General features: G+C 59.4%; 216 protein-coding genes and 3 pseudogenes (2 of these 219 cut by a window edge). 95 read left to right on the top strand and 124 right to left on the bottom strand.

Annotated elements, in window-relative coordinates:
- From lpxD to rpsB, 11 genes are all read right to left on the bottom strand, one after another.
- Positions 1-889, bottom strand: the 5' portion of a protein-coding gene (lpxD, locus tag G3M63_RS08865) for a UDP-3-O-(3-hydroxymyristoyl)glucosamine N-acyltransferase (RefSeq protein WP_371923561.1). The gene continues 164 nt to the left of window position 1, outside the view; 889 of the gene's 1053 nt are visible here — the first part of the coding sequence; it begins with the start codon at positions 887-889; the stop codon falls past the left edge of the window.
- A 7-nt stretch (positions 890-896) separates the two neighbouring features.
- Entirely contained in the window at positions 897-1397 is a 501-nt protein-coding gene (locus tag G3M63_RS08860; RefSeq protein ID WP_256669988.1) for an OmpH family outer membrane protein, read from the bottom strand.
- A 36-nt stretch (positions 1398-1433) separates the two neighbouring features.
- Positions 1434-3791, bottom strand: coding sequence for an outer membrane protein assembly factor BamA (gene bamA, locus G3M63_RS08855; protein WP_150300692.1), 2358 nt, complete (start codon positions 3789-3791; stop codon positions 1434-1436).
- Positions 3792-3885: 94 nt separating this feature from the next.
- Complete coding sequence (rseP, locus tag G3M63_RS08850; RefSeq protein WP_163982693.1) at positions 3886-5247, bottom strand: sigma E protease regulator RseP; 1362 nt, start codon at positions 5245-5247, stop codon at positions 3886-3888.
- A gap of 43 nt (positions 5248-5290) precedes the next feature.
- Positions 5291-6475 (bottom strand): 1-deoxy-D-xylulose-5-phosphate reductoisomerase, encoded by a 1185-nt coding sequence (ispC, locus tag G3M63_RS08845; protein ID WP_163982691.1) that lies wholly within the window; start codon positions 6473-6475, stop codon positions 5291-5293.
- Positions 6472-7287, bottom strand: coding sequence for a phosphatidate cytidylyltransferase (locus tag G3M63_RS08840; RefSeq protein WP_150300689.1), 816 nt, complete (start codon positions 7285-7287; stop codon positions 6472-6474). Before G3M63_RS08840 ends, ispC begins: the two co-directional genes overlap by 4 nt.
- On the bottom strand, positions 7287-8042 hold the full coding sequence (uppS, locus tag G3M63_RS08835; RefSeq protein WP_163982689.1) for a polyprenyl diphosphate synthase: 756 nt from the start codon (positions 8040-8042) through the stop codon (positions 7287-7289). Before uppS ends, G3M63_RS08840 begins: the two co-directional genes overlap by 1 nt.
- 22 nt (positions 8043-8064) lie before the next feature.
- Complete coding sequence (gene frr, locus G3M63_RS08830; RefSeq protein WP_150300687.1) at positions 8065-8622, bottom strand: ribosome recycling factor; 558 nt, start codon at positions 8620-8622, stop codon at positions 8065-8067.
- A gap of 2 nt (positions 8623-8624) precedes the next feature.
- Entirely contained in the window at positions 8625-9359 is a 735-nt protein-coding gene (gene pyrH / locus G3M63_RS08825) for a UMP kinase (RefSeq protein WP_150300686.1), read from the bottom strand.
- Between the two features lie 210 nt (positions 9360-9569).
- Positions 9570-10439, bottom strand: a complete 870-nt coding sequence (gene tsf, locus G3M63_RS08820; RefSeq protein WP_150300685.1) for a translation elongation factor Ts — start codon at positions 10437-10439, stop codon at positions 9570-9572.
- 137 nt (positions 10440-10576) lie between these two features.
- The gene (gene rpsB / locus G3M63_RS08815) at positions 10577-11320 is read right to left on the bottom strand and encodes a 30S ribosomal protein S2 (protein ID WP_150300684.1); all 744 of its coding nucleotides are present in this window, start codon (positions 11318-11320) and stop codon (positions 10577-10579) included.
- A gap of 302 nt (positions 11321-11622) precedes the next feature.
- On the opposite strand from rpsB, the gene map reads away from it, so the two are divergent.
- The 5 genes from map to dapD all read left to right on the top strand — a co-directional run bounded on the left by map (position 11623) and on the right by dapD (position 17877).
- Positions 11623-12411, top strand: a complete 789-nt coding sequence (map, locus tag G3M63_RS08810) for a type I methionyl aminopeptidase (protein WP_150300683.1) — start codon at positions 11623-11625, stop codon at positions 12409-12411.
- Between the two features lie 29 nt (positions 12412-12440).
- Positions 12441-15143: a [protein-PII] uridylyltransferase gene (locus tag G3M63_RS08805; RefSeq protein WP_256669987.1), complete on the top strand. Its 2703-nt coding sequence runs from the start codon at positions 12441-12443 to the stop codon at positions 15141-15143.
- Positions 15144-15153: 10 nt separating this feature from the next.
- On the top strand, positions 15154-16350 hold the full coding sequence (gene dapC, locus G3M63_RS08800) for a succinyldiaminopimelate transaminase (protein WP_163982687.1): 1197 nt from the start codon (positions 15154-15156) through the stop codon (positions 16348-16350).
- Between the two features lie 83 nt (positions 16351-16433).
- On the top strand, positions 16434-16811 hold the full coding sequence (locus G3M63_RS08795; RefSeq protein WP_371923560.1) for an ArsC family reductase: 378 nt from the start codon (positions 16434-16436) through the stop codon (positions 16809-16811).
- A 31-nt stretch (positions 16812-16842) separates the two neighbouring features.
- Entirely contained in the window at positions 16843-17877 is a 1035-nt protein-coding gene (gene dapD, locus G3M63_RS08790) for a 2,3,4,5-tetrahydropyridine-2,6-dicarboxylate N-succinyltransferase (RefSeq protein WP_163982685.1), read from the top strand.
- Between the two features lie 89 nt (positions 17878-17966).
- On the opposite strand, the gene tcdA is transcribed toward dapD, so the two are convergent.
- Entirely contained in the window at positions 17967-18743 is a 777-nt protein-coding gene (tcdA, locus tag G3M63_RS08785) for a tRNA cyclic N6-threonylcarbamoyladenosine(37) synthase TcdA (protein WP_163982684.1), read from the bottom strand.
- A 186-nt stretch (positions 18744-18929) separates the two neighbouring features.
- On the opposite strand from tcdA, the gene rlmF reads away from it, so the two are divergent.
- From rlmF to trxC, 5 genes are all read left to right on the top strand, one after another.
- Positions 18930-19898 carry a 23S rRNA (adenine(1618)-N(6))-methyltransferase RlmF gene (gene rlmF / locus G3M63_RS08780; RefSeq protein WP_163982682.1) on the top strand — a complete coding sequence of 323 codons (969 nt, stop codon included), beginning with the start codon at positions 18930-18932 and terminating at the stop codon, positions 19896-19898.
- A 45-nt stretch (positions 19899-19943) separates the two neighbouring features.
- Positions 19944-21080 carry a succinyl-diaminopimelate desuccinylase gene (gene dapE / locus G3M63_RS08775; RefSeq protein WP_163984222.1) on the top strand — a complete coding sequence of 379 codons (1137 nt, stop codon included), beginning with the start codon at positions 19944-19946 and terminating at the stop codon, positions 21078-21080.
- On the top strand, positions 21080-21883 hold the full coding sequence (locus G3M63_RS08770) for a putative RNA methyltransferase (protein ID WP_163982680.1): 804 nt from the start codon (positions 21080-21082) through the stop codon (positions 21881-21883). Before dapE ends, G3M63_RS08770 begins: the two co-directional genes overlap by 1 nt.
- An 11-nt stretch (positions 21884-21894) precedes the next feature.
- The gene (locus G3M63_RS08765; protein ID WP_150300675.1) at positions 21895-22281 is read left to right on the top strand and encodes a hypothetical protein; all 387 of its coding nucleotides are present in this window, start codon (positions 21895-21897) and stop codon (positions 22279-22281) included.
- Positions 22282-22350: 69 nt separating this feature from the next.
- Entirely contained in the window at positions 22351-22785 is a 435-nt protein-coding gene (gene trxC / locus G3M63_RS08760; protein ID WP_178100959.1) for a thioredoxin TrxC, read from the top strand.
- Between the two features lie 58 nt (positions 22786-22843).
- Here trxC and G3M63_RS08755 read toward each other — a convergent pair whose 3' ends face one another.
- The 4 genes from G3M63_RS08755 to G3M63_RS08740 are packed head-to-tail and all read right to left on the bottom strand — an operon-like array spanning position 22844 to position 27368.
- Complete coding sequence (locus tag G3M63_RS08755) at positions 22844-23833, bottom strand: DUF4340 domain-containing protein (RefSeq protein WP_163982679.1); 990 nt, start codon at positions 23831-23833, stop codon at positions 22844-22846.
- A gap of 12 nt (positions 23834-23845) precedes the next feature.
- Positions 23846-25690, bottom strand: coding sequence for a Gldg family protein (locus G3M63_RS08750; RefSeq protein WP_163982677.1), 1845 nt, complete (start codon positions 25688-25690; stop codon positions 23846-23848).
- Positions 25691-25707: 17 nt separating this feature from the next.
- Positions 25708-26442, bottom strand: coding sequence for an ABC transporter permease (locus G3M63_RS08745; RefSeq protein ID WP_150300672.1), 735 nt, complete (start codon positions 26440-26442; stop codon positions 25708-25710).
- Positions 26439-27368, bottom strand: coding sequence for an ABC transporter ATP-binding protein (locus G3M63_RS08740; RefSeq protein WP_150300671.1), 930 nt, complete (start codon positions 27366-27368; stop codon positions 26439-26441). Before G3M63_RS08740 ends, G3M63_RS08745 begins: the two co-directional genes overlap by 4 nt.
- A gap of 356 nt (positions 27369-27724) precedes the next feature.
- Between G3M63_RS08740 and plsB the strand changes: the two genes are divergently transcribed.
- Positions 27725-30208 (top strand): glycerol-3-phosphate 1-O-acyltransferase PlsB, encoded by a 2484-nt coding sequence (gene plsB / locus G3M63_RS08735; protein WP_163982674.1) that lies wholly within the window; start codon positions 27725-27727, stop codon positions 30206-30208.
- Positions 30209-30225: 17 nt separating this feature from the next.
- Here plsB and G3M63_RS08730 read toward each other — a convergent pair whose 3' ends face one another.
- From G3M63_RS08730 to ppc, 5 genes are all read right to left on the bottom strand, one after another.
- Positions 30226-31026 (bottom strand): class I SAM-dependent methyltransferase, encoded by an 801-nt coding sequence (locus tag G3M63_RS08730; protein ID WP_150300850.1) that lies wholly within the window; start codon positions 31024-31026, stop codon positions 30226-30228.
- 23 nt (positions 31027-31049) lie between these two features.
- A complete protein-coding gene (locus tag G3M63_RS08725) occupies positions 31050-31364 on the bottom strand; it encodes a hypothetical protein (RefSeq protein WP_150300669.1) in 315 nt (104 codons plus the stop codon).
- 146 nt (positions 31365-31510) lie between these two features.
- Positions 31511-32188, bottom strand: a complete 678-nt coding sequence (gene tsaB / locus G3M63_RS08720; RefSeq protein WP_150300668.1) for a tRNA (adenosine(37)-N6)-threonylcarbamoyltransferase complex dimerization subunit type 1 TsaB — start codon at positions 32186-32188, stop codon at positions 31511-31513.
- A gap of 96 nt (positions 32189-32284) precedes the next feature.
- Complete coding sequence (gene adk, locus G3M63_RS08715) at positions 32285-32932, bottom strand: adenylate kinase (protein ID WP_150300667.1); 648 nt, start codon at positions 32930-32932, stop codon at positions 32285-32287.
- Between the two features lie 206 nt (positions 32933-33138).
- Complete coding sequence (gene ppc, locus G3M63_RS08710) at positions 33139-35778, bottom strand: phosphoenolpyruvate carboxylase (RefSeq protein WP_150300666.1); 2640 nt, start codon at positions 35776-35778, stop codon at positions 33139-33141.
- A gap of 132 nt (positions 35779-35910) precedes the next feature.
- Here ppc and G3M63_RS08705 point away from each other — a divergent pair, with 132 nt between their 5' ends.
- Positions 35911-36255, top strand: a complete 345-nt coding sequence (locus tag G3M63_RS08705; protein ID WP_150300665.1) for a pilin assembly protein — start codon at positions 35911-35913, stop codon at positions 36253-36255.
- Positions 36256-36296: 41 nt separating this feature from the next.
- Here G3M63_RS08705 and mazG read toward each other — a convergent pair whose 3' ends face one another.
- The 4 genes from mazG to cysM are packed head-to-tail and all read right to left on the bottom strand — an operon-like array spanning position 36297 to position 41626.
- Complete coding sequence (mazG, locus tag G3M63_RS08700; RefSeq protein ID WP_223825020.1) at positions 36297-37124, bottom strand: nucleoside triphosphate pyrophosphohydrolase; 828 nt, start codon at positions 37122-37124, stop codon at positions 36297-36299.
- The gene (gene relA, locus G3M63_RS08695) at positions 37121-39367 is read right to left on the bottom strand and encodes a GTP diphosphokinase (protein WP_163982672.1); all 2247 of its coding nucleotides are present in this window, start codon (positions 39365-39367) and stop codon (positions 37121-37123) included. Before relA ends, mazG begins: the two co-directional genes overlap by 4 nt.
- Positions 39348-40727 (bottom strand): 23S rRNA (uracil(1939)-C(5))-methyltransferase RlmD, encoded by a 1380-nt coding sequence (gene rlmD, locus G3M63_RS08690; RefSeq protein ID WP_163982671.1) that lies wholly within the window; start codon positions 40725-40727, stop codon positions 39348-39350. The genes relA and rlmD overlap by 20 nt, the downstream gene beginning before the upstream one ends.
- Positions 40724-41626: a cysteine synthase CysM gene (cysM, locus tag G3M63_RS08685; RefSeq protein WP_163982669.1), complete on the bottom strand. Its 903-nt coding sequence runs from the start codon at positions 41624-41626 to the stop codon at positions 40724-40726. The genes rlmD and cysM overlap by 4 nt, the downstream gene beginning before the upstream one ends.
- A gap of 96 nt (positions 41627-41722) precedes the next feature.
- On the opposite strand from cysM, the gene G3M63_RS08680 reads away from it, so the two are divergent.
- Complete coding sequence (locus G3M63_RS08680) at positions 41723-44524, top strand: response regulator (RefSeq protein ID WP_163984221.1); 2802 nt, start codon at positions 41723-41725, stop codon at positions 44522-44524.
- A 22-nt stretch (positions 44525-44546) separates the two neighbouring features.
- Here the strand turns inward: G3M63_RS08680 and acpS are convergent, their stop codons facing one another.
- The 13 genes from acpS to rpoE all read right to left on the bottom strand — a co-directional run bounded on the left by acpS (position 44547) and on the right by rpoE (position 55566).
- Positions 44547-44927 (bottom strand): holo-ACP synthase, encoded by a 381-nt coding sequence (gene acpS, locus G3M63_RS08675; protein WP_163982667.1) that lies wholly within the window; start codon positions 44925-44927, stop codon positions 44547-44549.
- Complete coding sequence (pdxJ, locus tag G3M63_RS08670) at positions 44924-45667, bottom strand: pyridoxine 5'-phosphate synthase (protein WP_163982665.1); 744 nt, start codon at positions 45665-45667, stop codon at positions 44924-44926. The genes acpS and pdxJ overlap by 4 nt, the downstream gene beginning before the upstream one ends.
- Entirely contained in the window at positions 45664-46377 is a 714-nt protein-coding gene (recO, locus tag G3M63_RS08665) for a DNA repair protein RecO (RefSeq protein WP_163982663.1), read from the bottom strand. The genes pdxJ and recO overlap by 4 nt, the downstream gene beginning before the upstream one ends.
- A gap of 72 nt (positions 46378-46449) precedes the next feature.
- The gene (gene era / locus G3M63_RS08660) at positions 46450-47349 is read right to left on the bottom strand and encodes a GTPase Era (protein WP_150300657.1); all 900 of its coding nucleotides are present in this window, start codon (positions 47347-47349) and stop codon (positions 46450-46452) included.
- Positions 47342-48031, bottom strand: coding sequence for a ribonuclease III (gene rnc / locus G3M63_RS08655; RefSeq protein ID WP_163982661.1), 690 nt, complete (start codon positions 48029-48031; stop codon positions 47342-47344). The genes era and rnc overlap by 8 nt, the downstream gene beginning before the upstream one ends.
- Positions 48028-48384, bottom strand: a complete 357-nt coding sequence (locus G3M63_RS08650) for a DUF4845 domain-containing protein (protein WP_163982660.1) — start codon at positions 48382-48384, stop codon at positions 48028-48030. The genes rnc and G3M63_RS08650 overlap by 4 nt, the downstream gene beginning before the upstream one ends.
- Positions 48385-48579: 195 nt before the next feature.
- Entirely contained in the window at positions 48580-49461 is an 882-nt protein-coding gene (gene lepB / locus G3M63_RS08645) for a signal peptidase I (protein WP_163982658.1), read from the bottom strand.
- A gap of 17 nt (positions 49462-49478) precedes the next feature.
- Positions 49479-51278 carry a translation elongation factor 4 gene (lepA, locus tag G3M63_RS08640; protein WP_163982656.1) on the bottom strand — a complete coding sequence of 600 codons (1800 nt, stop codon included), beginning with the start codon at positions 51276-51278 and terminating at the stop codon, positions 49479-49481.
- A gap of 168 nt (positions 51279-51446) precedes the next feature.
- On the bottom strand, positions 51447-52874 hold the full coding sequence (locus G3M63_RS08635; RefSeq protein WP_150300652.1) for a DegQ family serine endoprotease: 1428 nt from the start codon (positions 52872-52874) through the stop codon (positions 51447-51449).
- A 58-nt stretch (positions 52875-52932) separates the two neighbouring features.
- Entirely contained in the window at positions 52933-53385 is a 453-nt protein-coding gene (locus tag G3M63_RS08630; RefSeq protein ID WP_163982654.1) for a SoxR reducing system RseC family protein, read from the bottom strand.
- Positions 53382-54269, bottom strand: coding sequence for a MucB/RseB C-terminal domain-containing protein (locus G3M63_RS08625; protein WP_190324539.1), 888 nt, complete (start codon positions 54267-54269; stop codon positions 53382-53384). The genes G3M63_RS08630 and G3M63_RS08625 overlap by 4 nt, the downstream gene beginning before the upstream one ends.
- Before the next feature lie 71 nt (positions 54270-54340).
- Positions 54341-54934 (bottom strand): sigma-E factor negative regulatory protein, encoded by a 594-nt coding sequence (locus G3M63_RS08620; RefSeq protein WP_150300649.1) that lies wholly within the window; start codon positions 54932-54934, stop codon positions 54341-54343.
- Positions 54935-54990: 56 nt separating this feature from the next.
- Complete coding sequence (rpoE, locus tag G3M63_RS08615) at positions 54991-55566, bottom strand: RNA polymerase sigma factor RpoE (protein WP_163982650.1); 576 nt, start codon at positions 55564-55566, stop codon at positions 54991-54993.
- Between the two features lie 258 nt (positions 55567-55824).
- Here rpoE and nadB point away from each other — a divergent pair, with 258 nt between their 5' ends.
- The gene (nadB, locus tag G3M63_RS08610; protein ID WP_163982649.1) at positions 55825-57438 is read left to right on the top strand and encodes an L-aspartate oxidase; all 1614 of its coding nucleotides are present in this window, start codon (positions 55825-55827) and stop codon (positions 57436-57438) included.
- Here the strand turns inward: nadB and G3M63_RS08605 are convergent.
- Together G3M63_RS08605 and G3M63_RS08600 are read right to left on the bottom strand one after the other, a co-directional pair.
- Positions 57407-57835, bottom strand: coding sequence for a hypothetical protein (locus G3M63_RS08605; RefSeq protein ID WP_150300646.1), 429 nt, complete (start codon positions 57833-57835; stop codon positions 57407-57409). The genes nadB and G3M63_RS08605 overlap by 32 nt on opposite strands.
- Before the next feature lie 7 nt (positions 57836-57842).
- Positions 57843-58097, bottom strand: coding sequence for a succinate dehydrogenase assembly factor 2 (locus tag G3M63_RS08600; RefSeq protein WP_150300645.1), 255 nt, complete (start codon positions 58095-58097; stop codon positions 57843-57845).
- A gap of 147 nt (positions 58098-58244) precedes the next feature.
- Here G3M63_RS08600 and G3M63_RS08595 point away from each other — a divergent pair, with 147 nt between their 5' ends.
- Together G3M63_RS08595 and G3M63_RS08590 are read left to right on the top strand one after the other, a co-directional pair.
- On the top strand, positions 58245-59267 hold the full coding sequence (locus G3M63_RS08595) for a folate-binding protein YgfZ (RefSeq protein WP_163982645.1): 1023 nt from the start codon (positions 58245-58247) through the stop codon (positions 59265-59267).
- 14 nt (positions 59268-59281) lie between these two features.
- Positions 59282-60112, top strand: a complete 831-nt coding sequence (locus G3M63_RS08590) for an HDOD domain-containing protein (RefSeq protein ID WP_163982643.1) — start codon at positions 59282-59284, stop codon at positions 60110-60112.
- 63 nt (positions 60113-60175) lie between these two features.
- Here the strand turns inward: G3M63_RS08590 and G3M63_RS08585 are convergent, their stop codons facing one another.
- From G3M63_RS08585 to prfB, 6 genes are all read right to left on the bottom strand, one after another.
- A complete protein-coding gene (locus G3M63_RS08585; RefSeq protein ID WP_163982642.1) occupies positions 60176-60991 on the bottom strand; it encodes an enoyl-CoA hydratase in 816 nt (271 codons plus the stop codon).
- Between the two features lie 58 nt (positions 60992-61049).
- Complete coding sequence (gene ung / locus G3M63_RS08580) at positions 61050-61754, bottom strand: uracil-DNA glycosylase (RefSeq protein WP_163982640.1); 705 nt, start codon at positions 61752-61754, stop codon at positions 61050-61052.
- Between the two features lie 5 nt (positions 61755-61759).
- Positions 61760-62086, bottom strand: coding sequence for a hypothetical protein (locus tag G3M63_RS08575; RefSeq protein ID WP_163982639.1), 327 nt, complete (start codon positions 62084-62086; stop codon positions 61760-61762).
- An 11-nt stretch (positions 62087-62097) separates the two neighbouring features.
- Positions 62098-63381, bottom strand: coding sequence for a flavohemoglobin expression-modulating QEGLA motif protein (locus G3M63_RS08570; protein ID WP_150301813.1), 1284 nt, complete (start codon positions 63379-63381; stop codon positions 62098-62100).
- A 370-nt stretch (positions 63382-63751) separates the two neighbouring features.
- Entirely contained in the window at positions 63752-65254 is a 1503-nt protein-coding gene (gene lysS, locus G3M63_RS08565) for a lysine--tRNA ligase (RefSeq protein WP_163982637.1), read from the bottom strand.
- 132 nt (positions 65255-65386) lie between these two features.
- A protein-coding gene (prfB, locus tag G3M63_RS08560) for a peptide chain release factor 2 (RefSeq protein WP_163982635.1) occupies positions 65387-66482 on the bottom strand; the annotation gives its coding sequence in 2 pieces (ribosomal slippage) (positions 65387-66409 and positions 66411-66482; 1095 coding nt in all).
- Between the two features lie 256 nt (positions 66483-66738).
- On the opposite strand from prfB, the gene G3M63_RS08555 reads away from it, so the two are divergent.
- Positions 66739-69147, top strand: a complete 2409-nt coding sequence (locus G3M63_RS08555; RefSeq protein WP_163982633.1) for a xylulose 5-phosphate 3-epimerase — start codon at positions 66739-66741, stop codon at positions 69145-69147.
- A gap of 39 nt (positions 69148-69186) precedes the next feature.
- Here G3M63_RS08555 and G3M63_RS08550 read toward each other — a convergent pair whose 3' ends face one another.
- The 5 genes from G3M63_RS08550 to G3M63_RS08530 form a co-directional block, all read right to left on the bottom strand.
- Entirely contained in the window at positions 69187-71457 is a 2271-nt protein-coding gene (locus tag G3M63_RS08550; protein ID WP_163982631.1) for a bifunctional diguanylate cyclase/phosphodiesterase, read from the bottom strand.
- A gap of 103 nt (positions 71458-71560) precedes the next feature.
- Positions 71561-74260: an HAD-IC family P-type ATPase gene (locus G3M63_RS08545; RefSeq protein ID WP_163982629.1), complete on the bottom strand. Its 2700-nt coding sequence runs from the start codon at positions 74258-74260 to the stop codon at positions 71561-71563.
- A gap of 114 nt (positions 74261-74374) precedes the next feature.
- Positions 74375-76093 (bottom strand): single-stranded-DNA-specific exonuclease RecJ, encoded by a 1719-nt coding sequence (recJ, locus tag G3M63_RS08540; RefSeq protein WP_163982627.1) that lies wholly within the window; start codon positions 76091-76093, stop codon positions 74375-74377.
- Positions 76093-76632: a YaeQ family protein gene (locus G3M63_RS08535; protein ID WP_163982624.1), complete on the bottom strand. Its 540-nt coding sequence runs from the start codon at positions 76630-76632 to the stop codon at positions 76093-76095. Before G3M63_RS08535 ends, recJ begins: the two co-directional genes overlap by 1 nt.
- A 162-nt stretch (positions 76633-76794) precedes the next feature.
- Positions 76795-77280, bottom strand: a complete 486-nt coding sequence (locus G3M63_RS08530; protein WP_163982623.1) for a CinA family protein — start codon at positions 77278-77280, stop codon at positions 76795-76797.
- A 300-nt stretch (positions 77281-77580) separates the two neighbouring features.
- On the opposite strand from G3M63_RS08530, the gene glgA reads away from it, so the two are divergent.
- The 12 genes from glgA to G3M63_RS08475 all read left to right on the top strand — a co-directional run bounded on the left by glgA (position 77581) and on the right by G3M63_RS08475 (position 94229).
- The gene (gene glgA / locus G3M63_RS08525) at positions 77581-79131 is read left to right on the top strand and encodes a glycogen synthase GlgA (RefSeq protein WP_163982621.1); all 1551 of its coding nucleotides are present in this window, start codon (positions 77581-77583) and stop codon (positions 79129-79131) included.
- Positions 79131-80882, top strand: coding sequence for a malto-oligosyltrehalose trehalohydrolase (gene treZ, locus G3M63_RS08520; protein WP_163982619.1), 1752 nt, complete (start codon positions 79131-79133; stop codon positions 80880-80882). The genes glgA and treZ overlap by 1 nt, the downstream gene beginning before the upstream one ends.
- Positions 80879-82960 (top strand): 4-alpha-glucanotransferase, encoded by a 2082-nt coding sequence (gene malQ / locus G3M63_RS08515; RefSeq protein ID WP_163982617.1) that lies wholly within the window; start codon positions 80879-80881, stop codon positions 82958-82960. The genes treZ and malQ overlap by 4 nt, the downstream gene beginning before the upstream one ends.
- Before the next feature lie 35 nt (positions 82961-82995).
- The gene (locus G3M63_RS08510; protein WP_163982615.1) at positions 82996-85806 is read left to right on the top strand and encodes a malto-oligosyltrehalose synthase; all 2811 of its coding nucleotides are present in this window, start codon (positions 82996-82998) and stop codon (positions 85804-85806) included.
- On the top strand, positions 85803-86165 hold the full coding sequence (locus G3M63_RS08505) for a DUF2934 domain-containing protein (protein WP_150301826.1): 363 nt from the start codon (positions 85803-85805) through the stop codon (positions 86163-86165). Before G3M63_RS08510 ends, G3M63_RS08505 begins: the two co-directional genes overlap by 4 nt.
- A 33-nt stretch (positions 86166-86198) precedes the next feature.
- Positions 86199-88367, top strand: coding sequence for a glycogen debranching protein GlgX (glgX, locus tag G3M63_RS08500; protein ID WP_163982613.1), 2169 nt, complete (start codon positions 86199-86201; stop codon positions 88365-88367).
- A 59-nt stretch (positions 88368-88426) separates the two neighbouring features.
- Positions 88427-89182: a PIG-L deacetylase family protein gene (locus G3M63_RS08495; RefSeq protein ID WP_150301828.1), complete on the top strand. Its 756-nt coding sequence runs from the start codon at positions 88427-88429 to the stop codon at positions 89180-89182.
- Between the two features lie 854 nt (positions 89183-90036).
- Positions 90037-90207 carry a hypothetical protein gene (locus G3M63_RS19400; protein WP_178100957.1) on the top strand — a complete coding sequence of 57 codons (171 nt, stop codon included), beginning with the start codon at positions 90037-90039 and terminating at the stop codon, positions 90205-90207.
- A gap of 29 nt (positions 90208-90236) precedes the next feature.
- Positions 90237-91166, top strand: coding sequence for a DUF72 domain-containing protein (locus G3M63_RS08490; RefSeq protein ID WP_163982611.1), 930 nt, complete (start codon positions 90237-90239; stop codon positions 91164-91166).
- Between the two features lie 65 nt (positions 91167-91231).
- The gene (locus tag G3M63_RS08485; protein WP_150301917.1) at positions 91232-91951 is read left to right on the top strand and encodes an endonuclease/exonuclease/phosphatase family protein; all 720 of its coding nucleotides are present in this window, start codon (positions 91232-91234) and stop codon (positions 91949-91951) included.
- Positions 91948-93183 (top strand): cardiolipin synthase ClsB, encoded by a 1236-nt coding sequence (clsB, locus tag G3M63_RS08480; protein WP_163982609.1) that lies wholly within the window; start codon positions 91948-91950, stop codon positions 93181-93183. Before G3M63_RS08485 ends, clsB begins: the two co-directional genes overlap by 4 nt.
- A complete protein-coding gene (locus tag G3M63_RS08475) occupies positions 93180-94229 on the top strand; it encodes a lysylphosphatidylglycerol synthase domain-containing protein (protein ID WP_256669984.1) in 1050 nt (349 codons plus the stop codon). The genes clsB and G3M63_RS08475 overlap by 4 nt, the downstream gene beginning before the upstream one ends.
- Here the strand turns inward: G3M63_RS08475 and glgB are convergent.
- From glgB to G3M63_RS08445, 6 genes are all read right to left on the bottom strand, one after another.
- On the bottom strand, positions 94185-96401 hold the full coding sequence (gene glgB, locus G3M63_RS08470; protein WP_163982607.1) for a 1,4-alpha-glucan branching protein GlgB: 2217 nt from the start codon (positions 96399-96401) through the stop codon (positions 94185-94187). The two genes, G3M63_RS08475 and glgB, sit on opposite strands and share 45 nt — an antisense overlap.
- Positions 96398-99718 (bottom strand): maltose alpha-D-glucosyltransferase, encoded by a 3321-nt coding sequence (gene treS, locus G3M63_RS08465; protein ID WP_163982605.1) that lies wholly within the window; start codon positions 99716-99718, stop codon positions 96398-96400. Before treS ends, glgB begins: the two co-directional genes overlap by 4 nt.
- Positions 99718-101733 carry an alpha-1,4-glucan--maltose-1-phosphate maltosyltransferase gene (locus G3M63_RS08460; RefSeq protein ID WP_163982603.1) on the bottom strand — a complete coding sequence of 672 codons (2016 nt, stop codon included), beginning with the start codon at positions 101731-101733 and terminating at the stop codon, positions 99718-99720. Before G3M63_RS08460 ends, treS begins: the two co-directional genes overlap by 1 nt.
- 66 nt (positions 101734-101799) lie before the next feature.
- Complete coding sequence (locus G3M63_RS08455; RefSeq protein WP_163982601.1) at positions 101800-102654, bottom strand: SDR family oxidoreductase; 855 nt, start codon at positions 102652-102654, stop codon at positions 101800-101802.
- 208 nt (positions 102655-102862) lie between these two features.
- Positions 102863-103756, bottom strand: a complete 894-nt coding sequence (locus tag G3M63_RS08450) for a Ku protein (protein ID WP_163982599.1) — start codon at positions 103754-103756, stop codon at positions 102863-102865.
- 94 nt (positions 103757-103850) lie between these two features.
- Complete coding sequence (locus tag G3M63_RS08445; RefSeq protein WP_256669983.1) at positions 103851-104333, bottom strand: MgtC/SapB family protein; 483 nt, start codon at positions 104331-104333, stop codon at positions 103851-103853.
- A gap of 176 nt (positions 104334-104509) precedes the next feature.
- On the opposite strand from G3M63_RS08445, the gene G3M63_RS08440 reads away from it, so the two are divergent.
- The 3 genes from G3M63_RS08440 to G3M63_RS08430 all read left to right on the top strand — a co-directional run bounded on the left by G3M63_RS08440 (position 104510) and on the right by G3M63_RS08430 (position 106142).
- On the top strand, positions 104510-104734 hold the full coding sequence (locus G3M63_RS08440) for a hypothetical protein (protein WP_163982597.1): 225 nt from the start codon (positions 104510-104512) through the stop codon (positions 104732-104734).
- A gap of 237 nt (positions 104735-104971) precedes the next feature.
- On the top strand, positions 104972-105250 hold the full coding sequence (locus G3M63_RS08435) for a hypothetical protein (protein ID WP_163981502.1): 279 nt from the start codon (positions 104972-104974) through the stop codon (positions 105248-105250).
- 604 nt (positions 105251-105854) lie between these two features.
- Positions 105855-106142 (top strand): hypothetical protein, encoded by a 288-nt coding sequence (locus G3M63_RS08430; RefSeq protein WP_150301839.1) that lies wholly within the window; start codon positions 105855-105857, stop codon positions 106140-106142.
- Positions 106143-106163: 21 nt separating this feature from the next.
- Here G3M63_RS08430 and G3M63_RS08425 read toward each other — a convergent pair whose 3' ends face one another.
- Positions 106164-106382, bottom strand: coding sequence for a PLDc N-terminal domain-containing protein (locus tag G3M63_RS08425; RefSeq protein WP_150301840.1), 219 nt, complete (start codon positions 106380-106382; stop codon positions 106164-106166).
- Positions 106383-106555: 173 nt separating this feature from the next.
- Here G3M63_RS08425 and G3M63_RS08420 point away from each other — a divergent pair, with 173 nt between their 5' ends.
- The 3 genes from G3M63_RS08420 (at position 106556) to G3M63_RS08410 (ending at position 109198) form a co-directional block, all read left to right on the top strand.
- The gene (locus G3M63_RS08420; RefSeq protein WP_150301841.1) at positions 106556-106933 is read left to right on the top strand and encodes a Rho termination factor N-terminal domain-containing protein; all 378 of its coding nucleotides are present in this window, start codon (positions 106556-106558) and stop codon (positions 106931-106933) included.
- Between the two features lie 130 nt (positions 106934-107063).
- The gene (locus G3M63_RS08415; protein WP_150301842.1) at positions 107064-107753 is read left to right on the top strand and encodes a DUF4142 domain-containing protein; all 690 of its coding nucleotides are present in this window, start codon (positions 107064-107066) and stop codon (positions 107751-107753) included.
- 248 nt (positions 107754-108001) lie between these two features.
- The gene (locus G3M63_RS08410; RefSeq protein WP_163982595.1) at positions 108002-109198 is read left to right on the top strand and encodes a CaiB/BaiF CoA-transferase family protein; all 1197 of its coding nucleotides are present in this window, start codon (positions 108002-108004) and stop codon (positions 109196-109198) included.
- A 428-nt stretch (positions 109199-109626) separates the two neighbouring features.
- Here G3M63_RS08410 and mdoH read toward each other — a convergent pair whose 3' ends face one another.
- Genes mdoH through G3M63_RS08395 form a run of 3 tightly spaced genes read right to left on the bottom strand, consistent with a single transcriptional unit; the run spans position 109627 to position 113592 of the window.
- Positions 109627-111780 carry a glucans biosynthesis glucosyltransferase MdoH gene (mdoH, locus tag G3M63_RS08405; protein WP_163982593.1) on the bottom strand — a complete coding sequence of 718 codons (2154 nt, stop codon included), beginning with the start codon at positions 111778-111780 and terminating at the stop codon, positions 109627-109629.
- Entirely contained in the window at positions 111780-112031 is a 252-nt protein-coding gene (locus tag G3M63_RS08400) for a hypothetical protein (protein ID WP_163982591.1), read from the bottom strand. The genes mdoH and G3M63_RS08400 overlap by 1 nt, the downstream gene beginning before the upstream one ends.
- Before the next feature lie 10 nt (positions 112032-112041).
- Positions 112042-113592 (bottom strand): glucan biosynthesis protein G, encoded by a 1551-nt coding sequence (locus G3M63_RS08395; RefSeq protein ID WP_218573671.1) that lies wholly within the window; start codon positions 113590-113592, stop codon positions 112042-112044.
- A 275-nt stretch (positions 113593-113867) separates the two neighbouring features.
- Here G3M63_RS08395 and G3M63_RS08390 point away from each other — a divergent pair, with 275 nt between their 5' ends.
- On the top strand, positions 113868-114050 hold the full coding sequence (locus G3M63_RS08390; RefSeq protein ID WP_163981501.1) for a DUF2806 domain-containing protein: 183 nt from the start codon (positions 113868-113870) through the stop codon (positions 114048-114050).
- A 99-nt stretch (positions 114051-114149) separates the two neighbouring features.
- On the top strand, positions 114150-115211 hold the full coding sequence (locus G3M63_RS08385) for an endonuclease/exonuclease/phosphatase family protein (RefSeq protein WP_150301847.1): 1062 nt from the start codon (positions 114150-114152) through the stop codon (positions 115209-115211).
- A gap of 27 nt (positions 115212-115238) precedes the next feature.
- On the opposite strand, the gene G3M63_RS08380 is transcribed toward G3M63_RS08385, so the two are convergent.
- From G3M63_RS08380 to coxB, 3 genes are read right to left on the bottom strand one after another with little or no spacing between them, the layout of a single operon-like run.
- Positions 115239-115589, bottom strand: a complete 351-nt coding sequence (locus tag G3M63_RS08380; RefSeq protein WP_163982589.1) for a hypothetical protein — start codon at positions 115587-115589, stop codon at positions 115239-115241.
- Complete coding sequence (gene ctaD / locus G3M63_RS08375) at positions 115589-118105, bottom strand: cytochrome c oxidase subunit I (protein WP_163982587.1); 2517 nt, start codon at positions 118103-118105, stop codon at positions 115589-115591. The genes G3M63_RS08380 and ctaD overlap by 1 nt, the downstream gene beginning before the upstream one ends.
- Entirely contained in the window at positions 118098-118766 is a 669-nt protein-coding gene (gene coxB / locus G3M63_RS08370) for a cytochrome c oxidase subunit II (RefSeq protein ID WP_163982585.1), read from the bottom strand. Before coxB ends, ctaD begins: the two co-directional genes overlap by 8 nt.
- Before the next feature lie 81 nt (positions 118767-118847).
- Between coxB and G3M63_RS08365 the strand changes: the two genes are divergently transcribed.
- Positions 118848-119345 carry a DUF2231 domain-containing protein gene (locus tag G3M63_RS08365; protein WP_371923578.1) on the top strand — a complete coding sequence of 166 codons (498 nt, stop codon included), beginning with the start codon at positions 118848-118850 and terminating at the stop codon, positions 119343-119345.
- Between the two features lie 11 nt (positions 119346-119356).
- Here the strand turns inward: G3M63_RS08365 and G3M63_RS08360 are convergent, their stop codons facing one another.
- From G3M63_RS08360 to ffh, 11 genes are all read right to left on the bottom strand, one after another.
- Entirely contained in the window at positions 119357-119791 is a 435-nt protein-coding gene (locus tag G3M63_RS08360; RefSeq protein WP_163982583.1) for a CopD family protein, read from the bottom strand.
- A gap of 38 nt (positions 119792-119829) precedes the next feature.
- Entirely contained in the window at positions 119830-120459 is a 630-nt protein-coding gene (locus G3M63_RS08355; RefSeq protein ID WP_218573670.1) for an exopolysaccharide biosynthesis protein, read from the bottom strand.
- Between the two features lie 89 nt (positions 120460-120548).
- Entirely contained in the window at positions 120549-121958 is a 1410-nt protein-coding gene (gene thrC / locus G3M63_RS08350; RefSeq protein ID WP_150301854.1) for a threonine synthase, read from the bottom strand.
- A 90-nt stretch (positions 121959-122048) separates the two neighbouring features.
- The gene (locus G3M63_RS08345) at positions 122049-123353 is read right to left on the bottom strand and encodes a homoserine dehydrogenase (RefSeq protein ID WP_163982581.1); all 1305 of its coding nucleotides are present in this window, start codon (positions 123351-123353) and stop codon (positions 122049-122051) included.
- A 79-nt stretch (positions 123354-123432) separates the two neighbouring features.
- A complete protein-coding gene (dsbC, locus tag G3M63_RS08340; RefSeq protein ID WP_163982579.1) occupies positions 123433-124152 on the bottom strand; it encodes a bifunctional protein-disulfide isomerase/oxidoreductase DsbC in 720 nt (239 codons plus the stop codon).
- A gap of 48 nt (positions 124153-124200) precedes the next feature.
- Positions 124201-125097: a site-specific tyrosine recombinase XerD gene (gene xerD, locus G3M63_RS08335; protein WP_223825097.1), complete on the bottom strand. Its 897-nt coding sequence runs from the start codon at positions 125095-125097 to the stop codon at positions 124201-124203.
- 168 nt (positions 125098-125265) lie between these two features.
- Complete coding sequence (rplS, locus tag G3M63_RS08330; protein WP_371923559.1) at positions 125266-125613, bottom strand: 50S ribosomal protein L19; 348 nt, start codon at positions 125611-125613, stop codon at positions 125266-125268.
- A gap of 30 nt (positions 125614-125643) precedes the next feature.
- Positions 125644-126393 (bottom strand): tRNA (guanosine(37)-N1)-methyltransferase TrmD, encoded by a 750-nt coding sequence (trmD, locus tag G3M63_RS08325; protein ID WP_163982575.1) that lies wholly within the window; start codon positions 126391-126393, stop codon positions 125644-125646.
- A gap of 3 nt (positions 126394-126396) precedes the next feature.
- Complete coding sequence (gene rimM, locus G3M63_RS08320) at positions 126397-126939, bottom strand: ribosome maturation factor RimM (protein WP_150301860.1); 543 nt, start codon at positions 126937-126939, stop codon at positions 126397-126399.
- Positions 126940-126941: 2 nt separating this feature from the next.
- Complete coding sequence (gene rpsP / locus G3M63_RS08315; protein WP_150301861.1) at positions 126942-127190, bottom strand: 30S ribosomal protein S16; 249 nt, start codon at positions 127188-127190, stop codon at positions 126942-126944.
- 137 nt (positions 127191-127327) lie between these two features.
- A complete protein-coding gene (gene ffh / locus G3M63_RS08310) occupies positions 127328-128731 on the bottom strand; it encodes a signal recognition particle protein (RefSeq protein ID WP_150301862.1) in 1404 nt (467 codons plus the stop codon).
- 156 nt (positions 128732-128887) lie between these two features.
- On the opposite strand from ffh, the gene G3M63_RS08305 reads away from it, so the two are divergent.
- Entirely contained in the window at positions 128888-129688 is an 801-nt protein-coding gene (locus G3M63_RS08305; RefSeq protein WP_163982573.1) for an inner membrane protein YpjD, read from the top strand.
- Positions 129689-129716: 28 nt separating this feature from the next.
- Positions 129717-131000 (top strand): HlyC/CorC family transporter, encoded by a 1284-nt coding sequence (locus tag G3M63_RS08300; RefSeq protein WP_371923558.1) that lies wholly within the window; start codon positions 129717-129719, stop codon positions 130998-131000.
- A gap of 27 nt (positions 131001-131027) precedes the next feature.
- On the opposite strand, the gene purT is transcribed toward G3M63_RS08300, so the two are convergent.
- From purT to G3M63_RS08280, 4 genes are read right to left on the bottom strand one after another with little or no spacing between them, the layout of a single operon-like run.
- On the bottom strand, positions 131028-132209 hold the full coding sequence (gene purT, locus G3M63_RS08295) for a formate-dependent phosphoribosylglycinamide formyltransferase (protein ID WP_163982571.1): 1182 nt from the start codon (positions 132207-132209) through the stop codon (positions 131028-131030).
- Entirely contained in the window at positions 132206-132421 is a 216-nt protein-coding gene (locus tag G3M63_RS08290) for a DUF1289 domain-containing protein (RefSeq protein WP_150301865.1), read from the bottom strand. Before G3M63_RS08290 ends, purT begins: the two co-directional genes overlap by 4 nt.
- Positions 132422-132427: 6 nt before the next feature.
- Positions 132428-132952 carry a gamma carbonic anhydrase family protein gene (locus tag G3M63_RS08285; protein WP_150301866.1) on the bottom strand — a complete coding sequence of 175 codons (525 nt, stop codon included), beginning with the start codon at positions 132950-132952 and terminating at the stop codon, positions 132428-132430.
- On the bottom strand, positions 132949-133557 hold the full coding sequence (locus tag G3M63_RS08280) for a CoA pyrophosphatase (RefSeq protein WP_150301867.1): 609 nt from the start codon (positions 133555-133557) through the stop codon (positions 132949-132951). Before G3M63_RS08280 ends, G3M63_RS08285 begins: the two co-directional genes overlap by 4 nt.
- A 311-nt stretch (positions 133558-133868) precedes the next feature.
- Between G3M63_RS08280 and G3M63_RS08275 the strand changes: the two genes are divergently transcribed.
- The 3 genes from G3M63_RS08275 (at position 133869) to G3M63_RS08265 (ending at position 136041) form a co-directional block, all read left to right on the top strand.
- Entirely contained in the window at positions 133869-134429 is a 561-nt protein-coding gene (locus tag G3M63_RS08275; RefSeq protein ID WP_163982569.1) for an NUDIX hydrolase, read from the top strand.
- Complete coding sequence (locus G3M63_RS08270) at positions 134426-134914, top strand: murein L,D-transpeptidase family protein (RefSeq protein ID WP_150301869.1); 489 nt, start codon at positions 134426-134428, stop codon at positions 134912-134914. The genes G3M63_RS08275 and G3M63_RS08270 overlap by 4 nt, the downstream gene beginning before the upstream one ends.
- A gap of 152 nt (positions 134915-135066) precedes the next feature.
- Positions 135067-136041, top strand: a complete 975-nt coding sequence (locus tag G3M63_RS08265; RefSeq protein ID WP_256670012.1) for a cytochrome-c peroxidase — start codon at positions 135067-135069, stop codon at positions 136039-136041.
- A gap of 90 nt (positions 136042-136131) precedes the next feature.
- On the opposite strand, the gene G3M63_RS08260 is transcribed toward G3M63_RS08265, so the two are convergent.
- Together G3M63_RS08260 and purL are read right to left on the bottom strand one after the other, a co-directional pair.
- Complete coding sequence (locus G3M63_RS08260; protein ID WP_163982565.1) at positions 136132-136443, bottom strand: YqfO family protein; 312 nt, start codon at positions 136441-136443, stop codon at positions 136132-136134.
- 158 nt (positions 136444-136601) lie between these two features.
- Positions 136602-140498, bottom strand: coding sequence for a phosphoribosylformylglycinamidine synthase (gene purL / locus G3M63_RS08255; protein ID WP_163982563.1), 3897 nt, complete (start codon positions 140496-140498; stop codon positions 136602-136604).
- Positions 140499-140859: 361 nt separating this feature from the next.
- Here purL and mltF point away from each other — a divergent pair, with 361 nt between their 5' ends.
- Positions 140860-142257: a membrane-bound lytic murein transglycosylase MltF gene (mltF, locus tag G3M63_RS08250; protein ID WP_163982561.1), complete on the top strand. Its 1398-nt coding sequence runs from the start codon at positions 140860-140862 to the stop codon at positions 142255-142257.
- 78 nt (positions 142258-142335) lie between these two features.
- Here the strand turns inward: mltF and tadA are convergent, their stop codons facing one another.
- The 5 genes from tadA to G3M63_RS08225 form a co-directional block, all read right to left on the bottom strand.
- The gene (gene tadA / locus G3M63_RS08245) at positions 142336-142794 is read right to left on the bottom strand and encodes a tRNA adenosine(34) deaminase TadA (RefSeq protein ID WP_163982559.1); all 459 of its coding nucleotides are present in this window, start codon (positions 142792-142794) and stop codon (positions 142336-142338) included.
- A 3-nt stretch (positions 142795-142797) separates the two neighbouring features.
- The gene (cysN, locus tag G3M63_RS08240; RefSeq protein WP_163982557.1) at positions 142798-144705 is read right to left on the bottom strand and encodes a sulfate adenylyltransferase subunit CysN; all 1908 of its coding nucleotides are present in this window, start codon (positions 144703-144705) and stop codon (positions 142798-142800) included.
- 64 nt (positions 144706-144769) lie between these two features.
- Positions 144770-145135 carry a four helix bundle protein gene (locus G3M63_RS08235; protein ID WP_150301876.1) on the bottom strand — a complete coding sequence of 122 codons (366 nt, stop codon included), beginning with the start codon at positions 145133-145135 and terminating at the stop codon, positions 144770-144772.
- 67 nt (positions 145136-145202) lie between these two features.
- Positions 145203-146108 carry a sulfate adenylyltransferase subunit CysD gene (cysD, locus tag G3M63_RS08230; RefSeq protein WP_150301877.1) on the bottom strand — a complete coding sequence of 302 codons (906 nt, stop codon included), beginning with the start codon at positions 146106-146108 and terminating at the stop codon, positions 145203-145205.
- A 139-nt stretch (positions 146109-146247) separates the two neighbouring features.
- Positions 146248-147021 (bottom strand): Nif3-like dinuclear metal center hexameric protein, encoded by a 774-nt coding sequence (locus G3M63_RS08225; protein WP_163982555.1) that lies wholly within the window; start codon positions 147019-147021, stop codon positions 146248-146250.
- Positions 147022-147161: 140 nt separating this feature from the next.
- On the opposite strand from G3M63_RS08225, the gene G3M63_RS08220 reads away from it, so the two are divergent.
- The gene (locus tag G3M63_RS08220) at positions 147162-148304 is read left to right on the top strand and encodes a S1C family serine protease (RefSeq protein WP_150301879.1); all 1143 of its coding nucleotides are present in this window, start codon (positions 147162-147164) and stop codon (positions 148302-148304) included.
- 46 nt (positions 148305-148350) lie between these two features.
- Here the strand turns inward: G3M63_RS08220 and hisC are convergent, their stop codons facing one another.
- The 10 genes from hisC to G3M63_RS08170 all read right to left on the bottom strand — a co-directional run bounded on the left by hisC (position 148351) and on the right by G3M63_RS08170 (position 156110).
- A complete protein-coding gene (hisC, locus tag G3M63_RS08215; RefSeq protein ID WP_163982553.1) occupies positions 148351-149406 on the bottom strand; it encodes a histidinol-phosphate transaminase in 1056 nt (351 codons plus the stop codon).
- A gap of 77 nt (positions 149407-149483) precedes the next feature.
- Positions 149484-150794, bottom strand: coding sequence for a histidinol dehydrogenase (gene hisD, locus G3M63_RS08210; protein WP_163982552.1), 1311 nt, complete (start codon positions 150792-150794; stop codon positions 149484-149486).
- A gap of 32 nt (positions 150795-150826) precedes the next feature.
- Entirely contained in the window at positions 150827-151474 is a 648-nt protein-coding gene (gene hisG, locus G3M63_RS08205) for an ATP phosphoribosyltransferase (protein WP_150301882.1), read from the bottom strand.
- Positions 151475-151484: 10 nt separating this feature from the next.
- Entirely contained in the window at positions 151485-152750 is a 1266-nt protein-coding gene (murA, locus tag G3M63_RS08200) for a UDP-N-acetylglucosamine 1-carboxyvinyltransferase (RefSeq protein ID WP_150301883.1), read from the bottom strand.
- A 27-nt stretch (positions 152751-152777) separates the two neighbouring features.
- A complete protein-coding gene (locus tag G3M63_RS08195) occupies positions 152778-153017 on the bottom strand; it encodes a BolA family protein (protein ID WP_150301884.1) in 240 nt (79 codons plus the stop codon).
- 31 nt (positions 153018-153048) lie between these two features.
- Positions 153049-153369, bottom strand: a complete 321-nt coding sequence (locus G3M63_RS08190; RefSeq protein WP_163982550.1) for a lipid asymmetry maintenance protein MlaB — start codon at positions 153367-153369, stop codon at positions 153049-153051.
- The gene (locus tag G3M63_RS08185) at positions 153366-154013 is read right to left on the bottom strand and encodes a phospholipid-binding protein MlaC (protein WP_163982548.1); all 648 of its coding nucleotides are present in this window, start codon (positions 154011-154013) and stop codon (positions 153366-153368) included. The genes G3M63_RS08190 and G3M63_RS08185 overlap by 4 nt, the downstream gene beginning before the upstream one ends.
- Positions 154014-154025: 12 nt before the next feature.
- Positions 154026-154493, bottom strand: a complete 468-nt coding sequence (mlaD, locus tag G3M63_RS08180) for an outer membrane lipid asymmetry maintenance protein MlaD (protein ID WP_150301887.1) — start codon at positions 154491-154493, stop codon at positions 154026-154028.
- Positions 154494-154512: 19 nt separating this feature from the next.
- The gene (gene mlaE, locus G3M63_RS08175; protein WP_150301888.1) at positions 154513-155298 is read right to left on the bottom strand and encodes a lipid asymmetry maintenance ABC transporter permease subunit MlaE; all 786 of its coding nucleotides are present in this window, start codon (positions 155296-155298) and stop codon (positions 154513-154515) included.
- Complete coding sequence (locus G3M63_RS08170; RefSeq protein WP_163982546.1) at positions 155295-156110, bottom strand: ATP-binding cassette domain-containing protein; 816 nt, start codon at positions 156108-156110, stop codon at positions 155295-155297. The genes mlaE and G3M63_RS08170 overlap by 4 nt, the downstream gene beginning before the upstream one ends.
- 252 nt (positions 156111-156362) lie before the next feature.
- On the opposite strand from G3M63_RS08170, the gene G3M63_RS08165 reads away from it, so the two are divergent.
- The 10 genes from G3M63_RS08165 (at position 156363) to G3M63_RS08120 (ending at position 163284) form a co-directional block, all read left to right on the top strand.
- Entirely contained in the window at positions 156363-157334 is a 972-nt protein-coding gene (locus tag G3M63_RS08165) for a KpsF/GutQ family sugar-phosphate isomerase (protein WP_163982544.1), read from the top strand.
- The gene (locus tag G3M63_RS08160) at positions 157331-157867 is read left to right on the top strand and encodes an HAD family hydrolase (RefSeq protein WP_223825096.1); all 537 of its coding nucleotides are present in this window, start codon (positions 157331-157333) and stop codon (positions 157865-157867) included. The genes G3M63_RS08165 and G3M63_RS08160 overlap by 4 nt, the downstream gene beginning before the upstream one ends.
- Complete coding sequence (gene lptC / locus G3M63_RS08155) at positions 157864-158445, top strand: LPS export ABC transporter periplasmic protein LptC (RefSeq protein ID WP_150301891.1); 582 nt, start codon at positions 157864-157866, stop codon at positions 158443-158445. Before G3M63_RS08160 ends, lptC begins: the two co-directional genes overlap by 4 nt.
- Positions 158432-158971, top strand: coding sequence for a lipopolysaccharide transport periplasmic protein LptA (lptA, locus tag G3M63_RS08150; protein ID WP_150301892.1), 540 nt, complete (start codon positions 158432-158434; stop codon positions 158969-158971). The genes lptC and lptA overlap by 14 nt, the downstream gene beginning before the upstream one ends.
- On the top strand, positions 158964-159689 hold the full coding sequence (lptB, locus tag G3M63_RS08145) for an LPS export ABC transporter ATP-binding protein (RefSeq protein ID WP_150301893.1): 726 nt from the start codon (positions 158964-158966) through the stop codon (positions 159687-159689). The genes lptA and lptB overlap by 8 nt, the downstream gene beginning before the upstream one ends.
- A gap of 92 nt (positions 159690-159781) precedes the next feature.
- Complete coding sequence (locus tag G3M63_RS08140) at positions 159782-161284, top strand: RNA polymerase factor sigma-54 (RefSeq protein ID WP_150301894.1); 1503 nt, start codon at positions 159782-159784, stop codon at positions 161282-161284.
- A gap of 76 nt (positions 161285-161360) precedes the next feature.
- Complete coding sequence (gene hpf, locus G3M63_RS08135) at positions 161361-161669, top strand: ribosome hibernation-promoting factor, HPF/YfiA family (RefSeq protein WP_150301895.1); 309 nt, start codon at positions 161361-161363, stop codon at positions 161667-161669.
- Between the two features lie 21 nt (positions 161670-161690).
- Positions 161691-162149 carry a PTS IIA-like nitrogen regulatory protein PtsN gene (ptsN, locus tag G3M63_RS08130; RefSeq protein ID WP_150301896.1) on the top strand — a complete coding sequence of 153 codons (459 nt, stop codon included), beginning with the start codon at positions 161691-161693 and terminating at the stop codon, positions 162147-162149.
- A 6-nt stretch (positions 162150-162155) separates the two neighbouring features.
- Positions 162156-163010: an RNase adapter RapZ gene (rapZ, locus tag G3M63_RS08125; RefSeq protein WP_150301897.1), complete on the top strand. Its 855-nt coding sequence runs from the start codon at positions 162156-162158 to the stop codon at positions 163008-163010.
- Between the two features lies 1 nt (position 163011).
- Positions 163012-163284, top strand: coding sequence for an HPr family phosphocarrier protein (locus G3M63_RS08120; RefSeq protein WP_150301898.1), 273 nt, complete (start codon positions 163012-163014; stop codon positions 163282-163284).
- Positions 163285-163296: 12 nt separating this feature from the next.
- Here the strand turns inward: G3M63_RS08120 and pmbA are convergent, their stop codons facing one another.
- Positions 163297-164655 (bottom strand): metalloprotease PmbA, encoded by a 1359-nt coding sequence (gene pmbA / locus G3M63_RS08115; protein ID WP_150301899.1) that lies wholly within the window; start codon positions 164653-164655, stop codon positions 163297-163299.
- A 102-nt stretch (positions 164656-164757) separates the two neighbouring features.
- On the opposite strand from pmbA, the gene yjgA reads away from it, so the two are divergent.
- The 3 genes from yjgA to egtB all read left to right on the top strand — a co-directional run bounded on the left by yjgA (position 164758) and on the right by egtB (position 167567).
- A complete protein-coding gene (gene yjgA, locus G3M63_RS08110) occupies positions 164758-165279 on the top strand; it encodes a ribosome biogenesis factor YjgA (RefSeq protein WP_150301900.1) in 522 nt (173 codons plus the stop codon).
- 108 nt (positions 165280-165387) lie between these two features.
- Complete coding sequence (gene egtD / locus G3M63_RS08105; protein ID WP_163982542.1) at positions 165388-166371, top strand: L-histidine N(alpha)-methyltransferase; 984 nt, start codon at positions 165388-165390, stop codon at positions 166369-166371.
- On the top strand, positions 166368-167567 hold the full coding sequence (gene egtB / locus G3M63_RS08100; protein ID WP_163982540.1) for an ergothioneine biosynthesis protein EgtB: 1200 nt from the start codon (positions 166368-166370) through the stop codon (positions 167565-167567). Before egtD ends, egtB begins: the two co-directional genes overlap by 4 nt.
- Before the next feature lie 177 nt (positions 167568-167744).
- On the opposite strand, the gene G3M63_RS08095 is transcribed toward egtB, so the two are convergent.
- The 7 genes from G3M63_RS08095 to bioB form a co-directional block, all read right to left on the bottom strand.
- Positions 167745-169550: a phenylacyl-CoA dehydrogenase gene (locus G3M63_RS08095; protein ID WP_150301903.1), complete on the bottom strand. Its 1806-nt coding sequence runs from the start codon at positions 169548-169550 to the stop codon at positions 167745-167747.
- Between the two features lie 254 nt (positions 169551-169804).
- On the bottom strand, positions 169805-170113 hold the full coding sequence (locus G3M63_RS08090) for a hypothetical protein (RefSeq protein WP_150301904.1): 309 nt from the start codon (positions 170111-170113) through the stop codon (positions 169805-169807).
- A 69-nt stretch (positions 170114-170182) separates the two neighbouring features.
- Complete coding sequence (gene bioD / locus G3M63_RS08085; protein ID WP_163982538.1) at positions 170183-170863, bottom strand: dethiobiotin synthase; 681 nt, start codon at positions 170861-170863, stop codon at positions 170183-170185.
- A 15-nt stretch (positions 170864-170878) separates the two neighbouring features.
- Positions 170879-171670 (bottom strand): malonyl-ACP O-methyltransferase BioC, encoded by a 792-nt coding sequence (gene bioC / locus G3M63_RS08080; RefSeq protein ID WP_163982536.1) that lies wholly within the window; start codon positions 171668-171670, stop codon positions 170879-170881.
- Complete coding sequence (locus G3M63_RS08075; RefSeq protein ID WP_163982534.1) at positions 171663-172379, bottom strand: alpha/beta fold hydrolase; 717 nt, start codon at positions 172377-172379, stop codon at positions 171663-171665. The genes bioC and G3M63_RS08075 overlap by 8 nt, the downstream gene beginning before the upstream one ends.
- A complete protein-coding gene (gene bioF, locus G3M63_RS08070) occupies positions 172379-173548 on the bottom strand; it encodes an 8-amino-7-oxononanoate synthase (protein WP_163982532.1) in 1170 nt (389 codons plus the stop codon). The genes G3M63_RS08075 and bioF overlap by 1 nt, the downstream gene beginning before the upstream one ends.
- Before the next feature lie 24 nt (positions 173549-173572).
- Entirely contained in the window at positions 173573-174622 is a 1050-nt protein-coding gene (gene bioB, locus G3M63_RS08065; RefSeq protein WP_163982530.1) for a biotin synthase BioB, read from the bottom strand.
- A gap of 97 nt (positions 174623-174719) precedes the next feature.
- Here bioB and G3M63_RS19635 point away from each other — a divergent pair.
- The 10 genes and pseudogenes from G3M63_RS19635 to yaaA all read left to right on the top strand — a co-directional run.
- Positions 174720-174890: pseudogene (locus G3M63_RS19635) on the top strand (double zinc ribbon domain-containing protein); the annotation flags it as partial.
- Between the two features lie 9 nt (positions 174891-174899).
- Complete coding sequence (locus G3M63_RS08060; protein ID WP_256670010.1) at positions 174900-175430, top strand: ComF family protein; 531 nt, start codon at positions 174900-174902, stop codon at positions 175428-175430.
- 771 nt (positions 175431-176201) lie between these two features.
- Entirely contained in the window at positions 176202-177182 is a 981-nt protein-coding gene (locus G3M63_RS08055) for a serine/threonine protein kinase (RefSeq protein ID WP_163982528.1), read from the top strand.
- 87 nt (positions 177183-177269) lie between these two features.
- Positions 177270-179072: an acyl-CoA dehydrogenase gene (locus G3M63_RS08050; RefSeq protein WP_163982526.1), complete on the top strand. Its 1803-nt coding sequence runs from the start codon at positions 177270-177272 to the stop codon at positions 179070-179072.
- A 514-nt stretch (positions 179073-179586) separates the two neighbouring features.
- Positions 179587-183006 carry a mechanosensitive channel MscK gene (gene mscK, locus G3M63_RS08045; RefSeq protein WP_163982524.1) on the top strand — a complete coding sequence of 1140 codons (3420 nt, stop codon included), beginning with the start codon at positions 179587-179589 and terminating at the stop codon, positions 183004-183006.
- 89 nt (positions 183007-183095) lie between these two features.
- Positions 183096-183662 (top strand): elongation factor P-like protein YeiP, encoded by a 567-nt coding sequence (gene yeiP / locus G3M63_RS08040; RefSeq protein WP_163982522.1) that lies wholly within the window; start codon positions 183096-183098, stop codon positions 183660-183662.
- A gap of 31 nt (positions 183663-183693) precedes the next feature.
- A complete protein-coding gene (locus G3M63_RS08035; RefSeq protein ID WP_163982520.1) occupies positions 183694-184356 on the top strand; it encodes an alpha/beta hydrolase in 663 nt (220 codons plus the stop codon).
- Positions 184357-184492: 136 nt separating this feature from the next.
- Positions 184493-186025, top strand: coding sequence for an ATP-dependent RNA helicase RhlB (gene rhlB, locus G3M63_RS08030; protein WP_163982518.1), 1533 nt, complete (start codon positions 184493-184495; stop codon positions 186023-186025).
- A 464-nt stretch (positions 186026-186489) separates the two neighbouring features.
- Positions 186490-187872, top strand: a complete 1383-nt coding sequence (locus G3M63_RS08025) for a PhoH family protein (protein WP_150301241.1) — start codon at positions 186490-186492, stop codon at positions 187870-187872.
- A gap of 142 nt (positions 187873-188014) precedes the next feature.
- Entirely contained in the window at positions 188015-188791 is a 777-nt protein-coding gene (yaaA, locus tag G3M63_RS08020) for a peroxide stress protein YaaA (protein ID WP_163982516.1), read from the top strand.
- Between the two features lie 55 nt (positions 188792-188846).
- On the opposite strand, the pseudogene G3M63_RS08015 reads toward yaaA, so the two are convergent.
- Positions 188847-189143 (bottom strand): annotated as a pseudogene (locus G3M63_RS08015) (alpha/beta fold hydrolase); the annotation flags it as partial.
- Between the two features lie 19 nt (positions 189144-189162).
- Positions 189163-189936 (bottom strand): class II aldolase/adducin family protein, encoded by a 774-nt coding sequence (locus G3M63_RS08010; RefSeq protein WP_163982514.1) that lies wholly within the window; start codon positions 189934-189936, stop codon positions 189163-189165.
- Positions 189937-190024: 88 nt separating this feature from the next.
- On the opposite strand from G3M63_RS08010, the gene G3M63_RS08005 reads away from it, so the two are divergent.
- The gene (locus G3M63_RS08005) at positions 190025-190783 is read left to right on the top strand and encodes a Crp/Fnr family transcriptional regulator (RefSeq protein WP_150301244.1); all 759 of its coding nucleotides are present in this window, start codon (positions 190025-190027) and stop codon (positions 190781-190783) included.
- 6 nt (positions 190784-190789) lie between these two features.
- Here the strand turns inward: G3M63_RS08005 and G3M63_RS08000 are convergent, their stop codons facing one another.
- The gene (locus G3M63_RS08000; protein WP_150301245.1) at positions 190790-191245 is read right to left on the bottom strand and encodes a flavodoxin domain-containing protein; all 456 of its coding nucleotides are present in this window, start codon (positions 191243-191245) and stop codon (positions 190790-190792) included.
- A 155-nt stretch (positions 191246-191400) separates the two neighbouring features.
- Here G3M63_RS08000 and folM point away from each other — a divergent pair, with 155 nt between their 5' ends.
- From folM to G3M63_RS07970, 6 genes are all read left to right on the top strand, one after another.
- Complete coding sequence (folM, locus tag G3M63_RS07995; RefSeq protein WP_163982512.1) at positions 191401-192099, top strand: dihydromonapterin reductase; 699 nt, start codon at positions 191401-191403, stop codon at positions 192097-192099.
- Between the two features lie 18 nt (positions 192100-192117).
- Positions 192118-192675: a GTP cyclohydrolase I FolE gene (gene folE / locus G3M63_RS07990; protein ID WP_163982510.1), complete on the top strand. Its 558-nt coding sequence runs from the start codon at positions 192118-192120 to the stop codon at positions 192673-192675.
- A gap of 7 nt (positions 192676-192682) precedes the next feature.
- A complete protein-coding gene (gene folX, locus G3M63_RS07985; RefSeq protein ID WP_150301248.1) occupies positions 192683-193057 on the top strand; it encodes a dihydroneopterin triphosphate 2'-epimerase in 375 nt (124 codons plus the stop codon).
- A 135-nt stretch (positions 193058-193192) separates the two neighbouring features.
- Positions 193193-193492, top strand: coding sequence for a DUF1244 domain-containing protein (locus G3M63_RS07980; protein WP_163982508.1), 300 nt, complete (start codon positions 193193-193195; stop codon positions 193490-193492).
- Entirely contained in the window at positions 193489-193824 is a 336-nt protein-coding gene (locus tag G3M63_RS07975; RefSeq protein ID WP_150301250.1) for a HopJ type III effector protein, read from the top strand. The genes G3M63_RS07980 and G3M63_RS07975 overlap by 4 nt, the downstream gene beginning before the upstream one ends.
- A 17-nt stretch (positions 193825-193841) precedes the next feature.
- Positions 193842-194339 carry an RDD family protein gene (locus G3M63_RS07970; RefSeq protein ID WP_163982506.1) on the top strand — a complete coding sequence of 166 codons (498 nt, stop codon included), beginning with the start codon at positions 193842-193844 and terminating at the stop codon, positions 194337-194339.
- 42 nt (positions 194340-194381) lie between these two features.
- On the opposite strand, the gene G3M63_RS07965 is transcribed toward G3M63_RS07970, so the two are convergent.
- On the bottom strand, positions 194382-195125 hold the full coding sequence (locus tag G3M63_RS07965; protein WP_163982504.1) for a Mut7-C RNAse domain-containing protein: 744 nt from the start codon (positions 195123-195125) through the stop codon (positions 194382-194384).
- Positions 195126-195307: 182 nt separating this feature from the next.
- Between G3M63_RS07965 and G3M63_RS07960 the strand changes: the two genes are divergently transcribed.
- From G3M63_RS07960 to G3M63_RS07950, 3 genes are all read left to right on the top strand, one after another.
- Positions 195308-196270, top strand: a complete 963-nt coding sequence (locus G3M63_RS07960; protein WP_150301253.1) for a ribonuclease Z — start codon at positions 195308-195310, stop codon at positions 196268-196270.
- 213 nt (positions 196271-196483) lie between these two features.
- The gene (locus tag G3M63_RS07955; protein WP_163982502.1) at positions 196484-197845 is read left to right on the top strand and encodes an MFS transporter; all 1362 of its coding nucleotides are present in this window, start codon (positions 196484-196486) and stop codon (positions 197843-197845) included.
- A gap of 217 nt (positions 197846-198062) precedes the next feature.
- A complete protein-coding gene (locus G3M63_RS07950) occupies positions 198063-198614 on the top strand; it encodes a peroxiredoxin (protein ID WP_163982500.1) in 552 nt (183 codons plus the stop codon).
- Positions 198615-198632: 18 nt separating this feature from the next.
- On the opposite strand, the gene cynS is transcribed toward G3M63_RS07950, so the two are convergent.
- The 5 genes from cynS to lptF all read right to left on the bottom strand — a co-directional run bounded on the left by cynS (position 198633) and on the right by lptF (position 203217).
- Positions 198633-199082: a cyanase gene (gene cynS / locus G3M63_RS07945; RefSeq protein WP_150301256.1), complete on the bottom strand. Its 450-nt coding sequence runs from the start codon at positions 199080-199082 to the stop codon at positions 198633-198635.
- A gap of 128 nt (positions 199083-199210) precedes the next feature.
- Positions 199211-199567, bottom strand: a complete 357-nt coding sequence (locus tag G3M63_RS07940) for a hypothetical protein (RefSeq protein ID WP_163982498.1) — start codon at positions 199565-199567, stop codon at positions 199211-199213.
- A 247-nt stretch (positions 199568-199814) separates the two neighbouring features.
- The gene (locus G3M63_RS07935) at positions 199815-200696 is read right to left on the bottom strand and encodes an alpha/beta hydrolase (RefSeq protein WP_163982496.1); all 882 of its coding nucleotides are present in this window, start codon (positions 200694-200696) and stop codon (positions 199815-199817) included.
- 366 nt (positions 200697-201062) lie between these two features.
- Positions 201063-202124 carry an LPS export ABC transporter permease LptG gene (lptG, locus tag G3M63_RS07930; RefSeq protein WP_163982494.1) on the bottom strand — a complete coding sequence of 354 codons (1062 nt, stop codon included), beginning with the start codon at positions 202122-202124 and terminating at the stop codon, positions 201063-201065.
- Complete coding sequence (gene lptF, locus G3M63_RS07925; RefSeq protein WP_163982492.1) at positions 202111-203217, bottom strand: LPS export ABC transporter permease LptF; 1107 nt, start codon at positions 203215-203217, stop codon at positions 202111-202113. The genes lptG and lptF overlap by 14 nt, the downstream gene beginning before the upstream one ends.
- A 154-nt stretch (positions 203218-203371) precedes the next feature.
- On the opposite strand from lptF, the gene G3M63_RS07920 reads away from it, so the two are divergent.
- The 5 genes from G3M63_RS07920 to G3M63_RS07900 all read left to right on the top strand — a co-directional run bounded on the left by G3M63_RS07920 (position 203372) and on the right by G3M63_RS07900 (position 207769).
- The gene (locus G3M63_RS07920) at positions 203372-204865 is read left to right on the top strand and encodes a leucyl aminopeptidase (protein WP_163982490.1); all 1494 of its coding nucleotides are present in this window, start codon (positions 203372-203374) and stop codon (positions 204863-204865) included.
- Positions 204866-204957: 92 nt separating this feature from the next.
- Positions 204958-205389 carry a DNA polymerase III subunit chi gene (locus G3M63_RS07915; RefSeq protein ID WP_150301262.1) on the top strand — a complete coding sequence of 144 codons (432 nt, stop codon included), beginning with the start codon at positions 204958-204960 and terminating at the stop codon, positions 205387-205389.
- Positions 205390-205391: 2 nt separating this feature from the next.
- Positions 205392-205907, top strand: a complete 516-nt coding sequence (locus G3M63_RS07910) for a hypothetical protein (protein WP_163982487.1) — start codon at positions 205392-205394, stop codon at positions 205905-205907.
- Between the two features lie 232 nt (positions 205908-206139).
- Positions 206140-207078, top strand: coding sequence for a siderophore ABC transporter substrate-binding protein (locus G3M63_RS07905; protein WP_218573668.1), 939 nt, complete (start codon positions 206140-206142; stop codon positions 207076-207078).
- Positions 207079-207400: 322 nt separating this feature from the next.
- Positions 207401-207769 carry a hypothetical protein gene (locus G3M63_RS07900; RefSeq protein ID WP_150301264.1) on the top strand — a complete coding sequence of 123 codons (369 nt, stop codon included), beginning with the start codon at positions 207401-207403 and terminating at the stop codon, positions 207767-207769.
- 92 nt (positions 207770-207861) lie between these two features.
- Here the strand turns inward: G3M63_RS07900 and G3M63_RS07895 are convergent, their stop codons facing one another.
- The 4 genes and pseudogenes from G3M63_RS07895 to G3M63_RS07880 all read right to left on the bottom strand — a co-directional run bounded on the left by G3M63_RS07895 (position 207862) and on the right by G3M63_RS07880 (position 210513).
- Complete coding sequence (locus G3M63_RS07895) at positions 207862-208155, bottom strand: HigA family addiction module antitoxin (RefSeq protein ID WP_150301265.1); 294 nt, start codon at positions 208153-208155, stop codon at positions 207862-207864.
- Positions 208155-208432: pseudogene (locus G3M63_RS07890) on the bottom strand (type II toxin-antitoxin system RelE/ParE family toxin). Before G3M63_RS07890 ends, G3M63_RS07895 begins: the two are co-directional and overlap by 1 nt.
- 89 nt (positions 208433-208521) lie before the next feature.
- Entirely contained in the window at positions 208522-209148 is a 627-nt protein-coding gene (locus G3M63_RS07885; RefSeq protein ID WP_163982485.1) for a glutathione S-transferase family protein, read from the bottom strand.
- Positions 209149-209268: 120 nt separating this feature from the next.
- Positions 209269-210513 (bottom strand): FAD-binding oxidoreductase, encoded by a 1245-nt coding sequence (locus G3M63_RS07880; RefSeq protein ID WP_163982483.1) that lies wholly within the window; start codon positions 210511-210513, stop codon positions 209269-209271.
- A gap of 192 nt (positions 210514-210705) precedes the next feature.
- On the opposite strand from G3M63_RS07880, the gene G3M63_RS07875 reads away from it, so the two are divergent.
- Genes G3M63_RS07875 through G3M63_RS07840 form a run of 8 tightly spaced genes read left to right on the top strand, consistent with a single transcriptional unit; the run spans position 210706 to position 217544 of the window.
- Positions 210706-211197: a Na+/H+ antiporter subunit E gene (locus tag G3M63_RS07875; RefSeq protein WP_256669981.1), complete on the top strand. Its 492-nt coding sequence runs from the start codon at positions 210706-210708 to the stop codon at positions 211195-211197.
- Positions 211194-211448: a monovalent cation/H+ antiporter complex subunit F gene (locus tag G3M63_RS07870; protein WP_163982480.1), complete on the top strand. Its 255-nt coding sequence runs from the start codon at positions 211194-211196 to the stop codon at positions 211446-211448. The genes G3M63_RS07875 and G3M63_RS07870 overlap by 4 nt, the downstream gene beginning before the upstream one ends.
- Complete coding sequence (locus G3M63_RS07865) at positions 211435-211761, top strand: cation:proton antiporter (protein ID WP_371923557.1); 327 nt, start codon at positions 211435-211437, stop codon at positions 211759-211761. The genes G3M63_RS07870 and G3M63_RS07865 overlap by 14 nt, the downstream gene beginning before the upstream one ends.
- Positions 211742-212665 (top strand): hydrogenase subunit MbhD domain-containing protein, encoded by a 924-nt coding sequence (locus G3M63_RS07860; protein ID WP_256669980.1) that lies wholly within the window; start codon positions 211742-211744, stop codon positions 212663-212665. The genes G3M63_RS07865 and G3M63_RS07860 overlap by 20 nt, the downstream gene beginning before the upstream one ends.
- On the top strand, positions 212655-212957 hold the full coding sequence (locus tag G3M63_RS07855; RefSeq protein ID WP_150301271.1) for an NADH-quinone oxidoreductase subunit K: 303 nt from the start codon (positions 212655-212657) through the stop codon (positions 212955-212957). Before G3M63_RS07860 ends, G3M63_RS07855 begins: the two co-directional genes overlap by 11 nt.
- Positions 212954-214378 carry a complex I subunit 5 family protein gene (locus tag G3M63_RS07850; RefSeq protein WP_163982478.1) on the top strand — a complete coding sequence of 475 codons (1425 nt, stop codon included), beginning with the start codon at positions 212954-212956 and terminating at the stop codon, positions 214376-214378. Before G3M63_RS07855 ends, G3M63_RS07850 begins: the two co-directional genes overlap by 4 nt.
- A 2-nt stretch (positions 214379-214380) precedes the next feature.
- Positions 214381-215892, top strand: a complete 1512-nt coding sequence (locus tag G3M63_RS07845; RefSeq protein WP_163984215.1) for a complex I subunit 5 family protein — start codon at positions 214381-214383, stop codon at positions 215890-215892.
- Positions 215889-217544 carry a complex I subunit 5 family protein gene (locus G3M63_RS07840; RefSeq protein WP_163982476.1) on the top strand — a complete coding sequence of 552 codons (1656 nt, stop codon included), beginning with the start codon at positions 215889-215891 and terminating at the stop codon, positions 217542-217544. The genes G3M63_RS07845 and G3M63_RS07840 overlap by 4 nt, the downstream gene beginning before the upstream one ends.
- A gap of 91 nt (positions 217545-217635) precedes the next feature.
- Here the strand turns inward: G3M63_RS07840 and G3M63_RS07835 are convergent, their stop codons facing one another.
- Positions 217636-217863 (bottom strand): hypothetical protein, encoded by a 228-nt coding sequence (locus G3M63_RS07835; RefSeq protein ID WP_163982474.1) that lies wholly within the window; start codon positions 217861-217863, stop codon positions 217636-217638.
- A 266-nt stretch (positions 217864-218129) separates the two neighbouring features.
- Between G3M63_RS07835 and G3M63_RS07830 the strand changes: the two genes are divergently transcribed.
- Complete coding sequence (locus G3M63_RS07830; protein WP_163982472.1) at positions 218130-220007, top strand: carboxylesterase/lipase family protein; 1878 nt, start codon at positions 218130-218132, stop codon at positions 220005-220007.
- A 98-nt stretch (positions 220008-220105) separates the two neighbouring features.
- On the opposite strand, the gene G3M63_RS07825 is transcribed toward G3M63_RS07830, so the two are convergent.
- From G3M63_RS07825 to G3M63_RS07805, 5 genes are all read right to left on the bottom strand, one after another.
- A complete protein-coding gene (locus G3M63_RS07825; RefSeq protein WP_150301276.1) occupies positions 220106-221152 on the bottom strand; it encodes an AbrB family transcriptional regulator in 1047 nt (348 codons plus the stop codon).
- Positions 221142-222653 (bottom strand): tripartite tricarboxylate transporter permease, encoded by a 1512-nt coding sequence (locus G3M63_RS07820; protein ID WP_150301277.1) that lies wholly within the window; start codon positions 222651-222653, stop codon positions 221142-221144. Before G3M63_RS07820 ends, G3M63_RS07825 begins: the two co-directional genes overlap by 11 nt.
- Positions 222654-222655: 2 nt before the next feature.
- Positions 222656-223114: a tripartite tricarboxylate transporter TctB family protein gene (locus tag G3M63_RS07815; protein ID WP_163982470.1), complete on the bottom strand. Its 459-nt coding sequence runs from the start codon at positions 223112-223114 to the stop codon at positions 222656-222658.
- 94 nt (positions 223115-223208) lie between these two features.
- A complete protein-coding gene (locus G3M63_RS07810; RefSeq protein ID WP_150301279.1) occupies positions 223209-224189 on the bottom strand; it encodes a tripartite tricarboxylate transporter substrate binding protein in 981 nt (326 codons plus the stop codon).
- A gap of 62 nt (positions 224190-224251) precedes the next feature.
- Positions 224252-225526 (bottom strand): OprD family porin, encoded by a 1275-nt coding sequence (locus tag G3M63_RS07805; RefSeq protein ID WP_150301280.1) that lies wholly within the window; start codon positions 225524-225526, stop codon positions 224252-224254.
- A 176-nt stretch (positions 225527-225702) separates the two neighbouring features.
- Between G3M63_RS07805 and G3M63_RS07800 the strand changes: the two genes are divergently transcribed.
- The 3 genes from G3M63_RS07800 (at position 225703) to G3M63_RS07790 (ending at position 229223) form a co-directional block, all read left to right on the top strand.
- A complete protein-coding gene (locus tag G3M63_RS07800; RefSeq protein WP_150301281.1) occupies positions 225703-226371 on the top strand; it encodes a response regulator in 669 nt (222 codons plus the stop codon).
- Positions 226368-227744: a sensor histidine kinase gene (locus G3M63_RS07795; protein WP_163982469.1), complete on the top strand. Its 1377-nt coding sequence runs from the start codon at positions 226368-226370 to the stop codon at positions 227742-227744. The genes G3M63_RS07800 and G3M63_RS07795 overlap by 4 nt, the downstream gene beginning before the upstream one ends.
- Before the next feature lie 165 nt (positions 227745-227909).
- Positions 227910-229223 (top strand): CitMHS family transporter, encoded by a 1314-nt coding sequence (locus G3M63_RS07790; RefSeq protein ID WP_163982467.1) that lies wholly within the window; start codon positions 227910-227912, stop codon positions 229221-229223.
- Positions 229224-229305: 82 nt separating this feature from the next.
- Here G3M63_RS07790 and G3M63_RS07785 read toward each other — a convergent pair whose 3' ends face one another.
- Positions 229306-229892: the 3' portion of an AraC family transcriptional regulator gene (locus tag G3M63_RS07785; protein WP_163982465.1), read on the bottom strand. The gene runs 406 nt beyond the window's last position; only the last 587 of its 993 coding nucleotides appear in the window; the start codon falls outside the window, past its right edge; its stop codon occupies positions 229306-229308.

Below are 229892 nucleotides of genomic sequence, written 5' to 3'. Positions count from 1 at the left end.
CGGTAACCGAACGGGTCACCATTGTCATGCCACTGATGAAAACGTTGTCACATATCTCGATGTGGCCAACCATTCCGACACCACCAGCGATGGTGCAATACTTGCCGATCCGTGTGCTGCCGGAGATCCCTACACAGGCAGCAATAGCCGTGTGGTCGCCGATCTGCACGTTGTGCGCTATCTGAATCTGATTATCGAGCTTCACCCCATTGCCAATGGTGGTGCTGGACAATGCGCCACGATCGATGGTCGTGTTGGCACCGACTTCAACATCGTCACCGATGACCACACCGCCTATCTGGGCTATTTTCTGCCACTGACCTTTCTCATTGGCGAAGCCGAACCCCTCAGAGCCAATTACCGCGCCGCCCTGAATCGATACCCGTTCACCAACAATGACGTCGTGATACAGCGTAACCCGTGGCCCCAGCCATCCGCCCTGCCCTATTCTGCTGCGAGCACCCACGTAACAGAGCGCTTCGACAGTGACCCCTGCGCCAATAACGGCACCGGAATCGATCACCGCCCCGGGGCCGATCGAAGCGCCAGGATCGACCTGCGCATCCTCCGCAACAAAGGCCGACGGATGAATTCCGGGCGCCCTTCGTGGTTTGGGATCGAAGTGATGGGATATACGGGCGTAAGCCAGGTAGGGGTCGTCTACAACCAATGCATTGCCGGCATAGTCCGCCGCGTCAACTTCTTTCAGTAATACGGCCTCGGCCCCGGTGGTACCCAGCATTTTGCGGTAACGGCTATTGGCGAGAAAACTCAGCTGTCCCGGGCCGGCATCCTGCAGCGTTGCCAGCCCGCGGATAACCTTTTCGCCGTTTCCTATCAGACGCGCGCCAAGCTTTTCAGCCAGGCGCGCGAGAGTGACATCAGTCATTATTGCCTCAGCGGTTCAGGCGTTCAATCACCTGGCGGGTGATGTCAAATTCAGGTTTGACGTCGACTACAGCGCTGCGGTCGATGACCAGATCGTAGTTACCGGAATTGAGGACATCCTCGACAGCCTTGTCCAGCTTCGGCTTGAGCGAATCGAGCATTTCACGGTCAGCCGAGGCCTTGGATTCATTCAGCTCCTTGGACTGGGTCTGAAATTCACGGGCCTTCTGACGAAATTCCAGCTCAAGCTTCTCCAGCTCGGTCTGATTCAGCTTCTCGCCATCGCGCTGCATCCGCTCCTGCAAACGCTTGGCTTCCGCCTCGAGATTACGCAGACGCTGGAGCTGCGTGCCGAATTTCTTCTCGGCATCGGCTGAATACTTCTTGGCATCATCCGATTCGAGCAGCGCCATCTGATAATCCAGCACCGCGATCTTCATTTCTGCCATAGCCGGAAAACAGGCTAACGCCATGACCGACAGTACTGCAACTTTGATGAACTTATGCACTTGACCTACTCCTGATTATGCTTGGCTCGAGCCGACTTAGAATGTCTGGCCCAAAGTGAATTGGAAGAACTGGGTGTCATCGCCAGACTCATCGTTGAGAGCCGTACCGAGACTGAATCCTAGCGGACCGAGCGCAGTCAGCCAGGAAAGCCCGACACCAGCGCTGTAACGAATTTCGCCTGCATCAATATCGCCACAACCCGGGTTCTCGGTCCCGCCTTCGTACTGCAGGCTCGTGGTGGAACAGTTCGTATCGAATACGTTACCCGCATCGAGGAATAGCACGGTGCGCAGCGAGCGCTGATCTTCAACAAAGGGCACCGGGAAGATGAGTTCGGCACCCCCGGTAATTTTCACGTTACCACCAAATGGCAAATGGTCCTTGTCTGGATCGGCGCTATTTGGCGTGCTTCGTGGGCCAAGCGAGTTATCGCGGAAGCCCCGTACAGAACCGATACCCCCCGCATAGTAATGTTCATAGAAAGGCACGAACGTGGTGGAGCCATAGCTCTCCGCGTAGCCCAGATTGGTATGTAACCGCAGGGTCAGGCTGTCCGACATGGGAAAGAATTTCTGGCCGCGGTAATCAAGCTTGTAGAACGACAGGTCGCTGCCAGGGATCGTGGTTTCAAGACCCAGCGACTGGGATGAACCGCGATCCGGAAAAACGCCACGATTCAGCGTCGATTGTGACCAGGACGCATTGAACTTGAAGTTGGTGAAAGAGTTGCCTTCGGTATCGAGGAACCGACTGATCTCCTCCACTGTGTAAATACCTTCCTTGATGTCATCCTTCTGTGCACTGAGGCCGAAAGACAGGCGCGAGGTATCGCTGATCGGATAACCGATATTGAAGCCGCCACCGTATGAGTCCACCGCATAGCTGGTGAAATCATAGTTCAGCTCGTCATAGTCGGTGGTCCGGTAGAACGCGTTGTAGCCAAGGCTCACACCGTCAGCGGTGAAGTACGGGTTCATGAAACCAAACGACAGCGCAGACTGATATTCCGAGCGGTTGGCGCTGAAGCTGACGCGGTTACCCGAGCCGAAGAAATTGTTCTGGCTGATCGAGCCGCCAAGGATGAGACCCGTGCCCTGGGCGAAACCGACACTGGCGGTGATTGAGCCGGAGGGTTGTTCCTCTACCGAGTAGTTCACGTCGATCAGATCTTCTGCACCGGGCACCGGAACGGTTTCAACGTCGACTTCCTTGAAGAACCCCAGGCGTTCCAGACGCACCTTGGATTGATCAATCAAATGAGTGGAAGCCCATCCACCTTCCATCTGGCGCATTTCACGCCGCAGTACTTCATCGTCGGTCTTGGTGTTGCCACGGAAGTTGATGCGGTTTACATAAGCGCGATTGCCCGGATCCACGACAAAGGTAACCGATACGGTCTGGTCGTCTTCGTTGATCTCGGGAATGCCATTGACGTTGGCGAAGGTGTAACCCTCATTGCCCAGCCTGCGGCTGATCAGGTCGGAGCTGGCGGTCATTACCTGACGGGAAAACACCTGACCAGGCTCGACCAGCAACAGCTTGCGCACTTCCTCTTCATCGACAACCAGGTCGCCTGACAACTTGACGTCGTCGACGGTGTAACGGTCGCCTTCATCAATATTGACGGTGATATAGACGTTCTGCTTGTCCGGTGTGATAGAGACCTGGGTCGAGGCGACATTCATGTTGATATAGCCGCGGTCCAGATAGTAGGAACGCAGCCGCTCCAGATCACCAGAGAGCTTTTCCCGGGAATACTTGTCGTCGTTACGGAAGAACGACAACCAGCCGGTGGCGCTCAGCTCGAACAGATTTACCAGCTCGTCGGTGGGAAACACACTATTACCGACGATATTGACGTGCTTGATGGATGCCACCGAACCTTCATCGACGATGATTTTCAGTGAGACACGGTTACGCGGCTCGGCTATCACTTCGGTTTCGATATCGGCTGAATAGCGACCCTGGGCTACGTACTGACGCAGCAGCTCATTACGTACCCCCTCGAGCGTTGCCTGCTGGAAAATCTCGCCTTCAGCGAGACCGGCCATGGTCAGACCGTTCAGCAGATCTTCGCTTTTGATCGCCTTGTTCCCTTCGAGCTCGATGGACGAGATGGAAGGACGCTCGACCAGGGTGATAACCAGCACATCGCCATCGCGGCCGAGCCGGATGTCTTCGAAGAAACCAGTACGGAAAAGCGAGCGTGAGGCATCAACCAGCTCTGGATCATCGACCTCATCGCCGATATTGAGGGGCAGTGCAGCGAAAACGCTGCCGGCAGACACACGCTGCAACCCATTGACGCGAATATCGGAGATCCGGAAAGCATCGGCAAAAACTTCCGGCGCCAGGAGTGTCATCAGTAGCGCAGGCAATAGGTAACGTTTCATGAAATCCGTTCTGACTAGCTGTTTATATAATATCTGCCGCGTACGACAGCTCGGGTAGCTGTACTAAAACTACGGTGCCAGGCCATCTTGCATGTCATCCGCCCAGTCGGCTGATGTCGTTATAAATGGCAAAGACCATCACACCCACGATCAGCGTGAGGCCGATTTGCAACCCCCAGGCCTGAATTCGCTCGGACAGCGGCTTGCCCCTGATCCATTCGGCTGAGTAATAAACCAGATGCCCACCATCCAGCACGGGGATAGGCAGCAAGTTCAACACCCCCAGACTGATGCTCAGATAAGCGATGAAACTCAGAAAGCTTTCCGGACCGGACTTGGCTGAAGCGCCCGCCACTTTAGCAATGGTTATCGGGCCACTCAAGTTTTTTGCCGAGACCAGCCCGGTAACCATTTTCTTCAATGAATCGAGGGTCAGTACCGTCATATCCCAGGTTTTGTTGACCGCGACAGGGATAGCCATCAAAGGGTTGTAATCAATGGTGCGGACCATATGGTCGGGCCATTCGAAGGCGTCGACACCTGCGCCAACGAAACCGACCTGCCGATCTTCGGCAGAACGAACTGCCGGGACTACCTCGATCGACAGCCTTTCAGCATCTCGCTGCACCTCAAAAACCAACGGCTCACCGGCACTGGCCTGAATCGCTGGAACGACCTCGCGCACCCAGTCAGTCACGGGCTGACCATTGATCGCCAGGATCAGATCGCCTTTACGCAGACCACCGGCGTAGGCAGCGCCATCTTCGCTCACCTCCCCCAGGCGCGGCGTAATCTGTGGCTGCCAGCTGGTCAACCCCAGCGCGCTGATCGGATCGGGTTGATCTGCACCGCGCAGCCAGTCCTGCAGCTCCAGCGTATAACGCTGCGGAACACTGCTGCCCTCTTCTTTGCCGAGCAGTTGCAGTTGTCCACTTTCACCCAGACGACGGATAAGCTGCAGATTCACGTCATGCCAGCTCTGGGTTTTAACCCCGTCAATCTCGATGACCTCCAGGCCCTCGTTCAAGCCTGCGCGTTCGGCAACGCTGCCCGGCGTAACCGGACCCAGAACCGGCGCAACAGTTGTCACGCCGAATACAGCAATCAACCAGAAGGCAACGATGGCCAGAAGGAAGTTGGCAATTGGCCCGGCTGCAACCACCGCAATGCGCTGTTTCACATCCTTGCGGTTGAAGGCTTGATCCAGTTCGGCAGGATCAACAGGGCCTTCGCGCTCATCAAGCATCTTCACGTAGCCGCCAAGCGGTATCGCGGCGATGACATACTCGGTACCGCGCTTGTCATGCCAACGGAACAGTGCGCTGCCGAAGCCCACGGAGAACCGCAACACTTTGACGCCACAGCGCCGGGCTACCCAGAAATGACCATATTCATGGATGGTTACCAGGAGACCGAGGGCTACGACGGTAGCAAGCAGAGTGAAAAGCAGATCCATTTAACGCCTCTTTCGGAGGTCCGCTCGCACAGACAACTCCGGTTCAATCTTTGAGGGCCAACCAGTCAGCTGCGTGTTGCCGCGCCAGACGATCAGCCTGAAGAACGTGCTCGAGATCCCGTACCGGCTCGCAAGCCTGACGACTCAGGGTGTGCTCGATAATAACAGGGATCGAGGTAAAGCCAATGCGCCGCGCCAGAAAGGCTTCTACCGCCACCTCATTGGCCGCGTTGAGAACGGCGCAGGCTGTACCGCCGGCTTCGGCAGCCTGCCTGGCCAGGCGAAGGCAAGGGAAGCGCTCTGGATCGGGCGCTTCGAAGTCAAGCCGGGCGACACTGAGCAGATCAAGCGGGCTGACACCCGAGTCGATCCGCTCAGGCCAGGCCAGCGCATGAGCAATGGGCGTACGCATATCAGGATTGCCCATCTGCGCCAGCACCGAGCCATCAACGTAATCCACCAGCGAGTGCACCACACTTTGCGGATGCACAACGATCTCGATCTGGGCCGGACGCGCATCGAATAACCAGCAGGCCTCGATCAGCTCCAGGCCCTTGTTCATCATGCTCGCCGAGTCCACCGAAATCTTCTGGCCCATCGACCAGTTTGGATGAGCACAGGCCTGTTCCGGGCTAACGCTTTCGAGTTGCTCGCGGCTGAAATCACGAAACGGACCGCCGGAAGCAGTGAGCAGAATACGCCGCACACCTACCCGCTGAAGCCCATCCGGGTAGCGTTCGGGCATGCATTGGAATATGGCGTTGTGCTCACTATCAATGGGCAACAACCGCGCGCCGGACGTCTTTACAGCATCCATCAATAGGGCGCCGGCCATGACCAGCGCTTCCTTGTTTGCCAGCAGAACCTTTTTACCAGCATGCGCCGCTGCCATCGTCGGTTGCAGGCCAGCAGCCCCGACGATCGCAGCCATGACGACATCGGTCTGTTCATGCGCAGCGACCCAGGCCAGCGACTCAGCCCCGTGCAGTACTTCGGTCAGCGACCCCGCGGCCGATAACGTGGCCTGCAAGGCTTGCGCCCGGGTCTGATCAGCGACAACGGCGTAACGCGGCTGGTGCGTCACGCATTGCTCGGCCAATTCACGCATGCGGCTATGCCCGGTCAGGGCAAACACCTTGTAGCGGTCAGAATGCCTAGCAATGACGTCGAGGGTGCTGACACCGATCGAGCCGGTAGCACCTAATACGCTGATCCAGGTAGACCTCACCCCAGCGTGCTCCCGATAAACAGCCAGTACAGAGCGAAAACCGGGATGGCTGCGGTAAGACTGTCGACCCTGTCCATTACACCGCCATGGCCGGGGAGCAGATTGCTGCTGTCCTTGAGTCCCTGCTCACGCTTGAACAGGCTTTCAGTCAGATCACCGACGACAGAGAACAACACCACAAGCAAGGCACCGAGAAGTCCCAGCATCACCGCCGCCACATCCCAGCCCAGATAGATCAAAGCAATCAGCGTCAGCAGCTGAGTAAAGAGCACACCGCCCAACAACCCCTCAAGGGTTTTACCGGGACTTACTGCCGGACGTAGCTTGCGGCGACCCCAAGTCTTACCCGCGAAATAGGCGCCAATATCCGCGCCCCAGACCAGAATCATGGTCGCCAGAATCAGCCATAATCCATTGTCCTGCGCCTTGAGCCACACCAGGCCATACCAGGCGGGAAGCAGCACCAGCAACCCGAACAGTTGGCACATCATCGACCCGCTCCACAGACCGCGTCCCTTGGGATAACGCATGACCAGCACCGTAGCGACTATCCACCAGGCAAGCGCGGGCAGCAGGACATATTGCGCAGGCCAGGCGTCCCGGTACAGCCCAGCCAGCAACAGCGCCACTGCGACAGCGTAGATAACGCGGCCTTTCTGAGTCGTTTCACCACCGAGCCGCGCCCATTCCCAGGCTGCAAGCGTCACAATCACACCAACAAATAATGCAAACCAGGCGCCATCCAGCAATACAAAACCGGCAATGGCCAGCGGTGCAAGGATCACTGCGGTTATTACACGCTGCATCAGCATCAGGATTCCGCCACTATTTGTTCGCTGGTTTTACCAAAACGGCGCTGACGGCCGGCGAAATCAGCCAACGCGCCGCGCATGGCATCATGCTTGAAGTCTGGCCAATAGAGATCGGAGAAGTACAGTTCGGCATAAGCGAGCTGCCACAACAGGAAATTGCTGATGCGTCGCTCACCGCCGGTACGAATACACAGATCAGGGAGGGGCCACTCCCCCGTGCTCAAGCGCGCCTGAAAATCGTCTTCAGTGATCGCCGAGGCGTCAAGCCGACCGGCAGCCGCATCACTGGCAAGCGCTTTCGCAGCCTGGGTCATATCCCATTTGCCGCCGTAGTTTGCTGCGACGACCAGCGTCATCCGACGGCCCTCAGCTGTGAGCGCCTCAGCATCTGCCATGGCCTTCTGAAGGTCAGCCGAGAATCTGGAACGATCACCAATGAGGCGCAAGCGAATCCCGTTGTCACTCAGCTTGCGCACTTCGCGCCGTAACGCGCGCAGGAACAGCTCCATCAGCGCGCCGACTTCTTCTTCAGGGCGGCTCCAGTTCTCACTGGAAAAGGCAAACAGGGTAAGCACCTCGACACCCTCTTCGGCACATACTTCGATCACCGCGCGGACGGCATCGACGCCCGCCTTGTGACCGGCCACCCCTGGCATAAAACGTTTGCGCGCCCAACGATTGTTGCCATCCATGATGATGGCAACATGCCGCGGATTGTCAGGTGATGAAGGGCTGATAGCTGTCTGTTGTTTCATGTCATGACGTGGGAAGAGGACCTTAGATGGCCATCAAATCCGCTTCCTTGGCTTCCAGTGCCTTGTCGACCTCGGCGATGAATTTGTCTGTCAGCTTCTGCACCTCATCAGCGGCACGACGCTCTTCGTCCTCGCTGATTTCTTTTTCTTTCTGCAGATCCTTCAGCTGCCCCAGCGCATCGCGACGGATATTTCGCACGGCTACCCGGGCATTCTCGGCCTCGGAGCGGGCCTGCTTGGTGTAGCCCTTACGGGTTTCTTCCGTCAAGGCAGGCATCGGCACACGAATAGTAGTGCCTGCAGTTGCCGGGTTAAGGCCCAGGTCAGAGGTCATGATGGCCTTTTCAACGGCCTGAATCATGCTCCGGTCAAACACGGTAAGCGCCAGGGTCCGGGAATCTTCAACGTTCACGTTGGCAACCTGGCGCAACGGCGTGTCGGCTCCGTAGTAGGAGACCACTACCGTGTCGAGAATGCTCGGATGAGCGCGACCGGTGCGAATCTTGGCAAACGCATGCTCCAGCGATTCGACCGACTTCTTCATGCGCTCCTGCGCGTCTTTCTTGATTTCATTGATCATTACTAGTCCTCGATCAGAGTTCCCTCGGCGCTTCCCACTACTGCATTCAGCAGCGCGCCGGGCTTGTTCATATTAAATACCCGTAACGGCATCTTGTGATCGCGGATCAGGCAAATGGCGGTGAGATCCATCACACCCAGCTTGAGATCCAGGACCTGGTCATAGGTCAGCTTGTCGAAACGTTCGGCGTTCGGGTCTTTCATCGGATCAGCGTTGTATACCCCGTCAACCTTGGTGGCCTTGAGCACCACATCGGCATCCACTTCGATGCCCCGCAAACAGGCGGCAGTGTCCGTAGTGAAGAAGGGGTTGCCGGTACCGGCGGAAAATATTACCACGTCGCCACCCGCAAGATAGCGCATGGCCTTGCGGCGATCGTAATGCTCGGTGACCCCTTCCATGGTAATGGCGGACATTACCCTGGTCTGGATATTAGAGCGCTCCAGCGCGTCACGCATGGCCAGGCCGTTCATGACAGTAGCCAGCATCCCCATGTGGTCACCTGTAACGCGGTCCATGCCAACGGCATGTAGCGCAGCGCCACGGAACAGGTTACCGCCACCGATCACCAGGCCAACCTGGACGCCAATACCTACCAGCTGCCCCACTTCAAGGGCCATGCGATCCAGAACCTTTGGATCAATACCGAACTCCTCAGTGCCCATCAGCGCTTCACCGCTGAGTTTGAGAAGGATCCTTTTATACTTGGGCTGGCGACTGCTAGGTACCTGGGCCATGCTTGACTCTCCTGCTGTGGGGATGGAGAAAAACTCAACAAGTCTCACCATGGGAGCGCTGCTCAGCAGCCTCCCTAGACACTCGGGATGATTACTTGTTCAGTGTTTCCTAAAAAAGAGGCCTCCCGCCTACGCGGGAAGCCTCTGATCAACCATATTACAGACGCCCTGTCAGAGCGACTGCTGCGCGCCGGTTAAACGACACGGATCTTACTTCTTGGACGCTTCGAGCTGGGCCGCAACCTCTGCAGCGAAGTCAACTTCGGCGCGTTCGATACCTTCACCTACTTCGAAACGAACGAAGGAAACAATCTCAGCACCGGCTTTCTTAGCCAGCTCACCCACCTTGACTTCAGGATCCTTGACGAACTGCTGGTCGATCAGGCTGGCTTCGGACAGGAACTTGTTGATCCGGCCTTTGACCATGTTCTCAACGATATTTTCCGGCTTACCGGCGATCTTCTCTGCGTTCAGTGCCAGGAAGATTTCCTTTTCCTTGGCGACCGCTTCCTCGGAAACCTGGGAAGGATCGAGGAACTGTGGGTTGCTGGCCGCTACGTGCATGGCGATGTCGCGCGCCAGCTCAACAGTGCCACCGTTCAGGGTGACGACAACACCGATACGATGACCGTGCAGGTAAGCGCCAATTACGTCGCCCTCAATGCGGGTCAGACGACGGATATTGACGTTTTCGCCCGTCTTGGCCACCAGCGCTTCACGCGCGCTTTCCTGATCAGCGATCAGCGGAGTGGCATCGGTGTAACCAGCAGCAAAGGCCTTCTCCAGAGTCTCGTTAACAAAACCTTTGAAGTCATCCTGCAACGCCAGAAAGTCGGTCTGTGAGTTTACTTCGATGATCACAGCAGTCTTGTTGTCGTCAGCGACCTTGACAGCGATAGCGCCTTCAGCAGCGATATTGCCTGCTTTTTTCGCAGCTTTGATCGAACCGGCAGCACGCATGTCATCAATGGCTTTTTCGATATCGCCGCCGGCAGCGTTGAGTGCCTTTTTGCAATCCATCATGCCCTGGCCAGTGCGCTCGCGCAGTTCTTTAACCATGGCTGCAGTAATCTGTGTCATAGAGATATTCCTCTGAATTGCTTGATTTTTAGCTACCCCGGAGATTCGCAGGCAGCCATATCAGTGTTGCAAAAAGATGTGGCAAAAAAGGGGGCATAGCCCCCTTTTTAGTACGGCATGAACCTAGCCGTGAGCCCTTAGCCCTGAGGTGCCTCAGCAGCAGGAGCGGACTCTTCAACGAACTCATCGGCGCCGCCGGTGTTGTTCTTGCCGCTCAGCACTGCATCAGCCATGGCTGCTGCGTACAGACGGATCGCACGGATAGCGTCGTCGTTGCCGGGAATGACGTAATCGATGCCGTCCGGGCTGCTGTTGGTATCGACGATGCCGATAACCGGGATACCCAGCTTGTTGGCTTCGGTGATAGCAATGCGCTCGTGCTCAACGTCGATAACGAACATGGCGTCCGGCAGGCCGCCCATATCCTTGATACCGCCCAGACCACGATCCAGCTTTTCCAGATCGCGAGTGCGCATCAGCGCTTCTTTCTTGGTCAGTTTGGTAAAAGTACCGTCCTGAGACTGCACTTCAAGATCACGCAGACGCTTGATGGAAGCACGGATGGTCTTGTAGTTGGTGAGCATGCCGCCCAACCAGCGGTGATCGACATAGGGCATGCCGGCACGGGTGGCTTCTTCAGCAATGATCTTGCTGGCAGCGCGCTTGGTACCAACGAACAGCAGCTTGTTCTTACCGGAAGCCAGCTTTTCTACGAAGCTCAGAGCGTCGTGAAACAGCGGCATAGTTTTTTCAAGGTTGATGATGTGAATCTTGTTGCGAGCGCCGAAGATATACTTGCCCATCTTCGGGTTCCAGTAACGGGTCTGGTGGCCGAAGTGCGCACCGGCCTTCAGCATATCGCGCATTGATACTTGAGTCATGACAGCTCCAATATATATCGGGTTGAGCCTCCACGTATCCCATAGTCCAACCCCGGAGGGCACCCAGGACAATGTGTCGATACGTGTGCGGTTTCAGTTTTCGCCTGGTGCAAAATAGCTGCGTTCTCTCAGGCGCGGCGCTTTATACCATATCGAGAGGGCTGCGGAAATAAGAAGTTGCCGGACGGTCACCTCCGCGGCTCCAGGCATGGCTGATGAACACACCCTGGCATGTCTGGTAAACTGTGTGGCTTGTTCAGCCCCTACGCCAGTTCAGGCGTCGTAAACGAGAGAGCCCAATCATGACAGTTACCATCAAGACTCCGGAAGATATCGCCGGCATGCGCATCGCTGGTCGGCTGGCCGCTGAAGTACTGGAGATGATCGGTGAGCATGTCAAACCGGGCGTCACTACGGAGGAGCTGGACCGTATCTGTCACGACCACATCGTCAACGTGCAGAAGGCCATCCCTGCGCCTTTGAACTACGGCGGCGCTCCCGACCGGATCCCTTTCCCCAAGTCCATATGCACCTCGATCAACCACGTGGTCTGTCATGGCATCCCGAACGAAAAACCGTTAAAGAGTGGCGACGCGCTCAATATCGATGTCACTGTTATCAAGGACGGTTACCACGGCGACACCAGCAAGATGTTTCTGGTCGGTGACGTACCCGAATGGATGGAGCGGCTCGCCAGGGTGACACAGGAGTGTATGTATAAAGGTATTTCGGTGGTCCGCCCCGGTGCCCGCCTGGGAGATATCGGTCATGTGATCCAGACCCATGCGCACGCCAACCACTACAGTGTCGTGCGTGAATATTGTGGTCATGGCATTGGCAAGGTATTCCACGAGGAGCCCCAGGTGCTGCATTATGGCCGCGCCGGCACCGGCATCGAATTGAAAGAAGGTATGATTTTCACCATCGAGCCGATGATCAATCAGGGCCGCGCCGAAACCCGCCTGCTCGGCGATGGCTGGACCGCCATCACCAAGGACCGCAAGATGTCCATGCAGTGGGAACACACTGTACTGGTTACCGCCGACGGCTATGAAGTGCTCACCCTGCGCGGGGAAGAAAGCTTCAGGTAACCGGCACACGCCATACCGAGGATATTACCGTGGATCACGAACTTTTCGACCGGGGCCAGTTTCAGGCTGAGCTGGCCTTGAAGAGCAGCCCTGTGGCTGCCTTCAAGAAAGCCATCAAGCATGCTGACCACATCCTCAAGGTGCGCTTCAATGGCGGCCGCGACATCCGCAAGCTGGTGCATGACCGGGCCTGGTTTACCGACCAGATACTCACCCAGGCCTGGAGTCGACTCGCCTGCGCGCAGGACCCGAATATCGCGCTGCTGGCCGTAGGCGGCTATGGTCGCGGTGAGCTGCACCCCCATTCCGATATCGACCTGCTGATTCTGCTGCGTGACGACAATGCAGACCCCTACCGTGACTCCATTGAACAGTTTCTGATGCTGCTTTGGGATATCGGTCTGGAAGTGGGTCAGAGTGTGCGTTCGGTTACCCAGTGTCAGGAAGAGGCACGTGCCGATATTACCGTCATTACCAACCTGATGGAGTCGCGCACCCTTGCCGGCGGCGAGGACCTGCGTCAGGCGATGATCGCCAACATTGGTACCGATAAAATGTGGAGCGACGCTGAATTCTTCCGTGCCAAGCGGGCGGAACAGCAGGCGCGCCACGCCAAGTTCAACGACACTGAATATAACCTCGAGCCCAACGTCAAGGGCTCCCCTGGCGGGCTGCGGGACATCCAGACCATCGGCTGGGTGGCGTTGCGGCACTTCGGCACCAGCGATCTGCGCCAACTGGTTGATCGCGGTTTCGTCAATGAATCGGAGTATCAGATTCTGGCATCCGGCCAGGCCTTCCTGTGGAAGGTACGCTTCGCCCTGCACCATCTGGCTGGCCGTGCAGAAGACCGCCTGCTGTTCGACCATCAGCGCGCCCTCGCGAGGTTGCTGGGTTATGAGGATAACGACACCAAACTCGGCGTTGAAAGCTTCATGCAGCGCTACTTTAGGGTGGTGATGTCCCTGTCGCAGCTGAATGACCTGCTGATGCAACACTTCGAGGAAATCCTTCTGCGTGATGCCGAAGCCGCGGACATCACCCCGCTCAATGCTCGCTTCCGGATCCGCGATCATTACATTGAAGTGACTGACGAGCAGGTATTCAAACGCACACCCTCCGCGCTGCTGGAAATTTTCCTGCTGATGGCCCAGCACGTCGAAATCCGGGGAGTACGCGCCGGGACCATCCGCCTGTTGCGCGACCACCGGCATCTTATTGATGATGACTTTCGCAACGATATTCAGAACACCAGTCTGTTCATCGAGCTGCTGCGTTGCCGGCAAGGGATCCACCGCAACCTGCGGCGAATGAATCGCTACGGCATCCTGGGCCGCTACCTGCCGGAATTTGGCAAGATTGTCGGGCAGATGCAGCACGATCTTTTCCATATCTATACGGTCGATGCCCATACGCTCAACCTGATCAAGCATTTGCGCAAGCTCGGTTATGCCGACTATCAGGAGAAGTACCCGCTGGCATGGCGCATATTCAACCGCCTGCCCAAACCGGACCTGCTGTATATGGCCGGCCTGTATCACGATATCGCCAAAGGCCGGGGTGGCGACCACTCCGAGTTGGGCGCGGTGGATGCGGAGATCTTCTGCAAGCGTCACAAGCTGCCGGCCTGGGACACCCATCTGGTCAGCTGGCTGGTGGGCAATCACCTGCTGATGTCCACCACGGCGCAGCGCAAGGACATTTCCGACCCGCAGATCATTCACGATTTCGCGCTGCGCGTGGGCAATCAGGTACGCCTGGACTATCTGTACGTATTGACCATCGCCGACATCAATGCCACCAACCCGACCTTGTGGAATTCGTGGCGCGCCTCCCTGCTGCGCCAGCTGTATACCGAAACCAAGCGCGCACTGCGCCGCGGGCTGGAAAACCCACCCAACCGCGACGAGCATATCCATCAGACTCAGCAGGCCGCACTGGACATTCTGGTGCGCAGCGGCATAGACGAAGAAGACGTCGAGGCGCTCTGGGAATATCTGGGAGAGGATTACTTCCTTCGCCATACTGCCAACGATATCGCCTGGCACACGGAGGCCATCGCCCAGCATGCTGACAAGCATGTACCGCTGGTCCTGATCAAGGAAACCGCTCAGCGCGAATTTGAAGGGGCTACCCAGATCTTCATCTATACGCCCGAACAGAACGACCTGTTTGCAGCGACGGTTGCCGCGATGGACCAGCTTAATCTGAGCATTCAGGATGCCCGGGTCATTACCTCGACGGGGCGTTTCAGCCTGGACAACTACATTGTCCTGGACGCCGATGGCGAATCCATCGGCGATAATCCTGAGCGCGTCCGACAGATCAAACGCGGCCTGGTCGAGGCTCTGTCTGATCCTGATTCCTATCCGTCCATCATCCAGCGCCGCGTCGCGCGTCAGCTCAAGCTTTTTGCCTTCCCCCCCGAGGTCACCATCTTCAATGATCACGGTGGCCAACACACGATTCTCGAGCTCAGCGCACCTGACCGTCCGGGTTTGCTGGCGCGCATGGGCAAGATCTTCCTGGACTTCGATATCAGCGTCCAGAACGCCAAGATTGTCACGCTGGGTGAACGCGTGGACGACGTATTCGTACTCACCGACGCGAACAACGAGCCACTATCGGACCCTGATCTGTGCGCGCGCTTGCAATCCACTATTGTCGAAACCCTGGGCAATACCCAACAACCAGATACCAGCCGCTCGCGTGATATCGCGACCGGGCATTGAGGACCGCCGGATGAATACCGATCTGCAACGCCTGCAACCCTACCCGTTTGAAAAGTTGCGTGCGTTGATCGCCGACGTCGTACCCAATCCGGAGCTGCGCCCGATTGCATTGTCGATTGGCGAGCCCAAGCATGCCTCGCCCCGGTTTGTGCTGGACGCGCTGAGTCAGAATCTCGACAAGGCGGCGATATACCCGACCACTGCCGGGACGCCGGAGCTGCGTACATCAATCACCGACTGGCTTACCCGCCGCTTCGACCTGCCGGCTGGCAGCCTGAACCCCGACGCCAATGTGATTCCGGTGAATGGCACCCGCGAAGCGTTGTTTTCCTTTACCCAGGCCGCCGTCAAGCGTGACCCGCAGGGCCTGGTAGTCAGCCCGAATCCCTTTTATCAGATCTATGAAGGTGCAGCGTTTCTGGCCGGGGTAGAGCCGCACTATCTGGCGTGTGATGCCTCCAATCACTTTGTGCCCGATTTCGCCGCCGTTCCCGCAGACGTGTGGCAGCGCTGCCAGCTGCTGTTCATCTGTACGCCGGGCAATCCCACCGGAGCGGTAATAGCGCTGGAAACACTGCAGCAACTGATCCGCCTGGCTGATCAATACGACTTCATCATCGCGTCGGATGAGTGCTACAGCGAAATCTACGCACCCGGTCAACCGGCTCCAGTCGGCCTGCTGCAGGCCTGCGCTGACATGGGCCGGGATGACTTCGCCCGCTGCGTGGTATTCCACAGTCTGTCCAAACGTTCCAACCTGCCCGGCCTGCGTTCGGGCTTCGTCGCTGGGGATGCCAACCTGCTCAAGCCCTACCTGACCTACCGGACCTATCACGGCTGCGCCATGCCGGTGCAAACGCAGCTGGCGAGCATTGCCGCCTGGCAGGACGAGCAGCACGTGGAGGACAACCGCGAGCAGTACCAGGCCAAGTTCGACGCGGTGCTGGATATTTTCGGCGACGTGCTCGAGGTACAACGCCCGGACGCGGGTTTCTATCTCTGGCCGAAGACACCGATGGATGATGAAAGCTTCACCCGCCGCTTGCTCGCCGAGCAAAACGTATCGGTGGTACCGGGTCGCTACCTTTCACGTGACGTGGACGGGTATAACCCTGGTGCCGGACGCGTACGCATGGCCCTGGTCGCACCGCTGGCCGACTGCATCGAGGCTGCGCAACGCATCCGACGCTTCGTTGAGAATCTCTGAGTTGCGCGCCGCCTGACAGCCGCAGCACCGACGTGGCATAATCCGGCCCTCGTTTTTTGGCCCTGGCCTTTATGGAGACGCCCGTGTCTGACGAACTATCCAGCAGTGACGCCAGCCCGGTTTGCCTGTATGGCATCAAGGCTTGCGACACCATGAAGAAAGCCCGTACCTGGCTCGACGAGCAGGGCATTGCTTACCGCTTCCATGACTACAAGAAGGAAGGCATCGACGCCGGGCGACTTGAGGCCTGGTGCAGCGAGCATGGCTGGGAAAAGATCCTCAATCGTCAAGGCACCACCTTCCGCAAGCTTGCCGACGCAGACAAGCAGGACATAGATACCCATAAGGCTGTTGCTCTGATGCAGGCCAACCCTTCAATGATCAAGAGACCGGTACTCGATATCGGCTCGGAACGCCTGGTGGGCTTCAAGCCCGAGCTCTACGCACGCGCTTTCGATTGATCTCCACGAACCATGCAAAGGAATACCCCCCATGAGCGAATGTTTCAGCCTGGCCTTCGGCATTGGAACCCAGAACAGCGCAGGTGACTGGCTGGAAGTGTTCTACCCCCAGCCCCTGCTCAATCCCGACAGCGCGCTGCTGAAGGTATTGGCTGAGCAGCTCGGCTACGAAGGCGGCAATCAGGCGATAGCCGTTTCTCCGAGCCAGTGCGAAACGCTGGGCAAAGCCATTGAAGCCGCCGGCTTCGCCGAAACGGGCGCCCTTGTCGCTCAGTTGACCAGCAGCAACAAGCCGCTGGTAGCAACCATCCTGGCAACTGACGAAGCGCCCTCTTCAACGCCTGAGGCGTACCTGAAGCTGCATCTGCTCTCGCACCGTCTGGTCAAGCCGCACGGTGTAGTGTTGGCGGGCATCTTCCCGCTGCTGCCCAACGTGGCCTGGACCAACCAGGGCGCCATTGATGTCAATGAACTGCCCCAGCGGCAGCTCGCAGCCCGTTTGAAAGGTGAAACCCTGAATGTACACAGCATCGACAAGTTCCCGTCGATGACCGAGTACGTCGTGCCCAGCGGGGTGCGCATTGCCGATACCGCACGGGTGCGCCTGGGCGCCTATGTTGGTGAAGGCACCACGGTCATGCATGAAGGCTTCATCAACTTCAATGGTGGCACCGCAGGCACCAGCATGGTCGAAGGACGAATTTCCGCTGGCGTGTTCGTTGGCAAGGGCTCCGATCTGGGCGGTGGTTGCTCCACCATGGGCACCCTGTCCGGTGGCGGCAACATCGTCATCTCTGTTGGCGAAGGCTGCCTGATCGGCGCCAATGCCGGTATCGGTATTCCGCTGGGCGATCGCTGCACCGTCGAGGCAGGCCTGTACATCACTGCGGGCATCAAGGTCGCTTTGCTGGACGATGCCGACAATCTGGTGGAAACCGTCAAGGCTCGTGACCTGGCGAACCAGACGGATCTGCTGTTCCGTCGCAACTCGCAGACCGGTGCCATTGAATGCAAAACCAACAAGAGCGCCATCCAGCTCAACGATATGCTGCACGCGCATAACTGATCCAAAGCTGGAAGCTGGAAGCTGGAAGCTGCGCGGCTGGGAGCTGGTGCTTCTAGCTTCTAGCTTCTAGCTTCTAGCTTCTAGCTCCCTTACTTTAGCAACCGCTCGACGATCTTCGCAGCGATATTCAATCCGAAGGCCCCGGTGACCATCGAGACAGCACCTATCCCCCCCTCGCAATCGAGCTTGACCGTCTCCCCGTTGAAGGTTTTCTGCCTGCATACCCCGCCGTCGGACGAGGGATAGCGCAACTGTTCGGTTGAATAGACACAGGGCACGCCAAAGCTGCGTTTGCTGTCAGCCCTGGGGAAATTATGGTTGCGCCGCAACTGCGAGCGCGCCTTGGCGGCGAGCGGGTCATTGGTGGTTTTTGACAGATCCGCCACCTTGATCTGGGTCGGGTCGATCTGCCCGGCGGCCCCGCCAGCCGTAACGATAGGAATACGCCTGCGCCGACACCAGGCAATCAGCGCCACCTTGGAATTGACGCTATCGATGCAATCGGCCACTGCATCCAGCTCTTCAGTAATGTACTGGGGCAAGGTGCTTTCCGTCACGAAATCCATGATCGCGCTAACCTGGCAATCGGGGTTGATTGCCCGCAAGCGTTCCGCCATTACATCAACCTTGGGACGGCCGACCTGTCCTTCCAGGGCCGGCAATTGCCGGTTGGTATTGGTCTGACACACCTCATCAAGATCAATCAGCGTGATCCGTCCGATACCTGTGCGGCCTAACGCTTCGGCTGCCCAGGAGCCCACGCCACCGATGCCCACGATAGCCACATGGCTGTCACGCAGACGCGCCAGGCCCTCGTTACCATAAAGCCGGGCAATACCACCGAAACGGGGATCATCTGTACTCATGCACACCTCATCATCAACTTCGCGAAGTATAACGCAGCGACCTGGCTGCCAGGACATGGCATCAGCCTGCATGCAGATACAGGTGCTATAGCCGCTTGTTCGACAAAGCTCGCTACACTGCCATAACGCCGATTCTGCTTTGCACTCGACGTCCTGTATCCTGTCGTTCTTTACCGAGAGTTTTCCATGTCCAGCAAGTCCGCACCCCGTAAACCCGCAGCCACCCTGCATCCGCGCAACCGTCACCAGGGCCGCTACGACTTCAAGACGCTGGGCAAGTTGCAACCCGAGCTACTCGAATACCTGATACCCGGCAAGGACCACAATCTCACTCTGGATTTCACCAACCCCGCAGCCGTCAAAGCACTTAACCGGGCGCTGCTGCAACACCACTACGGCGTCCAGGACTGGGACATTCCCGCCGGTTATTTGTGCCCGCCTGTACCCGGTCGGGCCGATTACGTGCATGCACTGGCCGATCTGATCGGAGAGAGCCATGACGGGCAGATTCCACGTGGCCCGAAGCTGGTCGGACTGGACATTGGTACCGGCGCCAACCTGATCTATCCGTTGATCGGTAACCGTGATTACGGTTGGCGCTTTGTTGGCACCGATATCGACGCACCGGCCCTGAGCAACGCCCGGCGCATTGTAGCCGCCAATCCGTCACTGGCGGAGCAGATAGAGCTGCGCCTGCAGCGAGATAACGAAAAGCTTTTGCACAACATTGTCGGCACCGGGGAGCGCTTCGATTTCACCCTGTGCAATCCTCCTTTTTATACCGACGCCGAGGCAGCCCGTCAGGCCAACAAACGCAAATGGCGCAATCTGGAAGAACAGCATGGCAAGCAGCTGTCGCCGCATCAAAGCTTTGGGGGCCAAGCCAACGAACTGTATTGCAGCGGGGGCGAGATAGGCTTCCTCGGCCGTCTGGTGAAAGAGAGCAGCGCATTCGCCACCTCGGTCTTCTGGTTCAGCAGCCTGGTGTCCAAGGGCGCCAACCTGGACGAACTGCAGCAGCAATTACGCGAACTGGGCGCGCGTGACATACGCGTGGTGCCTATGACGCAAGGCCTCAAGCACAGCCGGATGCTGGCCTGGACCTTTCTCGACAAGAAACAACGCCGCGCCTGGCGCAAGGCGCGCTGGAGCTAGTCTGGTATCATGGCGCGGAATTTCAACGACCTGCGAACCGAGCCCATGACCGACCTCTCCCCTACCCTTTCTCTGGCCTGCGACCTGATCTCCCGCGATTCGACCACGCCGGAGGATGCCGGCTGCCAATCCCTCATGGGCGAACGTCTGGCAGCGGCCGGCTTCGGGCTGGAGTCCATGCGCTTCGGCGACGTGGACAACCTGTGGGCGCGGCGGGGCACTGAAGGACCCGTGCTGTGTTTTGCCGGGCACACCGATGTCGTGCCGACGGGGCCTGTGGAGCGCTGGACCCAGCCTCCCTTCGAGCCGGCGATACGTGACGGCATGCTCTGGGGACGCGGCGCTGCGGATATGAAGGGTAGCCTTGCGGCGATGGTTGTCGCGGTTGAGCGTTTTGTAGCAGCACACCCTGATCACAAGGGCTCAATCGCCTTCCTGATCACCAGTGACGAAGAAGGCCCGGCTACCGAGGGCACGATCAAGGTGGTTGAAACACTGGTCAAGCGCGGCGAGAAAGTCGATTGGTGCATTGTTGGCGAGCCCTCCAGCACCGAGGCGGTCGGCGATATCGTCAAGAATGGCCGGCGTGGTTCGCTGAATGCCCGGCTGGTGATCAAGGGCAAGCAGGGCCATGTGGCCTATCCACACCTGGCACGCAATCCGATTCACCTTGCCGCGCCGGCACTCGCGGCTCTCGCGCACGAGACTTGGGACGCGGGTAACGCTTTCTTTCCGCCTACCAGCTTCCAGATTTCCAATATCAATGCAGGCACGGGCGCGACCAACGTGGTGCCCGGCGAGCTCGAAGCGCTGATCAACTTCCGCTTTTCCACCGAATCCACGGTCGAAGGCTTGCAGCTCCGGGTAACCGATATCCTCGACCAACACGGCCTGGACTATGACCTGGAATGGACGGTCTCCGGCCTGCCTTTTCTCACTGAACCCGGTGCCCTGCTCAATGGCGTTTCCGCGGCAATTCGTCAGGTGACCGGTCGCGATACCCAGCCGTCGACATCCGGCGGCACCTCCGATGGCCGCTTCATTGCCACCATGGGCACCCAGGTGGTCGAGCTCGGTCCGGTCAACGCAACCATTCACCAGCTCGACGAGCACGTATCCGCTGCTGACCTGGACACGCTGACCGATATCTATCAGGCCACCCTTGAACAGTTGCTGCGCTGATGCTTGAACTGATCTGTCCACACTGCCGCGAGCCTTTGACCGCCACTGAGCGCAACTGGCGTTGTATCAACGGCCACAGCTATGACCAGGCCCGGCAGGGCTACCTGAACCTCCTGCTTGTTCAACACAAGAACAGCCGCCGACCGGGTGACACGCCCACCATGCTGGCTTGCCGCCAAACATTCCTGGACGCAGGGCATTACCAACCGGTGAGTGACGCGATCAATCGGCTGTTTGCCGGGTTGGTGCCAGGCACGCTGCTGGATATGGGCTGCGGCGAAGGCTATTACACACAACGTCTGGCCGCGGCCCTGCCCGATACTGCAATGGGCGGCCTGGACATCAGCAAGGACGCTGTAATCAAGGCCTGCCGCCGCAGCCGCTCGATCCAGTGGATGGTAGCCTCCAGCGCGCGCCTGCCGGTCTCCGATGCCAGCCTTGACGCCGCGCTCTGTGTATTCAGCCCGTGGTCCTGGGAAGAATGTCTGCGCTGCGTCCGGCCCGGCGGACATATCCTGCTGGTAGGACCGCATGCCGATCACCTGTTGAGCTTGCGCGAGAAACTCTACGACAGCGTTCACCCCACGCCCGAACTGATAAAACAACTGCCCGAAGGCCTGCGCATCGTCAATGATGAGGTCCTGCGCTATGCTCTTGATCTGGAGTCAGCTGATCTGGCCAGCCTGATCGGTATGACACCACATGGCTTCCGCAGCCGCCCCGAGCGCCAGCAGGCCCTGCTGGATTCGGGACTGCCGGGGCTCGAGGTGGCCATGCGTATGGTTCTGCTGCAACGTTGCTGAGAGGAATATCCGTGCGACAACCCGATGTAGAGATTTACCTGCGTGAAGATCATCTCGACGCACTGACCAGCTGGCTGGAACAGACCTTCGAAGGTCTGGAGCTCAAGGCATGGAACGGCCTTACCCGGCATGGCACCCTGAGGCTGGACGGTCAGGCGATTCCATTGATGATCGTGCGCAAAGCGGCGGGTAAATGGGCCAGCGTCTGGTTCGACAGCGACGCCACCCCCTGGGACACCGATCTCGACTGTGCGCGCGCCATTCAGGCAGCCACTGGCCACGAGGTTCGCTGCTCGGTGGGTGGCTGGTCCGAGGAACAGGGGGATGCGGATGCTGACCGCTGGATGAAAGTGAACGAGGAAGGCGAAACAGAATTCATCTGGGCGCAGAAGCCCTGAACAGGGTCTGTTGTCGTTTCATCGCGGCCTCGATGAAATGACAACAGACCCTAGCCGTGGGAGCACATAATGAACCAACCCATGATCGTTGCCTGTGGCCATTGCCACCGTAAAAATCGCCTCGATATCAGCCGCCTGGATTCTGATCCCCGTTGCGGCGTGTGCAAGCAGGCGCTGTTCACCGGCCAGCCGGTGCCGCTGAACGCAGCGCAGTTTCGCACCCATGCCTCCGCCGACCTGCCGCTGATTGTGGATTTCTGGGCGCCCTGGTGCGGACCCTGCCTGCAGTTCGCTCCCGTATTCGAGCAGGCTGCGGCCTCCATCGAACCACGTGCCAGGCTGGTCAAGATCAATACCGAAGACGAGCAGGCGCTGGCTGGCCAGTACGGTATTCGCAGCATTCCGACCCTGATGCTGATTCGTGGAGGGAAAGAAGTTACCCGCATGGCCGGAGCACTGCCTGCGGCCCAGTTCAAGCAATGGGTCAACCAGCAACTCGGCTGACCGCAGCCCGGCTGACCCGCGTGATCTGCCGGGTGGCGCCGGTAAACTTTCCTGATGCTTACTCCTGCCCTGCCTGCTCCGGCTGGTTACGCACGATATCCGCGTGACGCTTGACCAGCTGCTCGACCTGACCAATCGCCAACTGATAGGCCCAGCGTTCATCCGCATTCACCTCCAGCTCGACATCCTCCGGGCTGACGAAGCGATCAATGACCAGCCAGTAGCGCCCATCGATACCGTGCAGATCGGCATGCAGCTCCGCGCCCTGCCAGGTTTGCATCTGCATGCGCAGCAGCGGCTCCTGCAGCTGCAGATCTTCACGTAGCGCGACACTTTGGGCACGCAGGTTGGCCAGCGCCAGTACCATGCTGTTGACCCAGCGCTCATTGCCTGCCTGAAGCGCCGGTTCCAGCCCGGCGAGACGGAAGTTGTAATCCCCTTCCTTGGCCTTGTCGAGCTGCAGGACCTCGCCATCGGCATGCTCCCAACGCGCCGATGACAGCTGCTCCATGGGGATATCGATGACGTCCAGAGCCAACCACTCGTTGCTGTTCACCGTCATGCTCAGCGGACGATTGACCAGCCATACCTGGTCATCATCGGCAAAGCGCACCAACTGGCCGCTGCCGACGGTATTGCCGTACAGCAGGGTGATTTCGGCGTCGCCCTTCAGGTTCACAGCGAGTGTCTCCGCTCCCTCGGCATCCGGATCCAGCCCAAGCCGGGCGTGATGGTCGGGATTGGCTGTCTGGTCCTCGATAATGCGCGCGCCTCGCAGGGCGTGCAGCAAGGCCGCCAAGCGCTCACGCTGCGCAGGGAACAGGTGGTGTTCAGCAACGCCCCAGTCCTTGTCCGTACGCACCAGTTCAACAGACGCATCACCACGCGATAGCGTGATGCGTTCCACCTCGGCAAGCTGGGCGAGTTGCGCCTCGTTCAGCAACGGGCGGCTTTCCAGATCAGCAACCCGGTCACTGCCCTGCATACGCAGGGCAATCACAACCAGAGCCACAGTGAGCAGCGCCAGCGCTGCGATCAGCTTTTTCATTGCAGAATCTCCTCAGGCAGACCGCCGGCGCAGGCGGCCAACCAACAACCACAACAGCACGCCCAGGGTGATTAACGCCGGTACCAGCGCAATATTGATCACCTTCAGCTGAGTGCCGAGTTGCTCGATATCCTTGTTCAGCTGGAAGCGCACATCGCGCAATTGCTTGCGGATCTGCAGTTTCTGGTCCAGATACCGCTGAATTTCCTGCTCCTGTTCGGCCGAGAGTTCACTCAGCTGCGACGGGTCCTGGCTCTGTTGCATCTGCGCCAGGCGCTGCTCGGTTTCAGCCAGCTGCTGCTGCAATCGCTGTTCGCTGGCACGGAAGCGCTGCTCCGCGTTACGCTGAAGCTCTTCCACCACGGTGAAGGGCCGGCTGAAATCGCCACGTGACCGCACGCTGATCAGCGCCTCGGAACCGGACAGGTTATCCAGCGCGTTGAACAGCAACCCGCCGTTGTCCGCCCAGGGCTGCGGTACCCGCTCGCCAAAGAAATCCTGCACCTGCACCCACATGCGATCAGTCAGCATGTCGGTATCAGCAACCACCATGACATTGATATTGTCCGCTTCGGTCAAACCAGGCTCGCGCTCGGCAAGGCCATCCGGATACGCCGTTTTCGCCGGCCCCTGCAGTCGCGCAGCGAAATGATAGGTCTGCTCGTCCGCCTTGAAGCCGTCAAGCAACACCTCGGGGTCGCGCATCGCGGTGAAGCGTTCGCTGGATACCAGAGCGCTATTGGTGGTGCTGGAGAACAGAGGTGTAAAGACGGTCTCGCTGCCCTCTTGCGGAATCAGAGCGCCGCCCGTGCCAACTGTCAGCAGGCTCAATGGAGCGGTGACGGTGTCGTCCTCGTTCAGCTGTGCCGGTTCCAGCTCGAGCCAGCCAATATGCCGGGCAGGCAACTGACCCTGTCCACGGCCGACCGACATGCCCAGGCGTGCATCGACTACTACCTGGCTGGGATCGTAGCGCACACCCCAGCTTTTCAGTAGCGGCCCGAGATCCGACGCCTTGCCGTCGGCCATCATATCCAGCATCGCCTCCTGGCTCTGGTCGGCCTCGGCTAGCGGGTCGATGAATGCCAGCAAGCGACCGCCCCGCAGGACGAACTGATCGATCGCATACAGCGCGGACTCGCTCAGCGCTTTGGGATGCACCAACCACAGCACTTCAAGCTCCTCGGGTATTGCATCGACATCATGATCGAGTTCGCGGATATTAAACATCTGTTGTACTTGCTCAAAGGCAATCCATGGCGGACTGGCCTGGCCGGTCATGGGGTTCATGCCACCGGACATTGGCAGACCGGAGATAACCCCGATTTCGGATTTTTCGGGCTGAGCCAGACTATTGATCAGACGGCTCAGTTCGTACTCCAGCAAACCCTCCTGCTCCATGGCAAAGAACGGGATCACTTCGCGCTGGGCCAGCGAGTTGGTGCCGGCGAGACCGAAATACAGCTGCTCACCCGACTGCGACAGCGGAACAGCCTGCAGGCCGAACTCGGCGGCGCGGTCCTCTGCTTCCGAGAACGGTTGCGGATCGATGATCCGCAGGTCCAGCTTGCCGTCGGCTACACGCTCATATTCCTTGAGCATTTCCTCAACGCGGCGCGCGTAGTTGCGCAGCATCACCATGTCCTGGCTGGCGCGGTCGGAGAAAAAGAAATTGAGCGTGATCGGCTCTTCCAGATCTTCAAGAATCTGCCGGGTGCCATCGGAGATGGTGAACAGTTTCTGATCGGTGAGATCAAGCCGTGCGCCTGACAGCAGCACGCTGGAAGCCATATTGAATGCGATGAAGGCCAGCAGCAGTACCAGCAGGCCGGCACCTGAATACATTAAACGTTTCATTGTTCGGTCTCCTCGCCTCAATCGGCCTTTTTAAGGTCGATGACAATCGCTGTGGCACATAACCAGGCGGCCATGAGCGATATGAAATACAACAGATCTCGCAGATCCAGGACGCCCTTGCTGATGGCGTCGAAGCGAATCAGGAAACTGAGCGAGGCGATGGCATCGACCAGCCATTGGGGAGCCCAACCGCTGAACAGATCCAGTACCAGCGGCAGACCGCTGACGATAAATATGAAACAGGCGACCACGCTGACGATAAACGCGATGACCTGGTTCTTGGTCAGCGCCGACATGCATGAACCAATCGCCAGATATCCGCCAGCCAGCAGCCAGCTTCCGATATATCCGGTGATGATTGCGCCGTTATCCGGATTGCCCAGGTAATTCACGGTGATCACTATGGGAAAGGTCAGCAGCAAGGCGATGCCGACAAACACCCAGGCCGCCAGAAACTTGCCCAGCACCATGTCGGTACGCGATACCGGCAGCGTCATCAGCAGCTCAATGGTTCCGGACTTGCGCTCCTCAGCCCACAACCGCATTGCCACCGCCGGTACCAGGAACAGGTACAACCAGGGGTGGAAGTTGAAAAAGGCGTTCAGGTCGGCCTGGCCGCTTTCATAGAAGCTGCCAAGGTAGAAGGTGAAAACCGCCGCCAGGACGAGAAAGATAACGATGAAAATGAACGCCAGGGGCGTAGCGAAGTAGCTGCCCAGTTCGCGCTTGAATATCACACCCAGATTTTTCATGCTGCCTCCCCTGCGGTCAGGCGACGGAAGACTTCATCCAGGCGTCCCCGCTCGACGGACAATTCCTTGACCGGCCAATTTTGCTCGCGGGCGTACTGGCCCACCGCCGGAAAAACCACTTCGCCGGGTTTGGCGACGACGGTGAGCAATTGACCATCGCGCTGACGTTCAACATCGAGCACACCGGGCAGCGCCAATAATGGAGCGCTATCGACGGCATGTTCGAGATCGACAGTCACCGCCTGGTGATAGCGGGAGCGGGCTTCGAGCTCGTCCGGCGTACCGTCCGCCAACAGGCGGCCACGACCGATGACCACAGCGCGGGTACACACAGCGCTGACTTCTTCGAGAATATGCGTGGAAATCACCACGATCTTGTTGCTGCCGCTGGCCAGTTGCTGGATCAGGTTGCGCACCTGGTGCTTCTGGTTCGGGTCAAGCCCGTCGGTAGGCTCGTCGAGAATAAGCACCTGCGGATCGTGCAGGATGGCCTGGGCCAGGCCTACGCGGCGCTTGAAGCCCTTGGACAGCGTCTCGATGCTCTGACCGAGCACGCCATTGAGTTCCAGCTGCTCGGCCGCGAGGGCAACGCGCTTGTGCTTCTCGGCGCCCGAGAAACCGCGCACTTCGGCGATAAACTCGAGGAATCGCTTTACCCGCATGTCGCCATAACAAGGCGCACCCTCCGGCAGATAACCCATCTGTTGCTGCGCCTGCAGGATCTGCGTCTGGATATCGTATCCGCAGACCGAGGCTGAACCACCATCAGGCGTGAGGAACCCGGTGAGCATTTTCATGGTGGTGGACTTGCCAGCGCCATTAGGCCCGAGAAATCCCAGTACTTCCCCCGGTTGTACGTCGAAGGACAAATTGTCCACGGCGACATGGTCGCCAAATCGTTTGGTCAGGCTGTTTATCTTTATCATGGCCTCTTTTCCATCTCCCCCGAGATTGGCATGCCGCAGGCACGCGGCTATCGCAAAGCGCAAGGATACATGGATTGCCGAACCGCAGGGTGATAGACGAAAACGGGGACGCGAACGTGATAAAACAGGGAATACACGCTGAGCCGCATCCTGCAGACTCTGCGGCCCGGCATGAACGTAGCCGAGCACGACGTGAAATATGCGGGCATCAGGCATCGATTTCAAGGTTTGCGTAACGGCCCTGCAATGCACGCTGTCACACTGGAGCAAACCGGCTAGAATTCGGTTTCGCCTGTTTCCAGCCGGGCCGCCGCATGCGGGTGATGGAAACTGTCCCAGACTTTGCAGGAAGCATTATGTCAGCTGTTTATTCCTATTTCTTCGGCCGCCTGCGTTTTGGTTTGCTGCGCCGGCTGCTGTATCTATGGTCTCGCTCGACAAGCACCGGTGATGCAGCATTCAACGACCAACTCGACCCGCAGCTGCCCATCGTCTATGTGCTGCCCTACCGCTCTCTCTCTGACTTGCTGGTGCTGGATCATGAGTGCGACCGCGCCGGCCTGCCGCGTCCGGTTCGCAGCATCGAGACGCTGGATGAGGAAGAGGCGCACGTGTTCCTCAGCCATGAACATGCCTGGACAGCCCGCCCCGATCCGCGCCGCCAGTCACCCCGCTTGCAACGGGTACTGGCCACGGTGGATAACAACCCCCAACTGGACGTCCAGCTGGTGCCGGTCAGCGTCTTCTGGGGCCAATCCCCTGAGGTCGAGTCCTCGCCGATCAAGCTGCTGTTTGCCTATAACTGGACAGTTAGCGGACGTTTGCGCAAATTGCTCGCCATTGTGCTGCACGGTCGCAAGATCAGGGTCCGCTTCGGTGCGGCAATTTCGTTACGTGAGCTGAGTGATCAGCAGATTGGCAATGAGCGCAGTTTGCGGCGTATCAACCGTTTGCTGCGCGTACATTTCCGCCAGCAGCGCGGCGCCGTGGTCGGTCCCGACCTCTCCCACCGCCGTTCGTTATTGAAGGGCCTGTTGCATGCGCCGACGGTGCGCCAGGCCATTGAGCGCGAAGCGCTTGAAAGCGGAGAAGACCAGGCCAAGGCAAAGCGTGAAGCGACCCGTTACGCCGATGAAATTGCCTCGGATTTTACCTACACCATCATCCGCTTCATGGAAGTGGTGCTGTCCTGGTTCTGGAACAAGCTATACGAAGGCGTCCGGGTAAACCATATCGAGCGGGTTCAGGAGATCGCGCGGGGCAACGAGATCGTCTATGTCCCCTGCCACCGTAGTCATATCGATTACCTTTTGCTGTCTTACACCTTGCTGCAACACAGCCTGACCCCGCCGCATATTGCTGCCGGCATCAACCTCAACATGCCAGTCATCGGCGGCATCCTCCGTCGTGGTGGTGCGTTTTTCATGCGCCGCACCTTTCGTGGCAACGCGTTGTACACCGCCGTGTTCAATGAATACCTGCACATGCTGTTCAGCCGCGGCTTCCCGGTGGAATATTTCATCGAGGGCGGTCGGTCCCGTACCGGTCGCACCCTGAATCCCAAGACCGGGATGCTCGCCATTACCCTGCGTAGTTTCCTGCGTTCATCACGCCGACCGATTGTATTCGTGCCGGTGTATATCGGTTATGAACGGGTGCTCGAAGGTCGCACCTATCTGGGCGAGCTGCGTGGACAGGAGAAGAAGAAGGAATCCTTTTTCGATATCTTCCGTGTGCTTTCCGCACTGAAGCAGCGCTTCGGTCAGGTCGCGGTGAACTTTGGCGAGCCGGTATCGCTCTCTGCTTTCCTCGATGAGCAACAACCGGATTGGCGCAAGATGGACCATGGCAGCGACTTCAAGCCCGCCTGGCTGCCAGACACCACCAACCGGCTCGCGCACACTCTGGCGGCTTCGATTAACGCCGCCGCTGACGTTAACCCGGTCAACCTGGTATCCCTGATCATGCTGTCCACACCCCGGCTGGCACTGGATGAACGGGGGTTGGTGCGCCTGCTGGACGCCTACCTCACGCTGCTGCGTCGGGTGCCCTATAGCCGCAGCATTACCCTCCCTGAAATGGGCGGGCAGGAGATCATCCGCTACGTCGAGGCGATGGAGCTGATCGGCCGCCAATCCGATGCGCTGGGCGAGATCCTCTACCTGGATGAACCCCAGGCAGTCTTGATGACCTATTACCGCAACAATGTGCTGCACCTGGTGGCGCTGCCAGCGCTGATTGCCTGCCTGTTCCTCAACAACTCACGCATGACCCGTGAACAGATCCGGCGCCTGGTCATGGCGCTATATCCCTACCTGCAGGGCGAACTGTTCATGCACTGGCGCGAAGAACAATTACCGGACGTCATCAACGACTGGATTGACGGCCTGATCGACCAGAACCTGCTGCATGAGGAGAACCAGCAAATTCACCGGCCGGACCCGAGTTCTGCCGAGTTCGTCCTGCTCAGCCTGCTGGCACGCAGCATTCTGCAGATGCTTGAACGGTTCTACATGGCCGCCGCCCTGCTGCTGAACAACCCAAACGGCACCCTGAGTGCAGAATCACTCGAAGCGCTCTGTACGGTCATGGCCCAGCGGCTCTCGATACTGCACGGGTTGAATGCACCTGAGTCCTTCGACAAGACGCTGTTCCGCCAGTTTATTCAGCGGCTGATCGAGATGGAGGTGCTGCAAGCAGATTCGCAGGGGCAACTGCACTATCAACCGGAGCTGGAAGATATCGCCGAGAATGCGGCTAAACGTGTATTGAGCGCGGAGATCAGATTATCGATCAAGCAGGTAGCGCGGACGCAGGCGGAGGTAGGGGAGCAGGCGTAACGCCACCGCGCCAGCTCTCAGCCTTCCAGCTTCCGCTTGCCGTAAATATCGTAGCGGCTGGATTGCCCGGTAAGCTGCGCACTCGGTGCCTGGCCTTCAATGGCTGGCGCCTTGCGCGCGCGCTTCACCGCCACACGGTGGCTGGCCAGCTGCAGCGCCGCTTCGAGTAGCGCCGGCGCGTCCGTATCATCGCCCGCCAGCGGCCGGAACAGACGCATCTCCTTCTTTACCAGCGCCGACTTGTCGCGATGTGGAAACATCGGATCCAGGTGAATAACCTGGGGGACAGGCCCTTCCCAATCCCGCATGGTCTGGATGGCATCGGCCTGAATCAGGCGCATGCGCCCAGCAATGTCGGCGACCTTGCCGCCGCTCTGCCGGGCGCGTTCCAGACCATCGGCCAGCAGCGCCGCGATGACCGGCTGACGTTCCAGCATGATGACGTCACAACCGAGCGCGGCCAGCACGAAGGCATCGCGTCCGAGGCCCGCTGTTGCGTCAAGTAAATTGGGACGAATCGAGCCCCTGACACCGACCGCACGTGCCACCATTTGCCCGGCGCCGCCACCGAATAGCCGACGGTGCGCCAGCGCACCTTCCACAAAATCGACGCGCACCGGGCCCGGTGCGTCCGGACCACTCAATCGCAGGCTCAGTCCATCGGCGCCCACCTGCAGCATCATTTCGGGAAGCGGATCGTCGCTTCCAATACAGGCATAACCGAGACGTATCGCAAGCTCAGCGGCGCGCGCCTCGTATTCAGGCGCCAGCCAGGTGACGCCCAGAGAGGCGGTGGCAACGGCGGGCGCAGCAGACATGGGCGGGTAAACGTAGGAGTCCATCAAGCGTACAGATCAATGCCGAACACGCCTTCGACCTCGTCGTGCGTCGTCATGCTGGCCGTCGTGTGGTAGCTGGCCAATGCCTGACTGGCACGACTGTGGACAGGCTCTGCACTGTCCCGGCGAGCCGGAATATATTCGGCAACTGCGGTAGAAGCACTGACATGGCGGGCATCCGCATTGCGCGAAATCTCAATCCTGGCTGACGAGCCGGATTGATCCACGCGCGCCACTTCGCTCCCCGGAGCCGGTGAGACCGGCCGTATCCCGCGGCTTGGTAACGTATTGAACGGGTTGTAACCATCCAGACGCATAAGGACTCCGGGTGAATGAAAATGCGGGCGACCTCTGTATGAGCCTGGACTCAGAGAGGGTTGCCAACCTGTGACAGCGGATCAACAGCAAATATCCTCGTGGCGTGCATTCTGCCACAGATACGGACCCCCCTTGCTGGACTGTTTTACCTGGGCGGCTGCTTCGGCGTCGCGACCTGGTCACGCAGATAAACGGGCTGTGCATCTGCCGCATCCAGCAAATCACGCGATTGCCAACGCGGCAGCGCCAGACTGAGCAGGTCACGCGCATCAGGCAATAATTCAGGCCATGCCTGATCAACTTTAACCGCCAGTCGGTCAGCGTACTGCCAGCCCGTACCGGCACCAACCTGGCTGCTCATGCCGTCCGGCAGGCTCACCGCTTCCGGCGCGCTGACCAACTCCGTGCCGACCAACTGCATGACGTCATCCTTCACCTGGTAGCACCCCCAGTACACCTCATCCATGCGTGCATCGATTGCCGCACAGACCTGCTCGGCGCCGTGTTCGCGCCAGGCACGCTGAGCCAGCGCCGCCAGATTGGATATATCAATGACCGGTTTGTCTGCCGCAAAGGCGAGTCCCTGAACCATGCCGGTCGCAATACGCACGCCGGTAAAGGCCCCGGGCCCCCGGCCAAACACCAGCGCATCGAGCTGCATCAAGCTCACGCCGCTTTCCTGCAGCAGCTCGTCGATCATTGGCAACAATCGCTTGGCATGCTGCCGCGGTATGACCTCATGGCGGGCATAGACCTTACCGTCGTGCAGCAGCGCGGCGGAACAGGCTTCGGTGGCGGTATCCAGTGCTAGCAAAGTGGCCATGCGTGATGTGTCGTCCGGTCGGAGGGGCCGAAATTGTACCCAAACGAAAAGGCCCGTGCGACTGCTGTCACACGGGCCTTTTGTACACAGCACTACTCAGGTCAGAGCATCGAGAACTTTGGATGTTATCTCATCCACAGTACCGACACCTTCGACCCGCGAACACTTGGGCGTGCCCTGCGTTTCGCTCAACTGACGATAGAACTCGACCAGCGGCTGGGTCTGGGTGTGATAGATTTCCAGACGCTTGCGGATGGTTTCTTCCTTGTCATCATCGCGCTGAATCAGTACTTCACCGGTCAGATCGTCGACCCCGACAGCCTTCGGCGGATTGTGATCGATGTGATAGATACGACCAGAGCCGGCATGAACCCGGCGGCCAGAGAGACGCTGAACGATTTCTTCGTCTTCAACAGCGATTTCGAGCACGTGGTCGATGGTGATGCCCGCGTCGACCAGCGCTTCGGCTTGAGGAATAGTGCGAGGGAAGCCGTCAAACAGAAAACCGTTGGTGCAGTCGTCCTGCGTGATGCGCTCCTTGATAAGTCCAATAATCAGGTCATCCGAGACCAGCCCGCCGCTATCCATAACTTCCTTGACCAACAGGCCCATCTCACTGCCAGCCTTGACCGCTGCGCGCAACATGTCGCCTGTGGAGATCTGGGGAATGCCGAAACGCTTGCATATGAACTGGGCCTGAGTGCCCTTGCCCGCGCCTGGAGCGCCCAATAGGATTACACGCATTGCTGAACTCCTCGTTCTAACTGATAACCGGGGGCCGCCTGGGGTGCATGACCGAAGGCTGGCGGACACCAGCCGGGGGCTGGCGCGCAAGATTCGCGCACGGCAGGTGCAGTGCGAAAAGGGCGTTCAACATACACTTACAAATCAGCACACACAAGCCAGACGATAGTCCCGGTTATCAGACCGAAGCGACACCCGCAGCGGCCTCATCCCGTATTGCGCAAGCCCGCAGCGATCCCTGCAACAGTCACCAGCAAAGCCCGTTCGAGGTCCTCGTCACGTTCGCCCGCCTGATTGCGGGTACGCGCCAGCAGTTCTGCCTGTAACAGATGCAGCGGATCGATGTAGGGGTTACGCACCGCCACCGACTCAGCCAGGACGGGATCATGCGCCAGAAGCTGGTCAGCGTCGCGCAATCGCAACACGGTATCGGTGGCCCGCTGCAATGCAGTACGCAGGGTTTCACCCAGGCGCCATAAATCAGGTTCCGCCAGGCGTTGCTCATAAAAGCGGGCGATATTGCCGTCCGCTTTGGACAGAACCATCTCCAGCATCTCGATCCTCGCCCGAAAGAATGGCCACTGTGACATCATGTCGCGCAGAAGCGGTTCCCCGCCCTGCTCGATCGATTCGGCCAGCGCCTGGCCTGCACCGAGCCACGCCGGCAGCATCAGGCGAGTCTGCGACCAGGCGAATATCCACGGAATAGCCCTTAGCGTTTCGATGCCACCCTGACTACGTCGTTTGGCAGGCCGACTACCCAGTGGCAAGCGCCCCAGCTCCTGCTCCGGGGTGGCCTGGCGGAAATACTCGACGAATTGCGGCTCGTCGCGCACCACGCCCCGGTAGATATCGACTGACCGGTCGGCCAAGCCCTGCATTTTCTCGCGCCACTGCGGTTGCGGCGCCGGAGGTGGCAGCAGTGTCGCTTCCAGCACCGCGCTGGAATACAGGTTCAGGCTTTGCAGCGCAATGCCCGGCAGACCGAACTTGAAGCGAATCATCTCGCCCTGCTCGGTCACCCGCAGCTGACCGTTCACTGACCCGGGCGGCTGCGAGAGGATCGCCATGTGAGCCGGCGCGCCGCCCCGTCCGACCGTGCCACCGCGACCGTGGAACAAACGCAAACGTACGTTCAGCTCGCGACAAACCTCAACCAGTGCTTCCTGGGCTCGATACTGCGCCCAACCCGCGGCGAGCGCGCCGGCATCCTTGGCCGAATCGGAATAGCCGATCATCACCTCCTGCTCATCGCCGATCAGGCTGCGGTAGCCGTCGAGCTCCAGCAACTGCCTGATCGCCGGCGCAGCATTGTCCAGATCATCCAGTGTCTCGAATAACGGCACGACACGCATGGGCCAGGCGACGCCGGCGCTTTTCAGCAACAACTTGACGGCCAATACATCCGAGGCGCACGACGCCATCGAAATCACATAGGATGCGAACAGGTCGGCGGATTGCGTTGCTACCACCCGACAGGTCGCCAGCACCTCGGCCGCCTCATCCGACGGCTTCCATTGCGGTGGCAGCAACGGCCGCCTGTTATGCAACTCGGTCAGCAGAAATTCGCAGCGCTGCTCTTCGTCCCATTCCTGGTAACTGCCGAGCCCGAGATATTCGGTCAATTCGGTCAGCGCATCGCTATGTCGACCCGCTTCCTGACGAATGTCGAGCCGCACCAGCGCCAGACCAAAGGCGTTGACCCTACGCAGCGTATCGAGCAAGGGGCCATCGGCAATCAGCTCCATCCCCTGGTCCAACAAGGACTGATAGCATAGCTCGAGCGGCTCGCGAAGCTCGTCGACGTGGTGCATCACCTCGGCCGAATCAAGCTGTTCGCCGGCTAATGCTGCCTGCGCCCAACGACGCGTCGCCAGCAGACGCTCTCGCAGCTTTTTCATCACCGCGCGATAGGGTTCGTCCGCGCCACCAGCGCGTTGCATGAGCTGCTCACTGGCCGCCTGCATCGACAGTTCAGTGCTGAGGGCACTGATGTCGCGCAGATACAGATCCGCAGCCATCCAGCGCCCTAACAACAACACTTCAGTGGTGACCTCAGCGGTGACATTCGGGTTACCGTCCCGGTCGCCACCCATCCATGAGGCGATGCGCACCGGCGCCGCACGTCTGTCCAGACGGTGCCCGGTGGCACTGTGCAGCTCTTGATCCAGCTGGCGAAGGAATTGCGGTAGCGCCTGCCATAAAGAATTCTCGATAACCGCAAAGCCCCACTTGGCCTCGTCCACCGGTGTTGGCCGGTTGCGGCGGATCTCGTCGGTATGCCAGGCCTCGCTGATCAACCGCGCCAGATCGCTGCGAACCTGCGCGGTTTCGCTGGCCGACAGGTCGTCGTGATCACCGCGTTCCAGCGCAGCGGCGATGGCATCGTACTTTTGAATCAGTGTCCGGCGCGCCACTTCGGTGGGGTGTGCGGTCAGGACCAGCTCGATATCCAGCGCCGCGACATGCTCGCGCAGTTTATCGCCATCCATGCCTGAGTCGCGCAATCGTTGAAGCAGATCAGTGAGACAGCGGTCCTCAAACAGGGGGTTTTCATCATCGCGGCGACGACGAATGCGATGGTACTGTTCGGCAATATTGGCCAGGTTCAGGAACTGGTTGAAAGCACGGCACACCGGCAGCAGCTGGTCGTCCGGGAGGTCGTGCATGGCGCTCAACAGGGCGTCGTACTCAGCCTGATTGGTCTGACGACCCTGCTTGGCGCCGAGTCGAATACGCTCGATACGCTCGAGAAAATCCACGCCCAGCTGCGTCTGGATGGTCTGTCCCAGCAACTCGCCCAGTTCATGTACTTCCTCGCGCAGACGGGCATCAATCTCGGTCATGCTCAGCTCCTGTCAGTTCATCTAGCACAGCATGGGTGGCTGAACCCACGGTGGCAAGTGTCAGTCAAACGCACAAATCTAGGCTACGCTGAAAATATCGCCACAAGCGATACTTATTCGAAAGGGGGAAGCATGAAAATCCGTGAACTTACCGAGGAATGGGAACGCACCGCCAAAGGCCGCGTTACGCAGAACACCTACCAGGTGAAATTGCCGTTGGAAGACGCAGCCCGTCTGGCTGCGCTGCAGGAAATGTATCCTAAACGCTGCGTCGAGGAGCTGATCACTGATCTGCTGTCGGCGGCACTGGAGGAATTCGAGGCTTCGTTACCCTATGAGCCGGGAGACGAAGTGGTCGCTGAAGACGAGATGGGCGATCCATTGTATGGCGATACCGGCCCTACACCGAGATTTCTGACGCTCAGCCGCAAACACCTGGCGGAACTGTCAGCCCAACAGCAGGAAACCGAACATTAGACAGAGCGGCGTTTCGCCGGTATGACGAAACGCCGATTCCGCTACAGGCCGTTACCTTTGGCCTCGTCCCACAAGCCATCCAGTTGTCCAAGCGTCGCTTGCTCAACCGTTGCGCCCGTTGCAGCCAGCTGCGCTTCGATATAGCGGAATCGCCGCTCAAACTTGGCATTCCCGGCACGCAACGCGGATTCGGCATCGACCTGAAGATGGCGCGCCAGATTGACCATACAGAACAACAGGTCGCCCACTTCCTCTGCCACAGCCTGCTGGTCTCCCACCGCAACAGCCTGGCGTATTTCGTCGAGCTCTTCCTGCACCTTGTCGATGACGGGCGCTGTCTCGGACCAGTCGAAACCGGCCCGGCTGGCGCGCTTTTGCAGCTTCTGTGCGCGGCTCAGGGCAGGTAACGCATGCGGAACATCATCGAGCAGTGAGAGCTGCTGCGGCGTGCTCGCCTTCGCGGCGCGCTCTTCAGCCTTGATTTCCTCCCAACGGTGTTTGATCTGATCGGCATTCAGGCTGCGCGTACCGGGTGGTGTGCGCAGGTTGCCGTCAGGAAACACATGGGGATGTCGACGTATCAGCTTGCGGGTAATGCCATCGACGATGGCATTCCAGTCGAAGTGTCCGGCTTCTCGTCCCAGCTGGGCGTAATACACCACCTGAAACAACAGATCGCCCAGCTCTCCAGCCAGCTGATCAAAGTCGCCCTGAGCAATCGCATCGGCCACCTCGTAAGCCTCTTCAAGGGTGTGCGGCACGATGGTCTCGAATGACTGTTCGAGATCCCACGGACAGCCGTGCGCGGGATCTCGCAGCCGCTGCATCAGGTACAGCAGGTCGTCGAGGGTCTGTTGCGTGCGGCTCACGCCCGGTTCTGCTGACGGTTGCGCCAGGCCTCGATCACGTTCGGCAGTTGACTGATGCGTCCCAGCAACCGACCCAGCAGGCTGAGGTTGGGGATCTCAACGGTCAGCAGCATGGCCGCGCAGTTGTCTTCCTTGTTGGTCCGCGTACTGACCTCCAGCACATTGATCTTCTCATTGGCCAACAGTTGCGATACATCCCGCAGCAGACCGGCCCGATCATAGGCCTTGATATAGATCTCGACCGGATAGGTCTGCACCGGCTTGCCACCCCAGCTGACCTCGATCAGACGTTCGGATACGCGGTCCTGCAGCTGCATGGCCGTCGCACAGTCAGCGCGATGCACAGTCACCCCACGGCCCAGCGTGATGTAGCCGACAATCGGGTCACCCGGCACGGGCTGACAGCAGCCCGCCAATTGAGTGAGCAGGTTACCTACGCCCTGGATATAGACATCACCACGCCGGCCATTCTTGTTCGCCCGGCGTGGAACCAGGGTCAGCTGGTCAGTGTTGCGATCCGGCTCGACCAGTTGCTGCGCGACATTGACCACGTGCGCAAGACGCTCATCACCAGAGCCCACTGCGGCAAACAGATCCTCCTGGCTGTTGATCCCCAGGCGATCGATCAACTGCGCATAGTCCGCACCGTTGAGCGCAAGTCGGGTCAACTCGCGTTCGAGCATCAGCTTGCCGGCAACCACGTTCTGCTCGCGCGCCTGCTGCTTGAACCAGTGCTGGATTTTCGCCCGGGCGCGGGAAGTGTTCACGTAGCCCAGATTGGAGTTCAGCCAGTCCCGACTCGGACTGCTCTGTTTACCGGTGATGATTTCCACCTGCTCGCCGGTCTGCAGCACATAGTTCAGCGGCACGATACGACCGTTGACCTTGGCGCCGCGGCAGCTATGGCCGATCTCGGTGTGCACCCGGTAGGCAAAGTCCAGCGGCGTAGCACCCTTGGGCACGTCCAGGACGTGGCCATCCGGAGTGAACAGGTAGATCCGGTCCGGCTCGAAATCGACGCGCAGCTGCTCAGCGAGCCCACCGATATCGCCCATCTCTTCATGCCATTCAAGCACCTGACGCAGCCAGGCGATCTTGTCTTCATAGGCGTCGGATGTCTGTTTGAGATCGGTGCCCTTGTAACGCCAATGCGCGCAGACGCCGAGCTCGGCCTCCTCATGCATCGCATGGGTCCGTATCTGCACCTCGAGCACTTTCCCCTCGGGACCGACCACTGCCGTGTGCAGGGAGCGGTAACCGTTTTCCTTGGGATTGGCGATGTAGTCATCGAATTCGTTGGGAATATGTCTCCACAGGCTGTGCACGATTCCCAGCGCGGTGTAGCAGTCACGCACCTGCGGCACCAGAATACGTACGGCACGCACATCATATACCTGGCTGAAGTCGATGCCCTTGCGGGTCATCTTCCGCCAGATCGAATAGATATGCTTGGCCCGACCGGTAATGTCGCCGTGGATCTTCGCCTCATCCATCTCGGCACGCAGCCGCGCCATCACGCCATCGATGTATTCCTGGCGATCGAGACGACGCTCGTCGAGCAATTTGGCGATCTGTTTGTATTGCACCGGCTCGAGGTAGCGGAAAGACAGATCCTCGAGCTCCCACTTGATATGGCCGATGCCCAGACGATGGGCCAGCGGGGCGTAGATATCGAAAATTTCGCGTGCGACGCGATAACGTTTCTCTTCGGAGCTGTCCTTGGCTGCGCGGATGGCGCAGGTGCGCTCGGCGAGCTTGATCAGCGCTACCCGGACATCATCGACCATGGTGATCAACATCTTGCGCAGATTCTCTACCTGCGCCTGTGTGCCAAATGCGCTGGCCTTGCCCGGATTCTGCGAGACGCTGATCGCAGCCATGCGCTGCACGCCGTCCACCAGACCCGCAACGCTGGGGCCCAAACGACGCTCGACTTCGGCCAGATCGGTCTTGTTCTCGCGCACAGCGCGATAGATCACCGCCGCCACCAGTGAATCCTGGTCCAGCCTGAGGTCGGCCAGGATGTCCGCCATGTCCAGACCAGTCTGGTAGCTGCTGTTGCCGTTACCCCAGATGTGTTCAGCGGCAATGGCCGCCTGTTCCAACTCCTTCGCCCAGACACATGATTCGCGCAGGCGCTCAGGTTGCGCCAGAGGGACGCGCTTTTCTATCCGAGCCATCCAGGCATCAAGGTCAACAGTTCCATCGCGGTTGACCGGATAATCAGCTCTGACTTGTACCATTTCGGTTTTTTTCCTTGCCAGACACGAACAGTGCCATGGCTTCCACATGGGCAGTTTGCGGGAACATGTCCATGACGCCCGCCTGAACCAGCCGATAACCCTTGCTTGCCAGAATACCCGCGTCGCGGGCCAGCGTGGCGGGGTTACAGGATACGTACAGAATCCTGCCAATGCCTCGCTCGGCCAACGCGGCCACCAGTGCTTCGGCCCCGTCGCGCGGCGGATCCAGAAGGGCCGCCTGGTATTGCTGATCCAGCGTTTCGTTTGTGAACGGCTTCGACAAGTCCGCCTGGCAAAAGTGCACCCCATCGAGGCGATTATTCTGCGCGTTCAAAATGGCCCGTTCGACCATCCTGGCGTCGCCCTCCACACCTGTCACTTCCGCCCCCCGCTGTGCCAGCGGGAGGGCAAAGTTACCCACTCCACAGAAAAGATCCAGTACCTTCTGTCCGGCTTCTGCGTCCAGCCAGTCCATCGCCTGATTGACCATTTTCTGGTTCATCACTGCATTGACCTGTGTGAAATCGCCCGGTGCAAAGGTGAACCGCAGGTTCTGGTCATCGAGCTGATAAGCCAACTCTGATGCGGCCGCCCCCTCTTCAGCGCAGCGTATCGCATCCGTCTCGCCCTGTAGCCACAGGTCAACGTCATGGCGGCTCGCCAGTTGTTCCAGAAGCGCCACGTCGGTTTCAGCCAACGGCCGGATATGCCGCACCACCATAGCCGGTGCGTCCCCGCCAATCAGCTCCACGTGCCCCAATCCAGTGCATGCCTTGAGTTGCTGCAAGACTTCCGGCAGTTCCTTCACTAGCGCCTCGAGTACTGGAATGAGGATAGGACATTCCCTGATTTCCACCAGCTCATTGCTGGCGCTTTGCCGGTAGCCTGTCTGCAACCGCCCTGTCCGCTGATCCCAACGCACCGACAAACGGGTGCGTTGGCGATAACCATAGGCCGGCCCACGTAACGGCGACATCCAGCGTTCCGGTGTTATACCTGCGAAATGTTGCAATTGCTGGGCCAGAGCTTGTTGTTTCAGCTCTATCTGAGTGTGGTGAGCTATATGTTGCAGTGTGCAGCCACCACAGATGTCGGCGTGCTGGCACCGCGGCGCCTGGCGCTCGGGGCTGGATTCCAGCAGTTGATCGATTCGCGCCTCGATAAGCTTGCTGCGTGCACGGATAACCCGGCCAGTGACTCGCTCGCCTGGCAAGCCGCCCTCAACGAAGGTGGTCCTGCCCTGCCAGCGACCGATACCGCGCCCGTCATGGCTGAGACGATCGAGCACCACCTCTATGCGCTGCCCGATCGCAGCCGGCGCATCAGTCGTGCGCCGCGCTCGTCCATAGGAACGCTTCATGATTGTGCGTCAAACACACCGGTGGACAGGTAGCGGTCACCCCGATCACAGATGATGGCTACGATAACGGCGTTTTCGACTTCAGCCGACAGGCGCAGCGCCGCAGCAACCGCACCACCCGAAGAAACGCCACAGAATATGCCTTCCTCGCGGGCCAGTCGGCGCATGGCGGTTTCCGCTTCATTCTGGGCCATATCAATCACCCTATCGACCTGCGAGGCATCAAAAATGCTCGGCAGGTAGGCTTCCGGCCAGCGGCGGATACCGGGAATGGCGGCACCCTCCATAGGCTGCAGGCCAACAATCTGCACCGCCGGATTCTGCTCCTTGAAGTACCGCGACAGACCCATGATGGTGCCGGTCGTACCCATCGAGCTGACCAGGTGCGTGATAGTGCCCTGGGTGTCACGCCAGATTTCCGGCCCGGTGGTACTGTAATGCGCCTGCGGGTTGTCCTGATTGCCGAACTGGTCGAGCACCTTGCCGCGGCCTTCGCTTTGCATCCGCACGGCCAGATCGCGCGCGCCTTCCATACCCTCTTGCTGCGAGACAAGCACCAACTCGGCACCGTAAGCCGCCATGGACGCCTTGCGCTCGCTGCTCATGTTGTCGGGCATGATAAGGATCATCCGATAACCCTTGATCGCGGCAGCCATTGCCAGCGCAATCCCGGTGTTACCGGATGTGGCTTCGATCAGGGTATCGCCTGGCTGGATTTCGCCGCGCTGCTCGGCGCGCAGGATCATCGACAGCGCCGGCCGGTCCTTGACCGAACCGGCAGGATTGTTGCCTTCCAGCTTGACCAGAATGGTATTGCTGGTCTCACCTGGCATACGCTGCAGTCTTACCAGGGGAGTGTTACCGATGAAATCGGCAATGGTCGGAAATTCGATGCTCATCATCCACCCTTGCGGCCTCGCCCGGTCAAGCCGTGCGCAAGGCTGTGCTTTTGTGTCAGTCGGCATATGATACCGGCATCGGAGAGACGGATACACATAATGAACGAGATTGGCATCAAGGCCCGGATACTGGCGATGACGCTGGTTCCTGCTGGCATTCTAGCTCTCTCACTGGGGGTGTATTTCAGCTGGCAGCACGTGCAGGACCTGGACCGGCAACTGCTGGAACGCGGACTGCTGACCACCGAATATCTGCAAAGCCCGGCCGCAGCCGCGCTGCTTGACAACCAACCGGAACGTCTCAGACCGATGATGTCGGTGGCGCTGAACCATCGCGATGTACGTGCCGTCACTCTCTACGATGCCGATATGCAACGCCTTGAACACAGCGGTCCCCAGATGCACAGCCCGGATCGTATTCACCAGAGCGAATTCGGTGCCGGATCAGGCCTGCAAGTCCAGGCAAGCAGCTCCAGCAGCCGATTCAAGTTGCCGTTGCTGGCCAGCCCCGACCTCACCGGATTGCGCACTTCGCCTGTGGTGGAACCGGACGCCCTGCTGGGTTGGGTAGAAGTAGAACTCAGCCATGGCAACACCATTATCCGCCGCTATCAGACCGTGCTCAGCGCCCTGGTGCTGATTGTGCTGGGGCTGGTCGTTACAGGTGCAGTCGTGGGTCTGATGGGACGGCGTATCACCCGTCCGATTGGTCAGATTAACCAGGCCATCAGCCGCATCAGCGAGGGGCGTCTGGATATTCGCCTGCCACCGCAGGGCAGCCGGGAACTGAACGAGCTGGCCGAAGGCATCAACACCATGGCGCAGACACTGCAGAGCGCGCAGGGCGAACTGCAGCAGAACATCGACCAGGCCACCGAAGATTTACGGCAGACGCTCGAAACCATCGAGATCCAGAACATCGAGCTGGACCTGGCGCGCAAGACCGCGCAGGAGGCCAGCCGTATCAAGTCCGAATTCCTGGCCAACATGAGCCACGAGCTGCGCACGCCGCTCAACGGTATCCTGGGCTTCAGCAATCTGTTGCAGCGCACCGAACTCAGCGGTCGCCAACAGGAATATCTGACCACCATCGAAAAATCCGCCGACAACCTGCTGGCAATCATCAACGAGATTCTGGATTTCTCGAAGATCGAGGCCGGCAAACTGGTGCTCGACAATCTGCCCTTCAACCTGCGTGACCTGATTCAGGACACCCTGACCATGCTCGCGCCGGCAGCGCACCAGAAAGGACTGGAACTGGTCAGCATCATTTATCGCGATACGCCACTGGGCCTTAGTGGAGACCCGTTACGCCTCAAGCAGATACTCGCCAACCTGGTGAGCAACGCCATCAAGTTCACCCACCGCGGATCGGTCAGTGTGCGCGTGATGCTCGAGCAGGAAGACGACACCTACGCACTGCTGCGAATCAGCGTCACCGATACCGGGATCGGCTTGTCGCCGTCCCAGCAGAAATCCCTGTTTCAGGCGTTCAGCCAGGCAGATAACTCGCTGTCACGCCAAAGCGGCGGCACCGGGCTTGGGCTGGTCATCTCCAAGCGGCTGGTTGAGCAGATGCAGGGGGAGATCGGACTGCACAGTCAGCAGGGCGAAGGCTCTGAATTCTGGTTGACCTTGCGCCTCGGCAAATCCAGCCAGGCACTCGACGATCTGCCATCCAAGCCCCTGCGGGGCATGCAAGCGGCACTGGTCGAGCCACAATTACTCAGCCGTCAGGCCATCATGCACAACCTTGAAGATATGGGCTTGCAGGTAAGGCTGTTCGATAGTCCGGAGGAGCTGCATATTGCGCTCGAAGCCGGCAATACACGCGTCGAGCTGGCTCTGCTGAGTACTGCCAGCAGCAACTCCTCAGCCAAGGCCATTTTCGACATGGTCGGCTACTGGGCCGAGCAGGGGTGGTGCAAGACGCTGCTGTTCACCGATACCACCGAGCATTACCCCGAACTCGATTCGCTGCCCCGGGCACAGTGCCAGATACTCTCCAAGCCGCTGTGTACCCGCAAACTGTTCCGTGCGGCCTCTCAGCTTCTGCTCAAGCCAGCCCCCAGCATACCCGCGGTGAAGCCACCGGCTCGCTCGGCTTCGCCTGCCCTGCGTGTGCTTTGTGTGGATGACAACCCTGCCAACCTGAAGCTGGTCGAAGCACTGTTGACTGATATGGGTGCGCAGGTGCTGCTGGCGACAAGTGGCGAGGAAGCACTAGAGGCGCTGGAACAGCAGGATGCCGAGTTGATTTTCATGGATGTTCAGATGCCCGGTATGGACGGCCGGCAGACCACGATCGAGTTGCGCAAACGCGAAGCGCGCGCCCACAGCGCGGCCATCCCGATCATCGCGCTGACTGCGCATGCGTTACCCGGCGAACGCCAGCAGCTGCTGAAATGCGGGATGAACGATTACATCAGCAAGCCCATCGATCCTGAGCAGCTTCGTCATTGCATCCGCAAATGGACCGGTGTGGAGCTGCTCGCGCTGGATGGCCCCCCGCCCCCTGAGCCTGAACCGGAACCTGACGAAGCAAAAGACGGCGACGCTCGAGTACTCGACCATGCCGAGGGGCTTCGGTTAGCTGCCGGCAAAGCCGACCTCGCTGAAGACATGCTCAGCATGCTACTGGCCGGCCTGCCAGAGGAATGCCGACAGATTGAGGACGCAAGCCTGACCAACGACCAGCAGGCATTGCTGGAAGCCGTACACCGACTCCATGGCGCTACCCGCTATTGCGGGGTACCGGAACTACGTGAATGTTGTAACCGGGCAGAAACCCTGATCAAGCGAGGAGAACCCAGTCAACAGGCGATCGACGCATTGCTTGAGGCAGCCGGACGACTGCAGGTCCGATATGCCGCCCTCGGCTCAGTCGACGTTTCGTAGCTGCTACGGTAATCCGTGCGCTTTACTGCGCCGACCAGATGGCGAAAGCCAGGGCCTGTTCACGCTCATCACTGAGTGAAAGCAGCATGCGGCCGCCGCCACGCTGCTCGAGCCACTGCGCGGCGACACCGCTCAGGAGCACCTGAGGCGCGCCGTTAGCGTCGTTGTCGATCTGCATGTCCTGCCATGACATACCCTTGGCCAGTCCGGTGCCAAGGGCCTTGAGAATCGCTTCCTTGGCGGCGTAGCGCTTGGCCAGATAGCGCGCTGGCTGCGAGTGAGCTCTGAATCGTTCGAGCTCCACGCCGGTCAGGATGCGCCGCGCAAACCGCTCACCCTGTCGGCCCAGCGCCGCTTCGATGCGGCTGACCAGTACGATGTCCGTTCCAATGCCGGTAATCATCGCGCGACAGAGGCAGCCATGATCAATGCGCGCATGTCTTTGACCGCCGTTGCCAGTCCGCAAAACAGGGCGCGGGCAATAATCGCATGGCCAATGTTGAGTTCGTTGATGCCGGGAATGGCCGCAATCGGCTCGACATTGTGATAGTGCAACCCATGCCCGGCATTCACCACCAGGCCGAGCTTGCGCGCGTAGGCGACGCCTTCGCGGATTCGCTTCAGCGCAGCAGCCTGCTCCTCACCCTCGGTGTCGGCATAATGCCCGGTATGCAGCTCAATAACCGGTGCCCCCACCCGCCGTGCGGCTTCGATTTGTCGCGGATCCGCATCGATGAACAACGAGACCTCCGCCCCTTGCGCTGCCAGCTGTTCTACCGCTCGCTGGATCCTTGCCTGATCCGCGGCAATCTCCAATCCGCCTTCGGTGGTCAGCTCCTCACGGCGCTCCGGCACCAGACATACATGCGCAGGCCGGATTTCACTGGCGAAAGCGAGCATCTCGTCGGTCACTGCCATTTCCAGATTCATCCGGGTCTGCAGAACCTCGGCCAACAGACGAACGTCGCGTTCCTGAATGTGGCGGCGATCTTCACGCAGATGCACAGTGATGCCGTCAGCACCTGCCTGCTCGGCGTCGATAGCTGCCTGAACCGGATCCGGATACCGCGTACCGCGGGCCTGACGCAGCGTGGCGATATGGTCAATATTCACACCAAGCAATACGCGCTGTAGTTGGGTCACTGTGGGTCTCCTTTGGCAATAAATGGATGGCGAGTAAAAAGAGAACGGCTCGTCAACGGGCGGTCACCCAGGTGCGGCGCCAGCGCCTGACGCATCAGTTGCTTCGCCGCCCGCAGTGTCTGCGGCTCGCCCCAGTCGTTGGCGGCCATGGCCAGCAAGGCGCTACCCGGCACGCCTCCATCGTTATCCGCTTCCAGAACGACCAGCCCCTGCTCTGCTTGCCATACGTAGCGGGCATCTGCAACTACCGGCTGGCCTCTGGCATCCAGGGTCAAGCTGAAGCCATAACCGAGGCTATCGAGTAATTGCCATTCGAATTGACGCAGCACCGGCTCAACCGGCGCGTTACCGGCAAGCTGTTCCAAAGCGTATTGGTAGGCCGCAAAAAGGATAGGCTGGGGATCACCCGGATAGACCAGGCGAACCAGTAACTCGTTGAGATACATGCCGCTGAACAGCGCATCGCCCTGAAGTAGAACGTAGGATCCGGCGGCTTCGGCCTGGGTCAGCGTCTTGAGCTCACTCCGTCCGGTGGTGGCGACCATCAGCGGCATGAAAGCTTGGGGCACCAGCGCCTTGCGCTGTCCCCGAGCGCCTCGCCAGACCGCCCGCTGCAGGCCCTGGTGAAGCGTAAACAGATCCACCAGCGCGCTTGTGTCGCGATAAGGTCGACTATGCAGGACGTAGGCAGGGCTGAGAGGACGGCTCATAGGATCTACCTGGATTGGAATAGTCGATTTACCCAGAGCGCGCCCTCACGCCGGCCAGGCGGGGCAGCAGCCTTAAGGCTCGAAGCGATAGCCCAGCGAGCTGAGCGCGCGTTCATCATCGGACCAGCCACGACGCACCTTGACCCACAGATTCAGCATGATCTTGCTACCAAACAGTTTCTGCATGTCCATACGTGCTTCCTGACCGATTTTCTTCATGCGGTCTCCGCCGTCACCAATGATGATCTTCTTCTGGCCCTCGCGCTCAACCAGGATCAATGCATGGATATGCAGAACCTTGCCTTCCTGCTTGAACTGTTCGATCTCCACCGCAACCTGGTAAGGGATTTCTGCTCCGAGCTGGCGCATCACCTTCTCACGCACCAGCTCGGCAGCGAGGAATCTTGAGCTGCGGTCGGTGAGCTGATCGTCCGGGTAGAAATGCTCGCTCTCCGGAAGACGACTGGCGATCAGCTCTTCGAGATGCTCGATGTTGCGGCCATGCAAGGCTGATACCGGCACGACCTCCGCCTCTGGCAGCTGGGTCGTCAGCCATTCCAGGTGCGGCAAGATCTCACTTTTTTCTTCCATGCGATCAACCTTGTTGACCACCAGCAGAACCGGGCATTTCACGTAGCGAACCTTGTCCAGAACCATCTGGTCCTCGTCGGTCCAGCGCGTACGATCGACTACAAACAGCACCACATCAACGTCACGCAGAGCCTGACTGGCACTCTTGTTCATGAACCGGTTGAGCGCCTTGTCATTTTCTTTATGCACACCGGGGGTGTCTACGTAGATGGCCTGGACAGCATTCTCGGTCTTGATGCCGAGCATGCTGTGTCGGGTGGTTTGCGGCTTGCGCGAGGTAATCGCCAGCTTCTGACCGAGAATGTGGTTGAGCAACGTCGACTTGCCAACATTCGGACGACCGACAATGGCTACGTAACCGCAACGGGACACTTCACTCATCCAACTTCTCCACGCCAAGGGCAATTAGGGCTTTTTCCGCCGCTTCCTGCTCGGCGCAACGACGACTACTGCCGGCGCCAAAGGTCGGTTTATCCAACGGAGCAACCTGACACTCGACCTTGAAAGTGCGGCAATGCGCTTCGCCACTGCTTTCGATCACCTCGTAACGAGGGAGTTCGCACTGACGTGACTGCAGATACTCCTGCAGCCGCGTTTTCGGGTCCTTGTTATTGTCCACCAGGGTCAGCGAGGCGATATGTTCGGTCAGCCAGAACAGGGTGCGTTCGCGCGCCTTCTCCATTCCACTATCAAGGTAGATCGCGCCGATTATCGCCTCTGTGGTATCGGCGAGAATTGATTCTCGCCGGAAGCCACCGCTTTTCAGCTCACCAGACCCGAGACGGAGAAACTCGCCCAACTCAAACCCCTTGGCCAGCTCAGCGAGGGTTACCCCTTTCACCAGTCTGGCACGCAGACGCGAAAGTTGTCCTTCCCTGGCCTGCGGGAACCGCTCGAACAGCGCTTCCGCAGCAACGAAGTTGAGAATCGAGTCACCGAGAAATTCAAGGCGCTCGTTATTGCGCCCCCCTAGACTACGATGGGTCAGCGCCAGAACCAGAAGATCGGGGTCCTTGAAGCTGTAGCCAATTTTGCGTTCCAGCCGGTCTAACTTATTGCTCACTTGATTGGTCTGACAATGTGGGATTCATCGAAATGGACCAGCAGGTCCACGTTCTGCAGCATGGGCGCGCGCACGTCATACTTGATCAGCACCGTGTAGGTGTCGGTGCCGCTGGCGTTTATCTTGATCGCCTCGGCTGCGTTGACTTCTCTGATACTGTTGATTTGCATGCCCTTGTTGATATGAGAGCTGAGCTCGCGCAATGAGCCGATCTTGATCGTCGGGTCTTCGTTAATCGAAGTGACGATCTTGCGCAACGCGAAATGATCCATGTAGATCGGAACCAGCTTGATGGTCACCATCATGCCGAATACAACCAGCGCGATGACGGCAAGCCAACTGAAAAAAGACATACCCTTCTGGCAATGGCGCATGATTTCCTCGCAACGTCCGTTGTTTGATCTTGTCTATCGTTCCCAGCCATGCAGGACCCAGCCCGCGAGCGGACCGTGTCAGGCCATGCTGCGCTACATTCCTGATCTAGTGGGCGCAGCCTTTGTGACGTACTGCCCAACTATCTGAACCGGTTGACCAGCTCTTGAGTGCACCTATTTGATCAGCGATACGCTGGAGAAACTCGGCAGGTTCTTGAGCTTGGGTTCGGGCCAGTGCATCCAGACAGCAAAGGCCTTACCGACAATATAGTTGTCAGGCACCATGCCCCACAACTCCTGGGGCATGTTCGGCGCATTCCAGTAACGGCTATCGTTGGAATTGTCACGGTTGTCGCCAACCATGAAATAGTGACCGTCAGGCACAGTCCATTGCTTGGGTGCCGGCGGCTGCGACAGTCGCTTGTGACGTATCTCATGCGTCACATCGCCCAGCTGCTCCTCGTATATCTCGACCTTGGCAACCGCCTGAAGCGGATGTCCTGGCGGGATTTCATCATCTGGACGGGTTTCCACCAGCTCGGTTTCAACCGCCTCGCCATTGATGAACAGCTGCTTGTCGGCGTAACGAATATGGTCGCCGGGCAAGCCTACGACACGCTTGATGTAATTGATGCGCGGATCATTGGGGTAACGAAAAACCATTACATCCCCACGCTGCGGATCCCCTACATCGATGACCTTGGTATCGATTACCGGCAAACGAACGCCATAGGCAAATTTGTTGACCAGAATGAAGTCGCCGACTTCCAGCGTCGGTTTCATCGAGCCCGATGGAATCTGAAAGGGTTCCACCAGGAAAGAACGCAGAATCAACACCACCGCTAGCACAGGAAAAAACGATTTGCCGTATTCAACCAGCAGCGGTTCCTTGTCCAGCTCCTGCACAATCTGCGGATCGACGTTATCCGTCTGCTGGCGATAGGCGGCTACGGCTCGGCGCCGTCGCGGCGCGAACCAGACAAAGTCCAGCAGAGCGAGAAAACCGGCGACCGCAACGGCGATCACCAGCAAGAGCGGAAAGTTGATATGCGTCATGTAGCGGACCGAGGTTCCTAATTATCGACTTTCAGGACGGCAAGGAAGGCTTCCTGTGGGATTTCCACATTTCCAACCTGCTTCATCCGCTTTTTACCGGCCTTTTGCTTCTCCAGGAGTTTCTTCTTGCGGCTGGCATCCCCGCCGTAGCACTTGGCGATGACGTTCTTACGCAGAGCCTTGACTGTCGAACGGGCGACCACTTGCCCGCCGATCGCTGCCTGGATAGCCACATCGAACATCTGGCGCGGAATCAGTTCCTTCATCTTTTCGACCAGCTGACGGCCTTTGAAAGCCGCGTTGTCGCGATGGACGATCAGGGCGAGCGCGTCGACCTTCTCGGCATTGATCAATACATCCAGCCGTACCAGCTTGGCGGCCTGGAACCGATCGAATGCATAATCCAGCGAGGCATAGCCGCGGCTCACCGACTTCAAGCGGTCAAAGAAATCCAGCACCACTTCATTCATCGGCAGGTCATAGACCACCTGCACCTGAGTGCCGAGGAACAGCATGTCGTGTTGCACCCCGCGCTTCTCGACGCAGAGCGTGATGACGCCGCCGAGATGATCCTGCGGAACCAGGATATTCGCGCGCACAATGGGCTCGCGCATCTCCTCGATCATTGACGGATCAGGCAAATGTGACGGGTTATCAACGTAGCTGACGCTACCGTCCTTTTTCACCACCTCGAACACCACGGTCGGGGCGGTGGTGATCAGATCCAGGTTGTATTCGCGCTCCAGGCGCTCCTGGATGATCTCCATGTGCAACATGCCGAGGAAACCACAGCGGAACCCGAACCCGAGCGCATCAGAGCTTTCCGGCTCAAAATGCAGGGAGGCGTCATTCAGCGTCAGCTTCGACAGCGCCTCGCGAAAATCTTCGAAATCATCAGAGCTGACCGGGAACAGGCCTGCGTAGACCTGTGGCTTGACTTTCTTGAATCCGGGTAGCATATCCACATCAGGCGTACTGGAAAGCGTCAGCGTATCGCCCACCGGCGCGCCATGGATATCCTTGATACCGGCGATAATGAACCCCACCTCGCCTGCTTTCAGATCAGCCGTGGCGGAGTGTTTGGGATTGAATACGCCTACGCTGTCGACCTGATGGATCTTGCCGGTGGATTTGACCAGAACCTTGTCGCCCTTCTTAATTCGACCGTGCTTGACGCGTACCAGCGATACCACGCCCAGATAGTTATCGAACCAGGAATCGATGATCAATGCCTGCAGCGGAGATTCAAGCTCACCCACCGGCGGCGGAATAACTTCGATAAGGCGTTCGAGTACGTCTTCTACACCCACACCACTCTTGGCGCTGCAAACCACCGCATCAGCAGCATCGATACCGATCACGCTTTCAATTTCAGCTTTCACCCGGTCGGGTTCGGCCTGCGGGAGATCGATCTTGTTCAGCACCGGCATCACTTCCAGCCCTTGCTCGATGGCGGTATAGCAGTTGGCGACCGACTGGGCTTCGACTCCCTGCGCAGCGTCAACCACCAGCAAGGCGCCTTCGCAAGCTGCCAACGATCTGCTGACCTCATAATGGAAATCGACGTGACCGGGAGTATCAATGAAGTTCAGCTGGTAGGTCTTGCCATCGCGGGCGGTGTAATACAGCGTGACGCTGTGTGCCTTGATGGTGATGCCGCGCTCGCGCTCAAGATCCATCGAATCGAGTACCTGCTCGGCCATTTCCCGTTCGGTCAGCCCTCCACAGATCTGGATGAAACGGTCGGCCAGGGTCGACTTGCCATGATCAATGTGGGCAATGATCGAAAAATTTCGGATTAGGCTCAGGTCACTCAAAGCAAGGATCTTCCAGGCAAGATTGCCAGACATGGCGATGGGCGGGGAGGTTCCCCGAAAACAGCCCGCGAGTGTACCTGATAAGCGGCACCTGCGCCATGCTGCTGCAGGGTTAGCGGGCAGCGCCAGTCAGGCGCTGCCACACTGGACCAGGCGGTCTCTGCCGCCTTATTCAGAGAGACGGAACGTGATATAGCTGGCCCGGCCCTGACGAATGACACGCATCGAAACAGAGCGATTGGTGGGCAGCTTGTCAGCCAGATCCTCGAACTTTTCAGCCGAATCAACTGGCTGATTATCGAGACTGGTGATGATATCGCCGGGGCGTAGCCCGACCATCGCACCCGGCCCCTGGCGTACCTCGCGCACCACCACACCCGACTCGACACCAGTGTTCTGCTTCTGCTGTTCAGTCAGGTCAGTTACCATCAAACCGAGTCGGTTAGCTGCGGTTGCAGCCCCGCCCGGCGTACCGGATGAAGATGCAGCTGCCATCTCTTCGTCGTCAGGCAATGCCCCGATAGTCATCTCCAACGTCTGGCGCTTCTTGTCACGCATGATAACCAATTCGGCCTGCTCGCCAGGACGAACCCTGCCCACAGCATGCGGCAGATCAGAAGACAGGATGATTTCCTGGCCATTGAATTCAAGTATCACGTCGCCAGCCTGTAACCCGCCCTCTTCTGCAGGGCCTTCCGGCATCACCTGGGCGACCAGTGCGCCAGCAGGCTTGCGCAAGCCAAAGGATTCGGCGAGGTCCTTGTTGACCTCCTGTATGATTACACCCAGCCAGCCACGGCGCACGGTTCCATCGTTCTTCAGCTGCTCGGCGACATCCATCGCTACGTCGATCGGAATGGCAAAGGACAACCCCATGAAACCGCCCGAACGAGTGAAGATCTGAGAGTTGATCCCCACGACTTCACCGTCGAGATTGAACAGCGGCCCACCCGAATTGCCGGGGTTGATAGCAACATCTGTCTGCAGGAACGGAACGTAACTCTCGTTCGGCAGGCTTCGCCCTTTCGCACTGACAATGCCAGCGGTAACCGAATAATCGAAACCAAAGGGAGAACCGATAGCGAGTACCCAGTCACCTGGGCGGATATCCGCTGACTTGCCAATCCGCACCACAGGGAGATCCTCACCCGCGTCGATTTTGAGCAGTGCCAGATCGGAACGGGGGTCGGCACCAATCAGCTCCGCTTCGACCTCACGACGATCCGATAGCCGCACAAAAATTTCATCGGCTCCGTCAACCACATGGTTGTTGGTGAGCACGTAGCCATCTTTTGAAGTGATAAAGCCGGAGCCAAGCGATTGGGGCGCCTGGCGTTGTTGCGGTGCTTGCTGAGGGATACCCCGTTCGAAAAACTCGCGAAACAGTGGTGGGAGCCCTTCAAGATCCGGCATGCCGGGCGGCATGCCAGCCGCTCTGGCAGGGGCCGTCTGGCGGGTACTGATATTTACTACCGCAGGTGAGGCTTCTTCAACCAGGTCTGCGAAATCTGGCAAGTTCTGCGCCATCAGGGTGGACTGCCAGGACATCAGTAGCGTTCCGGCCGCGGCTAGTAGCCAGCGTTGCGCGATCGACATATGAACCAACTCCCATTAATAAGAACTCGGTAGATTGTTCAAGAAAAATCTGAAGGGATCAACTCTGCGCAACAGTCGACCGCTGAGGTCTTAAAACGCGGGGCTGCAGTGATTGATCAGTGACGCTGCGACGAGCATGCCAGCGCACTGCGCCGAAACCCGCAACCAGGCCCATGAACGCAGCGGCAATAGTCGAGAGCTCGCTGACATTAAGCGCGCTTGCCAGCGAACCGGACGTGAACAAACCAGCCAGGGGTACTACGTAAACCCATAGGGAGCCGCGCACCACAGCATCTTCCGGAATGCCAATGATGATTTCGTCGCCTACCTGATAGTCGCGATCAGAAATAACCCGGATGAAACCTTGCCGAGCGCCCGAACCAAGCCGCTGCAATAGCGCCTGCCCGCAACCGGCCCGCGCCTGACAGGAGCCACAAGTGCTGCGGCGGACGGTCTCGACCCATACGGCGCCGTCTTCCACACTCAGAACCCGCCCCTGTTCTTCTATCATGGTGCCTGCACACCCTGCTCGGGCACTAGCGAGCCTACAATCCGTTCAGCGGTCGAGGGTGGAATCTCTCCAACTACAGTCGCCAGAAAAGGACCTTCAGCGAGATTCAGCTTCCGGCTTACCGCAACCGTGGGTCCGAGTTGGGCACGCAGGTCTTCGGCTTGATGTTCGTCGCTCAAGGATTCGATGAACAACGTGAAACGTGCCAAGCCATCGGTGTAGACCTGACTGACAATCTGACCGTCGCCCTCATTCAGCAGCTGCGCTTGCTGGCCTTCGGTGAACCCGGGCGGTAACCATGTCGGCTGCCACTGATTATCCGGAACCATACTTTCGGCTTCGGTGGCAGCAAGTTCCAGACACGCATCGCCAGCTGCAAACTCGCCAGATGCAGCTGGATCAAGCTCGAAGGTAGCGAACTGGAAGCGCTCCAGCAGCGCTTGCCGCTCGTTCACCATCAGTGACTTGAGCAGCAACCCTGTATCCGAATCCAGATAGAATTCATAAGCATAGCGGTGCGAATCGCGCGGTCTGACAGCGACTACCGTCACTGGTCTGGATGCTACGCGGGTCGAGCCAAGCACCTGCAGCTCGTACCATTCTTCCAGCAGTTCTGGCTGCCTGATGGTTTGCGAGGCTTCCTGACTGGCGATAACCGGGCCGCCACTGGTCGAACAGATCAGCTTACCGTTCCGACGCAGCCACTCCTGGTATTCGCCATCAGTCTGAACCAGGCGCTCGGTCGTGGTTTCATCATCGACCTGACGCCAGATTTCATGAGTGGTGAAACTACCGGTTCGCTCATAAACGAAGGCGCCGTGAAAACTTTCGTTTCCGGCTGCCTCCGTCATGCGTGTCAACCAGTTCTGGGCTTCCCCTGCCATCGCCACAGGTGCTCCGAGGAGCATGACGAACAACCAACAGGACCGCCTATGGACGCTCCCCCTGGACAACACTATTTGTCATCCAGGCTCGCCGCGCGGGCATAAGGGACCGGACTCGGCGTAGCAGCCTGGGTGCCTTGTTCCGCATGTTTGCGAAGATAGTTGCTGATCCGTTGCTCATGCCAATCGGATGGCGCAGCAGCGTCGGACGAAGCCGGGAAACCAGCCAGAACCGCACTGCCGGACTGTCTGGCCGCCGGGACAGCAGCAGGAGCCGGTGCAGCTTCCTGAGCCGGACGCTCAGCCACGATAGTCGGCTCGCCAGGCACATTATCCTGGTTGACCATCTTCACGCCAACCAGCACTGCCAGCGTGACCGATGCGGCAACAGCCAGCTTACCCATGTTCTGCCAGATGGCGGAGGGCTGGGAAGACGCAGTCGGAGCCGGCTCATTAGCCAGGGCGGCAGCAATACCGGCGGACAGATCCACCTTGCCCTGCCATGGCTCTTTATGCATTGCAGCCCGGGCGATCTGATAGCGCTCCCATGTATCGCGCACAGCAGGCTCCTGCTCTGTCGCCTGGAGTACACGACGTAATTCAAGCTCTCCGGCTTCGCCATCCATGATTGCGGAGAGAGACTCCTGCAAGGATTCGCTTCTCATTGGTGTACCTCTACTAAAGGCCCAGAGGGCTCGCTGCGTTAACCCTATTACCTGCTTCATGCTTCAAGCAGGGGCTTGAGGGCTTTGTCGATTGCCTCACGTGCCCGGAAAATACGCGATCTAACAGTACCAACCGGGCATTCCATCACAGCGGCAATATCTTCGTAACTCAAACCCTCAAACTCGCGCAGGGTCAGAGCTGTTCTCAAATCATCCGGCAACTGCTGCAGCGTTCGATTGACAACCTGTTCAATCTCATTGCGAAGCAGGTCCCGCTCCGGTGAGTGAATATCCTTGAGGGCACTGTCTCCCTCGTAGTATTCAGCATCCTCGGCTGCGATGTCCGAATCAGGCGGACGTCGGCCTCGAGCCACCAGGTAATTCTTCGCAGTGTTAATTGCGATCCTATATAACCATGTATAGAACGCGCTATCGCCGCGAAAGTTCGCCAAGGCTCGATAAGCCTTGATAAAGGCCTCTTGCGCCACGTCCTGCGCTTCATGCGTATCGTGAACAAAACGAGTAACCAACGCCAAGATCTTGTGCTGATATTTCAGTACCAGCAAATCAAATGCCCGTTTATCACCCCTTTGAACCCGTTCGACCAACTGCTGGTCTGTCTGTTCAGCCATTCCCAGGCTCTCCGTTGCGAACAGGTACCTGTCGCGCCCTGTTGTGATAGACCCGCAATGTAGCCAAAAGTTCTCCCCTTATCAGGTTCAGCAATAGGAACAATAGGAGGGAAAAAAGTTCCGTTCAGTGCTCTGGTTGGCAGTTTCTCTCCAGCAGCGCAACCATACAGGAAAGTATTGCATGGCAGGCAGCTTCTATATACTGGCCCGGTTATGTGCTTCGCACCCTCTGACACACTGATCTGACACGAGTTCGAGATGACGCCTGAACTAAAATACGATGTACTGGTTATCGGCAGCGGCGCCGCCGGCTTGACCCTCGCCTTGCATCTGGCCGCGCACCTGCGCGTCGCAGTATTGAGCAAAGGCCAACTCTCGGAAGGCTCGACCTACTGGGCCCAGGGCGGCGTGGCGGGTGTACTGGATGACACAGACACCGTAGACGCCCATGTCCAGGACACCCTCGATGCAGGAGGCGGGCTGTGCCACGAAGCAGCCGTCAGACACATCGTCGGCCATAGCCGCGAAGCAATCGGCTGGCTGATCGACCAGGGCGTACCCTTTACCCGCGAGAGAGGTGAAGACGGCAATGAGACCGACGACTTCCACCTGACCCGCGAGGGTGGCCATAGTCATCGACGGATCATCCATGCTGCGGACGCTACCGGCGCCGCGATATTCACCACCCTGCTCCGCCGGGCTCAGGCGCACGGCAACATCGAACTGTTGGAAAATCGCGTCGCCGTTGATCTCATCACCTCCGAAAAAATCAACCGGCCCGGCAACCGTTGCCTGGGGGCCTATATCCTCAATAGCCAGACCGGCCGGGTCGAGACCTTCAGTGCGCGCTTCACCGTGCTTGCCACTGGCGGCGCCAGCAAGGTGTATCTCTACTCCAGCAATCCCGACGCGGCGTCAGGGGATGGTATCGCCATGGCATGGCGCGCAGGTTGCCGCGTTGCCAACATGGAGTTCAATCAATTCCATCCGACCTGTTTGTACCATCCACAGGCGAAAAGCTTTCTGGTAACCGAAGCGTTACGTGGCGAAGGAGCCTTTCTCAAGCTTCCCGACGGCAGTCGTTTCATGCCGCGCTTTGACAAGCGTGCGGAACTGGCACCGCGTGATATCGTCGCCCGCGCCATTGATCATGAAATGAAACGTCTGGGCGTTGATTGCGTATATCTGGATATCAGCCACAAGCCTGCCGAATTCATTCGCAGCCACTTCCCTACCGTGCATGATCGTTGCCTGGAGTTCGGCATAGATATTACCCGCGAGCCCATTCCGGTGGTTCCCGCCGCGCATTATACCTGCGGCGGGGTGATGGTCGACCACGCCGGACGGACCGACCGGGACAACCTTTATGCTATCGGCGAGGCCAGCTTTACCGGTCTCCATGGCGCAAACCGGATGGCGAGCAATTCATTGCTTGAATGCATCGTGTATGGCCGGTCCGCCGCGCAGGACATACTGGACAACCTGGCCAGCACGCGCATGCCAGAAAGCCTGCCGCCCTGGGACGAAAGCCAGGTCACCGACTCTGATGAAGACGTCATCATCTCGCACAACTGGGACGAGTTGCGGCGCTTCATGTGGGATTACGTGGGCATTGTCCGTACGACGAAACGCCTGCAGCGGGCCAAGCACCGCGTGGACATGCTGCTGGCCGAGATACATGAGTTCTATAGCAACTACCGGGTCAGCCGGGATCTGCTGGAGTTGCGCAACCTGGCTGTGGTGGCCGACCTGATCATCCGCTCTGCCATTGAGCGCAGGGAAAGTCGTGGCCTGCACTACACGCTGGACTACCCCAGCCTGCTTCCGGAAGCTCTGGACACTATTCTGCAGCCGCCCAGCGTTGACGACTGAAACGCAGCCTTAGTCTGAGCCGGCGCAGCGCGTCTTCGGGGGCTGAGTCAGTCGGCAGGATGACTGAGACTGGCAACCATCGACCCGGCTCGCGCAACCGCACCACCACCAGAAAAGCGCTGACAAAGGTATCGGGTTGCAGGCTTGCGCCAGCCTCCGAACCGTCGCGACGCAGTACGTGCCAGCCATGACTGTCAAAGCGCAGCCCGGTCACCGAATGAGCGTGCTGCAAACTGATCTGGCGCGGCCACACCCACCAGCAGTAAGCCAGTACTGCTGCCGCAGACAGCCCGGCGTACACCCCAGGGAGACTGCTGCGATAAAGCGCCATCACTGCCAACAGCGACATGACCAGGAGCACCCCACCGAGAAGACGGGAGGGCTGGCGTTTAAGCATGAGAAAATCACTTGGGCTGGACACGATCCAATATCATCCTCACGATGCGTTTGAGATCCGCGTCTTCCGGCTCGCTGCGCTGCATGAACCAGCCAAACATATCCTGGTCCTCGCATTCGAGCAGCATCCGATAACGCTCTTTATCCGCGGCTTCCAGATCACGGTAGGCTTCTTCAAGAAAAGGCAGAAGCAGTACATCCAGTTCGAGCATGCCGCGGCGGCTGTGCCAGTACAAACGCTTAAATTCCACTTCGGCCGACATCGACATCTCCATAACAGGTTTGAAAGCTTCTTTAGGTTCGGGTTCATTATAGCCGCAAGTCGCATCTGCAGTCGCACCGACAGACTGACAAATAGCCCCGCCTGATCCTATGATGTAACAGGCCAATTCACCGACATTTGGAATCCCATGACCCAGGCAAATGACCTTCACTCCTTCCTGTCTGACCGGTTTCCTCGGCAGGCAGACGCCGAATCGGACGGGACCACCGTTACGTGGCTTGCGCACCAGGGCGTCATGAGCGTCCGCGGCGCTGATCCGAGAAAATTCCTGCAAGGGCAGGTGACCTGCGACCTCGACAAGGTTACCGCTGACGTGAGTACGCTTGGCGCGCGTTGCAACCCCAAAGGCCGCATGCAATCAAGCTTTCGTCTGCTCAACTCAGGCGAGGACGAGTTTCTGCTGTGTATGAACCGCGAGCTGGTGTCCAGCCAGGTCAGCGAGCTAAGCAAGTACGCGGTGTTTTTCAAGACAGCGCTGACCGACGCCACCGCCGACTGGGTTGGCCTTGGCCTATGGGGGCCCGACGCGCAAGAGGCGCTGCGCACCGCCAATCTTGCAGTGCCCGGCCGCAGCAATGAGGTAGCACACACCGGCCGCACCCTGGTGGTCCGGCTGGCCGAAGACGCCTTCGAGATCTGGCTGTCCGCCGCTGAAGCTCAGCCGACCCTGGACAGCCTGTGCCAGAGCGCTACACCGGCAGCCACTGAAGCATGGCAAGTGCGCCAGATCCGCGCGGGCATCGGCGAGGTAACCCAATCCACCTACGAAAGCTTCATTCCGCAGATGCTCAATTTGCAACAGCTGGGCGGTGTCAGCTTCCGCAAGGGCTGTTATACCGGACAGGAAATCGTCGCGCGCATGCAGTATCTGGGCAAACTCAAACGCCGCATGTATCGCCTGCTCCTGGCTGGCGACGCACCGCCTCCTCCAGGCACACCTATTGTCGACCGGGATAACGGCAAACTGCTTGGCGAGGTAGTCGTCGCCGCGCGCAGCAACCATATTGTAGAAATGCTGGCCGTCTTGCAGAAGGATGCGGCACAATTGACCACGATGAGCGTGGCAGACGGTGGCGGCCCCTTGCTTACCATGGCGGATCTCCCCTATGAGTCCGAACTGATAGCCAGCGAAGCCGACAGGGAAAATTGACAAGGGATTTTGTGATGACAGATCTGGCTGAACGGGTGCAAACCCAACTGATGGACGCTATCGACAGGGACCAGCTGGTTCTGCCAACCCTACCCGAGGTTGCCTTGCGCGTCCGGGAAGCTGCAGAAGATCCAGACGTATCCATTCCAGCGCTGGTGCAGGAAATCAGCAATGACGCAGCCTTGAGTGCGCGTCTGATCAAGGTGGTCAATAGCCCACTACTGCGCACTCGACAGGAAATAACCGACCTGTCCATGGCCGTCAATCGAATGGGCATCAGCTATACCGCCAACCTGGCCACCGGTCTGGCTATGGCGCAAATGTTCCAGGCCACCTCGGATGTCATCGACCAGAAGATGCGGCTGATCTGGACCCGCAGCCTGGAAGTTGCAGGCATCAGTCACGTGCTGTGTCGTCATTACACGCGGCTTAAACCCGACCAGGCAACACTCGGCGGACTGGTGCACCAGATCGGCGTGCTGCCCATACTCAGCTATGCCGAGGAGCATGATGAACTGCTGCGTGACCCAGCGAGCCTGGATCTGGTCATCGAGCGCCTGCATCCTCTGCTCGGCGATCGTATCCTCGACGCCTGGGACTTTCCCCTGCCGCTGCGCCGCATCCCTTCGCAGCATCTGGATTTTCAGCGTGATTCCGAAGCAACCGACTACGCCGACATCATCCAGGTAGCAATGCTGCAAAGCCTGAGCGGGACAGACCATCCGTTCACCAAGATGGATTGGAACAGCCTGCCCTCCTTTACCAAGCTGGGACTGACGCAGAGCGAAGGCGAGGACGAGGATCTGTCTGCGGAGATGGAAGCCGCGATGCAGCTTCTGGCCTGATATGGTTGGCATTGGCAGTCCGAGGACTGCCAATGTTCAGCGGGGCTGGCCCAGTCCCGATACCTAGCGGTTAGTCCATTGCGGCGGGCGCTTGTCGAGAAAGGCGTTGATGCCCTCCAGCGTATCCTCAGCGTCGAACAGATCAACAAAGCGTTCACGCTCCTCTGTGAGCATACTGTTCATTGGCCGATGGCGTGCGCCCTGGATCAGCTGCTTGCAATGTCGCACCGCCAACGGACTTTGCCGCGCAACCTGAGCCGCCAGCCGCAGCGCAGTGGTCACCGCCTGCCCTTCCTCAACCACTTCCTCAGCCAGCCCTATCCGTTCGGCTTTCACGCCATCGACTCGCTCACCGCAGAGGATCATGCGCTTGGCCCAGCCCTCGCCTACCAGCCAGGACAATGCCTGAGTACCGCCGGCACAGGGCAACAAACCGACCCCGGCTTCCGGCAGGCCGAGTTGGGCCTGGCGTTCGGCGATACGAATATCGCAGGCCAGCGCGCACTCCAAACCGCCACCCAGCGCATAACCATTGATGGCTGCGATGGTCACACCTGAAAAATCCCGTAGCGCTTCGAATGCCTGACCAAACAGCCGGGCCAGCATCCTCGCCCTGGCCTTGTCACCCTCGGCAAACAATTTGAGATCGGCGCCCGCCGAGAAGAACTGATTGCCCCGCCCGGTAAGCACCACGGCATAAATTTCAGGATCGTGATTGAGATGGTCAACAAGCTCATAGAGGCCGTGCAGCGTATCTGAATCCCAGGTGTGGGCAGGCGGGTTATCGATGGTCACCAGCGCTGTGTGCCCGACTTTCTGCACGACCAGCTTGTCTGTGCGAGGAACCAAGGCGGTGTAGGGTTGAGGTACGTGCTCCATAACAATCTCCTCTCTGGCGGGCCGGCACATGGGCCACCTGTCTACTGAAAACGACCTGTCAGGGAGTCGACCCGCAGTCGGGCAGAGTCCAATCAACGGGATGACGGCCATGTTCCTGCAGATACCCGTTGGCAGCGGAAAAATGACCGTTACCTATGAAACCACGGTGCGCAGACAGGGGTGAAGGATGAGCCGAGGTCAATACCAGATGTCTGGATGCATCGATCTGCGCGCCCTTCTTCTGCGCATACGCTCCCCACAACATGAATACCAGATTCTCGCACTGTTCATTAAGCACTTCGATTATGCGGGTCGTCAAACGTTCCCAGCCGCGCTTGGCGTGCGAGCCGGCCAGGCTGTGTTCAACAGTCAGTACTGCATTAAGCAGAAGCACGCCCTGTCCGGCCCAGCTTTCCAGACAACCATGCCGGGGTGGAATCAACCCAAGGTCGCGTTCAATCTCCTTGAAGATATTCTTCAAGGATGGCGGTGGGGGTATACCCGGCGGCACTGAAAAGGACAGGCCATGCGCCTGGCCCGGGCCGTGATAGGGATCCTGACCGAGAATCACCACCTTGACGTGCTCAAGCGGCGTACTGTTCAAGGCGTTGAATATCAGCGGACCGGGGGGATAAATCGTCTTGCCTGACGCTTTCTGCTCAAGCAGAAATGCCTTCAGCTCACGCATGTAGGGCTTTTCGAACTCCCCGGCCAGCGCCCGCCGCCAACCCGGCTCCAGCTGGATGTTTGATTGATTGACCATCGCGATCAGAGCACCGGCACACTCTGCGCGTCGCAGCGCACCACGCGCTGACGATTATCCACAAGCAAGCCGGACAGGCCGTTATGGCGGCTGTCGTGAAGCACCAGAACCCCATCAACGCATTCCGCGACCTGACTTGCCGGTTTGCTGCGCACTTGTCCGGCCTCTTCGCTGCCCACCGTGATCAGGCTGAACTCGGCGACCAGCAAGCCCTCCTCCTCCCGTACGAAATTGAGATACCCGTAAAAGTGCAGGATCGCGACAGTGGCCAGCACTGTCCCTATGGCGGTGAGAATCAAGGGTAACTTGTTGATTTCGTGATCGTCAGACATCAAAGGCTCCATCAAAGAATATTGGCATAGTCGGCCTCGATACGATCCAGGCTCAGGTTGGTCAGAAAGCCCGAAAAACACATCCAGGCGCTGAGTGCATTCAAGTCAGCAAAAGGTTCTGGCAGGTAGCGCGGCGGTACCACCAGCCCCTCCTCCACCAGCTGCCCCAGCGTGCGCATATCCTCGAGCGTAGTCTTGCCGCAGAACAACAACGGAATCTGCTGCAACTTGCCCTTGCGTACGGCCAGCTGGATATAGTTGTAAGTCAGGATGAAACCCTTCAGGTACGCCAGGTCCTTGGTAAAAGGCAGACCAGAACTGCTTGACCCGCGGAACACCCGGCTGGCATTGGTGTAGCTGTCCTGTTTCGAATAGCCTTCCTCTTGGTAGAACCTGAACACGTCCATGAAATCCGCACCGGTTTCAGCCAGCTGGATCGCCCGGGTACGGTTGGTCAGTTTGCGCAGTCGGGCAGGATAGGAAGCAAAGGTAATCACTTCCATAAGGATCGCCAGGCCCTCCTGGGTCACCGTGGATGACGGTGGCCCCTTGGCCAGGAAGGTGCAGATAGGCTGATGCTGACCGTTCAGACTGGTCGCCACATGCACCATACCTTCGTGCACGGCAAGAATTTTCAGGTCACGCTGATTGAACATGGCGTCACTGCGGATCTTGATGTAGTCGGCACCTGCCGCAGCATCGGCGACGATACCGTCGGATTCGAACACCCGCACCGCCTGATCGTCCGGAAACGCCTGATTCATCTTCTCCTGCAGGATTGCCACCGCCTCGGGTGCTGCGATGTGCTTGGGTTCCCGACCAAGGTCCGAGCCAATATTGGCCAGTGATTCGCTGAGCGTGATACTCAAATCGGTCAGCGTCGGATCGCCCGCATGAAAGGCATCCGAAGCGGACCCATAGAGTTCCTGAGAAATACGTCCAAGCTCCGGTGTGCCCCGCCCTTCCAGCATGCGGATAACCATGCGGTATTCGCGACACATGCGGCGCATGATCTGCCCGACCGGGTTGAAGGTGCCGAGCTGGCGGGTGATATCGCGCTCGATATCCTGAAACACCTGCAAGCGCTCGGCAGGATCGAAGTTCAGCGGGCGCCCGGCGTAGTAGTCCGGACCCACGTCAGGAATGGTATTGCAGCCCTTGCGGAAGAATTCGTCACGCAGGCTGTCGTCCCACTTGATGGCATCGAGTATGCGAATCGGCGCCTGCGCCTCGACCAGCCTGTCTGAGAGGCTGCGTATGACCAGCTGGTATTGCTCGCTTTGCTTGATTGCCATGCTGTTTATTCCTGCTCTTAGTGCCAAGACATTACGAGGCATCAGGGATAGGTGCAACGCTCTGCCGGATCGTTGAACTGCTGGACACGCCGCAAGTACGTCCCTGTAGGCTCGGCGATAGCCATCCATGGCTATCGACGGTCCATCAGTTCAACGAACCGGCACCGCAGAAAGGCTCCGAGCTCGCCAAGAATCTCAGCCTACAGCGGCATTCATAGCGTACGCGGAGGTGGACCATGGCGGACCGTCGATGGCCATGGATGGCCATCGTCGAGCCCCAGGGATGGCTCGCAGCGTGTCCGCCATGGTCCACCTCCGCGCACGCCACCCCAAACCAGTTCGGATCGGGGTTTATGTGCCAAACCGAAACTCAGTGCTCAGGCCGCATATGCGGAAACAGAATCACGTCGCGGATCGAAGGCGCATCGGTCAGCAGCATCACTAGACGATCAATACCGATACCCTCGCCTGCAGTCGGCGGCATGCCGTATTCCAGCGCACGGACGAAGTCGGCGTCATAGTGCATGGCCTCATCATCACCCGCATCCTTGTCGGCCACCTGGGCGTGGAAGCGCTCGGCCTGATCTTCGGCATCGTTAAGCTCCGAGTAGGCATTGGCGATTTCGCGGCCACCGATGAACAACTCGAAACGGTCCGTCACGCTCGGATCATCGTCGCTGCGCCGCGCCAGCGGTGACACTTCGAACGGATAACGGGTAATGAAGGTTGGCTGTTCCAGCCGGTGCTCGACCAGCTCTTCGAAGATCATCACCTGCAGCTTGCCCAGGCCTTCAAAGCCGAGAACCTTGGCACCGGCTTTGGTGGCGATGGCGCGGGCGGTGTCGACATCTTGCAGATCGGCGGCGGTGATTTCCGGATTGAACTTGAGAATCGCGTCGAATACCGACAGCCGCGCAAAGGGCTCACCAAAATGGAAGACCTTGCCCTGATAGGGCACGTCCGTTGTGCCCAGAACCGCCATGGCCAGCTCGCGGAACAGCTCTTCAGTCAGATCCATGTTGTCTTCGTAGTCGGCATAGGCCTGGTAGAACTCGAGCATGGTGAACTCGGGGTTATGCCGGGTGGAAACGCCTTCGTTGCGGAAGTTGCGGTTGATCTCGAATACCCGCTCGAAGCCGCCCACCACCAGACGCTTCAGATACAGCTCCGGCGCTATGCGCAGGAACATCGGGAGATCCAGCGCATTGTGATGGGTTTCGAAGGGCTTGGCCGCGGCACCGCCGGGGATCGTCTGCAGCATGGGCGTTTCAACTTCGAGGAAGTTACGCTCGGCCAGGAACTGGCGGATATGCGAAATCACCTTCGAGCGCACCTGGAAGGTGTGGCGCGTTTCCTCATTGACGATCAGGTCGACATAACGCTGACGATAGCGTTGCTCGGTATCGGTCAGGCCATGGAACTTGTCAGGCAACGGCCGCAGCGACTTGGTCAGCAACTGCACATTGCGCATATGGACATACAGATCGCCTTTGCCAGACCGCGCCAGCGTGCCCTCGGCAGCAATGATGTCGCCCATGTCCCAGCTCTTGATCGCCTCAAGCGTCTCGGCGGGTAGGCCCTTGCGATCGACATACACCTGAATGCGGCCGCTCATGTCCTGGATCACCATGAAAGCGCCACGGTTGAGCATGATGCGTCCGGCAACCCTGACCGCAATCGCCTCTTCCTCGAGCTCCTGCTTGCTCTTCTCGGCGTACTGTTTCTGCAGCGCGCCGGCATAGCTGTCACGACGGAAGCGATTGGGAAAGGCGTTACCCTTGGCCCGCTCAGCTGCCAGCTTCTCCTTGCGCAGGGCAATCAAAGTGTTCTCTTCTTCGTGCTGAGCTTGCTGGTCTTGCGGCTGATCGGTCATTTTTCGCTAATCCTGAAAAAACTGTATTGATAGTACCGAGTCCCGCTGCCCGCTCACCGGCTTATACCGGGCCTGGCAACGGGTGGCGAACCCAGATGGGACCATGGCGCTACGCATTGCGCCCGCGAGGGGTCAAAGCCCCTGTTTGAGGCTTGCCTCGATAAACTCGTCCAGGTCGCCATCGAGCACCGCATTGCAGTTGCTGTTTTCGATACTGGTACGCAGATCCTTGATTCGTGACTGGTCGAGTACATAGGAGCGTATCTGATGCCCCCAACCGATGTCCGACTTGGTATCTTCCAGTGCCTGGGCGGCCGCGTTGCGCTTCTGCATCTCCAGCTCATAGAGCTTGGCGCGTAGCATCTTCATCGCGGTATCACGGTTGGCGTGCTGCGAGCGCTGGTTCTGGCAGCTGACCACAGTGTTCGTCGGGACGTGGGTAATCCGGATCGCAGAATCGGTGGTGTTAACGTGCTGGCCACCCGCCCCGGATGAGCGATAGGTGTCCACGCGCAGATCAGAGGGGTTGATGTCGATCTCGATGTCATCATCAATTTCGGGTGACACGAATACTGCCGAAAATGACGTATGCCGACGGTTGCCCGAATCATAAGGGCTTTTACGGACCAGGCGGTGCACGCCGATTTCGGTACGCAGCCAGCCGAAGGCGTATTCACCCTTGATATGCACGGTCGCGCTCTTGATGCCGGCCACCTCGCCAGCGGACAGCTCGACAATCTCGGTCTCGAAGCCGCGCTGATCGGCCCAGCGCAAATACATCCGCAGCAACATGTTCGCCCAGTCCTGGGCCTCGGTACCGCCGGAGCCAGCCTGGATGTCCAGGTAACAGTTGTTCGGGTCCATCTCGCCACTGAACATGCGACGGAACTCGAGTTTTTCCAGACTCACCTGCAGGCGCTCCAGCTCGGTGACGACATCCGCCACGGCTGACTCGTCGTCTTCTTCGGCGGCCATTTCGAGCAACTCGGAGGCGTCAGCCAGACCGGCATGCATCCCGTCCAGCGTCTCGACAATTTGCGCCAGCTGCGCACGTTCCTTGCCCAGACCCTGAGCACGTTCCGGATCATTCCAGACGCTGGGGTCTTCCAGTTCGCGCTCTACTTCAGTCAGGCGATCACGCTTGTGATCGTAGTCAAAGATACCCCCTGATAGTCTCGGAGCGACTACGCAGATCTTTGATGGTATTGAGAATCGGGTTGATTTCCATGGTGACAGATCCCGTCAGGAAAAAGGGCGTCATTGTAGCGGAATTTCGCAGCGCCGTGCAGCGTTCTCAGCGGCACCGCACCGACATGAGGGTCCGGTTCGTACCCGCAAACCCGTGCACTCTCCTACCTCACGGAGACGCTGTTCCGCCATGACAGCGAACCTGCCAGGGCTTGATACAGGTCAGGAAGGCAATCTCCGAAATCACGCTAGACTGGATGTATCCGCTAGCCACCATTACCCGTCAGGAGTCTTTTGTGAGCCAGTTATTACCCGACCAGAGCATTCTCGATCAACACGCTGAAGAGCATGCCACATTCGCCGAATGGCGCGCAGGCTATGGCGTCATAGACCACAGCCCGGCCACGCAGGCGGCAGTATACAGGCTGGCCCACCAGCTTCAGCAAAGCGGCATGCAGCCCGATGTGGACACTGTCTATCGAATGCTCACCGCACTTGATCGACTGACCAGTGCCGGGCTGTGGCTGGTGGTGCATATGACCTACGCCAAACGCTGCCGCCCGGACGGCACGCCGTTGAATGCAGAGGACTTCAAACGCAATCCAGAGGGCCACACGGGCGGCGCGCTGAACATGGTGCCCGGCTATGCTGCCTATCTGGCTTTGAACAACCTCACCGGCAGCACCCGTAGCTGGCTGATGGGCCAGGGGCACTGCGTCGCGGCAATCGACGCGCTGAATATCCTCACCGGCAATCTTCACCCCGAACAAGCCGAACGCTACGGCGAAGACGGCGGCCTCGACCGGCTGCTGAAAGATTTCTACGGATACGCCCAGCAACCCGACGGGCGACCTGCCGCCCCCCTGGGTAGTCACGTCAACCCCTACACTGCCGGCGGCATAATCGAAGGCGGCTACCTCGGCTTCGCCGAGTTGCTCTATGCCCATATGCCCTTGCCGGGCGAGAAGCTGGTTGCGTTCCTGTCCGATGGCGCGGCCGAAGAGCAGCGTGGTAGCGACTGGATACCGCGTTGGTGGCGCGCCGAGGATTGCGGCGCCGCGCTACCCGTCATGATTGCCAACGGTCGCCGCATCGAACAGCGCACTGAGCTGGGAACCGTGAAGGGCCTGGATGGCTTCGTCGAGCACCTGACCGCGTGCGGCTTCGACCCGATTCGCTTTGACGGCCGAGACCCGGCTGCCTTCGTCTGCACACTGTACGAAATGGAGCAACGACTTGATCGCCGGGTGGAGGAGCATCAGCGCGGCCTGCTCAGCTATCCTCTGCCCATCCCCTATGCCATCGCCGAAACCACCAAAGGGTTCGGCTTCTACGGTGCCGGGGAAAACGCCGCCCATAACCTGCCATTGCCAGGCAATCCACGGCATGACGAATCCGCACGGAATCTGTTCAACCAGCACGCCGGCAAACTCTGGGTCAGCCCTGAGCAACTGGAGCAGTCCAGAGATCTTCTGACCCGACATTCCGAGCAGGGTCGGCCGCTGGAGCGTGACCATGATCTGGCCAAGCGTCATCCGGAGACGCCGGTGCTGCCCGAGCCTGAATGGATAAGCGAACCGGCCTCGCCGATGCTGGCCGTGGACAGATTTTTCGTGAAAATGACCGAGGCCAACCCGGGTCTGCGCGCCCGCGTCGGCAATCCGGACGAGTTGGCCAGCAACAAGCTCGGCGGTGTGCTGCGCACCCTCAAGCACCGCGTAAGTGAGCCGGAAAGCGACCTGGAAGCAATCGACGGCCGGATCATTACCGCCTTGAACGAAGAAGCCGTGGTATCGGCCTGCCTTGGCAACAAGGCAGGCCTGAACCTGGTCGCCAGTTATGAGGCCTTCTGCGTGAAGATGCTCGGCGCTGTGCGCCAGGATATTATCTTCGCACGGCATCGCAAGGAGGTTGGCCGCCCGGCCGCCTGGCTGGGCTTTCCGGTTATTGCTACCTCCCACACCTGGGAGAACGGCAAGAACGAACAATCCCACCAGGACACAACTTTCTGCGAGGCGCTGCTGGGCGAGATGCACGACGTCATGCGCGTCGTGCTGACGGCAGACTACAACAGCACCATGGCCGTATTGCCGAGCATCTACACCGAGCGCGGCCGGCTGAGCTGCATGGTTATCGCCAAGCGCGACCAGCCCTCACGCTTCACGCCTGAACAGGCAGTGCAACTGGCGGAACAAGGCGCGCTGGTGTGCGAGGAGCACAAGGGCAATGGCGATCCCGTGCTACTGGTGGCCTGCGGTGCGTATCAGATGGGCGCCATGCAGCGCGCAGCGGAGCGCTTGTCTGCACATAACGTCAGCTGGCGTCTGGTGTATCTGCAGGAACCCGGCCGCTTCACTATCCCCCGCGACGAGCTCGAAGCAGAATACGCCGCGAGCGAGGAGCTGATTCAAGAAATATTCCCCGGTGAGATAACCCGTCGGATCATGCTCACCCACATGCGCCCTGAGATCTTCCGCGGCCACCTGCACAAGCTGCTGCCCGACCCGCAACACAGCCGCGTGCTTGGCTATATCAACCGCGGCGGTACACTGGATGAAGCCGGCATGCTGTTCACCAACCGCTCCAGCTGGGCCCATGTAGTCGCCGCAGCGGCCGAAGTCAGCGGCGTTGAGCCGGCTCAGTGGCTGGAAGAGGAAGAACTGAAAGCGGTACAGGGCCAGGGAAGCCCGAGCGTGTTGCGGTAAGGTCGCAAAGGTTTCGTTGCCCTCGTGCGACGAAACCTTTCAGGTTCGGGGAAGACCTCGCTCGCCAACGATGCCTTCCGCAAGCACATCAACATCCAACCCCGCCAAGGTATTCAGCACCGGCTTGATCATGCTGGCCGATAACGGGCGGCTGAACCAGTAGCCTTGTATGTAGTGACAACCTTCAGTGCTGAGAAAGTCCATCTGCTCGATGGTCTCGATGCCTTCGGCGATCACGTCCATGCTCAGGCCGCGACCCAGCCCGATAATGGCGCGGCTGATGGCCCGCAGCCGTTCGTCATCCGGCGCGCGGGAGATGAAGCTTTTGTCGACCTTGATGATATGCAGCGGATAGCGATGCAGATAGCCGAGCGAGGAAAAGCCCGTACCGAAATCATCGAGGGCAATCCGAATGCCCAGACTTTCCAGTTCACGCAGCGTAGCGAGGGTATCGGGGCCGTCCTGCATGAGTAGGCTTTCGGTTATTTCCAGCACCAGGCTGCTGGCGGGAAAGCCGGTTTCTTTCAGCACCGCCGCGACAGTCCCAGCGAAATTCTCCTCGCGCAGCTGGCGGCTGGACAGATTGACTGAACAGCGCAACGCCGGGTGACCATTTTCGTGCCACTCGCGCACCTGCGCACAGGCCTGGCGCAGCACCCATGCGCCTACTTCGACAATCTGGCCGGAATCTTCGAGAGCAGGAATGAATTCATCCGGCGGAATCATCTTCCCGTCACGCCACCAACGCAGCAGCGCCTCGACACCAATCACGCTGGAGTTTTCACCCTCGACTTTTACGATGGGCTGATAATACAGCTCGAATTGCTTGCGATTGAGTGCCTCGCTGAGCGCACTCTCCAGCGCCAGGCGGTGGTGAACCTCGTGCTGCAGGTTTTCGCTGTAGAGCGCCAGCTGCGATTTGCCGAAGGTTTTGGCCCGGTATAGCGCAAGGTCAGCTTCGCGCAACGCATCCTGTTCCTGATCGTGCCCCTTGAGCGGGGCCAGGCCGATGCTGGCGGTCACGGTGAGGCGTTGCTCGCCGATCAGCAGTGGCGACAACAATCCCTGCATGATGCGCTTGGCGACGTTTTCTGCATCAGCCGGCTCGGCCATATCGTTAAGCAGCACAACAAACTCGTCCCCGCCGAAACGGCACAGATGGTCGCCGGGCCGCAGGCAACGCTCGATCCGTGCGGCGACCTGGATCAACACCTGATCACCAACCTGATGCCCGAGACTGTCATTGATCAGTTTGAAGCGATCCAGGTCGATGAACAGTACCGCCGCATGCCGCGCGCCAGGCTTGGCCTGTCGCTGCAGGGCCTGCAGGAGCAGCTGGTTCATGCGTTCGCGATTGGGTAGTTTTGTCAGCGGATCGTGCAGGGTGGCGTGCGCCAGCTCCTGCTCGGCTGTCTTGCGAATGTGAATATCTGTGAGGGAGCCCGACAACAGACGGTCGCCATGCACGTCTTCGGTCACCTCGCCACGCACCAGTACCCAGCGATACTCCCCCCTGGCGTGACGCAACTGGCACTCGATCTTCAATTCGGATCGATAGCCCTCCAGATGCGCCATCACCGACGCCTTGAATCCGCTGCGCTGGCTTTGCGGCAGCATATCCAGCCACTCGTCCAACCTTACCGGCGCGTTAGTGGCATCAAGTCCAAGCACGGCCAGCCAGCGCTCGGATACTTCAAGCCGATCATCCGCGACGCGCCATTCCCAGATACCGTCGTTGGTCCCGTGCATGGCACGGGCGTAGCGGGTCTGACTTTCCTGCAGCGCAAGCTGGCTGGCGGCAGAATAGGTATCAACCGCCAGGGTCATGTCGAAAAACACCACCTTGAGCAGACAGCTGAACAGCCGGTGCACCAGCTCCGGCTGCCCGGGCCAGCGCTCGCGAAGCTGTGCATGCATGAAATCCAGGTAGAAATGATAGCTGGCCAGCGACACATTTTGTCCCAGCCCGACGCTCTCATGAGTGATACCGACCAGCAGGCGCAGCCGCACGTATTGCATGTCGTAGGGGCCACGCAGCATTTGCTGGTAGTAGTGTCGCTGCTGCTCCTTGAGGCGCACCAGCATACCTGGACGATTGAGCAATCCAGCGGCATGCGGGAACTGCAGCAGATGCTCATGCAACGCATCTATGCATTGGACATGCAGAGCTTCCAGTTCGGGAAGATAGTCAGCCAGCTCTCTGATGCTCTGATCATCCACTAGCAGCAGACGTAGCCGCGTGCGGATGTTGTTCACATTCAGGCCAAGATGGTTCTGCATTCCCTTCAGACGTTTCTTCAAGTCAGGCAAGACCTGGCTCTCCCTGGTATCGAACACCATCATGCAACTGCTTACGGGTTACCGTTTCGCTCGGATTTGTGAAGCATTACACACATTTGTCTCATCATGAAATCTATTTGAAAACCGTCCGATCATCATTCCGCATGCGTTTCTCTAGCTCGAGCACCGCCAACACTGCCACACCCGCGGCAACCGGGATCAGCAATAGCGGGAGACTCAAAACCGCTGACTCGAACAGCGTGTGCATGAATCCCGCATAGGTAAAGAGCATCTGCAGGGCCGTCACCAGTAGCACCACAATCCACACCGCCGGCGTGCCCAGCATCCCGCGCAGGGTAATCGACGGGCTATCCAGATAGCGCACCGCAAACAGATAGAACACTTCCATCGCTACCAGCGTATTAACTGCCAAGGTGCGGGCAATTTCTGTGCTGTAGCCGGTCTGAACCGCCCACTGGAAGCTGGCGAAAATACCCGCCAGGAACAACAGCGACACCAGCACAATGCGCCATACCAGAAAGCTGTTCAGTAGCGATTCGCCGGTACGCCTCGGCGGCTTCTCCATCACGCTGGGTTCGGCCGGCTCGAAGGCCAGTCCCATCGCCAGCACCACGGAGCTGACCAGATTGACCCACAGGATCTGTAAGGCGGTTATCGGCAGGGTGAGCCCGATCAATAGGGCAACGATCAGACTGGCTGCTTCGCCGCCGTTGATCGGCAGCAGAAAGCTGATGGCTTTCTTGAGATTGGTATACACCGTGCGGCCTTCACGGACCGCAGCGGCAAGGCTGGCGAAATTATCATCCAGCAGCACGATATCCGAGGCTTCACGGGCTGCTTCCGATCCCTTGACGCCCATCGAGATGCCAACATCCGCGCGCTTGAGCGCTGGCGCATCGTTTACGCCATCACCAGTCATGGCTACCACGCCATGCACGGATTGCAGTGCCTGCACCAATCGCAGCTTGTGCTCCGGACTGGTCCTGGCAAACACGTCGACATCCTGCGCCAGCTGCATCAGCTGAGTGTCATCCAGGCTGTCCAGCTCATGCCCGGTGGCGACCCGCTCGGTGTGACGCAGACCGAGACGGGCAGCAATTGCCCGCGCCGTCATGGCGTGATCACCGGTGATCATCTTGACCCGGATGCCCGCCCGGTGACATTCGGCTATCGCCTCCATGGCTTCCTGCCGCGGCGGGTCGAGCAGCCCGACGACCCCGATCAACTGGAAATCGTCGCCCAGCGCATCGCCATCGAGTTCGTGTTGCCCCGCCACTGTCGGCTTGCGCGCCAAAGCCAATACCCGCAATCCCTGCCCCGCCAGCTCGTCGATGTGTTTTTGCCAATCGGCAGGGTCCAGCGGCACGGGCGCCCCCTGTGCATCCAGCGCGCTGTTACACAACGCCATGACGCGCTCCGGGGCGCCCTTGAGTAATGCCACAGCCTGACCGTGGTGATCATGGTTCAGGGTCGCCATGTAGCGCTTGTCGGCGTCGAAGGGGATTTCATCGCGGCGCGGCCATTCCGCCGTGTAGGAGGTTGCATCCAGCCCGGCCTTTGCGGCCAGCACCGACAGGGCACCCTCCATCGGATCACCGATGACTTTCACGGTCTCGCCCTGGCGCTGCAGCTCGGCGTCATTGCAAAGCAAGGCTGCCTGAGCCATATGACCGAGCAACAACGGCGCCGGCTCGCCGGTCTGCTCATCGCCGATCCGGCCTTCAACCGCATAGCCTTCGCCACTGACCGGATAAATGTTCCTGTCCAGCAGCAGCGCGGCGACCATCATTTCATTGCGGGTCAGGGTACCGGTCTTGTCAGAACAGATCACTGATACCGCACCAAGGGTTTCGATGACCGGCATGCGCCGCACCACGGCCTGGCGAGACGCCATGCGCCGCACCCCTATGGCCATAGTGATTGTCAGGATGGCTGGCAAGCCTTCGGGTATCGCCGATACAGTCAGTGCAACGACCGCCATGAACAACTCATTGAGCGGGCGTTCGCTGAACATCCAGCCCGCCAGAAATACCAATGCGCCAATCACCACAATGATCAGTGAAAGGTATTTGGCGAAGCGATTCATCTGTTCCAGCAACGGGGTTTGCAGTGTAACCACACCGCTGAGCAAACCCGATATCCGACCAATCTCGGTCTGTTCGCCCGTTGCGACGACAACGCCACGCGCCGTGCCGACATTCACCAGCGTGCCCGAATACGCCATATTGAAACGCTCTGCCAATGGCGCGTCGCCGGGCTGTGCGTCGGTCAGCTTGTCCACGGGCACCGACTCGCCGGTCAACAACGCTTCGTCGATCTTGAGGCCGTGCAATTGTTCCAGGCGCACGTCCGCCGGGACGCGGTCGCCCGCCTCCAGCAACAGCACATCCCCTGGCACCAGCTCGCTGGCCTCGATCCGTTGGCGCTCGCCGTTGCGCATCACCGTGGCCTTGGGCGCGAGCATATGGCGGATAGCGGCCAGCGCCTGCTCGGCCTTGCCCTCCTGCACGATACCGACCACAGCCTGCAGCAATACGACTGCCAGGATGACCGATGTATCCAGCCAATGGCCAAGCAGCGCAGTAACCAGCGCCGCCACCAGGAGCACATAGATCAGAACGTTCTGGAACTGGGCAAGCAACCGCCGCCACCAAGGCCGGGCATTCGCGGCGCCAAGCTCGTTGGGCCCGTATTGAGCAAGCCGCTCAGCCGCCTCGGCAGCAGTCAGCCCCCTATCGTGGCTGTCGAGCTGCTGTCGGACCTCTGCTACAGATTGCGTGTGCCAACTGGAGGGTGACTGCTTCTGATCCATAATGATTTCCCGGCAACGAATGACGACGGCAACAGATGGCAGTGTAGCCGCCGACATCGGGCCGGGCATTGGCGCAGGTCAAGATCTGGACGCCCGCTGCGGGAAAGCGACCAATCAGGCCGGCTGAACGTGTTTGACCAGCAGCTGCAGGTTCTGCTGCCCGCGAAACTCGTTGATATCCAGCGTATAGGCCAGCACAACTCGCTGGATGGCCGGATTTGGCCAGATGGCAGGATCGATATTGAAGGCAATCGCGTCGAGCAAGTTGGTGCAGCCGGGTAGCTGTACCACCATTTTCAGGTGACGCTCGCCTACGAGACGCTGCTGAATGATCTGAAACTCGCCATGGAAGCCCGGCTCGGGAAAATGTTGGCCCCAGGGGCCCGCCTCGCGCAGCTGTGCTGCCAGCGGAAGCGTGAATTCCTCGGCGCAGAGCTCACCGTCGGACAGCACGCGCCCGGTCAAGTCATCGGCCACCAGTTGACGGCGCACTTCGGCGTCGAAGGCAATGCGAAACTGCTCGAACAGCGCTTCAGGCAGGGACAATCCGGCTGCCATGGCATGCCCACCGAACTTGCTGATCAGACCAGGATTCGCCGCCGCCACCGCATCCAGCGCATCACGAATATGCAGGCCCGCAACCGAGCGGGCCGAGCCCTTGAGCATGCCGTCTCCGGCATCGGCGAAGGCAATGACCGGGCGGTGGTAGCGATCCTTCAATCGCGAAGCAAGAATGCCGATGACGCCCTGGTGCCAGCCCGGGTCAAACAAACACAATCCAAACGGGAGCTCCTGTTCAGTGACGCTCACGGCTTCCAGGCTAGCCAGGGCCTGCTGCTGCATGTCCCGCTCGATGGCCTTGCGATCCTTGTTCAGCCCGTCCAGCTCGCGGGCGATATCCCTCGCCAGATCTTCGTTGTCAGTGATCAGGCATTCGATACCCATGCTCATGTCGTCCAGGCGCCCCGCCGCATTCAGGCGTGGCCCGACGATAAAGCCCAGATCGGTGGACACCAGCTGCTGCGCGGGCCGCCCGGCCACTTCCAGCAGCGCGCGAATGCCGGGGCGGCATCGTCCGCTGCGAATGCGCGCCAACCCCTGATGCACCAGAATCCGGTTGTTTGCGTCCAGCGGCACCACATCGGCAACCGTACCCAGGGCCACCAGATCCAGCAGCTCCGCAAGATTCGGCTCGGGGCGTGTGGCATTGAACCAGCCGCTTTCACGCAGCTCGGCACGCAGCGCCAGCATTACATAGAAGATCACCCCGACCCCGGCAACCGCCTTGCTGGGAAAATCGCAACCGGGCTGACTGGGGTTGACGATGGCATCGGCGGCGGGCAGCTGTTCGGCCGGCAGGTGGTGATCGGTCACCACTACCGACAGCCCCGCGGCCTTGGCGGCAGCTACGCCTTCAATACTGGATATGCCGTTATCCACGGTTACCAGCACTTCGGGTTTGCGCGCCAGCGCCACTTCGACAATTTCCGGCGTCAGGCCATAGCCGTATTCAAACCGGTTCGGCACCAGATAATTCACATGACCAGCCCCGAGTGCGCGTAGCGCGAGCACTGCAACGCTGCTGGCGGTGGCGCCGTCACAATCAAAATCACCGACAATCAGGATCGGCTGCTGCCGCTCAAGCGCGCAGCGCAGCACAGCCACCGCCTCGGGCATACCCTTGAACAGATCGAACGGCAGCAGCGATTTCAGGCTACGGTCCAACTCGGCAATGGACGCAACGCCGCGCGCGGCATACAAGCGCTGCAACAGCGGCGGCAGATCACCCAGTTCGGGCAGGTGGACAGGAACGGGGCGCGATTCGATGCGCATCAGCGCTCGCCCTGTAGCCATTCGACCGGCAATTCATGCTGCATGCGGGCATCGCTGACGTAGAGCACGCCGTCGCTGATCATCAGCCCCCAGTCGATGCTGCGTGGCAAATCGGTCGCCAGCGCATCAAGCGCCTCCTGGGGCAACACGGCGATATTCAGGTTCTTTAACCCGGCGACGGCGGGCAAGGTCTTGTTCGCCCAGACCCGGGTATTGCCGTAGGCCAGCAAGGAAAGTCTTTCCGACCGTCGCGAGCACCAGGTAAGCCGATCGGCATCCGGCTGGCCGACTTCGATCCAGTGTTCGACGCGGTCATCCAGGCTTTTGTGCCACAACGCCGGTTCATCGACATCCGACAGTCCGCGGCCAAAGGCGAGCCGCTCCTGATACCACAGGCCATAGGCCAGGATCCGCGCGGTCATGCGCTGTTCGGTTTCCGACGGGTGACGGGCGATGGTTATGCGTACCGACTCGTAGATGCCACGGTCAACATCGGACAGACCGAGGTGAACTTTGTAGGGTGTCGCTTGCTGGGCCATGGGGGTTCATCGACGGAAAAAAGGGCAGGCAGTGTACCCTAAACGGCTGCGTCACTGCAGCGAACGGAGGAGCCATGCGGCCTCCGGGTTACGGTTTTCGAACGCGCCGACAGCTGTCAAGCCGCAGCCATGCTGATCAGCCCGAGCGCATTCAACGGCGCTTCATTCTTCAAGCATCTGCCGGTAATACTCGGGAATTCTCAACAGCCCGTACTGCGCGGCACGCTCGCGTACCTGATTACGGCTGCCGTCAAACTGCCTCGTCTCGCTGACGACATGCTCCCGGCCGTCCAGTATCAGCGCGCAGGCAAAACACACTGTGCCGTCCAGCTCCTCATCCTCCGCTTCCGCCGCACCGGTATCGGCTATTGCCATGTTGGACTGGCTGTTGCGCAGCGCGCCGAGGGCCATTTCCCTGGCCACCGGTTCGCTGGTCAGACCGTGCTCATCGATGGTATCGAAACTGACGCCCAGACAATCATTCTTGGCCTCCGGTGCGTACACCACGTATCCGCGTTCAAATACCGCACCGCATCCGGGAATATCGGCCAGTTTGGTTGCCATCAGGCCCGCCGTACAGGATTCGGCAGTAGCCAGTTTCAGTTGATGCGATTTAAGGAAATCAATCACCACTTTGACACTTTGCATGTTTGCCCGGCCCCTTCGTTAATACCTGCGCGCTGTCTGAATAAGAGGCAATCGCAAGTGCCAAAGTTCCGGCCCTGTCCTTCTGTCGACTGCCTCTCAAAACCGGAACTAAGCCCCTTATTACAGGTCATCAAAGTAAGCGGATTTTTTATTCGCAGCAGCAGCCCCCCTTGCTTATAGCGCGCGGATCAGAGGCCTTCTGCCATGGATGGTGTGGTCAGCACTGCGCACCGAACAAGTGCACAGCACTCAGACAGGAGCTGCCTCGCCAGACGCACGTCTATCCGGAGGATATGAAGTATGGGAAATGTTGTTTCAACAGTGCGATCCGCCGATCCGGCTCAGCTAAAAGTCCGGCCACAACTTCATGTGGAAAGTCAGCAGAACCAGAAAAAGAAAGTCCTTTTTGTGACATCGGAGTTTTCCGATTTGATCAAAGTGGGCGGGCTGGGTGATGTATCGTCCTCGCTGCCACGCGCGCTTGCCGAATTTCACGATATACGCGTGGTGATACCCGGTTATAGCCAGGTCATGGACAGCGGCCATCCGATCAGAATTGTTGGCAAGGTAGAGGGTCGGGCGGCTATCCCGCCATGCCGGATCGGACGCATGGATCTGGCCGACGGGCTGATCATCTACGTACTCATCTGTCCTGAACTCTACGAGCGTGAAGGCAACCCCTACGGTGACGCCCAGGGACGTGACTGGCCGGACAACCATATCCGTTTTGCGCGCCTCGGCCTGGCGGCTGCCGACCTTGCTTCGGGGCATGCCGGAATCAGCTGGTGCCCCCAACTGGTGCACGCGAATGACTGGCCCGCCGCGCTGGCGCCTGCTTATATGGCGCTGCGAGGCGAGCGAACGCCTAGCGTATTCACCATCCACAACCTCACCTATCAAGGGTTGTGTGATGCCGAATGTTTGCCCGAGTTGGGGATTCCTGCCCAGGCCTTTGTGTCCGAAGGGCTCGAATTTTACGGCAAATTGTCCTTTCTCAAGGCCGGTATCGCCTATTCCAGCCATATCACCACCGTCAGCAAGACCTATGCCCAGGAAATCACCACGCAAGAAGCCGGCTGTGGCCTTGATGGCCTGCTCAGACGCCGCGCGATCGAGGGCCGCCTGACCGGCATCACCAATGGCATCGATCGCAGCTGGGAGCCGGGCAGCGATCCCCACCTGATCGAAGGCTTTACCGACCTCGAAGCGGAAGGCAAGGCCGAGCATGCCCGCTACGTCGAACAGACCTTCGGGCTGGATCACAGCGACGGCCCCCTGTTCGTTGTGGTGTCGCGCCTGGTGCATCAGAAAGGCATCGACCTGACCCGGGACATTGCCGGCGATATCGTCGCGGCGGGCGGACGGATCGCGATCATCGGTTGCGGTGAACCTGCGCTGGAAGCGGAGATGGTCAAGCTGGCGGCTCAGTATCCGGGCCGGATCGGAGTCAACATCGGCTTCAACGAGCTGGATGCCCGGCGCATGTTCGCCGGCAGTGATTTCCTGCTCATGCCTTCGCGCTTTGAGCCCTGCGGCCTCAGCCAGATGTACGCGCAACGCTTTGGCTCGCTGCCAATAGCCCACCGTACCGGTGGCCTGGTGGACACCATCGAAGACGGCGTTACCGGCTTCCTGTTCAGTGACGCCACCGCGGACAGCTACCGTGATGCGGTCATGCGCGCCATCAATATCCACCAGCATCCAGAGTTGATGAATGCCATGCGTCGCCGCGCCATGATGTCGCCGATGTACTGGGCCGAGTCGGTCAAGCCCTACGACGAGTTATACCGCAGCCTGGTCCGCGAACGCGTATCCCGCGCGCTAGCGGCTGAAGTTGGGAGGCGGAGTTGATGGCAGCCGCGCCCACCCATGGCGCACTGGTGCTGGCCAACGGCGAGACCCGTTTCAGTCTCTGGGCTCCTGATGCACGCGAAGTATCGGTTGAGCTCGTCAGCGGTGCGATCCATAACCTTGAATCCACTCCAGACGGCTGGTTCCGCGGGCAGGTACCCTGCCCGGCCGGGACCGGATACCGCTTCATCATCAACGGCGACCTGCGTGTGCCCGATCCCGCATCCCGCGCTCAACTTGGCGATGTGCACGCCTTCAGCTCGGTAGTCGACCACGACGCCTTCAACTGGCAGACTGCTGCCTGGCAGGGACGGCCCTGGCACGAGACCATCATCTACGAGTTGCACGTCGGTTTGCTCGGCGGGTTCAAAGGCGTCCAGGCTTATCTGCCCTACCTGCAAAAGCTGGGCATTACTGCGGTAGAACTGATGCCGCTGGGGGAATTTCCAGGCGCGCGTAACTGGGGCTACGATGGGGTACTGCCGTTCGCCCCGGATTCGTCCTATGGCACGCCCGAAAAGCTGAAAAGCCTGATCGATGCTGCCCATGCTTTAGGGCTGATGGTCTATGTCGATGTGGTCTACAACCACTTCGGCCCCGACGGGAATTACCTTGGTCACTACGCCGGTGATTTTTTCCGCCAGGACATCGAGACGCCCTGGGGGCCTGCAATTGACTTCCGGCGCCCCGAAGTCCGGAATTTCTTCTGCGAAAACGCGCTGATGTGGGTCACCGACTACCGTGTGGACGGCCTGCGCCTCGACGCGGTGCATGCCATCAGCGAAAAGGATTTTCTGGTCGAACTGGCGCAGCGGGTACGCGACGCGGCAGGTCCGGATCGCCATGTGCATCTCGTGCTGGAGAACGAGGATAACTCGGCCAATCTGCTGCAACGCGGCTTCGACGCCCAATGGAACGATGATGCGCACAACATACTGCACACCCTGCTGACCGGTGAGCAGGAAGGCTATTACGCCGACTTCGTCGAAGAGCCAACCCTGAAGCTGTCCCGATGCCTGGGTGAAGGGTTTATCTTTCAGGGCGAGAACTCGCGGCACGGTTCCAGCCGCGGCGAGCCCAGCGGCCATCTGCCGCCTTCGTCCTTCGTGCTGTTCCTTCAGAATCATGACCAGATTGGTAACCGCGCCTTTGGCGAGCGCCTGACGAGACTGGCCGATGAGAGCACCCTCAAGGCTTCCATTGTGCTTATGCTGCTCTCCCCCATGGTGCCGCTGTTATTCATGGGTGAGGAATGGGGCTCGAAGAAACCCTTCCTGTACTTCACCGACCATAACGAAGAGCTGGCGCAGGCGGTGCGTGAAGGGCGGCAGAAGGAGTTCAGTGAGTTCTCGCTGTTTGCCGAACATCCCGAGCGCAAGATTCCCGATCCCAACGCCGTTGAAACCTTCTCGGCATCGCGTCCCGACTATGTCGCCATAAGCCGGCCCGAGTATCAGCACTGGCGCGACTTTTATACCAGCCTGCTGGAGCTGCGCCATCAACACATCATCCCGCGTCTCGCCGGTGCGCGCTTTGCCGGTACCAGCGTGCTGGCCGACAATGCCGTGTCAGCGTCCTGGCAGATGGGGGATGGCAGCCTGCTGCGGATCGATATCAATCTCAGCGACGCCTACGTCACTTGCGATCCGCTAGCGGAAACCGCCCAGATACTGTTTGCCTACAATGGTGAACCGCAGACCGGCGTGCTTGGGCCTCGCAGCACCCTGGCCTCTCTGGAGCCTGCAGCATGAGCGACACCTTGCTAACTCAGCTGGCCAGAGCGGCCGGTATCAATATCGAGTGGACTGATGCCTTCGAGCAAGAACAACAGGTGTCAGTGGAGGTCCAGCGCAATCTGCTGGAAGCACTCGGCCACGCCACTGGCGACGACGCGCAGATCAGGCAGAGCCTGGCGCATCTGGAGGACCAGCAGAGCGGCAAGGAGCTGGCTCCTCTGATGACCCTCGAAGCAGGTCAGAAACTCTCGCTGACGCCCCACTTCGGCCCCGGCACCGCATTCCGGCTCACCCTGGAGAATGGCGAATCCCGCGAGGGTAAACTGGACGCCTCGGGAGCGCTGCCGGCTATCGCGGACTGGGGTTACCATCAGCTGGAAATCAGCGACGAACGGATTATCCTGGCCACTGCACCGCCTGCCTGCCCCAGTATTGACGAACTGACCGGCGAGACCAATGCGCATCTCTGGGGCCTGACTGCGCAGCTCTATTCGCTGCGGCGCGACGGTGATGGCGGGCTGGGTGATACCGCGGCCCTGTCCGACCTGGCAAAAAGCGCTGCCGCTGCCGGCGCAGATACCCTGGCGATGAGTCCGGTCCATGCGATGTTCAGTGCCGATACCGGTAACTACAGCCCCTACTCCCCCTCGAGTCGCATGTTCTTCAACATACTGCACTCGGCGCCGGCCAGCGTTCTGGGCGAGCAGGCGGTAGCGCAGGCTATTGCCGAGTGCGATCTGGCTGCGGAAATGCAGCGGCTCGAAGCATTGGATCTGATCGACTGGCCAGCGGCATCACAGGTGCGGCTGACCTTGCTGCGCCAGCTATACCGCAATTTCACCGGGACCCAGAGTGAACTCCACAAGGATCTGACCCGCTTCGAAGATCAGGGCGGCGAAGCGCTGGCCCAGCACTGCCGTTTCGAGGCCCTGCACGGGTATATGCTTGCTAACGGTCAGCCAGGCGACTGGCGGCAATGGTCGCCAGCCTTTCGCAACCCCCACAGTGCAGAAGTCGAACGCTTCGCCAGTGAACACGCTAGCGAGGTCGGATTTCATGTATTTGCCCAGTGGCTCATCGACCGTAGCTTGCGCAGCGCCCAAAAGTCCGCCTGCGATGCGGGCATGCGCCTGGGGCTGATCGCCGATCTGGCCGTCGGTGCCCACGGCTCCGGCAGCCAGACCTGGACACGTCAGGCAGAATTTCTGCCCTCTGTCAGCGTTGGCGCTCCGCCGGACATACTCAACCGCTCGGGTCAGAACTGGGGGATATCGGCGTTCTCTCCCTCCGGCCTGCGCGCTAACGGTTTCCGCGCTTTCATCGAAATGTTACAGACCAACCTGGCGCACGCTGGCGGCATCCGCATCGATCATGTGATGGGCCTGAAACGTCTATGGATCGTCCCCCATGGCGCCTCGCCTGACCAGGGCGCCTACCTTGATTATCCGTTCCAGGATCAGTTACGGCTGATCGCCCTGGAGGCCTGGCGCCACCGCGCGCTGGTTATCGGCGAAGACCTCGGCACCGTCCCGCCGGGACTGCGTGAAGAACTTGCCAGCCGCAACATTCTGGGAATGCGCGTACTGCTGTTCGAGCAGGACGAAGGGCGCTTCATACCGCCCGGCAAATGGCCCAGAGACGCACTCGCCACAACCACAACGCATGATTTACCCAGCCTGTGCGGGTGGTCAAAGGGTCGCGATATCGATTGGCGACTCGAGGCCGGCCACAGTTCTGCCGAGCAGACCGAGGCTGACCGCCCGGAACGGGAAAAGGAAAAACGCGCGCTGACCGCAGCACTCACCAAAGCCGGCTGCCTCGATGTGACCGAGGCGGGACTGAGCAAGAAACTCGAGGCAAGCATCGAGTTCATCGGCAGCACGCCGGCCTCGCTGGCGCTGTTGCCCATTGAAGATGCCATGGCCAGCGAAGAGCAACCCAACCTGCCGGGGCCAGGCAACGAACATCCCAACTGGCGCCGCCGCTGGCCAATGGCAGCGCGGCTCATGCTGGAGGACAAACAGGTCAAGGGCCGCTTGCAACGCCTGGCGACTGCTCGCGCCTCGGCGCAATCGCGCAGCAGCAAGCCTTGATCAAAAGCAATACATTTCAAGCGGAACAGCACACCATGAATGATCTGCGGGCGACGCTAAGACTGCAATTTCACAAGGGCTTCACCCTCGACGACGCGGTACCTCTGGTCCGGTATTTCTCCCGGCTGGGCATCAGCCACCTCTACGCCTCACCCCTGCTCACCGCCCGACCCGGCTCGATGCATGGCTACGACGTCGTCGATCCGACCCGGATCAATCCTGAACTGGGAGGCGAGGCTGCGCTGGAGCGGCTGGCCAACGAATTGCGGGACCACCGCATGGGGCTGATCCTCGACATCGTGTCGAATCATATGGCGGTGGGCGGCGATGCCAACCCCTGGTGGCTCGACGTGCTGGAATGGGGCCCGATGAGCCATTACGCACAGTTCTTCGACATCCAGTGGCAGTCACAGGACCCGTTGATGCATGGTCAGTTGCTGGTGCCCTTTCTGCGCACGGATTACGGCGAAGTGCTCGCCACCGGCGAAATCGAGGTGCATTTCGATCAGAAGGAAGGCGCTCTGTATGCCAGCCACTATGACCACCGCTTTCCGTTGTATCCGCCGACCTACGCCGACGTATTACAGGCAAGTGAGGATGCGACCCTGGTCGCGCTGTCGAGCAAATTCGCCGAGCTGGAAAATACCGCTGGCGCATGGAAAGCGGCCCGGGTGCTGCGCCGCGACCTGTCAATTCAGGCGGCCAATACCGACACGCTGAAGGCCATCGAAGCGGCGCTCGCGCGTTTTGATCCACAAACGCCGCAGGGCAAGGAGAAGCTGCACCAACTACTCGAACGGCAGCATTATCGTCTCGCCAGCTGGCGGACCGCGTCAGACGACATCAACTGGCGGCGCTTCTTCGACATCAACGAGCTGGGCGGGTTGCGGGTCGAGAATACGGCCGTCTTCGAGGCGACCCATGCCAAGATATTCGAGATGATCGAAAAGGGCTGGATCAATGGGCTGCGCATCGATCACGTAGACGGGCTGGCTAATCCCCGCGCCTACTGTCGCAAGCTACGCCGGCGCGTCAACAGCCTGCTCGAAAAGCGTCCGGCTGACCTGCTCGGCGAGCAGTTTCCGATCTATGTAGAGAAGATCATTGCTGAAGGCGAAACCCTGGCCGATGACTGGGGTGTCAATGGCACCACCGGCTATGAATTCATGAACCAGGTGTCGCTTTTGCAACACGATCCCCGCGGTGAGGCCGTCCTCACGGAGCTGTGGGCCGAACTGAGCGGCCGACCGGCGGATTTCATGGTCGAAGTGTATGAGGCGCGCAAGCTGGTGCTGGCCAGCTCCCTCGCCGGCGACCTGGAAACCGTGGCACAGGGGCTCTTGCAGATAGCCCGACAGGATATCGACACCCGCGATCTGACCCTGGGTTCGATACGCCGGGCACTGACCGAACTGGTGGCGCATTTCCCGGTGTACCGGACCTATGCCGGCGCGTGCGGACGCTCCCACACCGACCAGGCGTTTTTTCAGCAGGCCTACGAAGGCGCGCGCGAAGCACTGTCGGAAGCGGACTGGCCCATTCTCGACAAGCTCGATCGGTGGCTTGGCGGGCAACCCCTGCGCGAACTTCCACCGGGCAATGAACGCCACCTGCGAGAGAAGATTCTCGCCCGGTTTCAGCAGCTGACTTCGCCGGCCGCGGCCAAGGCAGTCGAGGACACAGCCTGTTATCGCGCGGGTGTGCTGCTGTCACGCTACGACGTCGGCTATGACCCGCAGCACTTCAGCGCGCCACTGGAAAGCTTCCACCAGATCTGCCTCGATCGGCTGATTCACTTCCCGGAAAACCTGCTGACCACTGCTACTCACGACAACAAGCGTGGCGAAGATACCCGTGCGCGGCTGGCTGTTCTCAGTGAGCGCGCCGAATGGTTTGCCCACCGGGTGCAGGACTGGCAGGCACTCGCAGCTCCGCTGCGTCAGGAACTGGCGGATGGCGTCGCCCCCAGCGCAGCGGATGAGTACATCCTGTATCAGACGCTGATCGGCAGCTGGCCGCTGGATCTGCAACCAGGCGAACCGGCGAAAATGGATGACTATTTGCAACGGCTCATCGGCTGGCAGGAAAAAGCCCTGCGCGAAGCCAAGTTACGCAGCAGCTGGAGCGCGCCCAACGAGCCCTATGAGACCGCCTGTCGAGAATTTCTGACCCGGCTGCTCACCGATCCAGGCGCGCGGGAACTGTGTGAGGACATCGCCGCAGCTGCCGCCTCGATTGCCCCCGCCGGCGCCCTGAACAGCCTGACCCAGAGCCTGTTACGCATGACCGTTCCGGGCGTACCGGACCTGTACCAGGGTGCGGAATTCTGGGATTTCAGCCTGGTCGATCCTGATAACCGTCGCCCGGTTGATTTCAGTGCCAGAGTCAACGCACTGAAACACCTGCCAGACAAGCAGGAGCTGGTGGAACATTGGCGCGATGGCCGCGTCAAACAATGGCTGCTGCGCTGCATTCTGGCTGTACGTGGCGCCCAGCCGCAGATGTTCAGCCGGGGGGCCTATGTTCCGCTGGAGATCGAGGGCGAGCACGCCGACCGTGTTATCGCATTCGCGCGACGCTATGAAGGAGATTACATGATCATCGTCGCGCCCTTGCATTCATCCGATCGGCTCGCCGAGCACGACACTCCGCACATTCCGCCCGAGCAGTGGGGGAATACTCGGGTCCGCCTGCCCAGCCCGCTTAGTGAGGCCGCGTTGACCGGTGTGTTTTCCACGCGCGCCATCGAGCCTGACGCGGGCAGCATTGCACTGTCTGAAGTGCTGGCTGACTTTCCAGTAAATCTTCTTTGTTCCACTCCACATTGTCAGGAGTTCCTGTTATGACCGCAGATGAAGAACGCATCCGCGAATTCGCTTACCAGATCTGGGAGTCCGAAGGGCGACCCACCGGCAAACATGACCGGCACTGGGAAATGGCCCGCAAACTGGTCGAGGCCGAAAATCAGGAAGCGGCCAGACCAGCCGTACGCAATCGCAAGGTGACCAGACCCACCGAAGCCAACCTGTCGCCGGAGGCCGAAGCACCGGTGGCGGTGCCGGGCGCACCCACTGGCCCGGGCACACCGAAAAAACCCCGTGCTCCTCGCTCATCCGCTGCCAAGACCACCAAGGAAGCGAAAGAGCCCAAAGTGCCAAAGACCCCCAAGGCACCCAAAACGCCAAAAGCGCCCAAGAGTAAATAACCTGCCCGCGGGCAGGTTTTGAGGAGTTAGAGCATGAGCAGGCAACACAACGAAGCCACTCCACTGGTACCCGAATTCAAGCAGACGTCCCGCGTCACCGAAGGCTCGCCCTTCCCTCTGGGCGCGACATGGGACGGTCTGGGCGTCAACTTCGCATTGTTTTCGGCCCATGCCACCAGGGTCGAGCTTTGCCTGTTCGACAGCAGCGGTCAGGTTGAACTGGAACGCATCGAGCTGCCCGAATATACCGACGAGATATGGCACGGTTATCTCCCTGATGCCCATCCCGGGGTTATCTATGGTTACCGTGTCTACGGCCCCTACGAGCCGGAAGCCGGACACCGTTTCAATCACAACAAACTGTTGATCGATCCCTACGCCAAGCAACTGGTAGGCAAGCTGGAATGGACCGATGAGCTATTCGGCTACACCATCGGCTCGCCGGACGGTGATCTGAGCTTCGATGAACGAGACAGCGCGCCCTTTGTCCCCAAAGCCAAGGTCATAGACCCGGCTTTTACCTGGGGAAATCAGCATCATCCGCGCATTCCCTGGAACCGTACCATCGTCTACGAAACAAACGTGCGCGGTTTCACCATGCAGCATCCCGCCGTGGCTGAGTCCTCACGTGGCACCTTTTCGGGGCTGATGCACAACGAAGTCATCAAGCATATCCGCTCGCTTGGGGTCACCAGCGTCGAGCTGTTACCGATTCATGCCTTTGTCAACGAACCGCACCTGCAAGAAAAGGGACTCTCCAATTTCTGGGGTTACAACACAATCGCCTTCTTCGCGCCGCATGCACCCTATCTCGCCAGCGGCAAGATAAGCGAATTCAAGGAAATGGTCGCGCGCATGCATAATGCCGGCCTCGAAGTGATTCTCGATGTGGTGTACAACCACACCGCCGAAGGCAATGAGATGGGCCCCACCCTCTCCATGCGCGGCATCGACAACTCCAGTTACTACCGCTTGATGCCGGACAACAAGCGCTATTACATCAACGACTCCGGCACTGGCAACACGCTGGACCTCGGCCACCCCTGCGTGCTGCAGATGGTCACCGACTCGCTCCGTTACTGGGCCACCGAGATGCGGGTGGATGGCTTCCGCTTCGATCTGGCCACCATTCTAGCGCGGCATCACGACGGCTATGACGAGCGCCACGGTTTTCTGGTCGCCTGTCGCCAGGATCCCGTGTTGAGCAAGGTCAAACTGATTGCCGAGCCCTGGGATGTTGGCCCCGGAGGCTATCAAGTGGGCGGCTTCCCGCCGGGCTGGTCGGAGTGGAATGACCTGTTCCGCGACAACGTGCGCGCCTATTGGCGTGGCGACGAGGGCAAGCTGCCGGACATGGCCAGCCGCCTCACCGCCTCGGGAGACCATTTCAACCAGCGCGGTCGCCGGCCGAACGCCTCGATCAACTTCATCACCGCCCACGACGGCTTCACTCTACGCGATATCGTCACCTACAACGACAAACACAACGAAGCCAACGGCGAAGACAACGAAGATGGCAGTGACAACAACCTGTCGTGGAACCACGGTGTCGAGGGCTACACGGACGACGAGGAAATCAACGAGCTGCGCCTGCGACAAATGCGCAATATGCTCGCTACCCTGTTGTTTTCCCAGGGCACACCAATGCTGTTGGCTGGCGACGAATTCGGTCGGACTCAACATGGCAACAACAACGTGTATTGCCAGGACAACGAGATCGGCTGGATCGATTGGGAGCTGGACGAAGAAGGCTCCGCACTGCTCAGCTTCACCCGCCGGCTGATCGCTCTGCGCCAGGCGCACCCGGTATTGCGCCGCGGTCGTTTTCTTGTCGGCCATTACAACGAGGACCTCGGCGTCAAGGATGTCACCTGGCTGACCCCCGAAGGCGAAGAGATGTCAGAAGACCAGTGGCATGACACCAACGGCCGCTGCCTCGGCATGTTGATGGACGGCCGCGCCCAACCAACGGGTATCCGTCGGGGCGGCGAGGATGCCACGCTGTTGCTGATCATGAATGCGCATCACGAGACGGTGAACTTTTTACTACCAGAGGTTGCCCAAGGATCTGGCTGGGTGTGCCTGATCGATACCAACAGGCCTGAACTCAGACGAATCGAGCATCATGAATTTGATAGCGACTTTGCGGTGACCAGCCGTTCATTGCTGCTGTTCGAGTTGCAACACAAGGACCAGCGGTAAGGCTTCGGGCCAACCTCGGGTATTAATAGCGCTGACTCTCCTACGGAGCTGGGAACACGATGAACTTTGATATCACCAAGGATGGCTCCCCGCTGCATGCCTGGAAGAGCTCGGAGCGTATGGCGTCGGTCCCGGTAATCGCTTGCGAACAGCTGGTTCCGGCACATGCGCGCGCAGTGATCATTTCACCCCACCCGGATGATGAAGTGCTTGGCTGCGGCGGGCTCCTGCAATTGCTCGCCCGGCAGCAACGCAACCTGATGCTGGTATCCATCACCAACGGCAGTGCCAGCCACCCTGGCTCCAGGCTCTGGACGGCGGAGCGGCTCGGCATTATCCGCCCGCAGGAAAGCGCCGAAGCCTTGCGGCGTCTGGGGCTGTCGATGAATCATCTGCAATGGATTCATGGCGGCTTCCCTGACGCGGAGCTAGCTGGTCGACAACCTGCCCTGATTGAATTTCTCCGCACTTATCTTCGCCCCACCGATGTGGTATTCACGCCCTGGCGAGATGACGGCCATAGCGACCACCAGGCCGTAGCCCTGGCGGCCCTCGCGGTCGGCGCGGAGATCGGTTGCGCGGTGCATGAAGTTCCGGTTTTTGCCTGGCAATGGGCAAGCCCGGAGGATCCGCGGATTCCCTGGAAACGCGCGTGCAAGATTCATCTTGACCGCTGGACCCAGGCGCGTAAACGCCATGCTATCCAGGCCTTTGCCAGTCAACTCAGCGGCGACCCCGAGGCCGGCCTCGCACCGCCGCTGACACCCGCCATGCTGGAACGCATGCAGCAGCCGTTCGAGGTTGTGTTTGTTTAGGGTGTGGTGATTACCTGATAGCCGCAGCAGTGAGCTCGGTATTGCTCCACCTCACGCCGATGCTCATCCAAGCCTGCCGGCTGTCAGGGTGGAGCAAGTGTTGAAAACAGGGATGTTTTCACCAAGCCCCCAGGGACGGGTTCACGGCGTCTTGCGCCATCCTGACAGCCGGCGGGCGCCCTGCTCCGGCCGTGTCGGCGGCAATACCCACCGATTCAAACAAATTCCAAGCAGTTCGCTGGGTGGTTCACCAGAGTCAGCTGCCGCAAGCCGACAGCCCTGCGCCGACACGCTGCAAGTACCTCCCTGTAAGCTCGTCGATGACATCCATGTCATCGCACGGTCGGCTCAGCCCCGTCGCCTCGCTTCGCAATGAACACTGGAGTTGCCTGAGAGGAAAACCAAAGCGGTTTTAATTTCCACCTCACGCCAATGCTCATTCAAGCCTGCCGGCTGTCAGGGTGGAGCAAGTGTTGAAAACAGGGATGTTTTCACCAAGCCCCCAGGGACGGGTTCACGGCGTCTGCGCAGCCCTGATAGGCGGCGGGCGACCAGCTCCAAATCAGCCAGGTAACTCGCCGAAGTTAATCCCCCTAGCCCCCTTTTGCCAAGGGAACTGTCCGAGCGGCGGCTGGTTACCATTCCAAAAAGAAGCAATTCTGGGCTTCAGCCACTCAGATAGCCGACCAAGGCAGCCACAGCAGAACCTTAAATTCACCCCCGCCGTGCTACTTTTTCGGCGGCGGTCCAGATTCGCCGGCCACAAAAAAACTGAACCGTCACCGCGCCCTCAAGTCCGAAGGAAGAGGTCTGTATTGATCTGTGATTCGTTCAGCTTATTGCGAGGTTCCAGTATGAAAGCAGTTACGCCGCCGAAAAAAGACGAGGATATCCGGCCCGAAGATCTACCCGATCCGGACCGTGGGTCACGAGAGAATCTGGAGCACCCCGAAGACGAAGAAGACCGCGTTGACGAGACAATCGATGAGTCTTTTCCGGCCAGCGACCCGCCAGCCAAGTATTGAACACGTCATCGGCAGTAAAGAGACGCTGAATGAGCGATATTCGCATCGGGATTTCCGGTTGGCGCTACCGCCCCTGGCGAGGGGATTTCTATCCTGAGGGGCTGGTGCAACGCCGAGAGCTGGAATACGCCTCGCGAGCGGTCAACAGCATCGAAATCAATGGCTCCTTCTATGCGCTGCAAACGCCCGAGCGATATGCCAGCTGGGCCGGGGAAACACCTGAGGGTTTCGTCTTCAGTGTGAAGGGTCCGCGCTTTATCACTCACACCAAACGGCTCCGCGATATCGAGGAGCCGTTGGCCAATTTCCTGGCATCAGGCCCATTGCACCTCGGTGACAAACTCGGACCGATGCTGTGGCAGTTCCCCGCGAATTTCAAACTCGATCGGGAGCAATTCAAGGATTTTCTCGAGCTTTTGCCGCGCAATACCGACGACGCAGCCAGCCTCGCCAAGGGCTGCGCCGAACGCTTGAAAAAACCGGGTTATCTGGACATCGGCGCGAAACGCCGCATGCGCCATGCCGTCGAGATTCGTAATCCGAAGGGGCTCGATGAGGATTTCGTCGAGCTGCTGCGCAGCCGGAAAATCGCACTGGTGGTCGCTGACACCGCGGGCAAATGGCCCTATCACGAGGACCTCACCAGCGACTTCGTCTACATCCGCCTGCACGGTGACAAGGAGCTGTACAGCAGTGGCTACTCCGACGAAGCGCTCGAACGTTGGAAGAAACGCATCAAGCTATGGGTCAAAGGCCGCCAGCCGAAGGATGCCACGCTCATTGCGCCGCATCCCGACACGGCCGAGCAGGCCTGTGATCTGTACTGTTATTTCGACAACGATATCAAAGTCCGTGCCCCCTACGATGCCCGCCAGTTGCTGGAAAAGCTGGGCCAGGCGAAGAAACTGGAAGTCGTACCGGGGCAGTTGCCGGACGAAGGCAAGGGAGCCAAGCAGTGACCGAAGCGTCTTATTCCGCCCACGCCAAAACTCAACTCGCCCCACCGGTACATTCCCTACGCATCATGACCGCGAACGTACACAAGGGCTTTACCTTCTTCAACCGGCGCTTCATTTTGCCGGAGTTGCGCGACGCGGTTAACACCACATCGGCTGATGTTGTGTTCATGCAGGAGGTGATAGGCGCGCACCGGGTACATGCCGAACGCTGGCAGAACTGGCCCGATACGCCACAATACGAATTTCTCGCCGATACCATGTGGCCGGATTTTGCCTACGGGCGCAACGCGGTCTACCCGGACGGCGACCATGGCAATGCGCTGTTGTCCAAGTTTCCGATTCTGCGCTACGACAATCTTGATGTCAGCATCAGCGGCACCGAGGAACGCGGCATGCTGCATTCGGTACTCGACGTACCGGGACAGCGCGATGTGCATGCCATCTGCGTGCATCTGGGCCTGCGCGAAACGCACCGGGATGAGCAGCTGCGCCTGTTGAGCAAATTTCTTGAAGGCTTGCCGGCTAACGAAACGGTTATCGTTGCTGGCGATTTCAACGACTGGCGCCTGCGCGCCGACCGCATCATGAACGAATGCGGCATGACCGAAGCCTTCGTCAACGCCTTCGGTAAACCGGCGAAAAGTTTCCCGGCGCGCTTGCCGCTGCTGCGTCTGGATCGCATCTACGTGCGCAACGCGACGACCCATGCGCCTGCAGTACTTTCACAACGGCCGTGGTCTCATTTATCAGATCACGCTCCCCTGGTTGTCGAGGTACGACTATGAGATTCAACTGGCAGGAAGGCAATGACGTCGAGCTGCTTATCAATGGTGAAGAATTCTTCCCCCGCGTGTTTGAGTGCATTCGCGCCGCTCGCAAGGAAATCCTGCTCGAAACCTTCATCGTTTTTGACGACAAGGTAGGTCAGGATCTGAAGGAAGCGCTGATTGAGGCGGCCTCGCGTGGCGTCCACGTGGAAATGATCGTGGACGGTTACGGCACTGCAGAACTGAGCAGCGACTATATCGCCGAGCTCGCCGCAGCCGGTATTGTCATGCAGATGTTTGATCCGCGACCTCGCCTGCTGGGCATGCGCACCAATCTGTTCCGCCGGTTGCACCGCAAGATAATCGTTATCGATGCTGAGGTCGGCTTCGTCGGTGGCATCAATTTTGGCGCTGACCATCTCGCAGATTTCGGTCCGCTGGCCAAACAGGATTATGCGGTGCAGGTACGCGGACCCATCGTGGCTGACTTGCACCGCGCCAGCCGCGCAATCCTCCAGCACAGCCCGGTCACCGAGCCGCTGCCGGCAATCCAACCCGTTACGGCACGTGCCGGTAACGCGCGCATCCTGCTGTCAATCCGGGACAACCAGACCCACCGCACCGACATTGAAGAGCAGTACATCCGCGCGATACGGTCCGCCAATTACCGCTTGCTGTTGGCCAACGCCTACTTCTTTCCCGGCTACCGGATTTTGCGGGAGTTACGCAATGCCGCACGCCGCGGGGTGAAAGTGACACTGATCCTGCAGGGCCAACCGGACCGGGCATGGGTGCGGGCGCTGTCGGTGCTGTTATATAACTATCTGCTGCGCGACGGTGTCGTCATCCACGAATATTGCGAGCGGCCGCTACACGCCAAGATCGCACTGGTCGACAAGGAATGGTGCACCGTAGGCTCCAGCAATCTTGATCCCCTGAGTCTTTCGCTCAATCTCGAGGCGAACCTGTTCATTCGCGACGCTGATCTGAACCAGCAACTTTATGAGCACCTTGTCGAGCTGGGCAACAGCAAATGCCAGCCGGTTACCCTGAAGGTCGCTGCGAGGGGCTATTGGTGGCGGGCTCCGCTGATTTCAGCCAGCTTCCACTTCCTGCGTCATTTCCCGGCCATCATCGGCTGGCTGCCCGCGCATACCCCCCGATTGGAACCTGTAACGGACGAAGTAACGCCGGTCGATACGGACGCCACAAATCCGGAGCTAGCCTGCAGCCAAGAGAAGTCACCGTGAAGAAAAACCACTCTGAAGCATCCCCGAAGAACGATAAACGCGCTCGTAGAATCACCTGGCTCAAACGCGGGGTCACACTGTTCTTTTTCATCGTAATCCCGGTTCTGCTGTTCAACATGATCAAGAATGTCGAATGGCAGGAAGTGAAAGAGGCCCTGCAGAGCTATAGCCTGCCGACCTTGTTGGCAGGTGCCGCCATCACGCTGGCCAGCTATCTGGTGTTCAGCAGCTACGATCTGCTGGGGCGTTACTATACCGGTCACAAACTGAAGGTCACGCAGGTGCTGCCGACGGCCTTCGTCTGTTATGCCTTCAATCTCAATCTTGGCGCCTGGGTGGGCGGCATTGCGTTGCGCTACCGGCTTTATTCCAGGCTGGGGCTGAGTGTCGCGACTGTGACGCGTGTTCTGAGTATCAGCCTGCTGGCCAATTGGGTAGGTTACATGATCCTTGCCGGGACGGTGTTTTCGCTGCGCCTTATGGAGCTGCCAGAGAACTGGGCCATCGGCACGACGACCTTGCAGCTGATCGGCTTCGCCCTGCTGGCGGTGTCGCTGGCATACCTGCTGGCCTGCCGATTCTCGTCCAAACGCATCTGGAAATGGCGTGACCACGAGATCGAACTTCCCTCGCTGCGGCTTGCGCTGATGCAAGCTACGCTCGGTGCGGTCAACTGGTCGCTGATGGCAGGGCTGATTTATATGTTGCTGCCCGAAGAAGCGTTCTTTCCGTCTATTCTGGGCATTCTGATGGTCAGCAGTATCGCGGGGGTGGTGACGCACATTCCGGCCGGGCTGGGCGTGCTGGAGGCGGTCTTTCTGGCGCTGCTTCAGCATCAGATCCCCGCAGGCACCCTGCTTGCGGCGCTGATCGGCTATCGGGCTATCTACTTTCTGTTCCCGTTGTCCATCGCGCTGATCATGTACCTGGTAATAGAAAAGCGCGCTAAAACCCTGCGCAAGCAGGCCGGGACAAACAAACCCGACCCGCAAGGCGCACAGTCAGACGATGTCACCCGCCTGCGGACGCAGGATGAGCGTGCCTAACGGCGGGAGATCCAGTACCAGCGATACCGGCTGACCATGGGCGACCTGATCCTCGGTCATGGTCTCCGTGGTACAGCCCGCGTTGGAGCCGGCGTACTGCTCGCCGTCGCTATTGAGCAACACTGTCCAGGCGCCTTCCAAAGGCACACCAATCCGGTAATTATTGCGCGGCACCGGAGTGAAGTTATGAACCACCAGTAACGGCGCTCCCGCTTCACCCTTGCGCAACCAGGCATAGACACTATTGGCCTCGTCATCCCCTATCAGCCATTGGAAACCAGCTTCCTTGCCATCCAGCTGATGCATGGCCGGCTCCTCACGGTAAACGCGATTCAGCTCCTTCATCAGCGTCTGTACGCCCTGGTGCTCGTTATAACGCAGTAGATACCAGTCCAGTTCGTGGTCATGGTTCCACTCGCGCCAAGATCCGAACTCACAGCCCATGAACAACAACTTCTTGCCGGGGTGCGTCCACATGAAACTCAGGTACAGACGCAGGTTGGCGAATTTCTGCCAGCGGTCACCGGGCATCTTGTCCAGCAGGGACTTCTTGCCGTGCACCACTTCGTCGTGCGAGATCGGCAGAATGAACTGCTCAGTGAAGCCGTACAGCAAGCCGAAGGTCAGTTGGTGGTGGTGATAACGCCTGTGTACGGTTTCTTCGGCCATATACGTGAGCGAGTCATGCATCCAGCCCATGTTCCACTTGTAGGAAAAGCCGAGCCCCCCTTCCCGGGTCGGATGACTCACGCCCGGAAAGGCGGTGGATTCTTCAGCGATCACCAGCGCGCCGGGGACTTCGGTCCCTACTACATCGTTGAGATGCCGCAGAAAGTCGATCACCTCGAGGTTTTCCCGGCCACCGTATTTGTTCGGGATCCACTCGCCATCCTTGCGCGAATAATCCCGATAAAGCATCGATGCCACGGCATCCACGCGCAGCCCATCGATATGGAACTGACGTAGCCAGTGCAACGCCGAAGCCAGCATGAAGCCGTGCACCTCGGTCCGTCCGAGATTGTAGATATAGGTGTCCCAATCCTGATGGAAACCCTCGAACGGATGTTCGTATTCGTAAAGTGCGGTGCCGTCGAAACGTCCCAGACCGTGTTCGTCAGTCGGGAAATGCGCAGGAACCCAGTCAAGAATCACCCCGATACCGGCGCAATGGCAGGCATCCACGAACGCAGCGAAATCCTGCGGCGTGCCGTACCGCGCGGTCGGCGCGAACTGTGAGAGCAACTGATATCCCCAGGAGCCTCCAAACGGGTGTTCCATGATCGGCATCAGCTCGATATGGGTGAATCCCAGATCTTTGATATAGGGAATCAGGCGTTCGGCAAGTTCATGCCAGCTGTAAAAACGGCCATCACCGTCTTCACGCTGCCAGGAGCCGGCGTGCAGTTCGTAAATCGACATCGGGGCGGAATGCGACTGCCGTTCAGGCCGCTGCGCCATCCATTCCTGATCCTGCCAGTGATGCTGCAGCGGGTCTGCGACCACCGAGCCCGTGGCGGGGGGCGCTTCGGTGGCTAGCGCTACCGGGTCCGCGCGCAGCGGCAGAATGCCGTGCTGGCCGAGTATTTCGTACTTGTACACCTCACCAGGCTGCAGGCGCGGAACGAACAGCTCCCAGATCCCGGAGGGATGTCGCTGGCGCATCGGATGGCGGCGACCGTCCCAGCTATTAAAGGGACCAACCACCGAAACACGGCGCGCATTAGGCGCCCAGACCGCAAAGCGGACCCCATCGACGCCGTTGATATTCATTACCTGCGCGCCAAGGCAATGTCCCAGGTCACGGTGATTGCCCTCGGCGAACAGATACATATCCATCTCGCCGAGCAGCAGACCGAAGCAGTACGGATCTTCTGTTTCCTGCATACCGCTGGCCCAGCGAATGCGCAGTCGGTATGCACGTCGATCCGGCAAGCGCCCGACGAACAATCCCGGAATCTGCGGCTGCTCCATCTGCCCCAGCACCTCGCCGCTTTCTGCGTCGATCAGCTCAGCGCTCAACGCGTTGGGCAAATAACTGCGTACGACTATTCGCCCGTTAATTTCGTGCGGACCGAGTACTGCGAAGGGGTTCCAGTGTTCGGCCCGTACCAGCGCCTGGGTATCGACTTCCGCCAGGCGAAGATCGTCGTCGGACGTTTGGCTATCCATCATAAGTTGTCCTCAAGCTGCTGAACGAGCTCGGCCAGACCGTTAAGCGGAACGCTTATCCAGGTCGGACGATGCTCTGTTTCGTAAAGAATTTCGTAGGCAGCCTTCTCCAGACTGAACAGAGTGAGCGCTGCGTTTTCACCATCAGCGTCGGCCCAGTCATGTGCAATCTCGGCTGCGGCCTGCCGATAGGCCTGCAGGAAGGCGGCGGTCGATCTGTTTCGATAATCGCGAACGATCTCCTCGCGGCTCTGTTCGGCTTCGTCAGAACTGTCCGTGCTCTGGGCGTTGAGGCATGCCATGGCGACGGCGTAATCGATCGAGCGCAGCACGCCGGTCACATCCTTGTAGGGGCTGAGCTTGGCGCGGCGCTCCTGCAATGGACGGGACGGCTCCCCCTCGAAGTCAATCAGATAGGCGTCGCCCTTGACCACCAGAACCTGGCCAAGGTGCAAATCACCGTGGACCCTGAAACGCAACCCGCCGACCGCTTTCGCCGCCAGCTTGTCGATCTGCTGATCGAGGCGCTGTTGCTGTTTGCGCAGACTGCGAACCAGAGCAACGTCCTCCTCATCCAGCTGGGCTTCGCTGCCTTCAAGGGCACCCAGGGCAGACTTGAGCTGCTCGCGGATACTTTGTGCCCATCCCTGCGTGTCTTCCTCGCGGGTAGGCTCCGGGGCGAATTCAGGATTATCGGTGGGGGACGAAAGCGCAACGTGCATTTCGCCCAGGCGTTGCCCGAGCGCTGCGGAGAATTCCTCCAGCTCGGTCAGTGCGCCGTACTGGTTCTCGTGTTGCGATATACCGCCAGCCATCTGGTCGCGGATTGCGCGGTCCAGGGTGACCAGGGTCCATTGCCAGGCGTCGCCCTGGTTGTCCAGATAACCCTGCAGAACCATGAGTGCGTAGGGTTCGCCGGAGGGGTCGGTGCGGGTGACCTGACCCAGCATCGGCGCGCAGTTTTCGAAGCCGCGATCGGTCAGATAGGCACCGATCTCCAGTTCAGGATGGATACCTGCGTGTACGTGCCGAATCAGTTTGAGCACCATCCTGCCGCCGATGATGACCGAGCTGTTGGATTGCTCGGCGGACAGATATCGGATTTCGACATCATCCTCAAACTCCATCGACGACAAGGCTTCACTGCCCTGGAAGGCCAATGCCCCGCGCTCGGTCTCGACAGATTGCCCGTCACGCAGCTGCTTGATCAACGCGCGGATGAAGCTTTCCATGGTGAAGGCGTCGGTCAGCAAACCGACCTGGCGCCCACGACGGATGCGCGCCATCGCCAGCTGTTCGGCCAGTACGCTGCTATCGTCCTCTCCGATGAAACCCAGCGGCAACTGATAGTAGTCGACCTGATCACCGGTCTTGACCTCAACCTCACTGAGCAACGCCTGATGGGCGCTGTCCCCGAAGGGAACCGCATACAGAATACGCGCCTTTGGCTGCCGCGCTCCCGCTCCGGCAAACCAGCGCCGCTTGGGCAGATAGGCCGGCAAGGTCTCCTTCTCGAGGATTTTGAGCGGCTGCTCATCGAGCACTTCCTGAAGTTGTCGTTTCAGAACCAGGGTCGCCATTTCGGGCATCCTCTCTGGAGGTTCGACGTGCCAGCTAGGCATCTGCGTCTGTTCTGCCAGCAGGAACCAATAGAAACCATAGGGCGGCAACGTCAACAGGTAGCTGAGCTGGCCGATGGGCGGAAAGGCACTGCCGCCGATCATCTCGACTGGCACCTTACCGACATACTGACTGAGATCGAGCTCTACCGCCTGGGCAGCTCGGGACACGTTGGCTACGCAAAGAATCGTATCTGTCTGACCCTGTTCATCCGTGTACTCACGCAGATAAGCGAGAATCCGCCGGTTGGGCGGTGCCAGCATTTTCAGCGTACCGCGGCCGAAGGCCTGCTGCTGCTTGCGCACCGCCAGCATCCGCCGCGTCCAGTTGAGCAGCGAATGCGGGTCAGCTGACTGCGCTTCGACGTTGATGGTCTGATAGCCATACAACGGATCCTGAATCGGTGGTAATACCAGACTGGCCGGGTCCGCACGGGAGAAACCACCGTTACGGTCCGCTGACCATTGCATGGGCGTGCGCACACCATCGCGGTCGCCGATAAAGATGTTATCGCCCATGCCCAGCTCATCACCGTAATACAGCGTCGGCGTACCGGGCATCGACAGCAACAGGCTATTGAGCAACTCGATACGCCTGCGATCCCGCTCAACCAGCGGTGCGAGCCGGCGACGAATACCCAGATTGATGCGCGCCCGGCGATCCGCGGCGTAATAATTCCACAGGTAATCGCGCTCGCGGTCGGTCACCATTTCCAGCGTGAGCTCGTCATGGTTGCGCAGGAAGATGGCCCACTGGCAGTTGGCCGGAATGTCCGGCGTCTGGCGCAGGATGTCGGTGATCGGGAAACGATCCTCCTGAGCGATCGCCATGTACATGCGCGGCATCAGCGGGAAATGAAAGGCCATGTGGCACTCGTCACCCAAGCCCTCCTCGTTGCCACCGAAGTACATCTGGGTGTCTTCCGGCCACTGGTTCGCCTCGGCCAGCAACATACGGTCGGGGTACAGGCGATCCAGTTCCGCGCGGATCTTTTTCAGCACCACATGGGTTTCGGGCAGGTTCTCGTTATTGGTGCCGTCGCGCTCAATCAGGTAGGGGATGGCGTCAAGACGGAGACCATCGACCCCCAGATCCAGCCAGAAACGCATGACCGATAGCACTTCCTTGAGCACTTGCGGATTGTCAAAGTTCAGATCCGGCTGATGGGAGTAAAAACGGTGCCAGAAGTACTGCCCGGCGACCGGGTCCCAGGTCCAGTTTGACGTCTCGGTATCGAGAAAGATGATCCGCGTGCCGTCGTATTTTTCGTCCGTATCGGACCACACATAGTAATTGCGCGCCGCCGATCCCGGCTTGGCCCTGCGAGCACGCTGAAACCAGGGGTGCTGATCCGACGTATGATTGATGACCAGCTCGCTGATAACCCGCAGGCCACGCTTGTGCGCCTCGGCAATGAAGCGCTTGGCATCGGCCATCCGGCCATAATCCGAATGCACCTTGCGGTAGTCGGAAATATCGTAGCCGTCATCGCGTCGCGGTGAGGGGTAAAATGGTAGCAACCATATGGTATTCACACCCAGGTCGGCGATGTAATCAAGCTTGGCGATCAGCCCCTGAAAATCCCCGATACCATCGTTATTGGAATCGAAGAACGACTTGACGTGCACCTGATATATGACCGCGTCCTTGTACCAGAGTGGGTCATCGATAAAGGCTGCACTACGTTGTTTTTTTGGCATTATTGGTCTCTCTGATGTAACGGCCGCAGACGCCAGATACCAAAGGGCTGGTTCCATGGCTCGATACGCATCCATTGGGTCATGCCATACCAGGTCCAGGCATGGCCGGTCATAAGGTCTTCGCCAATCATCTCGGCATCTTCGGGCAAGCCGAACTCCCACAACGGCAGTTCGAAGTGCGCTTCCTGGGCGTTGCGTGGATCCAGGCTGATGGCGATCAGGATAAAGTTCTGAAGATCCTCGGTGCGTTTGCCGAAATACAGAATATTGTCATTCCAGGCGGTGTAGGCCTGGAATCCCAGGTGCGTCTGCAATGCGGGATTGGCGCGGCGGATACGGTTGAGATGGGTGATCTCGGCGACAATGTTGCCTGGGGCATGGTAATCGCGCGGACGGATCTCGTACTTCTCCGAATCGAGATACTCCTCCTTGCCCAGAACCGGGGCAGACTCACAGATCTCGAAGCCTGAATACATGCCCCAGGACCCCGCGCCCATCGTTGCCAGGGCGGCCCTGATCAAAAAGCCGGCTCGCCCCGATTCATGCAGAAAGTACGGATTGATATCCGGCGTATTGACGAAGAAATTCGGCCGATAACAATCACGCCAGGGCTGCTGATTGAGCTCGGTGAAGAATTCCTGCAGCTCATGTTTGGTATTGCGCCAGGTGAAATAGGTATAGCTCTGGCTGAAGCCGAGCTTGCCCAGGCGGGCCATCATGGGCGGCCGGGTGAAGGCTTCAGAGAGGAAAATCACGTCAGGATGACGGTCCCGGATATCGGCTATCAACCATTCCCAGAACGGCATGGGCTTGGTATGCGGATTGTCGACCCGGAACATTTTTACGCCATGCTCGACCCAGCCGAGCACCACATCGCGCAGGGCTGCCCACAGCGATGGCACCGCGTCGTCCGCGTAGAAATCAACGTTGACGATGTCCTCATACTTCTTCGGCGGGTTCTCGGCGTGCCGAATAGTGCCGTCCGGTCGCCAGCTGAACCAGCCGGGATGTTCCTGGAGCCAGGGATGATCAGGCGAGCACTGGATCGCGAAATCTAGCGCAATCTCCAGCTTGTGTGCCTGGGCGGCCTCGACCAGAGCGTGGAAGTCATCCAGCGTACCCAGTTGCGAATGAATCGCCTCGTGTCCGCCCTCGTGGCTACCGATGGCATAGGGGCTGCCGGGATCATTCTCCCCCGCAATCAGCGAGTTGTTAGGGCCCTTGCGGTGGGTGCGACCGATTGGATGAATCGGCGGAAAATACAGCACATCGAAATTCATCGCGGCGATATCCGGCAACCGCTCGATCACATCGCGAAACGTCCCGTGGCGCTGCGGATCATCTGTCACGGAACGGGGAAACAGTTCATACCAGCTGGCAAATTCCGCAGCGCGTCGATCCACCTCTACCGGGTAGGCCTCGCTGCGCACTTTGTGCGGGTGCGATTCGCTGGCGATCACTGCGTCAACGGTTTGCGGTGCCAGCATGATGCCAACTTTGTCATCAACTTCAGAAGTCTCGGCCAGCTGGCGCAACACATCGTCGAGCACGCTGACCTGCTCGGATGGCGCGTGCTGCTTGACCTGACGCAGCAGCTGCTCGCCCTCCTCCAGCTCCAGCGGGACCGGGACACCTGCGGCAAATTTCTTTTTCAACTCGTCGCAGTAGGTTGCGTAGGTATCCACCCAGGCTTCGATGGCAAACTCCATTCGCCCCAGCTGATCAGGCACGAACCGGGCTCGCCACACATCGTTGGCAAGGAATTCCAGTGGCACACGTTGCCAGCCGTCATCCCTGATCGAGCGCCAGATCAGGCGCCCACCGAGCTTGTCGTGACCGTCGGAAAAGACCACGGCGGAGACCTCAACGGGTCTGCCCTGAATAGCCTTGGCTGCGAACCGACCCGACTCAACCTGCGGTTGCACCCTTTCAATAGCAATGCGCGGAAGCCGGACCGCATCATCAAGGGATAGAACAGCACCATGCGAATGCTCGTTGGTATGTTCAGACGACATCTGTTTAGGCTCCTGAAGCCCGGATTGGCCGGGCAGTGGAAAGTCGGGCGGTGCACTCATCGGCTATCAACCGTTAACGACACTGCCACCGTTGATGTGAAGAACCTGGCCACTCATATAGCTGGAGTCGTCACAGGCAAGATAGACGTAGGCCGGGCCGAGCTCGGCGGGCTGCCCGGGACGTTTCATCGGGGTATTGGCGCCGAAGGTTTCAACGTTTTCGGCGTCAAAGGTGGAAGGAATCAGCGGCGTCCAGATCGGGCCGGGCGCCACCCCGTTGACCCGGATCCCGCGCTCGGCCACGTTCATCGACAACGAACGGGTGAAGGCTGTGATGGCACCCTTGGTAGAGGAATAGTCGAGCAACATGGGGCTGCCCTTGTAGGCCGTTACCGACGTGGTATTGATGATAGACGCACCGGACTGCATATGCGGCAAGGCTGTCTTGGTCAGCTGAAACATGCCGAAAATATTGGTGCGGAAGGTCTGCTCCCATTGTTCCTGAGGGATATCCTCAAGGTTCTTGCGCGGATGCTGTTCGCCGGCGTTGTTGACCAGCACGTGAATCTGCCCCCACTCGGCGACCGTTTCCTCTACCACTTTTCGGCACAGGGCCTCTTCGGCCACATCACCGGCGTAAACCTTTACCTTGCGCCCGGCACGCTCGACTTCCTTGCGGGTGTGCTCTGCGTCGGCATGCTCTTCGAGATACAGCATGACGATATCGGCCCCCTCCCGGGCGAAGTGCACAGCCACGGCACGCCCGATACCGCTGTCAGCGCCAGTCACGATTGCGACCTTGCCCTCCAGCTTGCCTGCGGCTTTGTACTGCTCGGAAATATAAATGGGTTCTGGATGCATTTCGCCCTCTTTGCCGGGGCGGTGTTTCTGATGCTGGGGGGGAAGCGTCTGCTCGGACATAATGACCTCCGAAGGTGAAAACCACGTGTATCTTCGGACAGAACCGCGGAAACATTGGTTCCTGTCAATCGGGACGGATCGGCAATAAGCGGATGAAGTGGAGACGGGAACGCCCGCAGATGAATTGGTTCGGGGTGGTTGTCCGGACCTGGCCAAGGTGTCGCGGGGCGTCTTATCACCGCGATGTGCCCGCGGGACGCCCCTGGATCTAGCCGCGTGAGGCCCGTTTAGGTTTTGGCGCCTCATCTTCCTTGTGGCTGCTCTTGGCCTTGCTGCTGCGCGCAGGCGCCTTGCCGCCGCCCTTGCCCCCAGGTTTGCCGCCCAGGCTGCGCTTGAGCAGTTCGGTTAGGTCGGTAACATCGGCGCTGCGACGCTGCTCGACGCTCTCTTCTTTTTCCACCGACTCGATCTTGCCCTTGGCCGCCTTTTCTTCGACCAGCTCCATGATCTTGTCCTGGAAGTCGTCGCGGTATTCCTCCGGCTGCCAGTCGCTGCTCATGTCCTTGATCAACCGGGTAGCCATATCCAGTTCCTTCTTGGTCACCTTCGCCTCGGTTACGGCATCGGTCAATTCAAGCGTTTCCAGCCCACGCACATCGGCTGGCCAGCGCAACATCACCAGCATCAGAGCGCCGTCAAGCGGCATCAGCGCAGCAAGGCGCGCCTTGGTCCGTATCACCACATTGGCAAGCGCGACCTTATTAGTCTCAACCAGGGCTTCACGCAGCAAGGCGTAGACCTTTTCGCCGCGCTTCACCGGGCTCAGGTAATAGGGTTTCTCGAAATTGGGCAGCGGAATCTGCGCACTGTCGACGAACGAGAAGATATCTATCGTCTGGGTCGCTTCCGGGTGCGCAGCGCGGATTTCATCCTCGCTGATGACTACGTACTGACCCTTCTGCAGCTCGACGCCCTTGACGATATCGTCACTGGTGACTTCCTTGCCGGTAGTCTTGTTGATGCGCTTGTAACCGACCGGATCCATGCTGCGCTTGTCCAGCCAGTCGAAATCCACTCCCTGCGAGGAAGTAGCCGAGACCAGACCGACAGGAATATGGACCAGGCCGAAACTGATTGCACCTTTCCAGATTGATCGGGGCATTGCCGTTACTCGCGTTTAGCCTGTCTTCGGATGACCTTGATGCACCGGGAAAAGTTTCATTCCCGGATTGGGATGAGCGGAGGGTCATTCACCCTCAGGGCCCGCGCTCCTCCTCGCGGCGCATGATCAATGGCAGGAGATGCAGAATGACCAGAGCGATCACGGTACTGACCATCGCGGTCATCTCATGCCCAAGCCCGACCGCGACACCAATAGCCGCGGTGAACCAGATCCCCGCCGCGGTAGTGAGCCCTTTGACGTCCATGAGGCTTTCGGTCTTGATGATAGTCCCCGCCCCGAGGAAGCCCACCCCGGCGACGATACCCTGAATGACCCGGCTCATGGCGTCGTCCATAGCCCCGTCCTGTAAGGACGCGACAACAAATAACGCAGCGCCGAGGCCTACCATCATGTGCGTTCGGATGCCGGCCGCCTTGCCTTGCTGCTCACGCTCGTAGCCAAGCAGCCCGCCGAGAAAGGCCGCGATCAGCAAGCGCATGGTCACCCGCGTTGCGCTCTCAATATCATCCAGATCGGAAAACTCGCTGATTATGGTGGCGAGTATCGTGTCCCACACTTGTTCTGCCTCCTCATTCCTCTATCGCTCCATGCCGAGCAGCAGCGACCCAACGCCCCGCTTCTGCTGTGACTACCGCTCAGCTTAGTAGTTTGATTGCCTCCTGGCGGCGACGGAACTAATGGGTGTCAGTCCAAGGTCTACCTGAGTATCACACCCCAAAAATGGAGAGACCCATGGCTAAGAAAAACCTGTTCCTCGTGAGCTACATCCTGGACAACCAACCGCAGACCTGTGAAATCGAGTCCGATGCCCAGACGCTGACGCCTGAGCAGGCGCTTCCGCTGATCAAGGATAAAAACCCTGACATTGGAACCGGAAACGTGACCGATGTGCAGGTTCAGCACATGGTGGAACCCAAGGAAGAAGGAACAACCCCTTCACACCATATTCAGTCCTGAGCAGACCCGACCGACTGTCTCAAACAGAAATAATTCGGGAACTATCAAGTGGCCATGTTCTCGAAGGAGCACAACAGCGTATCGCGAATGACCGCTTCGCTTGTTCAATTTACGGCCGAAGCGGTTGTGCCCCAGCACCTGCCCAATACTCAGGGTTAACGCTGGTAATGATACGAGCTGGCATTTATGACGCACGGAGCCCCGACAGGTTTTCGTGTTAAACCAGGGAGGTTGGCCATGAGCCCGGAAAGTTATGTATTACTGTTAATCGCCTGCTGGCTACTGCTGGCCAGCTCAACGCTTTGGGGAATACTACGCGTCACCCGTCGGCACTACCTCGAACATCCCGACACCGCAAACGAGCCGATCTCTGAGCAAGACCTGGCGCATCGCAACCCCGCTCGCCCACGCCTGTGGCTTATAACCAAAGGATTCAGGCTGCTGATCGCCATAGCGCGACTACCCTCGACGATCACACCTGCGCTGTTGCTACAGAGACGGACCAGTACGGACTGATCTACCTTTAACAGTCGCGTCCGCACTCACCAAACCCAACGCCCGCATCAGAACCCCGTCCACGGGTTGGCTGTTCCGCACCGCTTTATATTGCAAAATATAATAACGCTGACTATTTTTAGCTTAACTTAGTCAATTCCAACGCTCAATTCCTCAGCGTGCACCCGAACTATTCCGGATATATTTTCGATATTTGTACCATTGCGAGACCATACTGCATTTGCTCATCGCAAATCTTAAGCTACTCTCAGAATTCGCTTGCTCACAAGTTACGGTACTGCTAAAAAAGTAACTGCTAAGACCAAAAAAATTAAATAGCGAAGGAACTTCTGACGAGACTAGCGAAGCAATGCGTGAAGAATGGAGTCGGACAGGTTCCGCTTGACGACTCAGCCTCACTGCAGCTTTGCGCTGATCTGTGGCGCCTTTCAATCCGCCTGTTCAGCTTCAGGACCTTCTCCGTAATAACGGAATATTCGGTGAGCATCCCGACGGCCAGTGTCCATCTGCCGACGCATTTCGGTTTGTTGCCACGATCTTGAAACAAGGGACGAGCAACCTTATATCGAGCGTATGGGGCAATCCAATGAGCACAGGGCTAGCCATGAAGAGGTCTGAACACCTAACCGTTACGGACATCGAAACCGTATTGAACAATTCCATGCGATCAGTGCGTAGCAAATGCAGGGTTGAAGCGGATCGCACCCTTACCGTCCAGCTCAATTATCAGGATGAAGATTTCACTGTAGTGGGTATCAGCCGAGATCAATACCGTGACGTTCAGTCACTGCGGCAACTAGGCCGACATCTCCTCGAAGAGATTGAAGCGACGATTATCATGAGCGCTATGCGTAACAACACATCACTGCGCGCCAAGGCTCAGGCCCATTGAGGGCCGCCCAGATAAATCGTGCTACTTACTGTGCTCTGGAGAAGCCGGCGCTTTCGCCATTCCCCGGGGCCCCATCCGCGCCCAGATTATCCAGCCGATGACGGGCAACAGAAAAATAAGCGCAATCCACCCGTACCGGGTCTGCTTCGGCTTGTCGCTCTTGAGGATATTCGCCGCCAGCCAAATATCTACCAGCAAAATAACCACCAGCGTTACACCGACCAGTAAAAAGGGTTCCATCGTTCCGCTCCTCAACTAAAACTGTCTAGTAGTATGGCTGCACCCGCTCGGCCAAGTTCAAAAATTCCACGCCTGCTACACCGTTCATCCCCCGTGATGAACTCGCCAAACCGCGTCCAGTCATAACTCACACAATCGAAACGACTTGTCATTGGCGGCGAGGAGGATATTCCATGCCACGCGGAAGCAAGGACAAATACACCGATAAACAACAGCGCAAAGCCGAGCACATAGAAGAAAGCTACGAAGAGAAAGGCGTCTCCGAAGGTGAAGCCGAGGCGCGAGCCTGGGCCACCGTCAATAAACAGTCCGGTGGCGGCGAACGCTCCGGCGGCTCCGGAAAAAAGAAATCTTCACAACAAAAACACCAGGATGCCAGCCAGTCCGCGCGGCGCGCAGTCGCAACCAAGCGGGGTGAGCCTCGAGAGGATCGTTCGCTTGAGTCTGAAACCAAGCAAGAGCTCATGCAGAAAGCGCGGGCAAAGAACATTCATGGCCGCTCGTCGATGCGCAAGCAGGAACTGGTTCAGGCGTTGAAAAAAGCATCCTGACAGAGCAGTTGAATTACCGTTGCAACTCATAGCGATCGCGGCGGCCGGAACAATAGCTACATAACACGCCGGCTTCCGGTCGCCTCAAGACCACATTCTGGAACTGATAAGTTTCCAACCGGGAGAACTCATGAATACCTTGCGAGCATTGACTATCGGGGCCGCTACCTTAGGGGCCGCCGCGTTTATCTATCATAAGATGTCAGAGCAGAAGAGCTTTGGGCCAGCGCGCTTTATCGATACTGCAGCAGCCAAGGGATTCTCAGAAATCGAAGCAGCGAGACTCGCTCTGGAAAAGACCAATTCGGTCGAGGTGAAATCCTTCGCCTATAAAATGATTGAGGATCACCTTGAAATCAACAAGGAACTCAGACAGTTAGCCCGCGAAAAAGGCCATGAACTGGACGAAGAAACAGACCTGATCAATAGAGCTCGCTCAATGCTGCTCAGCCTGCGGGAAGCGGATAGCTTCGATGTTGCTTATGCGGACCATCAGGTCGCAGCACATGAGCAGATCGTTGCCATATTCCAGCAAGGCGCTCAACTTGACGATTTTGAAGTGAGCAATTTTGCCCAGACCACACTGAGCAAACTCGAACACCATCTCAAAATGGCCAGGGCCCTGACCAAAAACCTGCGCGAAGCACCAACACATCCAATCGACAAATCCGAAGCCGACCGTAAATCGCCCGGAGACGACGCGGGGAACAAGCCCGCCCCGCAGACGAGCAGCATGCCGTTGGTCGATAAAGATGCGCCCGAGGTCAGCACAGGAACACCCCAACAGAACCGCGGAAATGCCGCTAATCCGAAGCACTGACATCCCCGTCGACCTCCAGGCTGGAAGATCGAAGCTGAAAGCTGAAGGGTCGCAGCAAAAGGATATCGCCTGGAATAAAACAATAAACAACAGCTCGGACCAGTTCCCCCCTTTGACAAAGGGGGGTTAGGGGGGATTGGCTTTTCAGCTCTTTGATTCACGCGCCACAAAACCTCGACACGCCACCGCGCTATAAGCGCAGCGCAATCCGGTTAGAATGATTCGATATTCGACGCACCGGAGCTGGCATGAACGCGAACAAACCCCTGAAGGGCCTCAAGGTAGTCGAACTCGGTACGTTGATCGCAGGTCCGTTCGCCGCGCGAATATTCGCGGAATTTGGCGCAGAGGTCATCAAGGTCGAGTCGCCCGATGGCGGGGACCCGCTCCGCAAATGGCGCAAAATCTATGAAGGCACATCCCTTTGGTGGTTCGTACAGGCGCGCAATAAAAAGTCGCTCACGCTGGATCTCAAGCACCCGGAAGGTCAGCGCATCTTGCGCGAACTCCTGGCCGACTCAGACATACTGATTGAGAACTTCAGGCCTGGTACCCTGGAAAAATGGGGACTGGGCTGGGACGCACTGCACGAACTCAATCCGGGCCTGGTCATGGTTCGACTCTCAGGCTTCGGACAGACCGGTCCGATGAAAGATCAACCGGGGTTTGGCGCAGTCGGCGAATCAATGGGGGGTCTGAGATATATCACCGGTTTCGAAGATCGCCCACCGGTACGCACCGGCATATCGATCGGAGATTCCATCGCTGCCCTATGGGGAGTGATCGGCGCGCTCATGGCGCTGCGTCATCGCGACGCCGGCAGCGGCGAGGGCCAGATGGTCGACGTGGCGCTGTATGAAGCGGTTTTCGCCATGATGGAAAGCATGGTGCCGGAATATGACGTTATGGGATTCGTGAGGGAACGCAGCGGCAACATCATGCCGGGCATCACGCCCTCTTCTATCCATACTTGTGGTGATGGCAAGGCCGTTCAGATCGGCGCAAACGGCGATGCCATCTTCAAGCGCTTTATGCATGCTATTGGGCGCAACGACCTGGCGGAGGACGCCAGCCTGGCCGACAATGCCGGGCGGGACGTGCGCCGTGACGAACTTTATGCGGTAATTGATGAGTGGGTAGAAAGCCAGACGCAGGAACAGGTGTTGGATGTACTCGCGCGCGCGGAAGTCCCTGCAAGCCGAATATTTTCAATCGCCGATATGTTCAGCGATCCGCAATTCCTGGCTAGGGACATGTTTACTCAGGGCACACTACCAGACGGCAAGCCGTTCAAGATGCCGGGAATCATCCCCAAACTGTCCGCTACCCCAGGGTCGACGGAGTGGACCGGGCCGGCCCTTGGAGAACATACCGATGCGGTACTGTCAGACCTCGGGTATGCACAGGGACAGATCGAAGCATTAAGACAACGCAAGATCGTTTAAGCGGACGGCGCCGTGCCTGCACGACGCGACCGCTTTGCGAGGCGCCTTATGTTACGCGCCATCGTTTAGGCGATTAACGGAATCCAAGGAAGGAAAGGATAGCCAGGACAATTACCACAGCGCCAACGATGTATACGATGTTATTCATGAGGTTACCTCTTATGAAATTAAGAGCTGAACCGCATGTATCTGCGGTCCCATTTATTTAACGGTCGGGCCTGAATACCCCTGGGCCGTTCCCGTTGAGATTTTGGACAGCGCAACGTCCATAAAAGTTTGTTCTGATCTCAGGTTAGCCTTCATATAATTTTGCGCTGCGGGCAACTACGGCGGTCAACTCAGGCAGGTGCAGCAACCTGCCTATAATCTTGCGCGAGCGGTGCGAGATATGACGGAAGCCCTGCTTATTGAAAATGCCGCATCAGGTTCTAGTCAGTAAGAATCGCGGGGGGCAGCCCCTGGTCTTCACGCCGGCGCGCCTGCATGCGGATTCCGAGTATGCGGCCCCACGGCGAATCTACTGGCGCCTGCCATGCCTGGCGATGCAGCCAGAGCAGAGAGGTTGCATCGCCAGCCAGAGCACTCTGCTCAACCTTGTCCAGCGCTCGCGGCCCCTGGTCCAGACAATCATGGCAGAGATGCTCAAGCCAGGCAGCACGTGGACCACGGCGCCTGTCCCGGGCAAGTGAGACTTGCAGGGCATTGATTCGCGGATGAATGACCGCTTCATAGAAAGCCGGGAAATCACTGCTGGCCGTCTCCAGCCCGCGTGTGTCCGCAAGCCCATCGACCAGGTCCGAGCCCTGCGTCTCCTCTGGAATCATCAGCAGCTTCCGACGACGCAGCCCTTGCCCTACCCGCACTTTGCCCAGGATGACAAATATCGGTGCAGCCAGTACCAGTGGTAGCGCGACCGGCAGAGACCAGAGGAAAAACATCGGGTCCAGCCACCAGGCAAAGGAGGACCAGGAGATCGCCAGCAACGTCCCTATCGCCTGGTTGAGAATGGCCTTGCCCCAGCCAATTTCACCCGCACGGTTCTGCCCGGCCCAGCGCAAAGTGACATTCAGCACCGCCTCCAGGATGTACCGTGAGTGCGCCAGCATGCGAATTGGCGCCAGCAAGGCCGAGATAAAGATCTCCATCAAAACGCCTGCAGTCATACGCACGAACCCACCGAACGCCCTGGCCCGCCCGCTCAACAGCGCGTCGATCAACGCGAGGAATTTAGGCAGAAACAGCAACGTCATGGTAATGGCGACCAGGACGACAGCGCGTATCGGCTCCCACTGCGGCCAGAGCGGATGGAGCTGGTGCGGATCCGGAAAATAATCGATAGGCATCAGCACCATGCGCGCTGCTTCGACGGTAGTCAGCACCAGGAATGCCAGCCAGAGTGGCGAGGCAAAATACGACATGATGCCGTTGACTAGCGCCATGCGGTGCGCGGCGCGCATGCCCTTGCCGCGCAACAATAACCAGAGATGTTGCATATTCCCTTTCGCCCAGCGTCTGTCACGGGTCAGCTCTTCTACCAGGGTCGGCGGCGACTCTTCATAGCTCTGATCCAGCCCTGGCTCAAGCCAGACCTCCAGACCGGCCCGTCCCATATAAGCGGCCTCGACAAAGTCATGACTCATGATCGGTCCGCGAAACAGCCCCCAGCCCGGCAGCTTGCGCAACCCGCAATGTTTCATGAAGGGTTGGGTCCGCAGAATTGCGTTATGTCCCCAGAATGCAGCTTCGCCCAGCTGCACTGCTGCCAGGCCAGTGGTGAACAATGGGCCATACAGCTGATTGCCGAATTGTTGTACGCGGGCAAATACCGATTCGCCGTTGAGCAACGCCGGAGAGGTCTGCAGAATGCCCACACGGGGATGACGCTGCATCAGCTGAACCATGCGCACCAGCGTTCGTCCACCCATGAGGCTGTCGGCGTCGAGCACAACCATATACGGATAATTACGTCCCCAACGGCGCAGAAAGTCTCCGATATTGCCGCTTTTGTAGTTCAGATTCAGCGTCCGGCGTCGGTAGAACAACCGGCCCCCGGCACCCAGCTCCTTGCACAGGCCCGCCCAGGCAGTCTGTTCCCTTAGCCATATGTCCGGATCGCGGCTGTCGGAGAGGATATGGAAGTCAAAATGGTCCAGCTGGCCGGTGCGCTCGAGGCTGCGATATACCGATTTCAACCCACTCAGACTGCGCTCGACCGACTCGTGGTAGATCGGCATGACGATCGCCGTGCGCGCGAGCGCCGTGCCCGCCAGCGTGGCCTGATCCTGCTGCGCCAGAAGTGAATGACGATCGCCGCCGATCCGACGAATGCAGAAGCCGATCAACCCCACCCAGAAGCCGATGGAAATCCAGGTGAACAGAATAGCGAACAGCACCGCCATGGCTATTTCCAGAGCGGTGCCACCGTTATAAGGCAGCACTGAAAGCATGAAATAGGTAGCCACGGCCGTCTGCAACAACACCGCCAGCAGCAGGAAGCTGCGGCGCCACGCCGCGGCACAGCGCCAGCGCGACGCACTCAGGTGCCGGTCGGCTTCGGGTAACTCTGAACGGAGGGCAGTCATCAGTGCGTGCCGTAACCGATACTGCCGCGGCAGATCGGCGGGGCCGGCACCGGCACACCGGCAGGCAATAATTCGAAGCGCTCTTTGACCATCTCCATGCAAGCCTGAAAGAAATCCGGCGCATCCGCTTCAAGCGCCTCGGCGACAATGCGCAAGGCCTGTCGCTCGACGCCTGCATCGATGTTCACACCAGTCCATTGTAAATACGCAAGCACCCTGGCAAGCGCAATTTCAGCCCGGATCGGCTGCATGGGAAGCTCCTTATTTGCGCTGGATCACACCGAGCACGCCGTTGCCAGGCGGAAGCTCGTAGCTCCACGTTTCGCTGAGAGTGTCTTCGTGCTGACCGAGATAGGCGCGCAGTGCCAGGGGTTTGTCCGCTACCGGCCGCGCCAGAACGGATAATCGCCAGCGCTGCAGCGGTTCAACATACTCGACAAAATGCTCGAGCACTTCGGTGCCTTCCAGACCGCTGACATGGCCAACGACCGGTGCGTCTGGCTCAAGATCAGCGAGCGGGCCATCAGCGAAGTCCACGATCACCCGAACCGAACCTGGCTGGGTCCCGCCGCCCACGCGCATGCCATCACCAAGATAAGAATCTACCGCACGTCCCAGAGGTTCATTCGCCACCCGGTCACCGCCAAATCGTGCGGTGTAGTTGAAATGCAGCGACTGCTCCTTGCTGATCTGGCCATCAGTGCGCCAGAACGCCACCACATTGTCGTTGGTTTCGTCTGAGGTCGGCAGTTGCACCAGTACTACATGGCCCTGGCCCCAGTCACCTTCAGGTTCGATCCAGGCGCTGGGTCGCGTTTCATACCGGGCCTCAAGATCCATATAGCTGGTGAAATCGGTATCGCGCTGTAGCAGACCAAAGCCGCGCACATTATGCGTAGCGAAGTAATCAATACTCAGGGTTTGGGGATTGCGCAGCGGTCGCCACAACCATTCATCACTGTCGCCGTCGTGTATCAGCAAACCATCCGAGTCGTGAACTTCCGGCCGCCACTCACCGGGCGGCAGCAAGGTATTCTCGCCGTAATAGAACATGCTGGTCAGCGGCGCAAGCCCGAGCATTTCCACCGGATTGCGGGGGAACAGTGCCGATTCGACCTTGAGCGCAGTCTGTTCGCCGGGCATGACTGTAAATTTGTAGGCGCCGGCGAGGCTTTCGCCATCCAGCAGTCCATAAAAGGTCATGGCTTCCGCGTCACCTGCGGGCTTCTCGAGCCAGAACTCAATAAACGAGGGAAATTCCTCGCCGCTGGGCAATCCGGTGTCGACTGCTATGCCGCGACCCGACAGGCCAAAATTGTTTTCCTTGCCCACCGCGCGGTAGTAGCTGGCGCCAGCGAAAACGAGGAACTGGTTCATGACATCAGCCCCCTCAAAGGGAAAGGTCAGCTTGAACCCTGCGTAGCCCATATCGGCGGGTACCAACCGCTCGATATCCGGATTGGGGTAGGTGAACTGCCGCTTCTCGAAGTTGACCGGATCCACTGCTCCCTGATCCACGACGTTGATCCGCACCGCATGGTTATAGAACAGCCCCGGCGGGATCATCATGACCTTGAACGGCGTCTCGTCGTCGTGCCAGAGGCTGCTCTCTGGCTTGAAGCGAATCCCCTGATAATCCTGGTAATTGAGATCGCGAAGAAAGCGCGGCACCTGAGCGGGTGCCGCATAGGGATTCAACGCCAGTTCTCTGGCTTTTCCGATAACAGTTTCGAAGTCGAAATTCTGTTCCTGGGCCAGAAGCGGCATAGACAAAACGAAGGGCAATGCCCTGAGGAGAAACCTGATCATCATTAAGCCGTTCCTTGCGAGCATTCAAGCACTAAACAGTTGACCCCGAACGGGCCGTTAGGGTCGGTTTCCGTTTGATCGCGGGCTGCGATGAAACGGGACCAGCCCTGGTGTCCTCGGCCGCCAGGCCGTCGGCCACTTCCCTGACCACGCACACAAATACGCAGCTGATTAGTGCCAGGAACCATCATGAAGTTCCGGACTCACCCGGACGGGCGTATTCTGCAACCGGCCGCTACATCCTTTACACTGTTTGGGTACACAATCAGGAGCGCTACATGGCCAAGCCAAATTACTCGTTTGAAAAACGTCAGCGAGAGCTGAAAAAAAGCAAACAGCAGGAGGAAAAGCGTCAGGAAAAGCTCGCACGTAAAGCCGCAGGTGATAGTGAGACCGACCCGACTGCGGGCGATCCGGCTACCGATGAAAATGCCCAGGACGACACCGGCAGGAGTGAATAGCCCGCGCTTGTTGATTTGCCCATTGGTAATTTCAACTGCCCCTGAAAAGGGCATGCGCCCGCGTTGCCTGATCCATAACGTGCGTTTACGGAGGAGACTTTGCTGACACTGCCATTATTCGTTCTGGCCCTGTTATTGCTGAGCATGACACTGCTGGCGAAAATCCGCCTGCACGACTGGTGGCTGCGCGCGTGCGAATTTCCGCGCCTGCAGATCGCAACCCTGGCCTTGCTGGTGATCGTGCTTTCAGCCTGGAGCGAAGAGCCATGGCAGATCCCGACGCTGGTCTGCGGAGGCCTGGTTCTGGCAGGCCAGCTGTACCGTATTCTGCCCTGGACGCGATTGTGGAAGTTGCAGGTATTGAGCGCCGATGATGCGGACAAGGACAGTTGCATTACGCTGCTCATCTCCAATGTGCTGACCCCCAACCGCAACGCGGAGGGTCTGATCAGCCAGATTCTGGAACATCAGCCAGACATTATTCTGACTCTGGAGTCTGACAGCTGGTGGGGTGAGCAACTGGACGCCGCGCTGACTGACTGGCCACACCGGGTCAGCATTCCCCAGGACAACCTGTACGGCATGCATCTGTATTCACGCTTGTTGTTGCAGGATATCGAGGTCAAGCGCTTGATCCAGGACGACATTCCGTCGATTCATGGTGGCGTCGAACTCAGGGATGGCAGCACCATCAATTTTCATGCTTTGCATCCACGCCCACCCGCGCCCAACGAGAGCAAGGAGTCACTCTGGCGTGACGCCGAGCTGTTGCTGGTCGGCAAGCATATTCATGAACGTAACGAGCCCGCATTATTGATTGGCGATCTGAATGATGTCGCCTGGTCCCGTACCACCCGCACGTTCAGCCGCGTGAGCGGGATGCTGGATCTGCGCTGTGGCCGTGGCATGTTCAATACCTACAATGCCTGGCACGTGCTGCTACGCTGGCCGCTCGATCATATATTCGTTACCCGGCACTTCAAACTGTGCGCGATCAAGCGACTGAAAAAGTTTGGCTCTGATCATTTCCCCATCATGGCAACGCTCTGCTACACGCCGGACGAAGCGCATGAGCACGAAAAGCCGACAGCGGACGCCGAGGAGAAAGAGCAAGCCCGCGAGACAATCGAAGAAGCACGCTCACGCGATCAGGAAGAGTGACGTGCGGCGCCGCAATGCACCCCGCCTTTACACACAAGGCGGGTAGATCACCACCGGTAACGTTACCGCTGCAGCAGCGACGGCGGATAACAGATAAATGCCGCCGCTGATACGGGCGATGAATTTCCGATGCGAGTCCTCGGTGGCGCTGGTATCCGGCCCGGCTTTCCAGCATCGATAAGCGGCAATGAGCAGCAACAGCGTGACGCACGCCCCCAAGCCCAGCAGCAGCGCGTTAATCCATGTCCAGGGGCCGAGCTCCGCAGCGGGCGGTGCGACATTGCAGCCTATTCCCTGCAGCCCATACAGCACAACAAACCAGCCTGACCAGATGATCAGCCCCATGACCAGCTGTATCGGATGTGAAATCGAAAACATCAGCTACCTCCCCACCCCATAGGCAGCCAGACGAAAGCCGCGACAGCCAGCCAGAAGATCGCCAGCGTATAGACCCACAGTGGCCACACCACGAAAGGCTCGTAAGGTACGCGCACACTGACATAGCCGAACTGGACTCGCATAGCCTGCATCGCCGTAACGACAGTCGACAGACCACTGTGAATCAGCAGATACATGAGCATGACAGTCAGTACCGAATCATGCGCAAGCTCGGTCGCTTGCAGGGGCGCACTGAGCAGCACCCACAACAGTAGCGCAAAGTGTGCCAGGCCGATGACAGACGAAATCCAGAACAGGCCCTGCATGCCCTTGGCGTTTCCTGCGCGCAATCGACCTACTGCATAGCGAAACACCAGCGCAGCGACCGTCAGCAGCGCCCCACTGAGCAGTAACGGCCATAACGCAAGCGGACCCTCCTGCGGTGCTTGCCATTGCGGCGCGGCGGTCCACAGATAAAACCAGCCGAACAGGAGTGACGCGTAGAGCGTCCCATTGCCCATCATCGCCACGTTCATGCCCCATAACCCCGGGCTGTTGAAGGTTCGCGAATGCAGCGGTGGATCGGTGCGTTCATCGGCGGTCAGCGGCGCGCTGCTGGCATGGGCACCGTTATGCCAGCTCCAACGCAACAGGGAGAGCACCGCAAATACCGCCGCTACAAGCGCCACCCAGTAGCTTTTGGTCAGCAGGCCCAGACAGACCACAGCAATGATCGCCCCGCTTTGCAGCGGTAGCCATGAGTTCGTGGGCAAATGTATGACCTGCATGACCTTGCCGGTGCCGGCTTGCGAGCCGTATATCTCGCGCCGGCCATGGCTGACATCTGCCAGGCCGAATTTACCATCGGCAATATCCTGCGGGAGCGCCGGATCCTCGAACAGGGGATGCCGGGTCGGCACGTCGGGCAGACTGGCAAAGTTGTACGGACTGACCGGCATTTCAACCGCCCATTCAAGCGAGTCGGCGTTCCACGGGTTCTGCCGCGCCAGCCTGCCAAAGCGGAAATGTAGCAACACGTCGACGATAACCGCGGCGATACCGATGGCCATGATGAAACCGCCGACCGACGAAATCAGGTTGAACAGATCCCAGCCCAATCCCGCCTCATAGGTATAGACGCGGCGTGGCATGCCAAACAGGCCGGTCAGATGCATGATCAGAAAGGTGACGTTAAAGCCGATAAACGTAAGCCAGAAGCCCCAGCGACCCAGCGTGTCCGAGGGCATGCGCCCGGACACATGGGGTAACCAGTAATAGAACCCGGCAATCAGCGGAAACAGCATGCCGCCGACCAGTACGTAGTGCATGTGCGCGACCACAAAGTGCGTGTCGTGCACCTGCCAGTCAAACGGCACCAGCGCCAGCATGACGCCCGTCAGACCGCCAGCGACGAAGATGATCAGAAAGCCGAGAATCCACAGCATGGGCAGGTGAAACACCACCCGCCCGGTCCATAGTGTGGCGATCCAGGCGAAGAACTGGATAGCGGTGGGTATTGCCACCAGCATGCTTGCCATCGAGAAGAACGCCAGCGCCAGCGAGGGAATGCCCACGGTAAACATGTGGTGGACCCAAAGCCCGAAACTGATGAAGCCCATCAGAATGATCGCCAGCACTATCCAGCGATAACCGAGCAGCGGGCGCTGGGCAAATACCGGAATCAGTGTCGAGACTATTCCCGCACCCGGCAGAAAGATGATGTACACCTCTGGGTGCCCGAACAGCCAGAACAGATGCTGCCACAACAGTGGATCACCACCGCCTGCCACTTCGAAGAACACCATGCCTGCGGCGCGCTCGAGCTCAAGCAGGATGCTGCCGAGAATCAGCGGCGGAAAACCAAAGACGATCATCAAGGCCATCGCCAGAATGTACCAGCAGAAGATCGGCATCTTGCGCAGCGACATGCCGTTGGCCCGGGTGCGCAGGATCGAGACGACCAGCTCGACCCCGGCGGACATCGCCGAGATTTCTACAAAGGTAATGCCCAGCAGCCAGAAATCCGGACCCAGCCCCGGGGAATAGAAAGAGCCACTCAGGGGCGTGTACATAAACCACCCGGCGTCGGGGGCCATGTTCAGGAACAGACTCGAGACGATGATGATCCCGCCGAACAGATAACAGTAATACCCCAGTGCGCTGAGACGTGGGAATACCAGGTCACGGGTCCCGATCATCTTCGGAATCAGGTACATCGCTGCGCCTTCCAGAACCGGAATGGCGAACAGAAACATCATCACCGTACCGTGCATGCTGAAAATCTGGTTGTAAGCGTTGGAACTGAGAATGTCCTGTTCCGGCAGCGCCAGCTGGGTGCGCAACAACATGGCCAGAATGCCGCCAATCAGGAAAAACACCATGCCGGTGACAACGAAACGCAGCCCCACAGACGTATGGTTGACCGCGGACAGCTGGCCCCAGCCGGGCAGATTCCCCCATACCCGATCAAACTGTTCCAGCCGCCCTCGGTTGCCTGTGTTTCTGAGTTCACTCATCGGCCTGCTCCTGCATCAGCCAGGTTTGAAATGCCTCTGGTTCGAGGGCCTCGACCATAAAATGCATATGCGCGTGGCCTGCCCCGCAAAATTCGGCGCAATGACCACGGTACGTCCCGGGTTGGTCCGCCTGAATTCGAATGACATTGGTACGGCCCGGGATGACATCCAGCTTCCCGGCCAGACGCGGCACCCAGAAGGAATGGATCACGTCTGCGCTGTTCAGGTGTACGTCGACCGGCTCACCGGCAGGAATCACCAGCCGGTCCTCCAGCACAATATTGCTGTCGGGATAGCTCACGTCCCAGCGCCACTGCTGCGCCGTAATATCGAGCCGTACAGGTTCACCCTGCTCCAGTGGCAGCGGCAACATGGCCCGCCCTATCGGCAACCCGAACGTTAGCACCACCGCCAGGCTGACCCCCGGGAGGACCAGCCCACCCCAGATGACCCAACGGTTCTGCAACCGTTGGGACTGCTGCTGGTCTACATCGCCTGGATCCCGGTGCATGGCATAGAACCACAGGGCAAACACCACCAGCATCACCAGCGTGAAATAGCCGAACATTCCCCACCACAGCCAGGACGCGGCGGTGGCGGACGGCCCGGCCGGATCCAGTGCGGAGAACGGCCCGCCGCAACCGGTGACAAGCAGGCACATGCCAAGCAGCCCTGCGCCTGCTAACCTTCTGAAGAACGACCCGGAACGGAAACCGGCGATGACTTCTCCGAAACCACGAGGATCACGATGAATTCCGCTTCCATTGCCAGCAAACTCGCCATTCATGGTCACCCCATCCATCCGATGCTGATTCACTTTCCGGTGGCAGCGCTGCTCGGTGTTATCGGTACCGATGTCGCCTATGTGCTTACGCAGGATCACTTCTGGGCGCGTGCCAGCCTCTGGCTGGTCGGTATTGGCACCCTGGGCGGCTGGGTATCGGGCACCATCGGGCTGCTCGACCTGGTGATCGTCAGCCAGATCCGCCGCCTGATCACCGCCTGGTGCCACGGCATACTGGCCGTAATGATGCTGTCGCTCGCCACGCTCAATTGGTTGATACGCCTCGACGAACCGGCCAGCGCGCTGTTTCCGTGGGGGATCTATCTGTCGCTGCTGAGCGGCGTGATGATTTCCCTGACCAGTTTCCTCGGCGGACAGCTGGTTTATGACCATGCCGTCGGCGTGTCTCACGAGAAGATCAGAGAACGCGCCGAGCGGCTGGGTGTTGATCCCTGACACGCGCCTGCTCATGGCATAACCTGCAACGGCGGCTTGGCCAGCACCAGCCAGACGATTCCGATCATCAACAGGCATTGAACGAGGCCGAGGGCCCAGCACCATGGAATGGTCGGCTTGCCGTTGCCCGACTCGGCACGCAGGATCAACAAACCGGTCGCTGCGTGTGAGAGCACCAGCCCTGCCACCAGCGTCAACTTGGCGATCAGCCAGATATCCACCGTATGATCAATCAGGAAAACCAGCGTCCCGGCAATGATTGCAAATAACGCTGCCGGGGTAGCAATACGCGTAAATACCATGCGTGCGATCGAATCGAAGGGATCAGCGGGCTCGCGGAACGCGTTTTCCCGGACCAGACTTCCGGCAATCAAGGCGGGGAGATACAGCAGCGAGGCAGCCCAGAACAACAAACCAATCAGATGTGGCACGAGAAACCAGAGCATGCGCTGGGCCGTCTCCTTTTGTTATTTGCCGGGTCAGTTCACAGTATGTTGACAACAGCGACACTAAAAGTTGCGCATACCAATGTCACAGCGAGGATCACCAGCAGCCCGTCGTTGACGACCAGCGACAAACCAAAGGCGGCCAATGCCAGCCCCACCACCGAGGCGGAAAACGGCACAATCTCCATCATTGGCAGTCCAAAACCGATCACCACACAGATCAAGGCAATGGCGTAAGCGGCACCATTGGTTACCAGCACCGTCCACCGCGGGCGTAGTACAGAGTCGACGCGCCGCGCAACCGGGCGCACCCAGGATATTGCCTTGATCAGATGGTCATGTTTGACCGAGCGATTGAGAAGCCAGGCTGGCAGCCAGAACTGTTTGCGCCCGAACAGCATCTGCACGGCAATGAGCAGGATGAATATAGCCATGGTCGTGGCCATGCCGGGGATTCCGCTGAGCGGGGACGCCAGAATGATACCGGCCAGCATCAACAGTGGTCCGAAGGAACGCGTGCCGATGGACTCCACCACCAGCCGCAGCGAGACCTCGTCGCGGCCCCGGTTAAGCCTGGCGAGATGATCCAGTAGCTGTTGAAGGTTTCGCAGGGGTCGACGCATACCGTGGTGGTCATCCTCGCTGAAGCTCAAAGTTTGGAGAGACATTCGGCTGCGTTAGTTCGTTCAGAAACGACTGCGGCCCGGATCGCTCCGGGCCGCAGGGCAAGCTACCGTTTTCGGCGCGGCCGCCAGGCCTAGAGCGGTTTGCCCCGGTTGCCATGTGCAGCAACGAACTGTTGAACGTCAACCAGGTGGTTCGGCAGTACGCTGTAGCGTTCTTCGCGTTCGAACAGGTCCGCCAGATGCGCAGGCAGGGTCGGCTCTTCAGCGATCGAAGACTGACGCACCGCATCGGGAAACTTGACCGGATGCGCAGTGCCCAGCGTGATCATCGGCAGGCTCATGGAGCGGCGGCATTCACGGGCGGCACGCACGCCAATCGCTGTATGCGGATCCAGCAGCTCGCCACATTCCTTGTAGACCTCGGTGATGGTGGCGCAGGTTTGCTGGTCATCCACAGCGAGCGAGTCAAACAGACGGCGGGTTTCGGTCCAGCGTTCTTCTTCCACTGAAAGTTTGCCCGTCTGGCGGAACTGATCCATCAGCTTGGCTACCTGCGGACCGTTGCGTCCGTGCATGTCGAACAGCAGGCGCTCGAAATTGGACGAGACCATGATATCCATCGATGGCGACAGCGACGGATGCAGCGCGTCCTTGTCGTACTGGTTGCCGCTCATGAAGCGATGCAGGATATCGTTACGGTTGGTCGCCACGATCAGCTGACTGATCGGCAGACCCATATTACGCGCCAGGTAACCGGCGAAAATGTCACCGAAGTTGCCGGTGGGCACAGAGAATGCCATCGACCGCGCTGGCCCACCGAGCTGCAGGGCTGCGTGGAAGTAGTAGACGATCTGCGCCATGATGCGCGCCCAGTTGATCGAGTTGACTGCAACCAGCCGCGTACCCTTGAGAAATGCCTGATCGGCGAAGCTGGCCTTGACCATCTCCTGGCAATCATCGAAGTTGCCTTCGATGGCAATGTTGTGAATGTTGTCCCCGGCAATGGTAGTCATCTGCCGGCGCTGCACTTCCGACACCCGGTTATTCGGATGCAGGATGAAAATATCGACGTTCTCGCAACGGCGGCAACCTTCAATTGCTGCAGAGCCTGTATCACCCGAGGTCGCCCCCATGATCACCACGCGCTCGCCGCGCTTGACCAGGAAGTAGTCCAGCAGACGGCCGAGCAACTGCAGGGCGAAATCCTTGAACGCCAGAGTCGGGCCGTGGAACAGCTCCATGACCCATTCGTTAGCGGCCAGCTGACGCAGTGGTGCGACCGCCTGGTGCTCGAACACGGCGTAGGTCTCGCGCAGGATTTCGCGGAAATCGGCATCAGGAATGCTGCCCGCAACGAAGGGCCGCATCACATTGAATGCCAGCTCGTGATAAGGCAGCCCGGCCCAGGAGGCGATCTCTTCCTGGGTAAAACGCGGCAGATTCTCGGGCACATACAGGCCACCATCAGTGGCCAGACCTGCAAGCAGTACATCTTCGAAATTCAGGGCCGGTGACTGCCCGCGGGTGCTTATATAGCGCATCGTAAAACCCTTCAGGTTTTAGCCTGAAGCCACAAGCCCGAAGCTTGAAGTCGTATGCTTCCAGCCTCCAGCCTCCAGCCTCCAGCTTTTTTAATTCAGTTGTTCTACACGGATCCGCATCAGCGGCGCCGCGATATCATCCAGCGCTTCCAGAGCGGCGATGGCCTCGTTCATGCTCTGTTCACGCACCCGGTGCGTCATCAGAATGATCGGAACCAGACCATCCTGCTCCTCCGCTTCCTTCTGGATAATCGATTCGATATTGATACCGCGCTCGGACAGGATTGAAGCGACTTTGGCCAGCACACCGGGACGGTCCTTGGCATGCAGACGCAGATAGTAGGCGGTGTTCACATCCCCTACTGGCAATACCGGGAAATCAGACAGCGAGTCGGCCTGGAACGCCAGATGCGGAACCCGATTGTTCGGATCCGTGGTCAGCGTTCGCACCACATCAATGATGTCCGCAACGACTGCCGAAGCGGTAGGTTCCGCACCTGCCCCGGCCCCGTAGTACAGCGTGGAGCCAACCGCGTCACCGTTGACCATGACCGCGTTCATCACACCTTTGACGTTGGCCAGCAGGCGATCGGCTGGAATCAGTGTGGGATGTACCCGCAGCTCAACGCCGGACTCGGTGCGTCGGGCAATACCGAGATGCTTGATGCGATAACCAAATTCCTCGGCATAGTTCACGTCAGCCGTCGTCAGCTGGGTAATGCCTTCGGTGTAGGCCTTGTCGAACTGCAGCGGAATGCCAAAGGCGATGGAGGCGATGATGGTCAGCTTGTGCGCCGCATCGATACCTTCCACGTCAAAGGTCGGATCAGCTTCTGCATAGCCAAGCGCCTGCGCTTCAGCCAGTACATCGGCGAAGGCACGGCCCTTGTCGCGCATCTCGGTGAGAATGAAGTTGCCGGTGCCGTTGATGATTCCGGCAACCCAGTCAATGCGGTTGGCCGCCAGGCCTTCACGCAGCGCCTTGATGATCGGGATACCGCCTGCCACGGACGCTTCAAAGGCGACCATGACCCCCTTCTCCCGTGCAGCCTCGAAGATCTCGTTGCCATACACCGCAATCAGGGCCTTGTTGGCGGTGACGACGTGCTTGCCGTTGGCAATGGCCTGCAGGACTACTTGCCTGGCGACGTCACTGCCACCGATCAGCTCGACGATAATGTCGATGTCAGGATTGTTGACCAGCGTGAACACATCGTCGACCACCTCGGTGTCGCCGAGGCTGCACGCCGGGTTGAGTCGCCGCGTGGCAATCTGTGCCACCTCGATGTCACGCCCGGCGCGCCGCACGATTTCCGCTGCGTTGCGTTGCAGGACGTTAAAGGTGCCACCGCCAACGGTGCCCAGACCACATATTCCAACTTTGACCGGTTTCAAACTAAGGCCCCTACTTATCCGCTGTGTTGTTTATCTGAATCAAGAACCATCCAGGTATGTCCGGCTCGAACTGCCAACGCTACTGATTAGCGAGCGCTTCCTTGGCCAGCGCTGCAGCCGGCTTGTAGCCAGGAATCAGCACGCCATTTCCGAGGAAAATCGCGGGGGTACCCTGTACCCCAACCTGACGACCCAGCTCAAAATGCTTGGCGACCGGGTTATCGCAGGTCGCTTCCTTCACGCTGTCACCCTGCTTGGCGCGGGTCATTGCAGCCTGTTGATCCTCGGCGCACCAGATCGACTGCATGGTGCGTGCTGTCTCGGTCGACATGCCGCCGCGGGGGAAAGCCGCGTAGCGGACTTCGATACCCAGCTTGTTCAACTCGTCTACTTCGGTGTGCAGCTTGCGGCAATAACCGCAATCCGTGTCCGTGAACACGGTGATATGAGCCTTCCGCTCTTCGGCGGGAAAGATCACCAGTTCGTTTTTCGGGATCGCATCAATGGCTTCACCGATGCCCTTGGCTTCCGCCTCGGCGGTCAGGTTGCGCGGCTGCGCACCGCTGACATCGAATATCGCACCCTGAATGATGTGGCTGCCATCTTCGCTGGCATACAACAGACGACCGCTTTCAAGCTGAACCTGGTACAGACCGTCAACAGGTGCGGGACTTACCGCCTTGATGTCGCCACTCAGGTTGAGTTTGTCGAGGCTGGCACGGATGGCTTTTTCGGCATCAGCCGAGACCTGCGCAGCGCACAGGGCCAGCAGACAGCCGGCAACATATCTGAAACGCATTGATTCGATCCTCCGGAAGACGCGCAAGCTTAGCATGAAACCGCCCCCTCACCCACGTGGATGATGGCTGGCGTGCAGATCCTTCAGGCGATGGCGTGCGACGTGAGTGTAGATCTGCGTGGTAGACAGATCGGTGTGTCCAAGAAGCATTTGTACCACACGCAGGTCAGCGCCGTGGTTGAGCAAATGGGTGGCAAACGCATGCCGCAGGGTATGCGGCGACAACCCACCGCGAATATTCGCCTGCACGGCGTGCAGCTTGATTCGGTGCCAGAACGTCTGCCGGGTCATCTGCCGCGCCTGCTTGCTGGGAAACAAAACATCACTGGGCTGACCATTGAGCAAAGCCGGACGGGACTCCCGCATGTAACGATCAAGCCAGCTCAAGGCTTCCTCACCGAGTGGGACCAGGCGCTCCTTGTTACCCTTGCCTGTTACCCGCACGACACCCTGGCGGATATTGACCTGATCCAGGCGCAGCTCAACCAGCTCGGTAACCCGCAGACCACATGCGTACAGCACCTCGAGCATGCAGCGATCGCGCAGCCCCAGGGTGTCGTCGACATCCGGTGCATCCAGTAGCGCTTCGACATCCGCCTCGCTGAGCGACTTGGGCAGCGAACGCCCCAGCTTGGGCAGTGCGATGTCCAGCGTAGGATCTTCAGTGATCAGACTCTGGCGCAGCGCGTGGCGGTAAAAGCCGCGGATGCAGGACAAATGCCGAGCAGTGGAGCGGGCGTGATAGCCCTTACCGATGCGCCAGGCAAGATGCTCCATCAGCATTGTTCGTGTGGCTGCCAGCAGGCCCGAGCGGCGCTGATTCAACCAGCCGCCCAACAACTCCAGATCGGTGCGATAGGCGGCCAGGGTCTGACGCGAAAGCCCGCGCTCCAGCCACAGGCTTTCAATATAGCGCTCGATGGCACGCACATCAGCTGTGGCCAGCTCAGCTTCAGGCGAGGCTGCCGCCCCGGCACCATATACGTGTTTCGCCGGGCGACCCCGATTAATACTGGCGGACATGCTTATCTCATCTTGGTGGCTGTCCATGATAAAACCATCAGACAACAAAAAAGCAGCCCGAAGGCTGCTTTTTGTGCTGCAGGACTGAAATCAGCCCAGCTTTTCCTTGATACGTGCGGCCTTGCCGGACAGGGCACGCAGGTAGTACAGCTTGGCCTTGCGCACGTCACCGCGACGCTTGACGTTGATGCTGTCGATCAACGGCGAGTAGGTCTGGAAAGTACGCTCCACACCGAAACCGTTGGAAATCTTGCGCACTGTGAAGGCAGAGTTCAGCCCACGGCTACGCTTACCGATAACCACGCCTTCAAAGGCCTGCAGGCGCTGACGATCACCTTCCTTTACTTTTACCTGAACAATAACGGTGTCACCCGGCGCGAACGCGGGGATCTCTTTGGTCATCTGTTCAGCTTCGATCTGGGCAATAATATTAGACATCACAAACTCCTGCACAAGCCGCCGGACTTGCTAATGGTTATCGGTTTCCTGCTCGCGGATAAATTCCGCCAACAGCTGTTGCTGTTCTTTGCTCAGCATAAGATCCTCGAGCAACTCTGGCCGGCGTTGCCAGGTTCTGCCCAGGGACTGCTTGAGTCGCCAGCGCCGGATCAACGCGTGATTACCACTGAGCAGCACCTCCGGTACGCGCTGCCCTGCAAACTCTTCCGGCCGGGTGTAGTGTGGACAATCCAGCCACCCTTCCGAAAACGAATCTTCTGCCGCTGAATCCGCATGCCCGAGCACGCCGGGAATCAGCCGGGTCATTGCATCCAGGAGCACCATGGCTCCCAGCTCACCACCGGACAGAACGTAATCGCCGATGGACACTTCTTCATCGACACAGCGCTCAATGATCCGCTCGTCAATGCCTTCGTAGCGCCCGCAGAGCAGCACTACGCTTTCCAGCTGCGCCAGCTCGGCGGCGCGCTCCTGGCTGAGCGGCTGCCCCTGGGGTGACAGATAGATCACCCGTGGCGGCGTTGGGGCCTGCTGCCGGATAGCCTCGATGGCGTCGAGCAGTGGTTCCACCTTCATCAGCATTCCCGGTCCACCACCAAATGGCCGGTCATCGACTGTTCGATGACGATCATGGGCGTGATCACGGGGATTGCTGAACGCAACGCTCAGCTGGCCACGCTTTACCGCACGACCGGTTACGCCGTAATCGGTAAGCGCTGCAAACATCTCGGGAAACAGGGTAACTACACCGGCCCACACCGGTCAGAACTCCGGATCCCAATCAACCTGCACAATGCCTGTGCTCAGATTGATGTCTTTCACGTACTGGTCCGGCAGATAGGGCAATAGCCGCTCACGCTGGTCCAGACTGCCTTCGCAGGGCTTGACTACAAACACGTCGTTGGAGCCGGTTTCCAGTAGATGGTCTACGCGACCAAGCAACTGACCTTCAAGGTTCACTACCTGCAAACCTTCCAACTGATGCCAGTAAAACTCACCTTCGTCGAGATCAGGCAATGCGCTCTGCACTACACATATCTCGAAGTCCGTCAGATCAAGCGCCTGGTTGCGGTTGTCCAGCCCTTTGAGCTGCACTACCAGCACCCGCCCCTGAAGTCGGGCATCGGTGAAGGTTACTGTCCGCTTATCGGCGCCCTTGCGGAGCGTCCATCGCGGATAGTCCAGAATGTTATCCAGCGGGTCGGTATGCGAATACACCTTGACCGCCCCCCGAATTCCATGAGCCCCGACAATCTTGCCGAGAACCACCAGAGGCGATTCAGCGGACTCAGGCACGCTGGTCATACTCAGGCGGAAGCCTGATTTTCCTTCAGCAGTGATGCAACACGCTCAGACGGCTGTGCACCCTGGCTCAGCCAGTAAGCTACGCGCTCCTGGTTGACCGACAGGCGGGTTTCAGCACCGGCAGCAACCGGGTTGAAGAAACCTACACGCTCCACGAAACGGCCATCACGGGCGTTGCGGCTGTTAGCGACGGTCAGATGATAGAAGGGGCGCTTCTTGGAGCCACCACGAGCTAGACGAATGGTTACCATGTGGACATCGTTTCCTGTATTTGAGTAACGCTACAATATTTCAACGAGCCTATAGCCCGAAAGGTCGCGTATTCTACGGAATAACGCGGCCATTGAAAACAGTTATTTGCCTGGCGCCGATTCAGCGACAGGTCTGATCAGAACTTGGGCATTCCGCCACCGGGGGGCAACATGCCGCCGCCACCGCCTGCGCCGCCCATTCCACCCATGCCGCGCATCAGCTTGGCCATACCGCCCTTGCCGCTGACTTTCTTCATCATCTTCTGCATCTGCTTGTGCTGCTTGATGACGCGTCCGATATCCTGAATCTGGGAACCGGAACCGGCGGCAATCCGGCGCTTGCGCGAACCGCTGATTATATCAGGGTTGCGCCGCTCAGCGGGGGTCATCGAGTTTATGATGGCCTCCATCTGCTTGAACTGTTTTTCAGCCTGGGTCTGGGCCGTTTCCATTTGCGACGGATTGATCTTGCCCATCATCGGCAGTTTGTCCATCAGCGACCCCAGCCCACCCATACCACGCATCTGCTGCAGCTGGTCACGGAAGTCTTCCAGGTCGAAGCCCTTGCCCTTCTTGAGCTTCTTGGCAAGCTTCTCTGCCTTGTCCTTGTCCAGTTTGCTTTCGGCCTGCTCGATCAGACTGAGCACATCGCCCATACCGAGAATACGCGAGGCGATACGATCCGGATGGAACACTTCGAGCGCGTCGGTTTTTTCCCCGACACCCAGGAATTTGATCGGTTTGCCGGTGATGTGACGTACCGACAATGCGGCGCCGCCACGGGCATCCCCGTCGACCTTGGTGAGAATCACACCGGTCAGCGGCAGCGCCTCGTTAAAGGCCTGCGCGGTGGCAGCCGCATCCTGACCGGTCATGGCGTCGACCACAAACAGGGTTTCGGCCGGTTTCGCCGCCGCATGCACTTCGCGGATCTCGTCCATCATGTCGGCGTCGATCGCCAGACGGCCGGCGGTGTCGATAATCAGGACGTCCATGAAGCGGTTTCGCGCTTCACGTATAGCCGCTTCGACAATGGCCACCGGACGCTGACTGATATCCGACGGGAAGAAATTGATATCGACTTCGGCCGCCAGTGTCTCGAGCTGCTTGATCGCCGCCGGGCGATACACATCAGCACTGACCACCATCACCTTTTTCTTCTGGCGTTCGCGCAGGGTTTTGCCCAGCTTGGCAACCGAGGTGGTTTTACCTGCACCCTGCAAACCGGCCATGAGGATGATCGCTGGGGGCGCAACATTGAGATTAAGACCCTCGGACTCTCCCATGACCGCTTCCAGCTCGGTCTTGATGATCTTGACGAACACCTGACCGGGCGACAGGCTGCGCGAAACCTCCTGCCCAACCGCACGTTCCCGCACCTGATCAACAAAACTCTTCACCACGGGCAGCGCCACGTCGGCTTCAAGCAATGCCATGCGCACTTCGCGCAGCGTGTCCTTGATGTTCTCTTCGGTCAGCTTGGCCCGGCCGGTAACGCCGCGCAGACTATGGGAAAGGCGTTCGGTAAGATTTTCAAACATCGATGATTCTCCTTTGCTTCACGCGCCCGCCACGGGTAGAGAAGCCTGTTAGCCGGCAAGTATACCTATGCCTATGCGCAGATTACAGGGAAGCGCTTTATCAGCACCGCGGCTTATGCCACACTCCATTTTATTGATAACCACTCTCAAGGACGTATGACTGCTCTGATCCCCAGCATGCTGGCTGCCGGGCTTTACCTGGGCGGCACGCTTTATCAATTTCAGTGCTTCAGCAAGCGCCTGACAGCGAATGCCCATATTTTGCGTGTGGTCGGGTTCGTTGCGCTTCTGGTACACGCGGTCAGTCTTTTTCTGCAGCTGTTCTCTGGTCAGGGACTGTCGCTCGGTTTTTTCAATGCGGCATCACTGATTGCCTGGCTGGTGGTGGGACTCACGCTTGCGTCCAGCTTCCGGGCTCCGGTGATGACGTTGCTGCTGAGCCTGTATCCATTGGCTCTGGTTACCGTTTTGCTGGCTGCATTATTACCCGACCATGGCACTATTTTCGTTGCCGACCGCCACGGCCTGATTGTGCACATACTGCTGTCGATCCTGGCTTACGGCATCCTGTCAATTGCCGCGTTCCAGGCAGCGATGCTGGCAATCCAGGAATATCAGCTCAAACACAAGCGCCCAACCCGCTTCATCCGCACTTTCCCGCCGTTACAGACCATGGAGCGCCTGCTGTTCCAGTTCCTCATGTGCGGCGAGGTCCTGCTGACCCTGGCACTCATATCAGGTTTTGTATTTCTGGAAAACATGTTCGCCCAGGACGTCGCGCATAAAACCCTACTATCCTGTCTGGCATGGATCCTGTTCGGCATTCTGCTATGGGGCCGGCACGTACGCGGCTGGCGCGGCAGCAATGCAATTCGTTGGACCCTCGCCGGTTTCCTGGTGTTGATGCTCGCGTATTTCGGTAGCAAACTGGTACGCGAATTCATACTCCCACTGTGATCACTTCTTATAGTTCCGAGGCAATCCCTTGAACGAAGCCCCCATCGGCATGCTGATGCTCAGCCTGGCAGTGCTGATCCTTCTTTCCGCTTTTTTCTCCAGCTCCGAAACCGGCATGATGAGCCTCAACCGTTATCGGTTGAAGCATCTGAGCAAGGAAGGAAACAAGTCCGCCAGACGCGCCTCGCGCCTGCTTGAGCGCCCGGACCGTCTGCTGGGTACCATTCTGGTCGGCAATAATATCGTCAACATCCTCGCCGCCTCGATCGCCACCATTGTCGCCGTGCGCATATGGGGGGACGCCGGCATTGCGATTGCGACCATCGGGCTGACCGTCGTCATTCTGATATTCGGCGAAATCACGCCGAAAACGCTGGCCGCGCTGCGCCCGGAATTGATCGCCTTCCGCGTCGGCATCATTCTGGAACTGCTGCAGCGGCTGTTCTATCCCCTTGTCTGGGTCTGTAACGCGCTGAGCAACGGCCTGCTCAAGCTGATCGGGGTCAATCCTGCCGACGCGGACGAAGGCCAGCTCTCCACCGAGGAATTGCGCACCGTCGTCCGCGAGGCCGGTCTGGGCATCACCCGCAGCCGCCAGAATATGCTGCTGGGTATCCTCGACCTGGAAAAGATGACGGTTAACGACATCATGGTGCCGCGTAACGAAGCGATGGGCATCGATCTCGACGATCCTCTATCGACCATCCTCAATCAGTTGCGCACCTGCCATCACACCCGCTTGCCGGTCTACCAGGGCGACATCAACAATATCACCGGCATCGTGCACATGCGCTCGATTGCCCGCTTGCTGAGCCGCGGCACCCTGACCAAGGACTCGCTGATTTCGGCTTGCAAGGAGCCCTATTTCATCCCGGAAAGCACGCCGCTGCATACGCAGCTGTTCAACTTCCAGAAGAACAAGCGCCGGATTGCCTTTGTGGTGGATGAATATGGCGATGTGATCGGGCTGGTCACACTGGAAGATATCCTCGAAGAGATCGTGGGCGAGTTCACCACCGATCTGATGCCGAGTCAGGATGTACACCCCCAGGATGACGGCACCTTTGTGATTGATGGCAGCGCTGCGCTTCGTGATGTGAACCGTCAGCTGCAATGGAAACTGCCGGCGGATGGCCCTAAAACGTTGAATGGATTGATTACCGAACAGCTGGAGAGCATTCCCGAAACCAGCGTCTGCCTGGCGATAGGGCAGTATCGGATCGAGATACTTCAGACCAAGGACAACATGGTCAAAAGCGCCCGCGTATGGAACCGGGCGCTGGATCAGATCATGGCCGCAAAACCGCTTTAACTTCTTTCAGGCGGCACACACCTCGGGTTATAGCCTGACTTCGATCGAACCTGCCGCGCGCATCGCTGTGTCGCGCGCCTCTTCCACCGTTGCGCCGCGTGCCAACGCAACGCCCATACGTCGCCGCCCCTCCACCTCGGGCTTACCAAACAGACGCAGCTGGGTATCAGGCTCGGCAAGCGCCTGCTGCAGGTTATCGAAACTGACGTTGTCCGACGTGCCGTTGACCAGCAGAACTGCCGACGCGGACGGTCCTAACTGGCGGATCAACGGAATCGGCAGGCCGAGTATGGCGCGTGCGTGCAAGGCAAATTCGGACAGGTCCTGGGAGATCATGGTGACCATGCCGGTATCGTGCGGGCGCGGCGACACTTCGCTGAACCAGACCTGATCGCCCTTGACGAAGAGCTCCACGCCAAACACACCACGCCCGCCCAGGGCGTCCGTCACCGCCAGTGCGATCCGCTGCGCCTCGGCCAGCGCGGCTTCGGACATCGCCTGGGGCTGCCACGATTCATGGTAGTCGCCCGCTTCCTGGCGATGGCCAATCGGGGCGCAGAATTGAGTGCCGCCGAGATGGCGGACGGTCAGCAGCGTGACCTCATAATCGAAATCGACAAAGCCTTCGACAATCACCTTGCCCTGCCCCGCCCGACCTCCCGCCTGGGCGTAATCCCAGGCGGGAGCCACGTCTGATTGATTACGTACCAGACTCTGGCCCTTTCCGGATGAACTCATCACCGGCTTGACCACGCAGGGCAAACCCACCGCATCCACCGCGGCAAGATATTCATCATGGGTTTCGGCGAACTGATAGGCCGAAACAGGCAGACCGAGCTCTTCAGCGGCCAGCCTTCGTATGCCCTCGCGGTTCATCGTCAGCCAGGCAGCTTCGGCGGTCGGAATCACGTGATAGCCTTCCTGCTCAAGCTCGACCAGCATGGGCGTGGCAATCGCCTCGATCTCGGGAACGATATAGTCAGGCTGTTCAGCTTCGATCACCTCGCGCAACAATCGACCGTCCAGCATGTTGAGTACGTGGCGACGATGCGCCACCTGCATCGCTGGCGCGTTATCGTAGCTGTCGACGGCGATCGTCTCACAGCCCAGCCGCTGCAGCTCGATGACCAGCTCCTTACCCAGCTCCCCCGAACCCAGCAGCATTACCCGCGTAGCATTCGCCGCGTGGGGCGTTCCGATGGTAGTCATGGCGGGTTTCCTCGAGTATCTGTTGACGCACTGATCCACAAGCCCTGGTCGCGTGCACGCTGCTCGCACAGCTTGAGAATTTCCTGCTTCTCGGCATCGCTGATCCGGCCCCAGCGTGTGATTTCCTGGCCGGTGCGCTGACAACCGGTGCAGATATCCTGATCATCCAGCACGCAAATGCTGACGCAGGGAGAACGTACTGTCGTATGCATAACCAGTCAATCGCGTTGCGGCTTGAGGTCGCGACGGTAGCGCTGGGCGTTATGCACATAGTGCGCTGCGCCCGCCTCAATCGCCCTTTTCTGGTCTTCGCTCAATTGTCTGACGACCTTGCCTGGCGAACCCATTACCAGCGACCCGTCGGGGATTTCCTTGCCTTCGGGTATCAGAGCATTGGCACCGATAATGCAATGCTTGCCAATTTTCGCCCCGTTAAGCACCACGGCGTTGATCCCGATCAGGCTGTAATCGCCCACGGTACAGCCATGCAGCATGGCGTTATGCCCCACGGTAACGCCCTTGCCCAGGGTGAGCGGCGAACCCGGGTCGGTATGCATCACCGCGCCGTCCTGCACGTTGCTATGCTCGCCCAGCAGGATCAGCTCATTGTCTCCGCGCAATACCGCTCCGAACCAGACGCTGGCGCCCGCTTCCAGGCGCACCTTGCCGACGACCACAGCGGTCTCTGCAATCCAGGCATCGTCTGCCATTTCTACGCGGCTATCTCCGAGGCTGTATTTCATCGTGATTTCTTCTCCTGGTCCGACTCATAAGGGACGCTCAACGGGATATTGGCATCAAAGGCGACGTTCATCAGTTCAGTCAACATCAGAGCGGTCAGCCCCCAGATCTTGAAACCCTCATAACGGTAACTGGGCACGTACCAGCTACGGCCTTCGTAATCGATACGGTGGGTCATTTCGCGGGGATCTTCGAGCAGATACCTCACCGGCACGCAAAAGATCTCTTCAATCTCGTCCGCGTTCGGCGTCAGTTCAAATTCGTCCGGGAGGATGCCTACGTACGGGGTGACCTTGATGCCAAAGCGCGACACCAGACTGTCCATCGGGCCGATCACCTCGATCAGCTCCGGGCTCAGCCCGATTTCTTCATGGGTTTCCCGCAAGGCAGTGAATTGCAGGTCAACATCGCCCGGGTCCCGTCGCCCTCCCGGGAAGGCGACTTCCCCTGAATGCGTCGATAATCGCCTCGAGCGCAGCGTCAGAAGGATCTCAGGTTCATTGTGCACACAGGTAATCGGGATCAGCACGGCAGCCTCCGGCAGGCCCGCCGCTTCGATGATGCGCGGCTTGTGATCCATTACCCGCATGCGCAGCTTGTCCAGCATGCACATACCTCGCTGTTTGCCTTGAGTCTGTGGATATCGACGGCGCCGTGGAGGCTCGACTGATTCGGCATTCCGCTCGCCCGCGCGACCATTGAGATAAGGTTCGCAGGACCGGTCAAACGCTGCGGGATATCGACAGACACGTATGATGTCATGATCATCTGATGAGAACCAGAACCCTGCCCGGGCTGAATAACCCCTTATAGAAGCGGAGTGTACCGGCCGCTGCGCTCGCAGGGCTTGCCGCATGACCGGATGAACCGCAAGATATGACACAGCATGTATCTTCCACGAAGCGAAGCCGTTACCAGATGAAATTTTGCAGCCAATGCGGGGAAGCAGTCTCCGAACGCATTCCAGCCGGCGATAATCGCGTGCGTTTCGTCTGCGCTCATTGCGAGACGATTCACTACCAGAACCCGCGCATTGTCGCCGGTTGCCTGGTGACCCACGAGCACCAGGTACTGCTGTGCCGCCGGGCAATCGAGCCACGCCATGGTTTCTGGACCCTCCCCGCCGGCTTCATGGAAAATGGCGAGACCACCGAGCAAGCAGCGCTGCGCGAGACCTGGGAAGAAGCCAGAGCGCGGGTGGAGGCGCAGCAGTTGTATATGCTGTTCAACCTGCCGCATATCAATCAGGTTTACATGTTCTTCCGCGGACAATTGGCCGACATGGAGTTCGCCGCCGGTGAAGAGAGCCTGGAGGTTCGGCTGTTCAGCGAATCGGATATCCCCTGGGACCAGCTGGCCTTTCCCACGATCAGCAAGACGCTGCGCCAGTATTATACCGACATACACACCCGCGAATTCCCGGTTCGCATGCTCGACATACCCTGGCCGCCACATCGACGCCCTGGCTCACTGTCATGACACGACTGTTGGTGGCGCTCCTGTCCGTCCTGTTCGCGTCGTTGTGCTTGGCCAGCCCTCCGCCGATCGACAAACTGCTGGTGCACAAGCAAGAGCGCCGGCTGGAAGTAATCAGCGACGGCAAAGTCATCCGGGAATACCGGGTAGCGCTCGGCAAGCAACCGGTAGGGCATAAACGCCAGCGAGGGGACCAGCGCACCCCGGAGGGCATCTACAGGATCGACTGGCGCCACAAGAGCCCTAATTACAATCTGAGCCTGCATCTTGATTATCCGAATCTGAAGGATCGCGCAACGGCCTATGAACGCGGCCTGGACCCGGGCAACATGATCATGATCCATGGCACACCGGAGGACGAGGAATATCCCGAGTGGTTCTTCAAGGGGCTCGACTGGACCAACGGCTGTATTGCGCTGGACAACAAGAGCATGCAGGAACTGTGGGACCTGGTGCCGGATCAAACCATTGTCGAAATCAGACCTTGATTCAGGTCAACACCTGTCTCTGGCATTTAAGGGAGACTCTTCATCAAGAACACGGCGGATGAGCCTGTTGACGTTCAAGAGAGGAGATTTCCATGAAGATCAAGCTGCTGTATCTGGCCATCGCGGCCAGCCTGGGCCTGAGTCCGGCGGCCATGGCCGATCGTGCCACCAGCGAGCCCATCCAGCCCATTCAGGAAGCGAAGGTAACAGAACCGGCCAAGGTCGAGCTGGGCAAGAAGCTGTGGTTTGACCCTCGCCTGTCCCGTTCCGGCTTCATCTCTTGCAACTCCTGCCACAACCTCAGCACCGGGGGCAGCGATAACCTGCCCACCTCTATCGGTCACAACTGGCAGGAAGGTCCGATCAACTCGCCAACCGTGTTGAACTCCAGCCTGAACGTGGCGCAGTTCTGGGATGGCCGCGCTGCCAACCTTCAGGAGCAGGCTGGAGGCCCGATTTCCAACCCTATGGAAATGGCTTCCACCCACGTACTGGCGCTGGACGTGATCAGTTCGATACCCCAGTACCTGCAGGCATTCGAGGAGATCTACGGCACCCAGGAAATCACCATCGATAACGTCACCGACGCCATCGCTGTGTTCGAAGAAACGCTGGTCACGCCCAATTCACGCTTCGACCGATGGCTCAAGGGTGATGACAAGGCATTGAGTGAAGAGGAACTGCTCGGTTACCAGACATTCAAGGATATCGGCTGCGTTGCCTGTCATAACGGCCCCGCGGCTGGCGGCACCTCCTTCCAGCGCATGGGCGTGGTCGAACCCTATCAGACCACCAACCCGGCCGAAGGCCGTGTCGCCGTCACCGGCAAGGACAGCGACCGCTTCAACTTCAAGGTGCCAACCCTGCGGAACGTGGAGTTGACCTACCCCTATTTCCACGACGGCGCCTATTGGGAGCTGGAAAAGGCCGTGGATGTCATGGGCCGTTTGCAGCTGGGCCGCCAATTGAAGGAAGACGAAATCGACAATATCGTCGCCTTCCTCAAAACCCTCACTGGTGATCAGCCCGACTTCCAGCTACCGCACCTGCCACCGTCCACCAACGATACACCGCGTCCTATCCCGTTCGAGACCAGTCCCGAACCGAACACAGGGAAGAGTGAATAACAGCTACATCGCAAGCGACCTCGCTCGGACTATGCAACAGGCGCCACGGACGGCGCCCTGCCGGAGGCTCGCGCTGCAGTCCGCGACGCCTCAGAATTCAGCTAACAACCACACATCGTAGGCCGGTTCTTCATAGGGATGAGCCGCCTTCAACGCAGCGACTGACTCGGCGACCAGATCATCGCTGCACACCAGTTCCACCCGGTATTCCGCCACCTTCTCCAGCTCGCCCGGCTTGCCGATGAACGGCTGCGCGCCGGCCCCCGGACGAAACTGACCCTGACCCAGCACTTGCCAGCAACAGTGTTCATAATCGCCAATGCAACCATCTCCGGCGTCGAATATGGCCTGCTTGACAGGCTCGAGATGGGATTCAGGGACGTAAAAGCACAGCTTGTACATGGGAGCGCTCCGGCACACAGAATTCAGTGAAGTGTTGCAGTGCTCGGCGCTTTCCACAAATGCCGCCCGACGCGCAAGCGGAATCAGGCTGCAGAGGATCAACGCCCAATAAAAAACCCGAAGCCAGGCTCCGGGTTTCGTCTTGCTAACAGGTCTTCTTAACCGACCCAGGCCCGCGCATTGCGGAACATGCGCATCCAGCCGCCATCCTCGCTCCAGTCCTCCGGATACCAGGAGTTCTGCACCGCACGGAAGACCCGCTCAGGGTGCGGCATCATGATGGTTACGCGACCGTCCGCGGTCGTCAGACCGGTAATGCCACGCGGTGAGCCGCCCGGGTTGGACGGATAGCGCTCGGTCATGCGGCCGCGGTTGTCGATATAGCGCAGGGCAACGCTACTGTTTGCCTCGCAGGCATCAACGGCGGCGCTCGAGGAAAACTCGGCATGACCTTCACCGTGGGCAATGGCGATCGGCAGTCGCGAGCCGGCCATGCCGCTGAGGAAGACTGACGGAGACGGCTGCACTTCAACCATCGCCACCCGCGCCTCGAACTGCTCGGAACGGTTGCGTACGAAACGCGGCCAATGCTCGCTGCCCGGAATCAGCTCGCGCAGATTGGACAGCATCTGACAGCCGTTACAGATCCCCAGCGCGAAGGTTTCCGGACGGGCGAAGAAATCACTGAAGGCCTGGCGTGCGGTGTCGTTGAACAGAATCGACTTGGCCCAGCCTTCACCCGCGCCGAGCACGTCACCATAAGAGAACCCGCCGCAGGCAACCAGCCCGCGGAAGCTGTCGAGCTCGATTCGGCCGCTGAGGATATCGCTCATGTGAACGTCGATGGCATTGAAGCCCGCACGGGTGAACGCCGCGGCCATTTCGACCTGGCCGTTGACGCCCTGCTCACGCAGGATGGCCACGCGCGGACGCATACCCGAATTGATATAGGGTGCTGCGACGTCCTCGTTGATATCGTAGCTGAGCAGCGCTTGCAGACCGGGATTGGCGTCATCCGCCAGGCTTTCGAATTCCATATCCGCGCAATCGGCGTTGTCACGCAGCCGCTGGATCTGCCAGCTGGTCTCGCTCCAGGCCTGCTGCCAGGCACCGCGGGTACCGCTGAGCACGATCTGTTCGTTGTAGGTGAAGTTCAGCGTCTGCTCCCTCACCGGACAGCCGATCACCGCACTGCAGTCACCCAACCCGACCGCGCTCAAGGCATTAAGCACCTGCTCGGTAGCCGCCTGGCGTACCTGAATCACCGCGCCCAGTTCCTCGTTGAACAGCGCAGCGGGCAGCTCGGACACCTGGTCGGCCAGTACATCCAGATTGATTTCCAGCCCGCAATGCCCGGCAAAGGCCATTTCCGCCAGCGTTGTCAGCAGACCACCATCGGAACGGTCATGGTAGGCGAGCAGCAGCCCATCGTTGTTCAGGCCTTGAATGACCGCAAAAAATGCTTTCAGATCCTCGGCATCATCCAGGTCCGGGGCTTTACTGCCCATGCGGTTGTACACCTGCGCCAGTGCCGAACCACCCAGACGGTTCTGCCCACGTCCCAGGTCGATCAGGATCAGATCGGTGTCACCCTGATCCAGGCGCAGCTGCGGCGTCAGGGTCTGGCGCACGTCCTGCACCGGAGCGAAGCCGGTGACCACCAATGACATCGGTGAAGTCACGCTCTTCGCTTCGTCACCCTGCTGCCAACGGGTCTGCATGGACATGGAATCCTTGCCCACCGGAATGGTTATACCCAGCTCCGGGCACAGTTCCATACCGACCGCGCGGACGGTTTCATACAAGCGCACATCCTCACCGGGATGCCCGGCGGCAGCCATCCAGTTTGCGGATAGCTTGATATCCGAAAGCTTGTCGATCCGCGACGCGGCCAGATTGGTCATCACTTCGGCCACCGCCATACGACCTGAAGCAGGTGCGTCCAGCAGCGCCAGCGGAGTGCGTTCGCCCAGCGCCATGGCTTCACCGGTGTACACATCGAAGCTGGTTGCCGTCACGGCACAATCAGCCACCGGCACCTGCCAGGGGCCGACCATCTGGTCACGTGCCACCAGACCGGTGATGCTGCGATCGCCGATAGTGATCAGGAAGCTTTTACTGGCCACAGCCGGCAGTCTGAGAACGCGGCCAACGGCTTCGGACAGTTCAAGCTGGGTGCCGTCGAAGTCGTCGCCCTGCTCGGCTTCGCGCTGAACGCTGCGGTGCATGCGCGGCGGTTTGCCGAGCAGAACCGAGAGCGGCATATCTACCGGGTTATTGCCGAAATGGCTATCGCTCAGCGTCAACAATTGCTCTTCGGTGGCTTCGCCGACCACCGCAAAGGGGCAACGCTCACGCTCGCAGATCGCCTGGAATCGCTCGAAATCCGCCGGATCGACCGCCATCACGTAGCGTTCCTGCGATTCGTTGGACCAGATCTCCAGCGGGCTCATCCCCGGTTCATCGTTAGGAATGTTACGCAGCTCGAAACGGCCGCCCCGGCCCCCATCGTTCACCAGCTCGGGGAAGGCATTGGACAGGCCGCCGGCGCCGACGTCATGGATAAAACGGATCGGGTTTTTATCGCCCAGTTGCCAGCAACGGTCGATCACTTCCTGGCAACGACGTTCCATTTCCGGGTTCTCGCGCTGCACCGAGGCAAAGTCCAGATCCTCGGCACTGCTACCGGTCGCCATCGAGGAAGCCGCGCCGCCGCCCAGACCAATCAACATGGCCGGACCGCCCAGGACGATCAGCTTCGCACCAACCGGTATCTCGGCTTTCTCGACATGATTGGCGCGGATGTTGCCCATACCACCGGCCAGCATGATCGGCTTGTGATAACCGCGGATCTCCGGCCCACGCGGCGACGCCAGGGTCTGCTCGAAGGTGCGGAAATACCCGGTTAGATTGGGCCGTCCAAATTCGTTATTGAACGCAGCGCCGCCCAGCGGGCCTTCGATCATGATCTGCAGGGGCGTGACGATACGATCCGGTTTGCCGTTGTTCTCTTCCCACGGCTGTACGAAGCCGGGGATACGCAGGTTGGATACCGTGAAGCCGGCGAGTCCGGCCTTGGGCTTGCCGCCGCGGCCAGTAGCACCCTCGTCACGAATCTCACCGCCGGAGCCGGTCGAAGCGCCCGGGAACGGTGCGATCGCCGTCGGATGATTGTGCGTCTCAACCTTCATCAGAATGTGCACCGGCTCCTGGTGAGCGCGGTACTCGCCGCTGGCCGCATCCGGGAAAAAGCGCCCGGCGACGAAGCCCTCGATGACCGAGGCGTTGTCCTTGTACGCAGAGAGCACGCCTTCGCTGTGCATCTCATAGGTGTTCTTGATCATGCCGAACAGGCTTTTCTCCTGCGCCTGGCCGTCAATATCCCAGGTCGCGTTGAATATCTTGTGTCGGCAATGCTCGGAGTTGGCCTGGGCGAACATCATCAGCTCGACGTCGCTGGGATTGCGCTCCAGACCCTTGAAGCTGTCTACGAGGTAATCAATTTCGTCATCGGCCAACGCCAGGCCCAGCTCGATATTGGCCTGCTGCAGTGCGTCGCGTCCGCCGGACACGATATCGACGGTGCCCAGCGGCTTGGGCTCGGTGTGCTTGAACAGGTTCTCCGCCGCCTGCAGATCCTCCAGCGCCAGCTCTGTCATGCGATCATGCAGCAAATCCGCCACGATCAGGCGATCCGCAGCGCTCAGCTCGCCACGAATGTAATAGGCCGTCCCGCGTTCCAAGCGAACCACAGCATCGAGACCGCAGTTATGCGCGATATCGGTGGCTTTACTCGACCAGGGCGAGATGGTTCCAAAGCGCGGGACAACCAGAACAAGATTATCGCCGGGCGCTTCTACCGTGACCGATGGCCCGTACCTGAGCAGGCGCGCGAGCACCTGTTCGCTGTGCGCATCCAGCTCCGCCGCCAGCTCGGCGAAATGCATGAATTCCGCATACAGGCCCTGCACCGCAGGCACACTGGATTGAAGGCGCGCGAGCAGCTTGTCACGGCGAAAATCGGAAAGGGCTGGGGCTCCACGCAGAATTTGCATGTCGATATAGGCCTCGGGGTGCTGGAAGGAAAATTTGAAGGCCCATAGGATACCTCAAGCGCTGCCTTCCCACCACGCTGGGGAGCGACTCTGCCAGTCTGCTGATACGCAGCGGCGGCCCGTGCAACACTACTGCAACCGCCGCTATTGCGGGACGACGGATTTGCATATACTTGCGCCCATGCGTCCCATCCCTTTGATCAACACCTCTTCGCAGGCTCCACGCGAGGCAGCCAGGACACGGCCAGATATGCTGCGAAGCGCGCCTACTTCACGTTCGCGCTCACCAGGCCTGTTTGGGCGATGCGCTGGGTGGGCAGCAGCCAATTGGTCATGCAACGCCCGCGCAGCAACCTGGGCCATGTTAACTCTGGCCGTGCTGTTGGTCGGCTGCGAGAAGCCCAACCGACTGGAACAGATTCATGAAGAGGGTGTGCTCCGCGTGATCACCCGCAATACGCCCACCACCTATTATCAGGACCGTAACGGCGATACGGGTCTCGAGTACGAACTCAGCAAACGTTTCGCCGATAGTCTGGGTGTGGAGCTGGATCTCAGCACATCCTATACGCTCGACGAAATCTACCAGCGTCTAGGCGCAGAGAACGGTCCGGACCTGGCTGCAGCGGGCCTGACCATCAACCCGGCCCGCGAGGGTCAGGTCCGCTTCGCCGAACCCTATCTGGATGCCACGCCACAGGTGGTCTATCGACGCGGCACCCGTCAACCGCGCAACCTCGGTGATATCTACGGCAAACGCGTCATGGTACTGAAGGGCAGTACGCTGGCCGACCAATTGCGTGACCTGCAACTCGAACACCCTGAACTGATGTTCGAGGAATCCGACAATCTGGAGGTCGTCGACCTGCTACGCCTGGTCAACGATGACGAAATCGATCACGCAGTGGTGTATTCCAACGAGCTGGTAGTCAACCAGGCGTTCTACCCCGCTGTCCGGGTCGGCTTTGATCTCGACCAGCCCCGCCCTATCGCCTGGGTGCTGCCGCACAGCAACGACGACAGCCTGCTCGAAGCGATCTCTTCATTCTTCGAGACGATCAAGGCAAACGGCACCCTTGATCAGCTGGTTGAACGATTCTATGGCCATTCCGATGTGCTTGATTATGTCGGCGCACGGGCCTTCGCACGCCATATGCAGAGCCGGTTGCCGCGGTTTGAGACCCACTTCCGTCAAGCCGGTGATCAATATGCCCTGGATTGGCGGTTGCTTGCCGGCATGGCCTATCAGGAATCGCTGTGGGACCCCGATGCACGCTCGCCCACCGGCGTTCGCGGATTGATGATGCTGACCCTGCCGACAGCGAAATTTGTCGGCGTGACCAACCGCATTGATCCCAAGCAGAGCATTTTTGGCGGGGCGCGCTATCTGGTCTGGGTGCGGGATCAACTGTCGACGGATATTCCTGAGCCAGACCGCACCTGGTTTGCCCTGGCCGCCTACAACGTCGGCCTCGGGCATCTGGAAGATGCACGCATTCTGACCCGCAACAACGGACGCGATCCAGACCGCTGGATTGATGTAAAAGACCATCTCCCCCTGCTCGCCAAGAAGCAGTGGTACACCCAGACCCGTTACGGTTATGCCCGCGGCGTGGAACCGGTCAACTACGTACAGAACATTCGCCGGTATTACGAAATCCTGCAATGGATAACCCAGCCGCAGTCTGAAACAGGTCGTCTGCCGGACAGCAACTACCATACGCCCGGTATCCTGGAGCAGCTACCGCAGGGGATCTGATCAACAATTTGCAGGACTCTGACGGGGGGACGAGCGTCCAGGAAGGTAGCGAAAGAAGGTGCCCCGGGTTTGAGCGAACTAGCGCTCCCGGCGCGCCCTGAAAAATGCCGTCAGAACAGCGGAACACTCCTCTTCCAGCACGCCACCTTCCACTTCAACGCGATGATTCATCCATGATTGCTCCAGAATCCGGCTACGGCTTACCACCGCGCCCGCGCGGGGCTCGCGGGCACCAAACACAAGCCGTTTGACTCGGCTATGAATCAGCAGCCCCGTGCACATGGTGCAGGGCTCGAGCGTCACGTACAAAGTGGAGTCGGGTAAGCGGTAGTTCTGCTGCGCCGCAGCCGCCTGACGCAGCGCCACCATTTCAGCGTGGGCGCTGGGATCATGACTGAGGATGGGCTGATTGAACCCCCTACCGATAATCTGGCCATCCTGAACCAGCACGGCACCAACCGGCACCTCGCCACAGGCGGCGGCCTGCTCGGCCTCCGCCAGCGCGAGGCGCATGAAGTCGATATCGGCTGGCTTCATGGATCAGATCAGCGAACGTTCACGCAGCAGACCAACCACCTTCTCCACACAGCTATCAAGGTCCATTTCCGCCGTGTTCAGCACCAGAGCAGCGTCTTCAGGTGCCTCATAGGGGTAGGAAATCCCCGGTACGGTGTCATCCGCGTTGGCCGCGTAGAGGCCGGACGGATCACGTGCCTGACAGACCTCGAGCGGCGCATCCAGATACACCAACAGGCAGCGATCGCCAAGAATGTGCTTGGCTGCGGCGCGGCCTTCCTCGGTCGGAGCCATGAAAGCGCCCAACGCAATCAGCCCGGCTTCGTTCAGCTGCCTGGCGATACGAGCGCCCTTCTGCAGGTTTTCGGCACGACCCAGAGCGTTCTGACCCAGCCCCTTGCTGAGATCCTGACGCAGCACCTTGCCATCCAGCACGTAACAGGCACGGCCGCTGTCGAACAGTTTGCGCTCCACCGCGTAGGCAATGGTGCTCTTGCCGGAACCGGACAGCCCTGTAAAGAGAACGGTGACCGGCTCCTGACCGAAACGCACAGCGCGTTCCGATGCGGTCACATGGGCCAGCCGGCCATGGTGACTGCCCGTGGTGTTCTGCCCAATCAGCCCCTTGGCCACGATCATTCCCGCGCCCACGGTGCCATTGGTCATGCGGTCGACAATAATAAAGGCGCCCGAGACGTGATTGGCCCGGTAATCGTCATAGGCAATTGGTCGCTCCAGCGCCAACTCGACCCGACCAATCTCATTCAGTTCCAGCTGCGCAGCCGTCTGCTTTTCCATCGTATTGACATCGATCTGATGCAGGATGCGCGTGAAGGAGCCCGGGCTGGTGCTGGTTGCACGCTTGATATCGTATTTGCGTCCCGGCTGCATCGGCTGCTCGGCCATCCACACGATATCGGCTTCGAACTGATCGCCGATCAACGGACGGTTATCCACGTGGGCCAGCATGTCGCCCCGGGAGATATCCACCTCGTCTTCCATGGTCAAGGTCACCGCCTGACCGGGCCCCGCGCTTTCCAGTTCGCCGTCGAAGGTCACGATGGACTTGACCCGGCTGGTCTTGCCCGAAGGAAGCACCACCAGCTCGTCGCCCTTGTGAACGATGCCGGACGCAACGGTACCGGCAAAGCCGCGGAAGTTCAGGTTCGGCCGGGTAACCAGTTGAACCGGAAAGCGCAGATCGGTGAGATTGCGGTCGGCAGCGATCTCAACCGTCTCGAGAATCTCCATCAGCGAGGGCCCGGTATACCAGGGACTGCGCTCACTGCGATTGACCACGTTGTCGCCCTTGAGCGCAGACATCGGCACGAAGTGCACACTGCTGCCATCCAGCAGTTCAAGGCCACCGGCGAACTGGCGGTAATCGTCGCAGATCCGATCGAAGACGGTCTGATCAAACTCCATCAGGTCCATCTTGTTGACGGCAACCACGATGTGCTTGATGCCCAGCAGCGAGGCGATAAAACTGTGCCGACGCGTTTGCGTCTGCACGCCATAGCGCGCATCGATCAGGATAATCGCCAGGTCACAGGTAGACGCCCCGGTGGCCATGTTGCGGGTGTACTGCTCATGGCCGGGAGTGTCGGCGATGATAAATTTACGCTTGGCAGTCGAAAAATAGCGGTAGGCAACATCAATGGTGATGCCCTGCTCGCGCTCGGCCTGCAGGCCGTCAACCAAAAGTGCCAGGTCGACTTCCTCACCCGTGGTGCCGGACTTTTTGGAGTCGCGGGTAATGGCTTCCATATGATCTTCATAGATCATCTTGGAGTCATGCAGCAGGCGGCCGATCAAGGTGCTTTTGCCGTCATCGACGTTGCCGCAGGTCAGAAAGCGCAGCAGCTCCTTACGCTCGTGCTGCCCCAGATAGGCCAGGATGTCTTCGCTTATGAGGTCTGACTGGTGTGACATGATATTTTTCCGGTTCTTTAAAGCTGGAAGCTTGAAGCTGGAAGCTTGAAGCAAAACCAGTGAGTTATTTCGTGCCATCCGCTTGAGATTGCGAACGGATAGTATTTATCAAGCTTGCCAGCATGGCGGCTATCTCGCGCGTCTCATTGACCGCGCGTGCAGCGTACTCAGGCAGCAGCATTCCAGCTGCTTGGCCGATATAAAGCTGCGTGCGCAACTCCGCACAAGAACCTTTGGCAATGAGTAGAAAACGGACCTTTTCACGCGGTCCTTCCCTACTCATCCCTTCTGCGATATTGCTCGGGACGGACAAACCAGAGCGGGTAATTTGGTCCCGATATCCCCAGTCGCGGTGGCCCGACACGTTCTTGTACAAACTCACCGACAATCGCGCTGAACGCTTCCACACTTCAAGTTTCTCGAAATCCATGACAATCTCCGTGTCACTTCAAGCTTCAAGCTTCCCGCTTCAAGCTGCCAGGCATTTCCGCCTTCGGCTAGAAATACCCCTGCCTCTTCTTCTCCTCCATCGATCCGGCTTGATCGTGATCGATCACCCGGCCCTGGCGCTCAGACGTGCGGGTCAAAAGCATTTCCTGAATGATTTCCGGCAGGGTGGCGGCGGTGGATTCCACTGCGCCGGTGAGCGGATAACAGCCGAGGGTGCGGAAACGAACCATCTTTTCCTCTGGCACTTCGCCCTCTTCGAGCGGCATGCGCTCGTCATCGACCATGATCAGCGAACCGTTGCGCTCAACCACCGGACGCTTGGCGGCGAAATACAACGGCACAATCGGGATGCTTTCGAGGTAGATGTATTGCCAGATATCCAGCTCGGTCCAGTTCGACAGCGGGAAGACGCGGATACTTTCGCCCTTGTGTACCTTGCCGTTGTAGATATTCCACAGTTCCGGACGCTGGTTTTTCGGATCCCAGCGGTGATGCTTGTCACGGAAGGAATAGACGCGCTCTTTCGCTCGCGATTTTTCTTCATCGCGGCGGGCGCCACCAAAGGCCGCATCGAAGCCGTACTTGTCCAATGCCTGCTTCAGACCCTGGGTCTTCATCACATCGGTGTGCACGGCGCTGCCATGGGTGAACGGACCGATGCCCTGGGCTACGCCTTCCGGGTTCTTGTGGACCAGCAGGTCCAGCTCCATTTCGTCGACGATGCGTTCGCGGAAACTGTACATTTCGCGGAATTTCCAGCCGGTGTCGACGTGCATGACCGGGAACGGCAGGCGGCCTGGATAAAAGGCTTTGCGGGCCAGGTGCAACATGACCGCAGAGTCCTTACCGATCGAATACAGCATCACCGGATTCTGAAACTCGGCGGCCACCTCGCGAATGATGTGGATGCTTTCGGCTTCCAGTTGCTTGAGATGTGTCAGTTTTTCGAGCATGGCGTACTCACGATGAAGGACTTCAGATAGGTCGGCATTGTAACAAAGGCACTTGCATCTAATAAGACGCCTTTTAATACCTTTAAAGCATATTCATATATTGGGCAGACCAACTCAGCGCAACCGGGTCGGCAACCAATCAGACCGGATTATCGATATCGACAAAGCGGTGCTCGATGCCGAAATGCGCGGCGAGTCTCTCACCCAGCGCTTGTACACCGTAGCGCTCGGTGGCGTGATGGCCGGCGGCGAAGAAATGGATCCGGTTTTCCCGCGCACTGTGGACGGTCGGCTCGGATATTTCACCGGTGACGAAGGCATCCATCCCGAGCGCTATAGCCTTCTCGATGTAGCCTTGTGCTGCGCCCGTACACCAGGCAATACGCTTGATCGGCCGGTCGTTTCCGGCAATGTGCAACGGCATCCGCCCCAGGGCGCGCTCGAGACTCGCCGCCACCTCGGCCCCCGATTGGGCTGTCTCGAGTTCGCCATGCAACCCTACCGACCGCGGATTGGCCGGCTCGAGGCCGCCGCGAATCTGCCAGCCCAGCAACCGCGCAAGCTGGACGTTATTGCCTACCTCGGCATGCACGTCCAGCGGCAGATGATAGGCAAGCAGGCTGATATCGTTTTCCAGCAGGGCCTTGAGTCGTTTTTTCTTGATCCCTGTTAGCGGAGCAGCTTCGCCCTTCCAGAAATACCCATGATGGACCAGTAGCATATCCGCGCCCTGCTCTATCGCGGCATCAACCAATGCCTGACTGGCAGTGACGCCGGTAATCAATCGCCGCACCTGGTTGCGGCCTTCGACCTGCAACCCGTTCGGGCAGTAGTCCTGAAAGGCCGAACTCTCCAGCATGGCGTCGCAGTAGGCAACGAGATCGCTGCGCGTGACCGAGCGTTGATCGCTCATGATATTCTCCAGCCAATGGGCAGACCCTGCATTCTCGGACCCGGACGGAGTCTTTTCAAGAACTTGCGCTCCACAGGACTGCGGCATGTACTTATAATGATCGGTTTAGACAGGCCGACCATGATTCAAGGGACAGATTAATGAAGGACCTCGTGCGTAATCTCGCGTGGCCGGTGGCCTGCGGCCTGCTGGCGGCACTGCTGATCGTCCAGAAGTATCCCCACTGGCTCGGTTTACCTGAAAAAAGCAATGTAGCGATTCAGGTCGCTCCGCAGGCGGCGGCTCCGTCAGTGGGTCCCGCCTCCTATAGCGACGCGGTACAACGCGCAGCGCCCGCGGTTGCCAGCATCTTTACCAGCAAGGAACTCAGCGAGACCAATGGGCAGCCCCGAGCGCCGACCCTCAGGGATTATTCCGACACCATGCCCGCACCCGCGCGGCGTCAGTCCAGCCTTGGTTCAGCGGTAATTCTGAGTCCCGACGGCTATCTGCTGACCAATAACCACGTCATCGCCGACGCCGACGAAATTCTCGTAGCCTTGCAGGACGGTCGTGAAGCGCTGGCGCGCCTGATCGGCACCGACCCGGAAACCGATCTCGCAGTGCTCAAAATCGATTTGCCCAACTTGCCAGCGGTCACCATCAGCTCCAACGACGAACTCAGACAGCGCACCGGCGATGTGGTCATGGCAATCGGTAATCCCTTCGGCCTGGGCCAGACGGTAACCATGGGCATTATCAGCGCCACAGGGCGCAATCAGCTGGGGCTGAACACCTATGAAGACTTCATCCAGACCGATGCTGCCATCAACCAGGGCAACTCGGGCGGTGCGCTGATAGATGCCCACGGCAATCTGATCGGCATCAATACCGCGATTTTCTCCCAGTCAGGCGGCTCCCAGGGAATCGGTTTCGCCATCCCGGCGCGACTGGCCTATGAGGTCATGCAGGAGATCATCGCCGCTGGTCGGGTAATCCGCGGCTGGCTCGGCGTGGAAGTGCAACCGGTAACACCGGATCTGGCAGCGTCATACAATCTGAAGCAGAGCGAGGGCATCGTGATTACCGGACTGTATCGAGATGGTCCCGCCTGGCAGGCGGGCCTCCAGCCGGGTGATCTGATTCTGCGTATTGATGAACAGCCCGCCAGCAGTGGTCGCGACGCCATGAACCAGGTCGCGCGCGCCGATCCCGGAGAGAAAGTAACCATGGAGGTGATGCGCGACGGCAAGAAGCACACCTTTGTCGCGCAAGTCGGGGTTCGGCCTAGCTTCAAGCCCTGAGCGGGCTCGCGCAGTGAGGGGCTTACGGCCCCTGCCGGCCAACGAATCAGATGAGTTGTTTCAGCGCCTCGAGCAAGGCCTGATTCTGTTCTTCAGTACCGATGGTGATGCGCAGAAACTGGTTGATCCGTGGCGCATTGAAATGCCGTACGATGACCCGCTGCTCACGCAGACCCTGCGCCAGCCCCGCAGCGTCACGCTCGCGATGCCTGGCAAAGATAAAGTTGGCCGCCGAGGGCAACACTTCAAATCCCAGCGCCTGCAATGCCTGGCTCAGATTCTCCCGGCTACGCATGACGGCCTGGCACGTTGTGCGAAAGTATTCCTCGTCATCAAAAGCCGCGACCGCCCCCAGGATAGCCAGACGATCCAGCGGGTAGGAATTGAAGCTGTTCTTAATCCGCTCAAGCGCTTCGATAAGCTCCGGATGGCCCACCGCGAGACCAACCCGCATGCCAGCGAGCGAGCGCGACTTGGACAGGGTCTGGGTCACCAGCAGATTGGGATAACGGTCAACCAGTCCGATTGCCGTCTCGCCGCCGAAATCGACATAGGCTTCATCCACCACCACCACTGATTCGGTGTTGGTCTGAAGAATGGCTTCGATCTTGTCCAGGCCCAACAGTATGCCCGTGGGTGCATTCGGGTTAGGGAAAATGATACCGCCGTTGGGCTGCTGATAATCATCCGAACAAATAGTGAAATCATCTGCCAGTTCTACCGTACGGGCTTCGATCCCGTAGAGCCCACAGTACACCGGATAGAAGCTGTAGCTGATATCCGGGAACAATACCGGCCGGCCGTGCTGGAACAGACCATGAAAAATATGCGCGAGCACCTCATCGGAGCCATTGCCCACAAATACTTGCTGTGGCGTGACCGAGTAATACCCGGCGATGGCCGACTTCAGGCTATCGGCATTGGGCGCAGGATACAGCCGCAGGCCAGCATCCACCCCGCCGCGAATCGCTTCGAGTACCCGCGGCGATGGGCCGTAGGGGTTTTCGTTGGTGTTGAGCTTGACCAGGTTATCCAGCTTCGGCTGCTCGCCCGGGACATAGGGCACCAGGTCTTTGACAAAGGGACTCCAGAAGCGGCTCACTAATCAATCCTCGGTATAAACGTCAAAAGCTGGAAGCTGGGAGTGACAAGCACCCAGCCGATGGTCAGCTTCGGCCATTAATCTTTTATTCGGTATTCCGCACTGCGCGCATGCGCCGTCAGGCTTTCGCCCCGCGCCAGCACAGATGCGGTTTTTGCCAGCTCGGAGGCGCCCTCGGGTGAGCAAAAGATCACCGACGAACGTTTCTGGAAGTCATAGACGCCAAGCGGCGAGGAGAACCGCGCGGTACCGGATGTTGGCAACACGTGATTGGGACCCGCGCAGTAATCACCCAATGCTTCAGGCGTGAAGCGGCCCATAAAGATGGCGCCGGCATGGCGGATCTGCGGTAGCAGCGCATCGGGGTCCGCTACAGACAACTCCAGGTGCTCGGGCGCGATAAGATTGGATACTTCGATCGCCTGTTCCAGACTGGCTACCTTGATCAGCGCGCCGCGGGTTTCGATCGACACGCGCACCATATCGGAGCGCTCCAGACTGGACAGCAGCTTGTCGAGACTGGCCTGTACCGCGTCGAGAAACGCGGCATCCGGCGACAACAGAATCGACTGGGCATTCTCGTCATGCTCAGCCTGCGAGAACAGATCCATGGCGATCCAGTCCGGATCTGTCTGGCCGTCGCAGATCACCAGGATCTCCGAAGGTCCGGCAATCATGTCGATACCGACCTGACCGAACACTGCACGCTTGGCGGTGGCGACATAGATATTTCCCGGCCCGACAATCTTGTCTACGCGCGGGACACTTTCGGTGCCGTAGGCCAGCGCAGCGACTGCCTGGGCGCCACCGATGGTAATCACGCGATCGACACCGGCCAGGCAGGCGGCAGCCAATACCAGCTCGTTGATTTCGCCGCGTGGGGTAGGCACCACCATGACCACTTCAGGTACGCCAGCGACCTTGGCAGGTATGGCGTTCATCAGCACCGAGGACGGATAGGAGGCCTTGCCCCCGGGAACGTAGAGCCCGGCCCGATCAAGTGCAGTGATCTGCTGGCCCAGCACCGTGCCGTCAGCTTCAGTGTAGCGCCAGGACGCCTGACGCTGATGTTCGTGATAGACGCGCACGCGCTCGGCAGCCACTTCCAGGGCGGTGCGCTGTTCGGGCGTGATACGTTCAAGGGCGACCTCAAGGCGTTCACGGCCGAGAATCAACTCAGCCATGTTCGCGACGTCGAGACCGTCGAAGCGCGCCGTATATTCGACCAGTGCGGCGTCGCCACGCTGGCGTACGGCCTCGATGATCTCCTCGACGCGCTGGTTTACCGCCCGATCAGACACGCCTTCCCACGCCAGCAGCGCATCCAGATGCTGATTGAAATCGACCTGGTCGGCGTCGAGACGGGCGATTTTCAATGGCGTGTTCATGGGATAGCTACCTTTGTTGAAAGAAGGACAGGTTATTCGGTTTCACTGCGACGCTCCACAGCATCGCCGAGCACATCGATCAGCGCCTTGATGCGGGCGTGCTTCATCTTCATCGCAGCCTTGTTGACGATCAGTCGCGAGCTGATATGGCAGATCAGCTCCTGCGGTTCCAGCCCATTGGCGCGCAACGTATTGCCGGTGTCGACCACATCGATGATCTTGTCGGCCAGCCCCACCAATGGCGCCAACTCCATCGAACCGTAGAGCTTGATCACCTCCACCTGACGTCCCTGCTCCGCATAATAGCGTCGCGCAACATTGACGAACTTGGTGGCCACGCGCAGCCGGCCCTTGGGCTCGGGTGTGTTTACCGGGCCTGCGGTCATCAGCCGGCAATTGGCGATTTTCAGATCCAGCGGCTCATACAGGCCCTGGCTGTCGTACTCCATCAGCACATCCTTGCCCGCCACGCCCAGATCGGCAGCGCCGAGTTCGACGTAAGTCGGCACATCGGTGGCGCGCACGATCAACAAACGCACATCCGGATCGCTGGTGGGAAAGATCAGTTTGCGGCTTTTCTCCAGATCCTCGATCGGTTCGATGCCGGCGAGCTTCAGCAGCGGCAGCGTGTCGTCCAGGATACGGCCCTTGGACAGGGCAATTGTCAGACTCTGGCTCATTACTGCTCCCTCAAGCGGGCACCCGACGAATGCAGGCCCCCAGCGTTTGCAACTTTTCCTCGATGCATTCGTATCCGCGATCGATGTGATAGATGCGATCGACCAGCGTCTCGCCATCGGCAACCAGACCGGCAATCACCAGACTTGCCGAGGCGCGCAGGTCGGTAGCCATGACTGGCGCACCCTTGAGCCGCTCGACTCCGCTTACGATCGCCGTGTTGCCTTCAATCAGGATGTTGGCGCCCATGCGGTTCATTTCCTGAACGTGCATGAAACGGTTCTCGAAAACCGTTTCAACGACAGTCCCGGTGCCTTCGGCCACCGCATTCATGGCTATAAACTGAGCTTGCATATCGGTCGGGAACGCCGGGTACGGCGCCGTGCGCAGATTGATCGCCTTGGGCCGGTTGCCCTTCATATCCAGGCTGATCCAGTTCTTGCCGGTATCGATCAAGGCACCAGCCTCTTCCAGTTTGAGCAGTACCGCTTCCAGGATGGATGGGTCGGTATCCTTGAGCTTGACGCGGCCCCGGGTGGCGGCAGCGGCGACCAGATAGGTACCGGTCTCGATCCGGTCCGGCATGACCGAGTAGCGCGCAGCGTGCAGCCGCTCGACGCCTTCAATAACAATCGTTGCCGTGCCATGGCCAGTAATATTCGCGCCCATGGCGATCAGGCATTCAGCCAGATCGATGACCTCCGGTTCACGGGCGGCGTTTTCCAGCACCGTGCGCCCCTTGGCCAGGGTCGCTGCCATCAGTACGTTTTCAGTACCGGTCACACTCACGGTATCGAAGAAGAAATGCGCACCGCGCAGACCGCCCGGAGGCGTCCTGGCCTTGATGTAACCGCCATCCACGGTGATCTCCGCACCCATGGCTTCCAGGCCGCGGATATGCAGATCGACAGGACGCGTACCGATAGCACAACCGCCCGGCAACGCCACTTCAGCCTGGCCGAAATGTGCCAGCATCGGCCCAAGCACCAGGATCGATGCGCGCATCGTCTTGACCAGCTCATAGGGCGCAACCAGGGTGGTGATGCGAGTCGGATCGACTTCAACATTGAGCCGCTCGTCGACCACGGGCTCGACACCCATCCGGCCGAACAGCTCGATCATGGTGGTAATGTCGTGCAGGTGCGGCAGGTTGCAGATAGTAACCGGCTCATCAGCCAGCAGGGTGGCGGCCAGAATCGGCAGGGCCGAATTCTTGGCCCCGGAAATGCGGATTTCGCCGTCGAGGCTGTCGCCGCCGGTGATGATCAGTTTGTCCATGCGGGTCTCTTTAGTCGGGGCCTTTTCTCAGGAACGGCTTGCCCAGGTTTCACGGGTAAAAAATTTCATTGTCACGGCATGTATGCTGCCGTCGGTTATCGGCTGATTGAGCAGCGCATAGACCTGTTGCTGGCGCTTGACCGGTGGCAGCGCCGCCAGTTCGTCACTGATGACGTTAAGCTGAAAATTGCAGCCTTCGCCTTCCACTTCCACCTGGGCTCCCGGCAATTGCTCTTCGAGCATCTTCTTCACGTCATGTGCATGCATGAGGTTCTCTCCTGTGGCGTTTCGGTGCGGTTCAGCTGGCCTGGGGTGACTCGGTCACCGACGCCAGCCACTCATCAAGCTGACATACGGTGGCAATGCTCCGCAGTGCCTGCGGGACCTCGGTCAGGCGTAGATTGCCACCCTTTTCGGTCTGTTTGCGGGCAGCGACCAGAATAAGTGACAGACCAACACTGTTCGCCCGGCTGACACCGGACAAGTCCAGGAGGACGTCATCCCCGGCCTGACCTATCGCCCTTTCGAGCTCGGAGCGTACGGATACCGCCGTGACGAAATCGAGCTCGCCTTCAATTTTTATCCTGCTGCCATCATCGCTGACGACGCGTGTACTCACTGCTCGACGCCTTCTTCGACCTTCTCGCGGGACTGGGCAACCACCCCGCCCCAGTTGTCGATAACCTTGTCCAGATCGTTGCCATGCGCCTGCATGGCCTGGGCGAACTGGTCGCGGAACAGCAAACCAATGTTGATGCCTTCGACAATCACGTTACGCACCATCCACTGACCATCCTTGTTGACCATGGTGTAAGTGGCCGGGTAAATCGTCCCGTTGGCGGTCTGGATTTCCATATTGACGCTGGCGCGGTCATCACGCTGCTGGTCGCGACTACGCGGCGGCAGAACCTTGATCTTGCCGCTATCGAATTCCAGCAGAGCGTTGCCGTAGAACTGCACCATGCTTCGCTTGAAGGTCTCGATGAACCGCTGGATCTGCTCCGGGCTGGCATCACGGCTGAAGCGCACTGTCATGACGCTGCGTGCGATGCCTTCGTAGTCCACCACAGGGTCCAGCACTTCGCTGAGACCTTCCAGGAAGGCTTCAGAATCCTTTTTGTACAGCTCCCGGTTGGAATCGAGCACGTCCATCACGCGGTTTGACGTATCTTCCACCACTTGCTGCGGGGTAGCGGAAGCCGCGTGCGTAAACAGGGGGACAGACAGAGCCAGCATCAGGGCCAGCTTGATTACATTTCGCATTTTTCTCTCCGGTTATTCGTCGCTGCTGCTGACGGTATTGAGCAGGAAGCGCCCGATCAACTCTTCAAGCACCAGGGCTGACTGAGTGTCATAGATTTCATCACCGTCGGCGAGCATCATGTCATCCCCACCGACTGAAATTCCGATGTACTTCTCACCAAGCAGACCTGCGGTAACAATCGAGGCGGCACTGTCCGACGGCAAAGTATCCACATCGTCAAATATCGCCATTTCCACGCGGCCGGTGTAGCGGTTCTTGTCGAACTGGATATCGGTCACCTGGCCGATAGTTACACCCGCCATGGTGACGCGGGCGCGGGTGGTCAGTCCCGACACGTTGTCGAAATGGGCGTAGACCTTATAGACATCCCCGGTCGCATTCGTCGACAGGCCACTGACCCGCACGGCAAGAACCGCGAGAGCCAGCAATCCGGCGAGAATGAACACGCCAACTGTCAGTTCCAGAGTACGCATACGCATCTTGGGTTTCCTTGGGTAATCAAAACATCAAAGCGGTAAGAATGAAGTCCAGGCTCAGAACGGCCAGAGACGCGTAGACGACAGTGCGGGTGGTCGCCCGGCTGATGCCTTCGGAAGTCGGGTCGCAATCATAGCCCTGGAATACTGCAATCCAGGTCACCACGAAGGCGAACACCAGGGCCTTGATCAGTCCGTTGAGTACATCGTCACCAAACTGGACGGCGTTCTGCATATTCGACCAATAGGAGCCGGAGTATACGCCGAGCCAGTCGACCGCGACCATTGCGCCGCCCCAGATTCCCACCACGCAGAAAATCATTGCCAGTAAGGGCATGGAAATAAATCCGGCCCAGAGCCGCGGCGCGATCACGTACTTGAGCGGATCAACGCCGATCATTTCCAGGCTGGACAACTGCTCGGTGGCCTTCATCAAGCCGATTTCTGCAGTCAGGGCCGAACCGGCGCGACCCGCAAACAGCAGCGCGGTGACCACCGGCCCCAGCTCACGCAGCAGGGTCAGCGCGACCATCTGGCCGACCGCTTGTTCCGAGCCGTAGCCGGACAGAATGTTATAGCCCTGCAGCGCCAGCACCATGCCGATGAACAGCCCGGACACCACGATGATGACCATCGACAGTACGCCGACCGAATACAACTGGCGCACCAGCAGACCGAACGCGTTACCAAACCGTGACCTACCCGCCAGCGCCTGAAACAAGAAAATCCCGGAGCGTCCCAGCGCGGCGACAATATCCAGGCCAGACCGTCCCAATAGCGCAACCCGGTCAGTCATCGAAGCTTTCATCGGCTCTCCCTGCCCAATAGATCATCGACGTAGCCATTCGCCGGATAATGGAAGGGGACCGGACCGTCCGGCTCGCCCTGCATGAACTGGCGGATACGTGGATTATCCGAGTTCATCAGATCCTCGGGCTTGCCGTGCCCAAGCACCTGACCATCGCCCACCACATATAAATAGTCGGCGATGCCGGCGGTCTCGGCCAGATCATGCGAAACGACAATGCTCGAGAGCCCCAACGCATCATTCAACAGCCTGATCAGACGGACCAATACGCCCATCGAAATCGGGTCCTGCCCTACGAATGGCTCGTCGTACATCATCAACTGAGGGTCCAGCGCGATAGCCCGAGCCAATGCGACGCGGCGCTGCATGCCGCCGGACAACTCGTCAGGCATCAGCTGATAAGCGCCACGCAGCCCTACCGCCTGAAGCTTGAGCAAGACGATATCGCGCACCATTTCTTCCGGCAGATCGGTATGAACGCGCAGCGGGAAGGCGACATTCTCGAATACGCTGAGATCGGTAAACAGCGCGCCACTCTGAAACAACATGCCCATCTGCTGGCGCGCCTCGAACAGCTCGCTGCGGCCCAACCTGGGGATATCCTGATCATTGACCATGATGGAACCACTGTCCGGACGTAGCTGGGCACCGATCAGGCGCAACAGCGTGGTCTTGCCGCAACCGGATGGCCCCATAATCCCGGTGACTTTGCCCCGGGGAATACGAATGTCGACGTTATCAAAGATCAGGCGTTCTCCTCGCGAGAAGGAAACCTTTTGCATATCAACGATGTAGTCCGGCGATACGGCCATATGAACAAACCTGATCCTTGGGTGCCGCGAAGCTGCGGCAAAAATGAACGCGCTAATATACCAGTTCAACCGGCTCGCCCCAAGCTGCGCGAAATCAGAGCCGATTGACGTTTGATTTCCGGCGATAGCGGCGTAGTTGTTCGTTGCGCGCCGGATAATGCAGCGCTACCCGAAAACCGGCTTCGACCCGGGGTGAGTTGGGCGAAACAAGACGTTATACTCGCGGCCTGACCACACCAAGACGCATATCCCATGTCCGAATTCGATTTCATCGCCTCAGCACAGCGCACCATCAGCATGGAGCGCGACGCCGTTGACAGCCTGCTGGCCAGACTGGACCAGCACTTTAGCCGCGCCTGTCAGACCCTGTTGGACTGCAAGGCGCGCATAGTCGTCACAGGTATGGGCAAATCCGGCCACATCGGGCGCAAGATGGCCGCGACCCTTGCCAGTACCGGCTCGCCGGCTTTCTTCGTGCATCCCGGCGAAGCCAGCCATGGCGATATGGGCATGATCACCCGCGAGGATGTAGTCATCGCCCTGTCGAATTCAGGCAACACCGCCGAACTGGTCACCCTGTTGCCACTGATCAAGCGCCTTGGCGTGCCGATGATCAGCATTACCGGAAATCCGGATTCCACGCTGGCACGGGCCGCCGTGGCCAACCTGCACACCGGTGTGGAGATGGAGGCCTGCCCGCTGAATCTGGCTCCCACCTCAAGCACCACCACTGCGCTGGTAATGGGCGATGCCCTGGCTATTGCCATGCTGGAGGCCCGCGGCTTCAGTGCAGAGGATTTCGCTTTTTCACATCCCGGCGGCGCACTCGGGCGACGCCTGTTGCTCCTGGTCGATGACATCATGCACGCTGGCGAGCGTATGCCGATGGTCACGCCCGAGACACGCCTGCGCGATGCGCTCCTGGAAATGACCCGCAAAGGGCTCGGCCTGACCGGCGTTGCAGACGAAAGTGGTTCGCTGATTGGCATATTCACCGACGGCGATCTGCGTCGCACACTCGATCACAGCGTCGACATCCATAGCGCCAGCATCGCCAGCGTCATGACCCCACGGGCCAAAACCGTGACGCAGGGTGCGCTGGCTGCCGAGGCGTTGAAGGTAATGGAGGACGCCAAGATAAACGGCCTGTTCGTGGTCGACGACGCCGGCAAACCGGTTGGCGCCCTGAACATGCATGACTTGTTACGCGCAGGAGTAGTATGAACCAGTCCAATGAAATGCACCTGTTTGAACGGGCCCAGGCCATACGCCTGGCGATCTTTGATGTCGACGGCGTACTGACTGACGGACGGCTCTATTTCATGCCGGACGGCACCGAGTTCAAGTCCTTCAACACGCTGGACGGTCACGGCATCAAGATGCTCATCGCTTCGGGTGTCGAGACCGCAATCATCAGCGGACGCAACTCTCCCCTGGTCGAAAAGCGCGCCGCCAACCTGGGCATCCAACACCTGATTCAGGGCCGCGAAGACAAACTCAACGCGCTGGAGGAGCTTCGCCAGCGGGTCAATTTCAAGGATCAACAGATCGCGTTCCTTGGGGACGACCTCCCGGATCTGCCGGTCATGCGTCAGGTCGGGCTGGGTATGGCCGTTGCCAGCGCTGACCCCTTTGTGCGCGAGCATGCCCACGGCGTAACGCACAATGCTGGCGGGATGGGCGCTGCACGCGAATTCTGCGAACTGATCATGCGCGCCCAGGGCACGCTTGACGCCGCGCAGGCTGCTTACCTGTGAGTTTCAATCCGCCTCGCTACCTGGTAGTGGGTGCCATCGTCGGCCTGGCGCTGGCGATCGCATTGGCGATGGGCTACTGGAACATCCGACCCGGCAGCTTCACTGAAACGGTGCTGGTGGATGATCCGACGCAGCCTGATTTCTTCATGGAAAACAGCCAGATCACTATGCTCAATCCCGATGGCACAGTGCGCTATGAGCTGACCAGCCGGCGCGCTACGCACCTTGCCACCGAGGACAGCACCCGACTGGAAGCGCCGAATCTGCTGTATTTCCGTGCAGACGAACAACAGCCCTGGTTAGTGACATCGCAAACCGGGTGGATCACCGAAGGCGGTGACCGGGTGCAGCTGAACGATGATGTCTTGCTCAAGCAGGAAATACCCGATGAGCCGGTATCGCAAATGACCACGTCGGCGCTGACGGTATTTCCCGCGAGGGATTACGCCGAGACCGATCAGGACGTTAGAATCGAAGCAGCCAGCGGCGTCACTACCGCCACTGGCATGCATGTCTATTTCCAAGACGGCCGCATGCAGCTGCTGTCCAACGTACGAGGCCTACATGAGGTGCGTTAAATCCCTGGCGCTTGTTGCCCTGTTGCTCGGCCCCTGTTTTCAGGCAATCGCCCTTCCTGAAGACAGCAGCCAGCCCATCCGCATTCAAGCCAATACGGCCAACCTCGATGACCGGCGAAACATCGCTGTGTATACCGGTGACGTCATCGTGACCCAGGGCAGCATGCGCCTGACGGGTAACGAAGTGACGCTGACCACTGACGCCGAGGGCGAAGTCCGCAAGATCGTCAGCGTGGGCAACCCCGCGACATTCAGGCAGACGCCAAACCCGGGCAAGGGCCCGGTCAATGCACGCGGGCGGACCATTGAATACTATGCGGCCGAGGAACGGGTGGTCCTGATCACCAATGCCCACCTGGACCAGGACGGCAACACATTTGAAGGCGAGTACGTCACCTATAACGTTGCGGAGGAAGTCGTTGATGCCGGGCGCCCCGGCGAAAACGCCGAACAGCCCGGCCGCATCGAGATGGTGATCCAGCCGCGCAATCGTACGCCCGAGCCGGAGCCGGCCAGCAATGATTAAGCTACAGGCGCACCATCTGGCCAAAGCCTACAAATCGCGCAAAGTGGTGCGGGATGTCTCCCTGTCGATTACCAGCGGCGAAGTCGTGGGTCTGCTGGGGCCTAACGGCGCAGGCAAAACGACCTGTTTCTACATGATCGTGGGGCTGGTCAAAGCCGATGAGGGCAAGATCCAGATCAACGGCGTGGATGTGACCGGTCTGCCCATGCATGGCCGCGCCCGTCAGGGCATTGGTTATCTGCCGCAGGAAGCGTCAATCTTCCGCAAGCTGACTGTTGGCGAGAACATCATGGCAATTCTCGAGACCCGCAAGGACCTTAATCGCAAGGGCCGCGAGGGCAAACTCGAATCCCTGCTGCGCGAATTCCATATCCATCACCTGAAAGACAGCAAGGGCATGAGCCTGTCCGGCGGTGAGCGCAGACGAGCAGAAATCGCCCGCGCGTTGGCCACTGAGCCCCGCTTCATCTTGCTCGACGAGCCTTTTGCCGGCGTGGACCCCATATCGGTCAATGACATCAAGCAGATTATCCAGCATCTCAAGGACAAGGACATCGGCGTACTCATTACCGATCACAACGTGCGCGAAACCCTGGATATTTGCGACAAGGCTTACATTGTAAATGACGGACACATCATTGCCGAAGGAGACGCGGAAACCGTGTTATCCAATCAATTGGTGAGGGACGTCTACCTCGGTCACGCCTTCCGTCTATAAAAGCCGCTTGGCTTCAGGCATGATCTTAAAGGCAAAGCGCCACGCGGCGCTCCCACGGTTCTGATTCAGCGCACAAGGTAGTTCAACGGAAAATGAAACCAACGCTCGTCCTCAAGATGGGGCAGCAGCTGACCATGACGCCCCAGCTGCAGCAGGCCATCCGTTTGCTTCAACTTTCCAGCCTGGATCTACAACAGGAGGTTCAGGAGGCGCTCGAAGCCAATCCGTTGCTTGAAATGGCGGATGATGGCGATGACGATTTTTCTGGCGATGCCGGCAACAACGCATCCGATAACGATGACGCCCCGGCGGTCACCATGCCCGAACCCGTCGCCCTTGATGCCATCGAACAACACGGCCAGGCGCAGGAAGAAGGCAGCTGGAATGAGCAGATACCCAACGAACTGCCGGTCGACACTCAGTGGGAAGACGTCTACCAGACCTCGGCTAGCTCGTTGCCCAGCAACGATGACGAAGACTGGGACTTCACATCGCGCACCGGCACCGGCGAAACCCTGCAGAGCCATCTTGAATGGCAGCTGAACCTGGTTCCGATGTCCGAAACGGATTACCAGATCGCCGTAGCGCTGATCGATGGGATCAACGCCGACGGCTATCTGCAGGAGTCACTGGAAGACATTCTCTCCTCCCTTGACCCGGAGCTGGAAGCGGATCTCGACGAAGTCGAAATGGTTCTGCACAGGCTCCAGCAGTTCGAGCCGGTGGGCGTGGCCGCCCGGGATCTGCGTGAATGCCTGCTGCTGCAACTACGCCAGCTACCAGCGGATACACCGATGCTCGAGCAGGCCCGACGGGTAGTCGACAACCATCTGGAGCTGCTCGGAAACCGCGACTTCTCCCAGCTGATGCGGCGTTCCAAGCTCAAGGAAGACCAGCTGCGCGATGCCATTGCCCTGATCCAGACGCTGAACCCCAGGCCCGGCTCGGAGATTGCCTCCGGCGATGCCGAATACGTGATTCCGGATGTGATTGTCCGCCGTGACAGCAATCGCTGGGTGGTCGAGCTGAACCAGGAATCGGTACCCAAGGTGCGGGTCAACAATACCTACGCCTCCATGGTACGCCGCGCCGATACCAGCAACGACAATACCTACCTGCGCAATCATCTGCAGGAAGCGCGCTGGTTCATCAAGAGCCTACAGAGCCGCAACGAGACGCTGATGAAAGTCGCTACGCAAATTGTCGAGCACCAGCGCGGTTTTCTCGAGCACGGCGAAGAGGCGATGAAGCCACTCGTGTTGCATGATATTGCCGAAGCAGTCGGCATGCATGAATCGACCATTTCCCGCGTCACCACACAGAAATTCATGCACACCCCGCGCGGAATCTTCGAACTCAAGTACTTTTTCTCGAGCCACGTAAGCACCAGTGAGGGCGGTGAATTCTCCTCAACCGCCATCCGCGCCTTGATCAGAAAACTGGTTGCGGCTGAAAACCCGAAGAAACCATTGAGCGACAGCAAGATCGCTGGTTTACTGGAGGAACAGGGCATTCACGTAGCCCGCCGAACTATTGCCAAGTATCGGGAATCACTCAACATCGCTCCATCGAGCGAACGCAAGCGACTGGTTTGACAGTACAAGGAATCAAGGTGGCACCACCGGGTGATCGGGTTCACCCAGTAACATAAAGCCAATCAGGAGAAGCCGTATGCAACTCAATATCAGCGGTCACCAACTCGAGCTCACTGACGGATTGCGTGATTACGTCACTGAAAAAATGGCACGCATCGAGCGGCATTTCGACAAGATCACCAACGTCCAGGTCATCCTTGAAGTTGAAAAGCTGCGTCAGAAAGCCGAAGCCATTCTCCATGTCTCCGGGGGGGAAGTCGTCGCAAACGCAGAACACACTGATATGTATGCGGCAATTGACATGCTGATCGACAAGCTTGATCGCCAGCTGATCAAATACAAGGAAAAGAACCTCAACCGCCTACAGGGCGCCAACGACCGCTAAGGCCATCAACGCCGCGTGACCATGCAAATAGACCATATCCTGACCCCCGAGCGCACCTTTGCAGGTGTGCAGGGGGCATCCAAGAAACGTGTGCTGGAGCTGATCGGCAAATTGATCTCTCAGCACACCAACCTGGATCCCGACGCGATTTTCGAAAGCCTGGTTGCCCGGGAGAAACTCGGCTCGACCGGATTCGGACATGGCATTGCCATCCCTCATTGCCGCATGCCTGGGTGTACCCAGGCGATAGGCTCACTTTTACAGCTCGACAGCAAGATTGATTTCGACGCCCTGGATGGCGAACCGGTAGATCTCATCTTTGTGCTGCTGGTGCCTCAGGAAGCGACCGAAGAACATCTGCAGATACTCAAAATGCTTGCTGAAAAGCTCGACCAGCAAGCGCTGCGAGAAGCCCTGCGACAATCACCTGATGCCCAGACACTCTATGAAGTGATGATCGGCACCGACGAAGGGAGTTAAAGATCCATGCGCCTGGTTGTGGTCAGTGGCCGATCCGGCTCCGGCAAAAGTACCGCACTGCATCTGTTGGAAGACAACGGTTTCTACTGCATCGACAACCTGCCCGCCGGGCTGCTACCCGAGCTGGCCAGACAGGCCAACGACACCGACCAACACCTGCCGAAGGTAGCGATCAGTATTGATGCGCGTAACCTGGCGAGTGACCTCGAGCGCTTCCCCGAACTGCTGCAACGAGTCCGCGATACCGGAATTCGCTGTGACGTGCTGTTTCTCGCGGCTACGGACGAAGTGCTTATCAAGCGCTTCTCGGAAACGCGCCGCAAGCACCCGCTGACGGATGAAAGCAAATCGCTGGGTGAAGCCATTGCGGCAGAACTGCGCTTGCTCGAACCAATCATTGATCTGGCCAATCTCAAGATCGACACCAGCCATCTGACTCTGTACCAACTGCGTGATCTGCTGAAACAGCGTTTACTCAGCAGCGAGGGCAACGCCCCCTCCGTGCTGATCCAATCGTTCGGATTCAAACGTGGCGTACCGGTCGATGCCGACCTGGTGTTCGATGTGCGCTGCCTGCCCAATCCTTACTGGAAAGCGGAGCTACGCCCGTTTTGCGGCAAGGACAAGGAAATTTGTGATTACCTGGAAGGGGAACCGGACGTTCAGGAGATGTATCAGGATATCTACAATTTTCTGGCAAAGTGGCTGCCCCGCTACGCTGCCGGCGAACGCAGCTATATGAGCGTCGGCATTGGCTGTACAGGCGGGCATCACCGCTCAGTCTATATTGCCGAGCGCCTGGTACGGGAGCTGAGCGCGCATACCCCCAACCTGCAGATACGACACCGTGACTTGCCCTGACATGCCAAAAGCCAATCTCGAGATCATCAACAAGTTAGGCCTCCACGCACGGGCCGCAGCCAAATTCGTCGGGATAGCGAACCGTTTTGATTGCGATGTCCGCATCGGTTGCAGCGAGGATCAGATGGTCAATGGCAAAAGCATCATGCAGGTCATGATGCTGGCGGCGAGCAAGGGAACCGAGATCTGCATCGCCTGCGAAGGCGAGCAGGCTGACCAGGCCATGCAAGAGCTGACGGCACTGGTCAACAACTACTTTGAAGAAGGCGAGTAGTGGCCGTCGCGCTTATTCCCCGCCCACTGTCATGCCGTCGACCAGCCAACTGCCGGTAAGGTAATTGCCCCGGCGCTCTTCGTCTGCACCCACGCAACGCAGCTGGCCGAACATATCGCGAAGATTGCCGGCGATAGTGACTTCCTTCACAGCGTAAGCGATCTCACCTTCTTCGACCCAGAACCCACCCGCACCACGGGAATAGTCCCCCGTCACGCCATTCACGCCCTGGCCCATCAGTTCGGTCACCAGCAAACCGGTGCCCATTTCCTTGAGCAAAGCATCCAGACCGCCCGGAATATTGCAGGACACGTGCAAATTGTTCACCCCGCCAGCGTTGGCGGTGCTCGGCAAGCCCAGCTTGCGCCCGGAATAGGTGCCCAGGATCCAGCTCTGCAGCACACCGCGCTCAATGAAGGATTTCTCCCGCGTCGCCAGGCCATCGCCGTCGAAAGCGGTGCTGCCCAGCGCCTGCTTCAGGTGCGGGCGTTCATCGATCGTGACCCAGTCAGGGAATACCGGCTGGCCTAACGCATCCAGCAGAAAAGTGGATTGACGATAAACCGCTCCGCCAGCAATCGCGCCAACGAGATGCCCGAGCAGCCCGGCGGCCTGATCCGCCGCAAACAGAACCGGCACCCTGGCAGTCTTGATGGAGCGCGCTCCCAATCTCGCCAGCGTCCGCTCGGCGGCCTTCTGGCCGAGTGCCTCGGCAGTTGGCAGACGCTCTGCAATACGGTCCACGCCATACCAGTAATCGCGCTGCATGCCCTGAGCGTCCGCTGCAATGGTCAAGGTCGCTACGCTGTGCCGCGTTCCAATCGAGCTGCCGATGAAACCATTGCTGTTGCCATAGACCCGGCAACCCTGGTGGCTGCTGACGTGCGAACCATCGCTGCTCAGCCGGCTGTCCAGTGCAAGCGCCGCAGCTTCGCTGTCCAGGGCCCGCTGGATGGCCGCTTCGGCGCCGAGCTCCCAGGGATGGTAGAGGTCCAGATCCGGCAAATTCCTGGCCATCAGTTCTGGGTCAGCAAGCCCTGCATAGGGATCTTCGGAGGCGTGACGGGCGATAACCAGCGCCGCTTCGATAGCCGAACGTATTGCATCGTCGGAGGTATCGGAGGTGCTGGCAGAACCCTTGCGCTGACCCGAATACAGCGTGATACCAAAGCCCTGGTCGCGATTGAATTCGACGTTCTCCACCTCACCCTGGCGTACGCCGACCGAGAGGCCGGTATTGTGGCTGACGACCACCTCGCAGGCTGAAGCGCCCTGACGTTTCGACTCGTCCAGAATGAAGGCCACGCGCTGCTCGAGAGCGGCTTGCAGGGCCTGCGGATCATCGTTCCGGGTAGGCAGGTTATCAGTCATAAGTTCTCCTTTGTGGTCGCCATTGTACTCCGGACAGCCGCAGTGTGAACGGGTATCATGGCGCATCGAACAGACCCGGCGAAAGGCCGTAATGGGATCACCATGACAGATTTTAACGACGAAGAGCAGAACGACGAAGACGAGGGCAAGAGTAAAAGCCAGGTAAAACGCGAACTGAATGAGTTACAGGAACTTGGCCGGCGTCTGACTGAACTGAAACCAGCCCAGCTGGACAAGCTCGAACTCACCGACAAGCTACGCAGGGCGCTGGATGAAGCCCACCGGCATACTGCGCGCGGTGCCCTCAAACGCCATCTGAGCTTTGTCGGCAAGCTGATGCGCGATCAGGATATCGACGCCATACAGGCTTACGTTGACCGGCTGGACAGTAGCAGTCAGGCGCACGCTCAACATTTTCATCAGCTCGAACGCTGGCGTGACCGGTTGCTGACTGGCAAACCGGAGGAGCAGGATGCCTTTGTCGCACTGTACCCTCAAACTGACCGTCAACAGCTCCGGCAACTCGTGCGTCAGGCCGGCAAGGAGACTGCGGAAAACAAGCCACCGGCAGCCTCGCGCAAGCTGTTCAAGCTGATCCGCGGAATAGTAGAAGACGAAGGTTGAGCAAAGCTCCGCGTGGGCACCATGGCTTAATCTGGCCTGCATCGGGTTGGCAAAAGCCGCGCGCGACTGCTAGTTTCAGAAGTCGTAGACCTGACGCTGAGGCTTCCCGTGAATATTGCCCTGCCGCTACCGCGCATCGAAAACGCTATACAGCACGACGTACTTCAGGAGAACGCCAGCCTGCTCGACGGGCTGCTGCAACCCACCGCCCGGATTGATTCCAAATATTTTTACGATGATACCGGGTGTCAGCTGTTCAACCGCATCTGCGAGCTCAGCGAGTATTACCCCACGCGGACTGAAGCCGGCATATTTCGCCGCTATGCGTGGGAAATTGCTGACGTGCTGCCCTCAGGCTCGCAGTGGGTTGACCTGGGGTGCGGCGACTGCGGCAAATCTCGCGAATGGCTGCACCATGTCGCCCCCGAACGTCTGGTCGGCGTCGATATCGCCGGCGATTTCCTGCAAAGCTCGCTGATCGAAGTCGCGGCCCATAACCCCGAAGTGGAATGCATTGGCGTAGTCAGCGATTTCACCCGTGACCTTGATCTCTCCACCCTACTCAGCGAATGTCCGGATGCGCCGCCGGTATTTTTCTACCCCGGCTCGTCGATCGGCAATTTTGCCCGTGCCGATGCGCTACGGCTTTTGCGTAATATTCGCCGTAACTGTGGCAAGCATGGCAGGCTGCTGATCGGGATTGATCTGATCAAACCGGTCGAGATCCTCGAGGCAGCCTATGACGATGCGGCGGGCGTCACCGCAGAATTCAACCTGCACGTGCTGGACGTGGTTAACCAAAAAATCGGCTCGGACTTTGACCGGACGAATTTCAGTCACCGGGCACGGTACGATTGCGTGCACAACCGCATAGAAATGCAACTGGTAGCCCAGCGTGACCACCGCGTAGAGCTTGGCAGCCAGACCAACCGCTGCTTTCGCGCCGGCGAACACCTGCTCACCGAGTACTCCCACAAATACACCCCGAACGGCTTCCGCGACATGTTGATTGAAGCCGGTTTTGCCCAATGCCAGTTCTGGACCGATCCTTACCAATGGTTTGGTGTTTTTCTTGCGGAGCCAGGCCAATGAGCATGCATCAACCAATCTCTCGCTCGACCCGCGTTGCAGCGCGCTTTCATGAGGTACGCCAGTACTCCCTGGCCTTGGTCGAGGGCCTGTCGGCTGAAGACTGCCAGCTGCAATCGATGGCCGAAGCCAGTCCTGTCAAATGGCATCTGGCGCATACCAGCTGGTTCTTCGAGACGTTTATTCTGTCGGCGTCGCCAAACCCACCCGCAGCCTTCGACCCTGCGTTCAGGGTGCTCTTCAATTCCTATTATGTCGGGGTGGGCGAACGCCATCTTCGCGCGGAGCGGGGAATGTTATCCCGCCCCACACTGGACGAGGTGCTTGCTTACCGTGCCCATGTTGACGCTCACATGCGCGCAGCAATCCAAGCCGGCAATCTGACCGAGGATGCGCTGGACCTGATCGAACTGGGTCTGAATCATGAACAACAGCACCAGGAACTGATGCTCACCGACCTGAAACACCACTTTTCCCTGAATCCGCTGTTGCCGGCGTGGCGGTCATCTTCTGCAGACGGCGCGACGGATGTACAAGCAGCCAATACCTTCGTTGCCCTTGACGGTGGGCTGATCGACATCGGCCATCAGGGCAGCGATTTCTGCTTCGACAATGAACGCCCGCGGCACAGAGCCTGGCTCGAGCCCTTCGAGCTTGCCAGTCGCAACGTCAGCAACGGTGACTATCTCGCGTTCATGGCCGACGGCGGCTATGAACGCCCGGAACTATGGCTCTCGGACGGCTGGGACATGGTCTCTAACGAGCACCTCCAGGGGCCCTTGTACTGGCGTCACGATGGGGAAAGCTGGCGTCGCTTCACCCTGCACGGAGAACAGTTGCTCGACCACAGCGCTCCGGTCATGCATATCAGTTTCTATGAAGCCGACGCTTACGCCCGCTGGGCCGGGGCGCGACTTCCCACCGAGGCGGAATGGGAGTTTGCTGCAGCGTCACACCGGGAGCTGCCGGGCCTGTTCGGTGAGGTATGGCAATGGACCAATAGCGCCTACCTGCCCTACCCCGGATATCAGCCCGCGCCCGGGGCCGTCGGCGAATATAACGGCAAATTCATGATCAACCAGATGGTGCTGCGCGGCAGCTCACTGGCCACCCCATCCGGCCATGCTCGCCTCAGTTATCGCAACTTCTTCCCGGCGTCGGCGCGCTGGCAGTTCAGTGGGTTGCGGTTGGCGCGATAGATCTCTGCGCCGGACCAACCTGGGGGTGTAGCGCGCCTGCGCTACGCCAAGCCTGCAGCAACACCAACCCCATCGGCGAGCCCAAATCCGGCCCGCGATACTCACCTATCCCGGCGAGATCCAGGCAAAAAAAAGGGCCGCCCCATGCGGGGCAGCCCTTCGGATACCGCAACCGACTTAGTACCCCAGCGCAAAGTCCTCTTCGTCCATATCCATCAGGTTCGCAGAACCGGACAGCATCGCCTCAACGTGCATGCGCGTACGCGGCAGGATGCGCTGGAAGTAGAAGCGTGCAGTCTGCAGCTTCGCCTTGTAGAAGGCTTCCTCGGAAGTGCCTTCAGCCAGCTTCCCGGCCGCAACGCGTGCCATATCCGCCCAGAAATACGCCAGGCATACGTAACCGGAGTACATGAGGTAGTCGACCGATGCTGCGCCGACCATCTCGCGATCCTTCATTGCAGCCATACCGACCTTCATGGTCAGGTCAGCCCATTCCTTGTTCAGCTGCGCCAGGGGAGCAACGAATTCGGCGGTTGCCTCATTGCCTTCCTGCGCCTGACAGAACTTGTGCACGATCTTGGTGAAGCCCTTGAGCGCCTCGCCCTGGGTCATGAGTACCTTACGGCCCAACAGATCCAGCGCCTGGATACCGGTGGTGCCTTCGTACAGCATGGCGATACGTGCATCACGTACGTTCTGCTCCATGCCCCACTCGGAGATAAAACCGTGGCCGCCGTAAATCTGCACGCCGTGGTTGGCCGCTTCGAAGCCAACTTCGGTCATGAAGGCCTTGGCAATCGGCGTAAGGAATGCGAGCAATGCGTCAGCCTGCTTGCGCGCCGCTTCATCAGGACTGTTCTTGACGATATCGACCTGCTTGGCAGTGAAGTACACCATTGCCCGGTTACCTTCGGCAAAGGCCTTCATGGTCAGCAGCATACGGCGTACATCAGGGTGCACGATGATCGGATCAGCTGCTTTTTCCGGCGCCTTCGGACCAGTCAGAGCACGCATCTGCAGACGCTCACGCGCATACTTGATACCACCCTGGAAACCCACTTCAGCATGCGCCAGCCCCTGCAACGCGGTACCCAGACGGGCCGTGTTCATGAAGGTGAACATGCAGTTCAGACCCTTGTTCGGCGGTCCGATCAGAAAACCGGTCGCCGCGTCGAAGTTCATCACGCAGGTGGCGTTGCCGTGGATACCCATCTTGTGTTCCAGCGAACCACAGGTCACACCGTTGCGCTCGCCCTTGTCGCCGCTGGCGTCAGGCAGGAACTTCGGCACGATGAACAGCGAAATACCCTTGGTGCCAGCCGGTGCGTCGGGCAAGCGGGCGAGGACGATGTGGACGATGTTCTCGGCCATGTCGTGCTCACCGGAAGAGATGAAGATCTTGGTGCCGGAAATCTTGTAGCTGCCGTCGGCATTCGGCTCGGCCTTGGTACGCAGCATGCCCAGGTCGGTACCGCAGTGTGGTTCTGTCAGGCACATGGTGCCGGTCCACTGGCCGGACACCAGCTTGCTCAGATAAGTGTGCTTCTGTTCGTCAGTACCGTGGGCGTCCAGTGTGTTCATGGCGCCGTGGGACAGGCCCGGGTACATGCCCCAGGACCAGTTCGCCTGACCGATCATTTCACTGACCGCCAGTCCCAGTGACTCAGGCAGACCCTGACCGCCATGGGCTACGTCATGGGCCAGGCTCGGCCAGCCACCTTCAACATACTGGGCGTAAGCTTCCTTGAAGCCGGTCGGAGTGGTCACCCCCTCCGCGCTCCAGGTGCAACCTTCGGTGTCGCCAACACGGTTCAGCGGAGCGATAACCTGCTCACAGAACTTGGCACCCTCTTCCAGAATGGCATCGACCATATCCGGGGTTGCCTCTTCGCAGCCCGGCAGGCTCTTGTAGTGTTCTTCATAACCCAGAACTTCGTCGCGGACGAAACGGATGTCACGCAGGGGAGCCTTGTATTCTGGCATGGTAACTTGACCTCAACGGTTATATCGGGATTTCAAGAGCAGACGAACGCTGCAAACAGGGCTGCCAAAGGCAGCATTCAAACAGACGTTTGAAACTTACGTTTACCGCATAGACATGTCAAGCCCGCGCGGTCGCTCCAGGCAAGTATTTTTCGGACTGGGGGAAGCAGGATACGGCGAAGCCGCCCGCTGGCAGCGATTGCAGCCGTGACGTTAGGGTAACGAATCCAAGGAGGGGTTACTGAAAATGTGATTCAGGCTGTTACGTCGAGCAGCGTGCCGAGCACTTCATTGGCTGTATCAATTACCGCTGCGCCGGCTTCGACTTCACGTTGACCGCGCTGCAGCTCGACAAGACTGTCGACCAGGTTGACCGGCCGATTGGAATCGACGGCCGTGGTGGCGGCGGGTTGGCCATTGGCGGGCTGAACGGGAATGGCTTGCGAGGCTGCGGGATCGGATTGCACACCACTGCGTGCGATTTCCGCCGCCGCTGTGTTCGCACGATACTGCCCCTGCCTGACGCTGTTCATCCCCGATGACACAAGATCCAAGCTAGCCATGGCACTTTGCCTCCCTTCAGCCGATACGGCCATTCAAGCACAGCCCGCAGCAAATGGGTAGCACCGTGTTCAAAGCAGCTCGCTGATATCCAGATGCGCAGCAATCGAGCCGGCAGACGGTTGTTCCAGCCAGGGGACCACGCCGAGACATGGGGCCTCGATCAGTTGCTTGAGGGTAGCCAGGTTCTCATCGGGCCGGCTCATGTCGGGGTCCACGCAGTTGGCCACCCAACCGGCCAATACCAGACCATCGGCCTTGATCGCCTCGGCGGTTAGCAGCGCATGATTGATACAGCCGAGCCGCATACCCACCACCATCACCACCGGAATCGCGAGCAAGCCGGCCAGATCGGCCAGCGTCTGCCGGTCATTCAAGGGCACACGCCAGCCGCCCGCGCCTTCGACCAACGTCAGGTCGGCGTTGCGCTCGAATACTGCTTTACACCCGGCCGACAGCGCTGCGGCTGTCAGCGTCACGTCTTCCTCATGCGCCGCGATATGCGGGGCGATGGCGGCTTCAAGGGCGACCGGGTTGATCAGCTCATAAGCCAATGGCGGCTGGCACTCATTCATCAGCGCCAGCGCATCCTCGTTGCGCAGTCCCTCAGCGGTGCGCTCGCAGCCAGCCGCTACGGGTTTCACCGCAGCGGTAGTCAATCCCCGCTGCCGCCCGGAATGGAGCAGCGCTGCGGCAACGGTGGTTTTGCCGATTTCGGTATCAGTACCGGTAACAAAATAACGCTTGAACATGTTTTCCTCCGGCAGTTACGCCGCCCCCTTGGTCAATACGATCTGCGCAACCTGATAGGTGGCAGGCAAACCTTTGTCACCACGGAATTGCTCGTATGCATCAGTTAGCGCGCGCAACCTGGCGCGGCCAGTCAGCCCCTCCGGGCGTCCGGGGTTTACATTGTGCGCGCCCAGCGCCTTGAGCTCGCGGGTCAGTTCGCTGAGCTGCGCGTAATGCAGGACGTGCTGTTCGATCTCGCAACGACACTGCGAAAATCCCGCACGCGCCAGCAGTTCACGCAACACGGCCTCCGGCATGAAGCGATTCACGTGAACAAAGCCGTCGACCCGCTCCCAGGCCTGGCGCAGCTCACCAAGCGAGCCTTCAACCAATGTGTTGAACGCCAGATAGCCGCCGGGGCGCAGGGCGTTATACGCCTCGCTTAATGCTATCTGCAGATTCGAGCACCACTGCAGCGCCAGACTCGAGAAGATCAGGTCCTGCGAACCAGCACGTAGCGGCAGCGCTTCCGCATCAGCGGTAATCCAGGGTCCGCAATCCGGTGACGCGTTACGAGCGAACTGCAACATGCCCTCCGCCAGATCGAGCCCCATCACCGGACTGCCGTAACGCCCTTGCAATTCCCGGGTGAAATAACCCGTGCCACAACCCAGATCAGCCGTATTATCTGGACAATACTCCTTAGGCAAACGCGCCAGCAGATTACTACCCACCGTTCGCTGAAAGGCTGCAGCCTGGTCATAGGTAGTAGCCGCACGGCCGAATGATTCGGCGATCCGGCGTTTGTCGATGGCCTGCTCAGTCATCGCCGGCCTGTAGAAACTGGGCTATCTGCTCCGCCAGCCAGAGCGGTTGCTCCAACGGCAAGGCATGGCTGGCTTCGGGATAAACGACAACGCGAGAATGATCGTCAAGCGCCATAAGCGCACCTTCAACTGCTGCAGGAACCAGGGCATCCTGCCCGGCAAGACAGTGCAGCGTCGGCAGCTCGGAGCGCCGCAGGATGGCACGACTATCAAGCACACCGAGAATCGCCAGGGCGTGAAGACGCTGCTCATGGTCCGCCTCATCCCACTGCAAGGATCGGCTCAGAGCCCTACCCTGCGCGCTGCCCTGGGTAACCAGCAAAGCGAAACGCTTGAGCGTTTTGTCTGGCTCATCGCGGTAATCAGCATAAAAGGTCTTGAAAGTATCGGTCGGCATTGCCTCGGGCCAATCCCGGCGACTGACGAAACAGGGATTACTGGCAATGGTAATGACAGTGCTGAATTTTTCTGGAAAACGACGCAGTAGCTGCAATGCCAACACGCCGCCCAGTGACCAACCGATCAGCACACCCTCCGGCAGCCGTTCGCCCAGTTCCGCCAGGTCAGTCTCGATATTGGACATCAGCAGAGGCGGCAAATCATGGTATTGAACCTGCGCCTGGGGCAGCCGCTCAAGCAGCGCACTGCGCAGCGGCTGCATGCTGTCAGCAGACATCGCCCAACCAGGCAACAGGGAAATATTGGTCATCACTCACACTCCGGAACAGCGGCTATGGCTTGTTTGAGCGCATCAAGAAGCTGCGCCACATCGCTCTCACTGTGCGCTGCGCACAGGGTAACGCGCAACCGGGCAGTCCCCCGCGGCACGGTCGGCGGGCGAATTGCCGTAACCAGGATGCCGCGCTCGCGCAGTGCCGCTGACACCGCGACGGCACGCTCGCTGCTTCCGATAATGATCGGTTGAATGGGTGTGGGGCTGTCCATCAATTGCAGGCCCAGAGCGGACACGCCGGCGCGAAACTGCGCGATGAGCCGGCCGAGATGCTCGCGCCGCCAATTCTGCTCACGCAGGATCTGCAGGCTTTTCAAGGTCGCGCACGCAACGGCCGGTGGCTGACTGGTGGTATAGATGTACGGCCGCGCGAACTGGATCAAGGTCTCGATCAGCTCCTCGCTGCCGGCAATAAAGGCACCCGCCGTGCCAAACGCCTTGCCCAGGGTGCCGATGAGTACCGGGACATCCTTCACATCCAGCCCATAATGCTCGACGATGCCGCCACCTTTCCGACCAAGGCAACCAAATCCGTGGGCGTCATCCACCATTACCCAGGCATCCTTTGCTCGTGCAGCAGCACATACCGCGGGCAAGTCAGCCAGGTCACCGTCCATGCTGAAAACGCCATCGGTCACCACCAGCGTATTGCCGGTGGCCTTGGCCAGACGAGAGGTCAGGCTTGAGATATCGTTGTGCAGGTAACGGGAGAAACGCGCGCCGCTGAGCAAACCCGCGTCCAGCAATGAGGCGTGGTTCAGACGGTCTTCCAGCACCGTATCGCCCTGCCCTACCAGCGCGGTCACTGCACCCAGATTGGCCATATAGCCGCTCGACATCAGCAGAGCCCGGGGCCTGCCGGTAAATTCGGCGAGCGCTTCCTCAAGCTGATGGTGCGGCGTGCTGTGCCCGACCACCAGGTGCGAAGCGCCGCCGCCGATGCCCCAGGTGCGCGCGCCCGCAACGAAGGCCTCAATTACCTCCGGATCATTGGCCAGGCCCAGATAATCATTGTTGCAGAACGCCAGCAGCGGCTGACCATCGACCACTACCCGTACGCCCTGTGGCGTCTCAAGCAATGGTCGCTGACGATACAGATGGGCCGCCCGACGTTCAGCCAGTCGGGCAGTCAGATCGAAGGGCATGGTAAAGGCTCGTGAGGGGCGTGATCAGACCGCCGCTGCGTTGGTAAACAATGCGCTATCGCGCTGTTCCACCAGCGCCTGCTCGATTGCTGCCTGATGCACTTCATCATCATGTTCTTCACGCTCTTCGGGCTTGATGCCCAGGCGCTCGAACAGACGCATATCCTTCTCCGCCTGCGGATTGGAGGTGGTCAGCAGACGATCGCCGTAGAAGATCGAATTGGCTCCGGCAAAAAACGCCAGCGCCTGGGTCTGCTCGCTCATCTGCTCGCGGCCGGCTGACAGGCGCACGTGCGATTTCGGCATCATGATCCGGGCCACAGCCAGCATGCGGATGAAATCGAAGGGATCCAGGTCCTCGGCGTTTTCCAGCGGTGTCCCGGCTACCTTGACCAGCATGTTGATCGGCACGCTCTCCGGATGCTCCGGCAGGTTCGCCAATTGAATCAATAGACCGGCGCGATCTTCCAGCGACTCGCCCATACCGAGGATACCGCCCGAGCAGATCTTCATTCCCGCGTCACGCACGTAGGACAACGTCTGGAGACGATCGCTATAGGTGCGCGTAGTGATGATATTGCCGTAGAACTCCGGCGAGGTATCCAGGTTATGGTTGTAATAATCCAGCCCCGCATCAGCCAGCGCAGCGGTCTGTTCCTTGGTCAGCTTGCCAAGCGTCATGCAGGTTTCCAGGCCGAGCTTGCGCACGCCCCGAACCATTTGCAGAACGTATGGCATATCCTTTTCGGACGGGTGCTTCCAGGCAGCACCCATGCAGAAACGGGTCGCGCCGATGGCTTTGGCTGCAGCGGCCTCTTCGAGCACCTTCTGCACCTCAAGGAGCTTTTCCTTGTCCAGACCGGTGTTGTAGTGCCCGGACTGGGGGCAGTACTTGCAGTCTTCAGGGCAAGCACCGGTCTTGATCGATAGCAATGTCGAGACTTGCACCCGGTTCGCAACAAAATGCTGCCGATGCACCGTCTGCGCCTGGAACAGCAGGTCATTGAAGGGTTGGCGGAACAGGGCCAGTACTTCTGCCGGCGTCCAGTCGTGGCGGGTTTGGGATGCAGTCATCAAAAACATTCCTAGTGTTTGCTTGAAGATCGGTTTGGCTTCAACGTTCATCGCATCATAGCGACGACACGGATAGCGTCAACCCTTGAAATCAACCGTGGTTTACAAGTGGTTAATTAATAACCATACGACATCCTGCCTGCTCTGTCTGAGCTATGGAGTGCATTCCCAACTGGGAATCTGCGAGGCCTGCCGCGCCGACCTGCCCTGGCTCGGATCACACTGTCGGCAATGCGCGCTGCCGCTTCCCCTCACTGAAGGACTGTGCGGCCAATGCATGAACAGCCCACCCGCCTTCAATCAGATCGTGGCGCCCTTTCTGTATGGCTTCCCCGTGGACAGTCTGATCCTGGCTTTCAAGCATCATCATCAACTGACCTATGGCCGGATGCTAGCCCTGCTATTGCTTGACGCGGTGCGCTTTCATTACCGGGAGCGGCACCAGGCACTACCGGATTGCCTGATTCCCATGCCGCTGCATGGCGCGCGCCTGGCAAAACGCGGCTTCAATCAGGCCATGGAACTGACGCGTCCGCTTGCCAGACGCCTGACCATTCCCGTTGAGCACGGTGTGTTGCTGCGACAGCGTGCGACCCAGACTCAGCAGGGGCTGGACGCCCGAGCCCGACGCCGTAATCTCAAGGACGCCTTCATTTGCCGCAAACCAGAGCGGATTCTCGGCAAGCATATCGCCCTGGTCGAGGACGTGGTGACCACGGGTACAACAGTAAGAGAAGCCAGCCGGGTGTTGCTGGATGCCGGTGCGGCTAGTGTCAGTGTCTGGTGCGTGGCGCGGACTGATGCTTGATGATGTTTGCGTAGACACTGCCGCATAGGTGCGCGCTAATATTTTGGGAGTTAGCCGCCCGCCGCCTGTCAGGACTCCGCAAGACGCCGTGAACCCATCCCTGGGGGCTTGGTGAAAACCTCCCTGTTTTCAACACTTGCTCCACCCTGACAGCCGGCGGACTTGTTCCAGCATCCGCGTGGCTCAGACATCAAAACAATCAAAGACGCCGGACCAGTTCCCCCCCTTGGTAAAAGGGGGGCTAGGGGGATTCCTCGCGACACCTCGATTTGGCTGTTATGAAGCCGGTCGCTGACGGGCTTCGGTGGGGTTGAAGACTTGGCGTAGCGCAGGCGCGCTACACCCCCAGGCGGCTCAGGCGGCCATCTGCATTTACCTCCTGCAACGCAAATCTCCACCGCGCAGCGAGGCGACAGGGTCGCGATGACCGTGCGATGACAGGGATGTCATCGACGAGCTTACAGGGACGTACTTGCAGCGTGTCAGCGCGGCCCTGTCGCCTCGCGAAAGCTGAATCCAGATATAAACCAGATTGATAGCGCCGTTCGCCGACGGGCTTCGGTGTTGCGGAAAGTTTGGCGTAGCGCAGGCGCGCTACACCCCCAGGCGAAAGCTGACTCCAGATACAAACCAGATATAGCGTCACCCTTCGCCGAACTGCGAAAAATCGGCCTAGCGCGGGCGCGCTACACCTCCGGCTACAAGCGAACTTATCCATCTCGCCCGTAAATATGACACCATGGAGCATTCCTAAACCGACGGTGCGACGCCATGGACAACCTACACCCTTTTGCCCTGCTCACACCTGATACCGTTCTCGATGCGGTGGAATCGCTCGGCTATGTCAGTGACGCCCGCACGCTTACCCTGAACAGCTATGAGAACCGCGTATTCCAGATCGGTATTGAGGACGGCCAGCCGCTGATCGCCAAGTTCTATCGCCCGCACCGCTGGAGCGATGAGGCAATACTCGAGGAGCATCAGTTCTCCCTCGAACTGGCCGATCTGGAAATCCCGGTCATCCCCCCCATGCAGATCGACGGGCAAACGCTCTTTGAGCATGCAGGCTTTCGCTTCAGTTTGTTCAAACGCTTTGGCGGTCGCGCGCCCGAGTTCGATAATCCAGACCATCTGCTCATGCTCGGCCGCCTACTGGGGCGACTGCATGCGGTCGGTTCAATGCGCCCGTTCAGTCATCGCCCGTCACTCACTCCGCAAAACTTTGGGCATGAAAGTATCGCCTGGCTGCGCGAGGCTGGCAGCGTGCCAGAGAATCTGAGACCTGCGTATTTCTCGGTCGCCGACGATTTGCTTGAGCGGGTCGATGCAATCTATGCGGCGACACCGCATACCACCATCCGCCTGCATGGCGACTTGCATGTCGGCAACCTTTTATGGCGCGACGAGCTGCTGTATATGGTCGACATGGACGATTGCCGTCAGGGTCCGGCAATTCAGGATCTATGGATGATGCTGTCCGGCGAGCGTGACCAGCGCCAGGCGCAACTGGCCGAACTGGCCGACGGGTACAACGAGTTCTACGATTTCGACCCACGGCAGCTGCCGCTGATCGAGTCACTGCGTAGCTTGCGCCTCATCCATTACAGCGCATGGCTTGCGCGGCGCTGGGATGACCCTGCGTTCCCCAAACACTTTCCCTGGTTCGCCAGCGAACGGTATTGGGCAGACCAGATCCTGACACTGCGCGAGCAGCGCGCCGCCCTGGATGAGCCACCGCTTCGGCTGTTCTGATCCGGCGACATAAGTAGTATCAATAGGCGTTTGCAGTCATATTCGGAACGCATACACTGCCAGGCGTTCATTTTCGAGACGAGCGCCATGACAGATACCCTGCTTGATTCCCGCAATCTGGCCTTCGAGTTGTACGAAGTACTGGATGCCGAAAGCCTGACCCAGCGCCCGCGGTTCGCTGAGCATAATCGCGAAACCTTTGATGCGGCGCTGGGCACTGCCCGCACCATCGCGGAAAAGTTTTTCGCCCCGCACAACCGCAAGAGCGATGAAAACGAGCCCCAATACGTTAACGGGGCAGCGGAGCTGATTCCTGAGGTCAAGCCCGCGGTCGACGCCTTCCTTGAAGCGGGATTTCTCAACGCAACCCGCACGTTCGAGCAGGGCGGCATGCAGATGCCCAACCTGTTATCCCAGGCGTGTTTTGCGCATTTCCAGTCCGCCAACGTAGCGACCTCCTCCTACGCCATGCTCACTATGGGCGCAGCCAACCTGATCGAAGCCTTCGGCAATGAAGATCAGAAGCAGCGCTTCCTGCAGCCGATGATCGATGGCCGCTTCTTCGGCACCATGGCGCTGACCGAGCCGCATGCTGGCTCCTCGCTGTCCGACATCCGCACCCGCGCCGAACCGGCCGAAGACGGCAGCTATCGGCTCAAGGGCAACAAGATTTTCATTTCCGGCGGGGATCATCCGCTGTCAGACAATATCGTGCACATGGTGCTGGCCAAGCTGCCCGACGCACCGGCAGGTGTGAAAGGCATTTCGCTATTCATCGTACCCAAGTTTCTGGTCAGGGATGACGGCTCCCTTGGCGAGCGCAACGATGTGACCCTGGCCGGCCTGTTCCACAAGATGGGCTGGCGTGGCACCACCTCGACCGCGCTGAACTTTGGCGACAATGACAACTGCGTAGGCTATCTGGTGGGCAAGCCGCATCAGGGGCTGTCGTACATGTTCCAGATGATGAACGAAGCACGTATCGGCGTCGGTATGGGCGCTGTGATGCTGGGCTACGCGGGTTATCTGTATTCACTGAATTATGCACGCGAGCGCCCCCAGGGCCGCCTGCCCGACGGCAAGGACCCGACATCGGGACAGGTGCCGATCATTCAGCACACCGACGTCAAGCGCATGCTGCTGACGCAGAAAGCCTACGTCGAAGGCGCCTTTGATCTGGGCTTGTATGCCGCACGTCTGTTCGACGATACCGAAACGCTGGAAACCGAAGAACAGCGCCAGACAGCTCTGCAGCTGCTGGATCTGCTGACGCCCATCGTCAAGGCCTGGCCATCGGAGTTCTGCCTCAAGGCTAACGAGCTGGCGCTCCAGATACTGGGCGGTTCGGGTTACACACGCGAATATCCGGTGGAACAGTACTACCGCGACAACCGCTTGAACCCGATCCACGAAGGCACCAACGGCATCCAGTCACTGGACCTGCTCGGGCGTAAGGTGGCGATGAACAATGGCGCAGCCTTGAAGCAGTTGTCTGCGCTCATCCAGGACTGCTGCCGCCGCGCGGGTGAATTCGATGAACTCGCCGCACTGCGCGAGCCGCTGGAATCACTTCACGCCCACATAGGAAAAGTAACGCTGGCGCTGCTGGGCGACATCGGCAAAGGCCAGGTGAACCAGGCGCTGGCCAACTCGGCGTTGTATCTGAATGCCTTCGGACACATGGTGATCGGCTGGCGCTGGCTGGAACAGGCGATTCGCGCCCAACAGGGCCTGGCTAACGGCTCGGCAGCAGACCGCGAGTTCTATCAGGGCAAACTGCAGGCCGCCCGGTTCTTTTTGACCTGGGAAGTGCCCAGCTGCCATCAGGCTCTGACGGTACTTGAGCGTCGCGACACCACCTGCCTGGACATGCAGGACGAATGGTTCTGATCAAATTGTGAACTAATCCTGAATTTCTCGCTCTGAACAGACCGCCCTCCCGGGCGGTCTGCTTACATTCGCTATCACTCCTGTCATTGTGACACCTTCCCATGAACTACCCGCAGGATTAATCTGCGCCACCGACCTTAGGGTCTGTTGACGTTTCATCACGGCCGCGACGGAGGCCCGTTTGGTGCAGAACAAGGCGCGAGGAGTGAAATTTGTTCAACACATCCATGTGTTTCACCCCTTCGGGGCTTACGCGCAAAAACGCTCCAGGCGTTTTTGTGGTTGTTCCAAATGAGCGACGAGTAACGCAGTGCTGCGCTAAACGGGCCCCGTCCCTACGGGTGGGGCCGCCTAGGCTGCGGTTCCAAATGACGCCATGCGGCGTTGCGGGACTTGGCAAGGGAACAACCATTACCTGCGTCCCGCGCCTTGCCTGGCGACATTTGTCACAGCAACGCGGCTCGTGATGAAACGTCAACAGACCCTAGTAACCCGTATTGTGGATACATCCTTCATGTCCCGGTTTTTCTCGCTTTCCGTCGGCCTGCTGCTGGCTTTCCTAGTCACGTTCGCTGCTCCTCTGCATGCCCAAGACGCACTCACGGGGGCCATCGAATCCCTGCGCACTGAGATCCAGGCGCTCGATGAAGCCTCACTGGGCGAAGCGGAAAAAACCGAGCTCCGCGACATTTACCAGCAAACACTGACGCATCTGCAACGGACCGAGAAACTGACCGAGCAGCTGGCCGAGCTCCAAACGCAGAAGCAAGAGGCGCCCGCCCGCATTCGCAGTGCGAGACAGGAGCTGGAAGACATTGAAGTCGAGGATCTCGACAAGATGCGCGCCAGCTTCGAGGCCAGGGAACTCGGGGAGCTGGAGAGAGCCCTGGGCGAGAAAGTGGCTCGCATGTTCAATGCGCAGAATGAGCTGACCGCCATCAACAGCGAGCTGATCGCGGCGCAAACCCGGCCGGAGCGAACGCAGGCCAGCATCTCCAAGAATCAGACCCGCGAAAACGAACTCAACGACCAGATCCGCGCGCTGCAGCGGCAGGGTGAGACGCCAGTAAACCAGGCGCGCATTCGTTTGCTGCGCGCCGAACAGCAGAGCCTGCACTATTCCAGCGACCTGCTGCGCCAACGTCTCGCAGCCAACAACCTCCTTCAGGATCTGGCCGCCCAGCAGCGCGACCTGCTCGCCCAGCAGATAAGCAGCTTCGAGGTCGAAATTCAGATACTGCAAGACGTGATCAATGAAAAGCGTCGCAGCCAGTCCGAGCAGACAGTCACCGAAGCCACCGAACAGGCATTACAGGCGAGCAATCATCAACTGCTAAGCGACCAGGGCGCGATTAATCGGCAGCTGAGCGAAGAACTGTTGCGCGCCACCACCCAGGTAGGTGAGCTCACCCGCAAGGGCATCCAGACCAAGCAGCAGGTCGACAGCCTCGGCCAGATTGAAAGCGCACTGGAACAACAGATCGACGTACTGGAGGGTAGCGTACTGCTGTCACGCATCCTGCATCAGCAGAAGCAGGCCCTGCCCAGTGTCCGCTATGACGCAACCCTGGCCGACCAGATTGCTGATCTGCGGCTACGCCAGTTTGAGTTGAACCAGCTGCGGGATGAGATTGTTAATCCCACTGCCTACCGCGACCGCTTGATCAACCGTCTGCCGGAGGAGCAGCGCGAAGAGCTGCGTGATGAGTTTGAAGGTCTGGTGAGCAGCCGGATCAGCCTGGTCGACAAGCTGAGTGACAACATCAACACCCTGCTAAGCCTGGCCATCAGCGTGCAGATCAACCAGCGCCAGATTGAAAAGCTCAGCGATGATCTGGAGCGACGCATCGACGATCAACTCTTCTGGGTTGCCAGCAACCGCCCGGTGGACCGCGCCTGGCTGCTCGATTTACCGCGCAAGGCGGCTGAACAGTGGAATGTGATCGAACCGCTGGTGCAGCTTAAAAAGCTCGGCGACATCCTGCTCGAGCATATTGTCTGGCTGGTCCTGCTGGGTCTGTTGCTGGGCTTTTACAACTGGCGACTGCCCGCGTTGCGTGAACAGTTACGCAATCTGCACGAGGATGTCGGACATTTCCGGCGCGACAGTGTGCACCACACCCCGCGCGCATTGATGCTGACGGCGTTGACCATCATCCCGGTGCCGATGGTGCTGGTTTCCGTGGGCCTGTTGTTGAGTCTGGGTGAGGAGCCGGCTATGCCCGCCCTGGGCCAGGGTCTGAGTGAACTGGCGCTGGCCTGGTTCATCATTCATCTGCTGTATCGCGTATTCGATCCGCAGGGCATTGCTACCCGGCACTTCCGCTGGGAGCCCGCACAGGTATCGCGCCTGCGCCGTCTGACGCGCCGCGCCGCATGGATTCTGTTGCCGCTGGTGCTGGTGGTCGCGACAGGTGAGATCCTCCCTGAGCAGATTGGCGACGACGTCATGGGCCGCCTGTTCATGCTGGTCGGCATGGTGGGCCTGGCCTGGCTGTTGGGGCGCATGATGCAGCGCAGCGAACCGATCTATGATTCGCGTGTATTGCACCTGCTGGCTGCCCTGATTCTGACGCTGGCACCTTTGGCGCTGGCCGGGCTGGTGGCCTGGGGTTACAACTACACGGCCATAAAACTGGCTGACCGGTTCATCAGCACACTCTACCTGATCACCATCTGGATGCTGTTCGAAGGCACAGTGGTGCGTAACCTCAACGTCGCCGGACGTCGCCTCGCCTATCAGCGCGCGCTGAGCAAACGTCAGACCGCTGAACAGCCACATGATTATCCGGAACCGGAAGCCACCATTGACGTGCCCGAGATGGACATCCAGCAGATCAACCAGCAGTCGTTGCGCCTGGCCCGTCTCGGCCTGACCATCATGTTCAGCGTGCTGGTGTATTTCACCTGGTCCGATCTTATCAGCGCCGCCTCCTACCTCGAGTCGGTGACCATGTGGGAATACAACGCTGGCACCGCCGACAACCCACAGATGGCGCCCATCAGTGCCGGCGATCTGCTCGGCGCGCTGACTATCGTGGCGCTGACCTTCACCCTCGGCCGTAACCTGCCAGGTCTGCTGGAAATGCTGGTGTTATCGCGCATGGAACTGCGTCAGGGCAGCAGTTACGCCATTACCACACTGCTCAGTTACACCATTGTCAGCCTGGGCATTTTCTTCGCTTTATCGGCGCTCGGCGTGAGCTGGAACAAGCTGCAATGGCTGGTCGCCGCGCTGGGTGTTGGACTGGGCTTTGGTTTGCAGGAGATCTTCGCCAACTTCGTGTCCGGCCTGATCATCCTGTTCGAACGCCCGGTGCGCATCGGCGATGTGGTGACCATCGGCCCGCTGTCCGGCACGGTGAACAAGATACGTATTCGGGCGACGACCATTACCGATTTCGACCGCAAGGAAATTATCGTCCCCAACAAGACCTTCGTCACCGAGCAGCTGATCAACTGGTCACTGGACGACACCATCACCCGGGTGTCGCTAAAACTGGGTATTGCTCACGGCGCTGATCTGGCCAAGACCAAGGAACTGCTGATGCAGATCGCCGATGACAACCCACGGGTTCTCAAAGACCCTGAGCCCATGGTGCTGTTTCTGAATTTTGGCGATCACCGGCTGGAACATGAACTGCGTATCCATGTGCGCGAGTTGATGGACCGCAACTTCGCCATTGATGAGATCAACCGGGAAGTCGACCGGCAGTTCCGCGAACACGGCATCGTTATCGCCTACCGTCAACTGGATATCAACCTGCGCAACAGTGACGGTCTGGAACGCGTGATAAACAGCCGCACGCTGGCGGCCGGACCTGCACAGCAGGCCGCCAACGGTGACACGCAGCCAGTGAGTATTCATGAGATGCCGACCGCTGGCGCCGCAGACCAGTCACTCCCGAATCAGCGCGGGCCGGATGGCGCCTGAGGTACCGAACGGCACATTCGGATACGCTTGCAGCAGCCGGCTTGCCCACTGCAGAATACCGGCTGCATCAATCATGAGTCCGCCCCATCATGCCCAGAGCTTCCGAATTGAAGAAAGGCCAGATCGTGCAGATCAATGGCCAGCCCTACATCGTCTCGACCATTGACGTGAAAAGCCCGTCCTCACGCAGTGGCACCACGCTGTACAAGATTCGCTTCAATCATGTTCAGACCAAACAGAAACTCGATCAGAGTCTGACTGGCGATGACATGCTCGCAGCCATCGATTTCCAGAAGCGTGCCGTTCAGCTTCTGTACCAGGACGCTGACGGTTACACCTTTATGGATAACGAGGATTTCAGCCAGTACACCCTCAATCCTGAACAGCTCGAAGAGCAGATCCCCTATCTGGCTGAAGGCATTCAGGGCCTGTTCGGGCTGATCGTCGAAGGCAACATGGTCGGCGTCGAGCTGCCTGCCGTGGTGGAAATGCCCATCGAGGAAACACCCCCGGCTATCAAGGGCGCCTCAGCCAGCGCGCGCACCAAGACCGCCCGCTTTGCTACCGGACTCGAAATCCAGATCCCCGAATACCTCGCCACGGGTGAAATCGTCCGTATCAATACTGACACCGGCAAGTTCATGTCCCGGGCCTGAACGGGCCAGGCGCTGAAAAAGGAGAACGACCATGAGCCAATCCCCACTGATCATCGACCCACCGGGCAAGGCAGACGCCTGCGTTATCTGGCTGCATGGTCTGGGCGCTGACCGGTACGATTTTGTGCCGGTGGTTGAAGCTCTGCGGTTACCGCCAGGGCACGGCATCAGATTTATCTTTCCGCAGGCCCCGACCCGGCCGGTAACGATAAACAATGGTTTCCCGATGCCCTGCTGGTTTGACATTCTCGGCCTGTCACCCGCACGCATCATCAACACTGAGCAAATGCAGGAGTCGGTGAGCACGGTGCTCGAACTGGTCGAGCAACAACGTGATCAGGGCATTGCGCTGGAACGCATCATCCTCGCGGGGTTCTCCCAGGGCGGCGCAGTGGTATTGCAAGCCGCGCTGCAGAGTCGCCTGCCGTTTGGGGGCCTGATGGCGCTGTCTACCTATGGCCCAACGCTTGAGACGTTGTTACAGGATGCCTCTGCCGAGCCGGTACTGGACATCTTCTTCGCCCATGGCCGCTACGATGATGTGCTCCCGGTGCCGATGGGACGCGACGCACATGATCGTCTCGCAGCCCTTGGCCACGCTACCCATTGGCATGATTACGACATGTCACACGAAGTGTGCCCCGAAGAAATCGTGCACATACGTAGCTGGCTGACGCAGCGTCTAGGGCTCTGAGACGCGCTTGCCACACACAAATTAAAAGACGGACTTTTGCCGGGCACCCATTGACAAGGTGCCCAAGGCTTCGCTAAGCGTCGGGCTTGCTTTACACTGGCCAATTATTATCCACACGCCAGATCGAGAGACGCCTGTGCTCAAAGCACTAAAGAAGTTGTTCAAACCCGGAGAGACGCCCGCGCCGCATGCCGAGTCGGCCAACGCAACATCCCAGACCGCACCGGTAACCCGCCAACCCAAGCCGGCGGCAGACACCGAAGCCTCCGCTTCGCCCAGGTCCAGACCCAAGCGGAGCACCGCGCCACGTCCCCGCCGCCCATCTGCACCCGTCGAAACCAGGCCCTGGTCGCTTGCAGACTTCGCCGTGGAGCCGATGGAAGGCAAGACTCGTTTTCATGATTTCCCGCTGCCCGACAGCCTGATGCGCGCCATCAGCGAACAGGGTTTCAGCTACTGCACGCCGATCCAGGCTGCGGTGCTGGGCAACACCTTGAAGGGCCATGACGCCATCGGTCGGGCACAGACCGGAACCGGCAAGACCGCTGCGTTTCTTGTTTCGACCATCACCCAGCTGCTGGAAACACCGCCGCCGGATGAGCGTTTCATGGGCGAACCACGGGCATTGATCATTGCACCGACCCGCGAGCTGGTCATGCAGATAGCCAATGATGCCGAAGGCCTGACCAAACACTGCTCGCTGAATGTCATGGGCTTTGTCGGCGGTATGGACTTCGATAAACAGATCCGCCAGCTGGAAAAGAGCTATTGCGACATTCTGGTTGCCACACCGGGGCGCTTGCTGGATTTCTGCAACCGCGGCGAAGTCCATCTGGACCTGGTAGAAGTGTTGATCCTGGATGAAGCCGATCGCATGCTCGACATGGGTTTCATCCCGCAGGTACGCCAGATCATTCGCCAGACTCCACGCAAGGGCGACCGACAGACACTGCTGTTCTCCGCCACCTTCAGCGATGACGTAATGAATCTGGCGCAGCAATGGACCGAAAATCCGGCTGTGGTCGAGATCGAACCCGAACGTCCCGCCTCGGAAAACATCACACAGAAGGTTTATGCCGTCAGCGGCAAGGACAAGTACACTCTGCTCTACAATCTGGTAACTCAGCTGGAGCTGGAGCGGGTCATGGTATTTGCCAACCGCAAGGATGAGGTACGCCGTATCCAGGAGCGGCTGGTCCGTGACGGTATAAACGCCGCCCAGTTGTCCGGTGATGTGCCGCAGCACAAGCGGGTCCGCACGCTGGATAACTTCCGCGATGGCAAATTACGGGTATTGGTGGCCACCGATGTCGCGGGACGCGGGATTCATATCGATGGTATCAGTCATGTAATCAACTACACCCTGCCGGATGATGCAGAGGATTACGTGCACCGCATTGGTCGTACCGGCCGCGCCGGGGCCAAGGGCACCTCCATCAGCTTTGCCGGGGAGGATGATGCATTCCAGGTGCCGCCTATCGAGGAGATGCTCGGTAGCAAGCTGGAATGTCTACCGCCTGAAGAGAAGTACCTGAAGCCTGTGCCGCGCCGCAACCAGACCACCGAGGAAAAAGCCGCCAGCGATGCCAACGAAGCAGAGCAAGGAGCTGCAGCTGCGGCCAATCGCAAGCGTTCAAGGCCTTCAGAGGATAGACAGCGCAGGCGTTGAGACAAAAACAAGGCGTCCTGCGGACGCCGATCGCGGCGGGTCGCCCCTCCCACAAATGATCCGAGGAGCTTCCCACCTCCTCCAGTGGGAGGCGCGATCGGAACGCCGAACCGTCGCGGCGATCTGGCCGATAGGCCAGCCCAACTTCGCCAGCCCGCTCGGGCCCTCCAGCGAACAACCAAGGCCCAGCCAAACACCACCCAAATTCAACCTCGCCCTCCAATATAGCGCGCCAACGCAACGGCTGAACATCACCGCCTGTCAATTAACCGCTTAATTTCACAAACACGCTTCAAGTGCTTGTGAATGTCATCTTTCCTGCGCTATACACAGATTAACCGACCGGAAGCCTGACGGTGATCCCATGATACTGACAGGCTCCCCAGAGTCGGCCCTACGGACTGCCAGGTGCAGATTCGGCGCCTGATACAGCCACGTATATTCGGCCTGCGAGGTGATGGCATATGGAAGCGTCCGGACCAACCCGACACTCCTACTACGTCCTTGATACCAACGTCCTGATACACGATCCCAATGCGGTTTTGAACTTTGAAGAACACCACGTCATCATCCCGATGACTGTTCTGGAAGAACTCGACAAACTGAAGTCCGGCAAGACCAGCACAGCAGCAGATTGTCGCCAGGCCATACGCCAGATAGATCACACGCTGGCAGATTCTCCCCCCGACCTGGTTGAACAAGGCGTTCCCATCCAACGCGGTAAACTCGGCAACATCGGCACCCTCGCAATACTCATGGACAAGGCACCCATCCCCTCCCACTGCCTGCCCAACGACATCAACGACAACAAGATCATCAATCAGCTCTGCCAGCTTCAGCAGCGCCATCCCGACAACCGCATCGTACTGGTATCCAAGGACATCAACATGCGCCTCAAGGCGCGCGCATGCGGTATTGATGCCGAGGATTACCAGACCGACAAGTTGCTCGACGATATCTCGCTCCTTGCACGCGGCTATCACGAGATCGAAGGCTCTTTCTGGGATGGCGTAACCAAGGTCGAAACCCAGCAGCGTCTGGGCAAGACCATGCACCAGGTGGAACTCAACGCGCCGATCCCGGGCCTGCACATCAACGATTTCATCATTGATGGTCAGGGCTTCGTCGGCTGGGTGAGATCCCGCGAGGGCGGACGGCTGATGCTGCAGGATCTGCATCAGGAGCCGCTACTGCATCAGGAGGCCTGGGGTCTGCGACCACGTGATGTGTTCCAGTCGCTGGCGATGCTGGCATTACTCGACCCGGACATCCACCTGGTCAACCTGACCGGAGCGGCCGGTTCGGGTAAAACCATTCTGGCGCTGGCGGCCGCGATCGAGCAGACCATGGTCAGCAAGACCTACCGGCGTATCATTGCCACCCGCAGCATCCAGGGGCTGGACGAGGACATCGGTTTCCTGCCGGGCACCGAGGCGGAAAAAATGGAGCCCTGGCTGGGCGCCATCACCGATAACCTGGAAGCGCTGCACATGGACGACGAGTGCACCCACGGCAGCGTGGATTACATCCTCGACCGGGTGCCGCTGCAGTTCAAATCACTCAACTACATCCGCGGGCGCAGTTTTCAGCAAAGTCTCATCATCATCGACGAGAGCCAGAATCTCACTCCGCATCAGGTCAAGACCATCATTACCCGCGCCGGCGCTGGCTCAAAGGTTGTCTGCCTCGGCAATCTGGCGCAAATCGATACACCGTACCTGAACGCTACCAGTTCAGGGCTCACCTACCTGACCGAATGCTTCAAGGACTTCCCCCACGGCGTGCATATCCACCTGCAGGGCGTGCCCCGCTCGATCCTCGCGGAATACGCCGAGACACACCTCTGAGGAAAACATCACTGCAAGTGCCGGGGTACCCCGGCCACTTGCGGGCTCGCCCCCAATAGTCAGGCACTATCAACTCCATAAGCGCTGATCGGCTCCTTCTTGCGGCATAATGGCCGCATTATGCGATTAGGAGCTGTCTGTCATGTTGATGGTGATTTCCCCTGCCAAGACCCTGGATTACGAAACCCCGCCCTCGACCGAGCGCCACACGCTGCCGCGGCACCTTGAGCACAGCAAAGAACTGATCGAGATCCTGCAGGACAAATCCGTGCAGGACATCGCCAAACTGATGAAGTTGTCCGACAAGCTTGCCGCGCTCAACGTCGCCCGCTACGGCAGCTGGAGCGAGACATTCACTGCGGAGAACAGCAAGCAGGCGCTGCTGGCCTTCAAGGGTGAAGTATATACCGGGCTGGCGGCCGAGGATTTCAGCGAGGCGGACTTCGATTTCGCCCAGAAACATCTGCGCATGCTCTCCGGTCTGTACGGCACGCTGCGTCCGCTGGATCTGATGCAACCTTACCGGTTGGAGATGGGCACCAAACTGGCCAATCCGCGCGGCAAGGATCTCTACGCATTCTGGGGCGAGCGCATCAGCGAATCCCTGAACCAGGCCCTCGCCGAGCAGGGCGACGACATATTGCTGAATCTCGCTTCTCAGGAATACTTCGGTGCGGTGAAGCCCAGAGCGCTGAAGGCCCGGGTGATCGACACCGTGTTCAAGGATCGCAAGAACGGCGAGTACAAGATCATCAGTTTCTATGCAAAGAAAGCCCGCGGCCTGATGGCCCGCTATGTCATCAAGGAACGCGTGACCGATCCGGAAGGCCTGAAGGATTTCGACCTGGACGGATACCGCTTTGATCCGGCCAGCTCGTCGGCATACAAGCTGGTGTTTCTGCGTGAAGAGCAGCGTTAAAAATGAAACGCGCTGCACGACTCGCGGCGCGTACCCGTACCCTACTAACGGTTGCTCAGGCGGCTTCAGCCGGAGCCGACCGAAACACCAGATAAGCCGCCAGCGCCTGCTCCGGCGCTTCGACCTGCGGATAGTGGCCGATGCCGTCCAGCAGCACGGTATCAGCCCGGGTGATCAACTCACGGTAGCGCGCCACCATATGCGCGCCGGACACCGGGTCCACCGCGCCGTCGATCACCCGCATGGGCACGCTGGTGCGTTGCATAGCGCCGACCCAGCGCTCGCGGTGCACCTTGCGCTCGGGCATATAGCGAATCAGCCGGTGCATGACTGCCGGCCCGTTGTTATAGGCATACGTTCGACCGAATGGCTCAAACATCAAATCCCGGATTGACCCGCTGAATCTTGCGCAGCAAAGCTGGCCAGGCGATGCCACTGCCGGCGCCACGGGTGACCTTGCGCATGCTTTCCACGGCACCGTCGAGGATTGTTTGCGAAATAGTGGTCAACTCGCTACCGCCGGCCTGCGCGGCGACCTGAATTTCGCAGCAACGCTGCAGCGTGTACATGGTCAGGAAGGCATCGGAAATGCTGCGGCCGCAAGTCAACAGCCCGTGGTTACGCAGCACCAGGTTATTGGCGCGGCCGAGGTGGGCCTGCAGTCTGCTCTTCTCTTCCTCGTTCAACGCCACGCCTTCGTACTCGTGGTAAGCGAGGCTGCACAGGACAAACAGTGCCTGCTGCGAAATCGGCAGGATGCCTTCCTTCTGGCAGGAGACACCCACGCCCTCCGGCGTATGGGTATGCAACACGCAACCTGCTTCGTGACGCACCTCATGTACCGCGCTGTGGATGGTGAAGCCGGCGGGGTTGATCTCGAACGGCGACTCCATGAGCTTGTTGCCCTGCAGATCGATTTTCACCAGGCTCGAGGCGGTTATTTCCTCGAACATCAGCCCGTAGGGGTTGATCAGAAAATGTTCGGTGCCGGGGATCTTTGCCGAGACGTGGGTGAACACCACATCATCCCAGCCATACATGGCAATCAGTCGGTAGCAGGCCGCCAGGTCTACCCGCGTCTGCCATTCTTCGGCGCAGACCTGCGACTTCACATCAAGACTTTGAAGGGACTGGATTGCGTTCATGCGTCATTCCTCTTGTTCACAGAAGCCGGGCGCCGGATGGCGTCTTGCGGCATACTCGCGATTATTAACAGTAGCAGGAGTCTAGAGGGTGACAGCAAAGAGGACTGTCAAGCGGATGACAGTGTCCGGCGGCGCGGCGGGCCGTTACGAAGACCTTATACAACGCAATCGCTGGCTGCGTGAGCTGCCGGCCGATGGGCTTGAGGATATGCTCGGTCTGGCGCGCGTGCGCACCCTCGGCGACGGCGAACGCCTGCATGCCAAGGATGACCCACCCGACGGGCTTTACGGCGTGATCAGCGGCGCAGTGCGAATCAGCAGTACCGGCGCCGATGGCCGTGAAGCCTTGCTCACGGTGCTCAGCCCGGGGAGCTGGTTCGGCGAGATATCGCTGTTTGACGGTCTGCCCAGAACCCACGATGCGCATGCCAGCGGAACCACCGAACTGCTAATGATCCCGCGCCAGGGCTTTCACCAACTGCTTGAGCGGCGTCCGGAGCTGTATCCGCATTTCATGCGCCTGTTGTGCCGGCGGCTGCGTCTGTCCTTTGCCATGCTTGAAGACAGCGCATTACTGCCATTGCCCGCGAGACTGGCCAAGCGATTGCTGACCCATGCGCATTCCTATGGTGAGACCCGCAATGAACACGCCTTGCCGTCCATTCAGCTATCGCAGGAGGCGCTAGGGTTGATGCTCAACAGCTCGCGCCAGAGCGTCAACAAGCTACTCAAGCGCCTGGAACAAGCCGGCTGGCTGCAAATCAAGTATGGCGAGATCATCATTCTGGATGAGCCGGCACTTACCCGACTGGCCGTGGGCAATGCCACGCTTGAGGAAGCCGAATAGCGCCGGTCAGGCGCTTTTCAGGTGACTGATGAACTCATCCAGCCAGGGCAAGGCGTCGGTTTCCGGCGTAACGGTCTCGCTGGCGTCCAGCTCCAGCATCGCGATCGCCTCCCGGCCCTGCAATTCCTGTAACAATTCCCGAACCTGCTGACCGCCCTGGCAGAACGTATCACCGTAGCCAGCGTCCCCCAACGCAATCACGCCGAAAGGCACGCCTGTCAGTAGGGGAAACCGGTCCTGCATTTCCACATAGAATGGCATCAGGCTGTCCGGAATTTCGCCCATGCCGGTGGTCGAGCAGACGACCAGCAGCGCATCAACCGCAGCGCCAACCAGCGTATCGACTGTCGGTTGCTTGATGCGGGTTATCTGCAGCCCGGCCGCTTCACAGTGTGTGGCTGCTTCATCGGCAACCAGATCCGCCGTGCCGAAAACCGAACCGCTTATTATCCCCAGGTGCATCGCTCCCCCTGTCGCTGTATGGAAAACGCGCATTATGCCGTAAATCGGATGCCCGGTCGCACCAGCCCTCCCGGACAAGGTATGGTAATATCCCCGGCCGATGTAATGACCGGCTGTATCAGCCGTGTAGCCGACGCACTGCAGGGAGAAAGGCAATGAGCAACAGGACGACTGTTGTCATCACAGGAGGAGCGCAACGCATAGGCTTGCACTGCGCGCAACGCCTCGCCGAAGACGGCTTCCATGTGATCATTACCTGTCGCCATTTGCGCGCGGAATGGCAGACGACTCCCTTGCAGGGTATCGATGTCATCCAGGCGGACTTCTCCACGCGTAACGGCATTCAGGCGTTTATCGATGAACTGACAACGCGTGCGATCCGGCTGCGGGCGCTGATCCACAACGCCTCGCTGTGGCTTGGCGATGATCAGCCGGACGCGCTGGAGCAGATGTTCATGGTGCATATGCAGGCGCCGTATATGCTGAATAACGCCTGTGCCAGCCTGTTCGAAGCCGGCAAGCCTGCCGACATTATTCATATAACTGATGACGTCGTACGCCGCGGCAGCGCCAGGCACACTGCCTACTGCGCGAGCAAGGCAGGGCTGGAATCATTGACGCTGTCCTTTGCCGCGCGGCTGGCGCCGGACATCAAGGTCAATTCGATCGCACCGGCGCTGATCATGTTCAACCAGCACGACGACGCAGCGTACCGCGCCAAAGCCCTGGGCAAATCTGCCCTGGGTATCGAGCCCGGACCCGACGTGGTGTATCAGTCCGTCCGCTACCTGATGGACTCCCCCTATACAACCGGTACCTGTCTGCAGCTGAATGGCGGCAGGCACCTCAAATGATTGAATGAGAGCACCTCGATGAGCCTCGAAAAACTGACACAGAACTACCACGAGATCCTCACTAACCTGGGCGAAGATCCCCAGCGCGGCGGACTGAAAGGCACCCCCCAGCGTGCAGCCAAGGCGATGCAGTTCCTCTGCCGTGGCTATGAACAATCCCTGGACGAGATCGTCAACGGCGCCCTGTTCGAATCTGACAATGACGAAATGGTGATCGTCAAGGATATCGAGCTGTACTCGATGTGTGAGCATCATATGCTGCCATTCATTGGCAAGGCCCACGTGGCCTATATGCCCACCGGCAAGGTCATCGGCCTGTCCAAGGTGGCGCGTATCGTCGACATGTATGCGCGCCGGTTGCAGATCCAGGAAAACCTCACCAGGCAGATCGCCGATGCCCTGCAGCAGGTCACCAGCGCCGCCGGCGTCGCTGTCGTCATTGAAGCCAAGCATATGTGCATGATGATGCGCGGCGTGGAGAAGCAGAACTCCTCCATGCACACCTCCGTCATGCTCGGCGCGTTCCGCAGTTCCGGAACCACCCGGCAGGAATTCCTGCAGCTGATCACAAGGTAGGGATTTTATGGCTACGCTAACTCCCGGCCTGGCGCGCATCCGCATCAAGGATCTGCGCTTGCGCACGTTCATCGGCATCAACGACGACGAAGTACGCAACCGCCAGGACGTGCTGATCAACGTCACCATCCTCTACCCGGCGACGGGGGCGGTGCAGGTCAACGAGATCGAGCACGCGCTGAACTACCGCACCGTGACCAAGGCGCTGATCAGTCACGTCGAGGAAAATCGATTTGCCCTGCTCGAGCGCCTGACGCAGGAACTGCTGGATATTGTCATGCAGTACCCGCAGGTGCAGTACGCCGAAGTGGAGGTCGACAAACCCCATGCGCTACGCTTTGCCGAGTCGGTTTCGATTACGCTCAGCGCCGCCAGGGAATAACGGCCAGGATGGCCGAGACGGCGATCCGAGGCCTCAATCTGTTACCTCAAAAGAAGCGCTGGCGAGTGATTGCTGCCCACACAGTCCGTCAGTATCATCCGAGCAAGCACGCCCTGACCTATCCGGAGTAGAACCATGACGAAGCAAGAGCGCCTCGAAGTAGAAGCCGCAGCCTTCCGTAATCTGGTGAGCCATCTGAACAGCCGCAAGGATGTGCAGAATATTGATCTGATGACCCTGGCCGGGTTCTGCCGCAACTGCCTTGCCAAGTGGTACAAGAACGCCGCCGATGATATGGATATTTCCATCACGCCCGACGAAGCACGCGAGGCCATCTACGGCATGCCCTATGCCGAGTGGAAAGCCAGGTATCAAAAGGACGCGACGCCCGCCCAACAGGCCGCATTCGACCAATCAAAACAGGACAAGGCATGACTCCGGCAGGCTTTCTCGCGCAGCTCGGCACACCGCAGCATCAGTTTGCCGATACCCTCGCGTTCATCGATGAACACTATGATTACCAACCCAGCGCCTTCGATAACGGCGCTGTTCACAACACTGCCGAGCAGAACCAGGGTTCGTGCAAGGTGCTCGCCATGGCGCTGGACATGGGCCTGAGCGATGAACAGGCCCTGCAGTGCTTTGCTGAGCATTATCGTTCAGTACTGGCGGACCCTGATGGCGACAGCCATGCCAATATTCGTGCCTTGATGCAGCAAGGTCTTGCCGGCGTCTCCTTCGAGCGCCAGCCGTTGAGCCGGCGCTAAACCGACACGGAGTCCGCATGGCGGTCAAGCAGTTGTTACCCGCCGGAGATTTTCCGGCGCCTGGTTTATTACGTCGCATTGCCAGTGCCTTCTATGATTTCCTGCTGAGCCTGGCGATGATCATGGTTTTGACGCTGACCTACCAGCAAGGCGTTCTGCGACAGATATACGGCCCAGATATCTTGCAAAGCATGTCTGAATCCGGGGCGCTCGATCAGGATCCTATCCTCAGCATCATCATGCTGCTAAGCCTGTTGGCGTTCTTTGGTCTGTTCTGGACGCTCAAGGGGCAGACCCTTGGCATGCAGGTCTGGCGCCTGCGCGTGCAGCAGCCCGACGGCCGTTCGATTACCTGGAAGCAGGCGGTGATCCGCTTTGCAGTCGCCATTCCGGCCTGGTTGTGCGGCGGTCTGGGTGTACTCTGGGCGCTGTGGGACAAGGACGGGCGCAGCTGGCAGGACATCGCCTCCGGGAGCCGTCTTGTACTGCTGCCCAAACCGCCTAAAAAAACCTGAACTCTTTCTTGTCCTTGCTGCGGGGCGGCGCCTGCCGCGCCTTTACTGACGCGCCGACAATCCCTCCAGTACCTGTCGCATGGCGCGCCAGTGGCTACCCTCCCAGAACACGCGCCTGCATTGGTCGCACGTAAGGAAGTGTTCGTGACGCTCCCGTACGCGTTGAGGCAGCTGGTCGAGCACCTCCTGTTTTGGAATGCTTCGCAGCGGCCTGTTGCAATCCATGCATAACGTGAACGGCCGCGCTGCGGACGCCAGATCGAGCCGTTCATAGAGTTCCTGTAACTGCACAGCGGGTTTGAGCGCATGCACAAAGCAGCCATGGGCAACGGCCCGCCGCTTGAGCAGCTCGCGATCGCGGGTCAGCAAGATGCGTTGCTCCGCGTTGGCCAGCTCGGCAATTGCCGCATCGGCATATTGGTTGTCGTACAGCGTATCGAACCCCGCCATGCGCAGCATCCGGGCCAGCCCGCCAAGATGCGAATCGGCCACAAAGCGCGGCGCACCGGGCGGGCGCGGCGCACTTACGCTGATGTCAGTGATATCCAGCGACTCGAACTTGGGATAAAGGGCTATTCGGTCGCCCTCGACAACCATCCGCTCAAGGGCCGCCGGCTCATGGTTGGCAATAACCAGGGCGACTTCGGTATGGGGCACGCCGAGCGCTTCAATCATGTGCTTGATTGTCGACCGCTCGGCACAGGTGATATTGAATGCGCGCCCCCGCTGATCGCGGGGCAGAAAGCGGTCCAGTTGGGCATAAAAACGAAACGTTGCACGGGTCATGGAATAACTATGGCAGCGTCAAGTCGCTCCTGCTCGGGCATCCGACGACTGTCAGAACATCCTCTGCGGGCCGTAGCGGCGGTGGGCATTGGAGCGCTACAGTAGCCTCAGCACAATCATCTGCACTGATTGCAGTGAGCCGAGCACGCTCGTTCGCGCCGCTGCAGAAACGGGAGCCCCGCTTGGATCTGTTATTTCTCGGCACTTCATCCGGTACGCCCACCCGCTCGCGCAACGTGAGTGGACTGGCCCTGACCGAAGCAACCGGCAAGAACTGGTACCTGATCGACTGCGGCGAGGCCACCCAGCACCAGCTCCTGCGCACGCCGCTTACTCTGCACACCCTGCGCGCGATCTTTATCACCCACGTGCATGGCGACCATTGCTATGGCCTGCCCGGCTTGCTGGCCAGCGCTGGCATGTCCGGCAGAACACAGCCCCTGGACGTCATTGCACCGGAAGGCATAGAGCAATGGATTGCGACGACACTGCGCATGAGCCAGACCTACCTGCCCTTCGAACTGATATTTCATGCCACTGAAACCCTGGGTGAATGGCGTAACAACACCCTGCGCGCCGAAGCCGTGCCCCTCTCGCATCGCGTGCCCTCCTACGGTTACCGCTTCACCGAAGCCAGACCTGATCCACAATTGAATACCGACAAGCTGGATGCCGAGGGCATTCCCCGCGGCCCGTTATGGGGTCAGCTGGCACGCGGTTTTGACGTGGAATATGAAGGCCGCACGCTACACAGCGATGACTACCTGATTTTCAACCGTACACCCCGACGCATCGTCGTGGGTGGCGACAACGACAAACCGGCGCTTCTGGCCCAGGCTTGCGAAGGGGCTCAGGTATTGGTCCACGAAGCCACCTACACTCAGGCCGTTGCAGAAAATGCCCGAGCCGATTTCGGTCACAGCACCGCGGCTGCGGTCGGCGCCTTCGCCGAGTCAGCCGGGATGACCAATCTGGTGCTGACGCATTTCAGTGCCCGCTACCAGGCCAATCCGACGCGCAGCCCATCCATCGAAGATGTCCGCAGCGAGGCGGTAACGAGCTACTCGGGGAATCTGTTTCTGGCGAAGGATTTTGCGCGGTATCGACTGACCACAGATGGCAAGCTGGGCTTGGTAGAGGGCTAGAAGCTGGAGGCTGGATTTGGGGCGTCCTTCGGACGCCGTCGCGGCGACGCTGGCCGAAGGACAGCAGCCTGGGGTTTACCAACAGGCTTTGAGCAAGCCCTACCCTTACTGCCGCTGATCAGTGAAAATGGCGCCCCAGACGGCCCGTCGCCATAATGGCCGGCCTCGCCGCTCCCACTGCGGCACTTCTTCCATCCACGATATAAGCAGCCCATGTCCGAAGCCACCGCTACAGCCGCTACTGCGCCAGTGCCCGCCAACTCACGTTCACGTGTCATGCTGGCAAGCCTGGTTGGCACCACCATCGAGTTCTACGACTTCTACGTATACGCAACCGCTGCCGTGCTGGTATTCCCGCACCTGTTCTTTCCGCCAGGCAATGAAACGACTGCCCTGTTGGCCTCCTTTGCAATCTTCGGCGCGGCGATGATCGCCCGCCCGCTGGGCGCGGTGTTCTTCGGACACCTGGGCGACAAGGTCGGCCGAAAGACCACACTCATCTATGCCCTGCTGACCATGGGTATCGCGACCTTTCTGATCGGGCTGTTGCCGACCTACCACAGCATTGGCTGGTTTGCTCCGCTGGCGCTGGTCATTCTTCGTCTGGCTCAAGGTTTCGCTATCGGCGGCGAGTGGTCCGGTGCCGCGCTGGTCGCTACGGAAAACGCACCTGCGGGTAAACGCGCGCTGTTTGGCACTTTTCCCCAGCTGGGGGCGCCCCTGGGCTTCATCATCGCCAACGGTCTGTTTTTGGCCGTCGCAGCGATGCTGCCGTCGGATGATCCGTCGCGCCCATCCGAAGCCTTCCTCGATTGGGGCTGGCGGATTCCCTTCCTGTTTTCTGCGGTAATGGTGCTCATCGGCTTGTGGATTCGCCTCAACCTTGTGGAAAGCACTACCTTTACCAAGGCGGTTTCCTCCGGCAAGGTCGTTAAGCTGCCTCTTGGTGAAGTCGTACGCAAGAACTGGCGCGAGCTGATTCTCGGCACCTTCTACATGCTCGCTACCTACGTCCTGTTTTATCTGATGACGACCTTCTCCCTGAGCTATGGCCGCGCGCCGATCAATCCGGCACCAGACCAGCTCTCGGGGCTTGGCTACAGCTACAACAACTTCGTGCTGATGCTGATATTCGGCGTCGTGTTCTTCGGCATTTTCACCCTGCTGTCTGGCCTGTTGGCGGACCGGTGGGGCCGACGCAAGACGCTGATTTGCGTGACCCTGGCCATCATCCTGTTCGCTTTGCTGTGGGTGCCCCTGCTGTCGATGGGCTTTGTTGGCGTGATGCTCTGGCTGGTGCTGGGCTTCAGCCTGATGGGCATGACCTTCGGCCCGATGGGGGCATTGCTTCCCGAGCTGTTCCCGACCAATGTGCGTTATACCGGCTCGGGCATTTCCTACAACATATCATCCATCCTCGGTGCCGCAGTGGCCCCCTTCATCGCTGTCTGGCTATGGAGTCTGGGCGATGGTAGTCCCTTCCTGGTGGGCGTTTACCTTGCCTCGATGGCTGCCATTACCTTGCTCGCGCTGGTCATCGGCAAGGAAACCAGGAACGTCGATATCAACGCCTGAGCGTAACCCCGGCCTGCCTTGCTGGGGCAGGCCATGTTTATCTCCCGTTCCTCCCTACCGCTATCAAAACTCTCAGCGCATCACAATCCGGTGGCTGTGTCATGAGGGTGAGTGGCGTTTGAGCCCGCCCAGAGCTATGGTTTATCGGTGCCTTCGCTCGTTCAGGTTGGCTGCAAAATACGCCCGAAGCCTGCCCGAAACGTTCAGGAGAAAGTCGATGGACACATCAGTAAAATCACTGCTGCTGGGGACCTGCCTGAGCCTGGCTGCCGCAACGGCGGGCGCCCTGGAAGTAGGCGACATGGCCCCGGACTTCGCATTGCCCGGCTCGGATGGCGAAATACATCGGCTGGCTGACTATCGTGGCGAGCAGGCCGTGGTGCTTGCCTGGTTTCCGAGAGCCTATACCTCAGGTTGTACCATTGAATGCAAATCCCTGGCGGAAAATGGCCACCTCATTCGCGAGTACGACGTGACCTACTTCATGGCGAGCGTCGACCCACTGGCAAAGAACAAGGGCTTCGCGGCGGAAACCGGCGCCGATTTTCCGCTGTTGAGTGATGAAGACAAATCGATCGCCAAGGCCTACGACGTGCTGCACATGCTGGGCTTCGCCAAGCGGCATACTTTCTATATCGGAGAGGATGGGCGGATTCTGAAAATCGATACCGAGGTAGAGCCCGCGACTTCAGCCGAGGACATGGCCGCTACGCTGGGCGAACTGGGCGTGGAGCGCCGGACAAACAAGACGACCGCCAGCGCACCCTGATCAGTCTTCAGCGATGATCTAATAGCTCTTGTAGGGCAGGAACTTGCCGGACATCACCACATTCACCCGGTCGCCTTTGGGATCAGGCTGACGTTGTATGTCCATGGAGAAATCAATCGCGCTCATGATGCCGTCGCCAAACTCCTCATGTATAAGCTCCTTGATAGTCGTACCGTACACATTGACGAGTTCGTACCAGCGATAGATGAGCGGATCAGAGGGCACTGCGGTAGGCAGTGACCCTTTATAGGGCACGATCTGTAACCAGGCGACCGCCTCATCGGTCAGCTCGAACAACTCCCCCAGCGCTTGCGCCTGCGCCTTGTCGAAGGTCATCTGGCCAAGACAGCCCGCCGTCACGAACTCCTTGGACAGCCCCAGCATTTCAGCTGCATCGCGCCAGCGCAGGCCTTTGCGGACCTTGCTGGCAAGGATCATGGCGGTCACTTCTTCCCGACTCGAAATCATGTTGCGCTCCTCAGTTAGCGGTGTGATCCAACCCGGTCAGCCTGCAATGACTGACGGGTATGGGCTGAGCAGCAATTAATGGGCCACAGATCTGCGAGGTGGGCGCGACCGTCACACTCTGATCAGGCTTAACGGCTCATCGCATTCAGATTGGCACTGTCGCGGATTACTCGCTCGCCGACAGCAAAGGCATCTGCCCGGGAGGTTCGCACCCGCGTCAGACTGCCATCTTCGGCCTGGATCACATATAGCGTCTGATCGAGCCCCGCCGCCTGCTGAGCTTGCGCGCCACCGAAATAGCCAAGACCGCCGCCTACCAGAGCGCCTATCGGACCGCCCACCGCGCCGCCGACCATGAACCCGGTGAGCCCTCCGAATCCGCCGCCCACCATGCGGTCGGTCCTGGTCTCTACTACTTGGTCTGCCTGAACCAGACTGCTCGACAACAACATAGCTGCAGCGACCGATAAAATTGATTTCTTCATGAACGTCTCCCCGAGATTGATGTGCCGAGTTAACAGTCATGAAGCGTGCCAATCTGAAATTTGATATTAATCAATGCATTAAAACCTCCATGGTTCTAGCGACCCGACACCATGAGGGTGAATAAACCCATTCATCGGGTACAAACAACCCGCCCATACTATCCATGGGCGAAAAATGCGGACTCAGAACAAAAAAAGGGCTGACCGTGTGACAGTCAGCCCCTTCTCTCACGCGTGAGAGTTCAGATCACTGGATGCCCTTCTTCTGAACCTCCCAGTCGCTGCTGGTACAGAGTGTGCAATCCGCGCCGTAGAACATGGTCTCAGCGTTCTTGTCGCCCATCAGGTGGTAGCGATACCACGCAGTGGAAGGACCACGATAACCGCCGCCATTGAAGGCCGGAACAAAGTGGCTTGCGCCCTGCAGCTCACCCCAGAACACCGGTACGTTGGCGTTGTTGAAAACGGGACGGCCGTTAGCCGCAGAGCCGGCCAGGGTATCGGCGCTGCCCGTCATCAGGAACATCGGACCGTTCTGGTTGGACTGCGACGCTCTGCGGTGACCCAGGCCCAATACGAACGGCTGGAAGGGTGCGGTCGCGGTAACGCGGCTGTCCTGACCGGCCATGATCGAACCGCCGCCGCCCTGTGAATGGCCGGAAGAACCAACAGCATCCAGGTTCAGCTTGCCGGCATAGGTGCCGGAACCGCGGCCATTCTGCTCGACCAGATAATCCAGACAGGCGATCATTTCCTCGCCAGAACCGGCGTTGGTGGTATTGGCAGCGGCGACTACGAAACCGTGACTTGCCCAGTGATTAAGCAAGGCGGAGTAACCGCTCGGAGGGGTGCCCGTGCCGTTGCCCCAGAGAATGACCGGATGCTTCAGATCGTTTTCGCCAAGCGTGCGGGGTCGATAGATACGGCAGCTCGGGCCTTCGCCAGCGTTCGTTGTAGCGAAAGAGCCAGAGGCTTCGAAGTTTCCTACTGACGGAAATCCGGACTCGACTGGCTGGTCACCGCCTGGATTACCAGGATTACCAGGATTGCCCGGGTTGGCGGCGTGGGCGCCAGCGGCAAGTACAAGGCCTAGAGCCAAAGTGCTGAGTTTCAATAAGGGTGAGTTCATTATCGCCTCTGAGTTGGGTTTCATGAGTTGAGCTCAATGGCGGGACCAACAACAGCGCTCATCGCGGAGCAGAAAGTAGCGGATAACGAAGGCGGTTTATCTCACCCGATTGGGTAAATGATAACTGTTCCTGGTTTATATCATATTGATATCAAATGGATTTTATGCGGGCGGGGCCGGATGTGGTTGCAGAAGTCTGATTGGCGCCGAGACAGCTATCGTATTAGCTGGTCTGGCAGCCAGATCGCGGTGACGCTTGGCTTTCCGAGCCCCCTCCTACAAAAATTCACCGTTGAAGATGATTTTTTGTGGGAGGGCCGACCCGGCGCGATAGCAGCCACTCCAACTATGCAGAACCCGCCAGACTCACCCCGCCCGACGAATCAGCACTACGCCCATCATTACCAACACCAGAATCGGCAATAACACCGCGATCAACGGCGAAAACCCGAACACAAGACTCGATGGCCCAAGCAGATCCTGAACAATCCGGAAGCTGAAACCCACCAGAACCCCGGTGAACACACGCTGGCCCAGCGTGACCGAACGCAGGGGTCCGAAGATGAAGGATATCGCAACAAACACCAGCGCCGCAGTCGTGACCGGCTGGAAGACCTTCTTCCAGAACGACAGCCAGTAGGCGTTGCTATCCAGCTCCTGCTCACCAAGATATTGCTGATAACGCCACAGACCGCTGATCGGCAACACGTCTGGATCGAGCAGTACCACTCGTAGGAGCTCATGGGACAGCCCGACATCCCAGCGTTGCTGCTCCAGCGTATCAACCTCGCTCAACCCGGTTTCAAGAAAGCGGGTCAACCGCACGCCTTCAAGCAGCCAGTCATCCTCATGGACAGTCGCACGGGCGGCAAAGCTGGACTCTTGCAGCTCGCGCTCTTCATTGAATCGATAACGGGTAATGCCATACAACTGGCCGTCGGGTTGAACGGCATTGATATGAATGAAATCATTGCCTTCCCGGTGCCATAACCCCTTCGACTTGATCGCCTCACCACTGCCGACGGCAATGGCGCGCCGGCTCTCGGCCAGGCTTTCGGTGTAGGGCGCCACATATTCACCAAGCAGCACGCCGCCCAGCATGACTACCACCAGAGGCTTCATTACCGCACCGATGATACGTGCAACCGATACCCCCGCAGCGCGCATCACAGTCAACTCGGAATTGCTCGCCAGCGTACCCAGCCCCACCAGACAGCCGACCAGCACCGCCACCGGCAGCAGGTCATACAACCGGCGCGGCAAGGTCAACACAACATAGCCAAGCGCCTGCACCGCGCCGTAACCGCCTTCCAGATCTTCCAACTCGCCGATATAGGCGAACAGCAGATCCAGGCCGAGCACAATCAGCGACACCAGCAGCACGCTCGACAGCACCGAATTGCCGATATATCGATCAAGCCGCCGCATAGTTGTGCCTCCTGGGTGCGCTGCGGGCAAACAGCGAGCGGTAATTCAGCCCCACGCCAATCGCCAGGAACAGCAGATGCACCCACCAGAGCCCCAGCGCTGCAGGAATGCGCCCCGACTCCATCCAGCCACGCGCACTGATCAATAACGCCAGATAGGACATGTACAACAGGACCGCAGGCAACAATTTGAGGAAACGTCCCTGCCGCGGATTGACTCGCGCCAGCGGCACGGCAAAGAACGCAACGATCGGCACCAGAAGCGGTAACGCGATACGCCATTGCAGCTCGGCGCGGGTACGCAGATCGGGATCGCCTATCAGCTGCCGGGTGGGTATCGCTTCACGATCGGTGATTTCGGTCACCACCTCCGGCTTGGGCAGCAGCACGCCATAGGTCTCATATTCGACCCGACGGAAGTCCGCCTGCCCCGGCGTACCGTCATAACGATAGCCGTTATTGAGCACCAGATAACGACTACCGTCCGGGTTCATCTGTTGGCGGCCGCCCTCGGCAATCAGCACGCCGATATTGTTATCGGTGCCCGAGCTCGACTTCTCGGCAATAAACACCTGCTGCAACTCGGTGCGGTCGTCCGACAGGCCGCCGGCATAGGTCACGCGCTGTGCATCCTTGCCCACCGACTGGAATCGCCCGGCCGCCAGGGTATCGAATTCGGTCATGGCGTCCTGTTCATTGAACAGCTGCTGGGTCTTGACCACACCCGCCGGCGCGACCCACAGGCTGAGCAGGGCCACCACCAGCGCCACCAGTAAGGCAGGGCCCTGGGTGTAGCCCAGAATCTTGCGGTCGCTGATGCCGGTTGCCGAGAGAACCGTCATCTCGCTCTCGAGGTGCAGACGCCCGTAGGCAAGCAGGATGCCGAGAAACATGCCCAGCGGCACGATGAGCACCATGAACCCGGGCAACCGGTAGGCCATGATGACAAATAAAACGCCGGGATCGAGTTGCCCGGCCGCGGCTTGCGCAAGATATTTGATGAAACGCCCGCTCATGATGATCAGCAACAGCACGCCGCTGACCGCGGTGAGCGTCATCAAGACCTCACGGCTTAAATAACGAAAGACAATCACAGTAACTTCCTTGGCTCCAGGGCTTTATGGGCACACGGGAATAGGCCAGAATGCAGGGAAAGCACACCTGGTTGCAACACACGTCCAGCCTGATCTCAGGCTGGTAAAGGGCTGCATTATCAGTCAAACCACACGATTTGTCTTGAGGAGCACCATGGAGTTCAACGTCAAGCACGGCACACTGGAAACAATGAAAACCGGTTGCGTAGTGGTAGCCATCAATGAGTCGGGCAAGCTCGCCGGCGCGGCGGCGGAGCTCGACCGGGCCTGTGGCGGCCAGATCAGCCTGGCAGTCAAGCACGGCGACATCAGTGGCAAGCCCGGCCAGACCTTGATGCTGTTCGGTCTCCCGGGCATTTCTGCGCAGCGCGTGCTGCTGGCGGGATACGGTAAAGACGAAGAGCTGAACGACCGCAGCTTCCGCAAGCTGGTACAGAAAATCATTGCTGTGCTCAAGGACGGCGGTGCTACCGATGCCCTGTTTACCTTTGCCGCCCTGCCGGTCAAGCAGCGCGATCTCTACAGCCGCACCCGCCTGCTGGTCGAAACCGCGCGTGAAAGCCTGTACCAGTTCGACCAGTTCAAGAGCAAGAAGGCCACCAAGCCGCGCCTGAAAAAAGTCCTGATGTGGTCTGCAGACAAATCCGATGCCGATGCACTGACCCGCGGTGTTGCCCATGGCCAGGCCATCAGCGACGGCACCGACCTGACCCGTACCCTGGGTAACCTGCCCGGCAACGTGTGTACCCCGACCTTCCTGGCGAAGGAAGCCAAGGTCCTCGGCAAGCAGCACCCCGAGCTTGATATCGAGATTCTCGATGAGAAGGACATGAAGGCGCTGGGCATGGGCTCGCTATTGTCGGTCAGTGCCGGTAGCGCGGAACCGGCGAAACTGATCCGATTCAGTTACCAGGGCGGCAAGCCCAAGGATCAGCCCCACGTGCTGGTCGGCAAGGGCATTACCTTCGACACCGGCGGTATCAGCCTCAAGCCCGGCGCCGGCATGGACGAGATGAAATATGACATGTGTGGCGCGGCCACCGTGTTCGGCGTGCTCAAGGCGGCAGTGAGCATGCGCCTGCCAATCAACATAGTGGGCCTGGTTGCCGCCGCGGAAAACATGCCCAGCGGCACAGCAACCAAGCCGGGCGACATCGTCACCAGCATGTCCGGCCAGACCATCGAAGTACTGAATACCGATGCCGAAGGCCGTCTGGTATTGTGCGACGCGCTGACCTATGCCGAGCGTTTCAAACCGGCCAGCGTGGTGGATATCGCCACGCTCACTGGCGCCTGTATAGTCGCTCTTGGCAGCCACACGACCGGTCTGCTGGGCAACAACGACGAGCTGATCGGCAAACTGCTCGACGCCGGCAAGCAGTCGGATGACCGGGCGTGGCAATTGCCGCTGTTTGATGAATATCAGGAGCAGCTCGACAGCCCCTTCGCCGATATCGCCAACATCGGTGGACCCAAGGCTGGCACCATTACTGCCGCCTGCTTCCTGTCGCGCTTCACCAAGGCTTACCCCTGGGCGCATCTGGACATCGCCGGTACGGCATGGATCAGCGGCGGCAAGGAAAAAGGCGCAACCGGTCGTCCGGTGCCTTTATTGACCCAGTACCTGCTTAATCAGGCGCAGGTCTAAAAGCTGGAAGCTGGAAACTGAAAAGGTGAGCGAAAGCACGTCTGGATGGTTTCCGGCTTCTGGCACATTGTTGATCACCTGACGGCCATGACATGACCCGTATCGATTTCTATCTTCTGTCCAGTAACCAGCCCGCTGCGCGGCTGGATTACGCCTGCCGCCTGGCTCACAAGGCTTGGGGCAAGGGACACAAGGTGTATCTGCATTGCGCCAGCGAGGAGCAAGCCGGGGAGCTGGATAGCTTGCTATGGTCGTTCCGCGCCGACAGTTTTGTGCCCCATGGCTTGCATAGCGACCATCCGGATGAGCCGGTAGTCTGTGGCTACAGTGAGGATCCGTCGCCGCACCACGATCTGCTGATCAACGTGACCGATGCCACACCGCAGTTCTTCAGCCGGTTCAGTCGTCTGGCGGAGATAATCGTCGAGCATGATAGCGTTCGCGTTCCCGCCCGGGACCGCTTTCGCTTCTACCGCGAACGGGGCTATCCTTTGAGCTCCCATCCAATTCGCGTGGCGCAGTGATCATGACGCACGATTCCGACGAACCCTCACGCCTGCTGAAGGACCTGGAGTCCATCCGCACGCTGCTGGATGAACATCCGGAACTGCATTCCGAGGAAGAGTTGGATCTCTCGGAACTCGACATACCGCTACTGCAGGATGTGTTTATCGAAACCGAGGACCCCGAGCCGCCTGCTGTGCCGGCCTCGCCACCCTTTGAATTGACACCCATCGCCGCCGAACAATCGACCAACCCCTACCTGCCCTACGACTCGCTTGCTCGCCTGGCCCAGGAGCGCGTGCACCTCGACAAGCTGATGGCTGAATTCATGCCACCGCCCGAAACGGCTGAAAAATCGGAAGCGACCGAGGATGCGCCTACGGGGGCGAAGGAATATCGACTGGAAGAGCGTATTCGCTCGGAAGTACAGCTGGTACTGCAGGACGTGATTGACGACATGATCCCCGCCATCGAAGCTGAACTGCGCAACCGGCTACGTGGCAAGGTCGAAGACATAGTGCGCGAGCAATTGAAGTGATTGGCTGCTTTTTCTCGCCCTGATATCTGTCAGCTCGCTCAAGCTGTTCGGCTCAATCCGGACGATTTGAGAGCTTATGCCCTTCCGCGCCACAACGCCTGACCACTACCTGCCCACCAGTGGGTGCAGCGCGTTTCCATTTGTGGCATTGAGCGTTTCAGCTCCACGCTAGTCTCTGTAGTGCGGCGCGCCTACAATGCGAACAACTCTCATTAACAATAAGTAGGTCCGTGTGAAATTATTAACTTCCTTGGCAATCCTCGCTACAGCCGTTTCCTTGTCAGCCCCGGTCAGCGCGTTCGAGATTACCCACAGCGCTGGTACGTTGACGCTCGACTCCACGCCAGAAAAGATTGTCACTTTTGATCTGGCCGCGCTCGATACGCTGGACACGCTCGACATTCCCGTCGCTGGCGTACCGCAATCGACCTATACCGGCAACCTTGAGAAATTCAACGAGACGCCAGTAGTCGGTTCGCTGTTTGAGCCCGACTATTCCAAACTGAAGGACTTGAGCCCTGAACTGATCATTGCTGGCGGGCGCTCGCAGAAAGCCATGCCCCAGCTGCAGGAGGTCGCGCCGACAATATCCTTCACCGCCGATCCATCCGACTTTCTTGCTAGTTTCAAAAGCACAAACCAGGCGCTGGCCAAGGCGTTCGACAAGGATCAACAGGCCCAAGCCGCCCTCGCCGACATCGACAACAATGTCGCGGCCCTGCGCAAAGCCAATGAAGGCAAGACCGGTGCGTTTCTGTTCACCATTCGCGGAAATGTCATGGCGCACGCCCCGGGCGATCGTTTCGGCTATGCATACGAGCTCACCGGTCTGCAGTCAGTGCTGCCGCCCATAACGCCGGACGCAACACGCCAGCCACGCCCCGAGCCTGGCACCCCGGAAGCAGAAGCCGCAGCCAAAGCGCGCGCTCAAACGATTACTACCGTTGCACAGGCCGAGCCTGACTGGCTAATCGTGCTGGACCGAGGCGCGATCAATGGTGGAGAGAAAACCGCCGCCAACACCCTGGCGCAACACCCACAGCTCAGCGAGACCGCCGCTTTTAAAGAGGGTCGTGTGTATTACGTGGATCCCAACAGCTGGTACCTGGTCGGCGGCGGCTTGACCAATCTGGAGAACATCACCGAGCGAATGCTCGACGCCATGCAGTAATTCCCCGCGCCGGCACGGCCCAGGTGCCGGCGTGTACGTTTCCCGTCTCACTCCGCCCATATCTCTCATCTCTTATTACCACTGGTTCAACGCCTGGCCGAGCATGCTTGCGCTGGAGCAGTGCATCACTGCGCCAGATAGTCGCATTTTTACCTCGCTGGTTGCCATTACCGACACCGGACTCCGCTGCGTCCCACGGAACTTGAGAACTCCAGAGAAGTGGTACAAATTCTGCTTGGCTATCTGTCGCCTGGCCGGTCGTCGAGTCTGCACTCCATGCGCGCCATGCAAACACAGGACGATTCAACGGAGGCAAGGATTGATGATAGCCGAAGCACAATTCGACAGGTCTACCCTGGGCTGCATGATCGCCCTGCGAAGACGCCTCAAACAAGCCACGGGCGTGACCGTCAGCCTGGCCGACCCGGATGCTGTTGAGCATCTGATCGACCTAAGCGTTACCTGCGAAGAGGACGATGTGAGAGAGCTTGGCGCGCGCCTGGCGGAAATGGTGGTGTACCAACAAGGCACCGAGGCGGCCACCCCAGCCAGCAGAAGCCTGATCGCGACCATGCGCGAACGGCTCAACACGCATCCGATGGAGCAACCGGGACAGACCAGGCTGACTGTCGCAGACCATGGCGCCACTGCCTCAGTCCGGATCTACCGCGGGCAAATCGTCCGTGGGTAGGCTCCCCTGAGATTGGGAACAGCTGCTGCCCAGGCGCGCCCGGCATCAAACACCTGTCCGAGCCCCCCAGCCCGGACAACCTTGTTTACAGATCAAGCAGCCTCGAAATCCAGCGGGTGAATGCCATCAAGATTGATCGTACCTCGAGCAACCGATAGATCATACATATCTTGCATCACCAGCCAGCTTTCCGGCGTCCGACCAAGCACTTTTGAGAGCCGCAACGCCATCTCAGGACTGATGCCACTATCACCTTTGAGTAACCGAGACAGCGTAGAAGGTGAAACCCCGAGATGTGAGGCCAACTGACGAGCGCTAATGCCGAAAGACTCAAGATACACCTGCTGGATAAATTCGCCCGGATGTGGCGGATTATGCATAACCATTAGTGATAGTCCTCATAGTCAAGTACGTAGGCGTTGCCGTCGCGAAACTCGAACGTCACCCGCCAATTTCCATTTACCCATATCGACCAACGTCCCTTTTCCTTGCCCTTCATGAATGGAGCCTGAATCCTGGAATGTCCATATCATCCACCGATGTTGCAGTATCAAGAGCGGCAAGCTGCATACGAAGCGTTTTGACGTGATCAGCCTGTATCCCAGCTGTGCTGCCAGTCGAATAGAACCGTTTCAGTCCCTTGTGACGGAATGATTTAATCATTGAGCGATGCTAGCGTGTTGCGCACCACGCAACAACGGACTCGGGTACAAGAATGCAAACGGTCCTACAGCCTCTGGCTCGCGCGGCCCCTAACCCTCCCCCGCAGCAAACGCCTCCGCAATTGTCGGCGGTGCCGTGGGCCGGGAATACATAGTCTTCAGATAAGCGCTGAGCCTGGGTGCGCTGTCGAGCATCTTCTCTTCGTTGGCCCAATCCAGTGTATAGGCGGCGTTAAAGTCGGCCACGGTAAGCCGGTCGGCGACGATGAATTCACGCTCCGCCATATGCCGCTCCAGCACCGCCAGCATTTCCAGGCACTCCTCCCGAGCTATCTCCACATCCCCGGGCGTACGCCTCTCCTCCGGATAGATGAACGTTTGACGGGTGATGCGCCACAACGGCTGCTCGATTTCGGTTACCAGGAAGAAAATCCATCGATACATCTGGGCCCTGTCTTCCAGCGCTTGCGGAATAAAACCGGCCTCCGGATATTTTTCCGCCAGATAGAGCTGTATGGCAGACGATTCGGTCAGCACCAGGCTGCCGTCAACCAACACAGGGACCTTGGCGGCAGGGTTGAGCGCCAGAAAGTCCGGTTGTAATTGCTCACCTTTCATCAGGTCAATCGGATGCGACTCGTATTCCAGACCCAGCTCATTGAGTAACCAGGTAACGCGCAGCAGGCGGGTCGGGGGTGTACCGTATAGTTTGATCATCTGAAGCTCCCATCACTTTGCAAATCAGTTTTTGTTGCTCCTGATCTGGTCGAATGGGACATCACAAAATCGACACGCTCAACAAAGGATTTGGCCTCGCAGGGTCACGCGGCCGACCCTCTAGTTAAACCGATCCGCGCGGAACGGCGTCATATCGATCGCCGGCGCTTCGCCATCCATCATCTGCGCCAGCAGCTCTCCGGTTGCTGGGCCCAGGGTAAAACCCTGATGACCATGCCCGAAGGCCAGCCATAGCCCTTGTTTGCCAGGCGCCGGGCCAATCACCGGTTTCATGTCCGGCATGCAGGGACGTGCGCCCTTCCAGGGTTCGGCGTCGCGCCTTTTGCCTAGCGGGAACAGCTCACGCGCGGCCCGCTCAGCGGCTGCCAGCTGTCGGTACTGCGGAGGCGAATCCAGATCCGCCAGCTCGGCCCCTGTTGTCAGGCGAATCCCGGCGCGCATCGGCTCAAGCAAAAAGCCCTTCTCTGCATCCATTACCCAATGGTTGAGGCTGGCGCCTTTCTCCGTGGAGTAATGCATGTGGTAGCCGCGTTTAACGAACAGCGGCACATGGACACCGATATCCGAGAGTACCTTGCCTGACCAGGGCCCCATGGCAATCACAACCTGCTCTGCCTCGACGGTCTCTTCGCTGGTCACGACGCGCCAGCCGGCGCTTTCCTGGCAAATCTCCTCGACACTGGCCTGCACCAGTCGACCGCCCTGCGCCTCGAAACTGCGCGCATAGGCCTGCACCAGCCCGCCCGGGTCCGATACCATCCAGGGCTGGGTCCAGTGGATGGCACCCATCAATCCCTTCCCCAGATGCGGCTCCATGGCATACAGCGCGGCGGCATCCAGCAGGTCAAACTTCACCCCGAAACGTCCCTGATCGATACGCGCTTTCTCGAGTCGCTCATTGAGCGCTCTTTGCGTGCGGTACAGCTCCAGCCAGCCGCCCTTGCGAACCAGTTCGCCGGCTCCGGCGGCTTCGATCATCGGCTCGTGGGCATCCTGGCAACGCATGATCAACGAGGCCCATTCAGTGATGATGCGCTCGTAGCGCGCCCCGCCGGAGTTGATCCAGTATTGAAACAGGGGGCCGGCGGCATGCAGCATGCCGAATGGTCGATAGCGGATATCCACCTCGTGGTTGGGCAGAACACGCAGCAGCGTATTGAAATCCCGAGGGAACGCATAAGGTCTCACCGCTTCGCGCTGGATGATGCCGGCGTTGCCAAAGGAGGTCTCCCGGCCCGGCTCACGACGGTCCACCAGCGTCACGCAATGCCCACGACGCACCAGATGCCAGGCTACGGAAACGCCAACCATGCCGGCGCCAAGAACGATGATATTGCGTGACATAAGCCTCTCTCCGCCGTGCAGGGGAACCAGTTCAACGGGACTACCATCCCAGTGAGTCTAGCAAGGCTTTACTGCATGCCGCCTGACCGATATCAAATCCTGGCCCTTCGTGAAAGCAACAGTGGCCAATGCCTGATTGAGCGACCCATGATGCTGACCTACCATGACTCCAACTGAATGACGGGAGTTACTGTGTCTCAAACCTGGACGGATCGTTTTCTGTCACGACGCATGCTGTTCTGGTCGTTGCTGTATGCCGTTCTATGGTGGCTGCTTGCGGGGGGCAAAGGCTGGTATATCGGCGCCCCCTGCGTCTTGGGCGCAGCCCTGTTGTCATGCTGGCTCGGCAGCGCGGCCTGGACCCTCCGCCTGCGCGCCGCGCCGGGTTTTGTACTGTTTTTCCTCCGCGCGCTGCTGGCCGGCGGTTGGGATGTCGCGCTCCGCGCGCTGCGACCGCGCATGCCGCTTGATCCGGCCTGGGTCAATTATCCTCTCAAGGCACGCGGGCCGCGTTCGCGCCTGCTGCTCGCCGCAGCCGTCAGCTTGTTGCCCGGCACCCTGGCCGGTGTAATAGAAGCGGACCGGCTGACCTTGCATGTGCTTGATCATAAGCAGCCATGGCTGGAAAGTGTGGCGCGCCTGGAGCAACAGTTGATGCGGCTGCTCGGCGAGGGCCCGGCATGATCCTTTTGGCTGTCATCCTGTTGCTGAGCATCCTCGCCGGCCTCTGGCGTGTGTTCCATGGTCCGACCCGAGCCGATCGCCTGCTGGCTGTCCAGCTGTTCGGCACTACGGGCGCTGCGCTGTTGATGCTGATGGCTCACTGGCAAGCCCAGCCGGCATTGCTGGATGCGGCGCTGGTACTCGCCTTGCTGGCAGCGGTGGTGACCGCCGCGCTGGTGCAGTTCCTGCGGAGGCCGAATGGAGATGACTGATGCGCTCCACTGGCTAAGCGGCATTGCACTGGCGCTGGGAGGATTCTTCTTCGTCGCCGGCACGCTGGGATTGTTGCGCTTCCCTGATATCTACAGCCGGCTACATGCCGTGACCAAAGCCGATACGCTGGGCCTCGGTCTGGTCGCGCTCGGCCTGGGTCTGCGTGCTGACAGCTGGCATGCAATCGGCGTGATGTTCGCCATCTGGCTGCTGGTGATGGCGTCGAGCACTACCGCCTGCCAACTGCTCGCGCGCTACCAGCGCGGCCAGGATCAGATTACTGAGCATGAGGATGACGATGCCCTCCGTTGAGCTAGTGTTCGACATCACCCTGAGCCTGCTACTGCTCATCCTCGCCGGCATCGCCTTGCACGTCCGCCATCTGTATACCGGTGTGGTCATGTTCATCGCCTTCGGCCTGTTGCTGGCAATCACCTGGGCCCGGCTTGGCGCGCCGGACCTGGCATTGGCCGAGGCGGCCATCGGGGCGGGATTGACGGGCGTGCTGTTGCTGGCCGCTCTGGCACGTATCGGACCGGAGTCAACGCCACGTCCTGCGCCCGGCCACGAGCTGACTGCCGGACTGCTCGGCGCTCTCGTATTGATACTGCTGATCCGTGCCGTGCTGCCCCTGGAACACGGACCGCAATTTCTGCCCGGCCTGGTCGAGACCCATCTCGACGCCAGCGGCGTCAGCCATCCGGTGACAGCGGTGCTGCTCAACTTCCGCGCCTGGGACACCCTGCTGGAACTGGTTGTTCTGCTATTGGCGGTGCTCGGCGTGCGCCAACTGCGGCCCGCCGGTTACAAGCAGGCGCAAGCATGGACGTTGCTGCGCGCCTGGAGTCGTATCCTAGCGCCGCTGAGCGTGATCATCGGGGGCTATTTGCTCTGGCGCGGCAGCCATGCACCCGGCGGCGCCTTTCAGGCCGGCGCCCTGCTGGCGGCGGGTATTGTGCTGCTGCGCCTCGCCGGTCTGCTGCCGCTCTTGCGCTGGGATCACTGGCCGGTGCGCGCGTTGGTGCTGATGGGCGTCGCGGTGTTCCTCTGCCTTGCCGCGGCCAGCGCCTGGCTCGGCAGTGGCTGGCTGACTTACCCTGCGCAGTGGTCCGGCAAGTTGATTTTGCTGGTCGAAGTCGCGGCAACGTTGTCGATTGCCGCCAGCCTGAGCCTGCTGGTTATCGGCGAGCGGGAGGAGCTGGGCAATGAGCACTAGCCTGATCTTCCTGTGCCTGGGCATCGTGCTCTGGTTAATGGGGCTGCACGGGCTGCTCCGCTTGCGCCATAGTATCCGCCGGATCATGGCGATCAACATCATGGGCAGCGGCACCTTCATGGTGATGGTCGCCCTGGCCAGTCGCAGCGAACAGAGCGATCCGGTACTGCACGCGCTGGTCGTGACGGGACTGGTAGTCGCCGTAAGCGCTACCGCCTTCGCCCTGCGTCTGACCGCGGCAATCGCCACCAACAAACACTCCCGACCGGGCACGCCGGAGCCGCGCGAATGAGTCTGGCATTGGCAAGCCTGCTGATTCCGCTGGCCACGGCGCTGCTGTTGCTTTTTCTGCGCTCACGGGCGGGTGCCTGGGTGATTGTTGCCAGCCTGCTCAGCCTGATTGCTGCCGGACTGGCGTTGTCCGAGGTGGTCACCCATGGCACCCGGACGCTGGCTATCGGCGGCTGGGACGCGCCACTGGGCATCCGCTTCGAGCTGAATACACTGAGCGCCCTGCTGTTGACCTTCACCGCGCTGGTTCATCTGCTGGTCGCCGTATATGCCGAGCGCAGCCGCCACAGTCAGACCCGTGACACCGATTACTGGCCGTTGTCATGCCTGCTGCATGCCAGCCTTGCGGCGCTGTGGCTGTCACGTGATCTATTCAACTGGTACGTAACGCTGGAGCTGCTCGGTCTGGTGGCAGTCGCCATGATCGTCATTGCGGGGCCAAAGGCGCATGGCCCGGCGCTGCGCTATCTGCTGTTGTCCCTGGCCGCCTCGCTCTGTTATCTGCTTGGCGTCGCCCTGCTCTACGGCCGTTACGGCGTGCTCGACATCGAGTTGCTGGCGGCAATGACCGAGGTCAATCACACGACGCGTATGGCGCTGCTATTGATGACCCTGGGCCTGATGCTCAAGGCTGCGCTCTGGCCGCTGCACCTGTGGTTGCCTGCCGCCCATGCCAGTGCACCAACGGCGGTGAGCGCGCTGCTGTCGGCGCTGGTGGTCAAGGGTCCGCTATTCATCCTCTGGCTGCTGTGGAGCCGCATCGCACCGGTCGAACTGGCGCAACCGGCGGGCCTGCTGTTTGCACTGGCGGGCATCGTCGCGCTATTGGCGGGCGGCTGGGCGGCGCTGCGTACGCCCTTTCTGAAAACCCTGGTGGCCTATTCGACCGTCGCTCAGCTGGGTTACGCGTTGTTGGCTCTGGGGTTGCTGCTGCACTGGCAGCGCAGCGAACTGTCAGCGGCGCTGTGGCTATTCGTGCTGGCCCACGGCCTGGCCAAAGTGTCGATATTCCTCGCCGCCGGAGAAATGCAGGCCACCCTTGGCAGTAAACGGGTGTCTGCTCTAAAGGGCGCCACCCAGACCATGCCAATCGCCATGTTCGCCTTTGCGGTAGCCGGCGGCAGCCTGATCGGTCTACCGCCCAGCGGCGGCTTCGTCGCCAAATGGGTGCTGCTGCAACCATTGTTGGCGGAGCCCGCCCACTGGCCCTGGGCACTGGGCGTCTTGCTGGGGACTTTCGCCAGCGCTGCCTATGTTTTCCGGGTTGTGGCCCTGGCCTTCGATCGCGCCGATCCGAATCCACCCGACTACAACCCTGACGCCTTTGCGCAATGGCTGGCGCTGTTACCGGCACTGGTCGTCTGGGGCATGGCGCTATACAGCGAGCCACTGATCCTCTGGCTGACGGAGGTCGGTCCATGATCATTGACTGGTCCAGCCTGCTGCCAGTATTCATCGTGCTCAGCTCGCTGGTACCGGGCCTGTTGATATTCGCTCTGCGCGAAGACCAGAACAGATTGCGCGTGCTGCTCAATATGACTGGGGTGCTGCTCAAGCTCGCGCTGGTCGGGCTGATGCTCTGGGGCGTCGATCGCGGCATGGAATTCCGCTTCGCCGTACCCTTTCTGCCGGGCGGCGGCCTGGTCTTGCAGGGCGACGCACTGTCGCTGCAGTTCGTCAGCCTGTCCTCGGTACTCTGGCTGGCCACGACCATCTATGCCATCGGCTACCTCGAAGACTCGCCGCTGCGCTCACGGTTCTTCGGCTACTTCAGCCTGTGTGTCAGCGCCACTGTCGGCCTGGCGCTGGCTGGCAACCTGGTGACCTTTCTGTTGTTCTACGAATTGCTCACCCTGACCACCTTCCCGCTGGTCGTTCACCGCGGCACGCCCCAGGCATTGCGGGCCGGACGCGTCTATCTGACCTATACCCTGGGCGGCGGCGCCCTGCTGCTGATGGGCGTGGCTCTGCTGCACAGCCTGACCGGCAGCCCTGAATTCGTTCCCGGCGGCTATTTGCAGCCCTTGCTGGACGAACACCGCAGCAGCCTCATCCTGGCCTTCGCCTTGATGATTGGCGGCCTCGGCGTCAAGGCAGCGCTAGTGCCGCTGCATGGCTGGCTGCCCCAGGCGATGGTCGCCCCCGCACCGGTCAGTGCCCTGCTGCACGCGGTGGCCGTGGTCAAGGCCGGTGCCTTCGGCATCGTGCGGGTGGTGTATGACGTCTACGGCGTGGAACCGGTGCAGGCGCTGGGGCTGAATGTACCGCTACTCGCGCTGGCAGCGGCGACCATCCTTTACGGTTCGATCAAGGCGCTGCAACAGCAGGAGCTGAAAAAACGCCTGGCCTACTCAACGGTCAGCCAGGTGTCGTACATCATCCTGGGCGTCGCGTTGATGGGACCAATGGCCGCCGTCGGTGCCCTGGCACATCTGGTCCACCAGGGCCTGATGAAGGTGACACTGTTCTATTGCGCCGGTAATTTTGCCGAGACCCTGGGCATACACCACATCCGGGAGCTGGACGGCGTAGGTCGGCGCATGCCGCTGACCATGGCCGCCTTCACCCTTGGCGCGCTGGGCATGATCGGCGTACCCCCTACCGCCGGGTTTATCAGCAAGTGGTATCTCGGCCTGGGCGCGCTGGAAGTTGGCTGGGACGGCGTGTTGCTGGTACTGGTCATATCCGGCCTGCTGAATGCAGCCTATTTTCTGCCGCTGATCTACCGCGGCTGGTTTGGCCGCCCTCCAGCCGAATGGCCGGACGAACGCCCGCTTGGCACCGGACGGCCCGGCCTGGGCGAGACGCACTGGATGCTGCTGGTACCGGTGTTGTTCACTGCGCTGCTGGCATTGCTCGCCGGCATATTGGCCGGCACCGGCTTCAGTCCGCTGGCCTGGAGTGAGCTGATCATCAACCGGGAGTTCGGCCTGTGAGCCCGCTGTGGTGGTTACTGATCCCCGGCGTGCCGCTGATGGCGTTGCTGCTGGTATGGCGCTGTCCGCGCGACGCCGGCGGCTGGCTCTGGTTGAGCTGTTTGCCGGCGGTGCTGTTCAGCCTGTGGCCACCGCAGGCGCTGGCAATCCCGGCTCTCTGGCCCGGCGCCGAATGGGCGCTGGATGATCAGCTCGGTCGCGCCTGGCTCGGGTTCACTGCCCTACTGTGGGCCTGCTCCACTCGGTTCGCCGTGGCCGACCTGAAGGACGACAACCGCCGACAACGATTCTGGATCTTCTGGCTGCTGTCGCTGACCGGCAACCTGCTGCTCGTCATTGCTCAGGATGCGGGCAGCTTCTATGTCGGCTTTACCCTGATGAGCCTGTCCGCCTACGGTCTGGTCGTTCATTTGCGAGGCCCTGCGCCACGCCAGGCAGGCAGACTCTATCTGCAACTGGCGGTGCTTGGCGAGATGCTGCTCTACGCCGGCATATTGCTGCGCATTCACGAAGCCGGCGGCGCATTGGACCTGAGCGCCTGGAACACCGCGCCGACCAGCCCTCTGACCGCCACGCTATTGCTGGTCGGCTTCGGCATCAAGGCCGGCTTCTGGCCCCTGCACGTCTGGTTGCCGCTGGCTCACCCTGCGGCTCCGGCAGCAGCCAGTGCAGTGCTCTCGGGTGCGATGCTCAAGGCAGGCATACTCGGACTGTGGCGGTTCCTGCCGACTGAAGATCCGCTACTGCAAGGCTGGGCAACCGCTCTGCTGGCACTCGGCGCATTCAGCGCGTTTTTTGGCGTGCTGCTCGGATTGCTGCAGACACGGACCAAATCCGTGCTGGCCTATTCCTCGGTCAGCCAGATGGGCTATCTGCTGGTCATCCTCGCGCTGGCCTGGAAGCAGCCTGAATACCGAACGGCCGCCGCCACCTTGTTGGCTATTTACGGCGTACACCATGGCCTGGCCAAGGGCGCGCTGTTCATGGGCGCCGGGCTCAGTGCCCATAATCGGCTCGGCCCGGTGCATTGGCTACTGATGATTGTGCCCGCGCTGGCCCTGGCCGGATTGCCGCTGACCAGCGGCGCGGCGGTCAAGGCGCTGCTCAAGGATGGCGTCGATGCCAGCGCCGTGGCGGACTGGATGCCCCTGCTCACTGCCGGCTCGCTCGGCACCACGCTGCTGGTACTGCGCGCCCTGTGGCTGATGCGCGTGAGTCAGCGGCAGAGTGAATCGCTACCCGCTGCGCCCGCTGGCCAGGTGATTCCCTGGGCGCTGCTATGCCTGATGCCGGTCACCCTGCCCTGGCTGTGGCCGCCACTGCGCCAGGCGATGCTGGATAGCCTGCCGCTGTACGCCATCTGGGCGTCGCTATGGCCAGTGCTGGCAGCCGCAGCCGTCGCCGCTTTCGTAATGAAAATGGATTGGAAAATCCCTCCGGCACTGACCCACCTGCCCAACCCGGCACTGATCGCGTCACTTCGCCTGAAACGCCTGCTACAACGCCCGCCCCTGCCGCGCACCGAGCCCCATGTGGACAGTGAACGCTGGCGTCGCTATGAACGCCAGTGGAATCGCCTCTGGCAACCCGGCACCGTCGCCCTCAGCGCCTGGATCATCGGACTGCTGTTAATGCTTGGCTGGTTTGGCTGAGTTCACGTAATGGTTTGAATTGCTTCAAGGAAGAAAGGGACGCAGGCCGCTGATGGGACCCTGGACGACCCGATCCGATGGGCGTTATGCGCTAACGAAACTTGCGTACATAAGCGTCTCGAACATTGGCAGATATGAAACCGCTGAGCCCTTTCCCCGCCCGCGCCAGACGATGCATCGTTGCAATGGCAGACGCTCCAGCGCTTTGATCGGTGTACTCGTAGTTCCAACCGTTGTTGAATTGCACAACGATGGCGCCTGGTGAGAGTTCGTAGGCAAGCACACCTGAATCTGCACTCAGATTTTTGTAGCGGTCCATTGGCGTCTCCCAGATGCGATGATCCGTGCCGGCAAGTGCGGGCACTATGACGGTGATTGCCCGCTGTTTACAAGCCTTCAGGATGCCCCGCCCTGGTTAAGTAAAGCAACGCGAAATAGCCAATCGACCAGTCGCTATATATGCCTCGCTTATCTGGCTTACTAGAACGACATTCGCGTCTACCTTGATTGAGGCGTTCTGAAACTACGCAACAAGGACTGTCCTTGCCTTCTGTCCTCATAAAAATAATATTCAGGAGAAGCTCGATGTATAGCCACATACCGGGTAACGCCCGTCCCGTGTCACCGCAACGCAATTTGCTGGTTACAGCCATTTCCCTGGCTGCCTGTTCGTTATTACTAACCGGTTGTCTGGACGGCAGCAGCAGTAGCTCGTCGGACGAGCCAAACGAACCAAAAGAACCAAGCGAGCGCGCCCAGTTGACTCTCGCTAATGGTGAAATTATCGGCCGTACCACCGACGATACATTGATCTGGCACGGCGTTCCCTACGCCCAACCGCCGGTCGACGCGCTACGCTGGCGGGCTCCGCAGCCGCCGCAAGACTGGAGTGGTACGCGGGATGCCCGTGAGCGCGGCCCTGAATGCGTGCAGGCGGAAACCACCACTCAATGGCAGCGCACATCACAGATGGTCGGCGAGGAGGACTGTCTGACTGTCGACATTTATCGCCCCAACCGCAGCGGTTTCCAGGATGAAGCATTGCCTGTTTACGTCTGGATCCACGGTGGCTCAAACAATTTCGGAACCGCCAAACAGTATGACGGCAGCGTCCTGGCCAACCATTCGGACGTTATCGTTGTGGTTGTGCAATACCGGCTTGGTCCGTTGGGCTGGTTCTTCCATCCCGACGTGCAGACCGGCGGTTCCGACCCCCTTTCCGACTCTGGCAACTTCGGCACACTGGATACCATTCGAGCACTGGAATGGGTGCAGGCAAATATCGCCGATTTCGGTGGCGATCCGGATAACGTCACCATCACTGGCGAATCCGCTGGTGGACACAACGTACTGAACCTGATGACCTCACCGGAGGCAGCCGGGCTCTTTCACCGAGCCATGGCACAGAGCGGATCAATGAATACCCGCAGCCCCGCCGCAGCACGCACCTCAGCCAATGCGCATATCGAGTGGCTTATTCGCCTGCGGGAAGACCGCAAGACCCCGGACGCCCCTATCACCGCCGAGCAGGCCGGGCAAATGCGCGAAGATATGGAGGCCGCCGGCACGCTGGGTGACTACGTGCGCGCGGCCGAAGGCAGGGATCTATATCAGGCTGTCGTCAACTACAGTTCACTCAGTGCCTATGGCGCCATCGAAGACGGCACGGTGATCCCCGCCGGCGGCTGGATACCGCGCTTTACCAGTGGCGATTTCAACAATGTGCCGCTGATCCTGGGCGCCAACGAGTACGAGCAGAAGTCGTTCATGCCACTCTACGGCGCCGCCGTAAAAAGCGCGTTGCCTGACGTCCCCTCGCCACCGGACAAAACCTGGCTGGACCTGCTGGATGTTGCGTTCGAAGGAACTCAGACTCTGGATGAGGTACTGCCTACCCAGAAGGACAAGGATACCTATGAAATCACCGGGTATCACGGCGGGCGCGCCTGGCGGGCTAAATACGTAGACGAGCTGGCCCGCCTGATCAGCCAGCATCAGCCAGCTACCTACGCCTATGACTTCCGCTGGGGCACCCAGTCCGGTCCCGAGCCCTTCAACTTCATCTATGGCGCAGGGCATGCGGCGGACATCTCGTTCTTCTTCGGTACGGGCGAAGGCCTGTTCGAGTTGCCCTTTACCGAGCAGAACGAACCCGGCCGCGTAGCCTTGCAGAAAACCATGATGAACTACCTGGCGGACTTTGCCCGAAACGGCGATCCCAACGGCAGCCAGAGCGAAGCACAACCTGAATGGAACCGCTGGACGCCTGCCGCCGAGAACAAGATCATCGTGTTTGATGCAACCAATACAGAAGCCGAGGTCAGGATGTCGACCGAAGAGCTAACCCTGGCGGGCGTGAATGCCGCCTGGAATGCCGCTCTGCTGGATGCCGGTTTGACGCCCACTGCAGCAGGCACACTGCCGGTCATCTTTGGTCAATCCGCGAATTATTCCACCCCCTAATTACCCGTGGCGAGAGCGGAGCTTCCCCGGCTATGTAAGAACAGCTCGGGAAGCTCTCTTGCGGGCCTAATACAACGAAGCCCAATATCAGCCATTCATTAAACGCTTTGCGGACTAAATCGCTGCCACAACAGAAACATCGGCTCGGCGAGAAACATCACCAGAAACAGCCGCAGCACCTGCAAAGCGGTAACCAGTGCCACGGACAGTTGCAGTGCTTCGGCGGTCAGGCACAGCTCGGTGATCCCTCCCGGCATCATGCCCAGCATCAGGCTAATGTCATCGACCTCGGCAAACCAGCTGAGTACTTCCGCACCAAGCGCCGCTACAAGCATCGCCATCAGGGTAAAGAGTACAACTCTGAGCATGAAGGCTGGCGCACTGCGGAAGAACTTGCGATCGAAATGGCAGCCCAGCGCGCAGCCGATCAGCCACTGACCGAGCTCACCACCGCCTGGCGGCAAGGCGATGTCCAGATCAAAGCCTACGCTTGCGACGCCACAGGCGGTCAGCGGGCCAAGCATCCAGGGGTTGGGCTGGCCGAACCGGCGCCAGATCATTGCCAACCCGGCGCCCAGGGGCATCAACAGCGCCAGCCAGCCCCAGTGGGTGCTGGCTGGTTCCGGTGCGGGGGTTTCCGGCAAGGCAAAGGTAAACAGTGCTGGGATGATCAGTACCACCATCAACAGCCGCAGGCTGTGGGCGGCGGCGACCTTGGCCGGCTCGGCTTGATGCCGCAGGGCAAGGACGACCATTTCACTGGCGCCGCCGGGCAGGCTGGCGAAGTAGGCAGTGGCGCGGTCCACGCCGCTGCGCCGAAGCACGCCAATGCCGATCACACAGAGCATTACGGTGATGCAGGCACCGAGAACGATAACCCACCAATGACCGAGGATCTGTTCGAATACCGGGGCGGTGAAATGCAGGCCAATAGCGCTGGCGACAATCCACTGCCCGGTCTGACGACCGCCGGGCAGTTCTACCAGCATCCACCCGCTGCAGCGCACCAGAATGACCGCGAGTAACGAGCCGATCATCCAGGGTAGCGGCCAGTCAGCCAGACTGGCCAGCCAGCCGCCAATCAAGCCAACCAGGGGCGTGGACCAGAGCCGCGCCTGGCCCAGCCATGCTGCGTTATGCGGCATCCGGCAAGGGCAATGCGCGACGGCCGCGGTATGCGCGCCAGAACGGCAGGGCAACCATGAATGCCACCAGTACCCAGAGACCCAGCGTGATCGGGCTGTTCCACAGAATACCCAGGTCACCATCAGAGATGGACAGTGCGCGACGCAGGTTGCTTTCCATCATCCCGCCCAGGATGAAGCCCAGCAGCAGTGCCGAGAGCGGAAAGTCCAGCTTGCGCAGAATGTAGCCGAACACGCCGATGGCAATCATCAGGAACAGATCGAAGGTTGTGGCATGCACCGCATACACACCGATCGAGGTGATGATGGCGATCGCCGGCACCAGCGTCCAGTTCGGCACCGAGAGGATGCGGGTAAACACGTTGATCATCGGAATGTTCATGACGATCAGGATAACGTTAGCCACAAACAGCGAGGCAATCAGACCCCAGACGATTTCCGGCTGGTTCTGGAACAACAGCGGCCCGGGGGTGATGTTGTACAGCGTCAACGCGCCAAGCATCACCGCCGTAGTGCCGGAGCCGGGAATACCCAGCGTCAGCATCGGCACCATGGAACCGCAGGCCGAGGCACTGTTGGCGGTTTCCGGGGCGGCCAGGCCGCGCAGATCACCGTCGCCAAAGCGGCCGCTGGCACCGGCCATGCGCTTCTCCGACATATAAGCCACAGCGCTGGCCAGGGTCGCACCAGCACCGGGCAAAATGCCGAAAATGAAGCCAAGCAGCCCGCTGCGAATGTTGGTGCCGAAGACCGAGGCGCCTTCCTTGAAGTTGAACAGCATGCGCCCGCTGGCGCGGACTGCCGTCTGGCCATGGTGGGTGCGCTCCAGGAGCATGAGGATCTCACTGATGCTGAACAGGCCCAGGACCAGCACGACAAACTGGATGCCGTCGGACAATCCCAGGCTACCGAAGGTAAAGCGATACACGCCGCTGTTGGCGTCAATACCCACGCACGAGAGCATCAGCCCCATCAGCACCGCTACCGCCGTCTTCACCGGCTTGTCGCCAGCCATACCGGCCAGGCAGACAATCGCAAAAACCATCAGCATGAAATACTCGGCCGGGCCGAAGGACACCGCCCAGCCGGCCAGCAATGGCGCGAAGGCGACCACCCCGACGGTGGCAATCATGCCGCCAATAAAGGAGCTCCAGGCCGAGATGGACAGGGCAATGCCGCCCTTGCCCTGGCGGGCCAGCGGGTAACCGTCGAGCGTGGTCATTACTGCTGACGCTTCACCGGGAATGTTCAGCAGAATCGAGGAAATGCGTCCGCCGTACTCACAACCCAGATAAACCGAGGCGAGCAGAATCAGCGCGGTTTCCGGCGGCAGGCCCAGGGCGAAGGCGACCGGAATCAGCAGTGCGACGCCGTTGATCGGGCCCAGCCCCGGCAGCAGGCCGACGATAGTGCCGATTGTGGTGCCCGCCAGCGCGGTCACCAGATTGTTCGGGCTCAGCGCAACGCCGAAACCCTGTCCCAGATATTGCAGCGTATCCATGATCAGTTCTCCAGTACGGCCAGCACACCCATGGGCAGCGGCACGTCAAGAATGCGGTCAAACAGAAAGTACAGGCCGATGCCCAGTACCACGGCGAGGATTGCGCTGGGCAGCCAGCGGCCCCCGAACAAGCGCGCCATACCGAAGCCAAACAGTGTCGCGGTGACGATGAAACCGACCCGCTCAAACAACGCAGCCAGCGCCAGCATCAACGCCAGACAGATAAGGGTTTTGCGCAGCATTGCCGGGACTATCCTGGGTTCAGCCTCATCGCCGGTTTCCAGGCGTGGCTTGCAGACCAGTAACAGCGCGCCGGCACCAAGCAGAACAAGCAGCATCAACGGGTAGGCCCTTGGTCCAACAGGTTCGTAGGAATAGGGCGCGTGATAACCCCAGGCGGTCAGGCCAAGGCCGACGCAGGCAAATAGCAGGCACGCCGCAAACAGGCGGTGATACAACATGATGGAGTCCTCGCGGGTACAGGCCGGGGCGTTGCGCCACCGGCCGTCAGGGTCGGATTACTGAATGAAGCTAACGGGTTGCATAGCGCTCGGGTTATTGCGTCAGCCCAAACTCGGAAGCCAGTTGCTTGTAATCGGCGACCTGTTGCTTGACGTAGGTATCCAGCTCGTCCCCGGTCATGGAGAAGGGAAAGAGCTCGCGCTGTTCGCGCAAGGTGGCGTAATCCTCGGAAGCGAGAATCTCTTCGAAGGTGCCTTTCCACCAGGCATAGTCTTCATCGCTGACGTCCGGACCCATATAGAAACCGCGAATCACCGGCCAGCTGACATCGTAGCCCTGCTCTTTGGCAGTGGGGATATCGGCAACCGAATCACCCGGCAGGCGCTCATCGGACAGCACCGCGAGGATGCGGATGCCACCGCTTTCAATGTGCGGTATGGAGTCGGAGATATCCGTGCTGGCAACGTGGATGTGACCGCCCAGCAATGAGGTGGCCAGCTCACCACCCCCTTCCATGGCGACATAACGCAGTTTGCGTGGATCAATGCCGGCAGTGCGCGCAACCAGCGCTGTCTGCATCCAGTCCTGGCTGCCAACGGTGCCGCCGGAGCCAATCACGACCTTGGAGGGGTCTTTCTTGATTGCTGCAATCAGATCATCCAGGGTTTTCAACTCGGAATCGGCGCGCACGGCGATGGCGCCGTAGCTGGAACCAACCGCCGCCAGCCATTTCACGGCGTTCTCATCAAAGCGGCCAAACTTGCCCTGGGCCAGATTGAGCAGCGAGCCGCTGGAAAACGCGGTAATGGTGCCGCCTTCCGAAGCGCGCTGGGCGACCACCGCGTTATAGGCTACAGCGCCAATACCGCCGGGCATGTAGGTCACCCGCATCGGACGGCTGATCTTCTCGCTATCCAGCAGCGCGCTCTGCGCCAGTTTGCAGGTCAGGTCGAAACCGCCGCCGGGCGAAGCCGGAGCAATGCACTCGGGCCGGCTTGGCTCGTCGGCCAGTGTGTAGGTGGCAATGCCAAGGCAGGCAATGGCCAGCAAGGATGAACACAGAGCTGATTTCATGGGTGGTTCCTCTTGTTTCTTATTTTAGGCGATATCGCCGCAGTGATTCGCAGGACTGCTGCTTACCAGATTGGCAGGCTGTAGCTGACAATCAGACGGTTCTCATCCACATCACGGGCATAGCTGGAACGATAAGACGCGTTGCGCCAGCGCAGACCCAGGTTCTCCAGCGGTCCGTGCTGAATGACATATTGCAGTTCGGTATCGCGTTCCCAGTCCGAGCCTTCACCACCGGCGACCAGTTCAGCTTGATCGCCCTTGGTGTAACGGCTCATAAAGCTCAAGCCGGGCAGGCCCTGATCGGCAAAGTTGTAGTCATAACGGACTTGCGCTGAACGCTGACCGGCTTCGGCAAAGTCGTTGATCTGCACGAAGTTGGCCAGGTAGGGATTGCTGCCGTCGATATACGGGAAGGCGTTGTCCCCGCGCATTTTCTGCAGATTGAAACCGAAGCGATGGCCGTTGATGGCATAGCTGAACAGACCCTGCCAGGCCTGGTTATCGATATCGCCAGCCTGGGCGGCGCCCTGCTCCTCGGAAACGGACACGCGCAGCTCAGACTTCAGGCTGCCCTCGCCCAGTGCCAACCGGTGGGTCAAGCCAATAAAATGTTGGCGGTAGATATCATCCAGTTGTGCCAGATGATAACTGCCCGCCAGGCTGGGTATGAACGTGTAGTCCAACCCAACCCAATCAAAATGGTCTGCCTCGAACGAGCCGCCGAAACGCTGGTTCTTGTTGTTCGAGGTGATGTCCTGGGCGTCAGTGGAGTTGCGGTCCTTGGCCTTGGTCAGGCGGCCAAGGCTGATGCTCAGGTCGTCGAATTCATTGATCGTCGCCATGCCGCCTTCGAAGGTCTGCGGCAGAATGCGGCTGGTGTTCGGGTTCAGCGTCGGTAGCTTGGGCAGCAGACTGCCGACCCGTAGTTGCGACTCGGAAATGCGCGCTTTGGCGGTCAGATTCAGTTGGCTGTATTCGTCGGCGGCGCGGCCGTCATCATGGGTGGGCAGCAGGCCGGTGCCGGTGCGATCCGGGCTGGAATCAAGCTTCAGGCCAAGCATCGCCTCTGCGTCCAGGCCAAAACCGACGGTGCCTGGGGTGAAGCCGGAGTTGACGTGCAGAATAAAACCCTGGGCCCACTCCTCGCGCTTGGATTGGCCATCGCCTTCGCGGAAGTCACGGTTGAAGTAGATATTACTGGTGCTCAGCTCGGCGCTGCTGTCTTCGACAAAACCCTCGGCCTGGGCGAAAGGCGCCAGCAACAGCGTGCCAGTGGCGAGGCCAGTAGCGAGCAGCGGGCAAGAGAAATGGCGGCGCCGACACGTAGGTACAGTCATACGGATACTCCGTTATTTTTTTTGTGTTTGTGGCGGTTGGTGCGTGATCGTCGAGCGATGCTAGTGCGTCAACCTTTCAGCAACCTTTCATGCTTTCCGCCGGCAGTCGCGCGATGGCGGCCGCTGACCGGCGGTGTACACTGAACCCAACGGAACTTTTGCAAGAGAGAGCGGCAGTGCGAATCCTGCTAGTAGAAGACGACTCTGAACTGGCTGACAGCCTGGCTCGCGCACTCAAGAGCGCGGGTTGGACGGTAGATAGCCTGCACGACGGCGTGGCCGCCGACCTGGCCCTGCGCAGCGAGGATTACGCCCTGGCGATCCTGGATGTGGGCCTGCCCCGCCAGGATGGATTCGAGGTGCTACGCAAACTGCGCGAGCGCGGCCAGACGCTGGCGGTATTGATGCTCACTGCACGTAGCGAAGTAGCCGACCGGGTGCGTGGGCTGAATCTGGGCGCCGATGATTATCTCGCCAAACCCTTTGAGCTGAGCGAGCTGGAAGCCCGCGTTAATGCGCTGCTGCGCCGCAGCCTGATGGGCGGTGAACGCCAGCAGCAGTGTGGCGACCTGATTTATGACCTGAACGATCGACGCTTCAGCCTCTCTGGGCAGTCGCTACCACTGCCCTCACGCGAGCAGGCCGTGCTGGAAAACCTGATCGCCCGTCCCGGTCGGCTGATGAGCAAGGAACAGCTGGCTGGCAAGGTATTCGGGCTGGATCAGGACGCCAACCCCGAGGCGATTGAAATCTACATCTCACGCCTGCGCCGCAAGCTGGAAGGCAGCGGCGTGCGCATCGTCACCTTCCGCGGGCTGGGCTATCTGCTGGAAACCCAGGAATGAAAGCTGCTGGCAGCCTGCGTGGCCGCCTACTACTGCGGTTGGCGCTGGTGCTCTCGTTGCTGCTGGTGCTGGGCAGCACGGCCTCCTACCTCAATGCGCGTCGCGCCGCCGATACCGCCTACGACCGCTCGTTGCTCTCCTCCGCCCGCACCATTGCCGAACGTTTGTACAACGATGCAGGCGAGCTCTCGGTGGAAGTGCCCTATATAGCGCTCGACAACTTCGCCTACGACATCACCGGTCGCCTCTACTACCAGGTGCTCGACATGCAGGGTCGCTCGATATCCGGCTACGAAGATCTGCCAGCGGCCGACGACAGTATCGCCATGACGGACGACTACCCGGCGCTGGCACGCTTCTATGATGACGAATACCGCAACGTGGGTGTGCGACTGGTCAGCCTGTTGCAGCCGATCAGCGGCGCCAGCACCCAGGGCATGGCAGAGATCCGCGTAGCGGAAACGCTGGAGGCCCGCGAGCGCATGGCGCGCGACCTGCTGCGCCAGTCGCTAACCAACCTGAGTGTGCTGGCAGCCAGCTCGCTACTGCTGGCCTGGTTGGCCATTACCGCAGCGTTGCGCCCGTTGCAGCGCTTGCGCAACGAGGTGGCCGAGCGACGCAGCGATGATCTGCGGCCGATCAGCACCGGCGGCCTGCAACGGGAGGTCGTGCCGTTGGTCGAGGCAATCAATCACTTTACTGGCCGACTGAAGGAGAACTTCGAGCGGCAGCGCGATTTCATTGCCGAGGCCTCGCATGAGTTGCGCACACCACTGGCGGCGCTCAAGGCACGTATTGAATTGGGGCTGCGCAGCGAGCGCTCGGCGGACTGGCACCAGGCCTTGCACGAGGCGCAGCACAGCACTGATCGCACCATTCAGCTGGCCAACCGGCTGCTGTCAATGGCGCGTATCGAGCGCGGTGCGCGGGCTGTGGCAGAAGGCAGCGCCGAGCAGGTGCCGATGGCACCACTAGTGCAGGAGCTGGCCATGGCCATGGCACCTTTGGCGCACAGCCAGGCAGTGGCGCTGGCGCTGGAAGTAGAAGCCGAATTTGCGGTCTGGGGCGAGCCGACATTGCTGCAGGAACTGCTCGGCAATCTGATCGACAATGCCCTGCAGCATACGCCGCCAGGTGGCCAGATCATCCTGCGGTTGCGCGCCGGTCAACTGCTGGAAGTGGAAGACAGCGGCCCCGGCATTCCGCCGGAAGAGCGTGCTCGGGTATTCGAGCGTTTTTACCATCAGAGCAGTGCCGGCAGCGGGCTGGGCTTGTCGATCGTTGGCGAGATAGTGCGCGCCCATCGCGCCGAAATCAGCCTGCACGAGGCCAGCACAGGCGGCTTGTTGGTGCGGATCAGCTTTGCCAGCTGAGCCGCACCGAGCCCAGTTTCAGTTCAGCTAGCAACAAAAGCAGGCGCGCGCCGCGCGCGGTCAGCTGTTCTCCAGTCCCTCAAATTCATGTCAGGTTCATGAAAGCTTCATTCCTTACACTCCGCGCCCAGCTTCAAACACCTAAAAAGAAGAGGAGGTAACGGCATGCTGACCCTGATCGGCCTGTTGACCATCGGCAGCCTGGTAGTTTTGCTACTGGTTGGGCGTATGTCCCCTGTCCTGCCACTGATAGTAGTTCCGCTGTTGGGCGCACTTTTTGCAGGCTTCGGGCCGGAGGCCATATCAGGCTTCTATACCGAAGGCCTGGAACGGGTCATATCCATCGCCACCATGTTCGTGTTTGCCATCAGTTTTTTCGGCGTGCTGCAGGACACCGGGCTGTTTCGTCCCATTATCAATGCAATGGTGAAGGTCACACGGGGCAACGTGATAGCCGTGACCGTGGCCACGGCTGTCATCGGCATGCTGGCTCATCTGGACGGCGCGGGCGCGACCACCTTTCTGCTTACCGTGCCGGCACTGTTGCCGCTGTACAAAGAGCTGCGTATGAGCCCGTACCTGATGTTGCTATTACTGGCATTGGGCGCCGGCATTCTGAATATGGTGCCCTGGGCAGGACCGCTTGGGCGAGCTTCAGCAGTGACAGGCATCGACGTCACCGAGCTGTGGCACGGCCTGATTCCGGTGCAGATCTTTGGTGCGGGTCTATTGGTGGCGATGGCCGTATTTCTCGGTTGGCGGGAACAACGCCGCATCGCGAACGCTGTCGTCAGCATCGAGCCGGACGAGACAGTAAGCACCTTTGAAGGACTGCAGACCCTGTCCAAGGAAGAACTGGCATTGCAGCGCCCCAAACGTATCTGGATCAACGCCGGGCTATTGCTACTGGTAATCGTGGCACTGTTCTCCGGCGTACTCCCCGCTGGCTACGTCTTTATGATTGGCCTATCGGCGGCGCTGTTAATCAACTATCCGGGCGGCAAGGCGCAAATGGCCCGCATGGCCGCACACGCGCCCTCGGCCTTGAGCATGGGCATGATCATTCTGGCCGCGGGTTCGATGCTCGGGATATTCACTGGCACGGGCATGCTCTCGTCCATTGCCCAGGATCTGGTGCGCGTGTTACCGGAGTCGATGGTACCGATGCTGCATATTGTTCTGGGTCTGTTTGGCTTGCCCATGGAGCTGGTACTGAGCACCGACGCCTATTACTTCGGCCTGCTGCCAGTCACTCTGGAAGTTGTCGGCAGTCACGGCGTGGCACCTGCCGAAGTGGTCTATGCGCTGATCATCGGCAATATCATCGGCACCTTCATCAGCCCCTTCTCCCCAGCGCTCTGGTTAGCCCTGGGCCTGGCGGGACTGGACCTGGGACGACACATCCGCTACTCGCTGTGGTTGATGTGGGGCTTCTCGCTGGTGCTGTTTATGGTGGCTGGGGGTATGGGATTGTTTTAGCGCTGCGCCCAGGGACGGGGCATAGCCTGATTTTTACGAAAAAGGCATCTGTACCGATTCGTTCGACTGGCGCGAATCGGCCTCAGCCGAACTCAGTCCGGCCCTGCGATGTATCCCGGTAACGCGCTGGCGTCACGCCCTGCCAGCGCCGGAAGGCGCGCACAAATGCGCCCTCGTCAGAAAAGCCCAACTGCTCTGCGATCTGCGCGACCCGCTGTTCTCCGCGCAGCGCGCGGCAGGCCATCTGCTGCAGTACACTTTCGCGCAAGCTCTTGAACGACAGTCCCTCCTGCGCGAGGCGGCGATTGAGATGTCGGCCGCTTAACTCCAGTTCGGCTGCGACGCGTTCCTTGCCCCAACGCGGGTTTTGCCGAACCAGGCGCTGCACCTCCGCCGTCAGGCTGTGCTGGCCGAGCGTAGCCAGAGTCTGATCGGCCAGTTGGCGCAGGTGTTCGCGCAGGGAACTGTTGGCCTGGATGAGCGGGAGATTGAGCTGCGGCTCGGCAAATCCCAGGCTGTTGTGCGCCGCGTCAAAATGCAGCGGACACTCGATCAATTGCGCATAGTCATCCAGCCCGGTCAGTGGCGCATGGCTGAGCCAGAGGCCAGCGGCACGGAAGCGCCCGCCGGTGGCCCAGCGCGTGAGGTTCAGCTGGCTGGCAAGCACCG

It is taken from the genome of Pseudomonas sp. OIL-1, assembly GCF_010669185.1.
Classification (GTDB): domain Bacteria; phylum Pseudomonadota; class Gammaproteobacteria; order Pseudomonadales; family Pseudomonadaceae; genus Halopseudomonas; species Halopseudomonas profundi.
This window is presented reverse-complemented; position numbering and strand designations above follow the sequence as displayed.

What these genes read in the sequence shown, in the direction of transcription:
- bamA (WP_150300692.1), bottom strand. Translation starts at nt 3,791, where the DNA reads ATGAAACGTTACCTATTGCCTGCGCTACTGATGACACTCCTGGCGCCG.
- rseP (WP_163982693.1), bottom strand. Translation starts at nt 5,247, where the DNA reads ATGGATCTGCTTTTCACTCTGCTTGCTACCGTCGTAGCCCTCGGTCTC.
- G3M63_RS08840 (WP_150300689.1), bottom strand. Translation starts at nt 7,287, where the DNA reads ATGCTGATGCAGCGTGTAATAACCGCAGTGATCCTTGCACCGCTGGCC.
- uppS (WP_163982689.1), bottom strand. Translation starts at nt 8,042, where the DNA reads ATGAAACAACAGACAGCTATCAGCCCTTCATCACCTGACAATCCGCGG.
- frr (WP_150300687.1), bottom strand. Translation starts at nt 8,622, where the DNA reads ATGATCAATGAAATCAAGAAAGACGCGCAGGAGCGCATGAAGAAGTCG.
- pyrH (WP_150300686.1), bottom strand. Translation starts at nt 9,359, where the DNA reads ATGGCCCAGGTACCTAGCAGTCGCCAGCCCAAGTATAAAAGGATCCTT.
- tsf (WP_150300685.1), bottom strand. Translation starts at nt 10,439, where the DNA reads ATGACACAGATTACTGCAGCCATGGTTAAAGAACTGCGCGAGCGCACT.
- rpsB (WP_150300684.1), bottom strand. Translation starts at nt 11,320, where the DNA reads ATGACTCAAGTATCAATGCGCGATATGCTGAAGGCCGGTGCGCACTTC.
- map (WP_150300683.1), top strand. Translation starts at nt 11,623, where the DNA reads ATGACAGTTACCATCAAGACTCCGGAAGATATCGCCGGCATGCGCATC.
- dapC (WP_163982687.1), top strand. Translation starts at nt 15,154, where the DNA reads ATGAATACCGATCTGCAACGCCTGCAACCCTACCCGTTTGAAAAGTTG.
- dapD (WP_163982685.1), top strand. Translation starts at nt 16,843, where the DNA reads ATGAGCGAATGTTTCAGCCTGGCCTTCGGCATTGGAACCCAGAACAGC.
- tcdA (WP_163982684.1), bottom strand. Translation starts at nt 18,743, where the DNA reads ATGAGTACAGATGATCCCCGTTTCGGTGGTATTGCCCGGCTTTATGGT.
- rlmF (WP_163982682.1), top strand. Translation starts at nt 18,930, where the DNA reads ATGTCCAGCAAGTCCGCACCCCGTAAACCCGCAGCCACCCTGCATCCG.
- dapE (WP_163984222.1), top strand. Translation starts at nt 19,944, where the DNA reads ATGACCGACCTCTCCCCTACCCTTTCTCTGGCCTGCGACCTGATCTCC.
- G3M63_RS08770 (WP_163982680.1), top strand. Translation starts at nt 21,080, where the DNA reads ATGCTTGAACTGATCTGTCCACACTGCCGCGAGCCTTTGACCGCCACT.
- trxC (WP_178100959.1), top strand. Translation starts at nt 22,351, where the DNA reads ATGAACCAACCCATGATCGTTGCCTGTGGCCATTGCCACCGTAAAAAT.
- G3M63_RS08755 (WP_163982679.1), bottom strand. Translation starts at nt 23,833, where the DNA reads ATGAAAAAGCTGATCGCAGCGCTGGCGCTGCTCACTGTGGCTCTGGTT.
- G3M63_RS08750 (WP_163982677.1), bottom strand. Translation starts at nt 25,690, where the DNA reads ATGAAACGTTTAATGTATTCAGGTGCCGGCCTGCTGGTACTGCTGCTG.
- G3M63_RS08745 (WP_150300672.1), bottom strand. Translation starts at nt 26,442, where the DNA reads ATGAAAAATCTGGGTGTGATATTCAAGCGCGAACTGGGCAGCTACTTC.
- G3M63_RS08740 (WP_150300671.1), bottom strand. Translation starts at nt 27,368, where the DNA reads ATGATAAAGATAAACAGCCTGACCAAACGATTTGGCGACCATGTCGCC.
- plsB (WP_163982674.1), top strand. Translation starts at nt 27,725, where the DNA reads ATGTCAGCTGTTTATTCCTATTTCTTCGGCCGCCTGCGTTTTGGTTTG.
- G3M63_RS08730 (WP_150300850.1), bottom strand. Translation starts at nt 31,026, where the DNA reads ATGTCTGCTGCGCCCGCCGTTGCCACCGCCTCTCTGGGCGTCACCTGG.
- G3M63_RS08725 (WP_150300669.1), bottom strand. Translation starts at nt 31,364, where the DNA reads ATGCGTCTGGATGGTTACAACCCGTTCAATACGTTACCAAGCCGCGGG.
- tsaB (WP_150300668.1), bottom strand. Translation starts at nt 32,188, where the DNA reads ATGGCCACTTTGCTAGCACTGGATACCGCCACCGAAGCCTGTTCCGCC.
- adk (WP_150300667.1), bottom strand. Translation starts at nt 32,932, where the DNA reads ATGCGTGTAATCCTATTGGGCGCTCCAGGCGCGGGCAAGGGCACTCAG.
- ppc (WP_150300666.1), bottom strand. Translation starts at nt 35,778, where the DNA reads ATGACCGAGATTGATGCCCGTCTGCGCGAGGAAGTACATGAACTGGGC.
- G3M63_RS08705 (WP_150300665.1), top strand. Translation starts at nt 35,911, where the DNA reads ATGAAAATCCGTGAACTTACCGAGGAATGGGAACGCACCGCCAAAGGC.
- relA (WP_163982672.1), bottom strand. Translation starts at nt 39,367, where the DNA reads ATGGTACAAGTCAGAGCTGATTATCCGGTCAACCGCGATGGAACTGTT.
- rlmD (WP_163982671.1), bottom strand. Translation starts at nt 40,727, where the DNA reads ATGAAGCGTTCCTATGGACGAGCGCGGCGCACGACTGATGCGCCGGCT.
- cysM (WP_163982669.1), bottom strand. Translation starts at nt 41,626, where the DNA reads ATGAGCATCGAATTTCCGACCATTGCCGATTTCATCGGTAACACTCCC.
- acpS (WP_163982667.1), bottom strand. Translation starts at nt 44,927, where the DNA reads ATGATTACCGGCATTGGAACGGACATCGTACTGGTCAGCCGCATCGAA.
- recO (WP_163982663.1), bottom strand. Translation starts at nt 46,377, where the DNA reads ATGAGCCGTCCTCTCAGCCCTGCCTACGTCCTGCATAGTCGACCTTAT.
- era (WP_150300657.1), bottom strand. Translation starts at nt 47,349, where the DNA reads ATGAGTGAAGTGTCCCGTTGCGGTTACGTAGCCATTGTCGGTCGTCCG.
- G3M63_RS08650 (WP_163982660.1), bottom strand. Translation starts at nt 48,384, where the DNA reads ATGTCTTTTTTCAGTTGGCTTGCCGTCATCGCGCTGGTTGTATTCGGC.
- lepB (WP_163982658.1), bottom strand. Translation starts at nt 49,461, where the DNA reads ATGACGCATATCAACTTTCCGCTCTTGCTGGTGATCGCCGTTGCGGTC.
- G3M63_RS08635 (WP_150300652.1), bottom strand. Translation starts at nt 52,874, where the DNA reads ATGTCGATCGCGCAACGCTGGCTACTAGCCGCGGCCGGAACGCTACTG.
- G3M63_RS08630 (WP_163982654.1), bottom strand. Translation starts at nt 53,385, where the DNA reads ATGATAGAAGAACAGGGGCGGGTTCTGAGTGTGGAAGACGGCGCCGTA.
- G3M63_RS08625 (WP_190324539.1), bottom strand. Translation starts at nt 54,269, where the DNA reads ATGGCAGGGGAAGCCCAGAACTGGTTGACACGCATGACGGAGGCAGCC.
- G3M63_RS08620 (WP_150300649.1), bottom strand. Translation starts at nt 54,934, where the DNA reads ATGAGAAGCGAATCCTTGCAGGAGTCTCTCTCCGCAATCATGGATGGC.
- rpoE (WP_163982650.1), bottom strand. Translation starts at nt 55,566, where the DNA reads ATGGCTGAACAGACAGACCAGCAGTTGGTCGAACGGGTTCAAAGGGGT.
- nadB (WP_163982649.1), top strand. Translation starts at nt 55,825, where the DNA reads ATGACGCCTGAACTAAAATACGATGTACTGGTTATCGGCAGCGGCGCC.
- G3M63_RS08605 (WP_150300646.1), bottom strand. Translation starts at nt 57,835, where the DNA reads ATGCTTAAACGCCAGCCCTCCCGTCTTCTCGGTGGGGTGCTCCTGGTC.
- G3M63_RS08600 (WP_150300645.1), bottom strand. Translation starts at nt 58,097, where the DNA reads ATGTCGGCCGAAGTGGAATTTAAGCGTTTGTACTGGCACAGCCGCCGC.
- G3M63_RS08595 (WP_163982645.1), top strand. Translation starts at nt 58,245, where the DNA reads ATGACCCAGGCAAATGACCTTCACTCCTTCCTGTCTGACCGGTTTCCT.
- G3M63_RS08590 (WP_163982643.1), top strand. Translation starts at nt 59,282, where the DNA reads ATGACAGATCTGGCTGAACGGGTGCAAACCCAACTGATGGACGCTATC.
- G3M63_RS08585 (WP_163982642.1), bottom strand. Translation starts at nt 60,991, where the DNA reads ATGGAGCACGTACCTCAACCCTACACCGCCTTGGTTCCTCGCACAGAC.
- ung (WP_163982640.1), bottom strand. Translation starts at nt 61,754, where the DNA reads ATGGTCAATCAATCAAACATCCAGCTGGAGCCGGGTTGGCGGCGGGCG.
- G3M63_RS08575 (WP_163982639.1), bottom strand. Translation starts at nt 62,086, where the DNA reads ATGTCTGACGATCACGAAATCAACAAGTTACCCTTGATTCTCACCGCC.
- G3M63_RS08570 (WP_150301813.1), bottom strand. Translation starts at nt 63,381, where the DNA reads ATGGCAATCAAGCAAAGCGAGCAATACCAGCTGGTCATACGCAGCCTC.
- lysS (WP_163982637.1), bottom strand. Translation starts at nt 65,254, where the DNA reads ATGACCGATCAGCCGCAAGACCAGCAAGCTCAGCACGAAGAAGAGAAC.
- G3M63_RS08545 (WP_163982629.1), bottom strand. Translation starts at nt 74,260, where the DNA reads ATGGATCAGAAGCAGTCACCCTCCAGTTGGCACACGCAATCTGTAGCA.
- recJ (WP_163982627.1), bottom strand. Translation starts at nt 76,093, where the DNA reads ATGCGCATCGAATCGCGCCCCGTTCCTGTCCACCTGCCCGAACTGGGT.
- G3M63_RS08535 (WP_163982624.1), bottom strand. Translation starts at nt 76,632, where the DNA reads ATGGCCCAGCAAGCGACACCCTACAAAGTTCACCTCGGTCTGTCCGAT.
- G3M63_RS08530 (WP_163982623.1), bottom strand. Translation starts at nt 77,280, where the DNA reads ATGCAAAGTGTCAAAGTGGTGATTGATTTCCTTAAATCGCATCAACTG.
- glgA (WP_163982621.1), top strand. Translation starts at nt 77,581, where the DNA reads ATGGGAAATGTTGTTTCAACAGTGCGATCCGCCGATCCGGCTCAGCTA.
- treZ (WP_163982619.1), top strand. Translation starts at nt 79,131, where the DNA reads ATGGCAGCCGCGCCCACCCATGGCGCACTGGTGCTGGCCAACGGCGAG.
- malQ (WP_163982617.1), top strand. Translation starts at nt 80,879, where the DNA reads ATGAGCGACACCTTGCTAACTCAGCTGGCCAGAGCGGCCGGTATCAAT.
- G3M63_RS08510 (WP_163982615.1), top strand. Translation starts at nt 82,996, where the DNA reads ATGAATGATCTGCGGGCGACGCTAAGACTGCAATTTCACAAGGGCTTC.
- G3M63_RS08505 (WP_150301826.1), top strand. Translation starts at nt 85,803, where the DNA reads ATGACCGCAGATGAAGAACGCATCCGCGAATTCGCTTACCAGATCTGG.
- glgX (WP_163982613.1), top strand. Translation starts at nt 86,199, where the DNA reads ATGAGCAGGCAACACAACGAAGCCACTCCACTGGTACCCGAATTCAAG.
- G3M63_RS08495 (WP_150301828.1), top strand. Translation starts at nt 88,427, where the DNA reads ATGAACTTTGATATCACCAAGGATGGCTCCCCGCTGCATGCCTGGAAG.
- G3M63_RS19400 (WP_178100957.1), top strand. Translation starts at nt 90,037, where the DNA reads ATGAAAGCAGTTACGCCGCCGAAAAAAGACGAGGATATCCGGCCCGAA.
- G3M63_RS08490 (WP_163982611.1), top strand. Translation starts at nt 90,237, where the DNA reads ATGAGCGATATTCGCATCGGGATTTCCGGTTGGCGCTACCGCCCCTGG.
- G3M63_RS08485 (WP_150301917.1), top strand. Translation starts at nt 91,232, where the DNA reads ATGACCGCGAACGTACACAAGGGCTTTACCTTCTTCAACCGGCGCTTC.
- clsB (WP_163982609.1), top strand. Translation starts at nt 91,948, where the DNA reads ATGAGATTCAACTGGCAGGAAGGCAATGACGTCGAGCTGCTTATCAAT.
- glgB (WP_163982607.1), bottom strand. Translation starts at nt 96,401, where the DNA reads ATGATGGATAGCCAAACGTCCGACGACGATCTTCGCCTGGCGGAAGTC.
- treS (WP_163982605.1), bottom strand. Translation starts at nt 99,718, where the DNA reads ATGCCAAAAAAACAACGTAGTGCAGCCTTTATCGATGACCCACTCTGG.
- G3M63_RS08460 (WP_163982603.1), bottom strand. Translation starts at nt 101,733, where the DNA reads ATGTCGTCTGAACATACCAACGAGCATTCGCATGGTGCTGTTCTATCC.
- G3M63_RS08455 (WP_163982601.1), bottom strand. Translation starts at nt 102,654, where the DNA reads ATGTCCGAGCAGACGCTTCCCCCCCAGCATCAGAAACACCGCCCCGGC.
- G3M63_RS08450 (WP_163982599.1), bottom strand. Translation starts at nt 103,756, where the DNA reads ATGCCCCGATCAATCTGGAAAGGTGCAATCAGTTTCGGCCTGGTCCAT.
- G3M63_RS08440 (WP_163982597.1), top strand. Translation starts at nt 104,510, where the DNA reads ATGGCTAAGAAAAACCTGTTCCTCGTGAGCTACATCCTGGACAACCAA.
- G3M63_RS08435 (WP_163981502.1), top strand. Translation starts at nt 104,972, where the DNA reads ATGAGCCCGGAAAGTTATGTATTACTGTTAATCGCCTGCTGGCTACTG.
- G3M63_RS08430 (WP_150301839.1), top strand. Translation starts at nt 105,855, where the DNA reads ATGAAGAGGTCTGAACACCTAACCGTTACGGACATCGAAACCGTATTG.
- G3M63_RS08425 (WP_150301840.1), bottom strand. Translation starts at nt 106,382, where the DNA reads ATGGAACCCTTTTTACTGGTCGGTGTAACGCTGGTGGTTATTTTGCTG.
- G3M63_RS08420 (WP_150301841.1), top strand. Translation starts at nt 106,556, where the DNA reads ATGCCACGCGGAAGCAAGGACAAATACACCGATAAACAACAGCGCAAA.
- G3M63_RS08415 (WP_150301842.1), top strand. Translation starts at nt 107,064, where the DNA reads ATGAATACCTTGCGAGCATTGACTATCGGGGCCGCTACCTTAGGGGCC.
- G3M63_RS08410 (WP_163982595.1), top strand. Translation starts at nt 108,002, where the DNA reads ATGAACGCGAACAAACCCCTGAAGGGCCTCAAGGTAGTCGAACTCGGT.
- mdoH (WP_163982593.1), bottom strand. Translation starts at nt 111,780, where the DNA reads ATGACTGCCCTCCGTTCAGAGTTACCCGAAGCCGACCGGCACCTGAGT.
- G3M63_RS08400 (WP_163982591.1), bottom strand. Translation starts at nt 112,031, where the DNA reads ATGCAGCCGATCCGGGCTGAAATTGCGCTTGCCAGGGTGCTTGCGTAT.
- G3M63_RS08395 (WP_218573671.1), bottom strand. Translation starts at nt 113,592, where the DNA reads ATGATGATCAGGTTTCTCCTCAGGGCATTGCCCTTCGTTTTGTCTATG.
- G3M63_RS08390 (WP_163981501.1), top strand. Translation starts at nt 113,868, where the DNA reads ATGGCCAAGCCAAATTACTCGTTTGAAAAACGTCAGCGAGAGCTGAAA.
- G3M63_RS08380 (WP_163982589.1), bottom strand. Translation starts at nt 115,589, where the DNA reads ATGTTTTCGATTTCACATCCGATACAGCTGGTCATGGGGCTGATCATC.
- ctaD (WP_163982587.1), bottom strand. Translation starts at nt 118,105, where the DNA reads ATGAGTGAACTCAGAAACACAGGCAACCGAGGGCGGCTGGAACAGTTT.
- coxB (WP_163982585.1), bottom strand. Translation starts at nt 118,766, where the DNA reads ATGTGCCTGCTTGTCACCGGTTGCGGCGGGCCGTTCTCCGCACTGGAT.
- G3M63_RS08360 (WP_163982583.1), bottom strand. Translation starts at nt 119,791, where the DNA reads ATGCTCTGGTTTCTCGTGCCACATCTGATTGGTTTGTTGTTCTGGGCT.
- G3M63_RS08355 (WP_218573670.1), bottom strand. Translation starts at nt 120,459, where the DNA reads ATGTCTCTCCAAACTTTGAGCTTCAGCGAGGATGACCACCACGGTATG.
- thrC (WP_150301854.1), bottom strand. Translation starts at nt 121,958, where the DNA reads ATGCGCTATATAAGCACCCGCGGGCAGTCACCGGCCCTGAATTTCGAA.
- dsbC (WP_163982579.1), bottom strand. Translation starts at nt 124,152, where the DNA reads ATGCGTTTCAGATATGTTGCCGGCTGTCTGCTGGCCCTGTGCGCTGCG.
- rplS (WP_371923559.1), bottom strand. Translation starts at nt 125,613, where the DNA reads ATGTCTAATATTATTGCCCAGATCGAAGCTGAACAGATGACCAAAGAG.
- rimM (WP_150301860.1), bottom strand. Translation starts at nt 126,939, where the DNA reads ATGACCAGCGTGCCTGAGTCCGCTGAATCGCCTCTGGTGGTTCTCGGC.
- rpsP (WP_150301861.1), bottom strand. Translation starts at nt 127,190, where the DNA reads ATGGTAACCATTCGTCTAGCTCGTGGTGGCTCCAAGAAGCGCCCCTTC.
- ffh (WP_150301862.1), bottom strand. Translation starts at nt 128,731, where the DNA reads ATGTTTGAAAATCTTACCGAACGCCTTTCCCATAGTCTGCGCGGCGTT.
- G3M63_RS08305 (WP_163982573.1), top strand. Translation starts at nt 128,888, where the DNA reads ATGACTGCTCTGATCCCCAGCATGCTGGCTGCCGGGCTTTACCTGGGC.
- purT (WP_163982571.1), bottom strand. Translation starts at nt 132,209, where the DNA reads ATGACTACCATCGGAACGCCCCACGCGGCGAATGCTACGCGGGTAATG.
- G3M63_RS08290 (WP_150301865.1), bottom strand. Translation starts at nt 132,421, where the DNA reads ATGCATACGACAGTACGTTCTCCCTGCGTCAGCATTTGCGTGCTGGAT.
- G3M63_RS08285 (WP_150301866.1), bottom strand. Translation starts at nt 132,952, where the DNA reads ATGAAATACAGCCTCGGAGATAGCCGCGTAGAAATGGCAGACGATGCC.
- G3M63_RS08280 (WP_150301867.1), bottom strand. Translation starts at nt 133,557, where the DNA reads ATGCTGGACAAGCTGCGCATGCGGGTAATGGATCACAAGCCGCGCATC.
- G3M63_RS08275 (WP_163982569.1), top strand. Translation starts at nt 133,869, where the DNA reads ATGAAATTTTGCAGCCAATGCGGGGAAGCAGTCTCCGAACGCATTCCA.
- G3M63_RS08270 (WP_150301869.1), top strand. Translation starts at nt 134,426, where the DNA reads ATGACACGACTGTTGGTGGCGCTCCTGTCCGTCCTGTTCGCGTCGTTG.
- G3M63_RS08265 (WP_256670012.1), top strand. Translation starts at nt 135,067, where the DNA reads ATGGCCGATCGTGCCACCAGCGAGCCCATCCAGCCCATTCAGGAAGCG.
- G3M63_RS08260 (WP_163982565.1), bottom strand. Translation starts at nt 136,443, where the DNA reads ATGTACAAGCTGTGCTTTTACGTCCCTGAATCCCATCTCGAGCCTGTC.
- purL (WP_163982563.1), bottom strand. Translation starts at nt 140,498, where the DNA reads ATGCAAATTCTGCGTGGAGCCCCAGCCCTTTCCGATTTTCGCCGTGAC.
- mltF (WP_163982561.1), top strand. Translation starts at nt 140,860, where the DNA reads ATGTTAACTCTGGCCGTGCTGTTGGTCGGCTGCGAGAAGCCCAACCGA.
- tadA (WP_163982559.1), bottom strand. Translation starts at nt 142,794, where the DNA reads ATGAAGCCAGCCGATATCGACTTCATGCGCCTCGCGCTGGCGGAGGCC.
- cysN (WP_163982557.1), bottom strand. Translation starts at nt 144,705, where the DNA reads ATGTCACACCAGTCAGACCTCATAAGCGAAGACATCCTGGCCTATCTG.
- G3M63_RS08235 (WP_150301876.1), bottom strand. Translation starts at nt 145,135, where the DNA reads ATGGATTTCGAGAAACTTGAAGTGTGGAAGCGTTCAGCGCGATTGTCG.
- cysD (WP_150301877.1), bottom strand. Translation starts at nt 146,108, where the DNA reads ATGCTCGAAAAACTGACACATCTCAAGCAACTGGAAGCCGAAAGCATC.
- G3M63_RS08225 (WP_163982555.1), bottom strand. Translation starts at nt 147,021, where the DNA reads ATGAGCGATCAACGCTCGGTCACGCGCAGCGATCTCGTTGCCTACTGC.
- G3M63_RS08220 (WP_150301879.1), top strand. Translation starts at nt 147,162, where the DNA reads ATGAAGGACCTCGTGCGTAATCTCGCGTGGCCGGTGGCCTGCGGCCTG.
- hisD (WP_163982552.1), bottom strand. Translation starts at nt 150,794, where the DNA reads ATGAACACGCCATTGAAAATCGCCCGTCTCGACGCCGACCAGGTCGAT.
- hisG (WP_150301882.1), bottom strand. Translation starts at nt 151,474, where the DNA reads ATGAGCCAGAGTCTGACAATTGCCCTGTCCAAGGGCCGTATCCTGGAC.
- murA (WP_150301883.1), bottom strand. Translation starts at nt 152,750, where the DNA reads ATGGACAAACTGATCATCACCGGCGGCGACAGCCTCGACGGCGAAATC.
- G3M63_RS08195 (WP_150301884.1), bottom strand. Translation starts at nt 153,017, where the DNA reads ATGCATGCACATGACGTGAAGAAGATGCTCGAAGAGCAATTGCCGGGA.
- G3M63_RS08185 (WP_163982548.1), bottom strand. Translation starts at nt 154,013, where the DNA reads ATGCGAAATGTAATCAAGCTGGCCCTGATGCTGGCTCTGTCTGTCCCC.
- mlaD (WP_150301887.1), bottom strand. Translation starts at nt 154,493, where the DNA reads ATGCGTATGCGTACTCTGGAACTGACAGTTGGCGTGTTCATTCTCGCC.
- mlaE (WP_150301888.1), bottom strand. Translation starts at nt 155,298, where the DNA reads ATGAAAGCTTCGATGACTGACCGGGTTGCGCTATTGGGACGGTCTGGC.
- G3M63_RS08170 (WP_163982546.1), bottom strand. Translation starts at nt 156,110, where the DNA reads ATGGCCGTATCGCCGGACTACATCGTTGATATGCAAAAGGTTTCCTTC.
- G3M63_RS08165 (WP_163982544.1), top strand. Translation starts at nt 156,363, where the DNA reads ATGTCCGAATTCGATTTCATCGCCTCAGCACAGCGCACCATCAGCATG.
- G3M63_RS08160 (WP_223825096.1), top strand. Translation starts at nt 157,331, where the DNA reads ATGAACCAGTCCAATGAAATGCACCTGTTTGAACGGGCCCAGGCCATA.
- lptA (WP_150301892.1), top strand. Translation starts at nt 158,432, where the DNA reads ATGAGGTGCGTTAAATCCCTGGCGCTTGTTGCCCTGTTGCTCGGCCCC.
- lptB (WP_150301893.1), top strand. Translation starts at nt 158,964, where the DNA reads ATGATTAAGCTACAGGCGCACCATCTGGCCAAAGCCTACAAATCGCGC.
- G3M63_RS08140 (WP_150301894.1), top strand. Translation starts at nt 159,782, where the DNA reads ATGAAACCAACGCTCGTCCTCAAGATGGGGCAGCAGCTGACCATGACG.
- hpf (WP_150301895.1), top strand. Translation starts at nt 161,361, where the DNA reads ATGCAACTCAATATCAGCGGTCACCAACTCGAGCTCACTGACGGATTG.
- ptsN (WP_150301896.1), top strand. Translation starts at nt 161,691, where the DNA reads ATGCAAATAGACCATATCCTGACCCCCGAGCGCACCTTTGCAGGTGTG.
- rapZ (WP_150301897.1), top strand. Translation starts at nt 162,156, where the DNA reads ATGCGCCTGGTTGTGGTCAGTGGCCGATCCGGCTCCGGCAAAAGTACC.
- G3M63_RS08120 (WP_150301898.1), top strand. Translation starts at nt 163,012, where the DNA reads ATGCCAAAAGCCAATCTCGAGATCATCAACAAGTTAGGCCTCCACGCA.
- pmbA (WP_150301899.1), bottom strand. Translation starts at nt 164,655, where the DNA reads ATGACTGATAACCTGCCTACCCGGAACGATGATCCGCAGGCCCTGCAA.
- yjgA (WP_150301900.1), top strand. Translation starts at nt 164,758, where the DNA reads ATGACAGATTTTAACGACGAAGAGCAGAACGACGAAGACGAGGGCAAG.
- egtB (WP_163982540.1), top strand. Translation starts at nt 166,368, where the DNA reads ATGAGCATGCATCAACCAATCTCTCGCTCGACCCGCGTTGCAGCGCGC.
- G3M63_RS08095 (WP_150301903.1), bottom strand. Translation starts at nt 169,550, where the DNA reads ATGCCAGAATACAAGGCTCCCCTGCGTGACATCCGTTTCGTCCGCGAC.
- G3M63_RS08090 (WP_150301904.1), bottom strand. Translation starts at nt 170,113, where the DNA reads ATGGCTAGCTTGGATCTTGTGTCATCGGGGATGAACAGCGTCAGGCAG.
- bioD (WP_163982538.1), bottom strand. Translation starts at nt 170,863, where the DNA reads ATGTTCAAGCGTTATTTTGTTACCGGTACTGATACCGAAATCGGCAAA.
- bioC (WP_163982536.1), bottom strand. Translation starts at nt 171,670, where the DNA reads ATGACTGAGCAGGCCATCGACAAACGCCGGATCGCCGAATCATTCGGC.
- G3M63_RS08075 (WP_163982534.1), bottom strand. Translation starts at nt 172,379, where the DNA reads ATGACCAATATTTCCCTGTTGCCTGGTTGGGCGATGTCTGCTGACAGC.
- bioF (WP_163982532.1), bottom strand. Translation starts at nt 173,548, where the DNA reads ATGCCCTTCGATCTGACTGCCCGACTGGCTGAACGTCGGGCGGCCCAT.
- bioB (WP_163982530.1), bottom strand. Translation starts at nt 174,622, where the DNA reads ATGACTGCATCCCAAACCCGCCACGACTGGACGCCGGCAGAAGTACTG.
- G3M63_RS08060 (WP_256670010.1), top strand. Translation starts at nt 174,900, where the DNA reads ATGAACAGCCCACCCGCCTTCAATCAGATCGTGGCGCCCTTTCTGTAT.
- G3M63_RS08055 (WP_163982528.1), top strand. Translation starts at nt 176,202, where the DNA reads ATGGACAACCTACACCCTTTTGCCCTGCTCACACCTGATACCGTTCTC.
- G3M63_RS08050 (WP_163982526.1), top strand. Translation starts at nt 177,270, where the DNA reads ATGACAGATACCCTGCTTGATTCCCGCAATCTGGCCTTCGAGTTGTAC.
- mscK (WP_163982524.1), top strand. Translation starts at nt 179,587, where the DNA reads ATGTCCCGGTTTTTCTCGCTTTCCGTCGGCCTGCTGCTGGCTTTCCTA.
- yeiP (WP_163982522.1), top strand. Translation starts at nt 183,096, where the DNA reads ATGCCCAGAGCTTCCGAATTGAAGAAAGGCCAGATCGTGCAGATCAAT.
- G3M63_RS08035 (WP_163982520.1), top strand. Translation starts at nt 183,694, where the DNA reads ATGAGCCAATCCCCACTGATCATCGACCCACCGGGCAAGGCAGACGCC.
- G3M63_RS08025 (WP_150301241.1), top strand. Translation starts at nt 186,490, where the DNA reads ATGGAAGCGTCCGGACCAACCCGACACTCCTACTACGTCCTTGATACC.
- yaaA (WP_163982516.1), top strand. Translation starts at nt 188,015, where the DNA reads ATGTTGATGGTGATTTCCCCTGCCAAGACCCTGGATTACGAAACCCCG.
- G3M63_RS08010 (WP_163982514.1), bottom strand. Translation starts at nt 189,936, where the DNA reads ATGAACGCAATCCAGTCCCTTCAAAGTCTTGATGTGAAGTCGCAGGTC.
- G3M63_RS08000 (WP_150301245.1), bottom strand. Translation starts at nt 191,245, where the DNA reads ATGCACCTGGGGATAATAAGCGGTTCGGTTTTCGGCACGGCGGATCTG.
- folM (WP_163982512.1), top strand. Translation starts at nt 191,401, where the DNA reads ATGAGCAACAGGACGACTGTTGTCATCACAGGAGGAGCGCAACGCATA.
- folE (WP_163982510.1), top strand. Translation starts at nt 192,118, where the DNA reads ATGAGCCTCGAAAAACTGACACAGAACTACCACGAGATCCTCACTAAC.
- folX (WP_150301248.1), top strand. Translation starts at nt 192,683, where the DNA reads ATGGCTACGCTAACTCCCGGCCTGGCGCGCATCCGCATCAAGGATCTG.
- G3M63_RS07980 (WP_163982508.1), top strand. Translation starts at nt 193,193, where the DNA reads ATGACGAAGCAAGAGCGCCTCGAAGTAGAAGCCGCAGCCTTCCGTAAT.
- G3M63_RS07975 (WP_150301250.1), top strand. Translation starts at nt 193,489, where the DNA reads ATGACTCCGGCAGGCTTTCTCGCGCAGCTCGGCACACCGCAGCATCAG.
- G3M63_RS07970 (WP_163982506.1), top strand. Translation starts at nt 193,842, where the DNA reads ATGGCGGTCAAGCAGTTGTTACCCGCCGGAGATTTTCCGGCGCCTGGT.
- G3M63_RS07965 (WP_163982504.1), bottom strand. Translation starts at nt 195,125, where the DNA reads ATGACCCGTGCAACGTTTCGTTTTTATGCCCAACTGGACCGCTTTCTG.
- G3M63_RS07955 (WP_163982502.1), top strand. Translation starts at nt 196,484, where the DNA reads ATGTCCGAAGCCACCGCTACAGCCGCTACTGCGCCAGTGCCCGCCAAC.
- G3M63_RS07950 (WP_163982500.1), top strand. Translation starts at nt 198,063, where the DNA reads ATGGACACATCAGTAAAATCACTGCTGCTGGGGACCTGCCTGAGCCTG.
- cynS (WP_150301256.1), bottom strand. Translation starts at nt 199,082, where the DNA reads ATGATTTCGAGTCGGGAAGAAGTGACCGCCATGATCCTTGCCAGCAAG.
- G3M63_RS07940 (WP_163982498.1), bottom strand. Translation starts at nt 199,567, where the DNA reads ATGAAGAAATCAATTTTATCGGTCGCTGCAGCTATGTTGTTGTCGAGC.
- G3M63_RS07935 (WP_163982496.1), bottom strand. Translation starts at nt 200,696, where the DNA reads ATGAACTCACCCTTATTGAAACTCAGCACTTTGGCTCTAGGCCTTGTA.
- lptG (WP_163982494.1), bottom strand. Translation starts at nt 202,124, where the DNA reads ATGCGGCGGCTTGATCGATATATCGGCAATTCGGTGCTGTCGAGCGTG.
- G3M63_RS07920 (WP_163982490.1), top strand. Translation starts at nt 203,372, where the DNA reads ATGGAGTTCAACGTCAAGCACGGCACACTGGAAACAATGAAAACCGGT.
- G3M63_RS07915 (WP_150301262.1), top strand. Translation starts at nt 204,958, where the DNA reads ATGACCCGTATCGATTTCTATCTTCTGTCCAGTAACCAGCCCGCTGCG.
- G3M63_RS07910 (WP_163982487.1), top strand. Translation starts at nt 205,392, where the DNA reads ATGACGCACGATTCCGACGAACCCTCACGCCTGCTGAAGGACCTGGAG.
- G3M63_RS07900 (WP_150301264.1), top strand. Translation starts at nt 207,401, where the DNA reads ATGATAGCCGAAGCACAATTCGACAGGTCTACCCTGGGCTGCATGATC.
- G3M63_RS07895 (WP_150301265.1), bottom strand. Translation starts at nt 208,155, where the DNA reads ATGGTTATGCATAATCCGCCACATCCGGGCGAATTTATCCAGCAGGTG.
- G3M63_RS07885 (WP_163982485.1), bottom strand. Translation starts at nt 209,148, where the DNA reads ATGATCAAACTATACGGTACACCCCCGACCCGCCTGCTGCGCGTTACC.
- G3M63_RS07880 (WP_163982483.1), bottom strand. Translation starts at nt 210,513, where the DNA reads ATGTCACGCAATATCATCGTTCTTGGCGCCGGCATGGTTGGCGTTTCC.
- G3M63_RS07870 (WP_163982480.1), top strand. Translation starts at nt 211,194, where the DNA reads ATGATCCTTTTGGCTGTCATCCTGTTGCTGAGCATCCTCGCCGGCCTC.
- G3M63_RS07865 (WP_371923557.1), top strand. Translation starts at nt 211,435, where the DNA reads ATGGAGATGACTGATGCGCTCCACTGGCTAAGCGGCATTGCACTGGCG.
- G3M63_RS07860 (WP_256669980.1), top strand. Translation starts at nt 211,742, where the DNA reads ATGACGATGCCCTCCGTTGAGCTAGTGTTCGACATCACCCTGAGCCTG.
- G3M63_RS07855 (WP_150301271.1), top strand. Translation starts at nt 212,655, where the DNA reads ATGAGCACTAGCCTGATCTTCCTGTGCCTGGGCATCGTGCTCTGGTTA.
- G3M63_RS07850 (WP_163982478.1), top strand. Translation starts at nt 212,954, where the DNA reads ATGAGTCTGGCATTGGCAAGCCTGCTGATTCCGCTGGCCACGGCGCTG.
- G3M63_RS07835 (WP_163982474.1), bottom strand. Translation starts at nt 217,863, where the DNA reads ATGGACCGCTACAAAAATCTGAGTGCAGATTCAGGTGTGCTTGCCTAC.
- G3M63_RS07830 (WP_163982472.1), top strand. Translation starts at nt 218,130, where the DNA reads ATGTATAGCCACATACCGGGTAACGCCCGTCCCGTGTCACCGCAACGC.
- G3M63_RS07825 (WP_150301276.1), bottom strand. Translation starts at nt 221,152, where the DNA reads ATGCCGCATAACGCAGCATGGCTGGGCCAGGCGCGGCTCTGGTCCACG.
- G3M63_RS07820 (WP_150301277.1), bottom strand. Translation starts at nt 222,653, where the DNA reads ATGGATACGCTGCAATATCTGGGACAGGGTTTCGGCGTTGCGCTGAGC.
- G3M63_RS07815 (WP_163982470.1), bottom strand. Translation starts at nt 223,114, where the DNA reads ATGTTGTATCACCGCCTGTTTGCGGCGTGCCTGCTATTTGCCTGCGTC.
- G3M63_RS07810 (WP_150301279.1), bottom strand. Translation starts at nt 224,189, where the DNA reads ATGAAATCAGCTCTGTGTTCATCCTTGCTGGCCATTGCCTGCCTTGGC.
- G3M63_RS07805 (WP_150301280.1), bottom strand. Translation starts at nt 225,526, where the DNA reads ATGACTGTACCTACGTGTCGGCGCCGCCATTTCTCTTGCCCGCTGCTC.
- G3M63_RS07795 (WP_163982469.1), top strand. Translation starts at nt 226,368, where the DNA reads ATGAAAGCTGCTGGCAGCCTGCGTGGCCGCCTACTACTGCGGTTGGCG.
- G3M63_RS07790 (WP_163982467.1), top strand. Translation starts at nt 227,910, where the DNA reads ATGCTGACCCTGATCGGCCTGTTGACCATCGGCAGCCTGGTAGTTTTG.